This is a genomic window from Mesoplasma corruscae, from assembly GCF_002930145.1.
Classification (GTDB): Bacteria; Bacillota_I; Bacilli_A; order Mycoplasmatales; family Mycoplasmataceae; genus Entomoplasma; species Entomoplasma ellychniae.
The window spans coordinates 346,029-537,801 of record NZ_PHNF01000001.1; the positions used below are offsets into that span (position 1 = coordinate 346,029).

A 191,773-nucleotide genomic window follows, 5' to 3' on the forward strand; every position below is an offset into this window, starting at 1 on the left:
AAACATTTATAATGCAAAAACAAAGAAACAATCTTGTTTCATTTTTTGGAATAAAAAAAATATCAAAAAATAAAATTCTTGATGTATATAGACCTTTATTAAATATAAAAAAAAGTGAAATACTAAAATTTTTGAATGAAAATAAAATCAAGTATGCTTTAGATGATACAAATAATGATGAAAAATTCAAAAGAAACAAAATTAGAAAATCTTTAAATGAAAACGATTTTGAATTAATTGTAAATGAAATTAATTTTAAAAATTTAGAACTAAATAAAATTATGAATAAAGTTGATTCATTTATTAAAAGTAATATTGACAAAGAAAGTCTCAACTTAAATCAAAATTTACAAACAAGCGAATTAGATTTTATTCAAAGATGTATTTTTGAGTGATTAAAAAGAATAAAAAAAGATTTTTTAATATACAATAGATCAAACAAAACTTTAAATGAAATTGCTAAAAAAATAAAATTATCAAATAAAGCTTTTTGAGAAATACAAATAGAAAATTTTATTATTTTTAAAGACTATAATAAATTAAAAATAATAAACAAAAATTTAAAAACAAAAAAAACAGTTAAAATAAATAGTGAAGAAGATTTTAAAAAAATATTTTTTTTTATAAACTATAAAGAAATTGTAGGTGTGATAAAAAGAGATGGTTTGTTGTTTCCATATGTTGTTACAAACGATTATAATTACTATAAGACAAGAACTAAAGTTGGAAATAAAAAAACAAATAGATTTTTTATTGATAAAAAAATTAATAATTACAACAGAATAGCAAAAGCAGTTGTTTTTAGTACAAAAGATTACAAAATCTTAAATAAAATTAAGTAGTTATATGTTATAAAAATGTTATTATATATTTAACGAAAACCGAAAGGAAGTTCTAATGACTAACAAAAAATCAAAATCAACACTGTGAGCATGAATTATAATTATCGCAGCAATATTAATAATATCTGCAATAGTGGCTGTTTCAAGTGAAGGAACAACAGAAAAAATAAATTGAGCGCAATTAGAAAAATGAATCATAGCTTCTGCTCCAACGCCTAACCCTAAAGATAACCCAGTTTGAGCAAATGTTATTGTTTATAATAATGCATACAATACTTCAATTGTTACTGGTCTTCATCAAATAACAGGAGAAGATGGTGTTGCTAGATATGTTAAATTTAAAGCATATATACAAACAAGTAACATTTCATTAGAAATAGAAACTGATGCCGGAACAACTGTTACTGTTGGTAAAATATGAGAGGCTTTGCAATACACAGGACAAACTTGAGTAGCATTGTTATCTTCATTATTGCCAATGTTATTAATGATAGTTGTTTATGGTAGTTTAATTTACTTTATGATGAAAAGCTCTGCTGGAGCAGGTTCTGCATCGGGTGGTATATTTGGTATGGGAAAAAACAGAGCTCGTGCTGAAAAATCATTAGTTAAATTTTCAGATGTTGCTGGAATAGAAGAAGAAAAATCCGAGTTAATTGAATTAGTTGATTACTTAAAAAATCCAACAAAATATGAAGAAGCTGGAGCAAGAGCCCCAAAAGGTGTTCTTATGGAAGGTCCACCAGGAACTGGTAAAACACTTTTAGCTAAAGCTGTTGCTGGTGAAGCTGGAGTTTCCTTCTTTTCAATAGCTGGTTCAGAATTTGAAGAAATGTTTGTTGGAGTTGGAGCAAGTCGTGTTCGTGAAATGTTTAGTGATGCAAAAAAAACCGCACCTGCCATTATTTTTATTGATGAAATTGATGCTGTTGGTAGAAAAAGAAATGGAAATATCGGTGGTGCTGGAAGTGAACAAACTCTTAACCAACTATTAGTTGAAATGGATGGTTTTGGAACTAACTCAGGTATTATTGTTATGGCTGCAACAAACCGTGCAGACGTATTAGATCCAGCATTATTAAGGCCAGGTCGTTTTGATAGAGTTATTCAAGTTACTTTACCAGATATTAAAGAACGTAAATCTATTTTAGAATTGCATGCAAAAGGCAAAAAAATTGACAAAACAGTTGATTGATATAGAGTTGCTGAAAGAACTCCTGGGTTTTCTGGGGCACAACTTGAAAACGTTTTAAATGAAGCAGCAATATTAATGGTTAGAGAAAACAAAAACATTATTAGTATTGTTGAAATTGATGAAGCCATTGATCGTGTAGTTGGTGGACCGGCTAAAAAATCAAGAGCCATGACAAAACTTGATAAAGATATTGTTTCTTATCACGAATCTGGGCATGCATTAATTGGTTTAAAATTAGATAGTGCATCTAAGGTGCAAAAGGTAACTATCATTCCACGTGGTAATGCTGGTGGGTATACAATTATGACACCAAAAGATGAAACAGTATTTTCATCTAAAAAAGATTTATTAGCAAATATTGCTGGGTATCTTGGTGGTCGCGCTGCTGAAGAAATTAAGTTTGGTAAAGACAATGTAACAACAGGTGCTCATGATGATTTAGATAAAGCTACAAACATTGCAAGAAGAATGGTTGTTCAATTTGGTATGTCTTCATTGGGTATGACTAAATTCTTAACAATGGCTGAAGAGTCATATGGTAAGATTGAAGGAACATATTCAGATGAAACTGCGGCTAGAATTGATGCTGAAATTTCTAAAATTTTAGAAGAGTCATACATAATATCTTTAAAAGTTATCAAAGAAAACATGGATACTTTAGAATTACTTGCTGAATCATTAAGAGTTCTTGAAACAATAACTGCAGAACAAATTGATTACATTCACAAAAATAAAAAATTACCTCCAGAAGTTGTTGAGCAAAAAGCAAAACTTACTCCTGAAGAACCTGTTTTGGAAATTAAAGCTGAAGAATCTAAAGAAGATGCTGAATAAAAACAAAAATATCTTAACCACACGGTTAGATATTTTTTTATTTTTATTTAATAAAAAGTGTAAAATATAAATACAAATTAGAAAGGTATTAATGCTATGGAAAATAAATATGACATTATTGTTGTTGGTGGTGGGCATGCAGGTGTTGAAGCAGCATTAGCTTGCGCACGACTAAATAAAAAAACAGCTTTAATCAATCTTTACGAAAATAAAATAGCAGCAATGCCATGTAATCCAAGTGTTGGTGGACCTGCAAAAGGAATAGTAGTTCGAGAAATTGATGCTCTTGGTGGTGAGATGGCTAAAGCAGCAGATGCAACAGCCCTTCAAACTAAGTTACTTAATTCATCAAGAGGACCTGGTGTTTGAGCAATAAGAGTGCAATCTGATAAAGATGAATATTCTAAATATATGTTAAAAATTATTAAGAACCAAGAAAATCTTGATTTAATATCTGAAGTTGTTATTGATTTAAAAATTGAAGATAACACCGTAAAAGGGGTTTATTTAACAAATAGAAAATTAATTGAAGCTGAAGTTGTTATTTTAACAACAGGAACATATTTAAAATCAGAAATATTAAAAGGGGAAGATAAATATTCTTCTGGACCAAATGATGAAATTACTACTAATGGCATTTCAGAAACTTTGAAAGCTCATGATATTGAGTTGTTTAGATTTAAAACAGGAACACCTGCAAGAGTTTATAAAAATTCTGTAGATGTATCAAAAGCACAAAAAGAACCGGGGACATCAAAAGAACTAGCATTTAGCTTTTCAACTAAAAATTTTACAAAAATCGAAGACCAAGAATTATGTTATTTAATTCATTCAACTAAAGAAACAAAAAAAATAATAGAAGACAATCTTCACAGGTCAGCTATGTATTCGGGTGCTATAGAATCTATTGGTCCAAGATATTGCCCGAGTTTTGAAGATAAGATAGTAAGGTTTTCAACTAAAGAAACCCATCAAATTTTTATTGAACCAGAATCAAAATTGGGTGATGCTTGATATATTCAAGGATTTTCAACATCAATGCCAATTGATGTTCAATTATTAATGATTAGATCTTTACCTGGTTTTGAAAAAGCTGAAGTTAAAAGCTGAGCTTATGCTATCGAGTATGATTGCATAAACCCTATGCAACTAAAACCATCATTAGAACTAAAAAACATTTCAAATCTTTTCACCGCTGGGCAAATAAATGGAACAAGTGGGTATGAAGAAGCGGCAGGGCAAGGATTAATGGCTGGTATTAATGCAGTTAGAAAAATTAATAAAAGCGATCCTTTGATTTTAAGAAGAGATCAAGCCTACATTGGGGTTATGATAGATGATTTAATTAATAAGGGTGTTTGAGAACCATACAGATTATTAACCAGTAGAGCTGAGCATAGATTATTATTAAGAAATGATAATGCTGAAAACAGACTTAAAAAAATTGGGCATGATATTGGGTTAATCAATGATGATGAATATAATAATTTTTTGATATTTGAAAAACAAATAAAAGCTGCAATTGATGACTTAACAGCAACGAGATTTACACCCAAATCAGATTTATCAATTAGACTTGGAGAGTTAAATCAAGCAAATATTAATCATGGATATAGTGGATTAGAACTAGTTAAAATACCAACAGTTAACGTAAAAGAATTAGTGCCATATTTTGATTCACTTAAAAAATTAAGTGAATTACAACTTCAATCGCTTGTTATAGAAACAAGATTTGAAGGATATATTAACACAGAAAAAAAAGTCGTTGAAAGATTAATAAAGCTAGAAAAAAAGCAAATTCCTGATGATGTTAAGTATGAATTAGTTGAAAATCTAGCAACAGAGGCTAGGCAAAAATTAATAAAAGTAAAACCCATAAATATAGGTCAAGCATCAAGAATTACTGGTGTTAACCCTTCAGATATACAAATGTTGCTATTTTACTTAAAAAATAACTATTCAAACTAACACATTTATAAGTTTATATTTTATAATATAATACAAAAGGAGACACATATGTCATTCGTAAAAAGTAATCAAAAACACAAGAACTCATGAAGTTTATTCTTTCAATTAATAGTTATAATTTTAATTATCATAGTTTTTAAAGTAACTAATCAACTTACCTTAGGAAATCAAGAATGATTAGAAAAAATCAATCAACTAATCATAGGAACTAATGAAAAATGATTTAATGGTTTTAACATATTGCAATCAATTGTAGGACCAATTGGTTTTAAATCTTTTATACAATTCAAATCAGTATTTGGTACTGAGGTTGCATTACCAGTATTGTTTGATATGATTTTAAATTGAGCAACAGTTTTGTTTTTAATTTTGTACATTCAATTAATATTTTTCTCAATTAGAAGGGAAAATAGATTTAACAGAATCATTAGTGAAAAAGATGAGGATTTTGAATTAATTGAAGTTAAACAAAAAGTTGAAAAACCAGTTATTGTTCAAGAAGTTAAACAAGAACCTTTAGTTGAAGAAAAACCAGTTAAACTAAAGACAAAAAAACAAAAAGTTGAAAAACCAGTTATTGTTCAAGAAGTTAAACAAGAAGATACACTTATAGCTAATCCAAGACAACAAAAAGTTGAAAAAAAAGTTTTTGCTAAACCAGCAAAAATAAAGTCTGAAAAATTAACAAAAGAAGCTAATGTTAAACCAATTTCAAATTCATCAGCTAAAACATCTTTTGAAACAGTTCAAGTTACAAAAAAACATTATGAACAAGTTTCAAAAGCAGATATTTTAAAAAAACTATATGAAGTTTTCCCTAATGAGAAAAAATCATATATGAAAAATACTATTGAAGTAATTTTTAAAATTATTGGAGATAAAATAAACTTAAGAGAAGAAGTTATTATTAACAATTTCGGAAAGTTTATTTCTCAACATAAAGATGCAAGACAAGGAATTAATCCTTTAACAGGACAACAGCTTGATATAGAAGCGTCAAACACAATTAAGTTTAAAGCAGCAAAACACCTTAAAGATGAAATGACAAAACAAACTTGAACAGGTTTATATTTTGTAAATAAACAAGTTGAAATGGATAAAACTATAGTTGATGAAAAAGTTAATGATTTTACAATTGAAGAAAAAACAAAATCAACATCTAAACCTAAAGTTGAAAAAAATCAACAATCAGCAGAAGAGTTACTAAAAAAATATGAAAAAAATTTAAAAGAAAAAAAACCTAGTCAATTAAATTCAAAAATGTCAACACAAGAAAGAGCTAAATTAGATGGATCTGATTCAATTGAAGAAACCAGATCTGAATTACAAAAACATGCAAATTCAATTAGAAAAATTGCAACTGAAAAAAACTTAAAAAAAAGTTTAAGTGATATTAACTTGCGCGACATGACTAAAAAAGAAATAATTGTTTATATGCACAAAGTTAAACAAGAACTTTCAAAATAATTTTTAGATAAATCTTGAATAAATAAAAAGCCCCAATAAGGCTTTTTATTTTATGGTAATTATTATAGAGAAGAGAAAAAAATGTTTAAAAAAGTTGACAAAAATTCTAAATGTTATGAATTTTGAAGTTTATTCTTATTAATAATAGGAATTTGCGTAGGGAGTGGTATTTACCTTAAAAATAAAGAATTAATAGAACAGACAAAAAACCCATTAATATCAGTTATTTTATGACTAGTAATAGGTTTTATTTGTGTTATATCATTTGTAACATTTATAGAAATTGCTAGATCTACTATAGATGGTGGAAACGGAACAACAAGTAATTGATCTAGAATTTTTATAAGTAGAAAAGTTGCATCTTTGTATTCAATATTTTATATATTTATATATATGCCTTCATATCAAGCAATATTTGTAGCAGCAACGATAACATATTTTTTAGAAATGGTGGGAGCTAAATTACTGCCATATCAATTATTATTAATATTTTTGATAATTGGTGTAAGTCTATATATCATGGGTGTTATATTAAATTTGAAAGCAAGTAAGTTTTCAAAATCACTTCAACTTTGAAGCTTACTAATAAGATACATACCACTTATAGTAGCTTTTTTTGCTGGTTTTATTCTAGCGATTTTTAGCAAAAATAATTGAAATTTAAATTCTACTGGTGATGCAACAACATGAAATATGTTTGCTGGTTTTGGAGCAATTTTATTCTCATTTGATGGATATACATTTGCAGCTAATAAACAAAAAAATATTAAAAATAAAGAGGTAGTTGGAAAAGCAATAATCATGGGTTTAATTTTTATTTCAATTTTTTACTTTTTAATGGCAATATCACTTTTTATGGGTGGTGATGGAAGTATACAATCTGTTTTAATTAGAGTAATTTCATTGGGAGAACCAAAAAAAGATAGCGTAGCAACAAAAGTTGCTACAGTTATTACTTTAGGGATAATGACAACAATTTATTTATTAAATGTTAATATGTTTACTCATTTTGGAATAACAAGCATGGTATCTGATCATAATATGAAATTAGTTTATATGCCAAATGTTAAAAATAAAATTAAATTCGCAGCTATATTTCAATCAACTGTTTCATATTTGTTCTTTGCAGCACTTGTAATCTGCGCTGTTTTGGTCAGTAATGGGGATTACCAAGGAATAACAAGCAAAACTGCAAATAATTCTCTAGCTATGACTTATATTGGACAAATGGCTTCAGTTGCTGTAGTTCTTCAATTTTGGCTTTTAACATCTTTAATAGTTGCTGCGATGGTAAATAGATTTACTAAAAAAATTGATTTAGAAAAACAAAAAGGATTTTGACCATGTTCTATAATAAGTTTAATTGCTTTTACAATTGTTGATATTTTTGGATTACTTGTTTTTCTTGTTCCGGATTTAATAAAATCTCGAGAGCTTAAGACTAATTGAGTTGAGTCTGGTGGTCTAGTATTCACAATGATATTTATAACTTCAATCTTATTTGTTGTTATAATGTGATTAGTGCAAGAAAAAATTTTCAAAATCAAACCTTTTAAAAATAGTTTTGAAGACTTGGTTGACAAAAACATGAAAGTTAACAACTGAGAAAATTAGGAGCAAATATGTTTAAAAAAAGTAATATACCAAATTTTTTAACTATGTTAAGAATTTTTTTAGGATTAGTTGTAATTATTTTATTAGCAATTTTAATAATCTTCAAAAAAGATGTAAAAAGTGGTGGCTCATTCAACATTAACCCCCTTTTACTAGCTGCTGGAATTGTGTTTATAGCAGCCAGTGTCACTGATTTTTTAGACGGATACATAGCAAGAAAATATAGTTATGTTTCTGACTTTGGAAAATTTTTTGACCCAATTGCAGATAAAGTACTAATTAATGCAACATTAATTTTATTTATTCCTTTAGGGTTAATCCCTTTTTGAATAACATTAATTTTAATATTAAGAGATACTGTTGTTGATTTTATAAGAATGATTTTGAGTTCTAAACAAATAACATTATCTGCAGGCATATTAGGTAAATTAAAAACTGTATTTCAGATGGTTGGCTTATCAATATTGTTTTTTCTAGCATACTTTGTAAATTTTCAAGGTATTGAAACAAATGAGATTGAAACAAAAGATATAATAATTAAACAAGTTATTTTAATTCCGATGTATATAGCAACTGCATTTAGTTTAATTAGTGGAGTTACTTACTTTATAAAAGCAAAACCACAACTTTTTTAAGATAAATTGTTTATTAAATCAAAGGAGACTAATGCCAATAAATTGATCAGTTTTTAAATCGATACTTAATATTGATATTAATAGTAGCCAACAAGAACAATTGCTTAATTTTTATGAAATACTAAAACAAGAAAATAAAAAACATAATTTAACAAGAGTTATTAATTTTGAAGAAGTATTTTATAAACATTTTTTAGATTGTTTAGTGTTTACCCAAAATATTAAATTGAATGACCAAAAAATTATAGATATTGGTTCTGGAGCTGGCTTTCCTGGAATAGTATTAAAAATAATTTTCCCAAATACAAAAATAACACTATTAGATTCAAATAATAAAAAAATCAGTTTTTTAAATAAAGTTATTAATGATTTAAAGTTAGTGAATATATGAGCAGTTCACGAAAGAGCAGAAGCATTATCACGAATTGAAAATGAAGAATACGATATTGTTATTTCTAGAGCTGTAGCATATCTTGATGTAATTCTTGAGTTAAGTGTTAGATTTGCTAAAAAAAATGGCAAAATAATACTTCTAAAGGGGCCAAGAGGTGAACAAGAACTTGCTTCTCAAGTTAAATTAGCACCAAAATTAAATTTAAAATTAGATGATGTTTCACATTTTTATCACAGTGAAATAGGTAAAAGAATTAATGTGTTTTTTACAAAAGTGAAAGAAACTCCTGAAATATACCCAAGAGAATATGCAAAAATAGTAAAAGAAAGCACAAAAAACAATGCATAAGGATTTAGAAATTGGTGATTATGTCATTTTAAAAAAATCTCACCCAAGTAAAACAACAAAGTGAAAGTTAATTAAAATTGGAGCCAATTATAAATTTCAAAGCTTTGAAATATATAATCTTTTTATAGAGTTGGATAGGCCAACTATGGATAAAACAATTAAATATATAGAAAAGAAGGAGAATTAAAATGAGTTTAAAAGTTGGTATAGTAGGTTTACCAAATGTAGGTAAATCAACATTATTTAATGCAATCACAAATTCAAGAGTTGAAGCAGCTAATTATCCTTTTGCAACAATTGAACCAAATGTAGGTGTTGTTGAAGTGCCTGATTTAAGACTTGAAAACATTTATAAAATATTTTCATCAAAGAAAAAAATATCAACAACCATTGAATTTGTTGATATAGCTGGTTTAATTGCTGGGGCTTCTAAAGGGGAAGGTTTAGGAAATGCATTTCTAGCAAACATTAGAGAAACTGATGCGATTTGTGAAGTAGTTAGATGTTTTGATAATAAGGATATTACTCATGTTGAAGGAAATGTTGATCCAATTAGAGATATTGAAATTATTAATTTAGAATTAATGCTTTCTGATGAAGCTTCTATTAAAAAAAGAATTGAAAGAATTACACCCAAAGTAAGGGGTGGGGATAAAGTTTTGAATGCCGAATTAGAATTATTAAAAAAAGCTGAAGATTGTCTTCAAAGTAATAAACTTTTAAATACATTAGAACTTAACGAAGAAGAAAGAAAAATATTTTCACATTTTCAGTTTTTGACAGCAAAAACTTTTATATATTTATGTAATGTAAATGATAATGAGTTGTCATTTGATAATGAGTATGTTCTTAAAGTGAAAGAATTTGCAAAACAAACTAATTCGTCAGTTGTTAAAATTTGTGCGAAGATTGAAGAAGATCTTTCAGATGCATCTGAAGAAGAAAAAAAAGAATTCCTATCTGATTTAGGTGTTGAGTTCTCAGGTTTAGAACAACTTATTAAAGCCGCATATGATGCTCTTGGCTTGCAAACTTATTTTACAGCTGGACCTCAAGAAGCAAGAAGTTGGCAATTTAAAAAAGGGTGAACAGCACCTCAATGTGCTGGGGTAATTCACACAGATTTCGAAAAAGGTTTTATTAAAGCTGACATATATAATGTTGAAGATTTAATGGTATGTGGAGATGAAAAAAAAGTCAAAGAATCTGGAAAAATGCGATTAGAAGGAAAAAGTTATATCATGCAAGATGGTGATGTATGCTTCTTTAAATTTAATGTCTAATTACAAAACCTTTAAAAATCTTTTATATCAAGGACATGATATAAAATATACATTGAGTTACAAAGACCAAAAACACATTATTTTAAAAGTTGTTGCTGGTGAAATAAAAGTGAGTGCGCCCCACTTTGCTGAACTATGAGAAATAGAAAGAATACTTTACAAAAACATTACAAAAATATTATCTGTTCAAAGTAACCACATTGTTACTTCTGTTTATGATTTAAATGCATCACAACCATGGATTAAAATTATGGGAGAAAAATACCACATTGAAATAAATGAAGAAATTACTAGAGCAAAAATAGTTGATAAAACAATTAAAATTAAAAATTATTATGACCAAGAAGTTCAAATTAAAAAAATTTATAGCTTGATAGGAAAAGAGTTTAAAAATTGATTTATAAGTAGAACAATAGATTGAAGTGTTAAAATGAATATTCCATTTAAAAATGTATCTGTTAAACTTATGAAAGCTAAGTGAGGTTATTGTTTACCAAAAGAATCAAAAATTTCTTATAATACAAAGTTATTACATTTTGATGATGAACATATAAGTTATGTAATTATTCACGAACTTGCACATATTCTTCACGCAAATCACTCAAAAGAGTTTTGAAACTTTGTAGAACAATATTCACCTAAATATCGTGAGATTCAAAAAACATTAAATTCTACTGGTGTTTAACACAAAGCATTTTTAAAATGTTATTATATTTCTTAAGTGATTAGGAGGTTATTATGAAAAGTTTATTTATTAAAACTGTTCATTTACCGATATCACAAATAATTTTTTTCATTCTTTCATAGTCACCATTGTTTGGTGACTATTTTTTTTGAAAAAATATAAAAGGAGAAAAACAATGGAAACTATTTTAGATAAAGATAAAGTTGCTTTAGCACTTGATGTTCATGAAAAACCAAGATCAAAACTGCAATGAACAATTTTGTCATTACAACACGTATTTGCTATGTTTGGTTCAAATGTATTAGTTCCTATGATAATAAATAGTACAATTTGTCCATCGGGTAATTTTCAATTAATGAATCCATCAATGGCTTTGTTTGCATCAGGGTTAGGTACTTTAATATATATAGCTTTAACAAAAGCAAAAGTACCAGTTTACTTAGGTAGCTCTTTTGCTTATATGATTGCTGTTGGTACATCATATAAAAATTATGGTAACTCAGTATTTTTTGCTATAATGTTTGTGGGTTTAATATATATATTGTTTGGCATAACAATTTATTTCTTAGGAAGTGGATTTGTTAAAAAAATATTTCCCCCAATTGTTGTTGGGCCACTAATTGTAATAATAGGATTGAGTGCGGCTCCAGCATCACTAGTGAATTCAGGAATTACTGGTAAAGATTGGTCTGAGGTTGGAAATGTTAATTATCCTCAATGAATTGCGTTTTTAATAGCTTTTATAACGTTTATAGCTATTGTTATAATAACAATTAAAGCAAAAGGGATATCAAAAATAATTCCAGTAATAATCGGTATTGCTGTAGGTTTTTTGACAGCTATCATTATTCACATTTCCAAACCAAGTTGAGGTCTAATAGACACATCCAAAATAACTGATGTTTCAAAATGAGAATGATACCCTTCATTTCAACCATTTTGAAAAGATATTACAGTTAAAAAAATAGGTCTTTCTATTATAGCAATTGCACCATTAGCTATTGTTGGTATGTCTGAACACATTGGTGATCATATAAGCATTGGAATGATAACAAATAAAGATTTTGTTAAAGATCCTGGTTTGCACCGCACACTTATAGCTGATGGAGTTTCAATCATTATTGACGGATTTATTGGTGGACCACCTAATACAACTTATGGAGAAAACACAGCGGTTGTAGGTATAACAAGAATTGCATCAGTTTGAGTTACTGGATTTGCAGCTGTTATAGCAATAATTTTAGCATTTATAGCACCTGTTAATCAAACAATATCAATGATTCCAGCACCTGTGATGGGGGGTATTGGAATGGTTATGTTTGGATTTATAAGTATAAATGGAATTAGAATACTAGCAACAAGTGATGTAGATTTTTTGAATATGAAAAACATTTTTGTAACTTCAACTATTCTTGTTCTTGGAATAGTACTAAGTATTATTGGAGATTCTATATTTGGTTTGCCTGGGATTGGCATTGCTGCATTTGCTGGAATATTATTAAATTTACTATTACCAGAAAAAATGCATCAAGGCATGCTTTATTTTTCAATCTTTAATAGAAAAAAAACAAAAAAAAGTAAATAAAAAAACATATAATCTACTCCCTCTTTTTCAGAAGTGTAGATTATATTTTTTAACATTTTATTTGAAACATTTATTTGTTTTTATACTAAATGGCATCTTTTTGAAGGCTAAGTGCTATTATTTACATATACAGGAAAACAAAACTTTGCTAAATTTAAAATAAATGTTTGACTGTAGAAAGGAAAACATTATGAAAAAAATATTAGCAATTAGTTCAACTATTTTAATAACTTTAACTATTGCTGTTACTCCATTATCTTGAGCTTTTCCAGCAGTTCTTGCACTAATTACTACCGCTACAACAATTATTGCTTGAATAGATGCAAGTAAGTAAGGTTTATTATGATTTCAAATAAAGATTTAATAGAATTAGCAATTATGTTGGTAGCGATATACATTTTAGCATTATTAGTTATATTTCCTTTGATGCACTGAGCAATTAGCATAGAATTAAAAGTTAAGTATAAATTGGTTGGAACTTTCATTAGTTCTAAATTTGATTTAGATAATTTTCCAATAATTTTAAAAGGAGACAAGGAAAAATTAATAACCTTTTATTTTTGAACGATTTTATTATCAATTATAGCATATGTTGGTTTTTTATTTTTTATACCAAGTGATTCTAGCGTCTTTAAATTCTATATTATAGCTATGTCAATTTCTCTTTTATTGCCTCTAATTTTTATAAGTTTTTTTATTTATCGAGTTAATAAGAAGTTAAAATTATTGAAGCTATATTCAAAAAAATACATTATTGAATATTTTAAAAATGAAATTAAAAAGCATGAAACAACATCTGAATACAAAAACTTTACTTTATATTATGAAGCAAATGAAAAATTTTCATTTCACAATTGACGAATTCAATTCCAACAAAGAAGATTTCAAAAAAAACTAAAAGCTTCTAAGTTAAAAAATGATTACTATAAACAATTCAAATTGTTTTTAAAATACCTAAGAATTAATGCCTATTTTATTAGTCAAACAAAACAAATAGATTTAATAAAAATTAAAACTGATAATCAAGAAATAAGTATAAAAGATTTAAAATCACTTTTAGTTGAAAATTTTATTGCTATGCTCGAAAATTCCTAAAAAAAATAAAATCTGTTATCACTCTGACAACAGATTTTATTTTTTTGCTTTAACATTATTGCGTTTTTTTGAATTTTTAAATTCTTTTTTTTCAACGCTATCTTCTTTTACAACAGAAACATATTCTTTTCAAGTTCCATCTGGTTGCTCGTATTCTCTATAACCACACTTAGTTACAGTAAAATTTGAGCACCCACGACCCCTATTAAATTTAGATTTAATAAACACAAGACTGCCTTCACCACATCTTGGGCAAGGTATATCACTTGTTTTAGAATTTTGAATAACTTGTTTTACTGATTCTGATAATTCTTTGTATAAATCACTTAATCAATGTTTATAATCGAATTTTCCTTCAGCAATTTCATCAAGTTTTTCTTCCATATTAGCAGTATAATTTAAGTTAAAAAATTCTGGGTATTTATCATATAAAAATCTTTCAGCTTCATATCCTTTTTCGGTAACTTCAAATGGTTTTCCTCTATGTGGTATGGCATATTCTCTTTCTTTTAACTTTGTTAAAGTTGGAGAATATGTTGAAGGTCTTCCAATTCCAAGTTCTTTAAGTTCTTTTATTAAACTTGCTTGATTAAACATTCTGGGAGGAGAAGTTTTAGCTTCTTCCATAATTATTAAGTCTTTTGATATGTCTATTGAAAAGTTTGAATTCATTTCAAAAGCAGGTTTATCAATATCAATTTCTTGGATTTCATCACCATTTTCGTCTAATTCAATATTTTCATCAGTATCGTTAGCTTTTAAACCATTATAACCTTGATCTAAAGTTTCTTTTCAAGATTGTTTAAATTCATACCCATTATTTCAAAAACTTCAGTTATGATAATAACCACTTGGTCCTTTCATTAATGATTTGATGGTATTTCACCAAATTAAGTTGTAAAGTCTTGCTGCATTCTTATCATCAACTATTGTCTCGATGTTATCGGGTCTTTGATCTAAATTTGTTGGTCTTATTGCCTCATGAGCTTCTTGTGCATTTGCTTGTGTTTTAACTGGAACTGCATCTTTAAATAAGCCATTTTTAAAATTTTTATTAATAAAGTCTTTTGCTTCAGCAGTAAATTCTGTTGAAAACTTATTTGAGTCAGTTCTTATATAAGTTATAAGACCTGCTTCATATAGTTTTTGTGAAGCAACAGTGATTTGAGAAGCACTCATTCTTAACTTACTAAATCCATCTTGAAGTAAACTAGCTGTTGAAAAAGGTTTAAAACTTCTAACTTCAAAAGGTTTTGATTTATATGACTCGCATTTAAATTTTGAGCTTAAATTTTTTAAAATGTTGTTGGCTTGTTCTTCAGAAACAAAATAAGTTTTTTCTGTATTGACAATTAAGTTGTTATCATCTCGGTGTAATGTTAAATTAATGTTTCTTTTTGAATCAATAACAAATATTTTTTTATAAATTATTTCTTTAAAGGTTTTAATAATTTTATCTCTTTGAACTAAAATATTAAGTGCAGGAGTTTGAACACGACCAGCGCTTAATAACCCAGTACCTTTTTGTAAGGAATTTGAAACCAAATACCCAATAATTTTGTCCAACATTTGTCTAGAAAGTTGCGCGTTAACTAAATTTTGATCAATATCTCTCATTTCACGGAATGCTTTAACGACAGCTGCTTCGGTGATTTCATTAAATGTTGCTCTTTTAATTACTTTTTTATCTTTGATAAATAAGTTAGAAAGATGTCATGCAATTGCTTCACCTTCTCTATCAGGATCAGATGCCAATATTATTTCGTCTGCATTTTTACCAGCTTTAACAATTTCAGCAACGTTTTTCTTTTTTAATTTGTCAACAGTAAATTTGGGAGTTACTGTTTCAAAGTCAATACCAAGTGCTCAAGGACCAGAATCAGATATTTTGTTGATGTGCCCCCCACTAGCCATGACTTCATAATTATTTTCAGGAAAGTTATCTTCTAAAAAATGCTTTATTTTATCTATTTTTGATGGTGATTCTAATAAGACTAATATATTTGACATTAACTTACCCCCTTCATCCAATATATTAAACACTATTTTTTGAAAGAAAAACAAAATTTTATAAAATTATTTTTTGCACAATAAAACATATGAAGTATTTAAATAATATTTATTTAAAAAAATAATCAAGTAAATAATAATAACTAAAAATTAAATATTTTCAAAAATAAAAGTATAAAATTATTACCAATTAGTGAGGAAAAAAACATGACTGAAAAAATTAGATTGAGATATGCTCCATCACCTACAGGTTACTTACATATAGGCAATACAAGAACAGCTTTAATGAATTACTTATTTGCTAAACATTTTAATGGTGACTTTATAGTTCGAATTGAAGACACAGATCTTGAAAGAAATGTTGAAGGTGCTATTGAATCACAATTTGCAAACTTAGAATGATTAGGAATTGATATAGATGAATCATTTTTTAAACCAGGTAATGAATCATATGGAAAATATAAACAATCTGAAAAATTTAAAAGATATGAAGATTTTGCAAATAAACTTGTAACTCAAAAAAAAGCATACTTTTGTTTTTGTACTCCTGAAGAATTAGAACAAGATTATAAACAACAAGAAGCAAAAGGAATAGTTGCTACAAAATATTCTGGAAAATGCAAGTTACTTTTACAAGAAGAAATTGATAAAAAGATTTCTAACAATCAAGAATATTCAATAAGATTTGCTGTCATTGACGATCAAATTCATTTCGAAGACTTTGTTAAAGGGAATATTAGTTTTGATTCAAGTGAACTAGGAGATTTTGTGATTTTAAAATCCAACAAAATAGCTACATATAATTTCGCTGTAGTGGTTGATGATCATGATATGGATATAACACACGTATTAAGAGGTGAAGAACATATTTCCAATACACCAAGACAAATACTTATTTATAAAGCTTTTGATTGAAAAATGCCTGTATTTGGTCACATGTCATTAATAATTGATAGCTCAGGTAAAAAGTTATCAAAAAGAAGTGGGAATGCTTTATTTTTCATTGAACAGTATAAAAAACAAGGTTATTTACCAGAAGCTATGCTTAATTACATTTCTTTATTAGGATGATCACCAAGTGGTGAAAAAGAAATTTTTAGTAAAGATGAGCTAATAAAAATATTTGATGATAAAAGATTTAGTAAATCGCCTTCAACTTTTGATATGACAAAAATGAAATGAATCAATTCACAGTATATGAAAAAAATGAGTGATGAAAAATATTTAGATTTTGTTTTCAATTTTATAAATAAAGAAATATATGGTATTGAAAGTAAAAGCAAAGATTGAATAAATAAAATGTTGTTATTGTTTAAAAATGAAATAGAATTTGGAGAACAAATTAACGACCATTTAGATTTATTTTTTGTTGATAAGCAAATTTCATTAGAACTAAAATCAAAATTTAATGAAATATTAAATGCACCATTAGTACTTAATGCTTTTGAACAAGGAATAGTAAATATAAAAGAATGAACAATTGAAAAAATTAAAGATGTTATTAAAGTAGTTTCTAATACTACTCAAACAAAAGGCAAAGAATTGTTTATGTCAGCTAGAATTGGATGTACATCATCAGAGCACGGCCCAAGCCTTGCTGAAGTGATATATTTATTAGGAAAAGAAAAAGTTTTAAATAATATTAAAAAAGTAAAGTAGGTAAAATGCAAAAAGTTTTTAGAGATAGTGTACATGGAGATATATTTTTTGAAAAAGATATGTTTGTCGAAATATTAAATACACCTGAAATGCAAAGACTTAGAAGAATTTTTCAACTAGGTGGTTCACAATTTGCCTTTTCAAGTGCTACACACACAAGATTTATGCATTGTATAGGTGTTTATGAAGTTGTAAACCAATTTATAAATCTTTCTGAATTCAATTCTATAGATGAAAAAGAAAAAGACTTGATTAAGTTAGCTGGTTTAATGCATGATATTGGTCATGGTCCCTTTTCTCACACATTTGAAAAAGTTTCAAATAAAAGTCACGAAGAATATAGCGCAGAAATAATTTCAAATAAGAAAGGAAACATACGACCAATATTAGAAAAATACCAAATAAATCCTGATGAGGTTATTTCCATTATTAAAGGTAAACACCCTAAAAAACAATTAAATTTATTAATAAGTAGTCAACTAGACGCAGACAGAATTGATTATTTAAAGCGTGACTCTTATAATTGTGGAGTGAACTATGCTTCTTTAGATACTAGTTTTTTAATTCGCAATGCAAAACTTATAGATGATAAAATTGTCTATCCCATTAAAACTGTTTATGCAATTGAATCTTATTTATTGGGAAGATATCACATGTACAAACAAGTTTATGAACACAAAGCATCAATAGCTTTTGACACACATTTCAGAATCTTATTTTTAAGGTTAAAAGATTTATATGATCTAAATTTTAAATTTAAAGAAAAAAGAATTAGTAAATACTTTTATTCAATGTTTGATCGTGGAGAAATACCAGTAGATCTATATTTAGAATTAGACGATATGACAACAATTGATATTATTAAAAATCTTGTTAAAGAGAATGATGAAATTCTTTCAGACTTATCAAATAGAATCTTAAATAGACAATTTTTTAATTTTAAAGTTGCTGATGAATTTAAAGCAAAAGAAATAAAAAATAAACTTAAAGCAAAAGGTTTGGATTTAAAATACTACTTTATAGAATTTAAACCTAAAAAAACTTTAATATATAAAGACGGAATAATTGATGGTAAAGATCAAAGTATTTACATTCAAGATTCAAATGGTAAAATAAAATCTTTTAATGAATTTAGCTTATTAGCAAATACAATAAAAGAAATAGAGCATGAAAAAATTGCAAAAAAATACATGTTTCCAAAAGAAATGGTTTAGAATATACACTTAGGAGGTTCAAAATGACAAATAAACAAAATATTGATTTAGCATACGATTTTCTAAAAAAAGCAAAAGGTCCATGTAAATTATTGGAAGTTTGAGAAGGAATTAAAACTCAAGTTATTAACAACAAATCTGATGAAAATGAAACTATTGCTGATTTATATAGCGAAATGATTTTAGATAGTAGATTTGCTTTAAGTAAAACACAAGGTTGAACTGTTGCTGATGGTAAAAAAGTTGAAAACATTAAAACAGAATTAAAAATAACCCCTAAAAAACCAAAAGATAAATCAGAAGAAGAGTCTATTGATGATGAAGACGAGGACTTAGAAGTCTATGATGAACTTTTTGTTGAAGAAGAGGAAGAAGAAACTATTCAAGTTTTTTATAACGAAGACGAAGATTAATATATAATTAAAAAGTTGTTTACTTTTATGTTTTAACAACTTTTTATTTTGAAAGGACATTATGGCAAAATATATTTTTATTACAGGTGGAGTTGTTTCTGGTCTTGGAAAAGGAATTACAGCATCTTCTTTAGGAACTATTTTAAAAGCAAGTGGAGTTAAAGTTTATATGCAAAAATTTGACCCATATTTAAATGTTGATCCTGGAACAATGAGTCCATACCAACATGGAGAGGTTTTTGTGACTGAAGATGGTGGAGAAACTGATTTAGATTTAGGTCACTATGAAAGATTTATTGATGTAAATTTATCTAAGTTTTCATCAAACTCAGCTGGTAGAATATATAAAGATGCTCTTAATGCTGAAAGAAGAGGGGATTGAGGTGGTCAAACAATACAAGTTGTACCTCACATCACTAATTCAATTAAAAACAAAGTGTATCAAGCAGCTAAAACAAGTGGAGCTGATGTGGTTATAACTGAAATCGGTGGAACTGTTGGTGATATTGAATCACAACCATTCATTGAGGCTATTAGACAAATAAGAATGGAAGAAGGCAAAGAAAATGTAATTTTTATTCATGTTGCTTTACTAGTTTATTTACAAACATCAAAAGAATATAAAACAAAACCAATTCAAATGTCAGTAAAAGAGTTATTGTCACTAGGTATTCAACCAGACATTGTTGTTCAAAGAACTGATAAACCTTCATCAGATGATATAAAAAACAAAATTTCATTATTTTGTAATATACCATCATCGCATGTAATTGATGCGATTGACAGAAGTTCTATATATGAAGTTCCAATTGACATGTTTGATCAAAATCTTCATGAAATAGTAATAAAACAATTAAATTTAAAAACAGTAAAAACAAATCTTCAACCATGAGTTAATTTTGTTGAAAAAATAAAAAAATCTTCTGAAGAATTTGAAGTTACTTTTGTTGGTAAGTACATTGAATTACAAGATGCTTATCTTTCTGTTATTGAATCTCTAAAAATTGCTGGTTATGAATATAATAGGAAACTGAAAATTAATTGAATTCAAGCTGATAAAATGAATCAAGAAAACTATGAAGAAATTTTAAAATCTTCAAAAGGCATTTTAGTACCCGGAGGATTTGGAGATAGAGGGATTGAAGGGATGATTCTTGCTGCTAAGTATGCAAGAGAAAATAACATTCCATATTTAGGTATATGCTTAGGCATGCAAATTGCTACAATATCTTATGCAAGAGATGTTGCTGGATTAAAATCAGCACACTCAACTGAATTTGATCAACACACAAAACAGCCTGTTTTTGATTTTATAAAAGGTATTGATATAGAAAATCTTGGGGGAACTTTAAGATTAGGTGTTTATGAAACTGAAGTTAAAAAAAATACTTTATTGGAAAAACTTTATGAAAAATTAAATTTTTTAGAACGTCATCGTCACAGATACGAATTTAATAATGAGTTTAAAACTAAACTTGAAGATGCTGGTTTAGTGTTTTCTGGAATTTACAAAGAACTTAATTTAGTGGAAGTTATTGAATTACCAAATCATAAATTTTATATAGGTTGTCAGTTCCATCCTGAATTTACTTCAAGACCCAATAAACCAAACCCATTGTTTAAAGGTTTTGTAGAAGCAATTGTAAAAGAATAAAAAAATCTCGCTTGAGATTTTTTTATTTTATTCAAAATCTTTTATAATTGTGTTCTCCATTACTGCGAACATCTTCAAAAACTCCACCATTTTTAATAATAACTTTTTCTGATGCTATATTTGTATCCAAGCAAGTAATTAAAACTTTATCAATTTTTTCTTTTTTGCAAATTTGTAATACTTGATAAAGGGTTTTGCTTGCGACACCTTTATTCCTATGTTTTGGAGAAACATAATAACCAATATGTCCACCATAATTTAAAAGATAGTCATTAAGAGAAAATCGCAAATTTATTAAACCTAATAAAATATCTGTTTTATCAACTATTAAATATTGTCTAAAAGGTACTCAATTATTTTTACCAATACCTTTATTTACAAAATCAATTCAGTCAGTAGTATTTTTAAAATCTAATAAATCAGCTGAACCATGTATCCCATCGGATGATTCGCCAGAATCAATAAAATCATTTTTTAATTTTTCTAATTGATTTAAGTATTTAATTTGTGGTTTTACTATCTTTAATTTCATACTTTTTCCTTTATTTAGTAATTATATTAATAGTATAATTTATTTATTACAAAGCAGGAGGTAATATGTCAAATATAATTGAAATAAAAGATTTAGAAAAAAAATTTAAAGAAAAAATTGTATTTAAAAATTTAAACCTTAATATTAAAAAAGGCGAAAAAGTAGCTATTATGGGTTCTAATGGATGTGGTAAAACAACTTTAGTCGAAATGATTGCACAGTTTGATAAACCAACTAACGGAGAGATAAAAATAAATATACAGGGAAATTTTAAAAATGAAATAGGCATTCAGCTCCAAACTGGTGAATGACCACCTGGAGTCACTCCATATGATATGCTAATTTTTTATAGAAGTGTTTATCCAAAATTTACATCAGAGTGAGAAAGAGAAATTTCTACTGTTTTTGATATTCAAGAGTTTATAAAAACACCTTTAAAAAAGTTATCAGGCGGTCAGAGACAAAGGTTTAATGCAATGATTTCTGTTATGAATAATCCGCAAATAGTTATACTTGATGAATTGACTACTGGATTAGATATGGAATTACAAAATAAAATAATAGATTTTTTTAGTAAAAAAATAAATGAATTTGGACAAACACTATTATTAGTTTCCCACCATCCTGAAGAAGCAGAAATTTTGTGTAACAGAATAATAATTATAGATGAGCAAAAAGTATTTTTTGATGAAAAAATAAAAGATGTTGTAAAAAAGTATGGTTCCTTAAGATCTGTAATGAATTTATTTTTTAAAGGAGAATTGAAGAATGAAATTAAATAATTTTAATTTTAAAAACCAAAGTAGTATTTTTAAAAACTTAAATCTACTTGTTTTTAAATCTTTTGTAAAAGACTCAAGGAATTATGTATTCATGATAATTATGCCAATATTTTTAACAACAATATTTTTTTATGTTTTTGATAAAAGAGGGGCAACAGTTTTTAGTTATGCATTATTGCCTTGTTTAACAATCATAACATCTTTGACACCTTCAATAGTTGAATGAAAAAATTCAGTGTTTTTAAAAAGAATAGATATTACTGGAGTAAAAAAAAGTATGTTTATTGCTTCAGTTTGATTTGTATACTTGTTGGCTGGTATAGTTTGTTATCTGATAATTTTAGTATATGGATTAATATTAGCTTCAGTTTCTTTAAAAGGAAAAGATTTTATAGAATTTCAGCATATGTTTTCAACTATAAAATATGGATATTTGGTTTTTTCAATATTTTTAGTTTGTATAACTTCAATTGCAATTGCAACTTTTCTTGGCGGATTAGCTAATGCTCCAGGAGCAATACAGGGTATTGTCATGATAGTTTATTTTATTACAATGTTTTTATCTGGTGTGATGTTACCCCCGCAATTAATATATTCAAGTAAAGTTTTAGTTATTGCTACATATCTTATTCCTCATAAATATTGCGTATTTTTATATTTGCATGCAATGAATCCTGGGGGTTGAAAAGATATAGTGGAAATCATGCCTACTCAAAATCCAATGTCATTTCAAGGTGCATATAATAGTTTTACACAATCTTGACAACCAATAATAGGATCAATATTAGCATTAATATTATTATTTATAACTACAATTAAAACATTTAAATGAACTGCAAAAAGATAATTATTTTTTAAAAAACTTTTAAAAGTTGTATAATCATAATGAATAAAAGAAAAAGAGGATAAAATGACAAGAATTTATAGTAAAAGATTAGTTAATGCTACTGCTATGGTTAAAGCAGCACATGAAAATAAATATGCAATTGGGCACTTCAACATCAATAATTTAGAATGAACTAAAGCTATTTTAGAAGCCGCTCAAGCTTCAAAAACACCAGTAATATTAGGGACAAGTGAAGGTGCTATTAAATATATGGGTGGTCCAATTACAGTTGTAGGAATGGTTAATGGACTGTTAGAAGAATTAAATATATCAGTTCCAGTTGCTTTACACTTAGACCATGGTCAATCAATTGAAATGGCTAAAAAATGTATTTTAGCTGGTTATTCATCAATTATGTTTGATGGATCTCATTTACCTTATGAAGAAAATCTTGCTAAAACAAAAGAAATTTTAGTTTTTGCTAATGAACACGAAGTTTCAGTTGAAGCAGAAATTGGTTCAATTGGTGGGGAAGAGGATGGAGTTGTTGGTAATGGTGAACTTGGTGATCCAATACAAGCAGCAGAAATTTCTAAAACAGGAATTGCAATGTTAGCAGCCGGAATTGGGAATATTCATGGTAAATACCCAGAATGATGAACAGGGCTATCATTTGATACCTTAAAAGACCTACAAGCAGCATGTAGCATGCCTATGGTGTTACATGGTGGAAGTGGAATTCCTCAAGATCAAGTTATTAAAGCTATTTCATTAGGAATCTCAAAAATCAATGTTAATACTGAATTGCAATTAGCTTTTAGAGATGCTACAAGAAAATATATTGAAGCTGGAAAAGATCTTGATGATGCATCAAAAGGATTTGACCCAAGAAAATTATTAAATCCAGGTTATCAAGCGTTAAAAGAAACTTTTAATGAATTAACTGGTTGATTTGGGTGCCAAGGTAAAGCTTAATAAAAGTTTTAATGCAGCAAAAAATGCTGTATTTTCATTTCTTTTTAAATAATTGTTATATACTTATAAATGTACTGAAATTATCTAAAATGATAACATAGTGTGAAAGGAGATACATTATGCCAAAAAAGGATATTCAACCAAAATACTTTGAAGAAGCAAAATTTACTTGTACAACTTGTTCAAATGAATTTATTTGTGGAACAACTAGAAAAGAAGAGGTAAGGGTTGACGTTTGTTCAAACTGTCACCCATTCTATTCAGGAGCTACAAACTTTGCTAACACAACAGGGCGTGTTGAACAATTTAAATCTAAATTTGCAAGAAAAGACGAAATTAACACATCTGTTCAAGAAGCATCTAAAAAGCAAAAACAAGAAAATAAATCAAAAGACAAAAAATAGAAAAAGTCAGCAATGGCTTTTTTGTTTTATAACACTTTAAAATAATACCCTTTTGTTTTAAAATTAAAAATAGTTATAAGTCATTTAGAAAGGGGTATTTATGTCATACAAAGTTAAGGATTTTGCCCCTATTTTAAAAATTGATAGTATAAAAAAAGTTAACTTTTCTAATATAAGTGGGGAAACTACAAATATTTACTTATCTGAATCAGAAGATAAAGCTTTAAAAAAAATATTATTAGGAAAAATTAAAAATAAGTCAGGCAGATTTAGAATTGATGAAATTGATGTTATTAATAAAAGCTTTGTTAAACGCAAAGTTGAATTCATAACACCTGACAAATGAGTTAATCGTTTTGTACCGATTAGAGCGATATTAGTTTTTTCTTTGTTTTTTGATCTTAATTTCTTAAAAAAAGCCAGAATAAATCATACCGATAAAAAGTATGAATATTTATCTTTAGTAGATTCTAAAAATGATGTAAGTGATTTAAAAGTAAGAAATGAAGTAAATAAAGCAATTGAAAAATATTTAAAATCTGTTGCTGATAACCATAAAAAATTAAACAAAAATTTGTTAAATCAAATTTCAAATATAAATGAAAAAAAATCAGAAGCTATTTTTGAAGAATTTCCACCACAAATAAAAGTTATAGCAAAAGCTATTTATGATAATGAATTTGAAATACTATTTAGTAAAAAGTTATTAAAGTTTAATCAAGTTTTGTTTGATAAAATAAACTCTATAAATGACATAAGAGACGCATGTCCTTGTGAATATAATGCGAAAAGATCTAAAAATAAACTTTTAAGAAAAAAATCTCACCTTTTTAAATTTGCTCAAACAAAGTACATAGTAACTAAACAAGCAAAGTTTATAGCAATAAACATAAACGATATTAGATTAAAAACTATAAAAGCAACTTTTCAAAAAAGAGAATTAAAAAAACAATTAAAATTTGAATTAAGTAAGTTCTACAAAACATTTAATGTTTCAAAAGAAATGAGTCAAAAGGTATCATTTGAAATGAATAACTGACAAAAAATTATAGAAGATTTATTTTTTGAAAACTCAAAAGTGGAAAATATTTTTATTTTGGATTTTGTTAAAGAAGAAACAAAAAGATTAAGAGAATACGTTGTAAATAAAATACATAATGATTATCATAAATTAATATTTACTGTTGAAATAGAATATGGTAATAAAAACGAATTTGCTGCACTTAAAAAACATTATAAAAAAAAGGTTAAATCTATTTTTATACAATCAATAAATATAATTAATAAAACAACTAAAAGATTAGACCTTAATTTTGAATGATGATTGAAAAGTAGTTTTAAAATTTCTTCTTTAAACATAATTTATGCAAAAATTTTAAAAGCAATTAATATGGGTAAAAAAAATATTATATTTTCTGACTTTCTTCACTTACTAACAAATAACGATTTCAAAACTTTAATGAAGTCAATTGAAAAAATAAATGAGTTTTATCCAGATGTATCAATAACTATTCTACATTCTAAATTAAAAACATTGCAAGATCTTCACCCCAAAACTTTAATATATGCAACAATTAAAAACGAGATGAAAAGAACTAATGTTTTAGATTTATTAAATGAAAAGTATCAAGAAATATTTGATGGTGAACTATTTTCATCAAACAAATTAGAATTTACAAAAAGTAATGATCAACTTATTAAAATTGAAAATAGGTTATGAAATATAAAAGTATCAAGTAAAATTAAAAATGGATATTTATTAATAAACCCATTTGAAGTAGAAACAGATTTTATAGAAGATAAATCACTTCCTTTAAACATAAAAATAATTAAAAATTCAAGATTTAATGACAAAAATATTTATTGTGGAATTACCACAAATAAAGCAAGGATATTTTTTTACGAAAATAAAAAAAGTTATGAAAAAGACCAAAAATTGACGATTTATTTAAAAAACCAATCAGTGATTTCAATTATAAACAAGGAGGAAGATAATGCATAAGTTATTAATAAATAAAATAAAAAAATATAAATCTATAATAATTGCTAAACATGTTAAGCCAGATTGAGATGCGCAAGGTAGTTCAATGGGATTAGCCTATTTAATTCAACAGAACTTTCCAAAAAAACAAGTATATATTCCTGGTGATAGATTAGATGATAATAAGGATTTTTTAGCTAAAGAACTTACAGATGAAATAATTAAAGTATCTTTAGTTATAACTGTTGATACAGCAGTTAAAGAGAGAATTGACTTTAATAAGTTTGACTTAGCAAAAGAAACATTTAAAATTGATCATCACATTAATATTGACTCATATGCTGATTTTGAAATAGTTGATGAGAATGCAATCGCTTGTACTCAAGTTATAACTTTGTGAGCTAATAAAATGAAACTTAAATGATGTGCAGAAGCTGCTAATAATCTTTACAAAGGACTTTTAACAGATAGTGGTAGATTTTTATTTCCTAATACTAAAGCTTCAACTTTTGAAGCTGCAAGAATACTATTAGAAAACGGTACTAACTTAAAAAAAATTCACGATAGTTTATATGTTTCTGACTTAAAGAAAAAACAGTACTTAAATTATGCTTTCTCAAAACTTGAAGTTACAAAAGAAGGTGTTGGTAGTATTATAATAACTAAAGAAGATCAAAAACCTTGAAATTATAATTATGAAGATTATAAATCTGCTTTAGGAACAATGAGTGGTTTAAGCGAAATTAAAATTTGAGCATTAATTATTGAACTAGATGATGAAATAAAAGTCTCATTAAGAAGTAGAGATTTTGAAATTGATAAAGTAGCAAACAAATACAATGGCGGTGGTCATAAACTTGCTAGTGGATGTAAACTAAATAAAATAGAAGATTACAAAAAACTTGTAAGCGATCTTAAAAAAGTTATTAAAGAAGGAAATAAGTAATGATACCCAAAAATGAATTTAATATACCTAAAAATAATTTAGGTTGAATAGAACTAATAACTGGATGTATGTTTGCTGGTAAGACAGAAGAGTTTATAAAAAGGTTAAATAGGCATGCATATGCAAAAAAGAATATTATAACTTTTAAACCAATAATTGATGATAGATATTCAAAAGAAAATGTTGCTTCTCATTCTGGAACTAAACTAATATCTAGTCCTGTTAAAGATACAAATGAATTAAAAAAAGTTTTTGCTAAACAAAATGCCATTAATCCTATTGATGTTGTTGGTATTGATGAAGTTCAATTCTTTGACGAAGCAATAGTTGATTATATTAATGAATTAGCAGATAGCGGAATAATTGTTATAGTTACTGGACTAGACAAAGATTTTAAATGTGTTCCTTTCAAAAATGTTGATAGATTACTACCATTAGCTGAAATGGTTGATAAGTTGACAGCGATTTGTGTAAAGTGTGGAAACTTTGCAAACCGAACACAAAGAATTATAGATGGAAAACCAGCTAAATGGTCGTCTCCTTTAATATTAGTTGATGGGAACGACAGCTATGAAGCTAGATGTAGAAATTGTTATATTTTAAACAAGGAGAAATAAAATGAACCCTAAGACATTAGAAGCATTGGAAGCAATGCAAAAAAGAGTTCATCAAATAGATGAGAGTTTACAATCTTCTGAAGTTATTTCGGATGTTAAAAAATTTACACCCTTAAATAAAGAAAGAGCATCTTTAATTGAAGTTGTTGATGAGTATATTAAATACAATGAAGTAATAAAGAATATTGAAGAAGCTAAACAAATAATTAGTGAAGAAAAAGATCCAGAAATGCTAGAGTTAGCAAAAATGGAATTAAGTGAAAACGAAAAAATTGAAAGAAAAATAGTTGCAATAATTGAAGAAATGCTGCTTCCTAAAAACCCGAATGATGACAAAAATGTAATTATTGAAATTAGAGGAGCAGCTGGTGGAGATGAAGCTAATATCTTTGCTGGTGACTTAATGAGAATGTATAGAATTTATTCTGAAAAACAAAATTGAAAAATAAATATATTAGAGTCATCTTCTTCTGAAGCTGGTGGTTTTTCACAAATTTCATTTATGGTTAAAGGTGAAAAAGTTTATTCTAAACTTAAATTTGAGTCAGGTGCGCATCGAGTACAAAGAATACCAAAAACAGACACTAAAGGAAGAATACAGACATCAACTGCTACAGTTGCTGTTTTACCTGAAATTGATGAAGTAGAAATTGAAATTAAAAACTCAGATCTTAGAATTGATACTTATAGATCATCTGGAGCAGGTGGGCAAAGTGTTAATACAACAGATTCAGCTGTTAGAGTAACTCATATTCCAACAGGAATTGTAGCAGCTTCACAAGATGAAAGAAGTCAATATGCAAATAAAGATTTAGCAATGGCTATGCTTCGAGCAAGAGTTTATGAGGCTGAACTTGAAAAACAACAAGCCCAAGCTGATGCAACTAGAAAAAGCGCTGTTGGAACTGGGGCTAGAAGTGAAAAAATTAGAACTTATAATTACCCTCAAAATAGAGTAACAGATCATAGAATAGGATTAACACTTAATAAACTAGATCAAGTTATGGAAGGAAATATTGAAGAATTTATTATTGCTTTAGTTAACGAGGAACAAAGAGCAATAGTTGAAGAACAATTAAAGCAAAATGATAATTAAAAACGCAATTAAAGCTTATGAGTTAATTAAAAATGATTTTCCTATTTTTTCAAAGTCTGATGTTTATGAGTTAATTGAACATATTTCTAAAAAAAAATATGATCTTTTGGTTTTAAATCCTAATGAAGAATTACAAGTAAATTTTTTTCGTAAATATTTAAAAATAAAAGTAAAACTTAAAAAGGGTGTGCCGATAGCTTACATAACTAAAAATAAAATGTTTTGTGGTTTAAATTTTAAGATAAATAACAAAGTTTTAATTCCAAGAAATGAAAGTGAATTAATTGTTCAGTATGCTTGTAACTTTTTGAAAAACAAAAAAAATATTAAAGTATTAGATCTATGTTGTGGAAGCGGTTGCATTGGAATAAGCACTGTTTATTTAAATCGAAAAAGTATTAATAAAATAACTTTTGCAGATATTTCAAAAGCTGCTTTAAAAATAACAAAACAAAATAATAAGTTATTAAATCTAAAAAATAATGTTAAGTTTATAAAAGGTGATTTTTTAGACCCTTTTATTAATAAAGAAAAATTTGATTTAATTTTATGTAATCCCCCGTATATAAAGTATGGAGATTTAAATGTTTCTGATAGCGTTTTTAAGTACGAACCACATATATCTTTATTTGCAAAAGAAGAAGGTTTGTATTTTTACAAGAAAATGTTTGCTAATATAGAAAAATTAGTAGACATATCTAAGCCATTTAATATAATTTTTGAAATTGGTTGAGATCAAAAAGAAAAATTAGAAAAATTGATATCATTAAATCCAAATATAAAATATGAGTTTAAAGAAGACTTTTCAAAACTTTGAAGAAATCTTATAATAAGTAATAAGTAGGAGATATATGCAAAAACAAAAAATAGTTTTAAAATCTAAAATGTTAAATTTTAGGATTAAAGACACAAATGAAGATTTTCAAAAATTTAATGTATACTTATATAAAGTATCATTTTTTAATATAATTATTTTTTGTTTAACTATAATTCCAATAATAGTTTTCAGTATTACTTTTTTTGTAGATGTCAATTTGAAATTCTATTTCGACCATTATAAAGAATTGTCAAAAATTGTAGATTTACCTTCAAAACAAACAATCCTAACCCCATTAGCAATATCATGAGTTTTTATTACTTTTTGCTTAATGCTTATTTTGTTTTTAAAACCAGTTATAACATCAAAAACAATAAGCAACGGATATAAAAATTTGTATTGAGTTATTCTTTTATTATTTGAAATTACAGTATTTTTATTAGCAGCTATATCACAATATTCGCATAATCAATATCAAAACTTTTTTGATTTTCAATCGTTATTAAATCCAAATGAATTAGTTGATGGAATTTTTAAAGAAGCTACAACGTTCTTTGCAAAAAATAAACAAAATTCTTATAAGTGGGTAACAACTGATTTGTTATGGTGATTTCTTTTTTTACAATTCGCTGTAGTTTTTATGATGTCTTTAAGTATTCAAAACTCGATAGTTCTAGATGTTGATCAACTAAATATTGATAACTACATTACTTACATCAATAAAAAACAAAAAAAAATAACATCTTCTAGAATTAAAGAAATTTTTTCAAAAGTGTTTAATAATTCTGATAGAACCTTAGCGGCTTGAACAATAATCACAGCTTTTTGTATTTTAATACCTTCTTTAACTTATATTTTTTTAACATCTTTTAATTCAACAAATATAGCAAAACTATCCTCTTTTATTGATTCATTCCCTAATTTTGCTAGACAATTTGACACTTCACCCCAACTAGTCAATGGATATGAAAATTTAATAATATTTAGTAATAAGTATTTTGCATATTCTTCATTGCCTGTGATTATAATTGGTATAGCTCTTTCAATATTAGTTTATTTTGTTTCTGTTTTAACAAGAGGTAATAGTAATTCTCAACAAATATTTATTTTACAATATGGTTTAACAGGTGTTATGTTGTTGTTAGTTCTGGGTGTTATATTTTATTCAGAAATAGAAATTAGTTCATTGTTAAATACATGAAATGAAAATAAAGATAACTCAACAATCGGAAGCAATTATTTAAAAGAAGTTGAGGTAGTAACTGGATACAATTGAGAACAAATTAGCAATCATTTCAATATTGATAAATTTCGTAATCGAGTAATTTTTAAAATTGTTAGCCCAATTAACATTTTTTCACAATTTATTGTTTTGACATCAACTCTTATAACTAGTTTTGCTATTGTTGGAAAAAACATTTATGATAAATCTAATTTTAAAAATAATCTAAAATCTAAACTAACACAAGCGAGAATTAAATAGTATGTTAAATAACTTACAAATAAGTGATGCAGTAAATAGACTTTTAAATCAAGAATTGGTTATTATTCCAACTGATACAATTTTTGGAATTTCAGCTATTTATTCAAGTTCTAACATCAATAAAATTAATAAAATTAAAAAATCAAAGAAATACAAACCTCTTATTATTTTAATAAGTTGCACTTCACAGCTTGAAAAATTAGGTATTCATGAAAAACTATTATTACAAGAAAAAATAACATATATTGTTGAAACAAAAAATAAAACTACTCTTGCAATAAGAATGATTAAAAGAAAAGATATAAAAAAAATAGTTGATTCAGTAGGCCCAATAATATCAACAAGTGTAAACTTTCATGGCAAAGAAGCTATAAATACAGAAAAGGAATTAATTGGATTTAATAAAAACATTCAAGTTTTTTTTGATAAAGAACCAGATGACATACACCCATCTAAAATTTATAATACAATTACAAAATTATGAGTAAGATAAATAAAATGATAGATAGTTTAAATTTAGCAGAATGATTAGTGTTTGAAGATAACTTAGCAAAAGTTGATCCAAAAAAATTGCAACAGTTTCACCTTTGTTTTCCTCACTACACAAAATACTTAAACAAGAATATTTTTAACATAAAGATTGACGCTAATTTTATTACTCAAAAGTACCCTTTTGTAAACCAATTAAATGATCAAATTTTATTCGATATATCGCAAAGAAATGAGCTGATTAAACAAATTGTAAAAATTTCTATTAAACAAAGAAGTTCTAGTGAAATAAGATTTCCAAATGAAAGTTGTGATAACAAAAAGATTGCAACATATGCTAAAACAATTATTAAAAACTTAAATAATTTTATTTATAAAAATAAAATAAATAAATTTTGAACTGATGTTGTTTTAATTAACAATAATAAAATAACACCTTATATAAGTAACATAGAAATAATTTGTACAAATGGAAAAGAATACTTTATATTTTTATTGAAGTTTTCTAAATCCCCATATATTGATAAATATAAATATGAATCAGAACTTATTAATAACACTATTAGTGAGTTATTTAATATTAAAATAAAAGAAACAATACTTTTAAACATAATGTCTGAGCAAGCTATCTGTAAAATTTAGATTAGGTTTTTTAAAGGTTAAAAGGTATAATTAATTAAGCTATATTTATAAGGAGAAAAATGAAAAAAGAATACGACATAATTTTTGATTATAAGGACAATAAACATTTTAACCAAGATTTAAATGGTCTAATAAGAAAATCTAATAATGAAAATTTCGAAAAGTGAATTTTCAAAAATAAAAATTTAAATAACTTTTTACCAGTTACAATTATTAATGAGAAAAATGAAATTATTGCAGCTTTAGGAATTACTAAATTTGAAATTTTTATTGGTGATGAAAAATGCACAGCAATTCAATTAGGTAACTTATTTTTGAAAGAAGTTCATAAACATGAAAATCTGGAAGTTGAATTAATTAATGCAGCAATAGATAAATACTCAAACGTAGTAGATATTATTATTTCATTTTCAAATGATATTGATGAGCACATTTATGAACAAACTAAGTTTAAAAAAACTAAAGAATACCTTTATTTTTTAAATTGAAAACACAATGAAGATACTGTTAGAAACAAAATTAAAAAACTTGATTTAGATTTACTACAAGACTTTGAAATTATGACTGAGAAAATTAAACACTCAACTAAACAATCTTCACATTTAGATTCTAAGTTTGATAGTTCTATTAAAACTTTTAATATTTTAAAATATTTTGCAAATGATACTTATCACATACCCAGTTTAGATGTTGTTGTTTGTTATAAATATAATAAAGATGTGTTTGATCTTATATCAATTTTTGCGCATGATAAAGTAGATATTGAATACTTACTAAAAATTATTGTACCAAAACATATTAAAAGAGTAGACTTTGGTTTTATTCCAGATTTAAAAGAAGGTTTACACATAGCTAATACAGACATTTTTGTTAGAAGTTCTGAAAACAAAATTAAATCGACTCTTTGAACAAAAGAAATTACAACAAATATTAGTGACAGCAAAATAATATTCCCAATTTTATCTAGACAGAAATAAAAAGGTAGTTATGAAAAATCACAAAAAAATAAAGTCTTACAAAATATTTATTAAAAATCACAAAAAAATTTTTCAAAAAATTGTTTCTGATGAAGGCTTTGATAATTCACAAGTTAAAAAAATATTTAAATTATCTCAAAAAAACATTATTTTGAGACTTTTTTTAAATGTCGTAACAATTGAAAAAAAACATTTAAGCAGTTTTTATAATGAAGCAGTTTTTTTATTAATAATATTTTGATTTATTGACAACGATTTTGAATATAAAAAAAATCAAGACCAATTTAATTTTCAAGTAAAGTTAAAAAATTTTTTAAATAATTTAACTATAAGTAGTGATTTAAATTTAGAAGAAGAAATTTTAAAAAGTTATGATACTGAAGATTTAAAAAAATCGCACAATGATATTCTTAATAAACATAATTGATTTAAACTATGTGGAAACATATTCGCATCCATTAGCTTAGAAAAAAAACAAGAACTTTATAACTATGGATATTTAGTATCATTGTTTATTTTTATTTCCTTTCAGTATAAAAAAATAAACATAGAAAACTCTGAAAATTTATACATTTATAAACTTAATGCAAATACTAAATTAAATGAAGCTACAATGAAATTATCACCAATACAATTTAATCATTTAATATTGAAAACAAATCATTGATTAGAAAAATTAAGTTAGACAAAATTATTAGCAAAGGATAATATTATGAAAAAACCAATAGTAGTAACATCATCACTAATTTGTATATTCTTAACTGCTTTTTTACTATATTTAGCCTTGAATGTAGGTTTAACATTTCTTTTTAAAACACCCATTACACTTATTTCTGTTTTGGTTTCTACTCACATTTTAGCTATATTGTGAAGTTTTGTGATTTTAGGTAATAAAAAAAGAAGAATTGAAACAAGAATAAGGTGAACAATTTATATATGTCTTGTGCCCTTTTTTGGTATTGTTTCATATTTATTTTTTGGTAGACCTTACAAATACAAAAAAAATAAACTTTACAAATACAAAAATGATAAGCATTCTAATCTTATGAATATACAAAATTCTTTTGAAAATTTATCTGATCTAACTAAACAAAGCCCTCAATTCAAAAGAGCATTTATATCATCGCTTAAACAACAAAATCAAAATATTTACAAAAATTTTAAAGTTGATTTTTTAAAAAACGGAAATGATTATGTTCAAACTTTATTATCTGAACTTAAAAAGGCTAAAAGATATATATTGATAAATATGTTTATAATCGAAGAAAGTGAATTTTTGGATCGTGTTTCAGAGATACTAATTAAAAAACTTAAAGAGGGTGTTGAAGTTTATATTATTTATGATTTCTTAGGATGCTATAATCAATTTAGAAGAACAAAGAAAAAACTTAAATTAGCAGGAGCCAAAATGTTGGGATATTCACCTGTGCATTTTCCTTTTATTGTTTGAAAAGCAAATTATAGAAATCATAGAAAAGACATTGTTATTGATGGTTTTTATGGTTTTGTTGGTGGAATTAACATTGGAGATGGTTATTGTAATATAGGATCTAAATTTGGATACTGAAACGATTCAGCTTACAAAATTAGTGGAGAAGTAGTTAAAGAAATAGAAAATATATTTATTCGTGACTGAAACTTTTATAGCAAAAAGAAAATTGATAACCTTTCTTGAAAAACAACTTTTCATGAAAAAATTGAAAATAATCAAAAAGAATTTATTCAAGTTGTTGCTAATGGACCAAATCACCCTCGTTCTACTCATTTAGATGTTTTGCTTTCATTGATAAATTCAGCTCAAAAATCTATATGAATAAAAACACCATATTTTATACCACCCCCAGAATTATTAGATGCACTTTGTTTAGCTGCTAATTCTGGTTTAGATGTTAGGTTAATGATTCCTGGAAAGACTGATAAGTTTATGATTTTAGACGTATCTAAAAGCAGAACTAAAAAATTGTTTGAGAGTAAAGGCAAAATTTATTCTTTAAATAATACTTTTCTACATGAAAAAACTTTTATTTTTGATGATTCAATTAGTTTTGTTGGAACTACAAATTTAGATTACAGAGCACTTTTTTCAGATCAACAAACAATGGTTTTAGTTAAATCAGAAGAGCTAAATAAAAAATTAAAAAATAAAATGGAACATGATTTTAATATCGCATACAAATATTCTAAGGTGCCATTAAAACATGCCAAACCACTTAAAAGATTAATTATTAAAATTTTTAATGCGATAGCACCAATTCTTTAAGGAGGATTTATGGTTAAAAAAATTTATGATTATGTCAATGATCAGTACTTAATAATTAAAAGCTATTTTTTAATTTCTAATTATGATTATGAAATTTGTGATTTTATTAAACAAAATAACTTAATTACAAATATTGCTCAGTTAAAAGAAACTATTGCTATTTTAAACAAAACAACTTTAGTCAATGACTCAAGTTTTGAATTAGAATTGCAAGAAAGTAAACTTATCTTATCATTTTTGTTAGAAGTTCTTTTAGAACTTTATAAAAAGTCAAGTTTTAGTGAAACAATAAATGAAGCAATTTATAGTTTCTACATAACTATTTTAAACGAAAATAAAGATTTAATAATATCTTCTACTAATCCAATTACACTAGCTTTTAAAAATTTAGAACATTTTGAAAAACAACCTTTAAAAAAACAGCACGAAACTATCAAAAATTTTTTAAATTGTTATTACAAAGATAAAAATTTTTTATTAGCTTTTAGTAAATACATTAAATTATTAAAAATAATTGAAAAAATAATAAGCTAACTTTTGAAGTCTGTTAATAGGTAAAAACAAATTTTACAAAATTTGCTCTGTTTATTATAAATTTAAGTGTGGAAGATTGTTTTTCCCACTTTTTTTGATAATAAATTCATTTTGAATTTTATTACTTGTGATAGATGCTTTGCTTTTTTCAATTTTCAAAAAAAGCTTTATTTGATTTTGCATTATATGTAAATCACTTATTCCTTTAGTTTAAAATAACTTTTTTTGTTCTTATAAAACAACTTATAACAACAATTGCTTTTTGATTAATGCTTTTTCTTAAGCAATTGATGAATAAACTCAAAAGTGTTTTTTACAAGGTTGATTTTTGTTCTTATTTCCATAACTTAAAAATATAATTTTAAGTTATGCATCACGTATATTTACCTATTCATTAATACAATATAATTTAAAATTTAATAAGTTTATATTTAGAACTCTAAAAGTACTTGCTTTTTTTTTTTTTTTTGTTAACATTTGAAATAAGATAAATTAGATTTGAATAACAAAAAAATCTTATTACATTGCAGTGCAATAAGATTAACCATATCCTTAACTTTTTTATCTCATATTTTAATAGGTTATTTAAGTTATTTGATTATAATTATTATTTTTATAAATAAGAAATAAAAAGCTTATATTTTTTACTATATATTTTTTTAAAAATTAATAATTCTTAATAATTCGTATTTTATTTATTAAAAAAGGAGGGGATATGATTGAAAAAGCAAATAATAAACTTGATGATTTAATAGAGAAAGTAAGTCACCATTCAGTTAATAAAAGATCAAGCCAAAATTTATTATATCACCTAAAATATTTTTTTGGAGAATCTAATAATAAAATTCATGAATTTACAAAAAAAACTCCTTTATTCTTTTACTCATTAAAAAGAATTGGCTACTCGTTATTAACTATTTTAATGGCTGTAATTGTAATTTATTGTTTATTTCACTTTGTTATGAAAGATGAAACTTTAATTAAAGATTTGAATGGTGTTATGGATAAATTAAAACTTTTTCCAGGTAATGCTAAGTATGAAAGGATTGTATCAAGTAGAAAAAAAATGGTTGGTTTAGATGGGCCTTTACTGTATCAAATATTTATATATATTCGTAATATAATTCCGGTAATTCCTAAAACAGTTTTTATTCAACCTAAATTATTGGACACAGGAGATTTAGTAGCTACCCCAATCAAAACACTATTCTTTTTAGGTTTATCTGTTACTGATTTACCAGGATTCCATATGCAAACACCAGTTCAAACAATTTTCAAAGATGCTATGCCTAGCTCATTCAAATTAGGTTTTCCCGGAGTTTTATTATCATATGTTTTCGGAATTCCGCTAGGAATTATTGCTGGAAAAAATAAAGATCGTAAAGCAGATCGCTTAATCAATGCTCTTTGTTCTGTTTTCATGGTTATTCCTGCTGTTGTTACAATAACGATATTTTACAGTGTATCTTTATCAATTGGAGGAAGTACTTCATGAGTATTGGGTGGTATTGAAACTAAAATATATGCAATTCTTTGTGTAGTTATCTTTTCTTTTTCGGGGATAACTTTATATACTCGACGATTAGTTGTTGATGAAATGACAACAGAGTATACTAAATTTGCTCAATCAAAAGGTTTAAGTTCTCGCTATATATTCTTTGTACACATTTACCGTAATGCTTTTATTAAAATGGCGGGTTCAATTCCAGCAACTTTCGCAAGTACCATTTTCGGACTTAACATTTTAGTCGAAGGTAAATGAGGAGTTCGCGGTATGGGTAGTTATGTAAGTAATGCAATTAATGGGAATGATATTTTTGTCGCTATGGGATATGTAGTTATTTCTGCAGTGGTTGGGGTTTTTGCAGGTTTATTAGGGGATCTATTAACTGCTGCATTAGACCCTAGAATTAAATTTAGATAGAGAGGTAAATAATGGAAAATAAATTCAATTATGACATTAATAATTTAGATGATAGTTTATTTGTTATTGTTGGTGATGATGTAACTATTGCTGAACACATTTCGACAAAACCCTATAGTTATTGAAAAACAGTTTTTTCAAAATCATTTAGAAGTCCGACATTTATTATTTGCACATTTATTCTCTTGGTTTTTATTACTATGGCTTGCTCTGTTGCAATTGGGAAACCAGCTGTTCCAAGAGACTTCGTACCTTCACTCCCAGAACCTCCATCACTACAACATTTATTCGGAACTGGCAAAAACGGTCAGGATTTATGAACTTCAGTTTGAGTTGGTTCCCGAACAACGTTATGGTTTGCGATTGTTATATTCCTTATTCAAGCATTTATTGGTATTCTTTTAGGATCAATATGAGGATTTTATTCTAAATTAGATTTGTTGTTTATTCAGGTTACTAATTTTATTACTTTGATTCCTCAACTAGTTTTATTTATGATGATTATTTACATTTTAGGACAAGGCGCTGGCGTTGGTATCCTTGCTGTGTCAATTACTTCTTGGATAGGTATGGCTTCCACAATTAGGTTTCAAATCATTATTGCAAAACATACAGAATATAATATTTCCTCAGTTATTGTTGGTTCTAAAGGACCTAAAATAATTAGAAAAAATATTATTCCAAAAATTTTACCAATTATAATTTATCAATGTTCAACAGCAATCCCGGCTGCATTTAGTATTGATGCTTCGTTAGCAACATTAGGTATCGGAATTGTAAAGCCTGGTGATAACCAGAATACATCATTAGGTATTTTAATGTCAAGTGTTATGTCGGGAACTGATTGACAAAGATACCCCCACTTGTTAATCATTCCACTAGTTTTCGTTGGTGGACTATCATTAGTATTTTATTTAGTTGGAAAAGTTCTAGCTGATTCATTAGATCCTAGAACTCACAGATAAAAAAATAGAAAGGTTATTTATGAAAAATATCGAAAATAACAAAAACTTAAGAAGTTTTTTAAAATCTAAAAGCATGCCACTTTTATTAATATCTACTTTAACAATTTCAGCTTCTTCTTTAGCGGTAGTTTCGTGTAATGATGGGATTGCTTTATCAAAGTTAGCTAACCGATCAATTGACACAAGCGTGCGACACTTAACTTTTGAAACACCTCCTACTTCTTGGAATCCTGTCCATAATAATGATGGAGGAACTACATCATACTTAGCCGACCTTTTTGCAGGTGCTTTGTCTGTCGACCAATTCGGAAGAATTTATGGTGATGCCTTTGAATCGGGTTATGCATCTGCTGAAAAAGGTGGGAAAAGTATTTATGTTGGCAATGATTCTAGTGATGAAACAATTGATTTATCACATTGAACCTATACAGTTAGAGATAATGCTTATTGATCACACGCTAATGGTCAAAAAGTGAGAAAGGTTAAAGCTTCTGACTGAGATAACACAGCAATGTATGTTTTAAATTTAAATTCTCAATCTGCAGTTTATAACTTATGAACCGCTTTCATTTTAAATACTGACGTTATGCAAACTGTATTATCTGCTAAGATGTCAGCTTTAAACGCTAATAAACCTTTCGACAGCAATAATTATTATAAAGCGCCAGTTGTTGAAAATAATGAATTGAAAAGTGAAGGAACACCATTAAAAGAAGTTTATTATGATATTGTTAGAGAAATTAACAGTATGAAAGAAAATGGAGGGACAATTAAATATAACGAAGTTTATGCAACTGGTTCAGTAGTTGTTTATGACCCAAATACCCTAGGGACTGATGGTAAACCTGTTGCAAATAGCAAAATTCTAGATATGGATTATGTTTTAGAGCAGGACCCAGAAACAAAAGAAATAACTTGAGAAAAAGATGGTCAAAGATATACAAATCTAAAACCAGTCAAACTGGAAAAAGATGCTACATTAGAGCAAGAAATCAGTGTCTCTGCAGGCGGGTATGGGTTAATTACAAATGATGAAACACGAAGTGTTGAATTTAAATTGAAAAAAGAGGCTCCTTATTTTGAAACATTACTAACTTATATTGCTTTTTCTCCTTTAGCAGAAGAAATTGTTAAAGGTGGAAAATTGGCAGATGGCCAACCTTCTGAAACTGGTGTTTACAGTGGTGCATATTTACCTACAAAATTAGATTTTACTAAAGAAATGATTTATGAAGCAAACCCTAACTATTATTTTAGAAACCTAACAACAATAACAAAACAAATTTACACAAATGTTGCTGGTGCTTCTACTTCTAGCGAAACTGCAAGACTACAATTTGAAAAAGGTGAAAGAGAAGCGTTTGGACTTTCTGGTGCGACTAGCGGAGATAAAAAAGGTTGGGCAAAATATATTGGTTCAGATAGTGAAAACCCAATATTCCCAGGTGTTCAGGTAGGAAGACCAATATCGGCTTCAAGCGAAATTATTATTTATAACTATTATAATGGTTACATTGACAATCCAAATGATGAGGAGCATTATGACACGGCACTAAGTGCAAGTAAATTATTGCAACTTCCTGAGGCAAGAGCATTTATTTCAACTGGAATTGACAGGTCTAGATACATTAAACAATTAAGTGAAGAATTTGATACCCCAGGTACGCCTTCAAAAAACATAATTAACTTATATACTTCGCAAACAACAGCAACAAATGCCGTAGATCAAAATAAAGATTATGTTGAATATTTCCATGAGCAAGCATCACAAATATCAGGCTTAGATTCTAATGATTTTGCTCAAGGTGGTGATGCTTTTCTAAATCAATCAAAAGCACACGTCAATAAAGAACAATCTGAGCTAATTGATACTATAAAAGAATATATTAAAATTAATAATCTGAAGACTGTTGAATCTGGAGAATATAAAGGAAGAGTTAGAATCGGGTTTTTAAATGGGGGAGATCCTTATTTAAATTCAATGCTTGACCAGTTTAATAGTTCAATTCCAAATAACCCAATTTATCTAGAACTTGACAAACCTGTTGGTGATGAAGGTAATGCACGTGTTAGAGCTTCTAAATGAGATATTTACACAGCGGGATGATTACCTGATTATGCTGACCCATACACTTATTTAAGTACAACCTTTATAAAGGGTGATTATACAGATCGTTTTGGTGGTGAAAGAATTTTAAATAAACTTAAAGAAGCAAAAGGTGATATTACTAAATATCCATTAGCCGCTAAATTGCCTTCTTCAACTTATGAAAAAGCAATTCCTGAAGGGTACACGATTGCTAATAATGACACATCAACAGCAAACCAATTTGCCACAATGTTTGCAACAAGTGGTGAAGGCAATAAAGTTACTGAAATTTCAAGAAACGCACCCGATTCTGCTACACAGTTATTACTAGCTGAATTTAAAGCATATGAAGATAATGTAAAAGCAACTGATCTTGGAGAGGTTCATAACATTACTAAAAGATATAATGAGTTTTCTAAAGCAGAATATGATTTGTTATATAAATACTTTTTAATTCTACCTTTATATAATAGCGCTGCATATCGTTCATATAGTGTTAATTATATAAGAAACCAATCTGGTTCATATGCAACCTATGGTTCATCATCTGACAGAACTTTCTTATATAAATTGAATGAAAAATTGTGAAGTCGTTCTCAAAACCGAGTGTGAATTAACTTTTTAAATGGTGAGCGTGCAAGAATGGCTGCTGACCCCACATATAAAAAAGAAGGGAACAGTTTATTTATAAAATAAACTGAATGGTAATTATTTATGAAAAAAATGTTGTTATTATTAACCCCTTTATCTGTTGTGGTTTCAACTGCAACCTTAGTTGTTTCTTGTAAAGAGGATCAAGCAAAAATAGAAGCAGCTTTTAATGGGAAGACTATTTCATTTACTAATACACTAAATGAAATTGAAGTTGGTAAAACTTTAGATAATGAAATAATGTTAATAGAAGGCTGAACATTGCCAACTCCGTCAAGCAGCGGTAGTAAATTAGAATTAAATTCACTACTAACTATTGTTGAACTTGGAGATGTTATTATTTCCCCAGATAAAGATTTACCAACACAAGTTGAAGTTTTGATGGCTGTTAAAAAAGCCAATCCATTAGTAAATGTTCCAAGTTTAGTTGTTGAAAATATAACTGCAACAACAGCAGTAATTAATGTTGTGGAAGGTTCAACATATTATGGAAATGATAATACTATTTCAGTATCTTACTCATTAGTTAAAAAAGAAGATTCTGGTGATTTTCCAATTACAGTTACTTCTAGTGATCCATCAAAAGCAGTTGCTGAAATTGTTGCTGTAACCCCAAACCCTGAACAGTTACAACCTGAGTATGGTCTTTACTTATATGCTATTCGAGTAACTGGTGTTGCTCCAACTGATCCTGATAAAGACGTTATATTTAGTGTTGTTTGTGAGGGCGCTGTATTTAATGAAAAATTTACAGTTAAAGTAGTTGAGGCTGCTAGTGGAAAACCTATTGAAAATTCACAATCTTAAAAATTGAATAATAATTCTTTATCAATCGGCAATTTAAAAAAACTTCTAAATAAAAGAATGAAAATAATCTCCTAAGTATAGTATTTCAAGAATAAAAAAATATTATTGATAGTATTTGACTAAGGGAGATTTTTTTATGGAAAATACAAAGTGTAATAATCAAATTGAAGTCTTTTGAACGATGTGAAGATTTAAGTTATTACTGGTTTTGTTTGTTTTGAATAATTAACACTATATGTAAAAAATTCAAAGATACTTTAAAAGTTGTTAGCTAGCGTTAAGATAAAAACAACAAATTTATTATTTAATAATGTTCTTGAACAACTTAAATTGAAGCACAAATGAAGCACAAAGTTTTTGTAACAAAATAGCAATTGCTATTAATTCTCTATAATTTTCCAATCTTTTCAAATGCAACGTATAAGACTTTTTTACTAGTTTGAAAAAATTAGTGATTTCAAAACTTTAAAGCCAAGATCTTTGAACACACAGAATAATTTTTTTGAATATATAGGCTATTATAATTTTTGAAAGAATAAGTTTTAAATCAAAAAGTGCTCTATAAGAATCATGAAGTAATTAATAATATTTTAAAAAATATAAATCACACACTTGATGGAACATGTTTATTTAAAATAAGAGGTGATTTTTTTAAAATTATTGATTAGTTAAAGTTATTATAAGTTTTATTATTCCAGCTATCAATAGAATTAGCCCTATTAAAAAAATTATTCTAGCTTTTTTTCGATTTTTAGCTTCTTCAATTGTGTATGTTGAATCATATCTTCTACGTTGATCACCATAAAACCTAACAGTTCTTCTGTTTCTAATAAAACCAATGATTATTCAAATTAAAAAACAGATAAAGGACCCTGTTGTTGTTGTAAATTCTCAGGAAAAATCAGTATTTCAGGTTACTATTTTGTCAATTATAAATGCAATTGCTACCCACAATATAACTACAAAAACTATAAACAAGTAGTTACGATAATTAAGTTTTTTTGCAATTTTAAATTTTATTTTTTTGGCAGTATTCTCATCTTCTGCATTTAACCCAATTGCTATACTTTTATTCTCATTAAGTGCATTATTTTCATTTATATTCATTGTTTAAAACCCCCATACCTTTATATAATGATATAACAATTTAAATATATTTTATCCAAAAGAAAGGAATTCAAAATGGAAAAACAAAAATTAAAAAAGATTTTGTCAGTTAAGGATTTGGAGGTTAAATTCCAAGTTAGAAATAGAATATTAACAGCAATTAGAAATATATCATTTGATCTTTATGATGGTGAAATATTAGCGCTTGTTGGCGAATCTGGATCGGGTAAGTCAGTTGTCACAAAAACATTTACGGCTATGTTAGATTCCAATGGCTGAATAAGTGATGGTTCTATAATTTATAACCCTCCTCATTCGCTAAAAGAAAGCACGATTGATTATTTCAAGAAGCCTTTTGACATTATTAATATTGAAAACGTTTTGATAGACTCAAATGTAATTAAATTTATAAATAAGCGAAATAACAAAATAATTAAGACACTGAAAAAAAGAAAGAAAAGAATTTTGGACTTAAATCCAATTGATGGTTCTGATCCTAAAATAAGTATTGAGTCATTAAATAACAAAATTGAAATTCTAAACATAAAATTCATTCTATTTAAAGAAAAAAATAACGAATTTTCAAAAACACAAAATCATAAAAAAATCAACCGTATTAAAGCAAAAATTGATAGTTTGCAAGTTGAGAAAGAAATATTTTTACAATCCAATTTTAGAGATAAAGAACTAAATGAAATTAATTCTCAAATACGAAAATTGGAGCTCGATAAAGCAAAGGTGGAAAAAATTAATAAATCTCATAAAAATATGATAAGAACGCTTGTATCATTTATTAAAGAAAGTTTAAATATTGAAGACTTGGATAATAATTTAAGAAAAAAATCTACTATAGTTCAAGAAGAACATGACAAAGTAAATGACATAAAAAACTATTTTGAATCAAGAATTTACTTGACACATTTAGAAAAAGAATTGTTTGAAATCTTTAATAAAATCTGTAATAACGAAAATATTGATAGTGAACATGTAAATAACTTATTATTTGATTGAGAGCAAATTAAAGGTCTTGTTTTTCAAAACAAAGTTAAAGCCTCTAAAACAATTCGTCAAATTAGAGGAAAAACAATTGCAACAATTTTCCAAGACCCGATGACCTCTCTAAACCCTCTTTTGACCGTTGGTTTTCAAATATCAGAGGTTCTTAGAAAACAGCTTGGGTTTTCACGTCAAGAAGCCAAGAAAGAAGCATTAAAACTTTTAGAACAAGTTGGAATACCTAATCCGAAAGAAAGATATAAAGATGTCCCCAGTAGTTATTCAGGGGGTATGAGACAAAGAGTTGTTATTGCAATTGCTTTAGCATCGCGCCCTAAAATTCTTATTTGTGATGAACCAACAACAGCACTTGATGTAACTATACAAGCGCAAATTTTAAAATTAATTAAAGAATTACAAGCCATTTACAATTTTTCTGTAATTTTTATAACTCATGACTTAGGTGTTGTTGCAAATATTGCTGACAGAATTGCTGTAATGTATGCAGGGCAAATAGTTGAAATAGGTAAAAATAAAGAAATTTTTAAGAACCCTCAACATCCATATACTTGGTCATTACTATTAGCGTTGCCACAATTAGGTACAAAAGGTAAAGCATTGTACTCCATTTCGGGAACACCACCAAATTTATTCGATGAGATAAAAGGTGATGCATTTGCACCGCGAAATAAATTTGCTTTAGCAATTGATTACATTTATGAACCTCCAATGTTTAAAGTCACTGAAACTCACTTTGCAAAAACGTGGTTGTTACATGATAAAGCAAAAAAAATTAAAATTGACACACCCAAAATTAAATTTGAAAATATAGCAAAAGAGGTAAAAACACATGATTAAGCATAGCAAAGATAAAGAGGTTTTACTTAATGTTCGTGATTTGTTGGTTGAATTTAGATCAAAAGGTCGCAAGTTTAAAGCCGTCAAAGGTGTAAATTTTGACATATATAAAAAAGAAATTTTTGGCTTAGTTGGAGAATCAGGATCTGGTAAAACAACAATTGGGAGAGCAATAGCTGGTGTCCAAAATATTCAAGATGGTTCAATCTATTTAGATAATCAAATTGTGGTTGGTACTCCAACTTCTGTTTATACTATTAATAAAGAAATAGTAAAAAAACTCAATTATGTAAATATCAAATACCGAGTAACAACCTCATACATCACAAGAACTATTGTTTATTTAAAAAAAGAACACAATAAATTTAAATCTAAACCTGAGTTGTTAAGCAAAGCAAGCTGAAAAAAAATATTTTCTACTTCAGCATTCAGCATAGTTCATCAATTGGTTGGTGATAATTTAGAATTTGTTACAAAAATTGTTAAGAATTTTGATCGAATTAATCAATTCATAACAGGGATCCATGAATACATTCCTGATATTTCAAAAGATTTAGAAATGTCGATTCTTGAAAAAAATGAAGACACTAAAAATATTGTTAATAAACTTAAAGATAAAATGAGTCTTGATTATTTTGATTTAGTTGAAATTCGCACAAAGATTAAAGAACTATCTGTGAACAAAACACCAGAAAATTTTCAAACTCTTATGTATTTTATTTTCGAGAAGCTTAACCTGATTATTGAAAACAATGATAAAATTTCGAGAAGAATTAAAATTGCAAAGGAGTTGGAAGAGCAAAATCTCGACCTTTCTGCTCCATTGCAAAAACGAAAACACTTAATTGAAAAATATTACAGAATGATTTATATAACTAAAAAAGAATTTATTAAAATATACAATAACCCTGAAATTGATCACACCAACTTAATTAATTCAGTTGGTAATACTCTTTTAACACAAATGTTGACAAAAAACTTAGATGAATCATTAGATGAATCGATCGATGACAAATACATTAAAGATAAAAGAATTATTAAATACTATAATAGTTTAATTCCTAAAACTGTAGAATTGACCGATCGCCAAATTTCTTCAATTCAACAATTAATTGAATATTTAAGCCTACCACCAATTGACGATTTAGTTAATAAATCATATTTATTTAAAGTTCCCACAAAACAACAAAAGCGTGAAAATCGCAAAAATATTCAAATGATATTTCAAGATCCCGGTTCTTCCTTGAATGAAAGGATGTCTGTTGAGGAAGTAGTTGGAGAAGGAATCGAGAACTTCCCTGAATTATATAATTCTCCAGAATTAAAGTTTGAATATGTTGAATGATTTAACACAAATAATCCAGATAGCTCAATTAATATTAGTTCAAATGCTAAAAATGCCCAAATTCGTAAATATCAAGTTTTAAAATTAATACAATCTGTTGGCTTACTTCCTGAACACTTATCTCGCTACCCACATGAATTTTCAGGCGGACAAAAACAAAGAATTGGAATTGCTAGAAGTTTAGCTTTAAAACCAAAAATTATTATTGCTGATGAACCAATTTCGGCTCTTGATGTTTCTATTAGAGCACAAGTTCTTAATCTTTTTCAACAATTTAAAGAGGAGTATGGCTTAACTTATTTATTTATTACACATGATTTATCAGTTGTTAAATTTATTGCTGATAGAATTGCAGTAATATATCATGGCGATATAGTTGAAATGGCCGATTCTGAAGAGTTGTTTACTAATCCACACCACCCATATACAAAAAGTTTATTATCAGCAATTCCTCAGCCAGATCCTGACTATAAATTTAATGAAAAGATAATCAATTATAACCCCTATAAAGAACATTATGATTATATTTTCGATACTCCTGATTTTATTGAGGTTAGTGACAATCACTTTGTGTTAGCAAATAAACGTGAGCTTGCTTTGATTGAAGCAAATATTGCTGCTAAAACTAAATCTGAAAGATCAAAAAGAACAACTTAGTAAACTAGGAAAAATAAAATCTACATTTCTATATAGAGAGGTAGATTTTTTCTGTCTAAACACTAACAAAACAACAATAAATTAAATCGCATATAAGTTGATACAATAATAATAGAATGTGAAGGTATGAATTATCAACATAGCTTTTTATAGTATTGGTTAATTAATAAACTGTAGTTTTTATTTTTTTTATTTCTCATAAAGATAGTTTTTATTTTAAAGTTTTGTTAACTGATTTAAAATAAGTTATTATTTTTTAGTAAATAACTATTTTTTTAAATTAATGCTTTATAATTATTATTGGTGAGTTCAACACACACGGAATTGTGAAGGGAGGAAATATAAATGCCAACAATTAATCAATTAGTCAAAACAAATCGTAAGGCTAAAACTTGAAAAACAAAAGCGCCTGCTCTAAATAGAGGGGTTAACTCTTTAAAAAAGAAAGTAACTAAAGTTTCATCACCTCAAAAAAGAGGAGTATGTACTCGTGTTGCTACAATGACACCTAAAAAGCCTAACTCTGCCCTACGTAAATATGCACGTGTAAGATTAACAAACGGAATGGAAGTTAATGCTTATATACCTGGAGAAGGGCACAACTTACAAGAACACTCAGTTGTACTTATTCGTGGTGGAAGAGTTAAAGATTTACCTGGAGTACGTTACCATATAGTTCGTGGGACACTAGATACTCAATCTGTAAATAACCGTCAAAAATCTCGCTCATTGTACGGAACTAAAAAACCTAAAAAATAAAAGATAATCAATAATATAACACCGTTGACATGAACCACAATTATGATTAAACAAGAAAAAATGAAAGGGCCTAAAAAACATGCGTAAAAATCAAGCCGAAAAAAGAGACGTTTTAGCAGATCCAAAGTACAACTCAAAATTAGTTACACGTGCCATTAACAAAATTATGTTAGATGGTAAAAGGGGTATTGCTCAAACCATTATTTATGATGCATTTGATATCATAAAAGAAAAAACTGGTCAAGATCCTGTTGAAATTTTTAATAAAGCAATTGAAAACATTCAACCTCACTTAGAATTAAAAGTTCGTCGTATTGGTGGTGCTAACTATCAAGTTCCTGTTGAAGTTTCAGCAGAAAGACAAATTACTTTAGCATTGCGTTGATTAATTAGTTATTCAAGATTAAGAAATGAAAAAGTTATGACTATTAAATTAGCTAACGAAATTATTGATGCTTCAAACAACATGGGTGGATCTGTTAAAAAACGTGAAGACACTCACAAAATGGCAGAAGCAAATAAAGCATTTGCACATTACCGTTGATAATATTATCAATTTTAAATATATACACAAAATAAGGAGAAAAAAATGGCAAGAGAATATAGCCTAAACAACACTCGAAACTTTGGTATTATGGCTCATATTGATGCTGGTAAAACAACAACAACAGAGCGTATATTATTCCATACTGGTAAAATTCACAAAATTGGTGAAACTCATGAAGGAGCTTCACAAATGGACTGAATGGCACAAGAACAAGAGCGTGGTATTACTATTACTTCAGCAGCTACAACAGCCTTCTGAAATAATAATAGATTCAACATAATTGATACGCCAGGTCACGTTGACTTTACTATTGAAGTTGAACGTTCATTGCGTGTACTTGATGGAGCTGTAGCGGTTCTTGATGGTCAATCTGGTGTTGAACCTCAAACTGAAACAGTTTGAAGACAAGCAACAACATATAGAGTCCCTCGTATAGTTTTTGTTAACAAAATGGACAAAACTGGTGCAGATTTTATTTATTCAGTTAAATCAATTGGTGATAGATTAGGGGCAAAAGCTGTTCCAATTCAATTACCCATTGGTGCCGAAGATAACTTTTCAGGACTTATTGATTTAGTTGAAATGAAAGCTTATAGTTTTGATGGTAAAGCAGAAGAAATAGCAACTGATATTGCTATTCCTGCTGACTTATTAGATCAAGCACAAGAATTAAGAGATAAATTAGTTGAAACTGCTGTTGAATATGATGAAGAATTAATGATGAAATTTCTAGATGGAGAAGAAATAACAGTTAGCGAATTAAAATTAGCAATTCGTAAAGGTGTTCTATCAGCTGAATTCTTTCCAGTATTAGCTGGTTCAGCTTTTAAAAACAAAGGTGTTAAATTATTATTAGATGCAGTTATTGATTATCTTCCATCACCACTTGATGTTCCTTCAATTAAAGGAGTCTTACCAAATGGGCAAGAAGCAGAAAGAAAAGCAGATGATAAAGAACCTTTTTCAGCATTGGCTTTTAAAGTTATGACAGACCCATTTGTTGGAAAACTAACTTTCTTTAGAGTTTATTCAGGTGTACTACAAAAAGGAAGTTATGTATTAAACTCAACAAAAGGTGAGAAAGAACGTGTAGGACGTATTTTACAAATGCATGCCAACAACCGTAATGAAATTGATGAAGTGTATGCTGGAGATATTGCTGCAGCAGTTGGTTTAAAACAAACTACAACTGGAGATACATTAGTTGATGAAAAACACGAAATCATTTTAGAATCAATGGTATTCCCAGAACCTGTTATTCAATTAGCTTTAGAACCAAAAACTAAAGCTGATCAGGAAAAAATGGGATTAGCTTTATCTAAACTTGCAGAAGAAGATCCAACTTTCAAAACATTTACTGATGAAGAAACTGGGCAAACTATTATTGCAGGAATGGGTGAACTTCATTTAGACATTATTGTTGACCGTATGAAAAGAGAATTCAAAGTTGAAACAAATGTTGGAGCACCTCAAGTTTCATATCGTGAAACAATTAAATTACCAGCTAAATCAGAAGGTAAATATGTTAAGCAATCAGGTGGACGTGGATCATATGGCCACGTTGTTATTGAATTTGAACCGAATCACGATAAAGGTTTTGAATGAATTGACAAAATTACTGGTGGGCGTGTTTCAAAAGAATACATCAATGCTGCACGTAATGGATTAGAGTCAGCGTTACAAAATGGTATTGTTGCTGGATACCCAATGATTGATGTTAAAGCAACAATAGTTGATGGATCTATGCATGATGTCGATTCAAATGAAATGGCATATAAAATTGCTGCATCATTTGCACTTAAAGAAGCAGCAAAAAAAATGAACCCAATTATTTTAGAACCTATAATGAATGTTGAAGTAACAATTCCTGATGAGTATTATGGAGATGTTATGGGTAATATTTCATCAAAAAGAGGTTTAATTGAAGGATCAGAACAAAGAGGTAATGCACAAACTGTAAAGTCTAAAGTTCCTCTAACTGAGATGTTTGGTTATGCCACTGAACTTCGTTCATTTACACAAGGTCGTGGAAACTACACTATGATCTTTAGTCATTATGCAGAAGCACCAAAGAGTGTAGCAGAAGAAATTATTAAAAAATCAGGTAAATAATTTAAATTATTATCATTAAATATTAACAATAAGTATATATAATTAATTAATAGAAACGCCCCTACGGGGGCGGTAAAGATACTAGAAAGTAAATCTAATATCGCAAAAACTATACAAGGAGAAATAAACAAATGGCAAAAGAAGCATTTGATCGTAGTTTACCCCACGTTAACATTGGTACTATTGGACACGTTGACCACGGTAAAACTACTTTAACAGCTGCAATTACAAAAGTATTAGCAGCAAAAGGTGGAGCAGAGTTTAAAGATTACGCAAATATCGATAATGCTCCAGAAGAAAGAGAACGTGGTATTACTATTAATACATCACACGTTGAATATAAAACTGAAAAAAGACACTACGCTCACGTAGACTGTCCTGGACATGCCGATTATGTTAAAAACATGATTACCGGTGCTGCTCAAATGGATGGTGGAATATTAGTTGTTGCTGCAACTGATGGACCTATGCCTCAAACTCGTGAACACATCTTGTTATCAAGACAAGTTGGAGTTCCAAAAATCGTTGTTTTCTTAAACAAATGTGATATGGTTGATGATGAAGAGATGATCGACTTAGTTGAAATGGAAGTTAGAGATTTATTATCTGCTTATGACTTTGATGGAGATGGAGCACCTGTTATTAGAGGGTCGGCTTTAGGAGCACTAAATGGTGATGCTAAATGAGTTGCTGCAATTGAAGAATTAATGGCAGCAGTTGATGAATACATCCCCACTCCACCTCGTGATTCAGACAAAACATTTTTAATGCCTGTAGAAGATGTATTTACTATTACAGGTCGTGGAACTGTTGCAACTGGACGTGTTGAACGTGGAACTGTTAAAGTTAACGAAGAAGTTGAAATCGTTGGATTACACCCAGCAGCTTCAAAAACTGTTGTTACTGGTTTAGAAATGTTTAGAAAATTATTAGACTTTGCTGAAGCAGGGGATAATGTTGGAGCATTATTACGTGGTGTTGATAGAGACAGTATTGAACGTGGACAAGTTTTAGCTAAAATTGGAACTATTAAACCTCATACTAAATTAAAAGCATCTGTATATGCATTAACTACTGAAGAAGGTGGACGTCACAAACCGTTCTTTAATAAATACCGTCCGCAGTTTTACTTCCGTACAACTGATGTTACTGGTGAAGTAATCTTACCTGCAGGAATCGATATGGTTATGCCTGGTGATAATGTTGAATTAATTGTTGAATTAATCAAACCTATCGCTGTGGAAGAAGGAACTAAATTCTCAATCCGTGAAGGTGGAAGAACTATTGGTGCTGGAACTGTTACAGGTATTGAAGCTTAATTAAAATTTAAGAAATAAAAGAACTCTTTTTTAGGAGTTTTTTTATTTTTACTTGCTTTATAGTTAGTGTAATGTTTTATAATCAACTTATGATAAAAGGAGACGCGTATGAAACAATATCATTCAATAATAAATAATAAAAAAATAGATAATGGAAATTGATTAGAAATAATCAATCCATCAACAAATCAAGTCTATGCACAAGTTTCAGCTTTAACTAAAATTGAACTTGATGAAGCTTTTAAATCAGCTAGATCAGCTTTTAAAATATGAAGTGCATTAAATGTAGAAAAAAGAAAAGAAATATTAGTTAACTGAAAAAAATTAATATTGTTAAATAAAGAAGAGTTAGCACAAATACTAGTTAGCGAAGTTGCAAAATCACATAAAGATGCATTATCAGAAATTATTAGAACCGGTGAGTATATTGATTTAACAATCAGTGAATTTGAAAATATGGAGTTATTAACTTTTGACAATACCTACAATGGGATACAAGAAAATATTTATGCTGAATACCACAGGATTCCTAAAGGTGTTGGAGTTGCTATTTCACCATTCAACTATCCTGTTAATTTGAGTATCTCCAAATTAGCTCCAGGTATTTTGACTGGAAATACATTTGTATTTAAACCAGCAACTCAAGGTTCTATTGTTGGTATTAGACTAATTGAATTAGCTATTGAAGCTGGTATTCCTGCTGGGGTTTTAAATGTTGTTACAGGAAAAGGAAAAGATATTGGTGATGATATAGTTAAAAATAATGAAATTGATTTTATTTCCTTTACTGGATCAGTAGGCGTAGGAAATAGAATAAAAGAATTAGCTTCATCAAAAGATTTAGTTTTTGAACTTGGTGGGAAGGATGCAGCAATTATTTTAGATGATCATAATCTTGAAAATATTGCAAGTGATATAGTTGCTGGCGCATTTAGTTATTCTGGACAAAGATGCACTGCAATAAAAAGAGTTATAACAACAAATGCTATAGCAGATAAAATTTCACCTTTATTAAAGTTAGAAGTAGAAAAATTAACTGTTGGTCTGCCAACTGAAAATTCAACAATAGTTCCACTGATTGATAAAAAAAGTGCTGATTATGTTGAAGAACTAATCAATGATGCAATACGACATCAAGCAATTGCTTTAACTAGTATTAAGCGTAAAGAAAATTTGATTTGACCAGTATTATTAGATAAAGTCGCACTAAAATCTAAAGTGGCTTGAGAAGAACCTTTTGGACCTATATTACCAATAATTAGAGTTGAAACAATTGATGATATGATTAAAGTTGCTAATGAGTCGAATTTTGGGCTTCAAACAACAATTTATTCTAAAGATGAAAAATTAGCTTATGAGTTAGCCTTTAAATTAGAAGTTGGAACTATCAATATTAATCGTAGAACTCAACGAGGACCTGATGTTTTACCATTTTTAGGTGTTAAAGATTCTGGTTTTGGAGTTCAAGGTATTAAAGAAACAATAATGTCAACAACTAGATATAAGGGAATAATTAGAAAAAAATAAACATGAATCAGTGCTTGTAATTATATCTATTCTTATTAATGCTTTTATAAGTTTAATAATTTATCTAATGTGTCTCCAACACCGCCTTCATTGTTTGTTAAATCAGTAATGATAGAAGCAACTTCTTGTAGTTTTGGATTTGCATTTTTTAAAGCAACACTAGTTCCAACAGTTTTTAACATTTCATAATCATTTAGTTGATCACCAAATGCAATTGTGTGTTTTAAAGATATGTTGTAATATTGAGCAACCATTTCAGCTGCAAAACCTTTATTAACAAATTTATTATTAATTATAAGTATTGGTTTTTCACTAATGTGTTCAATACCATAAATTAAATCAGATTTAACTATAACAGAATTACCAAAATCTTTTTTTAGTGTATCAACTACATACTTAAAATTAGTATTAGACTTAAGTTTTATTATTAAGTTACTTGCAGGGCCTTTTCAATCATTGATAATATCTCCCATTTCAGTTTTATCTTCTGTATCAACTACAAAAAATTTATCTTTAGGATTTAAAGACATACCGTGGTTATAATATTCAACAACAGCATTATCTATTAAATCATTTAATACTTCATGTTTGAATATTTGTTTAATAATTGTTTCACTTATTGGTAGAACTATTCTTTTAAATTGCTTGTGAACAGGATCTGATATATGACCACCATCTAGTGACACAAGTATAGTTGACATATTAAGGTCTTTATATATTTTTTCGGCATCTCTTGAGACTCTACCAGTACAAATACAAACTATATGACCTGCTTGAGTTGCTTTTTCTAATGAACTTCGAGTTTTAGGATGAATGGAAATATGGTCATCCATTAAAGTTGTACCATCTAAGTCTATTAAGATAAGTTTTTTAAATATTTTATTTTTCATTTTCTAATTACCTATTTATTTTATAATATGATTTTAACACAAAACCCTACTACCCAAAACATTCCAAGAATATTATTAAATCAATCAATATTTAATAATGTGAATTAATCATAGAGAAAAACATATAAGTTATAATAAATAAAGAATATAAGGAGAACCATGAAAAAATTATCAACCAAAGAAATTAGAAATATGTGACTTAACTTTTTTAAAAGTAAAAATCATCACTTTTTACAACCAGTTAGTTTAATACCTGTTGAAGATCCATCTTTGCTTTGAATTAATTCTGGAGTTGCAACCTTAAAACCATATTTTGACGGTAGAAAAAACCCACCAGCACCAAGATTAACAAATTCGCAAAAAGCAATAAGAACTAATGATATTGAGAATGTTGGTGTTACAGCTAGACACCACACAATGTTTGAAATGTTAGGTAATTTTTCTATTGGGGATTATTTTAAAAAAGAAGCTATTGAATTTGCTTGAGAATTGTTAACAAGTGAAAAATGATTTGCAATTGATAAAAATAAACTGTACATAACAGTTTTTGAAGAAGATCCTGAAGCATATGATATTTGAATTAACATAATCAAAATCAAACCCGATCATATTTTTAAAATGAACAGAGAAACAAACTTTTGAGATGTTGGTCAAGGTCCTTGTGGTCCAAACACTGAAATATTTTTTGATCGTGGTGAAAAATGAGATAAAGAAAAAAAAGGTACAAAATTATTATCAGAAGATATTGAAAATGATCGATATATCGAAATATGAAATATTGTTTTTTCACAGTTTAATAATGATGGAACAAATCAATATTCTGATTTACCGAGAAGAAATATAGATACTGGAGCTGGTTTAGAAAGAATAGCTTCTATTTTTCAAGATACACCAACTAACTTTGAAACTGACATTTTTTGACCTACAATAAATAAAATTCAATCATTAACAAAAAATAATTTTTCATATTCAATTGAAAACTATACCAACCCAAAAAAAGAACAAACTAAAATAAACACAAATTTTAAAGTTATTGCTGATCATGTTAGAGCAACTAGTTTCGCAATTGCTGATGGAGTTTTTCCAGGTAATAAAGAACGTGGGTATATTATTAGACGACTTATTAGAAGAGCTTTAATTAAAGGTTTAAATTTAGGAATAGAAAATACATTCTTATACACTTTAGTTGATTGTGTCATCGAATCAATGTCTGATTTTTATCCATACTTAATTGATAAAAAAGAATTAATTATTAAAACAATTAAAACAGAAGAAGAAAAGTTTTTGCTAACTTTAAATAAAGGTTATGAAGTTTTAAATAAAATTATTTTTTCTAAAAAAATAGTATCTGGTGAAGATGCTTTATTATTATTTGAATCATATGGTTATCCAGTTGAACAAACTTTAGAAATTGCTGAAGAAAAAAAAGTTAAAGTAGATATTGATAAATTTTATAAATTAATGGATTTAAAAAAACAACAGGCTAGAGAATCAAGAAAAGAGTTAAAAGCTTGAGATAATCAAAACGAATTGTTTACAAAATTAAATATTACTTCTGAATTTACAGGTTGAGAAGAAACAATACACAATTCAGCTAGAGTTCTTTATATATTCGATGAGAATGGTTCAGTTCAAAAAGTTAATAATAAAAATGTATTTGTAATTTTAGATAAAACCCCATTTTATGCTGAAAAAGGTGGGCAAGTAGGTGATTCTGGTGTATTGGTAAAAAATGGTATTGAATTTAAAGTAACTGATACTCAACAAGGTCCAAAAAATCAAAATATTCACTCAGTAAATGTCACTGGGGAGTTAAGTGTTGGTGATGTTGTTGATGCTATTGTGGATCATGAAAAAAGAGTTCTGACAATGAAAAATCATTCAGGAACGCATATTATTCATTCAGCTTTAAGAGCAGTTTTAGGACATGATGTTATGCAATCTGGTTCATATAATGACGAATTTGGATTAAGAATGGATTTTACATACAATGAATCTATAACTCAAGAAGATCTGAAAAAAGTTGAAGATTTAGTTAATACAAAAATTCATGAATCAATTAAAAGGGAAGTTTATTTTTGTTCTATTCAAGATGCTACAAACAAGTATAAAGCTTTAGCATTTTTTGCTGAAAAATATGATGAGATAGTTAGGGTTGTAAAGTTTGGCGATTTTTCTAGTGAATTGTGTGGTGGAACACATGTAAAAAATACCAAAGACATTGAAGAATTATTAGTGACTAGTATACAGTCAAAAGGAAGCGGAGTTTATAGAATAAAGTGTTTAACATCTTTTAAAACTATTTCAAAGTATATAAAAGAAGAATTTAAAATATATTTACAAAAGATAAGTGAAATCAAAACTAAATATAATAACCTTAAAAATATTTTGGAATCCAAAGAATTAGAAGAAATATTTGAATATGTTAATAAACTTGAAATTTCAAAATTAAATTATGAAATTTTGAAGTCAAAACTTGTAACTTTAAATGATAAATTTAAAGTATTTGAAAAGAGAGTTTTAGATTTACAATCTGAACAAAAAATTAATCTTTACAAAAACTATAAACCAGAATTAGTTGAAGGAGTTAATTATGTAACAATTGAAGCAGAAGGTTTAAATATACCTGTAATTAAAGTTTTAATTGATGAGTATAAAAACAAATATGATAGATTGATAATAAAAGTTTTTTCAAAAACAACAGATCAGAACTTTGTTGTAGTAGGAGTTACACAAGACATTCAAGACAAATATAAAGCAATAGACATATTTAAATCCCTAGAAAAACAACCAAAGGGTGGTGGCAATGCATCACTGGCTCAGGGAAAATATATTTAAAATAAGAATATGCTATAATTATTTTAAAAGAAAGGATCGGGAATTATGGACATTTTGAAAAGAGCTTTATCAACATTGTTAAATGGTTTTTTAGGTGTTATAACTGTTGGTATTCTACCTTTGGTATTATGACTGTTAGACAAACCATTAGTAGGACAAATGTTGTTAGGTACACCTCAAGCATCAAATAGAGTGCAAGCATTAGTTTATGGAATATTTTTTGTTTTAATATCAATAACTTTTATTGGACTTATCTTAATAATGATTTGATGTGTATTAGGTAAAGAGCCGCTAGCTTTAGAAGTTACTAAATTATTAGTTAAGTAATTTAACCAATCACAAAAATTGCTATGGCAATTTTTTTATATTCCCAACTAATTTAGATGTATTATTTATTCACTAAAAACATATTAATTCAAATAACTGAAGATTTAAAAAATAAAAAGTTTTTAATTGGTGATTTAGAATTTGATACATTACCTCAAAACATAATTAATGATTCATTTTCTTCTTCTAATTGAAATAGAGCTTTCAAGTTTAAACCCAATAAAGATGTTTTAGAATATAATACATTTTTTATTATGGTTGAAATAGATTTATTTTTTAAAAATAATAAGATTGAAGTTTTAACTAAAAAATCTTTTTTTCAAAACATAATAAATCAACCTTATTTTAAAAATTGTTTTTTAAATGAAGTAGTTAAGCACTATTTTAAAAACACGCTAAGATCTAGTATAAATTTAGATAATGAATCACTTTTTTTAGCCAAGTATAAACCAGAGAATAAAAAAGATATTTTAAGAATTGATTCATTTGATAGATTTGTCATATTTGATGAAAATATAGATTTGTCAAAAAAGAAATTTCAAACTTTATTTATATATAAAAAAGGTTTAAAAAAAGCAACTTGAAGTGTAAATAGCAAAAATCAATTAATATATAAAATACCAAATAATTTATCAAATGAATTAATTAATCAAGCATTTGCTTTCGATTTAAATAGTCAATATTTTTTAATAAACAATAACTCAAAAAATAATCCAAACTTAATTTTTGAGTTATTAATAAATGACAATCTTGTTCAAAAAACTTTATCACAAAGTATTATTCAAGCATTGCACTCAATAGAGGATGAACACACTTCTTGACATTTATATAATTTTACAAAAGAATTAAAGTATATAGAAAATGATATTAACAACTTATCAAGCAACCATGAAATAATAAGTTTAAAAAGTAAAATATTTAAACAAAATTATTTAAATTTGTTATCTAAGCCAAATAAATAATTTACTCAAAAATAAAACATGCTATAATTAAATAGACTGATTTTTATTGTGGGAGAAGTGTCTAATGCTTCACATGTACCACAGCGAGTAAAAAACAGCCGACTAAAATTTACATTAGGAGGAATAGCCCGTGGCTAAAAAAATCACACGTATCGCGAAATTAGAATTTATGGCGATGCAAGCAAAACCAGGAGCAGAGTTAGCTTCTTTAGGAATTAACATGCCTGAGTTTACAAAACAGTTTAACGACGCTACAAAAGATCGTGCAGGAGATGTTGTTCCTGTAGTTATTACAGCTTATGATGATAAGTCATTTGACTTTATACTAAAAACAACACCAGCAGCTATTTTATTAAAAAAAGCAGCAGGAATTGAAAAAGGTTCAAGTAATGCTAAAGCTAAAATAGTTGGATCTGTATCAGCTGCTCAAATTAAAGAAATAGCTGAATACAAATTAATAGACCTAAATGCTAACACAGTTGAAGCTGCCATGAAAATAATTGCAGGTACTGCAAAAAATATGGGAATCAAAGTTGAAGGTATGGAGGAAGTTAACTAATGGCTAAAATTTCAAAAAGAATGAATAATGCTAATGCATTAGTAGAAAAACATAAAGTTTACTCTTTAGAAGAAGCTATCAAGTTAACTAAAGAAACTGCAACTACTAAATTTGATTCAACTGTTGAGTTAAGTTTTAATCTAAATATCGATCCAAGAAAAGCAGACCAACAAATTCGTGGAGCAATAGTTTTACCAGCTGGTACTGGTAAATCACAAAAGATTTTAGTTTTAACAAATACTAAAGTTAAAGAAGCTCAAGAGGCAAAAGCTGATTTTGTTGGTGGGGAAGAATTGATTCAAAAAATTCAAAAAGAAAACTGATTTGAATTTGATATAATAGTAGCTACACCAGAAATGATGGCAAAATTAGGAGCTATTGGTAAAATTTTAGGACCAAAAGGTTTAATGCCTAACCCTAAAACAGGAACAGTAACTGTTGATGTAACAAAAGCTATTGACGAAATTAAAAAAGGTAAAATTGAATACCGTGCTGATAAAGAAGGAAACATCCACACAATTATTGGTAAGGCATCTTTTACACCAGAACAATTAACACAAAACTATGAAGCTATGAAAGCCGAAATTAGAAGAGTTAAACCACAAACTGTTAAAGGTGATTATATTATTAATATTTCACTTTCAACAACAATGGGTCCTGGTATTAAAGTTGAAACTAATTAAATATAATTAAAAAAGAATTATTGCAAGCGAAGATATTTTCGCAAGTATCCAAAATACTTTTTTATAAAAAATAGGCAATTCCATTTTTGGAATTGCTTTTTGTTTGTTTGATCTTGTCAAGAAAAGTGAACACAAAAATTGCAATTAAGAATTATTTAATAAAAACATTTTTTATTATTTTTTGTATACTTAAAAAATTATATTCTTAACTAAAAAACGCTAACTCAGGTTAGCGTTAGTTGACAACAAACTATTTAGTTTATTTTTGTTATTACTGGTAGTTTTTTGACAATAAGTTTAACGAATTAGCCTACGCGTAAATATACAAAATCCAGCACCTGTTATTATTGTACTTATTAACACTAAAACTAATTGATACACAACAGGGTTATAAAAGTTTTTGATTAACGATTTATTGAGACTCGGAACCATTTGCACTGGATTAAATTTTAATATTTGATTACTTTCCTCTTCTTCAGAACTATTTATGAAATTACTATCAACAGAGTAATTAGCAAAAATCCATTTCCAAAAAAAGTTTTCAAAGTTTTTTATTTTTTGTCAATCTTCAACAAAAAAGTTAGGTGATATAATACTTGAATAAGTTAATATACCTGGCAATACATAAATATATTTTTTAATTGAACTTATTTCATCTTTATCAAAATTAATTGGTCTAGTTTTCATTAATGTGTTAATAGCAATCAAATTTGATAGCTGGTTTCATGCTTGCAAACCAACTGGTATTTGCACTTCACCTTTTTGTGCATAACCATCTAGTTTATTGTTTCAATCCCTATTACCTCAAATTCCCAATTTGCTTGAAATATTTTTTGAATAAAACTTAGGTGGCGAATTTGAAGAAAATATTGAATTGTTTGTGAATGCTCTTTTAGCAAAATTTAATATAATTTCATTTCATTTTTGACTTTCTGAATTAAAAAACTCATTTTCAATTATTTTTGATACTTTTTCAATTTCTTTTAATAAAAATGAAGAGTTATTTTTATTAAAAGCATCAATAACGTTTACAGAATTTTTATAATCAGTTGAAAGACTGTCAAATAAATGCTTATTGTTATAAATCCCTTCATTTATCTTGTAGATAATTGTGTTTTTAAATTCAGGGTTAATTTCCAAACTTTCTTTTTCATCATCAACATCATCTTCTGAGAAAACTTTATTAATTGTTTCGATGTCATAAATTCCGTTTTCTATGATAAAGAAAGAATACTTATCAAACCCTGTTTTTTTTCCTGATTCTTGGTTTTCACCAATATATTTTTTATTCAATATTTGATTGGAAAGATAGCCTTCGCTTAATATTTTTTGTGCTAGTGAATCTTTTTCACTTCCGGCTTTGAAAGATTGATCGGAATCATATTCTACATTAAGAGAAATTGTTTCTACTAGAGATGATGATAATAGAATATCTTTGGGTATTAATAATATTGAACCCATACCAAATAATGGTAAAAACAAACACAAGATAAAAAATAATGAAGAAACAGATAACGTAATCTTATTTTTTAAAAAAGCAAATACAAAAAGAAACACAGCGGTGATTAAAAAATCAATTGGTAGTAATATAAACACTATAAAAGGATAATTATTCATTTCATATGGAATTTTTATTGAGCAAACTATCAGCATTATTAGTGACAATATAAATAGGTAACTAATTGTTAAAGTCTTGTTTGCTAATAATCTATTGAAAAATATTTCTCAATAATTAGAACCTTTTCTTCTTTCTAAATTCATAATTCCCTTATTGAAATCTTCACAAAACAAAGCATCAAGATTTACTATTTCATAAACACCCAAACTTAAAATTCCAATAATAAAAAACAACAACAAACCAATAGCGTTAGTATCGTTAAAACCAATTAGAAAATAACTCGAAATAATTATAATAACTGTTGTAATGGGAAATCAAAATATGTTAAACTTAGAAACTCATGTTTTTTTCAAAGCAAGCTGTAATGAAGCTTTATTTCATTTTTTTAATAAACTTATTTTCATATTAATATCCTTTCACAATTTCGTCAACTTTTATTTTGGATTTTGGATTTCTAATATTTTTTTCATAGAGTTCTGCTAAATTGTCTTTTTTGTTATTGAAGTGTTTTTCTAAAATAATTTCACCTTTATCAACCAATACAACTTTGTTAATAAGTTTTTCTAATTCTTCAATATCATGACTAGTAATCAAAACTATCAAATCAAACTTTTCAATTAACGTTTTAAAAAGTAAAATAAAGTCTTTTCTTGTTTGAATATCCATATTAGCCATTGGTTCATCACAAATTATCATTTCTGGTTTATTCATTAAAGCACAAAGTAATAAAAACCTTTTTTGCATCCCAGATGATAAATGTAAAAATTTTTTATTTTTATATTCTAACAGTTCAAGTGATTCACTTAATTCTTTAAAACGCATTTTAAATTGTTTTTTATTTCCATCAATATTTGATAATAAATAATTATGATAACAATAATCTATAATTTTAAAGTTTTTGGGAAAGTTATTTTGATCTGGGAAAAACTCAATTTTTCTTAAATCATATTTGCTTATTGCTTTACCATTCACCAAAATTTCTCCTTGGTCTAACCTATATTCTTGAAATATAGATTTAATAATAGTAGTTTTACCAGCCCCATTGTTTCCTATTAACCCAAGCACTTCGCCATTTTTAATTGAAAAATTCACATTGTTTAGAGAAAAGTTTTTAGATAGTTTTTTACTAACGTTTTTTAAAACTAGTTCCATACTATTCTTTTTCCCTAAAGCTGTATCAAAAACCTTTACCCCAAAGCGACAACATGGCGTATTCGATTAATCATGTTTTTAATCAATGGTGTAAACACCAAGTAGTATAATCACCAACCAATGCATCTTTTTTATTTTCTAAAATAAATCTTGTGTTTAGTTCAATTTTTTTTAACTTTAATAAAAAAATCATAAAAACCTCCTTGGTTTGGTTTATAATATAAGTTTAGCATTTTATTTTAAAATTTAATAAATTTAAAAAACACTAAAAAATAAAAAACACTTTTTTTCAAATATTTAATAAATATTAAGTTTAGTTATGATAAAATTACTAATAGCTATTAATACCATAGACAGTAACTGGGTTTTTCCCTTAATTTGTTACCGAGGATTACGTAACTATTTATTTATAATAATAAATAAAAAATAAACATATATAATGTTTAAAACGTTACCCTTGGTTCTTTTAAGTAACCAAGGGTTTTGTTTTAGTAAAATAGAACATAAAAAGAAGGAGGTTTTTCATGACAACAACTAGACCAGCTCATACTAAAAAATCTGAAATTGTTGCAGAGATAGTTTCTAAAATTAAAAACGCTCAAGGTGTAGCAATTGCAGAATATAAACATTTAACAGTTGAACAAATGTCTCAACTTAGAAGAGAAGCTCTTAAGCAAAATATTGAAGTTAAAATTTATAAAGACTCATTATTTAGAAGAGCTGCAAAAGAATTGGAACTAAGTGAATTAGATATATATTTAACTCAACAAAACGTTTTTATATTTTCAAATGATGAAGCTATTGGTGCTGCTAAATTAGTATCAAACTTTTCTAAGAAAAATGAAAACTTAGTTTTAAAAGCAGGTATCTATGAAGGCAAAGCGCTTGACACAAAAGGTGTTATTGAAATCGGTGCTTTACCATCAAAAGATGATCTTTACTCAATGTTTGCTTCAAGTCTTATTTACCCATTACGTCAATTTATGGGTGTAGTAAACGCTATAGCAGATACAAAATCAGAATAATACAAAATCAAATTGTATTAATAGCAAATAATTAAAATATAAAAATAAATAAGGAGACCAAGAAAATGTCAATTAAAAAAGAAGATATTATATCAGCATTAGAAGAAATGAAATTAACAGAACTTAACGAATTAGTTAAAGCTATTGAAGAACACTTTGGTGTTGTAGCTTCAGCTGGTATTGCAGTAGCAGCTGGACCAGTTGCAGATTCAGCACCATCAGAAGTTTCAGTTTTATTAACAAGTGCTGGAGCACAAAAAGTTGCAGTTATTAAAGTTGTTAAAGAAATTACTGGATTAGGATTAATGGATGCTAAAAAATTAGTTGATTCAACTTTACCAGCAGTTATTAAAGAAAATGTTAAAATTGAAGACGCAGAAGCTATCAAAGCTCAATTAGTTGAAGCTGGTGCATCAGTTGATTTTAAATAAAATCAACTAAAAAACCTTAAAAATAAAATTAAACAACGCAAGTTGTTTTTTTGTTTTTTGACTTAATGAAAAAGCAAAGCAGCTCAACTTTTTGTAGGAGGATATTCAACTCAATCAATTAGTAAATTATTTGAAATGTTAACAATAATGAAAATAAAATGCAGATAATTTAATTCAAAAAAAATATAAACATTTAAAATTATTATTTTCATTTTTTCATTTTTTGATATTTTACGTCTTGAATATCTTGCCAATAAGTATTTAAATTTAGTTTTTAAAGCAAAATTATCAATCATAAAGATGCATTTATGAAAATATGTTGTAAAATATGTTTGCTTTTTGATTGAAAATAGTTTACAATAATTTAATCGAGTTTAGTTTAGTCGTTAAGAGCTTCTGCTAATCTCAATTTTGTAATTATTATAAATTGGGAGGATCAAATGCAAATTGACTATTTTTTAGACAAACGTTTTATTAACAAAATGGACAAAGAAAATATTCAATCTATATTGTTTCAATCACTTAATTGCAAAATAAATTTTGATCCTAAAAAATCAATACAACAAGATATTTACCTAACTAATTTTATGAAAGCTTATGAAATTAAAAAAATTGATTTAACTTACAATGATATTTTTGCAAGAAACATTATTGCATTATTATATGCTGAAAATGAAATTCAAGACTTGCACTATTCTGAAGTGATAAAAACTATTTTTTCAATAAATAAGGGCATGAAAACCAAAACAAAATTAGAAAAATTAATTTTAAATATTATTGAAATTAATCGCTTAATAAATAAAATAGATTTTGAAATTAATGAAGAAAATTATGAACTTATTATTCATTTATTATTTAGAAATAGAGAACTGAACTTAGATAGAAAAATAAATTACTATAGAAGTGGCAAAAATACTTTAGGATTAACAATCGATATTGATCCTAAAGATATTGAATTAGAAATGCAAACAATATTTAAGTATATGTTGCAAAAACCAGAAGATAGTTTTGATGGTATCACTAAATTAATAATTATTTTTTATAGTTTATTAATTGTTGAGCCACATCAAAAGTTTAATATAATACTTAGTTTTATAATAACAAATTGGTATATAAGACAAAATAATATATCTACTTTAAGGAATTTAGATTTGTTTACAATATTTAACAACTGAGATTCCATAGTTAAAATTATCAATAATTCTTTAAAAGATAAGTTGAATTTTGATGAAGTATTATTAAAATCTAAACAAATTATTAAACACAGTTTTAAAACAAATTATCTTAACGAATTATTTGAACAGTGAAATGAAGAAAATAAAGTTTTAAATAAATCAGACGTTGAATCAAAGTTTATATTATTAACAATAATTGACAATAAAGATCAATCAGTTTCAAAAGAAACGATTATAAAAGCGCATTTATTAAAAAATAACTTAATCGCAACAAATATTGAAATTGAAAAAAATATTGAAAATTTAATTAATTTAAAATTAATTAAATCTGATCAAAATAAAACACACTTTGAATTAATAGTAGAAGAACTATCAAAATTCAAAGAAATTATTAGATAAAGAAAGGCACAAATGGCATACAAAATTAAAAAAATAAATCGTGGTGTTGAACGTAGAGATTATTCAAAAGTTAGTGGAAATGTAGCATTACCAAATTTGATTGAAATTCAAACAAAAAGATTTAAGTGATTTATAGAAGAAGGAATTAAAGAAGTACTTGATGAATTTTTTGAAATGACATCATCTGATGGTCTGTCTGAATTACATTTAGATGGATGACATATTAAAGAAGCTAAAATTTTGCCTCAAAAAGCAAAAGAACAATCAAAAATTTATGAAGCACCAATTTATGTAGACTTACATTTAAAATTTACTAAAGTTGAAGAAATCTCAAGAGAGTTTGAAGAAATTGTTGAAAAAGATGTTAAAACTGTTTTAACAAAATGATTAGTTGAAAAAACTGAATCTAAAAATGTTAAATTTTTAAAAGAAGGAAATGGGCTTTTATTTTTTGAAGTTAAATTAAAAGCTGTTGAAAAACCAGATATTGTTCAAATTAAAGTCCTTGAAGAATTAGAAAATGTAATTATTGCTGAAGTGATGTTTATGAAATGGGGACAAGTTTTCTTTGGAGATTTTCCTTTAATGACTGAATCTGGAACTTTTATTATTAATGGTTCACAAAAAGTTATTGTTTCGCAATTAGTTAGATCACCTGGTGCATATTTCAAAAATGAAATTGATTCAAAAACAGGGGAAGCAATTTATAATGGGGATATTATTCCAAGTCGTGGAACTTGATTAGAATTTGAAACTGACAAAAAGAAATCAGCTGAATCAATAAATTCCTTATTTGTTAAAATTGATAAATCAAGAAAAACTACTGCAACATCTTTATTGAAAATACTTGGTTTAACTAAAGAAACTATTTTACAAATTTTTGATAAAAATCCTTCAATTATTGAAACATTAAAACATGATAATGATACAGGTGATGCATCAGTTGATTGATCACAGCATGTTCAAGAAATTTATAAAAAAATTAGACAAGGTGAAACAGCTACTGCTGATGGTGCTTCCAAATATATCAATGGATTATTATTTGATCGTAGAAAATATGATTTAACAAAAGCAGGTAGATTTAAATTACAACAAAAATTATCAATCAAAAACCGTTTATTAAATAGAATCATTGCTGAAGATATTGTTGATTCAAAAGGCAATGTTTTAGTGGCAAAAGATACTGAAGTAACGAAAGCAAACTTTAAAGAAATTTCAGAAATTTTAAGTGAAAAAGGTGTAATGGTTTTAAAAATTGATTATAGTCCAGAAATTAATGGTTCAAATGAATTACAAATTGTAAAAGTTTATTTAGATAATAACAAAGCAGAATCTGTTGCTTTAGTTGGTATAACTTCAGATGCAAAAGAAGAACATGTTACAGTTCCAGATATTATTTCAACTATTTCTTACATTTTAGGTTTAGAACATGGAATTGGTGAATATGATGATATTGATAACTTAGCAAACCGTAGGGTTAGAACTGTTGGTGAGTTATTACAAAATCAATTTAGAATGGGTCTAACTCGTATTGATAAAAATGTTAAAGAAAAACTTTCTACAAGCGATTTATACAAAGTAAAAGTTTCAACAATTATTAATGCTAAACCTTTAACAGCTGTTATTGGAGAATTTTTTAATCTTTCACAGTTGTCACAATTTATGGATCAAATAAATCCACTGGCTGAACTTACAAATAAAAGAAGACTTACAGCTCTAGGGCCGGGTGGTTTATCTAGAGACCGCGCTAGTTTAGAAGTGCGTGACGTTCACCCTTCTCACTACGGAAGAATTTGTCCTATTGAAACACCTGAAGGACCTAATATTGGATTAATTAATAACTTGTCAACATACGCTGTTGTTGATGATTTAGGTTTTATAACCACTCCCTATTTAAGAGTTCAAAATGGGGTTATTCAAGAAGAATATGATTATTTAACAGCTGATCAAGAAAAAGACTTTGTTATTTCTCAATCAAATGTTAATAAAGATGAAAGCAATAAAATTTTAGATAAAACTGTTGTGTCACGTTACAAAGGTGATGACTATATTGCAAATATTGAAGAAGTCCAATATATTGACGTTTCGCCAAAACAAATTGTTTCAGTAGCAACATCAGCTATTCCGTTTTTAGAAAACGATGATGCTAACCGTGCTCTTATGGGTGCTAATATGCAACGTCAAGCTGTCCCAACAATTGCTCCAGAAGCTCCAATAGTTGGTACTGGTATTGAATTTGAAGCTGCTCGTGATTCAGGAGTAGCAGTTGTGGCTGCTCAATCTGGAGTAGTTAAGTATGTTGATTCAACCCAAATTAATGTTGAATCAAAAGATGGTTTCAAAACTTATTCATTAGCAAATTTTGATCGCTCTAATAATGGGAGTTCAATTGTTCAAAAACCAATTGTTAAAGTTGGTGATAAAGTTAAGGCTGGTGAAATTATTGCTGATGGTCCTTCTATTGATCAAGGTGAATTAGCTATTGGTCAAAACGTTGTTGTTGCCTTTACAACATATAATGGTTATAACTTTGAAGATGCTATTGTTATGTCTGAAAGAATTATCCAAGAAGATAAATTTACATCAGTGCATATTGATGAGTATGTTTTAGAAGTTAGAAACACTAAACAAGGTCTTGAAGAAATTACTTCTGAAATTCCCCAAGTAAGTGAAAATGCTAAAAAATACTTAGATAGTGAAGGTATTGTAGCAATTGGTACTGAAGTTAAAACTGGAGATATTTTAATTGGTAAAGTTACTCCAAAAGGACAATCTCAATTATCTCCAGAAGATAAATTGTTACATGCAATATTTGGTGAAAAATCAAGATCTGTTAAAGATAACTCATTAAGAGTTCCAAATGGTGGTGAAGGTATTGTTCAATCAATCAAAAGATTTAAAGCAAAATCAGCATCAAATCCTGATGGAATAGAGTTGTCAGCTGATGTTCTAGAAGTAATAAAAATTTATATAGTTCAAAAACGTAAAATCCAAGAAGGTGACAAAATGTCAGGGCGTCATGGGAATAAAGGTATTATTTCAAAAATTCTACCAGTTGAAGATATGCCTCACTTAGAAGATGGGACACCAGTTGATATTTTATTAAACCCGCAAGGATTACCATCACGTATGAACTTTGGTCAAATATTAGAAATACATTTAGGAATGGCAGCTAAAAAATTAGGTGTTAAAATTGCAACGCCAGTATTTGAAGGTGTAAATAGTCAAGATTTAGATGAAATCATGGCTGAAGCTGGAATGGAAAACTATGGTAAAGTTACATTAATTGATGGTCAAACTGGAGAAGCTATTGATAAGCCAATTTCAGTTGGGGTTATGTATATGTTAAAACTTTCACACATGGTTGATGATAAATTACATGCAAGAAATGTTGGACCATATTCACTAATTACACAACAACCACTTGGAGGTAAAGCTCAAAATGGTGGACAACGTTTTGGAGAAATGGAAGTTTGAGCACTTGAAGCTTATGGAGCAGCTCATACTTTAAGAGAAATGTTAACTATTAAATCAGATGATTTAAAAGGTCGTACAAAAACTTATGAAGCTATTGTTAGATCAAAACCAATGCCTACACCAGGAACTCCTGAGTCATTTAATGTTCTTTCAAAAGAAATTATGGGATTAGGCTTCGACATTTACTTGTTAGATGAAAAAGGTAATAAGCAACAAATAATTGCGTATGATGAAGTTGATTCAGATACAATGAGTGAAGAAGATTTTAAATACACATCAAATCACAAAGTTACATTCGAAGAAAATACTAACTTAGTTGAAGTTGACAGTTTGGACAACTTTACAGAAGTTGAAAAATCAGAAATAAAAGCTTCATTTGAAGAGGAGTAGAAGGAAAAAATGCAAAACAAAAACAAAAAAATAATTAAAATTAACTTAGCTAGTCCTGACACTATTCGATCATGATCACATGGTGAAGTAACAAAACCAGAAACTATTAATTACAAAACTTTAAAAGCTGAAAAAGACGGTCTGTTTGATGAGAAAATTTTTGGACCAACAAAAAACTATGAATGTTTTTGTGGAAAATTTAAAAAAGCTAACCCAATGAATAAGGGTAAGAAATGTGAAAAATGTGAAGTTGAGTTAACTGAATCAATTGTTCGTCGTGAAAGAATGGGGCATATTGAATTAGCTGAACCTGTTACACATATTTGAATGGTGAAAGTTTCACCATCAAGAATTGCATCTTTGCTTAATTTAAAATCAAGAGAGTTAGAAGAAGTTGTTTACTTTGTTTCTCACATAGTTTTAGATGCTGGTGACTCAAAACACTTTGTTTCAAAAGAAGTTCTTGATTTAGGTGTAGCAAAATCACAAAAAACTCGTAACAAATTAAGACCCGCAATTGAAGATATCATTAAGATAATCAATGATGTAGAACACAGAGACCATTTAAAAGCAGAAAGATTATTAGAAGAATTAAACAATACTTCTATTCCATTCTCAATTGATGAAGCTACAACTTTAATTTCTAAGTATACAAATGCTAAATTTGGGATAGGTGCTGCTGCAATTGAAGAATTATTAAAACAAATTGATTTAGAAAAAGAAATTAAAGAAATTAAATTAGTTCTTGATAAAGGTATTCACAATGCAGACAATGCTAAATTATTAAAAAGATTAGATATTTTAGAATCATTAAAAAGATCAAATCAAAAAGCAGAGTGAATGATATTACGTGTTTTACCTGTTATTCCACCTGACATTAGACCTATCATTCAATTGGATGGTGGAAGATTTACAACTAGTGAAATTAATGACTTATATCGTCGTATCATCATTAGAAATGAACGTTTAATGAAAGTTAAAGAGATGCAAGCTCCTTCAATTATTGTTAATAATGAAAAACGTATGTTGCAAGAAGCTGTTGATGCATTGTTAGATAACGAACGTAAACCAAGACCAATACAAGGTAAAGATAAAAGACCTTTAAAATCTTTAACAAGTGTTTTAAAAGGAAAACAAGGACGTTTCCGTCAAAATCTTTTGGGAAAACGTGTGGATTACTCAGGTAGATCAGTTATTGCTATTGGTCCTGATTTAAAAATGTATCAAGCTGGCCTTCCTCGTGAAATGGCATTAACATTGTTTAAACCTTTTGTTATTCAATGATTACAAGAACATGAATATGCTGATAATGTAAAATTTGCTGAAAGAATGATTTCATCAAACGAACCTGAAATTTGAAAAGCTTTAGAACATGTGATAAAAGAAAGACCTATTCTTTTAAACCGTGCTCCTACATTACATAGATTAGGTATTCAAGCTTTTGAACCTAAATTAGTTAAGGGTAAAGCAATCAGATTACACCCATTAGTAACTACAGCTTTTAACGCTGACTTTGATGGGGATCAAATGGCTGTTCACGTTCCAATTACAAAAGAAGCTATTGCAGAAGCTAGAGCTTTAATGCTTGGTTCAAATGCTATTTTAGGTCCTAAAGATGGTAAAGCAATTGTTACCCCAGGGCAAGATATTATCTTAGGAAATTATTATGCGACTTTTGAAGAAAAAGGTTCAGTTGGAGAAGGAACTATCTTTGCAGATGTCCAAGAAGCAATTAGATCTTATGAAAATGGAGCTGTTCAAGTCAATGCTATTATTGGTATTGCTGTTGATGGATTGCCTAAAGCAAAATTTACTGATGAACAAAGAAAAAATTCATACTTATTAACTACAATGGGTAAAATTTTGTTTAATCAAATTTTTGCAGATGATTTCCCATGAATTAATTCATCAGAAATTAATAACGCAAAAGAAGTTGTAAATAAATACATATTTGATTTTTCAAAAGAAATTACTAAAGTTATTGCTAAGCATGAAATCATTCCACCAATTAACAAAAAAGGACTTTCATTAATTATTGAAAAATATTTTAATACATATGGTTCAAGAAAAACAGCTGAAATGCTAGATAAAATGAAAGACTTAGGATTTAAATATTCAACTAAATCAGGGACAACTATTTCAGCTGGAGACATTGTTGTGTTTACAAATAAATATGAAGAATTTAAAGAAGCTGATGAAAAAATTAGTCAAATTAATAATTACTTCAAACAAGGTTTATTAACCCAATCAGAAAAAAAACAAAGGGTTATTAAAGTTTGATCTGATGTCAAAGATGAAATTCAAATTAAACTTGATGTTGAATTGAAAAAAGATGTAAAAAATCCAGTTTTTGTCATGTCAGATTCTGGAGCTCGTGGAACTCTTTCTAACTTTACCCAACTTGTTGGTATGCGTGGGCTTATGAGTGATACTAAAGGTGATACTAAAGAAATCCCAATTAAATCATCATTCCGTGAAGGATTAACTGTTTCTGAATTCTTTATTTCAACACATGGTGCTAGAAAAGGGATGGCGGATTTAGCACTTAAAACTGCCGATTCAGGATATTTAACAAGACGTTTAGTTGATGTTTCGCAAGAAATTGTTGTGGTTAATGAAGACTGTAAATCAAGTCATGGTTTTGATGTAAAAGCTATTGTTGATACAAAACATAATGCTGTTATTGTTACATTAAAGGATAGAATTAATGGTAGATTTACATTCAGCACCCTAAAAGATGCTAAGGGTAATTTAATTGTTGAAAAAGATACTTTGATAACTTCATCAATTGCAGATAAAATAATTGAAGCAAAAATTGAAAAAGTAATTATTAGATCAGTTTTAACTTGTGATAATAAAAAAGGCGTTTGTCAAAAATGTTATGGTAAAAATTTAGCTACAGCTGAATTAGTTAAAATTGGTGAACCAGTCGGAGTTATTGCTGCTCAATCAATTGGTGAACCTGGAACACAACTTACTATGCGTAACTTCCACTCGGGTGGGGTAGCTGGTGATGCTGATATTACACAGGGATTACCGCGTATTAAAGAATTACTTGACGTAACAACTCAAAAAGGAACCGTAGCTATTATTGCTAAAAGTGAAGGTAAAGTTGCTAAAATTGAAAATAATAATAACATTTATAAAATTCACTTAAAATACAAAAATGGAAAACAAGCTGTGGAGACAACTTTATACAATGCTGTATTGAGAGTAAAAGAGGGTGATTCAGTTACACCTGGTAAAAAATTAACAGAAGGTTCTATTAAATTACATGAACTTTTAGAAGTAGCCTCACCAACTGCAGTTGAAAACTACATATTAAAAGAAGTTCAAAAAGTTTATAGACTTCAAGGTATTGAAATTTCTGATAAGTATATTGAAATTATTATCAAACAGATGTTAAACAAAGTTAAAGTTGTTTCATCAGGTGATTCTAATTTACTTCAAGGAGAAATAATCACTAAACAGAAATTTAAAGAAATTGCTGCTGAATGTATTAGAAGAGGACAAGATCTTCCAATTGTTGTTCCACAAATTTTAGGAATTAAAAAAGCGCCATTAAAATCTGAATCATGATTATCATCAGCATCTTTCCAAGATACAGCTCGTGTTTTAACTGATGCTATTATCAAAGGAAGAGAAGATAAACTAGAAGGATTAAAAGAAAATATTATGTTAGGAAACCTAATACCTGCAGGTACAGGGCTAACAGGTATTGAAGAGGTGATGAGAATTGCTGAAGAATACCACAATAATGAATATTAAAAATAATGAGTTTTAGCCTCATTATTTTTATGAAAGTTTATAATCTATATTAAGGAGAGAAAAAATGAAAAAAACTTCAAATAAAATAGTATTAGTAGGAACAGGTGCAGTTGGTATGTCATTCATTTACTCAGCAGTTAATCAAGGAATTGCTGAAGAATATGTGCTAATTGATGTAAACACCAAAGCAGCAGAAGGTAATGCGATAGATATTCAAGATGCTATTCCAATGTTAAACCAAACATCAAAAATCAAAGCGGGAGAATATTCAGATTGTCAAGATGCAGATCTTGTTGTCATTACTGCTGGTAGACCTCAAAGACCTGGTGAAACTCGTTTAGAATTAATTGCAGATAATGCAAGAATTATGAAGGGCATAGCACAAGCTATAAAAGGTTCTGGATTTACTGGTGTTACTTTAATAGCCTCAAACCCTTGTGATGTTTTAACTTCAGTTTATCAAGAAGTAACTGGATTTGATAAACATAAAGTTTTAGGATCAGGAACTAACTTAGACTCAGCAAGATTAAAAAGATTGATTGCAAGTAAATTGGGATTAGCACCAGCTTCAGTTAACGCGTTTATTATGGGAGAACATGGTGATTCGTCACTTGCTGCATACTCTGCATCAAATGTTATGGGTAAATCAATTCATCAAATTAAAGGTGAAAATAAAATTTCTGAAAAAGAACTTGAAGATGCATGATATCAAGCTGTTCATATGGCATATGAAATAATTGAAAGAAAAGGAGCAACATTTTACGGAATTGGTGCTTCATTAACTCAATTATCTTCAGCCATCTTAAGAGATGAAAAAACAACTTATATGATCAGTGCCAAACTTGAGGGTGAATACGGGCAATCTGGTTTTTATACAGGAGTACCTGCTGTATTATCAAGTAATGGATGAGAAAGAATTATTGAATGAAAACTTGAAGAATCTGAAATTGCAAAATTTAATGAATCATGTAATAAACTTCAAGAAGTTTACAATATTGCAAAAGAAGCAATTAAATAATTTAACTAATAAACAAATCAATTTGATTTGTTTTTTTTGTTTTTTCTTTAATAAGTTATAGAGGTGAAATCTATGCAAACTTATCAAATAAACAATCAAGAAATAGAAAATTCAAACATTATTGTGAATAATTTTATAACAATATCAAATCAATCTATATTATCACCAGAAATAATATTTATTAATAGGCCTTTTATTGTAAATAATAATGAATATTATAAAATGTTCATAAATTTAAATTATAATCCAAACTTTATTAAAGAGTCTGACCTAAAAAATATTAAAAGTTTTGATAATTTAGATTTTAAATTATATGAGTCAAAAACTTTAAAAGAAATTAAGCCAAACACGAAATATTCAAAGCAAATAACAATAGATAATAATGCAGAAAACAATTTTAAAGAAATAGAGTATGATATTCCTGTAGAAATGATAAATAATAACCTTATTGACATTAATTTTGGTAATTCTTACAAAGAAAATAGTTTTGATTTTAAAGGTAAAGGACAAATAACAATTGACTTAAGTTCAAATGGTGGATCAGAACTTGAACAAAATATTGTAATGTATTTGCCAAACTGAAACGAAAAAAATCAATTTTTTAAATCGGTTAATATTTTAAAAAGCTTTTCAAAAATTATTTTACAACCATTAACCGTTAATAAATCTTATGAACATCTATTAGAAATAAATAATGAATTTTTTGACAATATACCTAAAAGAATTTTAAACAATTCAAGAGTCTCTGAAATAGTTTCACAAGTCAAAAATAATACAATTTTCCCTTTATTTAAAGTAGGTGAAATATTGTTTTCTGACAAAAATGATTTTAAAAAAAATTACCAAGGTAGTTTAAAATTTGAATTTGAAAAAAATAATGATGGAAATTTTTATTTAAAAAGTAAAAATAAATGAGTTTTAGATGAAAGTACAAAATTAATAGAACTGAAAAAAAGCTCTAAATATGAAACCATAGTTTTTAATCCATTTAGTTGAAGTAAAGAACAAACTTTAATTTTTAAAATTGGTTTATTGGGTAAAAAAATTGAATTTGAAATTCCTTTAAATACTTTTTCCAAATACTATGAATGAAATCAAAAATTTGAATTTGATTTTAAAAAAACCAGTTTTAAAAAACTTAAGCTCAACAATATTTTTTGAGACAACATAAATATTTTAAATGATAAAGAATTAAAAGAGGAACTTAAAAAATATGAGGTATAAAAAGTTTTTATCATTAATTTTGTCATTTCTATTAGTAAGTACATCAGTTGCTAGCCTTTATTTAGGTTTTAAAAATTTAAACTTAAATCTAGAATCTAAAAATGAAAAAGATTTTTTAATAAATAAAGTAATATTTTCACAAGACGAGTCGACTTCATTCATTAATAAAAATGCTGAGATTGACATTCAAAATTTCGAATTATTGTTTTTAAGAAAACTTCAATCAGAAGCATCAATCAATAAAATTACATTTGAATGAAATAAAACACAAGTAGTTGTTAAATTAGTGCATAAAAATAAACAGTACTCCTGATTTTATAACTTACAAAAAAAGTTTGTTATATAATAAAGTAAAAGGTGAAATTATGAATATAAACAATGAAATATTAAAAGAAATTAAAAAAAGAGGTGTTAAAGTAGCTTTAACAAAAAATACAAAATTTTCAGCTATGGGCCTTGATTCTCTTGACTTAATGGATATGATAACAGTTTTAGAAGAAAAACTTAATGTTTATGTTTCTGATGATATTTTGTTATCGATAAAAACAATTGGTGATTTAGAAATAGAAATAGAAAAACTTTTAAAAAATGCCTAAATTTATAAAAGAAGATTTTAGATATGAAGCAGTGATAAACGAATTAAAACAAAACAAAATAAAACTTACAGATATACGTGTTAAAATAATTAAAGTTTTATTAAAAAATAATCATTTAAGTACGCAAGAAATTATTGAAGAGCTTCAAAAAAATAATAAATCTATTAATGCTATGAGTGTTTACAACACAATAGACCTATTTTTAAAGAAACATATAATTTTTTCTAATACTTTTGATGGAAAAAATATAGGTTATGAGTTGTCCTCTTTAAAATCTATACATATAAAGTGTGATAGTTGTTATAGTGTTGATCATGTTTCAGAAGAATTAGAAAAACTTTGAGATATTAAAAACTTTGAGTCATTAGTTGATAATAAAAATGCAAAAATTGAACATGTCAAAATTGAAATTCATGTAACTTGCAAAAATTGCCGTTTAAATAGTAATTAAGTTAATTTGTAATTGAAAAAAGTATCTTTTTAAAATATAATTAAATAAGTGAGTTTTTTTATTAGGGGCATAGTTCAGTTGGTAGAACATTGGTCTTCAACACCAAGTGTCGCGAGTTCGAGTCTTGCTGCCCCTGCCATTCACAAGCAAGCACCAAATCGGTGTTTTTTTATTAGGGGCATAGTTCAGTTGGTAGAACATTGGTCTCCAAAACCAAGTGTCGCGAGTTCGAGTCTTGCTGCCTCTGCCATTAAGTAAAAAAATCGTTACAAGAACGATTTTTTATTTTCTAAAAACTAAAAAAGCTAAACTTTCAACACCACCGTGAACTAAAAAAATGTTAGGCATTAATTCTTCTTCAAATTTAATTTTTTTATTATTAAATTCATTTCTAATTAAATCTATAGTTTTGCTTTTAGCTAATTCGCTTCTTGCAAATACAATTTTAAAATTAGACCCAAACTCTTTAAGATATATTTCTGAAATTTTTTCAGCTACAGAGCTATATGTTCTAAAAACACCTTCTTTTGTAGGTTTGCTATTTCATCGCATAACAACTTTTACTTTTAAAAAAGATAATACAGAAACTAACATTGATTTTGCTCTACCACTATTAGCCATTCTTTTCAAGTCTCCTGGAATGAAAATTGTCATGCAATTTTCATATCAATCATCAAGAAAAGCCTTAACTTCTTTAAGATTTTTTATTTCAAAACTTTTCAGCTTTTCACTTAATCTTAGAACTGCTCTTTCGACAACTTGAGCAGCCATTTTTTCATTAAAATAAATTGTCACTTTTCCTTCAAATTTTTCATCATTTGCTACCATAAGAGATGTTTGAAACATACTTGAAAGATTGTTAGCTAGAGGTATATGTATTATATGATCATATTTTTTTAACATTTCATCATATTTCTTTTCAACTTCACCAGGACTAGCTTGACTTGTTTTGGCTTCACCATCATCATTTAATAACTTTAAAACTTCATATTTTTTAAAATTTTCAATGTTGTCTAAAAAATCTTTATCATTTGCCAAATTTATATGTAGAGGAAGTACTTCAACACATGTTCCTTCAAAAATTTTAGGGTCATAAACTGACGAACTATCAATCAAAATTCCAATTTTCATTATATTTCTCCTTTATATGCTAATAGCGCGATTGTTCCTTCTCCTGTATGCGCTGCAATTACAGGAGATAACTCTGATGAAATATTAATTTCAAAACCTTTTTCGCTAATCAAATATTTTAAATCTTCTAATTCTTCTATGCTCATTCTTGAATAAGATATGTTAATAATCTTAATATTTTTAATCTCGTTTTTTATTAAATCTAAAGCTTCATTTATTGCTTTTTTGCGTGTCCTTGCAACTTTTTCTTTATCAATAATCCCGTTATATCTCAATATTGGAACGATTTTCAGCATCTTAGCTAAACTAGCAGCAGCTGGTGAAATACGACCACCTCTTTTCAATGTGTTTAAATTTCTTGGGATAATAAATCCAATTAGCTGTTCACTTCTTTTTTTAACCAATTCGACTATTTCAAAACCAGTTTTCTTTTGTGCTATTCAAAAAGCAACATTTTCAACAATTTCTTGCATAGCTATACTTACAGCGTTTGTATCACAAACAAATACCTTATCTTTGTAATTTTCTTCACTTTCACTAAAAAATCTAAAAGTGTTAAATTGCCCACTAAGGCCTTTTGAAATTGGTAAGAAAATAACTTGATCATATTCTTTTAACAACTTATCTCACATTTCCATCATTAATCCTGGTGTAGTTTGTGCAGTTTTTAAATTTTGAGATTCTAACATTTTATAAAATTTATCTTTATCAAAGTTTTCATCACACAAATGCGTTGTGCCATCATCTTCAACTATTAAAAGAGGCACCAAATAAAGGTCTTTTATTTTACTTATATCTCCATCATATGAAGAATCAGTAAGAATCGCTATTTTCATATTTCTCCTATCTAAAATAAAAATTTGTTAATATAATTATATAATATAAATACTAAATAAAGTAGAGGGTGGGCTAAATGATTCAAAAATGTGGAATGTTTTATAATAAACAATTTAACACCTTAATGGTCTGTATGACAAATGAAAAACATAACCAAATACAAACTACAAAAAATTTAACAATTTTAAAAAAAGATGGAGTTATAGTTGGTTTTAATATTTTAGATGTCGAAATTAAAATAAATAAAAGTTTTATTACTTCAACAGATACTGAAATTATTGAATTTGTTAATAAAAAAATTAATTTAGAATGCAAATTATCTTTGAATAATCAATTTGTTATTGGAAAAATTGATTATTGTGAGTCGATTCCACAAACACATTTAAATGCTTGTAAGGTTAATATTGGAGAAGGACCAAATTTAAATATTGTTTGCGGAGCTTCTATTGCCAGAGAGGGGATTTTTGTTATTGTTTGTTTGCCTGGAGCATGATTACCTGATGGAAAATTAATTGTAACTGGTAAGTTACGTGGTTATGAATCTAACGGCATGTTATGTAGTGCAGCAGAATTAAAATTAGAGGGCTTTAATAATAATGGAATAGTAGAATTAGATAGTTACTATCAAAACAAAGTTGGTTTTGATTTTTGAAGGGTTAATGATGAAAAAAATTAGTTTTGATAAAAAAATTAAAGAAGGTTTTTACATAGCAGATTATTTTAAAAAAACTCAGAAAATATTATCTCAACAAAACATTGTGCAAAATGTAACTATGCAGTTTTTTCAAAGAAAAGATAATGTTGTTCTTTGTGGAATTGAAGAAGTTTTGCAACTTCTTCAATTTGCTTGCCCAAATTTTAAAAAACTAAAAATCTGAGGCTTAAAAGATGGAGATATAATTAGTAATCAAGAACCGGTTTTAAAAATTGAAGGTAAATATATTGATTATGGTTGATTAGAAGGAATGATTGATGGAATTCTAGCTAGAAATTCATCAATATCTACAAATTCTGCATCCATAGTTTTAGCTTCAAATGGAAAATCAATTTTAAATATGATGGATAGAGCAGATTCTTATCAGACACTAGCCACAGATGGTTATGCATCTTATGTTGGTGGAATCAGAATGTTTGTAACTGATGCTGCTGTTAGTTTGATTGATGATGGAAATGTGAAAAAACCATCAGGTACAATGCCTCATGCTTTGATACAATCTTTTGAAGGAGATATTATAAAAGCAACTCAGGCATTTTATGATACATTTCCTGAAAATAATTTATTATCATTAATAGATTACAATAATGATTGTGTAAATGACGCTGTAAAAGTAGCAAATTATTTTAAAGAAAAATTATGAGCAGTTAGAATTGATACATCTGCAAATTTAATAGATAAATTTCTTGAAAGAAATAAAAATAATTATCCAAGTGATGCAAATTTAAATGGTGTTAATCATTATTTGATTAAAGAAGTTAGAAATGCGCTGGATAAAAATGGACACAAACACGTGAAGATTATTGTTTCATCGGGTTTAACTGTGGATAAAATAAAAGAATTTGAGGAAAACAAAACACCTGTTGACATTTATGGAGTTGGTGCAATGTTAGCTAAAATAAATATTAGTTTCACAGGTGATGCTGTTTTAATAAATGGTAAAAAAGAAGCTAAATTTGGAAGAGAAAACATTGAGTCTAATAGGTTAATTAGATTTCAATAAAGGGGATAAACATGAGTATATTAAAAGAATTGCAATGAAGAGGATTGATAAAACAAATAACAAATGAAGAAAGACTATTGAAAGCTGAAAAAAATCATTCTGCAGTTTATTGTGGTTTTGATCCAACAGCTGATTCTTTACATGTTGGCCACCTAATGATGATAATAATGCTAAAAAGGTTTTCAGATTTTGGTTTTAAAGCAATAGCTTTAGTTGGCGGTGGAACTGGTATGATAGGTGACCCATCATTTAAATCTGATGAAAGACAACTTCAAACAAATGAACAATTATTGAAAAATTTTAATAGTATTGAAAAACAATTAAAATCAATTATTAAAGGTGTTGAGTTTAAAAACAACAAAGACTGATTAGGAAAATTTTCAATGATTGACTTTTTACGTGAAGTTGGAAAAGATTTTAATATAAGTTATTTACTAAACAAAGAATCAATTGCAACTAGAATAAGTACAGGATTATCATTTACTGAGTTTTCTTACACAATGCTACAAGCTTATGATTTTTATCATTTGTATATAAATGATGATTGCAAGGTTCAACTTGGTGGAAGTGATCAATGAGGTAACTTAACAAGTGGTACTGATTATATATCTTCAAAAGTGGGGTCAGACAAAACCGAAGCTGTTGGAGTTACAATACCTTTATTACTAAAAGCAGACGGGACTAAGTTTGGGAAAACATCCTCTGGGGCAATTTGGTTAGATGAAAATAAAACAAGTGTTTATAATTTTTACCAATTTTGATTGAATCAAACAGATGAAGATTCACAAAATTTTATTAAGTTTTTAACTTTTTACAATGAAAATGAAATAAAGAAATTAATTGAAACGCACAGAAATGAACCTAAAAATAGACATGTGCAAAAAGCTCTAGCTGAAAGTTTGACTAATTTTGTACATGGACAGGAAAAATTAGACCAAGCTAAATTATTAACTGAAGGCTTTTTTAAAGGAAGCATTTTTGATTTGGATAAAAGCTTAATTGAATTAGCAATTAAATCAATGAACTCGATAGAAGTTAAAAAAAATGAATCTCTTGCAGATTCGCTTATTAAAGTTAAAGCAGTTCAATCAAAAAGAGAGTTGCGAGAGTTTATTGCTTCAAAAGCAATAAGCTATAATAACGTTGTTCTTGTTAAAGAAGATCTTTTAATAGCTGATATTAATCCTATATTTGAAAATAAAATTATAATCAAAAAAGGCAAAAAAAGTTATTTTGTTTTAACAATAATATAATAAAAATATTTTTTCCAAATAAATTATTGATTTTTGGAATTATTTATTTATAATAATAAATAGGTATACATTGTATACCGCTTTACAGAAAACTGAAAAGCTCAAATTTGAAAAACATTATTACACTTTTACTATCAAATTAACATTTTATTTTTTCTCTCAATCAAAAAAACAAAAAAGAGCTCGGAAGAGCTCTTTTTAATTTTGTTTAATCAAATTATTTAATTAAACGGTTGTATCATTCAACAATTAAAGCATCATTGATTTCAGCATTTAATTCTTGACGTTCTGGTAATCTTGAGAATTCACCTTTAACTGCATTTTTGTCAACTTTAACAAATTCCACAGTTGATGCGTTGTTTTGTAATGCTTCAGAAACTTTTTCATTTTTCTTTGTAGCTTCTTTAACTTCAACTTTATCTCCAGGTTTTAATTGGTATGAAGGAATATCAATTTTTTTGCTATTAACTAAAATATGTCCATGATTAACTAATTGTCTTGCGGCTTGTCTTGTCATTGCAAAACCAAGTCTATAAACAATATTGTCTAATTTTGATTCTAGTAAAACTAAGAAGTTAGTACCAAGAATCCCTCCATGAACTTTTTTTGCTCTAGCAAATGTGTTTCTAAATTGCCTTTCAGTCATACCATACATGAATTTAACTTTTTGTTTTTCTTGCAATTGAGCACCATACCCAGAAATCTTTAAACGGGTTTTATCTTTCCCGTGTTGTCCTGGTGTAGTAACTCTTTTTTTACCTTTGCTAAATTCTTTACCGTTTTCAAGAATTGAAAAACCATATCTTCTTGCTTTTTTAAATGTTGATCCTGTATATCTTGACATACTTTCTCCTTTTTAAAAATGTAAGCGTTATTAAAAATAATCTTTAATAAATTCCCCACTAACCAGTTTAACGATTCGCCCTTACTGCAAAGAGTTACTTTTTTAATTGTTGTTAAACAGAATTTAGTGAATATTCATTATGCAGAATATAAAGAATAACTTTAAATATTATAAACATTTTTTTGTTCAATTTGATGCTTTTATGTATTTTTATGTATTTTTATAGTTTTTAAGACTCTGAAAAATAACAAAAATTGATATAATTTAAATAAATAAAAACTAAAGAAAGATGAAGGTAGAAACTAAATGAATTTAAAATCAGAAAATCTAACAATAAATACATTAAGTTTAGTCCTAATCGTCATTTCTTTAATAGGTATGTCAATAACTCTTGCTTGGTTCATAATTTACAAAAAAACAATAGAATATACTTATAAAAACTCTCAAACTTTAGAAAAAATAGATTACATTCCTGTTACTAAGTGATTGGTTAGTGTCAATACAGTTGCTACTAAAAATAGAACTAATAAAAATATTGAAGATAGTTTTAATATATTATTTAGAAATTATTATGAAATGTATGGGGAAAGGTTTATATCTTTATGTAAGCAAACAACATTATTTTTAGATTCAAATTCAAGCAGATCATGGCCTCTTTTTTCGAACTTTTTAAAAGCAAAAGATTTGAATTCAAAAATAGAATTATTGAATTTGGATGCAAAAGAAACAGTATTAAATGCTCAAGAAATTTTAGAACTGCAAACTATAACTAGAAATTGATTTGTAAAAATAAATGATATGGCAAACACTATAGTTGAAATCTTGAATGATAAAAATCAAAAAAAAGATGCAAAATCTGCAGAAATATGAAGAGTGCAATCTTTAAAAGAAAGTAAATTATATTCTTTAAAAATAGGTTTGAGTAATTCCTTATCTTTCATAAAAGCAGCTAAATATTCAAATGCTGTTGAAAATTTAAAAGCAGTTAGTTCTCTTCTTGGAGAAATAACAAAGTTTATTGATAGCACAGATAAAATAATAAACATGGTAGATCACGAAATAAGAGAAAGATTACAAAAAATATTAAACGAGATTCAGTCTATAAACTTAAGTAATAAAGAAAAAGAGAAAAATTTAAATGCTTTTATTGCTTTAGAAAATTCTTATATAAATTTCATAAAAAATGCAAAAATTGATATCTACTCGTTAAAAATAGATGAAGCTTATAAGCGTTGCTTTAGAATGATAGAACAAATCAAAAAACATGAGTCTAATCTTCAATACGAAATGTTGATCAAAAACTTTATAAAATCAAACTATTCACATTTAGAAAATGTTTTTAACCAATGTAACTCTGATATCTTGAAAAGCATTGAAATGGTCGATTTCAATGCTAAATTTGGTATAAAAATAGTTCAACAAAAAAGAAAAATTGATTCAATTAAAAGAAGTTTTGAAAATATAAGAAATAAAGCACTTGATATATTTACAGAACCAGTTAAGTCAAAAGAACAACAGTATGCAACAAATCATAAGAAAAAAGGTCAGGAAATAAAGGAAATATATGAAAACTCAAAAATTATTCTTAATGAACTAGTTGCTATACGAATATCAATGAAAAGTTTAGATGATTTTAAAATTGAATTAGAGTCAAAAATAATTAGCTTTAAAAAAATGCTTTTAGCAACAGAACTCATTTTGGCTAAAAACCCAAAAATAGATGAATTGAAACGTTTCACCCCTTTTATTCAAACTTATTTTTCTAAACTTCAGGAATGTGAAAATATTTTAAAAAATGATAATGAAGTTTTTGCTTCACAAAAAAATATAGATGATTTTTCAGAAATACTAGATGAGTACAATTCAACAATCGCTAAAACAAAAACTGAAATGGCACAGTGAGTTTATATTGCAAAATTAGCTGAAATGTCATTAGCTTATTCTGCAAGATTTAGTGGCATAAAATCTTTTGATGAAGAAATAGAAAAATCTATTCAAGCATTTGAAGCTGCAAAGTACAAGGAATGTTTGAATAAAAATATTGCATTCTTAAGAAATATTAAACAAAAAAATAAAACAGCAATAGCATATTAGAAGGTAACAAACAAATATGAAAAGTATTTTAATAAGATATGGAGAGTTAACTTTAAAAGGTAATAATAAACACATTTTTATATCACAGCTTATTAGCAACATTAAAAATCAACTAAGTTCTTTTAAAAAAGACAAAATAAAGTACATTAAGGATAATAATTCATTGGTTTTAGATGTTGATGATTTACTTGTTAATGAAATAATAGATAAATTAAAAAACGTTTTTGGTATTTATTCATTTTCTGTAATAGAAAAGTGTGATAGAAATATTCAAGAAATTTTTAAAGTAGTTTTAAAAATAGTTAATAGTTCTGATAAAAAAAGATTTAAGTTAGAAATAGCAAGAAAAGATAAAAGTTTTCCTATGTCTAGTGCTGATCTTAAATTAGAACTAGCTCCTATGATTTTAAAAGCAGCTGGTGATTTAATTGTTGATGTAAAAAATCCAGATTTAAAAATAGAAATACTTATAAAAAATGATGCAGCACACGTATTTTCAGAAAGAATTGAAGGCCTTAAAGGGTTACCTGTAGGTGTTAGTGGAAAAGCTTTATCTCTTTTAAGCGGTGGAATTGATTCTCCTGTGTCTTCTTTTTTAACAATGAAAAGGGGAATGCAAGTTGATTTTATTCACTTTATGACTCCGCCACACACAACACCAGATGCACTTGAAAAAGTTTTTGAGTTAGCAAAGATAGTTTCTAAGTTTAATTCAAAAAATTTTAATCTTTATGTATGTAATTTTTCAATGTTACTTCAAGAACTTCAACATATTCCAGAACAAAGCTACAAAATAACTATTATGAGAAGAATGTTTATAAGAATAGCAAATAAATTAAGTTTAAAAGAAGGTCATCAATCATTGATTACTGGTGAAAGTTTAGGTCAAGTTGCGTCACAAACTATTAATAGTATTGATGTAATAAATTGTGTTAGTGACATACCAATCTTAAGACCCGTATTAACACATGACAAAGAAGAAATAATTGCTATTTCTAAAAAAATTAAAACATATGAAACATCAATTTTGCCATTCGATGATGCTTGTTCACTATTCGTCCCCAAAAATCCAGTTACAAAACCAAAAAGGTGAACAGCTGAAAAACAAGAAAATGCAATTCTTTGAAATGAACTATTGGATTATACATTAGAGAATAGTATTGAAAAATTTTCGTTAATTAATGGGGAATTCATCAAACAAGAATAGAAGGAGAAGGTCATGTACTCACCACAACTTAATGTTAAACTAGTTTATGACTTTCAAAAGTCACTCATTAAAATAGATGAATATATACAATTTGCTAAGTTACACAAATTTACACATTTATTTTATTTTGAAAATACTACAATGTTTGGAGTCGCTGATTTTGTTAAGAAATGCAAAATTAATAATATAAAACCAGTTATTGGTGTTGGTGTTGAACTTGATGACAAAAATTTTATTAATATATTACCACTAAATAAAAAAGGTTATCAAAACATTTGTTATATATCTTCTGATTTAAATTTAAATAATATTAAAGATAATAATTTTAAAATTAACATAATAAATAAATATGTTGATACAAATAATATTGTAATAACAAATGTAACTGAATTTAGACAAAAAAATAGTTTAGTTCAAGAAGAAAATTTTTATGATCTTAATTACATTAAGATCTACCCAAATGCAATTAGATATTTTGATGTTGAAGATAAAAAATACTTTTTAGCTTTGTATGCTTTAAAAAACAACATTTCTTATCAAGAAGCTGGTGATATTTATAATATTGATGAATCTTATCCAGATGACAATATTGATGATATTTATCCTGATAACGATAAACTTTTAAAACAAATAGCTTTTAAAAGTTTTCATGAAATATTGGAAAATAATGAAATTCATTTTGGAGTTTATAATACGCCCAACAATATACCTTCATTTAACTTTTTAAAGAGCTTGTGTTTTATATCACTAGAAAACTATTTTAAAAAAAATGTTTTTTCTGAAAAAGCTAAAATAGATTATATTGAAAGATTAAATACTGAATTGTCTGTAATTGAAAAAACAGGATTTGCAGATTACTTTTTAATTGTTCAAGATTATGTTTTATTTGCAAAAAAAGAAGGCATATTAGTAGGCCCTGGGAGAGGTTCTGCTGCAGGAAGTTTGGTTTCTTTTTTACTAAAAATTACAACAATTGATCCTATTGAGTATGGTTTGCTTTTTGAAAGATTTTTAAATCCTGAAAGAATAACTATGCCTGATATTGATATAGATTTTCAAGATGATAGAAGAAATGAAGTTGTAGAGTATTTGTTTGAAAAATATGGTAAATTTAACGTTGCTACTATTGTCACATTTCAAACTATTGCTTTTAAATCAGCATTTAGAGATTCTTGTAGAGTTTTTAATGTTGATATGGAAACAGTAAATATTATGAGCAAAGAAGCTAGCGCTTTTGACCAAGACTTTGATACCATTATCAATAAAAGTATTTTATTGAAATCATATTCTAAATCTAATGAATATGATTTTATTTTTAAGTTAACCAAAAAATTAATGGGGATGCCAAGACAAACTGGAACACATGCTGCTGGAGTTGTTATAACTAATAATGATTTAAGAGGAATTGTTCCAATAAAAGAAGGGGTTGGCGGCATTTCTCAAACTCAATTTAATATGAATCATTTAGAAGAAACTGGTTTAATAAAAATGGACATTTTAGGTTTAAGAAATCTTTCTACTTTAAATCAAATAATAAATTTGATTAATAAGAACTATAAAAAAAGCATTAATCTTTTAAACATAAATTTAAAAGATCAAAAGGTTTTTAATTTATTATCTAAAGGAGAAACAACTGGAATTTTTCAACTAGAATCTGAGGGTATGACTGATGTTGTAAGAAAAATGAATGTCTCAAGCATAGATGATATAGCTATTGCTTCAGCACTATTCAGACCAGGACCTCAAGAAATGATTCCACAATATATTCAAAATAAAAAAAGCAGACAATTAAGTTATGTAGACTCTGCTTTAAAAACAATACTAGAACCTACATTTGGTATTATAGTTTATCAAGAACAAGTAATTAATATTTTGCAAAAAATAGGTAATTTTACACTTGGTAAAGCTGACATAATTAGAAGAGCTATGAGTAAAAAAGATGTTAAGTATATGAGTAGATTTAAAAATGAGTTTATTTTAAATGCACAGTCCAATAATATATCTATTGAAAAAGCAACAAATATTTGAATTTGAATTGAAAAATTTGCTAATTATGGATTTAATAAGTCGCATGCCATTGCTTATTCTTTTATAAGTTACTGATTAGCATGGTTTAAGTTTTATTATCCTGCTGAATTTTACTCAGCCTTATTAAATCATTCTTTGGGTGATAAAGTTAAAAGTAAACTATATATTCAACAATTGAAAAAATATGGAGTGGAAATAGTTAAACCTTCAATTAAAAATTTAAATATTAATTATGTAGGTGTTCAAAAAAAACTTTATATGCCACTAACAATAATTAATGGTATAAATAAAGATTTTGTTTTGAATCTTAGAAATCAAAGTCAAGAACATCAAGATTTATTTAGCGATTTAAACAACTTTTTCTTTTATAGTCAAAAAGCTGGAATTACAGAAAATAATTATGATGCTTTAGCTAAAAGTGGAGCATTTGATTGTTTTGGTTATGATAGTTTCACTATGGTTTCTAATAAACAATTTGTATTTGGTTTTATTAATTCTATTGCACATGATAAATCATTAGATCAACAACAAAATAAATTCCGAGTAGTTGAAATAGAAGAAACTGATTTAGTTGTTCAATCACAATATGAAAAAGAAATATTTGGTTTTTATATAAATGATAATCCAATAACAAAAATTAAGAATGAAAATGCTTTTTTTAAACCTCAAGATATCGACACGTTAGTTCCTAATACAAGAAATATTAATCTTATAGGTCAAATTGTCAAAATTAAAACAATTAATGATAAAAAAAATGAAGAAATGGCTTTCATTGAGTTTTTAGATGAAACTGGCATTTTAGATATAACAATTTTCGCATCCACATTTAAAGAAATTAAAAATGAGATTATATTAAATAAAAATTATATAATTGAAATCAATGTACAAGAGTATGGTCAAAAAACCACCGGTGTATTTAATAAAATAGTTAAGCCAATAAAATAATAGAAGGAAATAACATGAAAAGAATACTTTTGATTGATGGAAATTCATTAATATTTAGAGCTTATTATGCTCAAGCATACCAAGGGTACACTTTAACAACTTCTAGTGGTATTCCAACAAATGCAGTTTATTCTTTTGCAAATATGATAACTAACCTTTTAAAAGAAAGACAATATTATGATGTTAAGGTTGCTTTTGATAAAGGTAAAAAAACTTTTAGACATGACAAATTAGAAAATTACAAAGCAGGTAGAGCATCAACCCCTGATGACTTGATAAAACAATTCCCTATAGCACGTGAGTTTTTAACATCAGCTAATATTGATTGATTTGAACTAGAAAATTATGAAGCTGATGATTTAATTGGCACAATGGTAAAAAAAGCTGAAAAAGAAAGCCCAAGTTTTGAAATTGAAATTTTTAGTAGCGATAAAGACATGTTTCAACTTATATCAAATCAAACAAGAATTGTAACTTCTGAAAAAGGTTTTATTTCACTTTTTGGCATAGATGAATTATTCGACAAATATGGTATATCTCCATCTCAGATACCCGATTTTAAAGGTTTAATGGGTGATTCATCTGACAATTTAAAAGGTGTTGAAGGTGTTGGCCCTAAAACAGCTACTAAACTTATTCAAGATTACAATAATTTAAAAGGGATTTATGAAAATATAGATTTAATTAAAGGTGGAGTCAAAGATAAACTTATAAAAGATAAAGAATCTGCATTTTTGTGTAAAGAAATAGCTACTATTGATTGTGAAGTTAAAATGGAGTCAGTTGAGTTTAAAGAATTAGAAATTGACATTAATAAAATGATTAATTTTTTAAACAAATATGAAATGAAATCTTTGGTAAGCCGATTAACAGGAAGAGCTAATTTTATAAATGACAAAACAAATAATGCAGAAATGAAACCATCTATTGAATTTACATATAATTTAATAAACGATTTAGATGAAGAGTATTGAAGTGAAGAAAATTATTTGTATATTGAAACTTTTGAAGAAAATTACCATAAAGGAAAAATCCTTTCAATAGTTGTTGTAAATGATAAAGGTAATTTCATATTAAATGATTGATCAAATGCAATTTATTTTAATAAGTTTTTAATGTCTAAGCAAAATAAAAAAATTGTTTTTGATTTAAAAAAAACTTGAGTACTATTTGATAACCACAACTTAAATTACAATCAAGAAAGTTTTGTTTGTGATTTAATGGTTGCTATGTATATCTTGGATTCAAACCTTGTTTCTAATTTACAAAATATAAATGTATTGTTTAATAAAGATTTAATACCTAATGACGAAGAAGTCTATGGTAAGGGTGTTAAAAAAACTTTTGATATAGATAATAGTATTAAATACAGTTATTTAATATGCAAAACAATTTGTTTGAAAGAATCTCATTATGCTATGATATTAAAACTTAAAGAAAAAAACCAATATGAACTTTTTGCTAATATTGAATTCCCACTTATAGAAGTCTTATATTCAATTGAGAAGCAAGGTTTGCATATAGACAGAAAAGAATTGGAAAAACAGACATTAAAAACTCTAAAAGCAATTGATCATCTTGAAGAAAAAATGCTTTTTATTTTAGAAAATAAAATACCACAAAATTTTAACTTTGCTTCTCCTAAACAAATTAAAGAATTATTGTTTGATACACTAGAATTAAAATCTAATAAAAAGAATTCTACTGACAGGGATTCATTAGAAAAATTAATTGGTTTGCACCCAATAATCGAATATTTAATAGAACACAGAAAACTCTCAAAATTATACTCAACATACTTAAGGGGTTTTGAAAAATTTATTTTTAGTGATAATAAAATTCACACAATTCTTCACCAAACTTTAACTAATACAGGCAGATTATCTTCATCTGATCCAAATATCCAAAATATTTCTGTAAAAGACGATATTCAAAAAGAAGTCAGAAAAATTTTTGTTTGTGAACCAAATAAAAAGTTTCTATCTTTTGATTATTCGCAAATTGAACTAAGAGTTTTAGCTGAATTAGGGGATGAAACAAATCTATTAGATATTTTCAACACAAAAAGAGATGTTCATGATGAAGCAGCAAGGTTAATTTTTCATTTAGAAGAAAATGAAAAAGTTGATGCTAGTCAAAGAAGAACAGCAAAAATTTTCAATTTTGGAATAATCTACGGTTTAAGTGGCTATGGTTTAAGTAATGATTTAAATGTTTCTATTTTGCAAGCAAATGAATATATTCAAAATTATTACAAAGCGTTTCCTAAGTTTGAAAATTTTAAAAAAGAATTAATATCTATAGCTAAAAATGAGGGTTATTCACAAACAATTTCTAACAGAAGAAGAGTAATAAATGAATTAAACTCCCCAATGGCCAAGATAAGAGAATTTGGGAAAAGAATAGCTGTCAATATGCCAATTCAAGGAACAGCTGCAGATATTTTAAAAGTTGCTATGATTAATATTTATAAAAATATTAAATTACAAAATTTACCTGTTGCTATGGTTGCTCAAATTCATGATGAAATTATTTTTGAAATTCCTGATAAAGGATATGATCACATAATTAAAATTATTGAAAAAGATATGAAAAATGCATTTATAGATTTATTAAAAATAATTGGTGTTAATCAAGAAGTTAAAGTAGAATTAGAAGTTAATGTGTCAATTGGAAATAATTGACTAGAATTAAAGTAGGTGAAGATATGCCAGAATTACCAGAAGTCAGAACAGTTGCTAATGAACTTAACAAAATTTTACCTGGTTTGAGAATTATTAATGGTGAAAATTTTATGCCAAAATTAATTTGACGAAATAAGGAAAATGACTTTTTTGATAAAGTATTAGATCAAAAAATAATAAGTGTTCAAAATTATGGAAAGTATCTTATTTTTAATCTTGAAAATTTCAAAATGATCAGTCATCTTCGTATGGAAGGAAAATGAAGTGTTAGTTCAAAAGATAAGTATGTGTATAATGAAAAGCATTTAAGAATAGAATTTGAGTTATCAAATAACGAATGACTAAGATATTATGATTCTAGAAAGTTTGGTACACTAGAAGTTTGAGATAACAAGTCATATTTAAAAGAAAGTGGAATAAGCAACTTGGGACCTGAACCACTGAATAATAACCCTTCTTTTGAATATTTAAAAAAAGCTGCAATTAAAAAAAATGTTAAAGTTAAACCATTTTTATTAGATCAAAAAGTTGTTTGTGGAATAGGCAATATTTATGTTAATGAAATTTTATTTGCTGCAAAAGTAGCTCCAGACAGAATAACAAAAACTTTGGGTGATAAAGAAATAAAAAATATTATTAAGTTTTCAAACTTAATTTTAACAAAAGCTATTGAGCTTAAAGGCTCTTCTATACACTCTTATAAGTCTGGGGAAAATGTTGAAGGTCAATTTCAAAATGAACTTAAAGTTCACTTAAGGGAGAACAAACCATGTTTTGAATGCAAAAAACCAATAATAAAAACACAAATTGGTGGTAGAGGAACATACTTTTGTACTGAATGTCAAAAGTAACACTTAATGTGGAAAAGTGGAAAAAGCAAAAAAACCTTTACCCTGTATAGTACACGTAATAAAGTTTTCAAACATACACTTTTGAATTTAAAAAACTACTAAAAATTACAAGTATTTTATAAAAAAATTAATTATATTTATACTTATAAACAAGGAGTTAAATATGAGTTTTTTAAATAAAAAATATAGCGTCGAAGTTAGCAATAAAATAAGTCCAGAAGACCATATAATTTTAATAAACTTATATCAACCTTTAATAGGGGCATCTGCTATAGGTGTTTATAACACTTTAATTTTTGAATCATCATGAACAAAAAAAATGAAATCAGCAGTTTTTGAAATTGAAAGACTTATTAAACTTACAAACATTAGTGAAAAAAGGTTAAAAACTAGTTTATCTAAGTTAACCAAATTAGAACTTTTAAAAGTTTACAAAGAAAAATCTACAAGCAATATTGTCTTCATTGTTAACAAACCATTAAGTGCTAAAAAATTTTTAAATAATCATAAACTTAAAGAATTGTTGTTTGAAGCCTTAGATTGTGATAATTTTGAATCGACAATGTTTTTTTTCAAAGAAAAAACAACATTTACTATTAACGAAGAATACATTGATATTGAAAAAGAATTATTTGATCCATCAGATAAATTTTTATCTCAATTAGATTTACGCTTAAATAAATCCGAATACAAAAATGAAGTTTTTAATAACCATTCCTTAAAAGATTTTGAAATAGAACAAATAAGAACTATGCAATCAAATAACTGAGTAACTTATTATAATATGTGTATTGGAATAAATCCTAATGACATAACAATTAATGCTATTAATAAATTAAAAAAAGACTTTGAGTTTAATGATGATATTGTTAATTGTTTAATTTATTATTCATATATAAGAAATAATAAAAATTTTATTTTTAGATATGTTAGCAAAATTGCCGAAACTATTTATATGAAAAAAATGAATTCAGTATATTTAGTACACAACTTCTTGAGCTCAATTTCTTTTAAAAAAACAAGTTCTGTTAAGTTTGTTGAATCTTCTGTAATGCAATCACCAACAAAAATAATTGAAGCATCTAATGTTGTTTTAAATGACAATATAGAAATAGAGTGATAGTATGGAAAAGCTGGTCAGTTTTTTAAATTCAAATGATTCATTTTTAAGAATAAAAAAAGAATTTGAAAATAGTAATTACCCAATAAATGATGAAGTTATAAAAACCAATCAAAATATTCTTGAAGAATTTGCTAGTCAATATATTTTATGCACAGCGGGTCCACTTATTAATTGTCAACAATTGATCAAAGGGATGCAAAGTAATTTAAGTTATAGAGATGAAAAGTTTTATATAACTTATTTTAACTGTGCACACTTTATTTTTGAAAATAGAAATCATCTAATTAAATCTAATTATAGTTATGTTGATTTCGATGTTGATTTATTTCCACAAACAGTCAAGGGTTATCTTAAAGGGTTATCTGAAAATAAAATATTTGATGAAAATGAAAAACTAGAAAGAAAAAGGTTGATTGAGAATGCAGGATTAGTAATTGTTAAGTATTTAGAAGATAAGGTTAATAATTATAAAAAAGGTTATTATATTTGGGGAAATTTAGGTATTGGTAAAACTAATCTTTTAAGAGCTCTAGCAAATGAAGCGTGTTTAAGAGGAGGGAATGTTGTATTTTGTACAGCACCTAATATAATTGAAAATGCTAAGGAACAATTTTCAGAAAAAGATTCAAAAAATGTAATGCTCATAAAAAATTTAAAAAAATGCGATGTTTTGTTTATTGATGATTTTGCAGGTGAAATGGTTTCACTATGATCAAGAGATAATTTTTGGTTTAGTATTTTTAATTACAGAATGGATCATCAAAAATTAACATTTTTTACTTCAAACTTTAGCTCAGTTGATTTAAATAATATTTACACAATTAAGTCTCAACCAAAAACTACTGAAAAAAAGAAAGTTGATAGATTTATTGAAAGAATTAAAGCTATATCTTCAAGTTATAACCTTAAAGGTGAAAAATCAAAAAGAAATTTAGTTTAAAATAAATCAACTGTTTTAATTATTAGAAAAATGGTGTAAAATATATATATGTATTAACATACAAAGAGGGAGATATTTTTAAAATGTCAAAAAAAGTTGCTATTAACGGATTCGGAAGAATCGGGCGTCTAACATTTAGACAATTATTCAACCAAGGTGTTGAAATCGTTGCTGTTAACGACTTAACAGATACTAAAACTCTAGCTTATTTATTAGAGTTTGATTCAGCTCAAGGAAAATTTCAAGAAGGAAAAATTTCTTACACTGAAAACTCAATCATTGTTGATGGGAAAGAAGTTAAAATTTATGCAGAAAGAAATGCTGCTGACTTGCCATGAGCTAAATTAGGAATTGATTTAGTTATTGAATCAACAGGTTTTTATACTGATAAAGAAAAAGCATCAGCTCACTTAACTGCAGGTGCAAAAAAAGTTGTTATTTCAGCTCCAGCTACTGGAGAAATGAAAACAATCGTTTATGGTGTTAACCATAAAAACCTTTCAAAAGAAGATGTTATTATTTCAGGGGCTTCATGTACAACAAACTGTTTATCACCTGTTGCTAAAATAATGGATGAATTATTTGAAATTAAAAAAGGTAAAATGTTAACAGTTCATGCTGTAACTAATGACCAAAAATTATTAGACTTACCTCACTCAGACTTAAGAAGAGGACGTGCCGCTGCATGAAACATTGTTCCTTCAACAACTGGAGCTGCAAAAGCTGTTTCATTAGTTTTACCTAATTTAAAAAATAAATTAGATGGTTATGCATTGCGTGTTCCAACAATTACAGGTTCAATCACTGATGTAACTTTAACATTAGGTAAAAAAACTAGTGTTGAAGAAGTTAACAAAAAAGTTGAAGCTGCAATTAAAGCTGACGCTGAATTAGCAAAAGCAATTAAATTCAACAATCAACAAATTGTTTCAGCAGATACAATAGGTTCATCATATGGTTCAATATTTGATGCAACTTTAACCAAAATAACTGAAGTTGATGGAGAACAATTAGTAACTGTTTGTGCTTGATATGATAATGAATCATCATACGTTTCACAATTAGTTAGAACAACTATATACTTCATGGGATTATAGTCTTTATAAATTGAAACACTAATTTTATTTAGTGTTTTTTTTATTCCAAAATGAGTTAGTGATAAAATAATAATATATAAACAAAGGAGAAAAATTTGATGAATTATAATTCAAAAAAAACATTAAAAGATTTAGTAGTTTCTAGTAAGAAAGTTTTAGTCAGAGTAGATTTTAACGTGCCACTTAAAGACGGCGTGATAACTGATGATAATAGAATTCAAGCAGCTATTCCTACTATTAAATACTTACTTGAAAACAATGCTAAAGTTATTTTATTTTCGCATCTTTCAAGAATTAAATCTGAAGAAGATAAAAAAAGTAAATCATTAGCCCCGGTTGCTAAAAGATTAGAAGAAATTTTAAAACACAAAATCATATTTATTAACGAAACTAGAGGAGCTAAGTTAGAGAATGCTGTTTCTGAATTAAAAGAAAAAGAAATTATTTTAGTTGAAAATACTCGTTTTGAAGACGTTGCAAATGGTGAAGTTGTAAAACTTGAATCAAAAAATGATTCTGGTTTAAGCAAATATTGAGCTTCACTTGGTGATGTGTTTGTAAATGATGCATTTGGTACTGCTCATAGAGCTCACGCTTCGAATGTTGGTATTTCTTCAAACATTGGTGAATCAGCTTTAGGTTTATTAGTTGAATCAGAAATTAAAATGTTAGGTAAAGGCATTGATACACCACAAAGACCATTTGTTGCTATTTTAGGTGGAGCTAAAGTCTCAGATAAGATTGGTGTTATTGATCATTTATTATCAAAGGTTGACAAAATTATAATTGGGGGTGGTATGACCTATACCTTCCATAAGGCACAAGGTTTAGAAATTGGTAGTTCATTATTAGAAATTGATAAAGTAGAATTAGCAAAAGAATTTTTAGCAAAAGCTAATGGTAAAATTATTCTGCCAGTTGATTCAGCATGTGCTTCAAGTTATGCAGATGTTACTCCAACTATTGTTGGTGAAAATATCCCTGAAGGAATGATGGGATTAGATATTGGGCCTAAAACAATTGAACTTTATAAAAATATTTTAAAAGATTCTAAAACTGTTGTTTGAAATGGTCCAATGGGAGTTTCTGAATTTGAAAACTTTAAAGCAGGAACAGTTGCAGTTTGTGAAGCATCAGCAAAAAGAAAAGCTGACGGTGGATTCACTTTAATTGGCGGTGGAGATTCTGCTGCAGCTGCAATTAAATTAGGATTTAAAGATGATTTTTCTTGAATATCAACAGGTGGTGGAGCATCACTTGAATATATGGAAGGTAAAGAATTAGTTGGTATAGCAGCTATTCAAAATAAATAAAATAATTATTTAATTTAAATTATAAACTAAAATTAAAATCTATAAAAATTATTAATTACATAAAGTCACCTAATTTTTTGCTACAAATCTGCAAAAAATTTTAGGTGACGTTTTATTTATCTTAATATTTTATCTATATTATTAAATTTGTGTTTTTGACAAAAGCATTAAAGTTATGTTATTTTGAGTGTAAATTTTATCTTTTGGATTTAAATCAAGCATTTGCTTTTGGGGTGTGGTAAAATTTTAAAAATTTTTAAAGGAGATTTTATGAGTAAAGTTAGAGCACAAGACGATTTTTTTAATTATGTCAATGGGGAATGAATTAGTCAAACATCACTACCTAAAGGTTATGCATGATGAGGTAGCTTTCAAATTCTTAGAAAGAAATCAGATGATGATATCAGAAGTTTGATTGATGAATTATTAGCTAAAAATGATTTATCATTAGAAGAACAACAGATTGTTAATCTTTATCGTAACTTTTTAAATGATGAATCAAGAAATAAATTTGGAATCCAACCCATTATGCCAATGATTGAACAAATTGATAAATTAGATTCTAAAGAAAATTTAACTGAGTTTTTTATTGCAATGGAAAAAAAATGACGTATTTCATTTTTTGGAAGTTTTTCAATTTCTTTAGATATTAAAGATAGCAACACCAAAGTACTTTATGTTGGTTCAATGGGGTTAGGGATGTCAGATCGTGATTATTATGATCCAAAAAACCCTAGACATAAAGAAGTAAAATCAGCTTATAAAAAATATATTGAAAAAGTTGCGGAATTATCAAAAGTACCATTTAAAACTAAAAATTTATTTGATTTAGTTTATGATGTTGAAGACCAAATTGCCAAAGTTAAGTTACCTAAAGAAGAACTTCGTAATCCTGATAATACTTACAATTTGATTTCACTACAAGAATTAAGTGATCAATACTCATTTATTAACTGAAAAGGAATTTTAGAATTATGAGGAGTGAATCCTGATAGTGATAGAAAAATTATTATTTCTCAACCAAAATGTGTAGCTAAAATTCAAGAGATTGTTAACGCCATGTCATTAGATGATTTAAAAGACTTTATGAAAATTGATCTTTTAACTTCTATGACTGGTAGTTTAAGTTTAGATTATTATGAAGCTTCATTTGAATATGGAAGTGTTTTTTCAGGAGTTAAAGATAAAAGACCTCGCGAAGAAAGAGCTGCAAATTTTGTTAATAGTGTCTTTGGAGAAGTTCTTTCAAAAGAGTATGTTAAAAGACATTTTTCCCCTAAATCAAAAGATTTAGTTTTAAAAATGGTTAAAGATTTATTTGCAGTTTATAAAGTAAGAATTAATCAATTAGATTGAATGAGTGAAGACACGAAACAAAAAGCTGTTGAAAAGTTAGATTCTTTTAAAGTTAAAATTGGGTATCCTGATAAATGAGAAGACTATAGTAAAATTCAAATTAGATCCTTTGAAGAGGGTGGGAGCCTATATGAAAACCTTCGTAACATTGGAGATTATTTCTTTGAAAAGGAAATTTCTGAAATTAATGATCCGGTTGATAAAACTAAATGAGGAATGTATGCTCAAACAGTAAACGCTTATTATTCACCAACTGCCAATGAAATATGTTTCCCAGCTGCTATTTTACAAAAACCTTTTTTTGATGAACATCAATCTCTTGCAGCAAATCTTGGAGGAATTGGTGCAGTAATTGGTCATGAAGTAAGTCATGGTTTTGATGATCAAGGTAGTCGCTTTGATAAAGATGGAAATTTTAAAGACTGATGACAACCAAAAGATCATAAAATTTATAAACAAATCACACAAAAATTAGTTGAACAATATAATGAGTATGAGTTTGACGGAACCCACGTTAATGGTAAGTTAACATTAGGTGAAAATATTGGTGATTTATCGGGGGTTTCAGCAGCTTTAGATATTTGCCGAGAACAAGCCCCAGAAGGGTTTAAAGAATTTTTTGAAAATTTTGCTAAAGTATTTTGCCAAATTTCAACTCCCGAACACCGTAATACGGCTTTATTAACTAATCCTCATTCTCCTGAAATTTGCCGTATTAATGGAACATTAGTAAACATCGATGAATTCCATGATACATACCAAACCAAACCTGGGGATAAAATGTATAAACCAAAAGCAAAACGAATTAAAGTTTGATAAAAATATACTTTTTTATTTTTAAGTTAATCACTCTGAATTGTTTTAGCTCAAACCACCTTCTCAATAATTGTTCAAAAATCGATTACAACAAACACTGATGTTAGTAAAATAATTCATTTGGGTACCAAAGAAGAGATAGCTAGTTTTTCAATTTTAGTCCCTAATTATGAGTTATTTTTTAATTTACAAAATGAAAGCAATCTCGTTTACACAGAATTCAAAACTATGGTTTATGTGAGTATATTGCTCTTATTTCGTTGTTTAACTATTTTCAATTACATGGTAAAAATGATTATTGTAAATTAGGACAAATTCCCGACAACATTTATAAAGGTCCGAAAACAAAATCAGCTCCAAATGTTGATTTTGATGGTGGATTATATAAACACCTTACTAAAATTGTTAATAGTGTCGAGCTAAAGAATATTATGAATACAGTTTACCCCGCGAACTAACTTATATAGAGAATTTTCCAAATCAGAAATTTTACATAATTATAATCAAAAAACATAAGGTAACATTTAAACTTTTCGAAGAAACTGGAAAAAATTTAAATATTAAATCAGATTCAACAATCAGAAGTATTGTAAAAATATGAATGGGCAATAATTACAGGAACATTATTGATGATTACAGCGCTATTTTTTTGCATACTTCTTTGCCAAAAAAATTGATTATTAAAGTGCAATGATCCAATAATTGTAAATTTTACTTTTGTTGTTGATATGTAATCTTGAAGTTGTTATTTTAGATAAAATAACGGTAACTCTTGATATTAAGTTGTTATTTCAATAATCATAACAAAAAGTATTAAAAACTTAAATTTTTTACTTTTTGTCTTTTTATATTAGTTCTTACTTTTTTAACTGTATTGCATATTTTAATGTCATTATTAATGATTATATAGTTTTTAAATTAAGCCGATATGTCAAAAGATTTAAAAACCTTACTTAAGACTTTAAATAAATAACAGCAAACAGCTATATTTAATAAATATTTTATATTTGTAATTAAAACTCCTAGTCATAATATCCATTGAGTAGGTGGCATATTGTATAAATTAAATATAAATAAGTAGTTACACACCAATGATATTAAACTTGAAACAACACTAGCTATCACACCAGAAATAAATATTCAAAAACTATACTTTAAAATTTGATTATTACTTAGTAATAAATTATACATTTTTTTAAATGTATAAAATAAGCAACAAAAAACAATTAAAAAAGAAAGGTCTGCAATTGTTAAAGAAATTAAACCGATAGGCTCACTCCCAAGTAATGTTCTAAATCAAATTGAAATAACCGCAATTATAGATGTGTAAAATCAATTAAAAATTAATGCTATAAAAATAATAGGAAAAAAAGCCAGCTCAATTGTATAAGCTCCTCCAATTATTCAAAAACCCAAAGTAAATTTAGATATTAACACAACAACCATTTCAAAAGCTAAAAGCAAAGACAGCAAAGAAATTTGTCTTGTGCTTAAATAAAAATAATTTTTTATTCGCGCTTTTAAATTAAAGCCATCAATATCTTTGGTAATTTTAACATTATAAAATTCGTTATTTTTTGATTTCATTCTTAACCCTTAAAATTTATTATAAAGGAAAGGCATAAAAAAAATAGCATTTGCTATTTTTAAAATTATCTTTTTGTGTTTAATTCGGCTTCTTTTTCATCAATGTTTTGGAAATTTTTGATTGTTATAACTTGATCTTTTGCTCAAATACCTTTGATAATTGAACCTGATATTTGGAATATCATTGATACATACATCATTTCAAAAGTAATTCTTGCAAAAGCAATGAATATAGCAAACACCATTCAAATTCCCTCACTATTTGCAGCGTATCTTATAGCATCAGAAATAACAGCAATTAATCTTATAACACCCATTACAGCAATTAAAATCATTTCAATTGTTGCAATTAAAGTATAAATAACACCAATAACTTGCATTGTAAACCCTAAGAAATTTTTCTGGCTAATTTTTTCACTTGCTGTTTTACTTGAAAAGAAAGATATTCCTAACAAACCAATTAAAAAGATTACTACATAAATACCAATAACTATCATTGTGGTGGTATCAATAACAAATAAACCTTTCATTGGGCTAGTTAATGCAAATAAGAAAGTTGCACCTAAAGCTAATATAGAACCAATAAACATTGTTCAACCTAAGTGTTTAGCTAAAAAAACTCTTGGGTTAATTGTTGAATTTGTTTCTATTTTTGGCAATTGTGTAAGAACGAATGGTGTAATAAAACCCCCGACTCCCATACTTAATACTGCCATGATAAATCTGTTTGCAATAATTTCTTCATCAGTTGCGTTATTCATATATTTAATTATAACTACAGCTGAATAAATTGATTTCCACAACATGTAAACTTCAATACCAATAATGCCACCATACAATAATGGGTTCATACTACTTGCATATTTTGAAATTAACACAATAGTTACAGCTAATATTAAAGCACTAAAGAAAGTACCTAAATATTGATAAAACTTTAATAGTCCTCTTGGGACCGCACTACTTCTATTCATTTTAAAATCCTCCATTATAATTATACTATATCTATAATTGTAAAAAGAATAATAAACCCTCTTAAATTTTTTTTATTTCTTATTAATAATAACTGGAATTATTAAAGGATTTCTTCTTTTAGTTCTAAAAATGTAAGGTGAAAGAGATTGCTTAATAGCTTTTTTCATAGCACCAAATGTAGGCCTATCAGATTCTAAAACCTCATTTATTGCTTCACTAACAATGTAAATAGATTCAGCAATTATATTACCTGATTCTTTTACATAAAAACTGCCTCTAGAAATAATTCTTGGTGGGCATAATAACTTGTTAGTTTTTGAATCAATAGAAACAACTACAGCAATTAACCCATCTTTTGATAAAGTTTCACGTTCACGAATAATGTTTGATGCATGTGCAGTCATATCTTTGCCATCAACATATATTGGATCAGCATCAATTCTTTTACCTTGAGTTGCTTTACCTTGAAGTAATTCTAATTGATCACCATTTGCTAGAACAAAACCGTGTCCTTTTTGAAGGTTAACTGATTCAGCAGTTTCAACGTGTTTTTTAAGCATTCTGTACTCTCCATGCATTGGCATAAAATAATGAGGTCTTAATAGCGTAAATAATAATTTTTGTTCTTCTTGACTAGCGTGACCTGAAGTATGTATTTTATTATTTGCAGAAGATTCAATTACATTAGCGCCAATTTTGGTTAACCGGTTGATCAAAGTCTCAACATCTGCTCTGTTACCAGGAATGGGTGATGATGAAAAAATAATAGTATCTCCAGGAATAATGGAAATAGATTGATGCCTGTTATTCGCTATTCTCGAAAGCGCTGCCATTGGTTCGCCTTGACTCCCAGTTGAAATAATCATAATTTCATTAAGTAGATATTTGTCAATATCATTTGGTTTGACAAACATTTTATCATTAATTTTTAAATGTCCCATTTGACGAATAATTTTAATAATTCTATCAATTGATCTGCCCAAAATAACAACTTTTTTATTGTACTTATTAGCTAATTCAACAATTTGTTGAATTCTGTGAACATTGGAAGCAAAAGTTGTTATAAAAATTCTACCTTTAGCTTTTAAAAATAATTTATCAATATTTTCAATTATTCCTCGTTCTCCAACTGTATAACCTTCTACTTCTGCATTAGTAGAATCTGCCATTAATAATTCAATACCCTTGTCACCCATGCTAGCTAATTTTGATAATTCAACAAAATGCCCAAGAGGTGATCAATCAAATTTATAATCTCCAGTTGAAAATATATTACCATTTGGTGTTTCCACTAAAATTCCAAAAGCATCAGGAATTGAATGGTTTAAAGCAGCATAGCTAACTCTAATATTTTTGGTGTTTCAAACATCATCAGCAACATATTCTTTTACAATAGTTTCGTTTGTTAGTTTGTGTTCTTTTAATCTATCTCTAATTAAAGCAGCAGCCAGTTCAGGAGCATAAATTACAGGGATTTTAACTTGCTTAACTAAATAATGAATTCCACCAATATGGTCTTCGTGACCATGAGTAATAAAAAGTGCTTTAATTTTACTTTCATTTTCTTTTAAATAAGAATAATCAGGAATAACAGCATTTATACCTAATAAAGAATCATCTGGAAACTTAACACCAGCGTCAATAATAATTATTTCATCCCCATATTCTATACAATAAGTATTTTTACCAATCTCTTCTAATCCACCAAGTGCAAAAACTTTTGTAGGTATATCAGTTTTTATATATTCTCTAGATACTTTTTTTTGTTGAAAAACAAAAGGTACAAATTCTTCTTTTGAAATTATAGATGTTTCTTCTTTATTTGTTGTTGTTAAATTTTTATTTTCCATAATTTGTTATCCTTTCTTTAAAAAAATGAAATTATCTTTATTTATAATTTGTTTATCTGTTAAAATTTTTTAAGTTTTTATTAAAAGTTAATTTTGTAAGATACTACAAAATAAAAAAAGATTTTATTTACTAAAATACTATCATAAAAAAAGAGTCATTACAATATGACTCAATCTTCTTCTGTATATTCAGGGTCACTTTTATTTATTTTATCATAGTATAATTTGCCATTAATATGATCCATTTCATGTTGAAAAACAATTGATCTATAATCACGCAAAGTTAATTGTATATACTTTTTAGTTATTCAATCATACCCTTCTACAACAATTTTTCAAGATCTTGGTACAATTCCTGATTTATCTTCATCAACAGAAAGACAACCTTCGCCTTCTTGTAAGCACGTAATTCTTGTTGAACTGCTAATTATAGTAGAATTAATCATTGCATATTCTTCTATTTTGCCTTCTTTTAGATTAAATCTAACGTAAAAAATATCTAAGTTTTTTCCTATTTGACATCCAGCTAAACCAACTGCTGGTCTTAAATAATCTTCTTTACCTTCGAAATTAAAATTTTCATCTTGAGAAGCAACAACAAAATCAATCAATCTTTTAACAGTCATTTCTTCTTCATTTGATAAGTTTTCAGGATCTGCAATCTTTTTACTTACACATCTAATAATTTCTTTATTTGTGTCTTTAGTTAATCAAGAATTAGAAGGAAGTTCGTCTTGTAATAAATAATTTGGTTTTTTCATATTTAGTCCTTTTAAATCAATTATATACTATCATTATTTTAATAAAATATGGTTTACTCAAAACCATAAAAAATAACTTTTAGTGTAAAATTATATATAGTAATAGAAAAATCTGAGGTATAGCATGGTAGTTTCATTCATTATTTCAAGTCAAGCTAAAGAAGAAAGATTGTTTAAAACAATTAATACTCTAAAAAGACAAACAAATGATTCATATGAATTAATAATAGTTATTGATGAATTCAATGTGGCAAAAGAATCGATTGATTTTATTAAAGATCAATTTTTAGATAATGATAAAATTTCAATCATTTTGAATTCAAAAGGACAAGGGAACGGTTTAAACTGAAATAATGGAATTAAAATAGTTAATGGTGATTATTTTTGTTTATTAAAAGAAGGTGATTTAATCGAACATAATTTTGTTGAAAAAATTCAAGAAATTACATCTTTTCAAAAAGAAAAACTTGATATTATTGAAGTTCAATTTGAAAAAAAAGAATTGATTGAAGCCGTAACCACTCCTTTACTGCCGACCAATACTCTATACCATCCATTAAAAGATAGTGTTATATTTGCATATGTAACTCAAGAAATATACGGAAAAATTTTTAGAACTAAGTTTATTAAAGACTTTAGAATCCAGTTTAAAAAATCAGTTCGTTTTGATTTATTATTTTTGTTTATGTCACTAGCACACAGTAAAACTTTTTATTTATCAGATTTAGTTTTGTTTAACCATAGAACTTCACCACCTAAGTATTCAATTTTTGATATGGCAAACCAGTGACCTCATATTTTAAACTACTATAGAAGAATTGGTATATACAAAGATTACAAAGAAGAATTAGTTTTTGCTTATCATTACAATTTATGTTATTTATATTTAAACTTAGTTAAAAAAATTGATAATGAGCTAACTTATAATAAATCACTTAAATATGTTTCAGACAAAATAAATAGAAAATTAAAAGAGTTTATTTCTACTAATATTTATCTTGATTCACAATTAGTTCCTGAGTTTAATGAAAGAATCTTAAACCTTCATTCATTTATTAAACAAGAAATGTCTAAGAAGTAAAATATGAATTCACAATTATCTAAAAACGAAAACAAAGTTTCAATAATTGATAAAAATTTATTAAAATATGAATATATTAATTATGAACTTGCTAGTTTATATAAAGTATTTTTTGCAAGGTTATTAGATTTATTAATTTCTTCTTCAATATTTTTAATATTGAGTTTGATAATGAAACAGTTTTCTCAGCAAAGTGTTTTACTTTTTTTATTTACTTTTTTTATCAGTGTTATTATTAATTTTTCATATTTTGTTTTTTTACCATATTTTTTAAAAGGTAGAACTTTTGGAAAAATTATTTTTGGTTTAAAAATAGTCAAGAATAAAAAAGATTCTAAGTTAAAATTTTCAAACATTTTATTTAGAGAAATATTTTTATTATTAGGTGAATGACTTACTTACTATTTATTGTTATTAATATTTTTAGTAATGATAAGTAAAGGAAGACAAACAAATAACATTCTATACACAAGAATTGGTATTATTATATTTTTTATCAATAATCTATTATTATTAGTATGAGTAACAGCGTTGTTGATAAACATAAAGTTTCAAAAAAATCATCAATGTAATTATGATTTAAAACATAAAATATTTATAGTTAAAAAAATAACAAACATTTCAACTTCAGAAAAAAAATTTGAGATAACTTTAAAAGAAACACCGGGTTTTTTAAAAAAAGAAAACTTAGGTGACATTTTTAAAGAAAATGAATCAATATCATTGTCTGTTGATAAAAATAAATTAAAAAGTGAAAAACAAAAAACAAAAGAGAAAAATAAAGAAATTGATACAAAGGAGTAGTAATGATAGAAAATTTATTAAATGAGCTAAATGATAAACAAAAGCTTGCAGTTACTACAATTAATAACCCTTTAAGAATAATTGCTGGTGCAGGTAGTGGTAAAACAAAAGTTATAACAAGTAAAATTGCTTATTTAATTTTGGAAAAACAAGTAGCCCCATGAAAAATATTGGCTGTAACCTTTACCAACAAAGCCGCCAATGAAATGAAAGAACGTGTTAAAAAATTAATTCCAGATATGAATTATGCACCGCAAATATCAACTTTTCACGCTTGATGTTCAAGAGTTTTAAGAGAAGAAAATGAAAATATAGACTTACCAAAAAACTTTCTAATAATTGATCAATATGATCAAATTTTAATTATTAAGAGCATAATCAAAGAATTTTTTTCAGAAAACATTAATTTAAGAAAAAATATGGAAAGAAAAATCATTTACAGAATAGCTAATTGAAAAAATGATTTACTTGAACCATACGAAGCTATGGATGAGTGCTACAGCACAACTGAAAGAGCAATAGCTGAAATATATGGTAAATATCAAGAACATTTAAAAGAAATGAAGTCAATTGATTTTAATGATTTACAAATATTAACATACAAATTATTTAATAATCATCCTGTAATTTTACAAAAATGAAAAGATAGATATGACTATGTTATGGTTGATGAATTTCAAGACACTAACGATTTACAATTTGATTTAATCAAGTTTATTACTCAAAACAAAAATAATTTAACTGTTGTTGGTGACCCTGATCAAACGATTTATTCTTGGCGTGGAGCTAAAGTTGACATCATTTTAAACTTTAATAAAACTTTTCCAAATGGTGTAAGTATTACATTAGATCAAAACTATAGATCTACACAAAATATATTAGACCTTTCTAATGATTTTATTAATAATAATAAAAATCGTGAAGCAAAAGAAATATTTACAAAAAATGGGAATGGTGAGTTGCCTGTTTTAAAAGAGTGCACCTCTAAACAAAATGAAGCTGAATTTGTTGCTCAAAAAATTAAACAACTAATAAAAGATGAAGGTTATAATTTTCAAGATTTTTATATTCTCTATAGAATGAATGCTTGATCTCAAGAGTTTGAAAAAGAACTTTATAATAATAGAATTCCTTTTCAATTAATTGGTGGTATGAGATTTAGAGATAGAAAAGTTATTAAAGATGCCAACGCATTTTTAAGAGCAATATCAACAGGAGATACAGCATCAATTGAAAGAGTGTTAAAAAGTATTCCTAAAATTGGGGATGTAACTATTGAGAAAGTTAAATCTTTAGCAGAATCAATGGGTATTAGTTTGAGTGATCTAATTTTAAAAGAAGATGTAGCATTGTTAGAAAACATTTCTAAACATTTACCAATAATAAAATCAACTTTAATTAAAGGAATTGAAATTTTTAAACAAGAAAACAGTATAAGAGCTAGTTTGCAATATATGTTAGTAGAAATTGGATATATTAAAAAATTGAAAGATACTAATAAAAATGAAGATATTGATTACATAGATGCATTGTATGATCAATTAGAAAACTTTGACAAAATTTATGATCCTAAAGATTATGAGAACACAGATAAAATAGTTTCATATTTACAAGAAGAGTCGTTGTTAAACTCAGAAATAGATGAGCTAGAAGTTAATAAAGTTACTTTATTAACAGTTCACTCTGCAAAAGGTTTAGAAAATAAAGTTGTTTTTATTGTAGGTTTAAATCAAGATATTTTCCCAGGTAGACTTTCTTCAAATTCTCAAAAAGAAATTGAAGAAGAAAGAAGAGCTTTATATGTTGCTCTAACAAGAGCAAAAGAAAGATTATTTATAACTTATGTTAAAGGTGATTTTTCATTTATTTCACAATCAGAATTATTGCCTTCAAAATTTGTAAGAGAGTTGGATGAAGACATGTATACTTTTGAAGGCAAGTTTCAAAATAAATTAAACCCTTTTATTAAAAGTAAAAATTATAATTCTAGCAATTTAAATGATAGTGTTGCAAGCAAATTTTCAAAAGGTGACATTATAGAACACATGATTTTTGGTGATGGTGTTGTTATAGAAGAAAATCAAGGAAAAATGAAAGTAGCTTTTTCTTCAGATTTTGGTATTATGCCCATTAGTGCAAGCGATGCTGCTATAACAAAAAAATAAGACATTAATATTTATTAAAAAAAGTATTTGATTTGTTATAATATAAATATTAAGAATAATAGGAGAATAAAATAACAATGACACAATTTAAAGCAATTATAATTGATAAAGTGGGTGTTCACGCAAGACCATCACAAATGATAATAGCTGAAGTTTCAAAATACAAATCTGATGGAAAAATCATTTGTCGTGATAAAGAAGGTAATTTAAAATCAATAATGAATGTACTATCAATGCAAATTAAAAACAATGATGAAATTACTGTTGTATTTACTGGAGAAGATGAGCAAGCCGCTGCAGATGGTGTTAAACAAGTTATGATTAATGCTGGTTTAATTGCTGGTTAATCAATAATAAAAAAATTGCTGTTTAAAAAAAGCAATTTTTTTATATTTAGAAAGGGGTTTATGAAGTCAATAAAAAATTATTTTAAAAATATGGATAAAACCTTAAAGTTTGAAAGCAATATTGATTCAAATTTAGAATTTAAATTCAACATCTATAGACCAAAAGTAGAAGGTGTTATTTTCACCACTTTTGTTTTAATTATTCCTTTTTTCTTGCTTTTATTAATCAGTCTTATCTTGAAACCAAACGCATACAATACTGATGAAAAAAATAATTCTATTGTAGCTTTGAGAAGTGTTTTATTACTTAGTTCACAAATATTAAGTGCTACTATTGGAGCTTACATACTTTACAAAAGAGATAATCAGTTGTTTTTAAAAACAAGTATATTTGGGGTGTTTGCTTTTATAATATTGCCTTTTGCTATAGTTATTATCATTATTTCGATTATAAACTTAATTAGTAATAATGAAATATTGACTGGATTTTCATCATTGATAATTCAAGGTGTTGTAGAAGTTGGGATTGCTTATTTAATGTTAAAAAAAGCCATCAATTTAAAACTTAGAATAAAAAAAACTTTACAAAAAAATAAAAAAGAGTTATTATTTTTAACTTTTGTCATTGGATGACTAATGTTGATAATTTCAATGCTTTCAACTTTGTTAATAACTCAAAAAACATCTAATCAAGAAAGTTTAGAAAATTTGTTGCATAATTCGTCTAAAATAGTTGTGGTATTTTATTTAATTTTATTGTTTGCTTTCACTGTTGTGATAGCACCATTTGTGGAAGAAATAGTTATTAGGGATGGAATCTTTACTGCTTGTGGTAATAAATGATTTGGTTTTGTTGTATCTTCGTTATGTTTTGCAATGATTCATGTTTTTAATGATGGAGATATACAAAATATTTGGATTTATCTTTTACCAGGAATTGTTTTATCAGCAACTTTTATTTACACAAAAGGCAATGTTACTTATACTTGACTAATTCATGCATTAAGCAATTTTATAAGTTTTATTTTAATAGTAGCGAGGCTAATATCATAATGAACAAATTTAAAGCGAATCAAAATGATAAAAATCAAACGATCTTTAAATTTTTAAAAAAGAAATACAAAGATACTCCATTATCAGTAATTTATAAATGATTAAGAGTTGGAGACATTAAGATTAATGATAAAAGAGTTAAGTTAAAAAGTTATTTGATTCAAGAAAATGATGAAATTACTGTATATGATAATAATAAGCCAACTAAAAGAGATACATTTATTAAGTTAACAAATTATAACCTAAATGTAATTTTTGAAGATCAAAATATTTTGATAGTAGAAAAACCATTTAATCTTGAAGTTCACTCACCAGTAGCTACTAGTTTAGATGATATTGTTAAAAGCTATTTAATTGATAAAAATGAATATAACCCAAGTCAAGAAAATTCTTTTGTAATTAGTCATGTACATAGATTGGATAAATTAACTGCTGGTTTGATTATCTATGCTAAAAACAAAACAGCGCATTCTTTGCTAACTCAAGCTATTCAAGAAAAAGATATGATTGAAAAATATTATAGATGTAAAATTGATATACCAGTGACAGAAACATTAATTGCTGATGGTTGAATTGAATACAATCCAGTTTTAAAAAAATCTGTTTACACTGAAAACGAAGAATTTGGATTTAAAAAATGTAAGTCTGTATTTAATGTGGTTAGTTTAGATGTTATTAATGAAACAACTGAATTAGAAGTGCAAATTTTTACAGGTAAAAAACATCAAATTAGGGCAACTTTAGAATATTATCAAGCTCCTATTTTGAATGACACAAGATATTCAGGAACGATTGTTAATGATAGAAAAATGATTTATTTGTATTCATGCAAATTAGTTTTTCAAAATATGATAAATGAATTAGAATATCTAAATGGTAAGATTATAGAAATTACACCTGCTTGATAGAAAGGTAATGTTATGGAAGAACTACATCAAGAACAAGTTTTTAGCACCGAAATTCTGAATGGTTCAAAAACATCTGCTAGATCTAGCATTTTTAGTGCTGGTGTTGGTTTGATAGTTACAATTACAAATGCTTTTTTGCAAATCTTAATGATTTATTGGATTTTAGGTGCGTTTGGTACACAATTTAATGGGTTCATAAGAGTTTCTATAGCACTATCTATTGCTGGAGGAACAAGTGAAGGTGCTCTTGGTATAACCACTGTTGTTTTAATGGCTAAACCAATTTTAGAAAAAGATTGAATTTCTGCAAATGAAGTTTATTCCACTTCAAAAAGACAATATAAAACTAAAATGTGAAAAAATTTATTTTTAGTATTAATAATTTCAATAGCTTACCCATTGTTTATAGCTTTATCTTCAACAATTGAAGCTGATGGTAAGCCTATGTGAAATATTGAGACATCAAACGGAAACTTTGTGCATGTATGACAATTAGGTTTTATTTGTTTGTTCTTTGGTTTTCGACAAGTTATATCTTCAGCTATTTTTGGTATTTATGAAAATATTTTAGAAGCTGATAAGCAAAATTATTTAAGAAGAACTATTATTTTATTTACAGACATTATTGTTTACATGAGTATATTAATCATGTTGAATTTAACCTATAACCCTTTAGGAAATGATATCAAATCTATTTATATTGCTCCTGTCATAGCTTTTTTACCAATGCTGGCATATCCTTTCATAAGAGGCTTTTTAATAAGATTTTATGTTCTTAAAAAGTACAAATGAATTAAGTTTTATTCAGATTTTAATGATTATAAGTTAATGAGAAATTCAAATAAAATGTTTTTCTCATCAATTACTTTAAATGTGCTTATGAACTTCGACATTTTTATTTTATTCATAATTTTGGGATCATCAGGTCTGAAAGTTTCATCTATGATGTCAATATATATGATTATAGCTTTGAATATTAGATTAATGATGTTGACTTTTATTACTTCATTTAGAGAATACTTTTTATTAGTCATTCTAAAAGAAGGAAGACTTTCATGAAAAAATTATGTTAATTATGAAATGTATACTTATATTATTGCTGCTTTTAATTTCATAGTAATGGCTTTGTCGACTCAATTTCTGTCATCAGGACTTTATGGTAATGTTTTAACAAACGAAACATTTGCAACTGTTGCTGAGGCTAATGCACTAAAGTTTATTTTTAGCAATAAATTATTTTCTATTTTATTTGCAGCATCAACTAGTGCTATTATTATTATTCAAGGTCAGTTTATGCTAATTGAAGCAAAAGGGACTGCAAACAGAATTGTTAAAGCTACTAATATCATTGTTTTTATATATGTTTCTTTAACAATTTTATTGCTATATCTTATTACTTTAACATCAATCATAGATACCTCAAATGATCAATGAATGATAAAAGTTATAACTGGTTTTTATATTATGAAATTATTTTTTTCAGGAATTATATATTTTACTTTATGATTCTACACATGAAAATATGTAACTTATAACTCAGGAATAAAAGGAGTTACTACCAATTTGATTTTTATGTTGACACCAATGACTATAGTTATTGTATTTATGTACACTGGGTTGGACAAAGTTGCTAAGGTTGATATTACAATAGTTGATAAGGTCGTTAAAATAGAACCAATTTCTGTAAAAACTCTTATTGCAATGTTTTCAATAGTTACATTTATGAGTTTACCATTGTGTTTTTTGTTACCCATATTATTTAAACCAAAAACAGGTATATCAATTATTTTAAATATCCCAATTGTTAAAAAACTTTTAGAAAAACAAAAAGTTTCATTAAAATTAAAAAGATTTGCACAAGTAGGTTTGGACTACCAACAACAAAGTAAGTCAAATGAAGAGTTTATTAACGAACTTTATAATAACTTGAAAGTTCAAAATGCCAAAAATGTATTTGAATTAGATGAGGAAATATCTCATTCTAATTCAAAATATCAGTTTCAAAATAATCCAAAAATTTACACTGTAAAATCTTCTAATAAGAAAAAAAATCAAAGTTAAAACAAGCAAGTCTTGTTTTTTTGTTTTTTGTTTATCAATGTTAAAAACAAATTTTGGTATAATAAAAATAGTTGAATCTTTATTCTTAAGTTTTTAATTTTAAATAAATTCAATCACATTTGAGAATTCACAAGCCTAGTGCCTTAATTTTTAATAAAAAAGGTGGTATGTGTTCGAATCATTTGGAAGTTTAACAAATATATAAAAAGGAGATAAAAAAAATATATGGATAAACAAATAACAAGAGAGCAGTTGTCTGCTGCTGGTGTACAATATGGTCACCAAACACAAAGATGAAATCCAAAAATGGCACCTTACATTTATTCATCAAAATCCAAAAATCATATTATTGATTTAGAAAAAACTATGATTCAGTTAGAATCAGCTCAAAAACTTTTAAGTAGAGTTGGTGCTAAAGGGGATAAAGTTTTATTTGTAGGTACTAGAAAATCTGCTAAATTAGCAGTTAAAGAAGCAGCTTTAAGATCTGGAAACTTTTACGTCAACCAAAGATGATTGGGTGGGACTTTAACAAACTTAAAAACAATTTTAATAAGAATTAAAGCTTTATGAAAAATTGAAGAAGAAGAAAAAAATGGGCAATTAGCTTTAAGAACTAAAAAAGAACAAATTTTAGTTCTAAAAGAAAAAGCTAAATTAGAAAAATCTTTAGGTGGAATTAAACAAATGCGTCAATTACCTGCTGTTATGGTGGTTATTGATCCTAAAAGTGATGAAATAGCTGTTAAAGAAGCTATGAAATTAAAAATACCTGTAATTGCACTATGTGATACAAATGTTGATCCAGATGCTGTAAGTTTAGCAATTCCTGGTAATGATGATTTATCAGAATCAGTAAACGTAATTGTTAATGCATTAGTTGATGCATATGCAGAAGGTGCAAAATTAAATATGCCTGAATCTGTTCTAAAAACAATTATGGTTAAACGTGAAAAACCAGACTTTTTAAATGGTGAAAAACCTCCATTCAAAAGAGAATTTAAACCAAGAACATCTGAAACACAAAAAAATTAATATCAAAGGAGATAGCAATAAATGGCTGTAAATGCACAACAAATTAAAGAATTAAGAGAAATAACACAAGCTGGAATGATGGATTGTAAAAAAGCTTTAGAAGCAACAAATGGCGTAATTGATGATGCTATTGTTTGGTTAAGAGAAAATGGTTTAGCTAAAGCTGCTAAAAAATCTGATCGTATTGCTGCTGAGGGAGTATCTCTTGCAAAAGAAAATGATAAAAATTTAGTTATTATTGAAGTAAACTCAGAAACTGATTTCGTTGCTCAAAATGAAAAATTTATTAATTTAATAAATCAAGTGGCTGATACTATTTTGACTTCAAACGCTAAATCTTTAGAAGAAGCTTTAAATACAAAAACTAAATCAGGTGAAACTGTTAAAGAAGTTTTAATTAATGCCACTGCTACAATTGGTGAAAAAATAGAATTAAGAAGGTTTTCATTAATTGAAAAACAAAGTGGATATTCAACCACTTTGTATAATCATTCAAATAAAAGAGTATCTGTTGCTTTAAAATTTAAAGGTGAATTAGATTCAAATGATGCATATAGTGTTGCAATGCATGTTGCTGCAATGTCACCTCAGTACATTAACCAAGATGAAATCCCAACATCATTTAAAGAAGCTGAATTTAGTATCATTAAAGCAGAAGCAAAAGATGATGAAAAATTAAAAAGTAAGCCTGCAAATATTTTAGAAAATATTTTAAAAGGTAAATTATCAAAAAGACTTTCAGAAATTAGTTTAGTGGATCAACAATATGTTGTTGATGAAAGTTTTAAAGTTGGCGATTTCTTGAAATCTAAACATGTTGAAATCATTGATATGGTTAGATATGAAGTTGGTGAAGGAATTGAAAAAGTTGTATCTGATTTTGCTAGCGAAGTAGCTGCACAGTTAGGAAATTAGTCTATATGCAATACTTATTAATGAATATTGTTTTACTTTTATTGAACATAATTATTTTAGGATCTTTAGGATATTATTTTTGGAGTTTTTATAAGTTAAGCTCAAGAGCAAAAAAAGTAAATTACTTAGTATTTGGAATTTTAATAACAACGTTATCAATATCTTTAATCTTATCTATTGTGGGGATTATTTTAAATAGAATTGATAATGTAAATAAAACAGCCTTGTATGTGTGGGTGGTATCTCAAATAATGACAATTATTTGCATTGTATTTTTATTTTTATTTTCACAAAGTTTATGTATAGGTTTAAATGATAAAGCTATTTTATTGTTAGGTGAACAGATTAATAATAAAGATATTATTAAGATTATAAATGATACAAATTCTCTAAAAGTTTTTGTATTTTATAAACAAGGTAAAAGAACAACTAAATGTATTAAATTTAGTACAAAAATCCTTAAACCAAGTTTTTTTGATGAAAAAATACTTGGTATTAAAGTTGAAGATGAAGATGCTAAATTATATATTAAAAATTTAAATAAAAAGTAAATAAAAAAGTTTACCTATTTTTAAATATATGGATTAACAAATTTTTATTTAATTTTAAAGGGACTGTTATGAAAAAAAGTTGAAAAATTACAGTGGTTTTTGTTATTTTTATAGGACTGTTATTTAATGTCATAACAATAAATCACAATAAAGAAGTCAATAAAATTAAAACTGATAAAAGGGTTGTCATGTTGACTTTTGATGATGGTCCCTCATCTTATGCAGATAATAAAATTATGGATATTTTAGATCATTTTGATGTTAAAGTTACTTTTTTCATGACTGGAATCAATTTACAAAAATATAAAAGCGACATTGGAATAAAAAAAGTCGTTGATAGAATGATTAAAAGTGGTCATTCTTTAGGAAATCACTCGTACTTTCATAATAAATACATTAATTATCAAAAAATATTAATAAATGAATTAGATGCTGTTAATCTAATGATTCAAAATATATACTTAGAAAATGGTATCAAAATAGATAAAAAAGATATCCCTATTAGAATGCCATATTTACAATATTATAAAGGCTTAGGTTATGTTATTCAAAGAATAAAAAATCCTTTTTGAATAAGAGGATATTTAGGAACAGATTATCTTGAACAAGTTACAGGTAAAGACAAAATATTAAATCAATATGTCAAACATCTAAAAAAAGGTCAAATATTTGTTGCACACTCCAAAGATTATGCAAAAGTTTGATTACCAGAATTAATACAAAATTTAAAAGCAAAAAAATATAATTTTGCTAACTTTACTCAAAATGAAAGATTTCACTATTCTAATTACGGAAAGTTGGTTTTTTAAAATGGCATATTCATGAATAGAAATTTTACAACTTATTGTTGCTTTTGTAATTGTAATCACAAGTTATTGCATAATTGGTTTTTTTATTTATAAAAAAATAAGACATAAATATAGTGTTTTAAAATTAGTATTAAACACAGCGTTATTATTTTTTTCAACTATATTATTGATATATACTTTGTTAATTATGAATATTTTGTATAATAATTGAGCTGTTGCAAATTACCTTACTTTATTTTTTGAAGTTGTTTGTAGCATACTGATAGTAATTATATTTTCATATAAAACTGCTAAATAAAAGATAAAGTATTCAATCACGAATACTTTTTTTATAACTTTTTTGGGTATAATAAATAAGATGAAAAGAAGGTGTTTAAATGAAATATAAATATAATACAGTCTTACTTAAATTAAGTGGAGAAGCCTTAAAAAGCGAAACCGAAATTTATAACAAAGAACAATTAGTTGGTATTGCTAAACAAATTGTTGAATTAGCAAAGAACGGTTTAAAACTAGGAATTGTTATTGGTGGGGGTAATATTTGACGAGGTAATCTTGGTAAAGATATTGATATGCCCCAAATAAATGCAGATTATATGGGAATGTTAGCAACTGTTATGAACGGATTAGCTTTAGAATCTACAATTAAAGGATTAGGATATGAAAAAGTTAATGTATACTCATCTTTGCCAATTGAAACTGTAACTGATGATTACAATTTTAAAAGAGCTAGATTAAGTATGAATGAAGGTTATATTTCAATTTTTGTTGGTGGAACTGGATTTTCATATTTTTCAACTGACACTAATTCTGTTATTAGAGCAATTGAAATTAAAGCTGATGTTGTAATGATGGCTAAAAATGGTGTAAAAGGTGTTTATGATTCAGACCCTAAAATAAATCCGAAAGCTAAATTTTATAGTGAATTAAAGTACTCAGAAATTTCAGAAAAAAAATTAAGAGTTATGGATTTAACTGCATCAACGTTAGCTCAAGATGCAAACATTCCTATTGAAGTGTTTGATATGCAAGGATATGATAATATAATTAAAGTATTAGAAGGTAAGTTGGAATCAACTATTATTAAAGGATAAAAAAATGCAAGAATTAATTAACAAAACTGAGCAGTCAATGAAAGAAACTATTTCGAATTGACAAACCCATATTAAAACAATTAGATCTGGTAGAGCAAATGCTTCAATTTTAGATAGAGTAATGGTTAACTATTATGGAAGTTTGACACCAATAGCTCAAACAGCTGCAATAACAACTCCAGAACCTCAAATGATTCTTATTAAGCCTTGGGATAAATCATTACTTCACGAAATTGCTGCAGCAATTGTTAAAGCTGATTTAAAATTAAATCCCAATGAAGATGGTGACGTAATTAGAATCAATATACCCCCACTTACTGAGGAAATAAGAAAAGACATTGTTAAAAGTTTAAATAAAGAGTTAGAAAATTTCAAAATTAGAATTAGAAATATTAGAAGAGATGCTATTGATACAGCAAAGAAAAATAAAGATATTAGTGAAGACCTTGTAAGGGATTTCGAGAAAGATATTCAAGTTGTTACAGACAAATTTATAAAACAACTTGAAGGCATTTCAAAAGACAAAGAAAAAGACATAATGTCTTTATAAAAACAAGCAAACATTTGTTTTACAAATGTTTTTTGCTTAAAGGAGTAAAAAAATGAATAATATATTTAACATAATTAAAACTGATTTAAATGAAATATCTAAACAACTTCATTTAAAAAAAGAACCACTTTTAGAACTTAATAAAAATAATATTAATACTCATTTTTCTACATCTATTGCGTTAATAAATGCAAAAAATAAGAAGATGAATCCGATGGAACTTGCTGAATCTATTAAAGTAATTTTATTAGAAAAAAGTTATTATAGTGAAATCGAAGTGGCAAAACCAGGTTTTATTAACATCAAATTAAAATGTGAGTTTATTTCTACTATATTAAACAATATAAATACTCTTAAAAAAATGTATGGATTTAATAATAAAAAAAATAAGCTAATAAATCTTGAGTTTGTATCAGCTAACCCAACAGGTTTTTTACATGTTGGACATGCAAGAAATGCTGTGGTTGGATCTGCTTTAGAAAAAATATTAATTGCTGATGGGTATGACACACAAACAGAGTATTACATTAATGATGCTGGTAATCAAATCAATATTCTGGCTGTAACTGTTTTTGTTCATTACTTGTGGTCTTTTGGAATTGAAGCTGTTAAACCAGAAAATTCATATGGTGGAACTTTTTATGATGACTTAGCACAAATTATCAAAGATAAATATGGTGATAAGTTTGTTAAAATAAAATATGATGAAACTCAAATATTAGACGAAAAAACTCAAGATGTATTTAAAAATGAATCTGTAAATTATTTTCTTGAAGAAATTAAATTGCAATTAAAAGCATTTGGTGTAACTTTTAATTATTTTTCAAGTGAAAAAGAAATGTATGTAACCAAAGATATTGATAAATTATTTAAAGAACTTGAAAAAAATAATGCGACTTATAAAAGTGAAGGTGCATTATGGCTTAAATCGTCAAAGTATGGTGATGATAAAGATAGAGTTTTAATTAAAACTGATGGTTCTTTAACTTACATGGTGCCTGATTTGGCAATGCATAATAGTAGATTAAAAAGAAGCAAAGCTGATTTATTAATAAATGTATTTGGCGGAGATCACCATGGATACATTGCTCGTATGAGAGCAGGTCTTGAATTATTAGGTTATAACCCAAATATTTTAGAAATAGAGATAGTGCAAATGGTAAGGGTTGTTAAAGATGGCCAAGAGTACAAAATGAGCAAAAGAAAAGGTACTGCTGTTTGATTAGTTGATATAATGGAAATGGTCGGTAAAGATGCTTTAAGATATATGTTAGCTTCTAAATCGAGTAGTTCGCATATGGATTTAGATTTAGATTTAGTTCAACAAAAAAATGCGACTAATCCAGTTTATTATGCTCAATATGCAACAGCTAGATGTAATTCTGTTTTAAAACAAGCAAAGGAAAAAAAAGTTAGTCCTAATTATAATAAAACATCATTATTAACTAATGACAAAGAACTACAGTTACTTTTATTGTTAGACAGTTTTAATCAAGTAATTGCAATATCAGCTAAAAATAGAGCACCTCAAATAATTTGTGAGTATATTCAAAATATTTCAAAACAATTTCACTCTTATTATTCTGATAATAAGATTATTGATGAATCTAATATAAAACTTAGTGAGTCAAGAGTAGGTTTAGTATCAGTTGTACTACAAACTTTACAAAACTCATTTGATTTGATAGGAATACAAGCCTTAGAAAAAATGTAATAGAAGGAAATAAAATGCAATATTTAGATTTATATATAACATCGTTTTTTTTAGTTATAGTTATTGCATATTTCTTATATGTATTTTTTAAAGACAAAAATAAAGAAAAAAGATGGGCTTTCTTTATAGCCCAAGTTTTTTTAACAACAACTTCAGGAATAATGATTGCAAATATTAATTTTAATAAAATGAATGAAATATTTAAAGGTAACACAATAATTTTATCAATTATGATGATAATTGGAAGTTGAGTATTGTTTTATGCTATATTCAAGTTTGTTTATGGCTACTTGTCTATAAAATTTAATAACAGAAAAGATTTTATTAAATATTCTAATTTATTTTTAATAATAGCAATTTTATTGTTTTTTATTCAAACAGAAAATAATTTTGTTTTAATTACTATATTTATCATTCAAGCTATTTTAATTGGTGCATGTCTTGGAGTTCAATCTTCATATTTTTTATATTTTAATGAACAAAAGTTTAATAAAAATTTTCCACTTAAAGTTTCGTTTATTTTGGGTACTACTATATCTTTGGCATATCTAACTTCAAATCTTTTAATTAGTTTAGTGCATATAATTCCAAGTGATGCTTACTTTATAGAATTATATTCACCAATAGTACTAGTTATAATAAGTTTTATTCTGTCATTTTTTTTAAAAGAATATCCAGATAAAATTGGTGGGTTTTCAAATAGAATAATTCATCAAATGGCACCTTACAAAAAAAATATTTTAGTCAAGATGATTATTTTAACAATCACTTTATCAATTATCTACACATCTTTACAATCACCTTTTATTAAAATGTATATTATAGCTGAACTAAAGTCAAAAGGAGCTAGTTATTTTTTTTTAAATGCTATTGATAGACAATACACAATCATGTTTTTTGTCCCACATTTAATTCTTGGATATATTATATTTAAAATATTTAACAATAAAATAAATCTAAATTATGCACTTATATTAGTTCTTGGTCTTATGTCTTTAACCTTATTAGTAAATACCTTTTATTTAAATGCAATTTTATTGATTATTTCAAATATAATTTTTGGTTCAGTATTATTTACTTTGATGTATTTCTGAATGTCTTTTGCATTAATGTGAAATTCTCGTGCAAAGCAAAAACCAATTTTGGGATGAGTAACTGGCAGTTTTGTGTTAAGTCAGTTTTTAATAACAACTTTATTTAATTATGTCATTTTATTAGATAATTCAATTTTCATAGTTAAAAGTTCAAGTGAAATAATAAGTCCTGAATTAATAGATTTAGAAAATTTTAAGAATAAATTATCTATATTTTTGAAATTAGTTTTTGCAATTATGTTTGTGGTTAATTGCATTTACATAATAATAATATTTATGTGATCTAAAACAATTATTGCAGAGTATGAAGATGTAAATTTTATGATTCAAAAAATGTATAAAATTGAAAAGCAAAGAATAGAAAATAAAATTAATAAAAGAATGGTAGAGGATTAAAATGAATAAAAAAGAATTTATTGAAAAACTTGAAGAAGTTGAAAAAGATGATTTAAATATTAATGATAAAGTTTTTAGAGATTTTATTAAGTTTTTTGTTAATTCTTACAATTTAACTATTGATAAAGAAACATTTTCGCATTGAAATTATTTAGTTATAAACACAACTAAATACAATAAAAGAGCATTTACAACTCAATCAGATTTATGAGCCTTAGTCTATGATGATTATTTTGATAAAAATGAAAACTTAGATTTATTTAAAAATGCTTTACACAACACTATGTTTAAAGAACAAATAAAATATTTAAATCAAAATGTAAAATTTAAAGACGACTATGCAACTAAAAAAGATAATAAAACTTTAAGTCAAATTGAAATACGACACACTAAAAAACTTTTAGAATGAACTGTCAATTATATTGAAGAACTGAAAAAAGCCAAACAATCAGCTATTCAATCAAATCAAATTGATAATTTATTAACTAAAGATTTTTCTATTGAATTTTTCATTGAAAAACATGATTATTTTTTAAAAGTTTTTAATTGACATAAAATGGGATTTGAAATAATTATAGGATAAGGAGCTAAAAATGAATAATGATTTAAAGATAAGTGTAGATAAACTAAAAAAAATTATAAAACTAATTAAAACTAAAACATTAAATGATCAAGAACTTGAAAATTTAATGTCTTTTATATCGCAATTAATTGATAATCATTTCTTTAAAAGCTCTAATTTAGTTAATAAGCTAAATAAAAATTTAATTAAAAATAATAGAATTATAGATATAAAAATTAATAGTGATTCAGAAATTATTTCAAGCAAAGATGCTCATGAATTTTTATATTTATTAAAAACTTTTTTTTCATTAGCATTATCTAAAAAAATGTTTTTTAATATTTATATTTTTACTGAAGTCAATATGATTATTAATTATTATATTATTAATTCTATAAAAGATAAAAGTTATGATAGCTTTAACAATCGATTTAAAATAAATGAATTAGAATATCATAATCAAGTTGTAATGTACAAGTATTTGTTTTCTATTTTTGATAAGTTGATTTATATTAGCGGATTTATCGTAGAAAAATATAATTTGACAAAACATGAAATTGCAAGGGACTTAAAGTTTGTTAAAGACTTCGATAAAGTTGCTCAGCCTTTTTTTAAAAATTCTCTTAAAAAAGAAAATACCAAAATTTATCTGAAACTTTTAAATCAATCATCTTCTTGACATTTTTTAAGAAAACTAAGAAATAACTTAGAACATTCTTTTAGTGATAATAAATCAGAATTTAATATTTCATTAGAAACAGAAATGCTATTTGTTTTAATAGCCCGAACTCTGATACAAATACATAATGATTTTAAAAATGATAAAGAACTATTCAAACTAATTGACATGAGCCAAAAAGTGAGTTAAAAAACTCATTTTATTATAAAATATAAAAGAATTACAAGGAGATATTTATGAAACATTGAGATGAATTAACGATTGATAATTTTTCAGGTCCTCTTGATATATTGTGAAATATGATTAAAGACAAAAAAATAGATATTCAACAAGTTCAATTAATTGATATAGTGGATCAATATCTTTCATATATTAATAGTCAACAAAAGTTAGATATTGAGATAGCTAGTGAGTATTTAGTTATGGCATCACAATTGATAGAATTAAAGTCAAGAAAGTTATTACCAGAGCAAAATCAAGTAACTGATGAAGATGATTTACAGTTTGATGATTTAATTGAACAAATTACACAATATGGTCAAATTAAAGAATTAACTAATTTCTTTTATAATAAACAAGATGAATATTTAGTTTCGTTTTCTAAACCTAAATCAAAGCAATCTTTTAAGAAATTTTTAGAAAAAGGTGATGAAGAAGATATTGAAATTTTAAATATAGATCTTGAAGAGTTTGCTAACATTTTTAAAAATGCTATGGAAAGGCGACAAGAAGGAGATTTTTTAAATGATGATGGGTTTTGAGATGAAGAAGATGGTTATGACCCAAACCATCAAGAAATAATTTCACCCCAAATAATTGCTAAATCTATTGTTTCAAGAATGAAAACCAATAAAAGAAAAAGTTGAAAATTAGAAGAAGTTATAATTGATTATGAGGTTAGTTTAATGAATATTATTTCAACATTCTTAGCAATACTTGATTTGGTTAGGCACCAATTGGCAACAATCACTCAAAAAGAAGAAACTTTGGAATTTACTTTTACCGAATCAGTTATAGAGGATGAAGCATTGTTAAAAGTTATAGAGGAGGCAGTAACAGATGAACAGTAGTATGAAATCAATTATTGAAGGACTTTTGTTTGTATATGGAGAAGAAGGAATAAGTCTTTTAGAAATTCAAAATGTGTTAGAAGACAAAAGGCCTGTTGATATTCAAGAAGTTATTTTAGAACTAGAAAAATCATACAAAGCAAGTGAAGACTGTGCTTTTTCAATTCAAAAGTTTGGTAAAAATAAGTATCGTTTACAAACAAAACCTGAATTGCATGAATATTTGGCAAAGTTAGAAGCTACAAAATCTATTTCAAGACTTTCTCCTTCTTGCGTTGAAGTTTTATCGATAATTACTTATAAAGGACCTATTTCAAAAAATAGTATTGATGAGATAAGAGAAGCTGATTCTTCATATCAGTTTTATAAACTAAGAGATAAAAAACTTATTAAAGCTGTAGGTAAATCTGAAACAGGTGCAAACTTATATTCTATTACAGACAACTTTTTTAAACTATTTAATATCCAAGGTGGGATGGAATCCATCCCCCAAATTGATTTATTTCATTCAACAGTGAATAACGAAGAAAAGTTAAATATCACTTTTGATTCAGAAGATGAAAAAATGAATCAAAAAAATTCTGAAGTAGAGATAGTTGATGACGAAGATTTTGAAAACTTTGTTGGAGATGAGAATTTTTAATGGAAAGGTTACAAAAAATACTTTCAGCCAGAGGCGTAACTTCTAGAAGAAATGCGGAAAAATTAATAATTGAAGGAAGAGTTTTTGTTAATGGTAAAAGAATTACTGAATTAGGTTTTAAAACAACTACTGATGCTGAAATCATCGTTGATGGTAAGATAACTGAAACAAGTAATGAAAAGTTTTATTATCTATTTTATAAACCAAGATTAGTTTTAACAACCATGTATGATCCTAAACAAAGGAAAACTGTTGCTGATTACTTTAAAGATGTTCCCACAAGAGTTTATCCTGTTGGTAGATTAGATTATGATGTTAGTGGATTGATTATAATGACTAATGATGGTGAATTTGCAAATTTTGTTATGCATCCAAGATATGAGTTTTTTAAAACATACCAAGGTCTTTGTGAAGGAAAAATTAGTCATAAGCAAGTTTCTGAATTAGTTAGTGGTGTAACAATTGATAACGATTATTTTACTAAAGCAATTAATGCAAAATTAGTGAATTACAATGTAGAAAAAAATCAGTCTATTGTTGAAATGACAATTGCAGAAGGTAAAAAACACCATGTTAAACAAATGTTTGATGCTATTAATGCAGATTTAAAAAAATTGAAAAGAACAAAAATAGAGTTTTTAGAAATTGATGATTTAAGAATTGGTGAGTTTAGAGAATTAAAAGCCCATGAAGTTAAAAAGTTTTATGGAATATATAATTCCACAAAACGCAAAGAAGATAGGCCAAAATAAATAAAGTTAAATCAAGATTACTATGGAGTTGGCAAAACATCAATATTTAGCAAGTTATCAAAAATAGCTGTTATGAATTTTTTAAAGATTTATTTATCATAATTCACACTTTTTTAAAGCTGATAAATATGTATTTTGATGACAAATATAAATACTATTTGATCAAACAATAATTAAAAGATCTTATTTTATATAACACACTATAAAATGAGTTACGTAAAATAAAATTATTAAATCAACCTTATAACACTATCAAGAAAATAAAAACAATTTAAATTTTATTAAAATAAATGATAATGATGATGATTTAAATATTAAAATTAAAACATATTAAAAAGCATAAGGAGAAAAATTAATGGGAAGAGCACATGAAGTTAGGGCTTCGTCTATGGCAAAAACTGCAGCTAAAAAGTCAGCTGCAAATGGTAGAGCGTCCAAAGAAATATATATGGCAGCAAAACAAGGAGGAAGTGACCCATCGTCTAATTTGACTTTAAGAGGTTTAATTGAAAAAGCTAAATCTAATCAAATACCTAAAGATGTAATTGATAGAGCTATTAAAAGAGCTAATGGTGGAGATGCTGAAAATTATGTATCTAATAGGTATGAGGGCATGGGTCCAGGAAATTCAGCAATTATTGTTGATGCCTTAACAAGCAATGTGAATAGAGCTGCTGCAAATATTAAAGATGTTTTTAATAAAAACAATGGTAATCCAGAAGGAAAAGTTTCTTTTTTGTTTGAAGAAGTTTCTTTTTTTGCATTTGATCATTCAAATCAAGAAGAAGTTTTAGAGCATTTAATAATGAGTGAAATACATATTAATGACGTTGAAGAAGAAGACGGTTTAGTAATAGTAACAGCACCGTTCAAATCATTTAGCGCTGTCAAGTCATCTCTTGATGAATTTGGAATTTTGGAATATGTAGTAGCAGAAACAAGAATGGTACCAACAGATGGTTATATTGATATTTCTGAAATTGAACAAAAACAAAATTTAAAAATATTGTTAGACAGACTTGATGAACTCGAAGATGTTCAAAACGTATACCATAATGTAAACATGTAATAAAAAAACAAGGAGGTTACTATGAATTATTTAAATTTATTTTTACTAATATTAAATTTTACTGGTTTTATAGTTCTTTCTTTTATTTATGTTTATTTTACAAAACAGTATTACACTTATGAAGTGCCTAGAATAAATTCTTACAATGATGTTATTAGTAATAAACAAATTGAATATTTTATAGAAAAGTTAAAAGAAATTTATAACTTGCAAGGTTACAATGTAGTTTATGAATCAACTTCAAAATATGTAAGGTTATTTAAAAATGTTAAAAAAAATAATAAGATAGTAATTTCAAAAAGAATTTTTGAATCAGTTGGGTATGAGATAGACTACTTAATGTCTAGAATTTGATTATCTGATAAAAAAATAAATCGCAAAAAAGGCATAACAGCGTATAAAATAAGTTTAAAGTTAATTCCAATTTGCATTTTAATTTTTATGTTCATTATTTTTATTTTTCAGTTTGTTGTTTTTATAATAATGCAAGGCAGTGATGTTGAAACAGGAAGATTAAAATCTAGTTTTTTATACTTTTTTTGACAATACCCAGTTTTATCAATATGTTTTTTATTTTTTATTTTTCTTTTATTAATGAATTACTTTTGATCAATGACATTAAAGCTAAAAGTTGAAAGAAATTATACATTTGAATGTGCAAAGATTATAAACGAATATTTTAATGAGTTTAAAAATGACTTTCAAGCCGCTAGAACTTATTCTATAGCTTTTAAACTAAGTTTTATGCCAATTTATAAACCACATAACTTTTGAGAATCATCAAAATGAGTTGGACCTTTTGTGTACTTTTAGTTAAAAAATAATCAAATAATTTAACTATTGTGTATGAATTTTGATTTTTTTTATAAATGATTTGATATCATTAAATTAATACATTATAAAATATCATAACTTAGATTTTCACCTTTGTTGTACCATTATTATTTGTATAAAATTATAGAAAGAAGATCATAAGAAATGAACACAGTTATTACAGCACAAATATCAGACATAGCACCATTTGGAGCATTTGCAATTTTTGAATTAGATGGGAAACAATACAAAGGTTTAATCCACATTAGTGAAATTGCTAACTCATTTGTAACTAACATTAACGATTTTGTTAAAGTTGGTGAAGATGTTCAAGTTTTAATTTTAGAATTAAACGAAGAAAAAGCTCAAGCAAAATTATCAATTAAACAAGTTTAATAATAATAAAATCTTTACAAATAAAAAATCACTTATTAAATTAAGTGATTTTTTATATAAAAATAAATTACCCTTGACCAATACCTTTATCTTTTCATTCTTGCAAGATTAAATCTTTTTCTCCTTTATCTAATCTATCTTTATATTCAATAAATCTTTTTTTACATTCATGAAGTTCTTCAATAGCTTCTTCTAAAGTTCCTCAACCATTAATTTTAACTGTTTTATTTTGTAAAGCTTTGTATTGTAAGAAAAAGTTTTCAATTTCATCTTTTAAATGTTGTGGTACGTCTTTAAGTGTTTGGTAATCACTAAATCTAGGATCATCATTAAAAACCCCAAACAATTTAGTATCAATTTCCCCTGCATCAATCATTTTAATTGATCCTAAAATTCTAACACTCACTTGTACTCCTGGTAAAGTAGGGTAAGTACATAAACTTATAACATCTAATGGGTCCCCATCTCAGTCTAAAGTGTTTTCTATCATTCCATATTCGCCTGGGTAAAAGTTCGCTCCATATAAAACTCTATCCAAAATTATTCTTCCAGTTATCCCATCAACTTCATATTTATTAGATGAGCCTTTTGGTATTTCAACAATTACATCAACTATGTTATCTTTTGCCATTTTACAATTTCCTCTTTTCTAATTAATATTTTATAATATTTACAAATATTTTAATGAAATATATTGAAAATAATAAAAACTAATTTATAATTATTATAAGTTAGGATTTATTATGACAACAAAAGATAAGAACAAAAGATTAAATAAAATAGAAGACATTTCTGAAGAAGAAGTGAATAAACAAATACAACCAGAAAAAGACCAATATGTTGGAGATCATCATATTACAAAATCTGGAGATCATGACCATGTTAATGAAAATGAATTTAAATTGCATATAGAATTTAGACTTTCAAGGTCTCAATTAATTTTTAAAATAGTTTTAACTGGAATATTTATTGCTTTATGCTTTGCTGTTTCAGCAATTGATATGGCACTAGAGGCAATTAGGTTGCCATTAGACGACCAATTATGACTAACATTTAAATTTTTAGATATAGCTTTGATAACTATTTCTATAGCTATGTTAGGTCCAATATTTGCGTCTGTAATTTCAATTTTAGCACCTTGAATACATGGTATTGTTCATGGTTTTGAACATGGTGTAATAACACCATCAGTTGAAATGCTATCTGGTATATTAATAGTTTGATTAGTTTGACTGGTGTTTTATTATTTCTTTAAAAATTCTCCAATTCATCAGGAACAAAATAAAAGAAAAAAATATTTTAAAAGATTTGTACCGTTACCAATTTTGATAACTGCTTCAACTCTTATCACAACTGCTCTATTTGTATTTGCATTATGAGTATCACCTGATCATCATCATGAACACACTCACGAACACAGTGCTGGTGAACCTGAATTTGATGACATTAATGTAAAAATATTATTTTTAGTTTTTTGTTGAAACTTTTTAAAATATACTCTAGCATTTGGAGTGTTTAGCATTATTGAGTGAAAAATGCGACCTATTAATCATATTTATTACAAAAAATAAACTCATAATAGGCATTAATTGTTAAAATTATAGTGTGATATAGATCACACTATTTTTATTAATATATAAAAAGGGTGTTATCATGACAAATGAAAAATTTAAAATGATTTTAGAAGAAGTAAACATCCAATTTAAAGATTTTTATGTTATATGTTCTTTTGTTGAAGCACTTAAAAATGAAGATTTTAAAAATATAATGAAAATTTAAGATGAAAAAATCAAACCTCATCTAAAAGGAAACGAAAATGAGTTTTCTAGTATGATCTATCAATTTTCAGATCAAAAAATCGATGATTTTTTACCAAGAAATAAAATGTTAATTATATAACTTGACATTGGTGAGGATTTAGATGACATATTGGGTGGGGAGGTCTTAAAAATATGAGAATTGCTGGTGGTGGTTCAGCATTACCTCCAGGAACTGTACATGTTGGATTAATAATAGAAACAATAACACTTTATGCACCAGAATTGATGGCTGCAATATAAGCTGTTGGGATTTTAGGTATTACATGGCTTTCTCAAGCGGCAGTATGTATGTATGCAAAAAAAATTTGAAACACAGATAAAAATGTTGTTGTGGGATTTTCATTTTTTGTAACACCAATAGTTAATTGCTATTTAGAAAGCTAGGAATTATATGTTTTTATTAGTCGTATTTTTTGCACCAATTATGATGAGTATTATTGTTTTGATTCCAATTAATTCTTTTATTTTAAGTAAACGTAATTTTGAAGAAAGCAAAATTTATTTCGTATCTGTAATGCTTTTAGATGCTTTTATTACTTTTTGACTATTGATTTGAATTGGATTAATAGCGTTGTTTTTATATAAACATGAGGCATTTTATTTATTTTATCAATATATAATTATTATCACTATTTTATACATTTTAAAAGCATTAAATATTGTTTTTTGTTACACACAATCAAAAAAAATAAAAATTTTTGAAGCAAATATAATTGCAAACTCAAAAGTGCAAATTTGATTATTTTTATTTTTAATTCCATTTGCAAATATTATTTGGATTTTTAGAATTTTGTTTTCAATGGTATCTCAAGAAAAGAATAAAGAAACTGTTAATAAAGTATAATAAATATAATAAAAAATATTTTTTTATTTATGAGGAGTTAAGTAAAAGTACTTGACTTCTTTTTTGTTTATTAGTAAAATAATTAAGGTTTTATAAAAATACATTCACAAGGAGGATACATGGTAAAAATAAGATTAAAAAGAATTGGAAAAAAACAATCACCTTTTTATAGAATTGTTGCAGCTGATTCAAGAGTTAACCGTAATGGTCAATACATTGAATTAATTGGAACATTTGATCCATTAAAATCAGAAATTAAAATTAATAAAGAATTAGCTTTAAAATGATTACAAAATGGTGCTCAACCAACTGAAACAGTTAGAGAGCTATTATCTAAACAAGGTGTAATGAAATCATTACATGAAGCTAAATTAGCAAATAATAAAAAATAGCTACCATATAAATATGGATAAAAATAATTTATTGCACATAGGGAAAATTGTTAATACATTCGGAATAAAAGGTGAATTAAAATTTGTCTTAAATTCAGAATTAACAATTAAAAATTGAAATGATTTTAAACTAATTTTTATAGAATTAACAAGTAAAGAGATTTTACCTTTTAGCATCATAGACTTTAGAGATAAAAAAAATCATTTAATTATCAAACTTGATGGTATTAATAATATAAATGAAGTAGAACGTTTTAAAAATAAATATGTTTACTTTAATAATGAAAAAAATGTTTTTGAAAAAAAGGTGAATTTATCTGATTATCAAATAAATTATAAAAATCAAACTTTATATATTGTCGATTATATGTTCAATGGTGTTTATGACTTAATAAAAATTAAAATTTATGAAAAAGAATTTTGAGTACCATTAGTTGAAAAATATATTGAAAGACAAGACGATAATAAATTAGAAATTATTTTGAAAGATATTGAAGGTTTAATGTAATGAGATATTCAATTTTAACTTTGTTTCCAGGTATGATTAAATCTTATATTTCAGAGTCAATTATTAAAAAGGCTTTAGAAAAAAATAAGATTAAATTAGAAATAGTTGATATAAGAAATTTTACAAACCTTGCTCAAAATCAAGTTGATGATTATCAGTTTGGTGGGGGTAAAGGAATGGTTTTAATGTGTGATCCTGTTGTTAAAGCAATAGAAAGTGTTAAAACTGAAAGTTCGTTAGTTATTTTAACCTCACCCCAAGGAAAAACATGAAATCAAAATTCTGCAAGAGAAATAGCCGTCAAACAAAATCACTTAATTATTGTTTGTGGGCATTATGAAGGTTTTGATGAAAGAATATTAAACTATGTTGATATTGAAATATCAATTGGTGATTATGTTTTAACTGGAGGAGAACTACCAGCACTCATAATGCTTGACTCAATTACTAGGGTTTTACCAGGAGTAATAAGTCAAGAGTCTCATCAACAAGATAGTTTTGAAGACAATTTATTAGATTATCCAGTATATACACAACCGCGTGACTTTAGAGGTCACAGCGTGCCTGAAGTTTTATTGAGTGGACATCATGCAAATATAAAACAATGAAGAGAAGAACAACAATTAATAGCTACTTTTAATAAAAGACCAGATTTAATTGATGAATCAAAATTAAATAAAGTTCAATTAGAACTTTTAAAAAAACTAAAAAAATAAAGGAGAAAAAGACATGGCATCTAAAGCAACAAAAACTATGTCATCAAAGTATGACATAGTTAACAATCAACTTAGAAGTGACTTACCAGACTTTACATCAGGAGATACAATTAAAATTGATGTAAAAATTAAAGAGGGAGAAAAATTTCGTACACAAACATTTGAGGGTTTAGTAATTAAAACTCAAGGATCAGGTATAACTTATTCAGTTGTGGTTAGAAAATTATCAAATGGTGTTTTTGTGGAAAGAACTTTCCCATTACATTCACCAATTGTTGATAGTGTAACTGTACTTAAAAAAGGACGTGTACGTAGAGCTAGAATTTACTACATCAGAAACTTATCAGGTAAAGCTGCAAGAATTAAAGAAGTGTTACCACCTAAAAAAGAAAAAAAATAGTAAACCAAGACATTTTAAAAGTTGTACACTTGTGCAACTTTTTATTTTCTTATTTCCAAATATCAACTATCTTGATAAAATAATTTGAGTAAAAAACATTAAATTAAATAATGGTATAAAGATAAAATTTAACTAATTGTATACTGAATAGAGTAATATTGCTCAAACAAAATCTTCATTTTGTATTGGATAATTGTTAAAGTAATAACTAATAAGATTATTCAAATCATTGATAAAAAAACTAAATAACATCTCATTTAATTTTTCTCTTTGTTTTTTTAAATCTTTATAATACAAATCATTTTAATAAAAATTTATGTATCATATGGTAAATATTTTAATAAAAATTTATGTATCATATGGTAAATATTTTAATAAAAATTTATGTATCATATGGTAAATATTTTAATAAAAATTTATGTATCATATGGTAAATATTTTAATAAAAATTTATGTATCATATGGTAAATATTTTAATAAAAATTTATAATTACACTATATAAAAAGGTGGAATACCGACATGGATAAATCAGTTTAAACTAAAAAATATTTAATTTATTATCTTTTTTGAAAAAAGGAGATAACGATATGATTCAAATAAATAATTTTAAACTATCCCAAAATGAACAATTTTTGTTTAAAATACAAAAATTGCAAATTAATAATAATAACCAAATTATTGCACTTATTGGTAATAATGGAGTCGGTAAAACAAGTTTTGCAAAGGCTGTTGCAAAACTTGAACACAAATTTGAAGGTGTTTTAACAAACACATTTAAAACTAATTACATAGAGCAAAAATACTTTGTAAACAATAATAATATGAGTGGTGGAGAATATAGCAAAACTAAAATTCTTGAAGCTTTTATGGCTGATGGAAACTTTTTAATTTTGGATGAACCAACTGTTAATTTAGATAGAAACAACTTCAATTTTTTAATAAAAAAAATGAAATGTTTTAAAGGTGTTATTTTATTGATAACTCACGACAGAGAACTTATACAAAAAACAGCTAATGAAATTTTAGAGATAGAAGATAATGAATTAAAATATTATAAAACAAATTTTAAAAGTTATATTTTTGAAAAAGAAAATCAAGCAAAACAACATAACATCAATATAGAAAAATATAAATTGACAAAAAAACAATTAGAAAAAGATATTACAACAACTAGAATAAATAATCATAAAAAAGAAAACGGTTCTAGAAAATTAAATGCATCTGAAAAAAAACTGCAAGGTGGTTCTGGAAAGAGCTCTATGAGTAAAAAGTTAGGCTCACTTAAAACTAAACTAAGCAAATTAGATAAAGTTAATGATAAGTATATTCTTAATAAAAAAATATCTTTTGAATTTGAGCAAGGATTAAAACGAAGTGAAATTTTATACCTTAATAAATACAATTTTATGATAAATAATCACGACAAAATAGCATTAACTGGTCAAAATGGATCTGGTAAGACAACTCTTATGAATTTAATTTATAGTCAACTATCACAATTAAATAACCCATTAATTAAAATAGGGTTTTTACACCAAGTTATGGATCATAAACTACTTAATCTTTCTGTCAAGGACTTTATAGATTTAAAATCTTATGAATCAAGAACAATAATTAGGGGATATTTATCTCAATTTAAATATACCGACCTAATGTATTTAAAAAAAGTTAGAGATCTTAGTGAGGGAGAAAAAGTTCAACTAAATTTAAGCGCAATTTTGAGTGTACCAACAAACATATTGCTTCTTGATGAACCAACCAATTATTTAGACTTAAATTCTATAATAATGTTAGAATTTGCTATTAAAAAATATGAAGGAACAATAATCATTGTTAGTCATGATCAAGTTTTTATCGAAAACACTTGTAACAAAACCTTAAACCTTGATTTATATAAAGATAAGTAATGGTATTTTGTTATAATAAATAAAGAAATAAAGGGGGAAGCATGGCAGTAGATTTTAATTGATTTCCCGGTCATATGAACAAAACCCTTAAAGCAATAGAAGCAAAAATACCTGTTGTTGATTTAGTTATTGAAGTTTTAGATGCAAGAGCTCCATATTCATCAAGAAATACAACTTTTTCAAAAATTTTGAAAAATAAACCTGTTTTATTTATTATGGCAAAAGCAGACATTGCTGACCCAAAAGTTACTCAAGAATGAAAAGAATATTTTGCTAAAGAAAAAAGAGAAGTTTTAGTATTAGATAATAAAAATGAAAACATTGTCAAAGATTTAGTCGACGCAATTAACAAAGCTACTTTAGAAAAACAATTAAAAGATAAAAATAAAGGAATGATAAATTCTTTAATTAATGTTTTAGTTATTGGTATACCAAATGTTGGAAAATCAACTTTAATTAATAGAATTGTTAAGAATAAAAATGTTAAAGTTGGAAATAAACCAGGTTTGACAAGAGGAATACAAATTATTCATTTATCAAAATTTATCTCGCTTTTAGATACACCTGGTATCTTACCTGCAAAATTAGACTCTGAACAAGTGGCTACTAATATATGTGCAATTAATTCTATAAAACAAGGTATCTATCCTCAAGAAAGAGTTGCTGGAAAAATAATGCAATATGTATTTAATTCATATGAAAATGTTATTGAAACCTACTTTAAAATATCTCCCAAATTGCAAAGACCAATTCAAATAAGTGAAACAATAATATTGTTTGAATTAATTGGAAAATCAAAAAAATGATATATCAGCGAAGATTTGTTAGATTACAATAGAGTTATTTCTCATTTTTTGCAATGTGTTATTGATCAAAAGTTTGGAAGAATTTCTTTTGAAAAAGTCTTAGAAGCTGTTCCAAAAGAAATTGAAAAAATAGCAAAATCAGATAATGAAAAAAAACATATGGATATTACAGATTTATGATAGACAAATCAAGAATTGAATTTGATTTAGATATTCAAAAAACTTATCATACAACTTTGATTAGTGGTAGTGATGAAGCTGGAAGAGGAGCTATGGCTGGTCCTATAGTTGTTGCTAGTGTAATACTACCAAGTGACTATGCCAATCCGTTAATACAAGATTCAAAAAAACTTAGCAAAAAATCAAGATTTTTTTTATTTAATGAAATTAAAGAAAATGCTGTTTCTTATTACATTTCAGTTATATCAAATGATATTGTTGATAACATCAATCCTAAGAAAGCAAGTATTAATGGAATAAAAGAAAGCATATTAAATCTAAGTCTAAAGCCTGACGTATGCTTAATTGATGCTGAAAAAGTTGAAATAGATAATTATTTTTGTTTGCCTTTTATTAAAGGTGATGATAAAAGCCAAAGTATTGCTGCAGCTAGTATATTAGCAAAAGTTACAAGAGATCAAATAATGATTGATTATGATAAAAAATATCCAAATTACGGTTTTGCAAATCATAAAGGGTATTGTACTAAAATGCATCAAAATTTACTTTTTGAAAATGGTGTTACACCAATTCATAGATTAAGTTATAAACCAGTAAAAATTATTTTGGGTTCTCTAAAATAATTTTTTTCTTTAATAATAAAATGACAGCAAAAGCTGCAAGAAAAGAGGCGAATATGAATCTAGTAAATATTATTGGACAAATTGAAGGCGATGCTGAAGTTGCATATACTTCAAAAGATGGGAATTCAAAACTTTATAAGTTTATTGTTAGAGTTCCTAATAAGTCAAAAAATAAAACATACCATAAAGAAGACGACTTAATTAACGTTAAAGCTTGATCTACAGTTATTGAGGATGAGTTTTCTTTACATGATCAAGCAATTATTGGGATTGAGGGAAAAATACATTCATCAAAGGGAAAAGACAGCACAAATATATTTAATGAAATTTATGCAAATAGAGTCTTATATTTAAGTTAAAATGGATAATGTTTTATTATACTTTTCATTAAAATATCAAGCAAATTGAAAACTTATTTATAAAGCTTTGGATGAAAAAGAAAAAATAGAAGCAAAGGATCTTATAAAAATACCAAATACAATAAGTGACAGCTTTATCAGCATTATTAATCCTTTATATCCAAATTCACTAAAACAAGTTCAGGAGCCAAGTTTTGTTTTATACTTTAAAGGAAGTATCTCGTTGTTACATAATTATCATCAAAATATTGGTTTTATTGGTGGAGAAGTTGTTAACAGTTACAACAAAGTAGCTGTCATAAAAATAATTTCAGATCTTATTTTAGAAAAAAGAACTATTGTAATTTCTGGTGATCAACCATTACAAGAAATTATAGTTGATAAAGTTATAGAAATGAATGGTAAAATAATCATAACAACTCAGCTTCCGCTAAATACTTTTTTAACAAAATCAAAAATAATAAAAAAAGATTTAGACCAAGCAGATTATTTGATCATAAGTGAACATCAAAATTCTTCATTATTTAATATATACACCAATGAAATTTCAAGCAATTATAAAATTGTAGATGGCTTGTCAAAAGCTATTGTTGTATTAGAAACAAATAATTTTGAATCTATAAATTCTTTTATAGCAAATAACATTTCAAACAACAAAAAAATATTTGCAATACCCCAACCAATAAACAACAAAACACAAAAAAGTAATTGGTTAATTAAACAAAATGGTCTTTAATTGATTCAGGATTTGACATTTTAAATCAAATTTAAAAAAACCACGCCTGTGGTTTATTTTTATGTAAAAAAAGTGTTAAAATATATTGAATAAAAAACAAGAAAAGAGGTTTTTATGGAAATTGACAAACAAGAGCAAGAAAGACTTGATAGTGAGCATATAACACAATCATCAACACCTCAAGCAAGAGTAAAAAGATGGTTATCAAGAACAGACATTGAAGAAGAATTCGAAAGTGAAAAAGGTAAGAAAGAATTATCATATTCAAAACTAGTACTAAGCTACATGAAAAAAAATAAAATCTGAACATTTTTATTGATAACTTCTGTTATTATTTTTGCTATGTCTTCAGCAACTTCACCTATTCTTATGCAACAAACATTGTTAGCTGCAAAATCTAGCCTTTCAATCCCAATAACTGTAGAAGAAGGTTATTGAGGAATTAAATTATGAATAGTAATAACTGTACAGATAGTTGCGCTTATAGCAATGGCTTTTTCAATGTTTGTTTCGCAATGAACAGCAGGTATGCTAGGTAAAAAAATTGAAGTGGATTTAAGAAATGATTTAAATAAAAAATTAATATCAATGGATATGTCTTATTATTCTGACAAAAAAATTGGGGAAATTCTTACAAAAGTAATTTCTGATACTCAAATCATTGGTGAGCAAACAGGGATTATTCCAGTTACTTTCTTAAATGGTATTTTAGTAACAATAGCAGCTATATCTGTTATGTTTTTTATCGATGTTTGAATGACTTTAATTTTAATTTTGATATTTGTATCATTAGGCATCATTTTTGCAATTTTGTTTTTTCCAATAAAACCAAAAGCGTATGCAGCAAGAAAAGTTGTTACTGAAGTTAATGGTGATGTAACTGATAGAATAAGTAATGTTAAATTAATAAAAGCTTCAGGAACTGCAAGATATGAAGAAGCAAGATTTATTGAAAAACATAAAGCTTACTATGAAAAAGGTTCAGCCTTAAATTTTTATCAGTCAACAATTATCACACTTTTATATATAACTATTAATGCTATAGAATCATCAATGATTGTAGCTTGTGTTATTTTATACAGAGATCACCCTGAGAAAATAATAAGTGTTTTGGTTGGTATGGTTCCAGCATCTTCACTAATGATTGGCCCTATGATGTCTCTTTTAAGAATACTTGTAGGTTTAACTCAATCTAACGTTGCTTCAAAAAGAGTGGGTGAGATTTTAAACCAAACTCCAAGATTTAATAATCACTTTGATGATGAAGAAGGAATTATAATTTCTGACATCAAAGGCAATATTGTTTTTAAAGATGTAGCTTTTGCATATCCAGAAAAACCAACTGAACTTATTTTACCAAAATTTGATTTTGTTTTTGAAAATGGTAAATCATATGCTTTTGTTGGCGGAACTGGTTCTGGTAAATCAACAATAGCAAGATTGCTATTAAGATTTTATGATCCTACAATTGGAATGGTTATTATCAATGATGATATAAATTTAAAAGATGTTAAGCTTTCTTCATATTTAGATCTTGTGGGTTATGTAGAGCAAGAACCAGCCATTTTTTTGGGTGATGTTTATGATAATGTAAGATATGGAAGATTTAATGCTACAAATAAAGATATTATAAAAGCTTGTAAAAAAGCAGAACTTCATGACTTAATAATGAGTTGACCTGATGGATATGACACTATTTTGGGTGAGCGTGGATTTATGTTATCTGGTGGTCAAAAACAAAGACTTGTTATTGCTAGAATGTTTTTAAAAAACCCAAAAATTTTAATATTAGATGAAGCAACCTCAGCATTAGATAATATTGTAGAAGAAGAAATTCAAGCAAAGTTAAATGAGTTGATGAAAGGCCGAACAAGTGTTACTATAGCACATAGACTTTCAACAATTAAGAATGTAGATGAAATTTTAGTATTAGCTCCTAAAGAAGGAATAGTTCAAAGAGGAACATTCAATGAACTTAAAAAAATAGATGGGCATTTTAAAAATTTATATGATGCTGGAAATTCTAAAAAAGATCGAAAGGGGGTAGAAATTAATGAGTAATGTAAAAAAGAGAGAATTGAATAAATATGGTTTTGATAAGACTTTAGAATTTTCATGAAAAAAACTAGGTAAATTTTTAAAACTTGTGGGTGTAACTGCAAAAAGTAATAAGATTTTATTTGCATTTCTTATATTAAGTTGCATAATGGGTTCATTTTTAGCCGCTTGTCTTCCTTTGGTAGCTAGTATGATGATTACTGCTCTTTCAAATAACAATGTTGAACCAACAATAAAGTTTTTATTATGAAATACTTCATTAATTAAATGAACTTCTTGATTTTATTTGACTTTGGTGATATTAGTTCTAATGTTAATAACTGAATACCTAGTTAACTGAACCATTGGTTTATTTTCACTTAAATTAGAAATTCAAGAAAGACAAAACATATTAATTAAATTAGTTAATCAAGATGTAGACTTCTTTTTTGAAACAGTATCAGGAAATATATTAACAAGATTAGTTGGTGATACTCAATCATTAGCTTTTGGTGTACAACAATTTGTTACCAATATAATTTATTTTTTAACAGGTTGTATTACAGCAATATCAATAATGCTTTTATCTAACATGGTAACTGTGGCTTTATTTAGTGGAATATATTTATTTTTAGTTATTGGAATAGCATTTATGTTATTCATTAAGTCAAGAAGAAAATTAATATTAGCTTTTGATAAAAAAAGGGATGTTGATGAAGATATGACTGATAGAGTTTCCAATATATCTTTAATTAAATCTTCAGGCTTAGAAAAATATGAAATAAAAAGAATAGAAGATATGAACGAAATTTATAACAGAGCCGGAGATCCATCAATAACATGATCTTCAATTTTAAATTCATTTATATCAACATCAATTTCATTAATGTCATCAATTTACATTATAGCTGTTGCCATTATTATAGTTTTGCAAAATGCTAATCAAGCACAAGTTGCTAAAGTTTCAACAGATATTATTTTAATTAATATTTTGTTATCATTTTTACTTGGAGCTGTAGGAATGCTTGTGCCTACTTTAAGATCTGCAACAAGAGCTCAAAATGCAGCTCAAAGAATTTCAGAGTTAACAGAACCAGTGCCTACAATATTTTCAAACTATGAAGAAGCTGAAATAAAAAAAATAGATTCAATAACTTTAGAAGGGATTAAATTTGCTTATCCAAAAAAACCAGATAAAATAATTTTGCCTAAAACTTCTATCACTTTTGAAAAAGGAAAATCGTATGCATTTGTTGGTGAAACTGGTTCTGGTAAATCTACAATAGCAAAATTGTTATTAAAATTCTATGAACCAACTGAAGGTAAAATTATGATAACAGGTAAGTTTGATATTGGTGAAGGTAAAACAAAAACTGAATCACACGATTTACATGATATGAATTTACCATCTTATTTAAGTAGAGTTGGTTATGTAGAGCAAGAACCACAAATTGTTTTTGGTGATTTTTGAGAAAATATAAGATATGCAAAATTCGATGCTACTGATGAAGAAGTTATCAGAGCAACTAAAAAAGCAAATTTACATGATTTTATTATTTCGCTAAAAGATGGTTATGACACAATTCTTGGTCAAAGAGGTTTTTTATTATCTGGTGGACAAAAACAAAGGCTAGTTATTGCAAGAGTTTTTTTAAAAAATCCAGATTTATTAATACTTGATGAAGCAACTTCAGCATTAGATAACATTGTTGAAAAAGAAATTCAAAAAGAGCTTGATCAATTAATGCAAGGAAGAACCAGCGTAACCATAGCACATAGGCTTTCAACTATTAAAAATGTTGATCAAATTATAGTATTAGGGGCAAATGGTAAAGGAATATTGCAAATAGGTACTTTTGAAGAATTAATTGAAAAACCTGGAAGATTTAAGAAGCTTTATGAAGCTGGTTTGATGGGTTAAAATGAGTAATATAAAACACGTCAACATAATTGGAGCTGGCATGGCTGGTTGTGAAGCTGCCTACCAATTATCCAAAAGAAAAATTAAGGTTAAACTTTACGAAGTTAAAAGAGTCAAAAAAAATCCTGTTCAAAAACTTGATAGTTTTGCTGAGCTAGTTTGTTCAAATTCGCTTAGAAGTAATGAGTTAACTAATGCAGTTGGAACTTTAAAAGAAGAAATGAGATTATTAGATTCTTTTATATTAAGTCTAGCGGAAAAGGCAAGTGTGCCAGCTGGGGGGAGTTTGGCTGTTGATAGAAAAATTTTTTCGCAGCTTGTAACCAAAGAGCTTGAAAAAAATGAATTTATTGAGATCATAAATCAAGAATTCATCAATATACCAAAAGATGAAATTACCATAATTTGTTCAGGACCTTTAACTACTGAATCATTGCAAGAAGAATTGATTAAACTTATGGGAAGCGACGACTTTTATTTTTATGATGCTGTGGCACCGATAATAACAAAGAAATCTATTAATATGGACATTGCATATACAAAAAATAGGTATGATAAAGGTGAAACAAAAGATTATATTAATTGCCCAATGAACGAAGATGAATATAATTTATTTTATAAAGAACTTATTAATGGAGAAGTTGCTATTGGTCATTTACCAGGAGAAGCAGAATTAAAGTATTTTGAAGGGTGTATGCCTGTTGAAGCTATTGCTAAAAGAGGGATTCAAACATTAGTATTTGGTCCAATGAAACCAAAAGGTTTAAATAAACCCGATGGAACTAGAAATCATGCTGTAGTTCAATTAAGACAAGATGACGCAAATGATGAGCTTTATAATATTGCTGGATTTCAAACTAACTTAAAATGAGGTGAACAAAAAAGAATTTTTTCATTAATACCAGGATTAGAAAAAGCTAATTTTATAAGATATGGTGTTATGCATAAAAATAATTTTATTAATACACCTAAATTATTAAATAATTTTTTACAATTAAAATCTAATAATAAGATATTTTTTGCAGGACAAATAATTGGCGTAGAAGGTTATGTTGAATCTTGTGTAACTGGTTTAATAGCATCGTTGCATGTTTTTAAAATGATAAATAATAAGACTTTAATTAACCCACAATCTTCCTCAGTAACAGGTGCACTATTAAACTATATTCATAATGCTTCGCAAACAAACTTTCAACCAATGAAGGCAAATTGAGGAATTGTAGAAGATGTAACGTATTCAAAACCAATTAATAAAATTACTAAACAAGAAATTCAAAAAACTAAATCTCTTATGAGATCTGAAAAAGCCATAAATGAAATTAAAGAGTTTATAAAAGAGTACAAAATATAAATCAAAGGAGAACTATGCAAAGTCGTTTAGATACAGTGTTTTGAGCATACTTTGATGAGTATTTAAAAAAAGACTCATCTTTTTCATTAAGAAAATTAACTACTGATAATAAGCAAAAAATAAATGAAGTTTATGAAATAGCATATTTTGCTATTTTTCAATATAAGTTATGAAAAAATGAACCTATTTTAACTATAAATCCAGAAGACTACAACCAATTTGCTGATTACTTAACAGTTAACTATGAAAATTTATTTCAACAAAAAAATAATAGCAATATAAAATTATCTAAGTTTAATACAAAAGACGAAAAAGATATACAACTTATTAAAGAAATAACTACAAAGTTGATACTTGTACACATAAACAAAACGTCTTGGATTGAAAAGAATGAAAATTACATTAATAACTACTATTGACTTTTTTCTTCTCTAACCTCTTTGTCTTTAAGGTTTCAATACGACTTAAATTTCAAAAAAGAAAATAACATAAATTACCACTCTGTTGTTTACCCTTTTTTAACAACTTGCGTAATGATTGATATTTTTGACACAAAAAACATGATTAATAAAATTAAGAAAATATTTAGTAAAGAAAATTTAGCATTTGCTTTTAAAAGTGGGAGAAGTTTATCTCAAGAAGAAAAAAAATGAATATTACCGCAGTTGATTAACATTAAAAATGATGAGGATTGAAATTTATTTTTAATAAATTTTTCAAGGGATAAATGAGAATTACATGATGTTAATAAAAGATTTAAATTAATTCATGATTTGTCAAGACTAACTACAATTTTTTTAAAAGAAGAAATTCACAATATTTCTTTTATAGGTGACGGTGATGAAGTTTATGAAAAACTAGAAAATTATTTGAAGTTATTTTTACCAATATCAAAAGAAGAAAGATCTTTAATTTTTAAAAAAGAAGAAAATGTAAATTGACAAGCTTTATTCCCAATTAATTATAAAGATTACAATTTTAAATGAACTTTATTTCATATTTCAAAATTCAAAGATTACAAAAAACTTAAATATAAAGAAGATAAGTTAGCAGAGTTTATATGAAGAGTTAGATATATTTTTGATTACATAGATTTCATTATGAAAAATAAGTCAAAAAATGAAATCATATCAACTGAAATGATAAATTTCAAGTATGTAGGTCTAGTTGAAACCTTAAAAATGTTTGAATTTAACAAAAATAAATATAAGGTTTTAATAAAACCTTTAACATTTTCAGAAATAAATCTCGATTATAAATATTTTGAAAAAGCTGTTCAAAAATCTCAAAGATTTGAAGAATTAGCTGATAGAGCGCTTCAAATTACAATCATGCTTAGAACCATTACTTTACTTATATGCATTGATTACAAAGCTCCTAAAGCTTTTAATTACTCTATTTCAGAAATAATAATTTACTATTTGTTGTCATTTGGTCCATATAAAAAAAATATGAATCTTTTTCAATCAAAAGACATTGAACAATTAGAGTCAAAAGTTGTAAAATTATTAATACAATACAAAAAATTAAAAAACAAAAACTTAGTTTTAGACACTTTGGGTGTAATTAATAAACTTCAAAATTTTAGTTAATTTTAAAAAAAATATTTTTTTTAAATAATGTGTGGTTTTTTTAAAAAAACTTCATTATGATAAAGATACAACTTAATATATGAAGAAACTTATACAGGATAACATAACGGGTTATTGACCCCGCCCCAGAACCAATTCCGGGACTATAAGGCATCTAAAATTTCTTATTGAAAGTTTCTTTTTTTATGCCAAAAGTTGGTGTTTAAAAAGTTTTTTTCTTACAATGAGTTTCTACATAGCATTAAAATAAATTTGTAAGAAGGGAAAAATAAATATATGTCAAAAATAAAAAATCAATATTATCAGGATTCATTATCTCCATTAGAATTTGCTTATAATAAGTTTAACGGAAAATTGCGTTCTGTTAATTGAAATGTTATCAATGATGAAAAAGACTTGGAAATATGAAACAGAGCAACTCAGAACTTTTGATTACCTGAAAAAGTTCCAGTTTCAAATGACTTAACTTCATGAAGAACAATGGATGCAAAATGACAAGAATTAGTAACAAGAACTTATACAGGCTTAACCTTGTTAGATACTATTCAAGCAACAATTGGAGACACAGCACAAATTCCTAATTCATTAACAGATCATGAACAAGTAGTTTATGCTAACTTTGCTTTTATGGTTGCAGTTCATGCTAGATCATATGGTTCAATATTTTCAACATTATGTTCATCAGAACAAATAGAAGAAGCACATGAATGAGTTATTAATTGTGAATCTTTACAAAATAGAGCAAAAGTATTAATACCTTATTACTTAAATGATGACCCATTAAAGTCAAAAGTCGCTGCAGCTTTAATGCCAGGTTTTCTTTTATATGGTGGTTTTTATTTACCCTTCTATTTATCTGCAAGAGCTAAGATGCCAAATACATCAGATATTATTAGACTTATACTACGAGATAAAGTTATTCATAATTATTATAGTGGATATAAGTATCAACAAAAAGTGGCTAAACTTTCTAAAGAAAAACAAGAAGAAATGAAAACATTTGTATTTGATTTACTTTATGAACTAATAGATTTAGAAAAAGCGTATTTATATGAATTATATGATGGTTTTGGAATAGCAGAAGACGCAATTAGATTTAGTGTTTATAATGCTGGTAAGTTTTTACAAAACTTAGGTTATGAATCTCCTTTTACATTAGAAGAAACTAAAATTGAACCTGAAATATTTAATCAATTATCTGCAAGAGCAGATGAAAATCATGATTTCTTTTCTGGAAATGGTTCTTCATATGTTATGGGAGTTTCTGAAGAAACAGAAGATGAAGACTGAGAATTTTAATTATGCACTTAGATGTTATTAAAGTTACAGACAAAGATGTAGTTAAACCCATAGGGGAAATACATGTTGTTTACTTTTCATCAAAGTCAAATAACACTCATAGATTTATTCAAAAGCTTAACTTTTTAAATTCAAGAATTCCTTACGAATTAGAAGAAAAAATAAGTGTGAATAGTGATTATGTTTTAATCACCCCAACTTATAGTGGGGGTGATGATGCTGCAAGTGGTGCAGTACCCAAACAAGTCATTCAATTTTTAAATGACCCTGATAACAGAAAATATTGTAGAGGAGTTATTGCATCAGGGAATACAAATTTTGGTGATTCTTTTGCAATTGCTGGACCAATATTATCTAAAAAATTACAAGTTCCTTTATTATTTCAGTTTGAATTATTAGGTACTTTTGATGAAATTAAACAAATACAAGAAATACTAGAAAGATTTTGAGGAAAATAAAAATGGAAGAAAAAAAAATAAACACGTTAACAGGTACAAGCGAATCAGATGAATACATTTCTTTAAATGCTAGAACAAGATTAATGGATACAACAGTTGATAATTATGCTTTTGATATAGACGCTGCAAAATCTTATTTAAAACATCATGTTGAGCCAAGACTAATGAAATTTAGTTCAGTAAAAGAAAGAATTGAATATTTGATTAAAAACGATTACTATGATGCTGAAATAATAAATAAGTACACAATTGAACAAATTGAAGAGTTAACAGATCAAGCATATGGATATAAAAGAGAATATACAAGTTTTATGGGTGCTTTGAAGTTTTATAATTCTTATGCTCTAAAAACTTTTGATGGAAATCAATATTTAGAAAATATTGAAGATAGATCTTTAATGAATGCTTTATTTTTAGCAAATGGTAATTTTGCATTAGCTAAAAAAACTTTAAAACAATTAGTTTTAGGGCGTTTTCAACCAGCTACACCTACATATTTAAATGCTGGTAAAAAACAAAGAGGAGAATATGTTTCATGTTATTTATTAAGAGTAGAAGATAATATGGAATCAATTTGTAGAGCAGTAACAACTTCTTTACAATTATCAAAAAGAGGCGGGGGTGTTGCTTTGTGTCTAACAAATGTTAGAGAATTAGGAGCACCAATTAAAAAAATCGAAAACCAAGCAACAGGTGTTGTGCCAATTATGAAAATTTTAGAAGATTCATTTTCATACGCTAATCAATTAGGTCAAAGACAAGGTGCAGGAGCTGTTTACATTAATGCTCATCACCCTGATGTATTAACTTTTTTAGATACTAAAAGAGAAAATGCTGATGAAAAAATTAGGATTAAATCACTATCTTTAGGTTTAGTAATTCCTGACATAACTTTTGAGCTTGCTCAAAAAAATGAAGAAATGGCATTATTTAGTCCTTATGATGTTGAAAAAGTTTATGGTAAAGCATTTTCAGATATTTCAGTTACTAAAGAATATAACAATATGCTAAAAAATGACAATATTAAAAAAACTTTTATTAGCGCAAGAAAATTATTTTTAACTATTGCTGAATTACATTTTGAAAGTGGTTATCCTTACATACTATTTGACGACACTGTAAATAATAATAACGCACATGCTGCAATTGGAAGAATTGTTATGAGTAACTTATGTAGTGAAATAGCACAAGTAAGCACACCATCAACATATAATGATGATCTATCATATGTTTCAAAAGGAGACGACATTTGTTGTAATTTAGGTAGTTTAAATATAGCAAAAGTTATGGAAGCTGGAGAAGATTTTGGTGAAGTTATTAATAGCTCTGTTAAAGCATTAGATCTTGTTTCAAGAACGAGTGATTTATCAAGTGCACCATCAGTTGAACAAGGTAACAAAAAAAATCATGCTGTTGGTTTAGGGGCAATGAATCTTCATGGATTTTTAGCAACAAATTTTGTTTGATACAATTCACCAGAAGCTGTTGATTTTACAAATATGTTCTTTTATGCAATGGCTTATCATGCTTTTAAAACTTCTCATGAGTTAGCATTAGAATTTGGGACATTTGTTGATTTTGAAAAAACTACATTTGCAACTGGTGCATATTTTGATAAATATACAAAATGTGCAAATGATAAGTGAACACCAGAGACTGAAAAAGTTAAAGAACTGTTTGCACAATATAATGTAAAAATCCCTACTCAACAAGATTGAAAACAATTAGTTGAGTTAATTAAAAAGGATGGAATGGCTAATTCACATTTAATGGCTGTTGCTCCCACTGGATCAATTAGTTACTTATCATCATGTACTCCAAGTTTACAACCGATTGTTTCTGCTGTTGAAGTTAGAAAAGAAGGAAAACTAGGAAGAGTTTATGTGCCTGCTTACAAAATTAATCAAGAAAATATGTCATATTATGCAATTGGTGCATATGAAATGGGTCCTTACCCAATTATTGATATTGTAGCTGCTGCACAACAACATGTTGATCAAGCTATATCATTAACATTATTTATGACTGATCAGGTTACAACACGTGATTTAAATAAGGCTTATATTTATGCGTTTAAGAAAAAATGTGCTTCAATTTACTATATTCGTATCAGACAAGATGTTTTAGATTATACCGAAAATTATGAATGTGATTCATGTACAATATAACTAAAAGATAGGAAACGAAAAAATGAAAAATCAAGATAGAATTTTATTAGCAAAAATATCTTTTGTATTTATGATAATAACTACAATATTAATAGGATGACTTATAATTCCATTGTTTTGAATGATACCAATGACTGTAGTTAACAATAGAATTATTAAGCAATTAGAAAAAGGCGAAGAAAAATCATTTATAGTATTTTCAATTTGTACTTTAATATTTGCAAATGTTATCTCTGGAATATTGCTTTTACTAGCAGAAGTTTTAAATGACGAAAATGAAGTTAAGGAAAAAGAATCAGTCAAAGATAAACAATAGAAATAATAAAGTCACATGATTGACATTTTTAACAAAAAAATGTTATATTAATATAGTGACTATTTTTTATGCCCATGTAGCTCAGTAGGATAGAGCACGCGCCTTCTAAGCGTGAGGTCGGAAGTTCGAGCCTTCTCGTGGGTACCACTAGAAATTACTCAAATCATGCAGTGCATGATTTTTTATTAAAGAGGTGCCAAATGAGTTATTATAACGAAATTATTGCTGAGATAGAAAAACTTATTCAAGAAAAAAAAGAATCTGAAGCACTATTAAAAATCAATGTAGAACTTTCTATGCCATATATCCCAAATGATATAGAAATTCAATTAATTAATTTAAAAAAAGAAGTCCATTCTGCAATTAATTTAAAAACAGAAAAAAGTCAAAGTATTGATCCTAAATACTTGTTTGAATTGTTGAGTTCTTCAGATAAAGAGCAACAAATTATTGCAACCAATTTCTTATCTAAAATAAATTTAAGAGAATACTTAAAAGAAATTAAAGAAATATTAAATTTAACTGAATTAGAAAATCCAATAAAAACTTTAATTATCTACAATTTAAAACTTCAAGAACTAAATCAAGATTTTGAATTTATATTTAATCAAGAAAAAATTATTATAAACCCAAGTAAAGTTGAGTTTGAAAAAGACTTCGAGTTTATTAATGAAATAGATAAATTAATTTATGATTCAGTTGAAAATGAAAATCCAGGTATAGCACATGATGCTAAATTTTTAAATATAAACTATTACTTAAATAATTTTCCAATTTTTAAACGTGAAAACGCTAATGAAAAAGCTGCAGCTTTAATCTTATTGTCTATTGAGATGCTTGAAGGCGCAAAACAAATTAGCTATGTTAAAAAATGGTTTAATTATAATGAAGAAGTATGCCAAGAAATTTTAATGGAGTTGAAGAGAAATGTCTAAATTTATTTTTGATAAAAATAATTATGAAGTTTTTGATGATTATAATGATGTAATGATTCAGGTCTTTGGAATTGGATGTTCATTGTGTTATGATGATGCAATATTTCAAGTACTTAAAAATCATCCAATTGCTTTTGGAAAACTTTTAAAAGAACAAAACAAAGATTTAAATGAACAAGAAACAGAAAAATTATTTAATCAACAAATTAAAGAGTGACAAGCGTTTGAAGACAAAAATTTTGAATTTCAAAAACCAACATTTATTTGTGAAACTTGTTGAAATGAAATGATCTAGAAAGGGTTACTATGAAATTTATTGATACAGCCAAATTTAAAATAAAAGCAGGAGATGGTGGTAATGGCGCTGTCAGTTTTCGTCATGAACTTTATGTCGCTAATGGTGGCCCTAATGGTGGAGATGGTGGAAACGGTGGTTCTGTTTTATTTTTAGCTGATGGTGGTAAACACTCATTACTTGACCTAAAATTGCAAAAAATGATTGTTGCAAAAGATGGTGAAAAGGGTGATATCAAAAATATGCATGGTGCGCAAGGTAAAGACACTATTATTAGAGTTCCAATTGGGACACTTTTAATTAATGAAAAAACAGGTGAAATATTAGCTGATTTAGACGAAGAAAAAAAACAAGTTCTTGTTGCCAAGGGGGGTAAAGGTGGAAAAGGAAATGCAAGATTTGCAAATTCTAGAAACAAAGCCCCAACAATATTTGAAGCTGGAGAACCAGGAGAACATTTCTATATAAAAGCAGAACTTAAAGTTTTAGCTGATGTTGGTTTTGTTGGATTGCCAAATGCTGGTAAATCAACAATGCTAAGAGCAATATCAAATTCTAAACCAGAAGTAGCTGATTATGCTTTTACAACATTAAATCCGCAATTAGGTGTAGCTAAAGCTGTAAATGGTGAATCATTTATAGTAGCTGATCTTCCAGGTTTAATTGATGGTGCTAGTCTTGGGAAAGGACTTGGTCATCAATTCTTAAAACATATTGAAAGATGTAGGGTTATTTGTCACATAATTGATATGAGCGGAAATTATGGCCAAGAAGACATAATCAAAAATTATGAATTAATTAGAAATGAACTAAAACAATATAATTATAAATTAGATAAAAGGCCAGAAATTATTGTTCTTAATAAAATGGATACTGACGAAGCAAAAATTAATGCTAAGGATAACTCAATAAAAGAATTTTTCAAAGATAAAAAAGTAGTTTTCACAGCAGGTATTAAAAAAGAAAATACCCAAGAGTTACTAATAATGATTGCAGAAGAATTAAAAACAGCAAAATACATTCCATTATGAGAAGTGGAAAAGGATATATATGACGGTGTTAAGGTTTATAAACTTGAAGAAGATCCAGAAGATATCGAAATCGTTAATAAAGGCAATGGAAGATGAGAAGTTAAAGGTGATACTATATATAAGATATTTCAAAAATTCCCAATATCAACTGATGACAACTTGTTGCTATTTAATGAAAAGTTAAAAAAAACAGGTGTTTACAATATGTTACGTGAGCGTGGAGTTCAAGGAAAAGATATTGTTAAAGTATTTGACTATGAACTTGAATGAATGGATTAAAAGTAGTATTATAAATTACAAAGGAAAAAAGTGTGTATGAGTTTAAATAAATATTTAGATTACTTAGTTGAATGAATTCAACAAGAAGTTAAAAAAGCAAAACTGGACGGTGTTGTTGTTGGAATTAGCGGTGGAATTGATTCTGCAGTTGTTGCATGTTTGGCTAAAAAAGCATTTCCAAATAACTATCAAACAGTTTGAATGCCAATAGAGTCAAGTGATGAAGATTTTAAATGTAAACAAGAGTTAATAGAACAATGTGATTTAAAATCAATTGATGTTGATTTAAAACCAACTTATTTCACCTTTTGTGGTGCAATTGATGCTTCAAATACCCTAAATCATAAATTAGCTAAAGCAAATGCAAAAGCAAGATTAAGAATGACAACATTGTATACAGTAGCTCAAACTAATAACTATTTAGTTTTAGGAACTGATAATAAAGATGAATGACATATTGGATATTTTACTAAGTTTGGTGATGGTGGGGTTGATATGGTTCCATTAGTACACTTACTAAAAAGAGAAGTTAGAGAAGCAGCTAAAATATTGAACGTTCCTGATTCAATTATTAAAAGACCCCCAACAGCAAGTTTGTGAGAAGGTCAAACTGACGAAAGTGAGCTTGGTTTTTCATATGATATATTAGATGATTATTTAATTGGATTAGAAGTTAATCCAGAAGTAAAAACAAAGATTGATCATTTACACAAAATAAGTGATCATAAAAGAAAAGGTGCTGTTGCTCCTTTGGAATTTAAAAGGTAAAGTTAACAATTTGAGTTTGCAAAACTTAGGTTGTTTTTTTATTTTATTTATTTATAATAAATGATATGTAGTTAACATTATTTGTATAAACCAACATAAAGGGTTGGTGTTTCTACGGTTAAACCTATTTAACCTCTATAAGTACTGTTATAACTTATTAAGATCTATTAAATCTTCAAATTTTGTTAATTACTAAAAGTTATAAATTTGTACTAAAAATTAACTTAATTTTTGAAATTAAAGATTTTTTTTAATTAATCTATAACTTTATAAAAACAAAAAGGAGAGAATAATGAATAATTCATTAGACCAAGAAATAGAATTTGAAGTAAAATCGAAAGCTCAAAAAGAAGAAACAAAAATTTCTAATAATCCTATTGCCAGATTTTTTAAGTTTAATGATCTTCAAACCACTTTTAAAAAAGAAATTATTGGTGGTGTTAGTACATTTTTAGCAATGGTTTATATTTTATCAGTTGAACCAAACATTTTAAAAAGTTCACCTTCAATAATAGAAGGTAAATCTAATATGAATTTTGATGGTATATTTTTAGCAACAGCTTTAGTAGTTTTTTTAGCCACTATGACTCAAGCACTATGATCAAGAGCCCCAATAGCTTTAGCGCCAAGCATGGGACTAAATGCAATGTTTACATACAATGTTGCAGGAGCTGGTTTAGGATTTGAAGGAGCTATGCTATGTGTTATGTTATCATCTGCATTTTTTACTTTAATTGCAATCACACCTGTTAGAAGAATAATAGTGGGGTGTATGCCAGAATCACTTAAATTAATAATTGGTGTTGGTGTTGGATTCTTTATTGCTTATGTTGGTTTTAACAGTATGGGGTTTTTTAAAGTTGAAGGCGGATTACCAGTAGCTGAGATGGGCCATATATTAACTTATTATCCAGCTATGATTATAGGATTAATTGTTTTAATTGGATCAATTATTTTATATAAAAAAGGTAATATAGCTCCAATTGCCATAATGATGTTGTGTGGGTTAGTTTTATCTGTTATATTAGGCTCAACTTTAAAAAGTGAAGCTTTTGAAAAATCGTTTGGTTCTGCTAATATTAAAAATTTAAAATGAGATTTCATTGCCTTATTCAATGGTTTTGGGTCAAATATCAAAAATGCATATAACCAAATGGGAAATAATGAAATTTGAAGTAATCCAACATTTTACTTATCTATAGTTATATTAGCTATGTTAAACTTTTTTGATGCAACAGCTACTATTACAACAATTGCAAAACAAGTAGAAGTAATTAATAACAAAGAATATAAAATCCCTAATTCTGCTCTTATTTTAGATGCAGCTTCAGGAGTTGTTGGTGGAGGAATTGGGACTTCACATGTAGCATCTTTTATTGAAAGTGCTGTTGGTGTTTCACAAGGAGCTAAATCAGGTTTTGCTAATATAATTACAGCATTACTGTTTTTAATAGCTATTCCTCTTTATCCAATTTTTAAAATGGTGCCATCATGTGTAACTGGGGCTGCAGCAGCATTTATAGGTGTATTGATGATTAATTCAATTAGAGAAATTGAATGAGAAAAACCCGAGTTTGCGCTTGCAGGTGTATTTGGAATATTATTTATGATAACAACATTTAATATTGCAAATGGAGTTGCTTTTGCTTTTATATTCTATACTGTTGGATTGATATCAACAGGTAGAACTAAAGAAGTTTCTATAACTGTTTGAGTTCTTGACGTTGCTTTTATAATTTATTTTATAGGTCTTGCCTTTATACAAATAAATTAATGACAAATAGTAAATAAAAAGCAATTATAAAAAGGCTTTTTTATTGCTGAGTGAACTTGCTTAACCACGAGCATTCTTGAAATACAAGTTCTTCACTTAAATCTTAAGCTTTAGAGTGTTCGCATATAGCATTCTCAATATTAATAAATAAAAATTTTGTGATCTTTATCCAAGTATCCTTTTTAGCTCGATATGTTTATAATTCCTTCAAAAATTAAATTTTTATTTACATTGTATTTATTTTGAATTAATAAATCAGCATATCCACCAGTTAAAATAACATCTTTAATATTGTGTTCCTTTTTAATTTCTTCAATTAAACCTTTAATCATATATCAATGACCATTAACAACTCCTTTATTTATAGCTTGTTTAGTTCACAAATTTTTAGTATTAGTTTCTCATTTTACTTCTTGATAGAAGTTGAATTCTAAAGCATCAGCACTATCAATTAAACCTTTAAAACTAGATTCAATGCCTGGGGAAATGATAGCTCCAATCATTTTAGAGTCTTTAATTATCATAAAAGTGGTAGCCGTTCCCAAACTTACAATAATTCCATTAGAGGTTTTTCATCCGTAAAAATTAGCAATAAAATCTTGTCCTAATTGATCTATTGGATAGACAAAATCATTTTGATTGATTTTTTTAAAATCAAAAATAGAATAAGCTTTGTTTTCTTTTTGCTTTATTTTTTCTTCTATTTTTTTTACAACTGAAGAATAAACTAATTGATCATAGTGAGATTCAAAAACAACTTTAGTTTCATCTTGTAAAACATTTTTAGTCATAAATATTGTTTCTTTAATAAAAGAATTATTTTGGCTATCATATCATTTACAATGTGTTGTGGTATTTCCAACATCAATTAAAAGTTTAATCATAAATACCTCACTTCATTAATATAATTATAATAATTTTTTCTACCTTATTAGCATAGAATTTAAAAAAATTTCTACAAAAGTATTATAATATTAAAAGAATTAAAAAAAATTAAATGATGGAGAAATTATGGGTAAAAAATTAAAAGGAATTGGGGCAAGCGAAGGCATAGCTGTTGCTAAAGCACTTGTTTTAAATGAAGAAGAAATTAAAATATCAAAAACTAAAATTAATGATATTACAAGTGAAATAAATAAATTAGAAAAAGCTATTTTAGCATCAGTTGATGATTTAGAAAAATTAAGAGTTTCAACACTTGATAAATTAGGAGAAGAAAAAGCAGCTATTTTTGATGCTCATAAACAAATAGCTGCTGACCCTGCTATGAAAGATGAAATGGTAAGTTTAATTACAAATGATAAAGTATCTGCTGACTTTGCTGCTGATAAAATCACTAATAATTATTATGAAATGTTTGCTTCAATGGATGATGAGTACTTCAAAGAAAGAAGTGCTGACATCAAAGATGTTGCCAATAGAATTATTAAACATATTTTAAATATTAAAATAGTTGATTTATCAACAATCAGTGATGAAGTAATTATTGTTGCAGAAGATTTAACACCTTCTCAAACTGCACAATTGAATAAAAAATTTGTTAAAGGTTTTGCAACCAATATTGGAGGAAGAACTTCTCATGCTGCAATTATGGCTAGAAGCTTAGAAATACCTGCAGTTTTAGGATTAAAAACTATTACAAATGATGTTAAAACTAATGAACTAATATCATTAGATGGTAAATCAGGGATTGTTGAAATAGAGTTAACTGATGAAGATATCAAAAATTATCAAACAGCTTCTGATAACTTTATTAAAGAAAAAGCTGAATTATTAAAGTTTAAAAATGAAGCTTCAAAAACTAAAGATGGAATTAAAAAACTAATTGAAGCAAATATTGGTTCTCCTATTGATGTTAATTCTGTTATTGAAAATGGTGGAGAAGGAATAGGATTATTTAGATCTGAATTTTTATACATGGATAATGATCATTTCCCAACAGAAGATGAACAATATGAATCATATAAAAAAGTTGTTGATGCTATGGAAGGAAAAATTGTAGTTATTCGAACATTGGATATTGGTGGTGATAAAAAATTATCATACTTTGAATTCCCTCATGAAATAAACCCATTTTTAGGGTATAGAGCGATTAGATTTACTTTAGACAGAAAAGACATTTTTAAAGATCAATTAAGAGCTTTATTAAGAGCTAGTGCACATGGTGAATTAGGTATTATGTTCCCAATGATAGCAACTGTTGATGAATTTTTAAGAGCAAAAGCGGTTGTTGAAGAGTGTAAGCTTGAATTAAAATCTGAGGGTATTAAATATGATGAAAATGTTCTAGTAGGAATGATGGTAGAAATACCAGCAGCTGCAGTTAATGCAGATAAATTTAGTAAACATGCTGATTTCTTTTCTATAGGAACTAATGACTTAATTCAATACTCAATGGCAGCTGACCGTATGAGCGAAAATGTTTCATACTTATATCAACCTTTGAACCCGGCGATCTTAAAACTAATATCATTAACTATTGAAGGTGCTCATAAAAATAATAAGTGAGTAGGTATGTGTGGAGAAATGGCTGGGGATATTCAAGCATTGCCAATTTTAGTGGGTTTAGGATTAGATGCATTTTCAATGAGTGCAAGTTCAATTTTACAAGCAAGATGTTTAATGAGCAAAATTACAATGAAAGAAGCTAAAGAACTATCAATTAAAGCTTTAGAGTGTCAAGACACTGATGAAGTTATTAAATTGGTTGATAACTTTATCGAAGGTATATAACAATGATTTTTTTAACTGAAAACATAGATAACATAAAAGCGACTGCAGCAATATTTGGGTATATAGGTTCAGTATTGGCGTCTGTTTTTTTAATACCACAAGTATATAAAGTTATTAAAACAAAAAGCATAAAAGATGTTTCAATGGTCATGACATTAATTATTTTGTTTGGTACTTTAATATGACTTACTTATGGAATTTTATCAGGGATTTCAAGCGGGTGATTATTAGCTTTACCAGTTATAATTTCAAATGCGGCTCAATTAATTTGTTCTTTGATACTAATTATATTAAAACTAATATATATGGGGTATATGGGGAAAATTAATTTAGTTAAAAACAACAAAGGAGAAAAATAAAATGAAAAATTTTGGGAAAAGATTATATTTAAACATAGCTTTGTGTTCTAACATTTTAATTTTTATAGTTTTATCTATTGTAGCTTTTTTTAGTGTAGGTTTTAGTGATGGGGTTGCTTTGGGTAAAGGTCATTCAACTATTTCAACACCATTTTTTTGACTAGGCATAATTGGAATAACTCTAGTTGTTGTAGCTATTGTTTTTCCGTTTATAAAAATTTTTAATAAAAAACTATCAACAAAAAGAATTTTAGATATCGTTAATTTTGCATTATTATCAATAGCAGTTGCTTTAATGTTAGCATCTCAAATAACTTTCACTGCTAAAATAGACAAACCTGACTATTTTAAATTAATAGGATCTTGTTTATTGATATTTATTGGTTATTCAGTAACTGTGCAACCACAAATGAAACTAATTTTTATTAGATCTAAATCTTCTAAAGAAGAAAAACCAAAACAAGTTGAAGAAGATGTTGAAAACAAAAAATTCATAGAGGAATAACATTATAAAAAATGAGGAGTCATTTTTCATTGTTTAATGAATTTAATAATGAAAAACAAAGCTTAGTCAGAAAATATCTTCTTATCAAAAACATATTAAAAACTAACTAAAAAATATTTTGTTATTCAGTTTTAGTGAGTTACTTGCTAAATTAAGCAAGTAAAATTGCACTTTTAATAGATGTAATTGTTAATGAAGAATTAGCAAAGGCTTCAAACTTTGCTAAAGCAACAAAAGTTATATTTAAAAAAGTTTTTGAAGGCACAACAATTGACCATTTGAACAAACATAAATTTTTACAATATTTAAAAAATAAAAGTAAAATTTTAACAAGCTTTGCTTTTAAAAAAAGAATTGACATTTCATACAACAAAGAATTAATTAAAATCTTTGGAAATGAAATACAATCTCATATTTTTGATGAATTAATTTAATTAGTAATTATGGTGATGTACTTGAATATAGATTAAGTTATTACAATCTAAAATATTTTAATTGAGAATTTTATATAATGAAGAAAAATAGAGGTTAGTTAAATTATGAAAAATATATTGTCAATTGGAGAAGTTTTAATGGATGTATATTATGAAGAACAAATAAGTGAAATTGTTGGTGGTGCATCTTTTAATGTTTCTTGCTCTATTGGCGCTATTAAAAATAATAATAGTTATTTTGTTGGTGCGTTAGGAAATGATAAGTATAAAAATGAAATACAAAAATTTTTTAAAAAGTATAACGTAAAAGATAAGTTAGTACAGAATTCCAATGTTCCAACAACAATTGCTCAAGTTACTTTAGATGAAAATAAAGAAAGATATTTTAAGTTTATTAGAAATAGTGATGCAGAATACAAATTAAACACAGACGAAATTGAAAAGGTTTTAAATGTTGATTTTATTCACTTTGGGAGTGCAACAGCATTTTTAGGAGGCAATTTAAAAAAATCATACGAAAAACTTTTTAAATATGCTATTAATAATAAAATTAAGTTTTCTTTTGATCCAAACTTTAGAGATAAATTATGAATAACAGATAAAGAAATTAAAGAGTTTGTAGAATGTTGCAAACCGTTTATTGAAACTGCACATTTAATTAAATTATCTGATGATGAATTAAGATTACTAACAGATATCGACAATCAGATTGAAGCTGTTAGTTCAATAGCGAGTAAAAATCCAAAAGCTTTAATTGCTGTTTCAAGGGGTAGTGATGACACCTTATTTGTTTGAAAAAATGTTATTAGTTATGTTCCTGTTGCATCTTCTAAAAAATTAAGAGATACAACTGGAGCTGGTGATTCATTTATTTCAAAGTTAATTGATGAATATGTTACAAATAAAATAAATGATCAAACAAGCATTGATGAGATAGCTACAATAGTTCATAATGCTAATTTATTTGCAAGTAAAAGTGTTGAGCATTTAGGTGCTTTAACATTTTTAGATTTCATATAATAACAAAAGAAAGAGGGATGTTATGATTAAAATGATAATAGTAGATATCGATGGAACTATTTTGCATAAAAATAAAATTCATTCAAGAACTATTGAAGCTGTGAAATATGCAAAGTCTTTAAATATTCCTTTTGTAATAGCTACAGGTAGAAACATAACTACTATAAAACCAATTGCTGAAAAATTAGGTGTTTTTAATGAAGGACATTATTTTATTGGTCAAAATGGTGGTCAAGTTTTTAAATATTTAAAAAATGGTGAGTTTTGCATTGAGTACACTGATGTTTTAGATAATGAAGTAGCAAAAATTATATTTAAAAAAGCAAAAGCGAACAAAATTAAAGTTTTTGCATATTCTGAGTATGAAAAACATGCTTATTGTACAAATAAAATGGCTGCTTTCACAACATTCATGAAATTTAAATCTAAACGTCAAAAACTTTTAAGCATCAGACAAATTGATCAAAACTCAGCTATTTCTAAATGCGTATGCTTTGGTAATTCTAAAAATATGAAAAATTTTAGAAGTTCAATTGATGAACTTAATTTATCTATTTTTGATTTTAGTTATGTATCAAATGCTCATGCTAATATTGAAATTAACCCACCTGGTATTAATAAAGCTAAAGGTATAAAATATATTTGTGATGATATGAAAATTGATCCAAAAGATGTAATATACTTTGGTGATGGTGATAATGATATTGCTGCTTTAGAATTTGTTGGTCATGGTGTTGCTATGATAAATGCAAAAACAAAAGTAAAAAGTCATGCTAAATACATTACAGATCTACCAGTTCAAGAAGGTGGAGTTGGAGAATATCTTTTTAAAAATATTTTTAAAAAATAAAACATTTTATTGATTTTTTTTTATTTTATATTGTAAAATTTATTTACATTAAAAAAGGAGTAAGAAATGTACCTAGATATTAGAAATCAATTTTCTTTAAATTCTAATCAATACATTACAGTTGAATGATTGGATGTGGTTTTTTTTCATGCTCAAATTTTAGAAACTAACTTGCAAACACAGAGTCTCTCCCTTAAGTAGAAGTCAGCATTAAAAAATAAGACTTCTTTTTTGTCATGCATGCATGATGTTATTTTGTTGAGTATTAATTTACTTAAAACCAAAAACAAACAGGAGAACAAAAATGGAAAAAAATATTTTAGAGTTACGTAACGTAACCAAAGAATATGATGGTAAAGTAGTTCTAAAAGGAATAGATTTAAACATAAAAGAGGGTGAATTTATTACTTTACTAGGACCATCAGGTTGTGGTAAGACCACAACTTTAAGAATTATTGCAGGATTTGAAAAAGCTAACGCTGGACAAATAATGTATGAAGGGAAAGACTTAACACCTATTCCTATAAACAAAAGACAATTTAATACTATATTTCAATCATATGCATTATTTCCTCACTTAAATGTGTTTGATAATGTAGCTTTTGGATTGAGAACTAAAAAAGTAAAAAGAGCTATTCTAGAAAAAGAAGTTTTAAAACAATTAGAACAAGTTGGTTTAAAAGGTTTTGAAGAAAGAAGAGTTCAAGATCTTTCTGGTGGTCAAAAACAACGTGTTGCTATTGCACGAGCTTTAGTCATGAAACCTAGAGTGTTGCTATTAGATGAACCTTTAGCAGCATTAGATGTTCAATTAAGACAACAAATGCGTGAAGAATTAAAAAGATTACAAGAAGAAATTGGAATTACTTTTATTATGGTTTCTCACGACCAAGAAGAAGCTTTAAGTATTTCTGATAGAGTAGTTGTAATTAATAATGGTGTCATTCAACAAATTGGAACACCAGAAGACATTTATAATGAACCAGAAAGTTTGTGAGTAGCAAAATTTGTAGGTCAGTCAAATTTAATTGAAGATGGTGAATTTGTTGAAGATCATAAAGTTAAAATTGATAATAAACAATTTTATTGTGATGATACAAACTTTGGAGAAAATGAAACTGGTGTTGATATTGTTATAAGACCAGAAGATATAGAAATCAAAAAAGGCGGGACTGGATTTTTTAAAGGCAAAGTTGTAAGAACAACTTTTAAAGGTGTTTTCTGAGAAGTTTTAGTTGAAACAAAAAGTGGCAGAGAGTGAAAAATTCAAACTACACAAACTTTTGAAATGGACGATATTGTTTCATTAAAATGAAACGATCAATCAATTCACGTTATGTGAAAAGAGATTTAATCATGAATAAAGCAAAACAAAAAAATAACAAAAAAGAATTAACATGATTAAATTCTTCTATTCAAGTAAACTACAAAACTGAAATCAAACCTATCGCCAATTTTAAAAAAGACAAAATTAAGCCGTTAACTAAAAAAGAAAAACAAGACTTGGATAGTAAATTCAAAGAGGAAAAAAGATTATTAAAACTTCAGCAAAAAGCAAAAGAATCTTTTGATAAAGATGAACTTGAAGAAGAAATAGACCTTCAAATTGCAGAAGCTAAAAAACAAAGTATTAAAGATAGAGTTCAAAAATATGGTGGGATGTTAAAATCAAAAAGTTTTTTTCATAAAATAGGGAAAAAAACAACACCTATATTATTACCATTTTTTATTGTGATGATATTTTTAGTAATTTTACCAATTGTTGCAATTGTAATTTACTCAGTTATTCAACCAACAAATGATTTATCAATGTTCAAAGTAACGCTACAAAACTATTTGGATTTATTTAGTAATAAAAATATAATGCTTGCATTAGGTGTAACTTTATTTTATGCTTTAATATCATCTTTAATGTGTATTTTAATAGGTTACCCAATTGCTTTAATTATGTCTCAATTACGATCAAAAATGGTTGCAAAAAATGTTTGACTATTGGTAACTCTACCAATGTGAATTTCAATGATTATGAAAGTTTTAGGTTTTAGAAGTTTATTTTTACTTCTAGCACCAAGCATGCTAGGAACTCAAGTTGCAATTATTATTGGTATGACTTATATGTTTTTACCATTTGCTATTCCACCAATATATGATGCTTTGGAATCAAGAATGAAAGATATTGAAGAAGCTGCTCAAGATTTGGGGTGCTCAAAAAACAAAACTTTTTGAGTTATCACTTTAAGATCATCAGTTCCTGGAATAATAACTGCTTTTACTCTTGTTTTATTACAAGCAGCAACATCTCTAATAGTTGTTCAGTATATGGGTGATGGGAAAATAAATTTAATATCAAAAATTATTGAATCATACTTTTTAAAAGGAAGTAACTTTGGGGCTGGTGCAGCCATTAGTGTTGTTTTAGCGGCAATAGTATTAATAATTATGTTAGCTTCTAAATTTATTAGTAATAAATTTGAAAATAAAGGAGGTAAAAAATGAAAAGACTCTTCAAATCAAGTTACTTTGCTTTAATCATACTATTAATATACCTTCCTATAGGTATTATGGTGATATTTTCATTTAACTCAGGAAATACAGTTTCTAGCTGGATGGGATTTAGTACAAAATGATATGAGCAATTTTTTCAAGACTCAACTTTTATTAAATCAATCATAACTTCATTGTTTGTAGCTGTTGTATCAACTGCTATTTCATTAGTTATTGGAGTTAGTGCAGCAATTGGTTTATCAAAAATTGATAAACGAAAAAGAAATAGATGATTAACTATTTCAAATGTGCCTTTAATTAATGCTGACATCATTACAGCTGTTGCTTTAATGGTCGTATTTTTATTGTGTGGTATAAAGTTTGGAATATTCACACTAATTATGGCCCACATTTCATTTAACGTCCCATATGTAATTATTACAGTTATACCACGTTTAAGAAAAATAGACCAAGGAATTATTGAAGCTTCTAATGATTTAGGAGCTAAAAGATCTACTGTAATATTTAAAGTTATATTACCAATTTTAAAACCAGCTATTATTTTAGCCGCGTTCATTGCATTTGCAATGAGTTTTGATGACTTTATAATTTCTTATTTTACAGGTGGAGATCAACAAAATGTATCTGGATTTATTTATGCAGCCAAAAGAATTAAGCCATTTATATTTGCTTTTGGAACATTAACAGTAGCAATTATTGCATTAGCTGTTTTAGTGTATAACGCATTTTTGATTGTTGGAGAAAAACAAGAAGAAACTAGAGCTCAAATTAAAAACGGAACTTATAAACAAAAACAAATTTATAAATTACAATCAAAACTTAATTTAGCAAAATCAAACTTAGAGAATTTATCTATTATTAAAAAGTCTTATAGTATTAAACTATGAGTGCAATATTGAATATTAAGTTTAAAATTGTGAAGAGCAAGTTTAAAAAATTATGATAAAAAAATATCTGTTTTAGAATGAAAAAGATATAAATTACAAACAGAAATTAATAATGAAAAAAAATATAAATCTAAATTATTAAAAAATCAAAAAAAAGAGTTAACTTTGAGAAAACAAAAAGCTTTAGCTAAAGATGTTAAAAAAGCTGCTAAGTATTCTATTGACTTAGAAAAAATCATTGAAGAGATTGAGTTTTTAACAGAAGAGATTGAGTGAATGAAAGCTCGTGATGATAAAGCTGTAATTAAAGCTAAGTCAATAAATGATAAATTGCAAAGCTTAATATCTGATTTTAATCAAGAAGTTGAACCAAGTAAATCAACAATTAAATGATATACAAAAAAAATTAAATATTACAAAGATTGAAAAATTGAAGTTGAAGAAGGTAAAAACAATTACAAGTTAAAATTAGTTGTTGAAAAACTAAAAGAAATTAAAAAGAATAATGAAAATAAAATTTCTAATTTATCTTCAAAAAAAGATTTACTTTGAACCCAAATTTATCGTCACCAACCAATTCTTGTTGGTTATAAAGATTTGAACCAAACAAAAAAACTATCAATAATTGAAAATTATAAAAATAAAATTAAAAAAACAATAGATAAAATTCAATCTAAAATTACACCAATTCAAATGAAGATAGTGAAAAAATCGAATGAATTTTATAACATTGAAACTGAAGATGTTAGATATACAAAAAATTGATTTACAAGAAGTTGAAAAGTTTTATTAGTATCGTTAATTGGTCTAGCATCTTTTTCAGCATTAACTGTAGCATTTATTAAAAACAATATTTATGATTTAACAGTTGGTAACTGAGGGGAATATATCGATCGAACAATTATTAAAGATTTTGAAAAAGAATATAAAGTAAAAGTTAATTATCAAGAATATGATTCAAATGAAACTTTGTATAATAAACTTTACACATTTTCATACGATTTAATGGTGCCAAGTGATTATATGGTTCAAAAACTTGCTGAAGAAAATAAGTTAGAACAATTAGATTACTCTAAGTTAAATGTTTGATCAGAAGCATTTAAATATTTAGATGAAAATGGTGCAAGCAAAATTCATAAAGGTATTAATCAACCACCACTTGATTCACAAACACAAACAAATGAAACATCTAAACCTTTACAAATTGTTAGTTCACTTTTAGATGTTATGGGAAATAGTAGAGTCAATTTAGACTCTGTTGACACTCCAGAGCACAGCTTGAATACAGGGACAATTGCAGATTATGCTTTAAACTACTTTTGAGGTGATTTAACAATAGTAATTAATCCTAATTCAAAAACTCGCGATGACGGAGATAACATTAAATGATTATTTGATAACTATCGTGATGCTGTTGGTATTGTTGATGAAAGTGGAGCATTATCTGCTTTAAAAGTCGATAATGTTTATGATGATACTAAAACATATGGAATTATTAATACTGAATTATCATGAGATATCTTATGAAAAGCAGCTGAAGCTGGTAAAAAAGTTGTTATAAACGAAGACCCTAAAAATATATTTGCTATTGGTGGTCAAAAATTATTCGGTAAAGGTAATTTTAAAAATCAAGACCAAATTGATGATATTGCTGAAGAATTAAAAACTTTAGTTTATAAACCAAATGTTGGACTTGAAGGTGATTCTTTAATTCAAACTGCTGGTGAAGGTAGATTTGATTTTGCTGTTATGTACAATGGAGATGCTGCGAATGCTAATGCTTTATATAATGGTGAGAGCGAACCAGAAGAAGATGAAGATGCAGAAGATGAAGTTGTAGAAGAAACAACTATTGAAGAAATTACTGAAAATGAAAAAGTTTATTTCTTATATGGGAGACCAAATAAATTTAATCAAACAAAAAACTTTAGAGAAACAACTAATATTTATTCAGATAATATGGTTATGTCTAAAAATGCTAAAAATAAAGATTTAGCCTATAAATTTATGAATTTTATAATTGCTAATGCTCAAGAATTGTCAGATTTTACAGCTACTCCAACACCTTATGTAGAAACTTTACAATCTGCCACTGAGCAAGGTGCAACTTTTGAAAAATATAAAAACTTATTTTTACCAATAATTATGAAAGGTCAACAAACAGTTGAAGGAAATCTTGAACCATTTTTCTACAATGGAAAAATAGATGACTATCTAGTTGATAAATATACAAATTTAATTGCTGGTAAACAGTAAATAAAAATAAACCATTTTTGGTTTATTTTTATTTATAATTTAATTTAAAGGAGATTTATGACACATATACAAAATAATAGTCAAACGTTTGCTTTTAAAATAGAAAAAACTATAACAAAAAGACAAAATTCGTTTAAAAAAAATAAACTAGATTGAAAGTTATTATTTAAAATATTGTTTGTACTAATTATGACAATAACTATTTTAGATATGTACATTAGAAGTTCTGTTTGAAACATTTTATATATTAACCAGATTAATAATTTACTTTCAAAAGGCGAAGTCAAAACATTAGATGATATATTAGCATATGGTATTTTACATAACGCTCGTTGAGTTGTTAACAAACAGTACATTGTATCAGCAATAAATTTTGTTCAAGCATCTCAAGGTTTAAAAGCGGTATTTAACCCATTTGAACAAATAGTTGGTGTGTCATCTTATTTTACTGTTTTATCAAACATTTTAATTACAGTGTGAATGTTTACATCGCTAATTAAGCCTTATAATGAATCTAAAAAAGGATTGCTTAGTGAAAAATCATCAATTATAACAGCTACTTTAATTACAATTACAGGTATTATTTATAATGCATTTTTAAGAGGAGCTTCAACAGCATCAACTAATGCTTATATGTGAGAAAAAATTTTATCGCATGCGTCAAATGAAATACTACACACAATAGCACCATTATTATTTGTATTATATGTTTTATTCTTTATGAAACATCAAAATACAGAAAAAGTCACTTTAAAAAGTGTTTCAAAAACACTATTAGTAATTATATTTATATTATTAGTATATGGTGCTTTTGCTATTACAAGAGGAATGATAAAACAAGCATCAGGCACTATGATTGATGTTGCTTATCCATATTTCTTTTTACAAGTTACAAACCCTTTAATATTAGGATTACCAGGATATGTTTGATTTGCAATTTTTACCATAGTACTAATAGCTATATCTTTAGTATTTTCAATTTTTTATCAATGAATTATTTACTTATCAAATAAAAATAAAGAGAATTAGTCTAAATTTTTATTAATTACCTTATAATAAATAAGGTATATTCATGGCGGTGTAGCCAAGTGGCTAAGGCATAGGTCTGCAACACCTTGATCGTCGGTTCGAATCCGATTGCCGCCTCCATTAAGAAAAACAAAAGAAGTTTATAAGCTTCTTTTTTTGTGTTTTATAAAATCTTCAAAAAATTTATTGTTTTTTACACTTCTCTCCTTTATAATAAATAAGTCCCTAAATTTCTTTGAGGGTATCAATAATAACAATGCGCCCGTAGATCAATTGGATAGATCGTTTGACTACGGATCAAAAGGTTAGGGGTTCGAGTCCCTTCGGGCGCACCAATTTTGTCAACAATGTTATTATTGTTGAAGTAATAACATTTAGTATCGGGAAGTGGCTCAGCTTGGTAGAGCATTCGGTTTGGGACCGAAGGGTCGCAGGTTCGAATCCTGTCTTCCCGACCATTATATTTTTATGTGGGCCCTTAGCTCAGCTGGGAGAGCACCTGCCTTGCACGCAGGGGGTCGTCGGTTCGATCCCGATAGGGTCCACCATTTTTTTTGGCGGGGTAGCTCAGTTGGTTAGAGCGTTCGGTTCATACCCGAAAGGTCGAGAGTTCAAGTCTCTCTTCCGCTACCATATTCATAAAGGACCTTTAGCTCAGTTGGTTAGAGCATCCGGCTCATAACCGGACGGTCACTGGTTCAAGTCCAGTAAGGTCCACCAATTAGTAATTACACAGTTGTTGCTATTTGAACAATTTTATAAGGAAGATTACCCAAGTCCGGCTGAAGGGATCGGTCTTGAAAACCGAGAGTCGGGGAAACCCGAGCGGGGGTTCGAATCCCTCATCTTCCGCCATTTTTATTTATCGCGGGGTGGAGCAGTTGGTAGCTCGTCGGGCTCATAACCCGAAGGCCATAGGTTCAAGTCCTATCCCCGCAACCATATGGCCCCATAGCGAAGTTGGTTATCGCGCCTCCCTGTCACGGAGGAGATCACGGGTTCAAGTCCCGTTGGGGTCGCCATTATTTTTGGTTGTGTAGCTCAGTTGGTAGAGCAGCAGATTGAAGCTCTGCGTGTCGGCGGTTCAATTCCGTCCACAACCACCATCCAAAAAAAGCAAAACACTTTTCAGTGTTTTTTTATTTTATTTACTGCTTTTTAAGAATATAATTATAAAAAGGTTATTTTTATGAAAAAAATTATGAAGTTATTATTAAGTAAAAATGTATATATAATCTCAGTGGTTATTATCTACTTATTTTTTGCTTTTTTTATTTATTTTTTTGATGATTCATTAATGGGTCTTTGAATACTTTCAAATATTCAAAAAATAAATTCTACAGTTTTATTATTTTTATTTATTTTAATGATTGTCAATTTTATTAACTTTATTAAAAAAACTGATGCATATGTATATAAAAAAAATCAAGATGATAAAACTGAAAAAAAAGAACTAATGTTTGCCATGGTTAGAAATATGTTGTGTTTAGTTCCATTAATACTTATTAAACTATTTGTAAAATTATTTCAAAATACCATTCTTTTTTCTCGAACAAACAATTTTGAATATTTGTCAATAGTTATAATAAGTTTTTTATTATTATCTACAATCATCATTATTTTTGGAGCACTTTTATTTAAATTTAGATCTAATCAAAATAATAACTTATCAGTCAATTTTAAAGTTCTTATTATCTTTTTTGCTGAAATGAAGAAAAAAGAAAAATCAAAAGAAAAGAAAAATAATAAAGCCGATTCTAATTTATCACAAGTTTTAGTTAATGTTATTTTACATATAAACAATACAACAGTTGAATTATTTTGAAAAATTAAAAGAATCGTATTGTTAAAAACTAACAAAAAGTATAATTTACCAGCAAAGTTCCAAGTTTAATTTTAAAAATTAATTTGGAGGATACAAAATGAAAAAATTATTACAACTACTTACAGTAGTTACTATTTTGCCTACTGTAAGTATGACTGCTGTCTCATGTGATATGTCATTTAAAAGTAAAGAAAAAAGCGAAAATAAAACAACAGAAACATCAACTAAGAGAATAAAAAACACTGAACTTAAGTTAGAAGTGGAAAGTCTTTTAAAAGATAAAACATTTAATAGTGTACAAGAAGCTGCTGAATTTATTGCAACATACAAAGATTGAAAAACAGAAGGTATACTAAGAGTCCAAGCGTCTATTTTTACAGAAACTGATGCAGCTAGTATTGCAATAACACCAATTTTAAAAGAAGGATATGAATGTCTTGATACTTATGGGAACGTTTTTGAAGTATATATTAAAGTAGATTTAAATACTGAAATTAACAAAAAAATTGAAGAAATCAAAAATAACAAATATGATGAAAAAAATCTAGAATCTGTAAAAACTGAAATAATTCAAAAAATTAAAAAAATAAAAGGTATTAGTTCAGTTGAATTAAATTGAACTGATGAGAATTTGCTAAAATATTCACTAAAACTGTTATACAGACAAAATTTTTCAGGACCTGAAGTAGTTAATAGTGAAACAAAAACTTACACAAACTTAAAGGAAGCAATTTCATCTGTAAAAAGTAAAATTCAAGAAAAGGGTTATAGCACAAACGATGATGCAAAAAGCACAATTATAAGGTTATATAACAATATTGAAGGTGTGAAGGATGTGACATTTGAATGAGAAAATTCTGTTAATTATAAATATAGGGTTAATTTAACATTTGAATCAACATATTATTCTGATGAAACAACTGTTTCAGATTTATTAGTAAAAAATGAATCAGTTGGAAAAGAAGTTGAACAAATCTTTGAAGTTGTTAAAAATAAAAAATACAACATAGCTGATGAAAATATTGAAGAAGAATTAATCAAACCATTTAATAGTACTAATTATTTAGAATCAGTAAAATTTAGTTGATTATCACAACCTAATAATACATATAAACTTACTTTTAATTATAAGAAAGGTTATTTTGGCCCTGAAACACTTTCTGCAAAAATTTTACATAAAATGGACATTACTGATATGATTAAAGGTGCAATTACAAATATAGAATTTGAAAATAAAGGTGTAGTTTATGAAAATGCATTAAAAGTCCAAGAAATATTTTCTAAGATTTTAAAGCAAATTAAAGGTGTGCAAACATTAGATTTCTCTACTAATGCAAATAATGATAATACTTATAAATTAAGCATAAAAGTAAGTTATGATGACGAAAACTATTTTGGTGATAAAACTTTTGAATCTAATTTTGAAATGAAAAAACCAATTGATGACAATGTTTTAAAACAAAAATCAATTTTTGAAAACCAAGAATTTAAAAACTTAGACGCAGCCAAAGAATATATTAGTAACTCTTTAACTAAAATTGAAGGTGTTAAAGAAATTATTAATATAACATCTGATTCTGAAACTAAAAATGTTAAATTTACAGTCATTACTGATGAATTGCACTCAATGCAATATAATGTTTTAGAATGAAAAGCTGACTTGAAGTTCTCTGAAATTAAACCAATTGATAATCAAGAATTAAGTTGAGTTAATGGTAGTCAAAAAAAATATCAAGATATTAAACTTAGTGGATATAAACTTATTGGTAAAAATTTAACATTCAAAACTGATGTTGATAATTTAATTTCAATTACAGAATATGAAGAAAATAATAATAAGTATTTAAGTATTCAATCATTAACGAATGTGGCCGGAGTTAAAACTGTTAAAGTTGATGTTCAAGTTGAAGGTCAACCCGAATCTAAAGTAAGTTTTGAAGTAAAAATTATTGGACAACCGATAATAACAACAGAAGAACCAGATCAAGTCGCAATAAAATGAAATAAAACTAAGCATGAGTTTGTAGATGTTGATTTTCATATAGATTTTTACGATAATGCAAGTAATATGTTGGTTACCGACCAAAAAGATGATTACATATCAACAAGCATTATAGAAAAAGATGCTACTAATGGTTTATACAGTTTAAGAATATATGGTAATAAACAAAATTCTTGACTATCATGAGGCGCTAATCAAGATGCTTATATAAAATGAAACGGACAAACTTTATGAACTGTAAATACAAGAGTTAGATAACATAAAATTAAAAATTATTTAAAACTTATCTTTTTAGATAAGTTTTTTATTTAAATAAAACCTCAAGATTTATAAGTTATAATAAAAAAGAGTAAAAAATGATATATAGGAGAAAAAAATAAAATGAGACAAAAAGTAATTTTTGGAAACTGAAAAATGAATGGGAACAAAGAAGGATTAATTTCTTTTTTAAAAAAAGTAGAAAAAGCAATTAAAAAGTCTGATGTTAAAGCAGGATTAGCTTTACCATTTACTTTATTAGAAATTGGGATCAATAAAGCAAAAATTATTGACATTGCTGCACAAAATGTGCACTTTGCAACTAATGGTGCTTACACTGGAGAAGTGTCAATTGCAATGTTAAAAGAAATAAACGCAAAATATGTTGTTATTGGTCATTCTGAAAGAAGAGAAATGTTTGGCGAAACTGATGAAACTGTAAACAAAAAAGCTATTGAACTTATTAAAGCGGGAATGACTCCGATTATTTGTTGTGGTGAAACTTTGGAAACTAAAGAAGCTAAAAAAACTGTAACTTGAGTTAATGGGCAAATTAAAAAAGCTTATAAGAATATTTCAGCTAAGGATGCTTTAAAAACTATTATTGCATATGAGCCAATTTGAGCAATTGGAACTGGTAAAACTGCAACTGCGAATGATGCTGAAATTGTTTGTCAAAAAATTAGAGAAAACTTAGCAAAAATTTATGATGAAAAAGTTGCTGATCAAATAACTATTCAATATGGTGGAAGTGTTAATCCTTCAAACATTTCTGAATTAATGTCACAAAAAAATATTGATGGAGCATTAGTTGGTGGAGCTAGTTTAAAAGCTGATGATTTTATTGCTTTAATCAACTATAAAAAATAAATTATGAAAGAAATTAAACTATTAGCTTTAGATATGGATGGAACTTCATATCATAAAATGGCAGGTATTATTTTAGATAATGTAGAGCCTATTAAAAAAGCAATTGCAAAAGGTGTTAAATTAGCTTTTGTAACAGGTAGACCAGCTGTTTCAAAATTAAATGAATTAGAAAAATATGGTTTTGATAAAGATATTGAAATTATTGTTGGTTGTAATGGGGGATGTATTTATGATTTAAAAAATCATAAAGTTTTAGAATCCAACTGTATTGATTCAATTACAGCTAAAGCAGTTTTTAACGAAGCTTTAAAAAATGATGCTTGTATGTGAGGATACACTGATGATCTAAATAAAGTAGTTGTTACTAAAAATTCAATAAATAGTAAAGACTATATTTTAGAAAAAGGTTTTTTTGATGGTGAAGTGTTATTTTATGAAGATGTTAAGGATGACTTTAGTTTTAAGTTTTTTAAACTGTTAGGTTTTCAAGGTAATGAAAAATTATACAAATCATTAGAAGAAAATTTTAATTTAAACATTTCAACTAATGATAATTTAATTGGGGAAATAAATGTCAAAGGAATTAATAAAGCATATGCTTTAAAATGACTATCAAATTTCTATGATATCCCTGTTGACAACATGGCTGCTATTGGGGATGGGATGAATGATTATCCGATGATTCAAATTGCTGGTGTTGGGGTTGGTATTGCAAATTCAGTTCAACCGATTAAAGATATATCTGATGTTTATATTAATAAAACAAATGTTGAGGGTGCTGTTAAAGAGTTCATTGAAACATATATATTAGGAGAGAAATAAAATGAAAACAAAAAAACCAGTTATTTTAGCCATTTTGGATGGTTGAGGAGTTGCAGCTCCCGCTAAAGGAAATGCTGTTGATAATGCAGATCAAAATTTTGTTAATGAAATGAAAAACACATATCCATGAGTTGAAGCACACGCTTCAGGAAAATGAGTAGGTTTACCCGAAGGACAAATGGGAAACTCAGAAGTTGGTCATATTCATTTAGGTTCAGGAAGAATCAATATGGAATCTTTAGCTAAATTAAACAATGAAATTGAAATTAATGGTTTTGCAACTAATGAAGTTATTCAGACAACTTTTGCTTATGTACTAAAACACGACTCAACATTGCATTTAATGGGGTTATTTTCAGATGGTGGTGTTCATGCTCACATGTTACATGCAATGTCATTATACAAACATGCAATTAAAGCAGGGATTAAAAAAATCGCATTTGATTTAATTACTGATGGAAGAGATACTGAACCTAAAGTTGCAAAACAATACATTCAACAATTATTAGATTTAATTAAAGCAAATAATAACATTGGTGTAATTAGTTCAATACATGGTAGATATTATGCAATGGATAGAGATAAAAGATTTGAAAGAAGTGCTGCTTCATATGAAGTATTAACTAAAAGAACTTCACAAGTAAAATCATTTACCAACCCATTGGATTATATACAATCAGCATATGATGGTGGGTTAGATGATGAAATGATTATTCCTGCTTACAATGCAAATGTTATTGGGGGAGAATTAAAACAAAATGATGCAATGTTATTTTTTAACTTTAGACCTGATAGAGCTATTCAAATAGCTTCTGTTTTAACTAATAAAGATTATGCTTCATGAAAAGATGAATCATTTAAAAACTTAGAATTTATTGGAGACAAAATTATGTTTGTTTCAACAATGAAATATTCAGATAGTGTAACTTCGCAATGAATAGCTTATCCTCCAGCCCCCCTGATTAACACTCTTGGTGAGTATATTGCTGCAATTGGGTTAAAACAATTAAGAATTGCTGAAACAGAAAAAATTGCTCATGTTACATTCTTTTTTGATGGAGGAAATGACTATTTTAAAAATGGTCTAGCAAAACAAGATGAAATTAAATTAGCTAATGCAAGTCTTGATTTAATTTCATCACCAAAAGTTGCAACTTATGATTTAAAACCTGAAATGTCTGCAAAAGAAATTACAGACAAATTATTAGAAGAAGTTAAAAAAGATGAGTTTGACTTAATTGTGTTAAACTTTGCAAATTGTGATATGGTTGGACATACTGGTGATTATGAAGCTACTGTTAAAGGTGTAAAAGTTTTAGACGAACAATTAAAAAGAATTCATGATGAGTTTGTGTTAAAACATAATGGAGTTATGATTATAACAGCTGATCATGGAAATGCTGAAGTTATGATTGATGAAAAAAATGGTCCTAATAAAAAGCACACAACAAGTTTAGTTCCAATTATTGTTACTGATAAAACTATTAAACTTGATGATCAAGATCCAGCTATTGTAAAAATAGCACCAACAATTTTAGAAATTTTGGGTGTAGAAATTCCAAAAGAAATGTCACAACCTTCATTGATTAAAAAGTAGATAAAAACATTAAAAGTTTTCAAATTTAATTTGAAAACTTTTTTATTTTTTGTAATTTAACTCTATTCATAAAGTTATAATATAAGTTAATAAAAATATTAAGGAGGAATAATGAGCAAACATTATAAATACAATGCTGATTTAGAAAATGTTTTATCAAATTACAATAAAGAACGTATGGGATTTTTTAAACTTCTTTACACAGTTGGTAAAACTAATAAAAAAATTGCAAGCTTAGTTATTATTACAATTGTGGCTCAGGCTCTATTGGTTTCTATAATACCAATACTTACTAATATAGTAATACAGCAAGCTCTTTTTGATAATCAATTAGAACAAAATGCTGGGAAAGATTATGGTCAGGTTTGATATGTATGAATAATTATTATGACATTAGTTGTTATTCTTTTATCAAGTATAGTTTTTTTCAAAGATTGATTGTTTAGCATCATCACTTCAAGATTAGAAGTAAAGTTTAAAATAGCAATTTTAAGAAAATTATTTGAACAAGATATTTCATATTATTCTGATAAAAAAATTGGTGAAATAATGACAAAAGTATTATATGATACATCAAATGTTTCAAATGAAATTAGTGGTTTGTTGAATTCTTTAATACAAGCACCCATGGTTTTGATATTAGGAACAGTATCATTATTTATTATTTCACCACATTTAGCAACAGCTGCTTTAGTAACTGTTTATTCAATGGTTTTAATATTAGTGTTTGTTGTTAAAAATTATCGTAAAAACCATTTACAACTTAGAAACATAATGAGTTCAATCAATGGAATAACAGCTGATAAAATTAATTCTATTAGATTAATCAAATCATCTGGAACAAGAGAATATGAAAATAAGGAAATTGAAAAAATTTATGAACCTTATTTAAAACAATATAAACCAGTTGCGCTTAAAGGGGCTGCGCTAAGTACTATATTAATAGCATCAGATGTTATTGTAGCAATGGTTGTTGTTATTGTTGCTGTATTAATATCAAGACAAGATTCAGACTCATTTGCTAAATTAGTGCCTATTACAGCTGGTTTAACTGCTCTAACAAGACCATTGTGACAAGTGTCTGGAATTATTCCAGCTATTTCAAGAGCATCTGCTAGTGCTGAAAAAATATATGGAGTTATGAAAGCAAAACCATTATTTTTAGAACATGAGCATGATGGAATAATTATTAGTGAAGATATTAAAACAATTGAGTTAAAAAACATTGTGTTTAGTTATCCAGAACAACCTTCAAAAACAATTTTACAAAATATGAATATCACTTTTAAAAAAGGTAAATCATATGCTTTTGTTGGAGAAACTGGGGCTGGTAAAACAACTATTTCTAAGTTATTATTAAGATTTTATGAACCCACAAGTGGTGAAATCCTTGTTAATGGACATAATCTAAATAAATTAAATTTACCTGTGTACTTACAAAGAGTTGGATATGTAGAACAAGAACCTCAAATTATTTTTGGTAATGTTTTTGAAAATGTTAAATATGGCGCTTTTGATAAAACTGATTCACAAGTTATTAGAGCATGTAAAAAAGCAAAATTGCACGATTTAATATCAAATATGCCAGATGGTTATAATACTATTCTTGGTGAAAGGGGTTTTATTTTATCTGGTGGTCAAAAGCAAAGATTAATTATTGCTAGAATGTTTTTAAAAGACCCAGAAATATTAGTTATGGATGAAGCAACTTCAGCTCTTGACAATATTGTTGAAAAAGAAATTCAAGTGTCATTAAATGAGCTAATGGTTAATAAAACAACTGTTGTTATCGCACACAGATTATCAACAATCAAACATGTTGATGAAATTATTGTGCTTGGAGCTAATGGAGCTGGAATAGTACAAAGAGGAACATTTGACAATCTTAAAAAAATTGAAGGTCATTTTAAAAGATTATATGAAGCTGGTATGATGGAATAAAATGGGAGGTAATTATGTCAAAAGAACATGTGCAAGTAGTTTTGATACTTTTAATTATTGCGTCTTTGATATTTATACCTATAATTATTTGTGTCTTACTGTTATTTAAAAAAAGAAAAAGGTTTAAAAAACCCAATCCTAACTTATTAAAAGAAATTCAACTTACAAATGAAAGAGTAAAGAATATATATACTGAGGATAGTAAAAAAAGACCGGAATCATTTTGTGGTATATTTACAATTTATATTGGTGCAAGAGGTAAAAATTGAACTAATGATTTCTTTAAACCCGTTTTAGTTATTAAAACATATGATATATCAACAGAAATAAAATTAATTAAAGAAAAAGTTGATCAAGTAATTAACTTCGATATTAAAGAAATCGAAAACTTTTATAAAAAAATGGCATTTTTTTTAAAGTATCACAAACTAACAACAAATAACATCAAATACATTCAAAACCATAATATAAATAAAAGTGCACCAACTGAATTTATTGATAAAAAATTAGAAGAAACAATTAATTATTATAAATCATCAGAACATGGATTTAACCCATTAGATAATATTGAGGATATTTATGCATATTAGTCTTGGAAATATACTAGATTGATTAAGTACTAAAACAGATATAATGATTTTGATAATGTATTTTCTTCTAGTTTTTTGAATCGTTTTGCTTATACTAACAAATATAGTTCTAAAATTAAAAATTAAAAAACGACACAAAACTATTTCAAAAATAATAAAACAAAAAGTTTCTAAAACTTTTTGAAATAAAACTATGAATAATATGATTTGAAATTATAATGAACAACAATCTGTTGAAAAAAATGTCGGTGGAATATATCTTATATATATTCAAACATCAAACTCAAGTTTGTTTCAACCTTTATATGTTGGACAATCACAAAATATTAAAAGAAGAATTGCTGAGCATGTTGAAAGCATAGAAAGTGTGTATTTTAAAAACACGCTTTCGTCAAAATATTATGAAAAAATAAATTGTAAATATAGGTCTATTGCTAAATATATGATAGTTAATAATTTGAGTTTAAATAATATTTACTTTTTGATATTAGAAGACTTAACAGAAGCCTATCAAAATAAAATGAATATTAAAAAAACTGCATTTCAGAAGACACTTCAAAATAAAGCAGAAATTTTTATTAACTCGCGGGAAGCATTTTGAATGGAACTTTTAGAATCAGACACACGTGGATTTAACGTTATGAATTCTAATAGTCAGTATGCAAACCCAATAAATTTACCAGATTTTGTTAAAACCAAAAATTGTAAAAAAGGCTAATTTAATTTTAAAATGTAGAACAATAAAACTAGAACTAATACCAAAGAAATCAAAAAATTAAATACCAAAATTAATTATTTTAGTTTAATTGTTCCTGACAATTTTAAAAAATAGATTGTGAAACTATAAACACGTTATATGGTATGAATTCATATTGTAGCGAAATATCTTCTTTAATTTATCAACCTATAATTATTGAAAACTTTAATGATCCTTGAGGTTTTGACCATTCTTCTGGAAATTCGAATAACAAAAACATTTAGAAAAAATCTTGAAAGCCTTTAAATTAATTGATTTTGAACATGTTTATCATAAATGTATACAGTGATGTATTTTATTGCTACCTTTTATTTTTATTAATTTCTTCAAATTCAGTTTTTAAAATAAAAGAATTAGTATGCAAAATATTTTTCGTTATTAGAATCAACATAAATTTTAAGATAAGCACAATAGTCATTTTTTATGTTGCTTTTAATTACTAAATCCATAAGATCAATGTCTATATAAACATATCAGTAAAGAATTGTAATGAAGTTTTTCCCATAGAAGATATTTTAATATAATCAATATTAGGGTTAAAGAAATATCCACTGCCTCTTTAACAAAAAATAAAAAGTCTTTTATTTAAAAACTTATTTATTTTAATTCAAGTTTTTTTGCCTAATAACTTTAAACTTACTAGCTTAAAAGTTTTACTTAGCAATGCTTTAGAAAAAACTTTTGTGTAGATTTTACATATTTTAATAAATAGTCTACAATAAATTTGCTTATTCTTCTATTTATGCATTAATTGTAGTACAACTATCGCTTAAATATTTAATAAGTTTCATAAAATAGTTAAAAGATCATTTTTTGTAAATTGTTTAAAAAATTGCACATTTAAAGACTTTATTTGTTATTATTTTAAATAAGATAAGGAGTCGCTTATGAAAAACACAAACTTTGTAATTGCTTGAGCAAGTATTAGTAAAGGTTTTTCTGCGGTTTGATTATCTGCGAAAAATAATTTTTTTAATACTTTAATGATATTCAACGATATGCACATGGAAATCATAAAATCAACTTTTAAATTAAAATATTTATTAAGTAATTGGTAATGTTTTTATTAAAAGAAAGTTTAAATCAACTATTTTAGTGGATGATTAATTTTCCTTATATTAGATATAATTTAAATCCATAAATAATATTTTGTATAAAAAAATGTAATTAGTAATTAAAATAGTAACTTAGTAAATCTAAAAGATTTATAAGTTTTTTATAAAAATTATATTAATTTTTAAAAGTTTAACAAGATTATTTTTTTCAATTAAATATTTTAAGAAAGGAGATGATTCAGTGCAAACAAATAATAAGCAAATTCAGGAACTTATTGATAATATTGATAAAATTGATCAAAATAATTTAGACAACAATTTTTTTAATAATATTTTTTATAAAATTAAATATGGATTAAATAAAATATCAGAATCTATTGATGATTTTTCAAAAAGAAATCCATTATTTTTTTATTCAATAAAAAGGATTATGTTTGCTATAATAACTCTTTATGTTGCTACAGCAGTAATTTACTTTTTTATGACAATTGTAATGAATGACACAGTTTATGTTAAAGATATAACTGATCAGCAATGAAACGCTATGGGTATAGTTAAAAGAAGTCCTGAATATTATGCTTTTATAAGTGATAGAAAAAAAATGTTAGGTGTTGATGGGCCACTATTAAAACAAATTCTTTTTTATTGAAGAAATGTAACACCAATTATTCCAAAAAATGTAACAATTTCATCAGAAATTGATGCATCTGGTCAAATAATTAATGTACAAGAAAAAAAGTTTTTTTATTTGGGATTAACTTTAAGTGAAATTGGCTCAAAACCCTTAAGGACTCCTATTCAAGAAATTTTTTGAGAAGCTATGCCTAAATCATTTGTTGTAGGTATCTTAGCTACTAGTCTTTCATACTTAATTGGTGTGCCTCTTGGCATATATGCAGCTTTAAAAAAAGAAAAACATCAAGATAATATAATCAATATTTTTTCCTTTACTATAATTGCTTTACCTACGCTTGTAATTATTCAATTATTGTATTTAATATCATTAAATGCCGGAGCTAATACTTCTTGAAACACTGGAGACATGTTTACTAAAGTGTTCCCTATAATTGGATTATTCTTATTGATAAGTCCATCAATTATTGTATCAACAAGAAGATTTATGGTAGATGAGATGACATCTGATTATACAAAATTTGCTTATTCAAAAGGAATGACACAAAAATATACATTTTTTGTTCATATTTTTAGAAATTCATTTGTGAAAATGGTTAGAGATATACCTACAGTATTTGTATTTTCAATTTTTGGAAGTAGCTTAATTATTGAAAGAGTTTGAGGTATTCCTGGCATGAGTTCAATAATAGTAGACGGTATATCTAAAAATGACTTATTTACAGTTATGGGTTATACATTTTTATCAGCTAGTGCAGGGATATTAACACAATTAATAGGAGATTTACTTTTGGCTATTTTAGATCCAAGAGTCAGATTAAGATAAAAATAAAAAAATAAAAGGAGTTTTAATGGAAATAGATATAAAAAACATTAGTGATATTGACATAAACATTAGTGATATTGACATAAACAATTTAGATGATTCTTTACTGAAGCATGTAGGAAGTAAATTAGAAGATTCTGAGCACTTGTATACAAAACCATATAGCTATTGAAACACTGTTGTTAAAAAAGCTTTCACGAATCCAATTTTTTTAGTTTGCTCTTTTTTAATTATAATTTTTGTTATTTTATCTGCATCTATAGCCATAGGTTTGCCAGCAATACCTGGTGACGTCCCTGTAGGCACACCAGCAAATGAACCACCTAGTTTAGAACACTGATTTGGGACTGGTGCTAATAGTGAAGATATGTGAAATAAGCTTTGGATAGGTTCTAGAACCACATTAATTTTTGCTATGATAATATTTGCCATTCAAGTTGTTGTTGGTTTGTTAATAGGAGCAATTTGAGGATATTATTCAAGATTAGATGTAGTTTTTATTGAAATAGTTAGGTTTATTTCAATAATTCCATCTTTAATTTTATTAATTGTTGTTATATTTTTATTTTCTAAAGGTCAAAGACCTTCAACAGGTGTTGTAATATTTGCTGTTTCAATAACTTCATGAATTGGTTTAGCATCTATAATAAGAATTCAAATAATGTTAACTAAAAATGCTGAATATAATATAGCATCTAAAGTTTTAGGGTCAAGAGGCCCTAAAATTATTAAAAATAACATTCTACCAAAAATTTTACCAATTATAATTCAAACTTGCGCTTTTGCAATACCTGAAGCTATAGCTATTGATTCTTCACTGGCTTATTTAGGATTTGGATTTGTAAAAACTCAAGACCAAGCATCACTAGGTTCTATTCTTAACGATGTATTTGCTGAAACAGCATGGCAATCACTGCCGCATCTACTTATAATTCCAATGGGATTTGTAGGTGGACTATCATTAGCTTTTTATTTAATGGGAAAAGTATTAGCAGACTCATTAGATCCAAAAAATCATAGATAAAATAAAAAGGAGAAATTTATGAATAAATTAAACAAAAAAAATGGCCTAGTATTTTTACTGGCAGCAGGGTTAGTTGCTTCAAGTGCTTCTCTTGCAGTAGTTTCTTGTAAAATAACTGAAAAAGATAGAGATGTAAACACAATTACAAATGCATTTACAACAAATGCGCTTTATTGGAATCCTACGTATACTCAAAATGAAAGAGATTGACAGTTTTTAGCAGACTTATATGCTAGTTCTTTAGCTGTAGACGAGTATGGTAGAACATATGGGGATATTTTTGAATCAGGATACACAGAGTTGAAAGAAAATCAAACTCCAAGTAAATATGTTGGAAAAGATGCTTCTGATACTGATTATTTTGTTTGAAAATACAAAATTAGATCTAATGCAAATTGATATGCAGCTGATGGAAACAAACTTAGAGCTATATCTCCATCTGATTACAAAAGAACAGCATTTTCTGTTTTAAATTCTAATAATCAAAGTTCATTAGCGGGATTATGAACAACATTTATTTCAGGAGCTGAGGTAGTTTATGAATCACTTGGTGCTATACTGAAAAATGAAGAAAAAAATCAAAGTTATTTTGAAAACATACCTGCAAACATTAGAAAAGAAGAGTTTGTTTTTGACAAAATAGTTGAAAAAATTAATAATAAAGAAGATGTTGTATATACAATACAAAACAAAGATAATGTAGACGAAATAAAAACAATAGAAACCAAAGATTTAGAATATGGGTTTGGTTTAAAATTAGAAGAAGATGGTGATCGCTCAGTTAATTTTTATCTTTCTAAACCAGCATCATTTTTTGAAACAGTATTAACATATAATGCATTCCAACCAACTGCTAAAGAATTTGAAGGCAAAGGAGCTATTAAAGACAAACCCACAGTTAATGTTTATAGTGGGGCATATGTACCAGAAGGTATTATAGATCAAGCAAAAGGGTTTTCATTTAAGAAGAATGAAAATTACCATTTTTCTGCAAAAGTTTCAATTAAAAAAGTTAATTGAATTAATATTGTCCAAAATTCCACAACCTCTAAAACTAGAGAAATGTTTGAAGCTAATGAAATTGATGGGTTTAGTGTTAGTCAAAATGACGAAGCTGGATGAAGAAAATATGTTGGTAGTGACTGAACTAAACCAAAAGATTCAAGAGTAAATGTTTACGAATCAACCGCAGCTTCATCATGAGTTATAAATTATAATTTTTATAATGGTAATATAGATAATACAGTTTCACCTGATGAGAAAGAACTTGCTGAAAAAGGTACTAAAGCTCTTCTGTCAAAGGATGTAAGACAATATATTGCAACCACTTTAAATCGTTCCACATTTGCAGAGTACTATAGTAAAAAATATGACTCTCCAGCAAGCGATGGTAAGGTTTATTCTAAAAACTTAAATAATATATATACAGCAAAAGGCACTGGTTATGATAGCAATGGTAAAGACTATGTAGAAATTTTTGCTGAATATGCAGCTAATACTTCTGATGGTAAAACTAACGGTATGTCAAAAGAAGATTTTGCAAGAGGTGGAGAAGCTTTATTAGACAAAACTTATAATGGTAAAAATAGAAAAGCCTTAGTTGAATCTATAAATGATTATGCTGATAAAACTGGAATTAAGTCAGCAACTGATCAAAAAATTCATTTAAGAGTTCTATTAAGTCCTGCTTGAAACAACACTTTAAATAAATTCTTTGAACCAATGGTAAATAATTTTAATAATGTAGAAAATAACCCAATTAAAATCGACATAAAAAAACCTGTAACAACAGCTGCTTACGATCAAGAACAAGAAGCTGCTAACTATGATTTAGGTTGATCAGGCTGAGGACCAGATTATGCTGATCCATATACATATCTTGAAACTTACAAACTGGATGGAGCAATGCAAAATTACTTTGGTGGTAAAAACTTCAAAGATAGTTACGAAAGCAATCAAGTATTCACCCAAAATGAAACTGTAAAACAAGCTGCAATCGAAACTGCTCAAGCATTTAATTCATATTCATCAGCTATTGAAGCGAATGACAAGTCAAATTCTACTATTGAAAATCGCTATGATGAATTTATTAAAGCTGAATACAATTTGATGTATAAAGATTTTTTAACAACCCCATTTTACGACCAAGCATCATATAGGGTGATGGCAGTAACTCGTGTTGAAAGACACTCTGTTCCAAATGTAAATTATGGAAACTCATCTCAAAGAAATTTAACATTGACTAAAACGTCAAAAGTTAAAAAAACTGAAGAGTACATTATTGATGACACTAAGTTTGCAGCAGATAAAACAAAAGCAACCTCAGATCCAAAAGCATTGAAAGAAGGAAACATTTTCTTTGCACCATCAAAGTAATTTATTCTTAAATAAAAAATAAAAAAAGTGAGAACTTCTTTTATTTTTTATTGGATTGAAAAATCGCTTCGCTTCAATAAAAAATAAAAGAAGACAAGATATGTACTTATAGAGTTGATAAGATTATGATTATAATTTCTACAAAAAATAAAAAAGAAATTAAAAAAAGAACCTTACTAATTTTTTTACTCTTTCCCTCTTCTTCTGTAAAAGTGGAATGATATCTTTTTCTTGAATCATTAAAGAATTTTGCAGTTTTTCTATTTCTAAGTCAACCATTTATTATTGCAAATAACAAAAATAAAAACGCTGCTGACGTTATTAAGTATTCTCATAAGTTCTCTTGAGTATTATTTAAAAAATAAGTTAATAAAAATGTAACTATAGTGTACACAAATACAAAAGCAACAACAATTAAATAATGATAGTATCTTAACTTCTTATTATATTTATATTTATATTCTGTTGAAGTTCTATTGAAGTTATTATCAGCTTCCTTAAAATATTTATTTTTTTTACTTAATTTACTTATATTTTTACTTTTTGAATTCATAAACAACAACCCCTTCAGAAATTATTTTTTTAATTTCACTTATTGAATATTATATTATAAAATATTAAAAAGGAAAAACAAAATGACAAAAATACATAAAAGCACGGCAAAACAAAATACAATACTTTCTATAAAAAATTTAGAAGTTAAATTTAGAGTTAGAAGTAGAATTTTAACTGCAATAAGAAATGTTTCTTTTGAACTTTATGATGGTGAAATATTAGCATTGGTTGGTGAATCTGGAAGTGGGAAATCAGTTATAACTAAAACATTTACTGGGATGTTGGAAACTAATGGCTGAATAAGCGGAGGAAATATAGTTTATAATCCCAACAAAAAAACTTTAGAAGATTCTAGGTCTTTTTTTAAAGAACCAATAAATTTAACTGATATACAAAAGGTGCTTATAGATAAAGATATTAAAAAATTTATTAAAAAAACTAATAATAGAAAAATTTTGAAATTGCAAAAAGAATACAAAAGGATTCTTTCTTTAGATTTAGAAAAATTACCTAATATCAATGAAAAAATTTTGAAATTGGAAACAAAACAAAAATCAGCAACAAAAAAAATGGTTGAGTTTACTAAAAGAAAAAGTAGAGATAGTTTATCAAAAATAACTTTAGAAATTGAATCACATCAAAAAGATATAATTTTAGCAAAAGATAAATTTAAAAAAGAAGAGTATTTAAAATCGTTAAATAATCAAATTGAAGATATTAAAAATGATACAAATAAATTCGAATTAAAATCACCAAAAGAAAATGAAATGGTATTATTGCTAATATCATTTATTACACAATTCATTGAATCGGGCCAAGTTTTAAATGCAGATCTCAAAAATAAATTAGTAGATTACTATTCTGGTGATAAAAAAATGTCAAATATTGAAATTGAATTAAAAGAATTTTTAGATAGTATAGTAAAAAATAAAACTTTAGATGAAATAAAGTTTTCAAAATTTTTATCAAAATGAAATGAAAAACCTAAAAACACCATAAGTAAAACTTCTAGTGCTAAAAAAATGTTAAAAGAAATTAGAGGTAAGACAATAGCCACAATTTTTCAAGACCCAATGACTTCTTTAAACCCTTTACTTTCTGTCGGGTTTCAAATTTCAGAAGTATTAATTAAACAGCTTAAAATGACAAGGAGCGAAGCAAAAGAAGAAGCTATAAAATTACTTGGTCAAGTTGGTATCCCTAATCCAAAAGAAAGATATAAAGATATACCTGGAAGATATTCTGGGGGAATGAGACAAAGAGTTGTTATAGCTATAGCTCTTGCATGTAGACCCAATATTTTAATTTGTGATGAACCTACAACTGCTTTGGATGTAACTATTCAAGCTCAAATACTAAGACTTATTAAGAAGTTGCAAAAAGAATATAACTTCTCAGTCATTTTTATAACTCATGATTTAGGAGTAGTGGCAAGCATAGCAGATAGAGTTGCTGTTATGTACGCTGGACAAATAGTTGAAATAGGAACAACAGAAGAGATATTCAATGATTCTAAACACCCCTATACATGAGCGTTATTGTTATCCCTACCGCAATTAGGAACTAAGGGAGAAGATCTTTATTCAATAGGTGGAACACCACCAAGTTTATTTAATGAAATAAAAGGTGATGCTTTTGCACCCAGAAACAAATATGCATTAGCCATTGACTATTTGCTTGAAGCACCAATGTTTAAAGTATCTGAAACTCATTATGCTAAAACTTGGTTACTTCATGAAAAAGTAAAAAAGGTTATCCCACCAAATAAAAGTTATAAGTCAGTTAAACAAGAAGGTGAAAAATAATGGTAAAAGATGATAAAGAAGTTTTATTAAATGTTAGAGATTTAGTTATTGAGTTTCGAAATAAGGGTAAAAAGTTTCAAGCAGTTAAAGGTGCTAATTTTGATATATATAAACAAGAAATATTTGGATTAGTTGGAGAATCTGGTTCAGGCAAAACAACAATAGGAAGAGCTATAGCTGGTGTTCAAGAATTAGCTGACGGCTCAATCTATTTAGATGATATTTTAATAGCTGGAAAACCAACTTCTTTATTTGAATTAAATAAAGAAATTTACAAAAAAATTAAATTTATAAACACTAAATATGCCATCAATTGCAATTACATAAATAATATTATTTCCAAACTAAAAGAAAGTTATAATAAATATAGCAGCAATATTCAATTGACACAAAAAGAAAGTTGAAGAAAAATTTTTGCATATTCATATGTTGCTTTGGCACACAAATTAACTAAAGAAAATTTGAAGTTTATTAATGAAATTATAAAAGATTTTAAAAGAATTAATCAGTTTGTAAAAAATATAAATAATTATATACCTGAAGTTTCAAAAGAAGTTGAAGAATCAGTTTTAGCCAAAAATATAGACACACTAGACATAGTTATTAAACTTAAAGACAAAATGAGCTTAGATTTTCATGATTTAAATATAATTAAAGAAAAAATAAATAAATCAAGAAAAAACAAAACTGAGGAATCTTTTGGTGAGTTAATGAAATTTACTTTCGAAAAAATACTCTTGATAAAAGAAAATGATGACAGAATTAAAAGAAGAATCAAGATAGCTGAAACTTTAGAAGAACAAAACCTTCATCTTTCTTCGCCATTAAAAAGGAAACAAAACTTAATTAAAAAATACGAAAAAAAAATAAGTATTAAAAATGAAGATTTTATTAAAGAATATGAAAAAGTTATCTTGCGAAATGAAATAAGGGTTTCACCAAAAGCTACTAAAGTATTTAAAACTATCAAAGATTGACAAATGGATAATGAAAAAAATAAAGAGTTAATATCAGACATTGATGTTGTAATTGAATACAACTCTTGATTAGAAAATGAAAGCGCATTAACTGAAAGACAAATATACACGATTCAAAAATTAATAGAATATTTTAAATGGCCTTCGATAGATGAATTAGTAAGTAATTCTTATCTTTTTAAAATTCCGAAGCCAAAACAAGTTAGAATTAATAGAAAAAATGTGCAAATGATTTTTCAAGATCCAGGTTCTTCTTTAAATGAAAGGATGTCTGTTGAAGAAATTATTTCTGAAGGTTTAGATAATTTTAAAGATTTATATAAAAATGAAAAATCAAGACAAGAATATGTTGATAATTTTAACGAAGTTAATCCAGAGACTCCGATAACAATTGATCAAATTGAAAAAGATGATGATGTTAAAAAGCATATCATTTTAAAGTTAGTTAGATCAGTTGGGCTTTTGCCAGAACACTTGTCACGTTACCCTCATGAATTTTCAGGTGGGCAAAAACAACGTATTGGTATTGCAAGAAGTTTGGCCTTAAAACCAAAAATTATTATTGCTGATGAACCAATTTCAGCACTTGATGTTTCAATTAGAGCACAAGTATTAAATCTATTTCAATTATTTAAAAAAGAATATAATCTTACTTACTTATTTGTTACTCATGATTTATCAGTTGTAAAATTTATAGCTGATAGAATTGCTGTTATTTATCATGGGGATATAGTTGAATTAGCGCAAGCTGAAGAACTATTTAAAAATCCTCTTCACCCGTACACAAGATCATTACTATCAGCAATCCCCCAACCAGATCCAAGTTATAACTTTGATGAAAGTTTAATTGTGTATGATCCAAAAGAAGAACATTATGATTATATTTTTGATACACCTGAGTTTGTTGAAATTAGTGAAAATCATTTTGTTTTAGCTAACAAACGTGAATTAAAAGAAATTAAAAAAATTATCAAAAAATAGTTTAAAAACAAAACATCTTTTCTTAGATGTTTTTTTTATGCTATAATCTCAAAGAATAAGAAAGAGGTGATTTTATGAGTATTCCTTCCCAGAGTTTATTAAGCGGATTAAATTTTATCAAGGGTGCTTATATATCACTAATTTTTCTACGTTAAAGATTATTAATATTTAGGCATTCATAGACTGGAGATTTATGAAAAAACTAAAAAAAATAAACAATAATACAAAATTTGAATTAATCAATTATGTAGACTCTGACAATAATAAATTATTAAAACAATTTGAAATTAATAAATTTGGTTTAGATGATAACCAAGTAAATGATAATAGAGAAAAATTTGGCGGCAAAGAATTAAAACCATCAAGATTTAATTTTTTTCTAGTATTGATAAAAACATTTTTTGCTCCATTCAATATAATATTGATACTTATTGATGCATTTAATTTTTATGAGTATGTGGGTGAAAAAGAAATTTTTTCTTTGTTAGCAGCTATTGTTGTTCTTGTGATGATCATTGCTAGTGGTACTATGGCTTTTGTTCAGGAAATAAGATCACATATAGTTATTAAAAGAATGTTAAAAGAAAGTAAAAAAACTTCAAAAGTAATTAGAAATATTTCTTATAATTATAAAGCTTTAAATAATGCCAATTCAATCAGAATGATTAAAGAAGCTGAAGTTATTGAAAATGATGAACTAGTTCCTGGTGACATTATTTATCTTGTTAATGGAGATATTATTCCAGCTGATGTAAGAATACTTTGATCAAATAACTTATATGTAAATCAATCATCACTTACAGGTGAAAGTTTCCCAGTGCAAAAAAAAGATACTAATGATGGAGAATTTGAGTCTCATTTAAATTATGACAATATTGGTTATATGGGAACTGAAGTAATGTCTGGCAGTGGGATTGCAATAGTTGTAGCTACTGGTCAAAATACTTATTTTTCATTAATTGATAATAAAGTTAAAGAAAAAAGAAAAGATTCTTCATTTGAAAAAGGAATCAAAAAAATTACTATATATTTAATTGCATTTATGTTGGTAATAACACCAATAGTTTTATTGATATCTGGATTTCAAAGTAATGATTGAATGAAAGGTGTAATGTTTACTATTGCTATTGCTGTTGGTATTACCCCAGAAATGCTACCAATTATTGTGACTTCTAACTTAACAAGAGGTTATAAAGAAATTGAAAAAGAAGAAATTATTGTTAAAAACCTTAATGCAGTTCAAAATATTGGAGCTATTGATATTTTATGTACTGATAAAACAGGTACTATTACAAGTGGTGAAATTAGTTTGGACAAAGTATTTGGTGTTAATGGCGAAAAATCTGATTTTTTAGAAAATGTATTATATTTGAACAGTTACTTTCAATCTGGTTTTCAAAACCCAATTGATATTGCTGTATTATCATCAAGAATTAAAAAACCTGATGTTGATGCATATGATAAAGAATGAGAAATCCCATTTGATTTTGAAAGAAAAATCTTATCAGTTATTTTAACGACTAAAAAAGATAAAGAAATTTTTACAAAAGGTGCTGTTGAAGAGGTGCTTAAGGTATGCAATAGAATTTCTATTAATGGCAAAATAGAAAAACTTGATGCAAAGCAAAAGAAAAAGATTTTACAAAAAACACATGAGTTAAATATGGACGGATATAGAGTTATTGGTATTGCTCATAATTTGTTACATGACGAAGACGTTGAAGAAGAACTAATTTTTTATGGGTTTGCTACTTTTTTTGATAAACCTAAAAAAACTTCAAAAAAATTAATTAAGAATTTAGCTTCAAAAGGAATATCAACCAAAGTATTAACAGGTGATAATGAAATTATAACAAGAGCTATTTGTAAAAATGTTGACTTTAATATTACTAAATTATATACAGGTATTGAAATTGAAGAAATGGATGAAAGACAATTATTTAAAGCTGTAAAACAAGGTAATGTTTTTGTTAAATTATCTCCAATTCACAAATCAACAATAATTGCTGCACTTCAAGCACAAGGGCATGTTGTTGGGTTTATGGGAGATGGTATTAATGATGCGCCAGTTCTAAGAGAATCTGATGTTGCTATTTCATTTAGTGAAGCCTCTAATATAGCACAAGATGCAGCTGATATGATTTTAACTGGTGAATCACTAATGGCTATTGAAAAAGCTGTTGTTGAAGGGCGTAAGAGTCTTGCTAACATGTTGAAATATATTAAAGTAACTGTTGCTTCAAACTTTGGTAACGTTATTTCTGTTATTGTTGCATTATTTTTAACTCAAGAAGAACCAATGCTTCCGTTACACTTATTGTTACAAAACTTATTGTACGACTTCGTAATGTTTGCGTTAGTATTTGATAAAGTTGATGATAGTTTCTTAGACAAGCCAAGACCATTTACAACCAAAAATATTATTTGATTCGCTGTTATTAATGGGCCTGTAAGTTCTATATTTGATATATCAACATTTTTAGTTTTAATTTTTGGATACCACTTAGTAGAGTTCCACGGGGGTCCAAACCCTGACATTAAAAATGCAGCAATGAAATTCCATGCTTCATGATTCGTTGTTGGTTTGATGACTCAAACTGCAGTTATGCAAGTTTATAGAACAGAAAAGATACCATTTTTTCAATCAAAAGCTTCATTATCAATGATGATAGCAACAATAGTTATTTGTTTGATAGCTATATTAATACCATTTACTCCAATTAATAAATTAGTTTTAATGTCAACACCTGCATGATCATTCTTATTTGTTGCTTTAGGTTTTGTTAGTTGTTATATTGTATTGGCACAATTAGTCAAAACGCTTTATATTAAAAAGTTTCATGAATGATTATAAAAAAAGAAAAAACTTGTTATTACAACAAGTTTTTTTTGTAAATATTATAATTTATTTATGATAAGAACAATAACTAGTAATTCTGTTGAGCAGACTAATAAAATAGCTTTAGATTTAGCTTCAATTATTAATGGAGAAACCTATATATTATTAACTGGAGATCTTGGGGCTGGCAAGACAACATTTACAAAGGCCCTAATTAAATCTTTGGGGGTTATTAAAAATGTTTCTTCGCCAACTTTTACAATACTAAATCAATATAATATTTGTAATAAACTAATTAATCATATGGATGCATATCGTTTAGACATAAATACTGATTTGGAAATGTTTCTTGAACAATTTGATGGTGCAATAAACATTATTGAATGGTGAACAAATATTAAATTAAATTTAGATAATAAAAAAACTATTAAAATTGAAATTAAGAAAATGAATGAAACTTCAAGACAATTCATTATAGAAGGTAAATAGCATGAAATTATTTATAGATACAACAAACTGGCAGCTATGTTTAATTCTAATTAATGAACAAAACCAAATTGTTGAAGAATTTATTCAAAAAGATACTAAAAAAGTAAGTGATATTACTATGAGCAATATTGTTAAACTTTTAAAAAATCATAATTTGATTCTAAAAGACATAAAAGATTTTTATGTAACTAAAGGTCCAGGCAGTTATACTGGTGTTAGAGTTGGACTAAGCATTGTTAAAACACTTAAAACTTTAAACAATGAAATTAATGTATTTTTAATTGACTCTTTAGCTTTGCAAGGTGTTGGAAAAAAATGTATAAGTTTATTGGACGCAAGATCAGATAAGTACTATTGTGGTGTTTATGACAATAATAAAGTAATAAATGAGCCTTACTTAATTGAGCAAAAAGATTTAAAAGAATTACAAAAAAAATTTTTAGAGTATACAATAATAAAAGACTATGATGGTGTTGACTTTAAAATCAACGTATTGAAAGCATTAAAACAGTTTCAAAAAGTCCAAACTACAAGTGAGATAAGCCCAATTTATATAAAAAGTTTTATTTAAGTACTATAAATAAAATATCAAATGTATTATAATAAATATGCTTACTACACTTATAAGACCCCGGACAAGTCAATGTAAGAGGAGAAATAAGCACATGAAACAAACAACTTTGATTGCAGCAAAAGATATCAAAAAAGAATGATACATCGTTGATGCTGCAGGACAAAACGTGGGTAGACTATCTACTGAGATAGCTAGAATTTTAAGAGGAAAACATAAAGTTGACTTTACCCCACATATTAATAATGGTGACCACGTTATCATTATTAATGCAGAACAAGTAGTATTTACTGGTAAAAAAGAATCAGATAAAGCCTACTACCACCACTCAATGCACCCAGGTGGATTGAGAAGAAGAACAGTAGCTGTTCAAAGAGAACTAGATGCTAGAAAAATTTTAGAGCGTTCAATTAAACTTATGTTACCTAAAAATGTTCAAGGAGCAAACCAATTTAGAGCATTACATGTATTTGTTGGAAGTGAGCACCCTTATGCCGCTCAAAAACCTCAAGTATTAGAATTTAAAAAAGGAGATAATAAATAATGGCAGATAAAGTTATTTATAGAGGAACTGGTAGAAGAAAAACTTCAGTTGCTCAAGTTATTTTAACTCCTGGTAAAGGTGAAATTTTTGTTAATGGACTACCTGCACTTGAATTCTTTCCATATGCAACTTTGGTTCAAGAACTTGAACAACCATTAGTAGCAACAGCAACAGAAAAAGATTTTGATATCACTGTTACTGTTAAAGGTGGAGGATTTACTGGACAAGCTGGAGCAACTCGTTTAGGAATTGCAAGAGCTTTATTAGAAGCTAGTGAAGACTATAGAAAAGTTTTAAGATCAGTTGGGTTACTAACTCGTGACGCACGAATTAAAGAGCGTAAAAAATATGGACTTCGTGGAGCACGTAGAGCACCTCAATTCTCAAAACGTTAAAAACAAAACTCTCTATTGAGAGTTTTTTTAACTTTATTTTTCAATTATACTTGTAAAATAAATTTACTATTTATTTTTAAGTTTTTACTAGATTTTGTAATATTTTCTTTAAAACTTTTTTGGAAATTTTCTGGTAAATATTCAAATAGTTCTACAATTCAATTTTGTATGCTATTTAAGTCAATGTAAATACAATTAAAATGCATAGTTTTGTTTCTTAATTCTCTAATTGACTTTTTGTAGTCATCATATTGTTGTTTATTAATTAAGCTCATTTTCTTTAGTTGATCTAATTTTCATCCAAAGTTAAATTTTTGTTCATTATAGTTATTCATTGTTTCAAATTTGTCAGTTTTATCTTCTCATTGATTTGACATATAGTAATTTTGGCAAGTTTTACTTTCCCTATCTATTATTTGTTTTGTCAAACCTTCTTCAAAAAATAATAAAAACTTATAAACGTTATATTTTATTCTTTTTTCATAAATCATTAAATCTCTTAATTCAGAATAATTGATATCTTTTTTATCTTCTTGACTTGAAATTAATTTTGCTAAAAAAGCTATGTACTGAATCGAAATTTGAGAGTTTCTTGAAATAAAATCATTTCACTCTTCATCATTAAAAATTAAACTTATACTCCCAATTTTTTTAACCATTTATATATCCCCTTACATATTAATTATATTTAATATGTAAACACTTTAATTAAAACTCTTGACAAAAAAAAAAAAAAAAGCATAATAATTTTGTTATTGCAATTTTTAAAAGGAGGAAATTAGAATGAAAAAGAGAAAAGTATTAATTTTGTTGTCATCTTTTTTGGTTGTTATTATGCCTATTACCATTCTTTACGTAAGTGTTTACACAAGTTCTGTAAAAAAAGAATTAAAAACTTTTTTAAATTTGAGGAATTTAGGAAATTTATTGACAAATGATGAATCAAGTATTCGCTTAGCAATTAATTACAAAAATTTAGATATTACTAATAGTGATTATAAGTTATCTAATATCACAACTACTTCAGCCACAGCAATTGGGGTTGGAAAGTATCAAGGAGCAGTTAATGTAACTTTT

The 191,773-nt window shown here is 26.7% G+C and carries 169 protein-coding genes, 13 tRNA genes, 1 riboswitch and 1 other annotated feature (1 of these 184 running past the window's edge); of the genes, 163 read left to right on the forward strand and 19 right to left on the reverse strand.

Annotated elements, in window-relative coordinates; translation table 4 throughout:
• From tilS to MCORR_RS01680, 13 genes are all read left to right on the forward strand, one after another.
• Positions 1 to 842, forward strand: the 3' portion of a protein-coding gene (tilS, locus tag MCORR_RS01625; RefSeq protein ID WP_104207852.1) for a tRNA lysidine(34) synthetase TilS. Its footprint begins 346 nt before the window's first position; only the last 842 of its 1,188 coding nucleotides appear in the window; its start codon lies off the left edge, out of view; its stop codon occupies positions 840 to 842.
• A 55-nt stretch (positions 843 to 897) separates the two neighbouring features.
• Positions 898 to 2,871 carry an ATP-dependent zinc metalloprotease FtsH gene (gene ftsH / locus MCORR_RS01630; protein WP_104207853.1) on the forward strand — a complete coding sequence of 658 codons (1,974 nt, stop codon included), beginning with the start codon at positions 898 to 900 and terminating at the stop codon, positions 2,869 to 2,871.
• A gap of 96 nt (positions 2,872 to 2,967) precedes the next feature.
• Positions 2,968 to 4,839: a tRNA uridine-5-carboxymethylaminomethyl(34) synthesis enzyme MnmG gene (gene mnmG, locus MCORR_RS01635; RefSeq protein WP_104207854.1), complete on the forward strand. Its 1,872-nt coding sequence runs from the start codon at positions 2,968 to 2,970 to the stop codon at positions 4,837 to 4,839.
• A gap of 48 nt (positions 4,840 to 4,887) precedes the next feature.
• Entirely contained in the window at positions 4,888 to 6,306 is a 1,419-nt protein-coding gene (locus tag MCORR_RS01640) for an HU family DNA-binding protein (protein ID WP_104207855.1), read from the forward strand.
• Between the two features lie 81 nt (positions 6,307 to 6,387).
• Positions 6,388 to 7,920, forward strand: a complete 1,533-nt coding sequence (locus MCORR_RS01645; protein ID WP_104207856.1) for an APC family permease — start codon at positions 6,388 to 6,390, stop codon at positions 7,918 to 7,920.
• Between the two features lie 8 nt (positions 7,921 to 7,928).
• Positions 7,929 to 8,555, forward strand: coding sequence for a CDP-diacylglycerol--glycerol-3-phosphate 3-phosphatidyltransferase (gene pgsA, locus MCORR_RS01650; RefSeq protein WP_104207857.1), 627 nt, complete (start codon positions 7,929 to 7,931; stop codon positions 8,553 to 8,555).
• A gap of 31 nt (positions 8,556 to 8,586) precedes the next feature.
• The gene (rsmG, locus tag MCORR_RS01655; RefSeq protein ID WP_104207858.1) at positions 8,587 to 9,297 is read left to right on the forward strand and encodes a 16S rRNA (guanine(527)-N(7))-methyltransferase RsmG; all 711 of its coding nucleotides are present in this window, start codon (positions 8,587 to 8,589) and stop codon (positions 9,295 to 9,297) included.
• A complete protein-coding gene (locus MCORR_RS03995) occupies positions 9,290 to 9,484 on the forward strand; it encodes a DUF951 family protein (RefSeq protein ID WP_104207859.1) in 195 nt (64 codons plus the stop codon). Before rsmG ends, MCORR_RS03995 begins: the two co-directional genes overlap by 8 nt.
• Before the next feature lies 1 nt (position 9,485).
• Positions 9,486 to 10,580, forward strand: a complete 1,095-nt coding sequence (ychF, locus tag MCORR_RS01665) for a redox-regulated ATPase YchF (protein ID WP_104207860.1) — start codon at positions 9,486 to 9,488, stop codon at positions 10,578 to 10,580.
• Positions 10,552 to 11,265: a YgjP family zinc-dependent metalloprotease gene (locus MCORR_RS01670; RefSeq protein WP_245851763.1), complete on the forward strand. Its 714-nt coding sequence runs from the start codon at positions 10,552 to 10,554 to the stop codon at positions 11,263 to 11,265. Before ychF ends, MCORR_RS01670 begins: the two co-directional genes overlap by 29 nt.
• A gap of 175 nt (positions 11,266 to 11,440) precedes the next feature.
• The gene (locus MCORR_RS01675) at positions 11,441 to 12,850 is read left to right on the forward strand and encodes a uracil-xanthine permease family protein (protein ID WP_104207861.1); all 1,410 of its coding nucleotides are present in this window, start codon (positions 11,441 to 11,443) and stop codon (positions 12,848 to 12,850) included.
• 190 nt (positions 12,851 to 13,040) lie between these two features.
• Positions 13,041 to 13,184: a hypothetical protein gene (locus MCORR_RS03760; protein ID WP_181021203.1), complete on the forward strand. Its 144-nt coding sequence runs from the start codon at positions 13,041 to 13,043 to the stop codon at positions 13,182 to 13,184.
• An 8-nt stretch (positions 13,185 to 13,192) separates the two neighbouring features.
• Positions 13,193 to 13,945, forward strand: coding sequence for a hypothetical protein (locus MCORR_RS01680; RefSeq protein WP_104207862.1), 753 nt, complete (start codon positions 13,193 to 13,195; stop codon positions 13,943 to 13,945).
• Positions 13,946 to 13,981: 36 nt separating this feature from the next.
• Here the strand turns inward: MCORR_RS01680 and MCORR_RS01685 are convergent, their stop codons facing one another.
• Positions 13,982 to 15,955, reverse strand: coding sequence for a type IA DNA topoisomerase (locus MCORR_RS01685; protein ID WP_104207863.1), 1,974 nt, complete (start codon positions 15,953 to 15,955; stop codon positions 13,982 to 13,984).
• Positions 15,956 to 16,162: 207 nt separating this feature from the next.
• On the opposite strand from MCORR_RS01685, the gene gltX reads away from it, so the two are divergent.
• The 4 genes from gltX to pyrG all read left to right on the forward strand — a co-directional run bounded on the left by gltX (position 16,163) and on the right by pyrG (position 20,895).
• A complete protein-coding gene (gene gltX, locus MCORR_RS01690) occupies positions 16,163 to 17,614 on the forward strand; it encodes a glutamate--tRNA ligase (RefSeq protein WP_104207864.1) in 1,452 nt (483 codons plus the stop codon).
• 5 nt (positions 17,615 to 17,619) lie between these two features.
• Positions 17,620 to 18,828 (forward strand): HD domain-containing protein, encoded by a 1,209-nt coding sequence (locus MCORR_RS01695; protein WP_104207865.1) that lies wholly within the window; start codon positions 17,620 to 17,622, stop codon positions 18,826 to 18,828.
• Positions 18,829 to 18,851: 23 nt separating this feature from the next.
• Complete coding sequence (gene rpoE / locus MCORR_RS01700; protein WP_104207866.1) at positions 18,852 to 19,241, forward strand: DNA-directed RNA polymerase subunit delta; 390 nt, start codon at positions 18,852 to 18,854, stop codon at positions 19,239 to 19,241.
• Positions 19,242 to 19,302: 61 nt separating this feature from the next.
• Positions 19,303 to 20,895, forward strand: a complete 1,593-nt coding sequence (gene pyrG / locus MCORR_RS01705; RefSeq protein ID WP_104207867.1) for a CTP synthase — start codon at positions 19,303 to 19,305, stop codon at positions 20,893 to 20,895.
• A gap of 22 nt (positions 20,896 to 20,917) precedes the next feature.
• On the opposite strand, the gene MCORR_RS01710 is transcribed toward pyrG, so the two are convergent.
• Positions 20,918 to 21,427 carry a GNAT family N-acetyltransferase gene (locus tag MCORR_RS01710; RefSeq protein WP_104207868.1) on the reverse strand — a complete coding sequence of 170 codons (510 nt, stop codon included), beginning with the start codon at positions 21,425 to 21,427 and terminating at the stop codon, positions 20,918 to 20,920.
• A gap of 65 nt (positions 21,428 to 21,492) precedes the next feature.
• Between MCORR_RS01710 and MCORR_RS01715 the strand changes: the two genes are divergently transcribed.
• The 20 genes from MCORR_RS01715 (at position 21,493) to MCORR_RS01810 (ending at position 42,692) form a co-directional block, all read left to right on the forward strand.
• Positions 21,493 to 22,209: an ABC transporter ATP-binding protein gene (locus MCORR_RS01715; RefSeq protein ID WP_104207869.1), complete on the forward strand. Its 717-nt coding sequence runs from the start codon at positions 21,493 to 21,495 to the stop codon at positions 22,207 to 22,209.
• Entirely contained in the window at positions 22,196 to 23,056 is an 861-nt protein-coding gene (locus MCORR_RS01720) for an ABC transporter permease (protein ID WP_104207870.1), read from the forward strand. The genes MCORR_RS01715 and MCORR_RS01720 overlap by 14 nt, the downstream gene beginning before the upstream one ends.
• Before the next feature lie 63 nt (positions 23,057 to 23,119).
• Positions 23,120 to 24,010 carry a class II fructose-1,6-bisphosphate aldolase gene (gene fba, locus MCORR_RS01725; protein WP_104207871.1) on the forward strand — a complete coding sequence of 297 codons (891 nt, stop codon included), beginning with the start codon at positions 23,120 to 23,122 and terminating at the stop codon, positions 24,008 to 24,010.
• A 119-nt stretch (positions 24,011 to 24,129) separates the two neighbouring features.
• On the forward strand, positions 24,130 to 24,414 hold the full coding sequence (gene rpmE / locus MCORR_RS01730; RefSeq protein WP_104207872.1) for a 50S ribosomal protein L31: 285 nt from the start codon (positions 24,130 to 24,132) through the stop codon (positions 24,412 to 24,414).
• 100 nt (positions 24,415 to 24,514) lie between these two features.
• Positions 24,515 to 26,416, forward strand: a complete 1,902-nt coding sequence (locus tag MCORR_RS01735) for a hypothetical protein (RefSeq protein WP_104207873.1) — start codon at positions 24,515 to 24,517, stop codon at positions 26,414 to 26,416.
• A complete protein-coding gene (locus MCORR_RS01740; RefSeq protein WP_104207874.1) occupies positions 26,409 to 27,341 on the forward strand; it encodes a DHH family phosphoesterase in 933 nt (310 codons plus the stop codon). Before MCORR_RS01735 ends, MCORR_RS01740 begins: the two co-directional genes overlap by 8 nt.
• The gene (locus MCORR_RS01745; protein ID WP_104207875.1) at positions 27,341 to 27,958 is read left to right on the forward strand and encodes a thymidine kinase; all 618 of its coding nucleotides are present in this window, start codon (positions 27,341 to 27,343) and stop codon (positions 27,956 to 27,958) included. Before MCORR_RS01740 ends, MCORR_RS01745 begins: the two co-directional genes overlap by 1 nt.
• Before the next feature lies 1 nt (position 27,959).
• Entirely contained in the window at positions 27,960 to 29,054 is a 1,095-nt protein-coding gene (gene prfA, locus MCORR_RS01750; RefSeq protein ID WP_104207876.1) for a peptide chain release factor 1, read from the forward strand.
• Positions 29,044 to 29,898, forward strand: coding sequence for a peptide chain release factor N(5)-glutamine methyltransferase (gene prmC, locus MCORR_RS01755; protein ID WP_104207877.1), 855 nt, complete (start codon positions 29,044 to 29,046; stop codon positions 29,896 to 29,898). Before prfA ends, prmC begins: the two co-directional genes overlap by 11 nt.
• Before the next feature lie 7 nt (positions 29,899 to 29,905).
• Positions 29,906 to 31,354 carry a hypothetical protein gene (locus MCORR_RS01760; RefSeq protein ID WP_104207878.1) on the forward strand — a complete coding sequence of 483 codons (1,449 nt, stop codon included), beginning with the start codon at positions 29,906 to 29,908 and terminating at the stop codon, positions 31,352 to 31,354.
• Position 31,355: 1 nt separating this feature from the next.
• The gene (locus MCORR_RS01765; RefSeq protein WP_104207879.1) at positions 31,356 to 31,847 is read left to right on the forward strand and encodes a Sua5/YciO/YrdC/YwlC family protein; all 492 of its coding nucleotides are present in this window, start codon (positions 31,356 to 31,358) and stop codon (positions 31,845 to 31,847) included.
• Between the two features lie 5 nt (positions 31,848 to 31,852).
• On the forward strand, positions 31,853 to 32,485 hold the full coding sequence (locus MCORR_RS01770; RefSeq protein ID WP_104207880.1) for a hypothetical protein: 633 nt from the start codon (positions 31,853 to 31,855) through the stop codon (positions 32,483 to 32,485).
• 59 nt (positions 32,486 to 32,544) lie between these two features.
• Entirely contained in the window at positions 32,545 to 33,462 is a 918-nt protein-coding gene (locus tag MCORR_RS01775; RefSeq protein WP_104207881.1) for a hypothetical protein, read from the forward strand.
• 10 nt (positions 33,463 to 33,472) lie between these two features.
• Positions 33,473 to 34,147: a hypothetical protein gene (locus MCORR_RS01780; RefSeq protein WP_104207882.1), complete on the forward strand. Its 675-nt coding sequence runs from the start codon at positions 33,473 to 33,475 to the stop codon at positions 34,145 to 34,147.
• A gap of 27 nt (positions 34,148 to 34,174) precedes the next feature.
• On the forward strand, positions 34,175 to 35,722 hold the full coding sequence (cls, locus tag MCORR_RS01785; RefSeq protein ID WP_104207883.1) for a cardiolipin synthase: 1,548 nt from the start codon (positions 34,175 to 34,177) through the stop codon (positions 35,720 to 35,722).
• A 9-nt stretch (positions 35,723 to 35,731) separates the two neighbouring features.
• Positions 35,732 to 36,256, forward strand: a complete 525-nt coding sequence (locus MCORR_RS01790) for a hypothetical protein (RefSeq protein ID WP_104207884.1) — start codon at positions 35,732 to 35,734, stop codon at positions 36,254 to 36,256.
• Between the two features lie 715 nt (positions 36,257 to 36,971).
• A complete protein-coding gene (gene oppB, locus MCORR_RS01795) occupies positions 36,972 to 38,180 on the forward strand; it encodes an oligopeptide ABC transporter permease OppB (RefSeq protein WP_104207885.1) in 1,209 nt (402 codons plus the stop codon).
• A gap of 11 nt (positions 38,181 to 38,191) precedes the next feature.
• A complete protein-coding gene (gene oppC / locus MCORR_RS01800; RefSeq protein WP_104207886.1) occupies positions 38,192 to 39,145 on the forward strand; it encodes an oligopeptide ABC transporter permease OppC in 954 nt (317 codons plus the stop codon).
• Between the two features lie 19 nt (positions 39,146 to 39,164).
• The gene (locus MCORR_RS01805) at positions 39,165 to 41,930 is read left to right on the forward strand and encodes an ABC transporter substrate-binding protein (protein WP_104207887.1); all 2,766 of its coding nucleotides are present in this window, start codon (positions 39,165 to 39,167) and stop codon (positions 41,928 to 41,930) included.
• An 18-nt stretch (positions 41,931 to 41,948) separates the two neighbouring features.
• The gene (locus MCORR_RS01810) at positions 41,949 to 42,692 is read left to right on the forward strand and encodes a Vmc-like lipoprotein signal peptide domain-containing protein (protein ID WP_104207888.1); all 744 of its coding nucleotides are present in this window, start codon (positions 41,949 to 41,951) and stop codon (positions 42,690 to 42,692) included.
• Positions 42,693 to 43,349: 657 nt separating this feature from the next.
• Here the strand turns inward: MCORR_RS01810 and MCORR_RS01815 are convergent.
• A complete protein-coding gene (locus tag MCORR_RS01815; protein WP_104207889.1) occupies positions 43,350 to 43,799 on the reverse strand; it encodes a hypothetical protein in 450 nt (149 codons plus the stop codon).
• Positions 43,800 to 43,874: 75 nt separating this feature from the next.
• Between MCORR_RS01815 and oppD (MCORR_RS03925) the strand changes: the two genes are divergently transcribed.
• From oppD (MCORR_RS03925) to MCORR_RS01850, 7 genes are all read left to right on the forward strand, one after another.
• On the forward strand, positions 43,875 to 45,653 hold the full coding sequence (oppD, locus tag MCORR_RS03925; protein WP_104207890.1) for an oligopeptide ABC transporter ATP-binding protein OppD: 1,779 nt from the start codon (positions 43,875 to 43,877) through the stop codon (positions 45,651 to 45,653).
• Positions 45,646 to 47,655: an oligopeptide ABC transporter ATP-binding protein OppF gene (gene oppF / locus MCORR_RS03930; RefSeq protein WP_104207891.1), complete on the forward strand. Its 2,010-nt coding sequence runs from the start codon at positions 45,646 to 45,648 to the stop codon at positions 47,653 to 47,655. Before oppD (MCORR_RS03925) ends, oppF (MCORR_RS03930) begins: the two co-directional genes overlap by 8 nt.
• 345 nt (positions 47,656 to 48,000) lie before the next feature.
• Entirely contained in the window at positions 48,001 to 48,414 is a 414-nt protein-coding gene (gene rpsL, locus MCORR_RS01830; protein WP_104205832.1) for a 30S ribosomal protein S12, read from the forward strand.
• A 79-nt stretch (positions 48,415 to 48,493) separates the two neighbouring features.
• Positions 48,494 to 48,961, forward strand: a complete 468-nt coding sequence (rpsG, locus tag MCORR_RS01835; protein ID WP_104205831.1) for a 30S ribosomal protein S7 — start codon at positions 48,494 to 48,496, stop codon at positions 48,959 to 48,961.
• A 42-nt stretch (positions 48,962 to 49,003) separates the two neighbouring features.
• On the forward strand, positions 49,004 to 51,073 hold the full coding sequence (fusA, locus tag MCORR_RS01840; protein ID WP_104207892.1) for an elongation factor G: 2,070 nt from the start codon (positions 49,004 to 49,006) through the stop codon (positions 51,071 to 51,073).
• 131 nt (positions 51,074 to 51,204) lie between these two features.
• A complete protein-coding gene (gene tuf / locus MCORR_RS01845) occupies positions 51,205 to 52,392 on the forward strand; it encodes an elongation factor Tu (RefSeq protein WP_104207893.1) in 1,188 nt (395 codons plus the stop codon).
• A 108-nt stretch (positions 52,393 to 52,500) separates the two neighbouring features.
• Positions 52,501 to 53,919, forward strand: coding sequence for an aldehyde dehydrogenase family protein (locus MCORR_RS01850; RefSeq protein WP_104207894.1), 1,419 nt, complete (start codon positions 52,501 to 52,503; stop codon positions 53,917 to 53,919).
• A gap of 44 nt (positions 53,920 to 53,963) precedes the next feature.
• Here MCORR_RS01850 and MCORR_RS01855 read toward each other — a convergent pair whose 3' ends face one another.
• Complete coding sequence (locus tag MCORR_RS01855) at positions 53,964 to 54,809, reverse strand: Cof-type HAD-IIB family hydrolase (protein ID WP_104207895.1); 846 nt, start codon at positions 54,807 to 54,809, stop codon at positions 53,964 to 53,966.
• 159 nt (positions 54,810 to 54,968) lie between these two features.
• Between MCORR_RS01855 and alaS the strand changes: the two genes are divergently transcribed.
• The 5 genes from alaS (at position 54,969) to rplA (ending at position 60,178) form a co-directional block, all read left to right on the forward strand.
• Entirely contained in the window at positions 54,969 to 57,647 is a 2,679-nt protein-coding gene (alaS, locus tag MCORR_RS01860) for an alanine--tRNA ligase (protein WP_104207896.1), read from the forward strand.
• A gap of 45 nt (positions 57,648 to 57,692) precedes the next feature.
• Positions 57,693 to 57,974 carry a hypothetical protein gene (locus MCORR_RS01865; protein WP_104207897.1) on the forward strand — a complete coding sequence of 94 codons (282 nt, stop codon included), beginning with the start codon at positions 57,693 to 57,695 and terminating at the stop codon, positions 57,972 to 57,974.
• Positions 57,975 to 58,030: 56 nt separating this feature from the next.
• Positions 58,031 to 58,936, forward strand: a complete 906-nt coding sequence (locus MCORR_RS01875; RefSeq protein WP_146063412.1) for a hypothetical protein — start codon at positions 58,031 to 58,033, stop codon at positions 58,934 to 58,936.
• 130 nt (positions 58,937 to 59,066) lie between these two features.
• Positions 59,067 to 59,495, forward strand: a complete 429-nt coding sequence (gene rplK, locus MCORR_RS01880; RefSeq protein WP_104205822.1) for a 50S ribosomal protein L11 — start codon at positions 59,067 to 59,069, stop codon at positions 59,493 to 59,495.
• Positions 59,495 to 60,178 (forward strand): 50S ribosomal protein L1, encoded by a 684-nt coding sequence (rplA, locus tag MCORR_RS01885; RefSeq protein ID WP_104207900.1) that lies wholly within the window; start codon positions 59,495 to 59,497, stop codon positions 60,176 to 60,178. The genes rplK and rplA overlap by 1 nt, the downstream gene beginning before the upstream one ends.
• A gap of 297 nt (positions 60,179 to 60,475) precedes the next feature.
• On the opposite strand, the gene MCORR_RS01890 is transcribed toward rplA, so the two are convergent.
• Genes MCORR_RS01890 through MCORR_RS01900 form a run of 3 tightly spaced genes read right to left on the reverse strand, consistent with a single transcriptional unit; the run spans position 60,476 to position 63,141 of the window.
• A complete protein-coding gene (locus MCORR_RS01890; protein WP_104207901.1) occupies positions 60,476 to 62,200 on the reverse strand; it encodes a hypothetical protein in 1,725 nt (574 codons plus the stop codon).
• Position 62,201: 1 nt separating this feature from the next.
• On the reverse strand, positions 62,202 to 62,948 hold the full coding sequence (locus MCORR_RS01895) for an ATP-binding cassette domain-containing protein (RefSeq protein WP_104207902.1): 747 nt from the start codon (positions 62,946 to 62,948) through the stop codon (positions 62,202 to 62,204).
• Between the two features lies 1 nt (position 62,949).
• The gene (locus MCORR_RS01900; protein ID WP_104207903.1) at positions 62,950 to 63,141 is read right to left on the reverse strand and encodes a hypothetical protein; all 192 of its coding nucleotides are present in this window, start codon (positions 63,139 to 63,141) and stop codon (positions 62,950 to 62,952) included.
• Positions 63,142 to 63,277: 136 nt separating this feature from the next.
• Positions 63,278 to 63,444, forward strand: a sequence feature (ribosomal protein L10 leader region).
• 28 nt (positions 63,445 to 63,472) lie between these two features.
• On the opposite strand from MCORR_RS01900, the gene rplJ reads away from it, so the two are divergent.
• The 12 genes from rplJ to MCORR_RS01965 all read left to right on the forward strand — a co-directional run bounded on the left by rplJ (position 63,473) and on the right by MCORR_RS01965 (position 77,152).
• Positions 63,473 to 63,973 (forward strand): 50S ribosomal protein L10, encoded by a 501-nt coding sequence (rplJ, locus tag MCORR_RS01905; protein ID WP_104207904.1) that lies wholly within the window; start codon positions 63,473 to 63,475, stop codon positions 63,971 to 63,973.
• A gap of 65 nt (positions 63,974 to 64,038) precedes the next feature.
• Positions 64,039 to 64,404, forward strand: a complete 366-nt coding sequence (gene rplL, locus MCORR_RS01910; protein WP_104207905.1) for a 50S ribosomal protein L7/L12 — start codon at positions 64,039 to 64,041, stop codon at positions 64,402 to 64,404.
• A 440-nt stretch (positions 64,405 to 64,844) separates the two neighbouring features.
• Positions 64,845 to 65,978, forward strand: a complete 1,134-nt coding sequence (locus MCORR_RS01920; protein WP_104207907.1) for a hypothetical protein — start codon at positions 64,845 to 64,847, stop codon at positions 65,976 to 65,978.
• 12 nt (positions 65,979 to 65,990) lie between these two features.
• Positions 65,991 to 69,845 carry a DNA-directed RNA polymerase subunit beta gene (gene rpoB, locus MCORR_RS01925; RefSeq protein WP_104207908.1) on the forward strand — a complete coding sequence of 1,285 codons (3,855 nt, stop codon included), beginning with the start codon at positions 65,991 to 65,993 and terminating at the stop codon, positions 69,843 to 69,845.
• 9 nt (positions 69,846 to 69,854) lie between these two features.
• Positions 69,855 to 73,613, forward strand: a complete 3,759-nt coding sequence (gene rpoC / locus MCORR_RS01930) for a DNA-directed RNA polymerase subunit beta' (protein WP_104207909.1) — start codon at positions 69,855 to 69,857, stop codon at positions 73,611 to 73,613.
• A 64-nt stretch (positions 73,614 to 73,677) separates the two neighbouring features.
• Complete coding sequence (locus MCORR_RS01935) at positions 73,678 to 74,631, forward strand: L-lactate dehydrogenase (RefSeq protein ID WP_104207910.1); 954 nt, start codon at positions 73,678 to 73,680, stop codon at positions 74,629 to 74,631.
• 72 nt (positions 74,632 to 74,703) lie between these two features.
• Entirely contained in the window at positions 74,704 to 75,855 is a 1,152-nt protein-coding gene (locus MCORR_RS01940) for a hypothetical protein (RefSeq protein ID WP_104207911.1), read from the forward strand.
• Positions 75,845 to 76,201, forward strand: coding sequence for a hypothetical protein (locus tag MCORR_RS01945; protein WP_104207912.1), 357 nt, complete (start codon positions 75,845 to 75,847; stop codon positions 76,199 to 76,201). The genes MCORR_RS01940 and MCORR_RS01945 overlap by 11 nt, the downstream gene beginning before the upstream one ends.
• A 19-nt stretch (positions 76,202 to 76,220) precedes the next feature.
• The gene (locus MCORR_RS01950; protein ID WP_104207913.1) at positions 76,221 to 76,451 is read left to right on the forward strand and encodes an acyl carrier protein; all 231 of its coding nucleotides are present in this window, start codon (positions 76,221 to 76,223) and stop codon (positions 76,449 to 76,451) included.
• Complete coding sequence (locus MCORR_RS01955; protein WP_104207914.1) at positions 76,444 to 76,902, forward strand: Fur family transcriptional regulator; 459 nt, start codon at positions 76,444 to 76,446, stop codon at positions 76,900 to 76,902. The genes MCORR_RS01950 and MCORR_RS01955 overlap by 8 nt, the downstream gene beginning before the upstream one ends.
• Positions 76,903 to 76,965: 63 nt before the next feature.
• Positions 76,966 to 77,041, forward strand: a tRNA-Trp gene (locus MCORR_RS01960).
• 35 nt (positions 77,042 to 77,076) lie between these two features.
• Positions 77,077 to 77,152 (forward strand) — tRNA-Trp (locus MCORR_RS01965).
• Positions 77,153 to 77,184: 32 nt separating this feature from the next.
• On the opposite strand, the gene MCORR_RS01970 is transcribed toward MCORR_RS01965, so the two are convergent.
• Complete coding sequence (locus tag MCORR_RS01970) at positions 77,185 to 78,033, reverse strand: DegV family protein (protein ID WP_104207915.1); 849 nt, start codon at positions 78,031 to 78,033, stop codon at positions 77,185 to 77,187.
• The gene (locus tag MCORR_RS01975) at positions 78,033 to 78,869 is read right to left on the reverse strand and encodes a DegV family protein (protein ID WP_104207916.1); all 837 of its coding nucleotides are present in this window, start codon (positions 78,867 to 78,869) and stop codon (positions 78,033 to 78,035) included. The genes MCORR_RS01970 and MCORR_RS01975 overlap by 1 nt, the downstream gene beginning before the upstream one ends.
• Before the next feature lie 77 nt (positions 78,870 to 78,946).
• On the opposite strand from MCORR_RS01975, the gene ytpR reads away from it, so the two are divergent.
• Genes ytpR through tyrS form a run of 3 tightly spaced genes read left to right on the forward strand, consistent with a single transcriptional unit; the run spans position 78,947 to position 81,841 of the window.
• Entirely contained in the window at positions 78,947 to 79,546 is a 600-nt protein-coding gene (ytpR, locus tag MCORR_RS01980) for a YtpR family tRNA-binding protein (RefSeq protein ID WP_104207917.1), read from the forward strand.
• On the forward strand, positions 79,533 to 80,588 hold the full coding sequence (locus tag MCORR_RS01985) for a nicotinate phosphoribosyltransferase (RefSeq protein WP_104207918.1): 1,056 nt from the start codon (positions 79,533 to 79,535) through the stop codon (positions 80,586 to 80,588). The genes ytpR and MCORR_RS01985 overlap by 14 nt, the downstream gene beginning before the upstream one ends.
• A gap of 11 nt (positions 80,589 to 80,599) precedes the next feature.
• Entirely contained in the window at positions 80,600 to 81,841 is a 1,242-nt protein-coding gene (tyrS, locus tag MCORR_RS01990) for a tyrosine--tRNA ligase (RefSeq protein ID WP_104207919.1), read from the forward strand.
• Positions 81,842 to 82,058: 217 nt separating this feature from the next.
• Here the strand turns inward: tyrS and rpsD are convergent, their stop codons facing one another.
• Positions 82,059 to 82,685, reverse strand: a complete 627-nt coding sequence (gene rpsD / locus MCORR_RS01995) for a 30S ribosomal protein S4 (RefSeq protein ID WP_104207920.1) — start codon at positions 82,683 to 82,685, stop codon at positions 82,059 to 82,061.
• A 306-nt stretch (positions 82,686 to 82,991) separates the two neighbouring features.
• Between rpsD and MCORR_RS02000 the strand changes: the two genes are divergently transcribed.
• The 10 genes from MCORR_RS02000 (at position 82,992) to MCORR_RS02045 (ending at position 99,142) form a co-directional block, all read left to right on the forward strand.
• Positions 82,992 to 84,779, forward strand: a complete 1,788-nt coding sequence (locus MCORR_RS02000) for a hypothetical protein (protein WP_104207921.1) — start codon at positions 82,992 to 82,994, stop codon at positions 84,777 to 84,779.
• A 16-nt stretch (positions 84,780 to 84,795) separates the two neighbouring features.
• A complete protein-coding gene (thiI, locus tag MCORR_RS02005) occupies positions 84,796 to 85,986 on the forward strand; it encodes a tRNA uracil 4-sulfurtransferase ThiI (protein WP_104207922.1) in 1,191 nt (396 codons plus the stop codon).
• Between the two features lie 12 nt (positions 85,987 to 85,998).
• Positions 85,999 to 88,959 (forward strand): DNA polymerase III subunit alpha, encoded by a 2,961-nt coding sequence (gene dnaE / locus MCORR_RS02010; RefSeq protein ID WP_104207923.1) that lies wholly within the window; start codon positions 85,999 to 86,001, stop codon positions 88,957 to 88,959.
• Between the two features lie 14 nt (positions 88,960 to 88,973).
• A complete protein-coding gene (gene polA / locus MCORR_RS02015) occupies positions 88,974 to 91,658 on the forward strand; it encodes a DNA polymerase I (protein WP_104207924.1) in 2,685 nt (894 codons plus the stop codon).
• Positions 91,659 to 91,666: 8 nt separating this feature from the next.
• Complete coding sequence (gene mutM / locus MCORR_RS02020; protein WP_104208019.1) at positions 91,667 to 92,494, forward strand: bifunctional DNA-formamidopyrimidine glycosylase/DNA-(apurinic or apyrimidinic site) lyase; 828 nt, start codon at positions 91,667 to 91,669, stop codon at positions 92,492 to 92,494.
• Between the two features lie 163 nt (positions 92,495 to 92,657).
• Positions 92,658 to 93,617, forward strand: a complete 960-nt coding sequence (locus tag MCORR_RS02025) for a DnaD domain protein (RefSeq protein ID WP_104207925.1) — start codon at positions 92,658 to 92,660, stop codon at positions 93,615 to 93,617.
• Position 93,618: 1 nt separating this feature from the next.
• Complete coding sequence (locus tag MCORR_RS02030) at positions 93,619 to 94,557, forward strand: DnaA ATPase domain-containing protein (protein ID WP_104207926.1); 939 nt, start codon at positions 93,619 to 93,621, stop codon at positions 94,555 to 94,557.
• An 83-nt stretch (positions 94,558 to 94,640) separates the two neighbouring features.
• Positions 94,641 to 95,654 (forward strand): type I glyceraldehyde-3-phosphate dehydrogenase, encoded by a 1,014-nt coding sequence (gap, locus tag MCORR_RS02035; RefSeq protein WP_104207927.1) that lies wholly within the window; start codon positions 94,641 to 94,643, stop codon positions 95,652 to 95,654.
• 98 nt (positions 95,655 to 95,752) lie between these two features.
• Positions 95,753 to 96,967 (forward strand): phosphoglycerate kinase, encoded by a 1,215-nt coding sequence (locus MCORR_RS02040; RefSeq protein ID WP_104207928.1) that lies wholly within the window; start codon positions 95,753 to 95,755, stop codon positions 96,965 to 96,967.
• 270 nt (positions 96,968 to 97,237) lie between these two features.
• Positions 97,238 to 99,142: a M13 family metallopeptidase gene (locus tag MCORR_RS02045; protein WP_104207929.1), complete on the forward strand. Its 1,905-nt coding sequence runs from the start codon at positions 97,238 to 97,240 to the stop codon at positions 99,140 to 99,142.
• Positions 99,143 to 100,057: 915 nt separating this feature from the next.
• Here MCORR_RS02045 and MCORR_RS02050 read toward each other — a convergent pair.
• The 4 genes from MCORR_RS02050 to def all read right to left on the reverse strand — a co-directional run bounded on the left by MCORR_RS02050 (position 100,058) and on the right by def (position 104,309).
• Positions 100,058 to 100,726, reverse strand: a complete 669-nt coding sequence (locus tag MCORR_RS02050) for an ECF transporter S component (protein ID WP_104207930.1) — start codon at positions 100,724 to 100,726, stop codon at positions 100,058 to 100,060.
• 65 nt (positions 100,727 to 100,791) lie between these two features.
• Positions 100,792 to 101,697, reverse strand: a complete 906-nt coding sequence (locus MCORR_RS02055; protein ID WP_104207931.1) for a hypothetical protein — start codon at positions 101,695 to 101,697, stop codon at positions 100,792 to 100,794.
• Positions 101,698 to 101,769: 72 nt separating this feature from the next.
• Positions 101,770 to 103,548: a ribonuclease J gene (locus MCORR_RS02060; RefSeq protein WP_104205787.1), complete on the reverse strand. Its 1,779-nt coding sequence runs from the start codon at positions 103,546 to 103,548 to the stop codon at positions 101,770 to 101,772.
• 158 nt (positions 103,549 to 103,706) lie between these two features.
• The gene (def, locus tag MCORR_RS02065; protein WP_104207932.1) at positions 103,707 to 104,309 is read right to left on the reverse strand and encodes a peptide deformylase; all 603 of its coding nucleotides are present in this window, start codon (positions 104,307 to 104,309) and stop codon (positions 103,707 to 103,709) included.
• A 124-nt stretch (positions 104,310 to 104,433) separates the two neighbouring features.
• Here def and MCORR_RS02070 point away from each other — a divergent pair, with 124 nt between their 5' ends.
• The 24 genes from MCORR_RS02070 (at position 104,434) to MCORR_RS02185 (ending at position 126,870) form a co-directional block, all read left to right on the forward strand.
• Positions 104,434 to 105,390, forward strand: a complete 957-nt coding sequence (locus MCORR_RS02070) for a glycosyltransferase (protein ID WP_104207933.1) — start codon at positions 104,434 to 104,436, stop codon at positions 105,388 to 105,390.
• A gap of 3 nt (positions 105,391 to 105,393) precedes the next feature.
• The gene (locus MCORR_RS02075; protein ID WP_104207934.1) at positions 105,394 to 106,194 is read left to right on the forward strand and encodes an RDD family protein; all 801 of its coding nucleotides are present in this window, start codon (positions 105,394 to 105,396) and stop codon (positions 106,192 to 106,194) included.
• Between the two features lie 2 nt (positions 106,195 to 106,196).
• Entirely contained in the window at positions 106,197 to 108,359 is a 2,163-nt protein-coding gene (locus MCORR_RS02080; RefSeq protein ID WP_181021204.1) for an ATP-dependent helicase, read from the forward strand.
• A gap of 77 nt (positions 108,360 to 108,436) precedes the next feature.
• Positions 108,437 to 108,706 (forward strand): HPr family phosphocarrier protein, encoded by a 270-nt coding sequence (locus MCORR_RS02085; RefSeq protein WP_104205783.1) that lies wholly within the window; start codon positions 108,437 to 108,439, stop codon positions 108,704 to 108,706.
• Positions 108,707 to 108,766: 60 nt separating this feature from the next.
• Entirely contained in the window at positions 108,767 to 109,759 is a 993-nt protein-coding gene (locus tag MCORR_RS02090; RefSeq protein ID WP_104207935.1) for a CPBP family intramembrane glutamic endopeptidase, read from the forward strand.
• Positions 109,759 to 110,667 carry a pseudouridine synthase gene (locus MCORR_RS02095; RefSeq protein WP_104207936.1) on the forward strand — a complete coding sequence of 303 codons (909 nt, stop codon included), beginning with the start codon at positions 109,759 to 109,761 and terminating at the stop codon, positions 110,665 to 110,667. Before MCORR_RS02090 ends, MCORR_RS02095 begins: the two co-directional genes overlap by 1 nt.
• Positions 110,668 to 110,679: 12 nt before the next feature.
• The gene (locus MCORR_RS02100; protein ID WP_104207937.1) at positions 110,680 to 112,728 is read left to right on the forward strand and encodes a hypothetical protein; all 2,049 of its coding nucleotides are present in this window, start codon (positions 110,680 to 110,682) and stop codon (positions 112,726 to 112,728) included.
• 225 nt (positions 112,729 to 112,953) lie between these two features.
• Positions 112,954 to 113,763 carry a 30S ribosomal protein S2 gene (gene rpsB / locus MCORR_RS02105; RefSeq protein ID WP_104207938.1) on the forward strand — a complete coding sequence of 270 codons (810 nt, stop codon included), beginning with the start codon at positions 112,954 to 112,956 and terminating at the stop codon, positions 113,761 to 113,763.
• Positions 113,764 to 113,784: 21 nt separating this feature from the next.
• Positions 113,785 to 114,678 (forward strand): translation elongation factor Ts, encoded by an 894-nt coding sequence (gene tsf, locus MCORR_RS02110; RefSeq protein WP_104207939.1) that lies wholly within the window; start codon positions 113,785 to 113,787, stop codon positions 114,676 to 114,678.
• Positions 114,679 to 114,683: 5 nt separating this feature from the next.
• A complete protein-coding gene (locus MCORR_RS02115) occupies positions 114,684 to 115,229 on the forward strand; it encodes a hypothetical protein (protein WP_104207940.1) in 546 nt (181 codons plus the stop codon).
• A 68-nt stretch (positions 115,230 to 115,297) separates the two neighbouring features.
• The gene (locus MCORR_RS02120; RefSeq protein WP_104207941.1) at positions 115,298 to 116,038 is read left to right on the forward strand and encodes a polysaccharide deacetylase family protein; all 741 of its coding nucleotides are present in this window, start codon (positions 115,298 to 115,300) and stop codon (positions 116,036 to 116,038) included.
• Position 116,039: 1 nt separating this feature from the next.
• Positions 116,040 to 116,336: a hypothetical protein gene (locus MCORR_RS02125; protein ID WP_104207942.1), complete on the forward strand. Its 297-nt coding sequence runs from the start codon at positions 116,040 to 116,042 to the stop codon at positions 116,334 to 116,336.
• A 79-nt stretch (positions 116,337 to 116,415) separates the two neighbouring features.
• Complete coding sequence (gene pyrH, locus MCORR_RS02130; RefSeq protein WP_104207943.1) at positions 116,416 to 117,132, forward strand: UMP kinase; 717 nt, start codon at positions 116,416 to 116,418, stop codon at positions 117,130 to 117,132.
• A 4-nt stretch (positions 117,133 to 117,136) separates the two neighbouring features.
• Positions 117,137 to 117,682, forward strand: a complete 546-nt coding sequence (frr, locus tag MCORR_RS02135) for a ribosome recycling factor (RefSeq protein WP_104207944.1) — start codon at positions 117,137 to 117,139, stop codon at positions 117,680 to 117,682.
• A gap of 52 nt (positions 117,683 to 117,734) precedes the next feature.
• Positions 117,735 to 119,396 (forward strand): arginine--tRNA ligase, encoded by a 1,662-nt coding sequence (gene argS, locus MCORR_RS02140; protein WP_104207945.1) that lies wholly within the window; start codon positions 117,735 to 117,737, stop codon positions 119,394 to 119,396.
• Between the two features lie 14 nt (positions 119,397 to 119,410).
• A complete protein-coding gene (locus tag MCORR_RS02145; RefSeq protein ID WP_104207946.1) occupies positions 119,411 to 120,886 on the forward strand; it encodes an MFS transporter in 1,476 nt (491 codons plus the stop codon).
• 1 nt (position 120,887) lies between these two features.
• The gene (locus tag MCORR_RS02150; RefSeq protein WP_104207947.1) at positions 120,888 to 121,469 is read left to right on the forward strand and encodes a hypothetical protein; all 582 of its coding nucleotides are present in this window, start codon (positions 120,888 to 120,890) and stop codon (positions 121,467 to 121,469) included.
• Between the two features lie 10 nt (positions 121,470 to 121,479).
• Positions 121,480 to 122,316, forward strand: coding sequence for a hypothetical protein (locus MCORR_RS02155; RefSeq protein ID WP_104207948.1), 837 nt, complete (start codon positions 121,480 to 121,482; stop codon positions 122,314 to 122,316).
• 47 nt (positions 122,317 to 122,363) lie between these two features.
• Complete coding sequence (locus MCORR_RS02160; RefSeq protein ID WP_104207949.1) at positions 122,364 to 123,197, forward strand: segregation and condensation protein A; 834 nt, start codon at positions 122,364 to 122,366, stop codon at positions 123,195 to 123,197.
• Positions 123,187 to 123,840, forward strand: coding sequence for an SMC-Scp complex subunit ScpB (scpB, locus tag MCORR_RS02165; protein WP_104207950.1), 654 nt, complete (start codon positions 123,187 to 123,189; stop codon positions 123,838 to 123,840). The genes MCORR_RS02160 and scpB overlap by 11 nt, the downstream gene beginning before the upstream one ends.
• A complete protein-coding gene (locus tag MCORR_RS02170; RefSeq protein ID WP_104207951.1) occupies positions 123,840 to 124,592 on the forward strand; it encodes a pseudouridine synthase in 753 nt (250 codons plus the stop codon). Before scpB ends, MCORR_RS02170 begins: the two co-directional genes overlap by 1 nt.
• A 355-nt stretch (positions 124,593 to 124,947) precedes the next feature.
• Positions 124,948 to 125,661, forward strand: coding sequence for a YebC/PmpR family DNA-binding transcriptional regulator (locus MCORR_RS02175; RefSeq protein ID WP_104207952.1), 714 nt, complete (start codon positions 124,948 to 124,950; stop codon positions 125,659 to 125,661).
• 21 nt (positions 125,662 to 125,682) lie between these two features.
• Positions 125,683 to 126,474, forward strand: coding sequence for a hypothetical protein (locus tag MCORR_RS02180; protein WP_104207953.1), 792 nt, complete (start codon positions 125,683 to 125,685; stop codon positions 126,472 to 126,474).
• Positions 126,475 to 126,639: 165 nt separating this feature from the next.
• Entirely contained in the window at positions 126,640 to 126,870 is a 231-nt protein-coding gene (locus tag MCORR_RS02185; RefSeq protein WP_104205764.1) for a S1 RNA-binding domain-containing protein, read from the forward strand.
• Between the two features lie 67 nt (positions 126,871 to 126,937).
• Here the strand turns inward: MCORR_RS02185 and MCORR_RS02190 are convergent, their stop codons facing one another.
• Positions 126,938 to 127,501: an inorganic diphosphatase gene (locus MCORR_RS02190; RefSeq protein ID WP_104207954.1), complete on the reverse strand. Its 564-nt coding sequence runs from the start codon at positions 127,499 to 127,501 to the stop codon at positions 126,938 to 126,940.
• 112 nt (positions 127,502 to 127,613) lie between these two features.
• Here MCORR_RS02190 and MCORR_RS02195 point away from each other — a divergent pair, with 112 nt between their 5' ends.
• The 26 genes from MCORR_RS02195 to MCORR_RS02315 all read left to right on the forward strand — a co-directional run bounded on the left by MCORR_RS02195 (position 127,614) and on the right by MCORR_RS02315 (position 152,386).
• A complete protein-coding gene (locus MCORR_RS02195; RefSeq protein ID WP_104207955.1) occupies positions 127,614 to 128,441 on the forward strand; it encodes an ECF transporter S component in 828 nt (275 codons plus the stop codon).
• Positions 128,442 to 128,523: 82 nt separating this feature from the next.
• Positions 128,524 to 128,649: a hypothetical protein gene (locus MCORR_RS03935; RefSeq protein WP_281254014.1), complete on the forward strand. Its 126-nt coding sequence runs from the start codon at positions 128,524 to 128,526 to the stop codon at positions 128,647 to 128,649.
• A gap of 432 nt (positions 128,650 to 129,081) precedes the next feature.
• On the forward strand, positions 129,082 to 129,534 hold the full coding sequence (locus tag MCORR_RS02200) for a hypothetical protein (protein WP_104207956.1): 453 nt from the start codon (positions 129,082 to 129,084) through the stop codon (positions 129,532 to 129,534).
• Between the two features lie 119 nt (positions 129,535 to 129,653).
• Positions 129,654 to 129,926, forward strand: a complete 273-nt coding sequence (gene rpsP, locus MCORR_RS02205) for a 30S ribosomal protein S16 (protein WP_104205760.1) — start codon at positions 129,654 to 129,656, stop codon at positions 129,924 to 129,926.
• Positions 129,927 to 129,939: 13 nt separating this feature from the next.
• Entirely contained in the window at positions 129,940 to 130,434 is a 495-nt protein-coding gene (locus MCORR_RS02210; protein WP_104205759.1) for a ribosome maturation factor RimM, read from the forward strand.
• Entirely contained in the window at positions 130,434 to 131,150 is a 717-nt protein-coding gene (gene trmD, locus MCORR_RS02215) for a tRNA (guanosine(37)-N1)-methyltransferase TrmD (protein ID WP_104207957.1), read from the forward strand. Before MCORR_RS02210 ends, trmD begins: the two co-directional genes overlap by 1 nt.
• 13 nt (positions 131,151 to 131,163) lie before the next feature.
• A complete protein-coding gene (gene rplS / locus MCORR_RS02220; protein ID WP_104205757.1) occupies positions 131,164 to 131,550 on the forward strand; it encodes a 50S ribosomal protein L19 in 387 nt (128 codons plus the stop codon).
• Positions 131,551 to 132,138: 588 nt separating this feature from the next.
• The gene (locus tag MCORR_RS02225; RefSeq protein ID WP_104207958.1) at positions 132,139 to 133,458 is read left to right on the forward strand and encodes an ATP-binding cassette domain-containing protein; all 1,320 of its coding nucleotides are present in this window, start codon (positions 132,139 to 132,141) and stop codon (positions 133,456 to 133,458) included.
• 41 nt (positions 133,459 to 133,499) lie between these two features.
• Positions 133,500 to 134,447, forward strand: a complete 948-nt coding sequence (gene ylqF / locus MCORR_RS02230; RefSeq protein WP_104207959.1) for a ribosome biogenesis GTPase YlqF — start codon at positions 133,500 to 133,502, stop codon at positions 134,445 to 134,447.
• Complete coding sequence (gene rnhB, locus MCORR_RS02235; RefSeq protein ID WP_104207960.1) at positions 134,441 to 135,067, forward strand: ribonuclease HII; 627 nt, start codon at positions 134,441 to 134,443, stop codon at positions 135,065 to 135,067. The genes ylqF and rnhB overlap by 7 nt, the downstream gene beginning before the upstream one ends.
• Before the next feature lie 53 nt (positions 135,068 to 135,120).
• Positions 135,121 to 135,426 carry a single-stranded DNA-binding protein gene (locus tag MCORR_RS02240; protein WP_104207961.1) on the forward strand — a complete coding sequence of 102 codons (306 nt, stop codon included), beginning with the start codon at positions 135,121 to 135,123 and terminating at the stop codon, positions 135,424 to 135,426.
• A gap of 1 nt (position 135,427) precedes the next feature.
• Positions 135,428 to 136,162 carry a DNA-processing protein DprA gene (locus tag MCORR_RS02245; protein WP_104207962.1) on the forward strand — a complete coding sequence of 245 codons (735 nt, stop codon included), beginning with the start codon at positions 135,428 to 135,430 and terminating at the stop codon, positions 136,160 to 136,162.
• A gap of 114 nt (positions 136,163 to 136,276) precedes the next feature.
• Positions 136,277 to 138,223 (forward strand): ABC transporter ATP-binding protein, encoded by a 1,947-nt coding sequence (locus MCORR_RS02250; RefSeq protein WP_104207963.1) that lies wholly within the window; start codon positions 136,277 to 136,279, stop codon positions 138,221 to 138,223.
• Positions 138,216 to 140,120, forward strand: a complete 1,905-nt coding sequence (locus MCORR_RS02255) for an ABC transporter ATP-binding protein (RefSeq protein WP_104207964.1) — start codon at positions 138,216 to 138,218, stop codon at positions 140,118 to 140,120. The genes MCORR_RS02250 and MCORR_RS02255 overlap by 8 nt, the downstream gene beginning before the upstream one ends.
• 1 nt (position 140,121) lies before the next feature.
• A complete protein-coding gene (trmFO, locus tag MCORR_RS02260; protein ID WP_104207965.1) occupies positions 140,122 to 141,471 on the forward strand; it encodes a methylenetetrahydrofolate--tRNA-(uracil(54)-C(5))-methyltransferase (FADH(2)-oxidizing) TrmFO in 1,350 nt (449 codons plus the stop codon).
• 14 nt (positions 141,472 to 141,485) lie between these two features.
• The gene (locus MCORR_RS02265) at positions 141,486 to 143,063 is read left to right on the forward strand and encodes a hypothetical protein (protein ID WP_104207966.1); all 1,578 of its coding nucleotides are present in this window, start codon (positions 141,486 to 141,488) and stop codon (positions 143,061 to 143,063) included.
• 87 nt (positions 143,064 to 143,150) lie between these two features.
• Positions 143,151 to 143,214, forward strand: a riboswitch (nucleoside riboswitch).
• Between the two features lie 125 nt (positions 143,215 to 143,339).
• Positions 143,340 to 144,362: a class 1b ribonucleoside-diphosphate reductase subunit beta gene (gene nrdF, locus MCORR_RS02270; protein ID WP_104207967.1), complete on the forward strand. Its 1,023-nt coding sequence runs from the start codon at positions 143,340 to 143,342 to the stop codon at positions 144,360 to 144,362.
• Positions 144,363 to 144,364: 2 nt separating this feature from the next.
• Complete coding sequence (nrdI, locus tag MCORR_RS02275; RefSeq protein ID WP_104207968.1) at positions 144,365 to 144,820, forward strand: class Ib ribonucleoside-diphosphate reductase assembly flavoprotein NrdI; 456 nt, start codon at positions 144,365 to 144,367, stop codon at positions 144,818 to 144,820.
• 2 nt (positions 144,821 to 144,822) lie between these two features.
• Positions 144,823 to 146,988, forward strand: coding sequence for a class 1b ribonucleoside-diphosphate reductase subunit alpha (gene nrdE, locus MCORR_RS02280; protein ID WP_104207969.1), 2,166 nt, complete (start codon positions 144,823 to 144,825; stop codon positions 146,986 to 146,988).
• A gap of 22 nt (positions 146,989 to 147,010) precedes the next feature.
• Positions 147,011 to 147,304, forward strand: a complete 294-nt coding sequence (locus tag MCORR_RS02285; protein ID WP_104207970.1) for a hypothetical protein — start codon at positions 147,011 to 147,013, stop codon at positions 147,302 to 147,304.
• 70 nt (positions 147,305 to 147,374) lie between these two features.
• Positions 147,375 to 147,451 (forward strand) — tRNA-Arg (locus tag MCORR_RS02290).
• A 53-nt stretch (positions 147,452 to 147,504) separates the two neighbouring features.
• Positions 147,505 to 148,239, forward strand: coding sequence for a hypothetical protein (locus MCORR_RS02295; protein WP_104207971.1), 735 nt, complete (start codon positions 147,505 to 147,507; stop codon positions 148,237 to 148,239).
• Positions 148,232 to 148,534: a hypothetical protein gene (locus MCORR_RS02300; RefSeq protein ID WP_104207972.1), complete on the forward strand. Its 303-nt coding sequence runs from the start codon at positions 148,232 to 148,234 to the stop codon at positions 148,532 to 148,534. Before MCORR_RS02295 ends, MCORR_RS02300 begins: the two co-directional genes overlap by 8 nt.
• Before the next feature lie 11 nt (positions 148,535 to 148,545).
• Positions 148,546 to 149,844, forward strand: a complete 1,299-nt coding sequence (gene obgE, locus MCORR_RS02305; protein ID WP_104207973.1) for a GTPase ObgE — start codon at positions 148,546 to 148,548, stop codon at positions 149,842 to 149,844.
• 36 nt (positions 149,845 to 149,880) lie between these two features.
• Positions 149,881 to 150,612: an NAD(+) synthase gene (gene nadE / locus MCORR_RS02310; protein WP_104207974.1), complete on the forward strand. Its 732-nt coding sequence runs from the start codon at positions 149,881 to 149,883 to the stop codon at positions 150,610 to 150,612.
• 292 nt (positions 150,613 to 150,904) lie between these two features.
• Positions 150,905 to 152,386: an NCS2 family permease gene (locus tag MCORR_RS02315; RefSeq protein WP_104207975.1), complete on the forward strand. Its 1,482-nt coding sequence runs from the start codon at positions 150,905 to 150,907 to the stop codon at positions 152,384 to 152,386.
• A 182-nt stretch (positions 152,387 to 152,568) separates the two neighbouring features.
• Here the strand turns inward: MCORR_RS02315 and MCORR_RS02320 are convergent, their stop codons facing one another.
• Positions 152,569 to 153,270 (reverse strand): type III pantothenate kinase, encoded by a 702-nt coding sequence (locus tag MCORR_RS02320; protein ID WP_104207976.1) that lies wholly within the window; start codon positions 153,268 to 153,270, stop codon positions 152,569 to 152,571.
• Positions 153,271 to 153,397: 127 nt separating this feature from the next.
• On the opposite strand from MCORR_RS02320, the gene ptsP reads away from it, so the two are divergent.
• From ptsP to MCORR_RS02335, 3 genes are read left to right on the forward strand one after another with little or no spacing between them, the layout of a single operon-like run.
• A complete protein-coding gene (gene ptsP, locus MCORR_RS02325) occupies positions 153,398 to 155,119 on the forward strand; it encodes a phosphoenolpyruvate--protein phosphotransferase (RefSeq protein ID WP_104207977.1) in 1,722 nt (573 codons plus the stop codon).
• A gap of 2 nt (positions 155,120 to 155,121) precedes the next feature.
• Positions 155,122 to 155,478 carry a SemiSWEET family sugar transporter gene (locus MCORR_RS02330; RefSeq protein ID WP_104207978.1) on the forward strand — a complete coding sequence of 119 codons (357 nt, stop codon included), beginning with the start codon at positions 155,122 to 155,124 and terminating at the stop codon, positions 155,476 to 155,478.
• A gap of 1 nt (position 155,479) precedes the next feature.
• Positions 155,480 to 155,983: a hypothetical protein gene (locus MCORR_RS02335; protein ID WP_104207979.1), complete on the forward strand. Its 504-nt coding sequence runs from the start codon at positions 155,480 to 155,482 to the stop codon at positions 155,981 to 155,983.
• Positions 155,984 to 156,134: 151 nt separating this feature from the next.
• On the opposite strand, the gene MCORR_RS03940 is transcribed toward MCORR_RS02335, so the two are convergent.
• Positions 156,135 to 156,269: a hypothetical protein gene (locus MCORR_RS03940; RefSeq protein ID WP_281254015.1), complete on the reverse strand. Its 135-nt coding sequence runs from the start codon at positions 156,267 to 156,269 to the stop codon at positions 156,135 to 156,137.
• A gap of 253 nt (positions 156,270 to 156,522) precedes the next feature.
• Here MCORR_RS03940 and MCORR_RS02345 point away from each other — a divergent pair, with 253 nt between their 5' ends.
• The 28 genes from MCORR_RS02345 (at position 156,523) to MCORR_RS02475 (ending at position 181,540) form a co-directional block, all read left to right on the forward strand.
• A complete protein-coding gene (locus tag MCORR_RS02345) occupies positions 156,523 to 157,437 on the forward strand; it encodes a carbohydrate kinase family protein (RefSeq protein WP_104207981.1) in 915 nt (304 codons plus the stop codon).
• A gap of 22 nt (positions 157,438 to 157,459) precedes the next feature.
• Positions 157,460 to 158,287, forward strand: coding sequence for an HAD family hydrolase (locus MCORR_RS02350; RefSeq protein WP_104207982.1), 828 nt, complete (start codon positions 157,460 to 157,462; stop codon positions 158,285 to 158,287).
• A 304-nt stretch (positions 158,288 to 158,591) separates the two neighbouring features.
• Positions 158,592 to 159,641, forward strand: a complete 1,050-nt coding sequence (gene potA / locus MCORR_RS02355; protein WP_104207983.1) for a spermidine/putrescine ABC transporter ATP-binding protein — start codon at positions 158,592 to 158,594, stop codon at positions 159,639 to 159,641.
• A 2-nt stretch (positions 159,642 to 159,643) separates the two neighbouring features.
• On the forward strand, positions 159,644 to 160,816 hold the full coding sequence (gene potB, locus MCORR_RS02360; RefSeq protein WP_245851766.1) for a spermidine/putrescine ABC transporter permease: 1,173 nt from the start codon (positions 159,644 to 159,646) through the stop codon (positions 160,814 to 160,816).
• Positions 160,780 to 163,935 carry a spermidine/putrescine ABC transporter permease/substrate-binding protein gene (gene potCD / locus MCORR_RS02365; RefSeq protein WP_104207984.1) on the forward strand — a complete coding sequence of 1,052 codons (3,156 nt, stop codon included), beginning with the start codon at positions 160,780 to 160,782 and terminating at the stop codon, positions 163,933 to 163,935. The genes potB and potCD overlap by 37 nt, the downstream gene beginning before the upstream one ends.
• A gap of 57 nt (positions 163,936 to 163,992) precedes the next feature.
• Entirely contained in the window at positions 163,993 to 164,964 is a 972-nt protein-coding gene (locus MCORR_RS02370) for a Pr6Pr family membrane protein (protein ID WP_104207985.1), read from the forward strand.
• A gap of 45 nt (positions 164,965 to 165,009) precedes the next feature.
• Positions 165,010 to 165,084: transfer RNA gene (locus tag MCORR_RS02375), tRNA-Cys, on the forward strand.
• A 138-nt stretch (positions 165,085 to 165,222) separates the two neighbouring features.
• Positions 165,223 to 165,299, forward strand: a tRNA-Arg gene (locus tag MCORR_RS02380).
• 46 nt (positions 165,300 to 165,345) lie between these two features.
• Positions 165,346 to 165,422: transfer RNA gene (locus MCORR_RS02385), tRNA-Pro, on the forward strand.
• A gap of 14 nt (positions 165,423 to 165,436) precedes the next feature.
• Positions 165,437 to 165,512: transfer RNA gene (locus MCORR_RS02390), tRNA-Ala, on the forward strand.
• An 8-nt stretch (positions 165,513 to 165,520) separates the two neighbouring features.
• Positions 165,521 to 165,597: transfer RNA gene (locus MCORR_RS02395), tRNA-Met, on the forward strand.
• A gap of 10 nt (positions 165,598 to 165,607) precedes the next feature.
• Positions 165,608 to 165,684 (forward strand) — tRNA-Ile (locus MCORR_RS02400).
• Positions 165,685 to 165,726: 42 nt separating this feature from the next.
• Positions 165,727 to 165,819 (forward strand) — tRNA-Ser (locus MCORR_RS02405).
• Between the two features lie 11 nt (positions 165,820 to 165,830).
• Positions 165,831 to 165,906: transfer RNA gene (locus MCORR_RS02410), tRNA-Met, on the forward strand.
• A gap of 3 nt (positions 165,907 to 165,909) precedes the next feature.
• Positions 165,910 to 165,986: transfer RNA gene (locus MCORR_RS02415), tRNA-Asp, on the forward strand.
• 8 nt (positions 165,987 to 165,994) lie between these two features.
• Positions 165,995 to 166,070, forward strand: a tRNA-Phe gene (locus tag MCORR_RS02420).
• An 83-nt stretch (positions 166,071 to 166,153) separates the two neighbouring features.
• Positions 166,154 to 166,858: a hypothetical protein gene (locus tag MCORR_RS02425; RefSeq protein WP_104207986.1), complete on the forward strand. Its 705-nt coding sequence runs from the start codon at positions 166,154 to 166,156 to the stop codon at positions 166,856 to 166,858.
• Positions 166,859 to 166,886: 28 nt separating this feature from the next.
• Positions 166,887 to 169,049 carry a hypothetical protein gene (locus tag MCORR_RS02430; RefSeq protein ID WP_104207987.1) on the forward strand — a complete coding sequence of 721 codons (2,163 nt, stop codon included), beginning with the start codon at positions 166,887 to 166,889 and terminating at the stop codon, positions 169,047 to 169,049.
• 123 nt (positions 169,050 to 169,172) lie between these two features.
• Positions 169,173 to 169,919, forward strand: coding sequence for a triose-phosphate isomerase (gene tpiA / locus MCORR_RS02435; RefSeq protein ID WP_104207988.1), 747 nt, complete (start codon positions 169,173 to 169,175; stop codon positions 169,917 to 169,919).
• 3 nt (positions 169,920 to 169,922) lie between these two features.
• Positions 169,923 to 170,741, forward strand: a complete 819-nt coding sequence (locus tag MCORR_RS02440) for an HAD-IIB family hydrolase (RefSeq protein ID WP_104207989.1) — start codon at positions 169,923 to 169,925, stop codon at positions 170,739 to 170,741.
• Position 170,742: 1 nt separating this feature from the next.
• On the forward strand, positions 170,743 to 172,338 hold the full coding sequence (gene gpmI, locus MCORR_RS02445; RefSeq protein ID WP_104207990.1) for a 2,3-bisphosphoglycerate-independent phosphoglycerate mutase: 1,596 nt from the start codon (positions 170,743 to 170,745) through the stop codon (positions 172,336 to 172,338).
• Positions 172,339 to 172,449: 111 nt separating this feature from the next.
• Positions 172,450 to 174,279: an ABC transporter ATP-binding protein gene (locus tag MCORR_RS02450; RefSeq protein WP_104207991.1), complete on the forward strand. Its 1,830-nt coding sequence runs from the start codon at positions 172,450 to 172,452 to the stop codon at positions 174,277 to 174,279.
• A gap of 14 nt (positions 174,280 to 174,293) precedes the next feature.
• Positions 174,294 to 174,869, forward strand: coding sequence for a hypothetical protein (locus MCORR_RS02455; protein WP_104207992.1), 576 nt, complete (start codon positions 174,294 to 174,296; stop codon positions 174,867 to 174,869).
• Positions 174,859 to 175,587, forward strand: coding sequence for a GIY-YIG nuclease family protein (locus MCORR_RS02460; protein WP_104207993.1), 729 nt, complete (start codon positions 174,859 to 174,861; stop codon positions 175,585 to 175,587). The genes MCORR_RS02455 and MCORR_RS02460 overlap by 11 nt, the downstream gene beginning before the upstream one ends.
• 926 nt (positions 175,588 to 176,513) lie before the next feature.
• Positions 176,514 to 176,684: a hypothetical protein gene (locus MCORR_RS03775; RefSeq protein ID WP_181021205.1), complete on the forward strand. Its 171-nt coding sequence runs from the start codon at positions 176,514 to 176,516 to the stop codon at positions 176,682 to 176,684.
• A 238-nt stretch (positions 176,685 to 176,922) separates the two neighbouring features.
• The gene (oppB, locus tag MCORR_RS02465; RefSeq protein WP_104207994.1) at positions 176,923 to 178,140 is read left to right on the forward strand and encodes an oligopeptide ABC transporter permease OppB; all 1,218 of its coding nucleotides are present in this window, start codon (positions 176,923 to 176,925) and stop codon (positions 178,138 to 178,140) included.
• 25 nt (positions 178,141 to 178,165) lie between these two features.
• On the forward strand, positions 178,166 to 179,164 hold the full coding sequence (gene oppC / locus MCORR_RS02470; RefSeq protein ID WP_181021206.1) for an oligopeptide ABC transporter permease OppC: 999 nt from the start codon (positions 178,166 to 178,168) through the stop codon (positions 179,162 to 179,164).
• 18 nt (positions 179,165 to 179,182) lie between these two features.
• On the forward strand, positions 179,183 to 181,540 hold the full coding sequence (locus MCORR_RS02475; protein WP_104207995.1) for an ABC transporter substrate-binding protein: 2,358 nt from the start codon (positions 179,183 to 179,185) through the stop codon (positions 181,538 to 181,540).
• A gap of 106 nt (positions 181,541 to 181,646) precedes the next feature.
• On the opposite strand, the gene MCORR_RS02480 is transcribed toward MCORR_RS02475, so the two are convergent.
• On the reverse strand, positions 181,647 to 182,093 hold the full coding sequence (locus tag MCORR_RS02480) for a hypothetical protein (RefSeq protein WP_104207996.1): 447 nt from the start codon (positions 182,091 to 182,093) through the stop codon (positions 181,647 to 181,649).
• A gap of 82 nt (positions 182,094 to 182,175) precedes the next feature.
• Between MCORR_RS02480 and oppD (MCORR_RS03945) the strand changes: the two genes are divergently transcribed.
• From oppD (MCORR_RS03945) to rpsI, 7 genes are all read left to right on the forward strand, one after another.
• Entirely contained in the window at positions 182,176 to 183,900 is a 1,725-nt protein-coding gene (gene oppD, locus MCORR_RS03945) for an oligopeptide ABC transporter ATP-binding protein OppD (protein ID WP_281254017.1), read from the forward strand.
• Positions 183,900 to 185,858, forward strand: a complete 1,959-nt coding sequence (oppF, locus tag MCORR_RS03950; RefSeq protein ID WP_104207997.1) for an oligopeptide ABC transporter ATP-binding protein OppF — start codon at positions 183,900 to 183,902, stop codon at positions 185,856 to 185,858. The genes oppD (MCORR_RS03945) and oppF (MCORR_RS03950) overlap by 1 nt, the downstream gene beginning before the upstream one ends.
• A 193-nt stretch (positions 185,859 to 186,051) precedes the next feature.
• Positions 186,052 to 188,712, forward strand: coding sequence for a magnesium-translocating P-type ATPase (gene mgtA / locus MCORR_RS02500; protein WP_104207998.1), 2,661 nt, complete (start codon positions 186,052 to 186,054; stop codon positions 188,710 to 188,712).
• Between the two features lie 57 nt (positions 188,713 to 188,769).
• Positions 188,770 to 189,186 carry a tRNA (adenosine(37)-N6)-threonylcarbamoyltransferase complex ATPase subunit type 1 TsaE gene (gene tsaE, locus MCORR_RS02505; protein WP_181021207.1) on the forward strand — a complete coding sequence of 139 codons (417 nt, stop codon included), beginning with the start codon at positions 188,770 to 188,772 and terminating at the stop codon, positions 189,184 to 189,186.
• A gap of 1 nt (position 189,187) precedes the next feature.
• Positions 189,188 to 189,757, forward strand: a complete 570-nt coding sequence (gene tsaB / locus MCORR_RS02510; RefSeq protein WP_104207999.1) for a tRNA (adenosine(37)-N6)-threonylcarbamoyltransferase complex dimerization subunit type 1 TsaB — start codon at positions 189,188 to 189,190, stop codon at positions 189,755 to 189,757.
• Between the two features lie 94 nt (positions 189,758 to 189,851).
• Positions 189,852 to 190,301, forward strand: a complete 450-nt coding sequence (gene rplM, locus MCORR_RS02515; protein WP_104205550.1) for a 50S ribosomal protein L13 — start codon at positions 189,852 to 189,854, stop codon at positions 190,299 to 190,301.
• Entirely contained in the window at positions 190,301 to 190,696 is a 396-nt protein-coding gene (gene rpsI, locus MCORR_RS02520) for a 30S ribosomal protein S9 (RefSeq protein WP_104208000.1), read from the forward strand. Before rplM ends, rpsI begins: the two co-directional genes overlap by 1 nt.
• Positions 190,697 to 190,740: 44 nt before the next feature.
• On the opposite strand, the gene MCORR_RS02525 is transcribed toward rpsI, so the two are convergent.
• Positions 190,741 to 191,355, reverse strand: a complete 615-nt coding sequence (locus MCORR_RS02525) for a hypothetical protein (RefSeq protein ID WP_104208001.1) — start codon at positions 191,353 to 191,355, stop codon at positions 190,741 to 190,743.
• Positions 191,356 to 191,479: 124 nt separating this feature from the next.
• Between MCORR_RS02525 and MCORR_RS02530 the strand changes: the two genes are divergently transcribed.
• Positions 191,480 to 191,773: hypothetical protein (locus MCORR_RS02530; RefSeq protein WP_146063413.1), on the forward strand; the 294-nt coding region annotated here is incomplete at its 3' end.